The 170,000-nt window shown below is 65.0% G+C and carries 159 protein-coding genes and 2 tRNA genes (1 of these 161 running past the window's edge); 87 read left to right on the forward strand and 74 right to left on the reverse strand.

The window, feature by feature from the left end; genetic code table 11:
- The 13 genes from dnaA to AC4PTB_RS00065 all read left to right on the forward strand — a co-directional run bounded on the left by dnaA (window position 1) and on the right by AC4PTB_RS00065 (window position 15,989).
- The gene (dnaA, locus tag AC4PTB_RS00005) at window positions 1-1,374 is read left to right on the forward strand and encodes a chromosomal replication initiator protein DnaA (protein ID WP_492191096.1); all 1,374 of its coding nucleotides are present in this window, start codon (window positions 1-3) and stop codon (window positions 1,372-1,374) included.
- 103 nt (window positions 1,375-1,477) lie between these two features.
- Complete coding sequence (gene dnaN, locus AC4PTB_RS00010; protein ID WP_492191097.1) at window positions 1,478-2,596, forward strand: DNA polymerase III subunit beta; 1,119 nt, start codon at window positions 1,478-1,480, stop codon at window positions 2,594-2,596.
- A 46-nt stretch (window positions 2,597-2,642) separates the two neighbouring features.
- A complete protein-coding gene (gene recF / locus AC4PTB_RS00015; protein WP_492191098.1) occupies window positions 2,643-3,701 on the forward strand; it encodes a DNA replication/repair protein RecF in 1,059 nt (352 codons plus the stop codon).
- An 81-nt stretch (window positions 3,702-3,782) separates the two neighbouring features.
- On the forward strand, window positions 3,783-6,233 hold the full coding sequence (gene gyrB / locus AC4PTB_RS00020) for a DNA topoisomerase (ATP-hydrolyzing) subunit B (RefSeq protein ID WP_492191099.1): 2,451 nt from the start codon (window positions 3,783-3,785) through the stop codon (window positions 6,231-6,233).
- A 33-nt stretch (window positions 6,234-6,266) separates the two neighbouring features.
- Window positions 6,267-6,809 carry a flavin reductase family protein gene (locus AC4PTB_RS00025; RefSeq protein ID WP_492191100.1) on the forward strand — a complete coding sequence of 181 codons (543 nt, stop codon included), beginning with the start codon at window positions 6,267-6,269 and terminating at the stop codon, window positions 6,807-6,809.
- A gap of 97 nt (window positions 6,810-6,906) precedes the next feature.
- A complete protein-coding gene (locus AC4PTB_RS00030; RefSeq protein ID WP_492191101.1) occupies window positions 6,907-7,758 on the forward strand; it encodes a flagellar motor protein MotB in 852 nt (283 codons plus the stop codon).
- A gap of 107 nt (window positions 7,759-7,865) precedes the next feature.
- Window positions 7,866-9,224 carry a flagellar hook protein FlgE gene (locus AC4PTB_RS00035; RefSeq protein ID WP_492191102.1) on the forward strand — a complete coding sequence of 453 codons (1,359 nt, stop codon included), beginning with the start codon at window positions 7,866-7,868 and terminating at the stop codon, window positions 9,222-9,224.
- Window positions 9,225-9,255: 31 nt separating this feature from the next.
- Complete coding sequence (gene flgK, locus AC4PTB_RS00040; protein WP_492191103.1) at window positions 9,256-10,710, forward strand: flagellar hook-associated protein FlgK; 1,455 nt, start codon at window positions 9,256-9,258, stop codon at window positions 10,708-10,710.
- A gap of 1 nt (window position 10,711) precedes the next feature.
- Window positions 10,712-11,725, forward strand: coding sequence for a flagellin (locus AC4PTB_RS00045; RefSeq protein ID WP_492191104.1), 1,014 nt, complete (start codon window positions 10,712-10,714; stop codon window positions 11,723-11,725).
- The gene (locus AC4PTB_RS00050; protein ID WP_492191105.1) at window positions 11,725-12,822 is read left to right on the forward strand and encodes a flagellar basal body P-ring protein FlgI; all 1,098 of its coding nucleotides are present in this window, start codon (window positions 11,725-11,727) and stop codon (window positions 12,820-12,822) included. The genes AC4PTB_RS00045 and AC4PTB_RS00050 overlap by 1 nt, the downstream gene beginning before the upstream one ends.
- A gap of 172 nt (window positions 12,823-12,994) precedes the next feature.
- Complete coding sequence (locus AC4PTB_RS00055) at window positions 12,995-13,942, forward strand: HlyD family secretion protein (RefSeq protein ID WP_492191106.1); 948 nt, start codon at window positions 12,995-12,997, stop codon at window positions 13,940-13,942.
- A complete protein-coding gene (locus AC4PTB_RS00060; RefSeq protein WP_492191107.1) occupies window positions 13,939-14,856 on the forward strand; it encodes an ABC transporter ATP-binding protein in 918 nt (305 codons plus the stop codon). The genes AC4PTB_RS00055 and AC4PTB_RS00060 overlap by 4 nt, the downstream gene beginning before the upstream one ends.
- Entirely contained in the window at window positions 14,853-15,989 is a 1,137-nt protein-coding gene (locus AC4PTB_RS00065) for an ABC transporter permease (RefSeq protein WP_492191108.1), read from the forward strand. Before AC4PTB_RS00060 ends, AC4PTB_RS00065 begins: the two co-directional genes overlap by 4 nt.
- A gap of 30 nt (window positions 15,990-16,019) precedes the next feature.
- On the opposite strand, the gene xylA is transcribed toward AC4PTB_RS00065, so the two are convergent.
- The 5 genes from xylA to xylF form a co-directional block, all read right to left on the reverse strand.
- Window positions 16,020-17,321 (reverse strand): xylose isomerase, encoded by a 1,302-nt coding sequence (gene xylA, locus AC4PTB_RS00070; protein WP_492191109.1) that lies wholly within the window; start codon window positions 17,319-17,321, stop codon window positions 16,020-16,022.
- Window positions 17,318-18,754 (reverse strand): xylulokinase, encoded by a 1,437-nt coding sequence (gene xylB / locus AC4PTB_RS00075; protein ID WP_492191110.1) that lies wholly within the window; start codon window positions 18,752-18,754, stop codon window positions 17,318-17,320. The genes xylA and xylB overlap by 4 nt, the downstream gene beginning before the upstream one ends.
- Complete coding sequence (locus AC4PTB_RS00080) at window positions 18,754-19,515, reverse strand: ATP-binding cassette domain-containing protein (protein WP_492191111.1); 762 nt, start codon at window positions 19,513-19,515, stop codon at window positions 18,754-18,756. The genes xylB and AC4PTB_RS00080 overlap by 1 nt, the downstream gene beginning before the upstream one ends.
- Window positions 19,512-20,801, reverse strand: coding sequence for a sugar ABC transporter permease (locus AC4PTB_RS00085; protein WP_492191112.1), 1,290 nt, complete (start codon window positions 20,799-20,801; stop codon window positions 19,512-19,514). Before AC4PTB_RS00085 ends, AC4PTB_RS00080 begins: the two co-directional genes overlap by 4 nt.
- A gap of 79 nt (window positions 20,802-20,880) precedes the next feature.
- Window positions 20,881-21,900 (reverse strand): D-xylose ABC transporter substrate-binding protein, encoded by a 1,020-nt coding sequence (gene xylF / locus AC4PTB_RS00090; protein WP_492191113.1) that lies wholly within the window; start codon window positions 21,898-21,900, stop codon window positions 20,881-20,883.
- A gap of 218 nt (window positions 21,901-22,118) precedes the next feature.
- Here xylF and AC4PTB_RS00095 point away from each other — a divergent pair, with 218 nt between their 5' ends.
- Both AC4PTB_RS00095 and AC4PTB_RS00100 read left to right on the forward strand, forming a co-directional pair.
- Entirely contained in the window at window positions 22,119-23,387 is a 1,269-nt protein-coding gene (locus tag AC4PTB_RS00095) for an ROK family protein (protein ID WP_492191114.1), read from the forward strand.
- A gap of 148 nt (window positions 23,388-23,535) precedes the next feature.
- Complete coding sequence (locus AC4PTB_RS00100) at window positions 23,536-24,345, forward strand: YihY/virulence factor BrkB family protein (protein ID WP_492191115.1); 810 nt, start codon at window positions 23,536-23,538, stop codon at window positions 24,343-24,345.
- Here the strand turns inward: AC4PTB_RS00100 and AC4PTB_RS00105 are convergent.
- Complete coding sequence (locus AC4PTB_RS00105) at window positions 24,339-25,559, reverse strand: acyl-CoA dehydrogenase (protein WP_492191116.1); 1,221 nt, start codon at window positions 25,557-25,559, stop codon at window positions 24,339-24,341. The two genes, AC4PTB_RS00100 and AC4PTB_RS00105, sit on opposite strands and share 7 nt — an antisense overlap.
- Window positions 25,560-25,637: 78 nt before the next feature.
- Here AC4PTB_RS00105 and AC4PTB_RS00110 point away from each other — a divergent pair, with 78 nt between their 5' ends.
- Window positions 25,638-26,528, forward strand: a complete 891-nt coding sequence (locus AC4PTB_RS00110; RefSeq protein ID WP_492191117.1) for a LysR family transcriptional regulator — start codon at window positions 25,638-25,640, stop codon at window positions 26,526-26,528.
- On the opposite strand, the gene AC4PTB_RS00115 is transcribed toward AC4PTB_RS00110, so the two are convergent.
- From AC4PTB_RS00115 to AC4PTB_RS00135, 5 genes are all read right to left on the reverse strand, one after another.
- On the reverse strand, window positions 26,522-30,022 hold the full coding sequence (locus AC4PTB_RS00115) for a translocation/assembly module TamB domain-containing protein (RefSeq protein WP_492191118.1): 3,501 nt from the start codon (window positions 30,020-30,022) through the stop codon (window positions 26,522-26,524). The genes AC4PTB_RS00110 and AC4PTB_RS00115 overlap by 7 nt on opposite strands.
- Complete coding sequence (locus AC4PTB_RS00120; RefSeq protein ID WP_492191119.1) at window positions 30,022-31,818, reverse strand: autotransporter assembly complex protein TamA; 1,797 nt, start codon at window positions 31,816-31,818, stop codon at window positions 30,022-30,024. Before AC4PTB_RS00120 ends, AC4PTB_RS00115 begins: the two co-directional genes overlap by 1 nt.
- Before the next feature lie 107 nt (window positions 31,819-31,925).
- Window positions 31,926-32,456 carry an isopentenyl-diphosphate Delta-isomerase gene (locus AC4PTB_RS00125; protein WP_492191120.1) on the reverse strand — a complete coding sequence of 177 codons (531 nt, stop codon included), beginning with the start codon at window positions 32,454-32,456 and terminating at the stop codon, window positions 31,926-31,928.
- Window positions 32,457-32,571: 115 nt separating this feature from the next.
- Window positions 32,572-33,066: a protein-export chaperone SecB gene (gene secB / locus AC4PTB_RS00130; protein ID WP_492191121.1), complete on the reverse strand. Its 495-nt coding sequence runs from the start codon at window positions 33,064-33,066 to the stop codon at window positions 32,572-32,574.
- A gap of 49 nt (window positions 33,067-33,115) precedes the next feature.
- On the reverse strand, window positions 33,116-33,595 hold the full coding sequence (locus AC4PTB_RS00135) for an FxsA family protein (protein WP_492191122.1): 480 nt from the start codon (window positions 33,593-33,595) through the stop codon (window positions 33,116-33,118).
- A gap of 110 nt (window positions 33,596-33,705) precedes the next feature.
- Between AC4PTB_RS00135 and AC4PTB_RS00140 the strand changes: the two genes are divergently transcribed.
- Together AC4PTB_RS00140 and AC4PTB_RS00145 are read left to right on the forward strand one after the other, a co-directional pair.
- Window positions 33,706-34,365, forward strand: coding sequence for a Tim44/TimA family putative adaptor protein (locus tag AC4PTB_RS00140; RefSeq protein ID WP_492191123.1), 660 nt, complete (start codon window positions 33,706-33,708; stop codon window positions 34,363-34,365).
- A gap of 5 nt (window positions 34,366-34,370) precedes the next feature.
- Window positions 34,371-34,970, forward strand: coding sequence for a Smr/MutS family protein (locus AC4PTB_RS00145; RefSeq protein WP_492191124.1), 600 nt, complete (start codon window positions 34,371-34,373; stop codon window positions 34,968-34,970).
- Here AC4PTB_RS00145 and AC4PTB_RS00150 read toward each other — a convergent pair.
- From AC4PTB_RS00150 to regB, 11 genes are all read right to left on the reverse strand, one after another.
- Window positions 34,967-36,070, reverse strand: a complete 1,104-nt coding sequence (locus tag AC4PTB_RS00150; protein ID WP_492191125.1) for an alpha/beta hydrolase — start codon at window positions 36,068-36,070, stop codon at window positions 34,967-34,969. The two genes, AC4PTB_RS00145 and AC4PTB_RS00150, sit on opposite strands and share 4 nt — an antisense overlap.
- Window positions 36,071-36,109: 39 nt before the next feature.
- Entirely contained in the window at window positions 36,110-37,411 is a 1,302-nt protein-coding gene (hslU, locus tag AC4PTB_RS00155; protein WP_492191126.1) for an ATP-dependent protease ATPase subunit HslU, read from the reverse strand.
- Complete coding sequence (hslV, locus tag AC4PTB_RS00160) at window positions 37,408-37,965, reverse strand: ATP-dependent protease subunit HslV (RefSeq protein ID WP_492191127.1); 558 nt, start codon at window positions 37,963-37,965, stop codon at window positions 37,408-37,410. The genes hslU and hslV overlap by 4 nt, the downstream gene beginning before the upstream one ends.
- A gap of 111 nt (window positions 37,966-38,076) precedes the next feature.
- Window positions 38,077-38,397, reverse strand: a complete 321-nt coding sequence (gene trxA / locus AC4PTB_RS00165; protein WP_023914330.1) for a thioredoxin — start codon at window positions 38,395-38,397, stop codon at window positions 38,077-38,079.
- Between the two features lie 52 nt (window positions 38,398-38,449).
- Window positions 38,450-41,815: a double-strand break repair helicase AddA gene (gene addA, locus AC4PTB_RS00170; protein ID WP_492191128.1), complete on the reverse strand. Its 3,366-nt coding sequence runs from the start codon at window positions 41,813-41,815 to the stop codon at window positions 38,450-38,452.
- Window positions 41,812-44,745 (reverse strand): double-strand break repair protein AddB, encoded by a 2,934-nt coding sequence (gene addB / locus AC4PTB_RS00175; protein WP_492191129.1) that lies wholly within the window; start codon window positions 44,743-44,745, stop codon window positions 41,812-41,814. Before addB ends, addA begins: the two co-directional genes overlap by 4 nt.
- Entirely contained in the window at window positions 44,732-45,424 is a 693-nt protein-coding gene (locus AC4PTB_RS00180) for a nucleotidyltransferase family protein (RefSeq protein ID WP_492191130.1), read from the reverse strand. The genes addB and AC4PTB_RS00180 overlap by 14 nt, the downstream gene beginning before the upstream one ends.
- Window positions 45,400-46,401: an aminoglycoside phosphotransferase family protein gene (locus AC4PTB_RS00185; protein WP_492191131.1), complete on the reverse strand. Its 1,002-nt coding sequence runs from the start codon at window positions 46,399-46,401 to the stop codon at window positions 45,400-45,402. The genes AC4PTB_RS00180 and AC4PTB_RS00185 overlap by 25 nt, the downstream gene beginning before the upstream one ends.
- Window position 46,402: 1 nt before the next feature.
- Entirely contained in the window at window positions 46,403-46,879 is a 477-nt protein-coding gene (tsaE, locus tag AC4PTB_RS00190; protein ID WP_492191132.1) for a tRNA (adenosine(37)-N6)-threonylcarbamoyltransferase complex ATPase subunit type 1 TsaE, read from the reverse strand.
- 39 nt (window positions 46,880-46,918) lie between these two features.
- On the reverse strand, window positions 46,919-48,526 hold the full coding sequence (locus tag AC4PTB_RS00195) for a PAS-domain containing protein (RefSeq protein WP_492191133.1): 1,608 nt from the start codon (window positions 48,524-48,526) through the stop codon (window positions 46,919-46,921).
- Window positions 48,527-48,610: 84 nt separating this feature from the next.
- Entirely contained in the window at window positions 48,611-49,996 is a 1,386-nt protein-coding gene (regB, locus tag AC4PTB_RS00200) for a sensor histidine kinase RegB (RefSeq protein WP_492192655.1), read from the reverse strand.
- A gap of 97 nt (window positions 49,997-50,093) precedes the next feature.
- Here regB and senC point away from each other — a divergent pair, with 97 nt between their 5' ends.
- The 3 genes from senC (at window position 50,094) to hvrA (ending at window position 51,741) form a co-directional block, all read left to right on the forward strand.
- Window positions 50,094-50,759, forward strand: a complete 666-nt coding sequence (gene senC / locus AC4PTB_RS00205; protein WP_492191134.1) for a cbb3 -type cytochrome c oxidase assembly copper chaperone SenC — start codon at window positions 50,094-50,096, stop codon at window positions 50,757-50,759.
- A gap of 52 nt (window positions 50,760-50,811) precedes the next feature.
- On the forward strand, window positions 50,812-51,366 hold the full coding sequence (locus AC4PTB_RS00210) for an ActR/PrrA/RegA family redox response regulator transcription factor (RefSeq protein ID WP_013065792.1): 555 nt from the start codon (window positions 50,812-50,814) through the stop codon (window positions 51,364-51,366).
- 66 nt (window positions 51,367-51,432) lie between these two features.
- Window positions 51,433-51,741: a trans-acting regulatory protein HvrA gene (gene hvrA, locus AC4PTB_RS00215; protein WP_492191135.1), complete on the forward strand. Its 309-nt coding sequence runs from the start codon at window positions 51,433-51,435 to the stop codon at window positions 51,739-51,741.
- Here the strand turns inward: hvrA and AC4PTB_RS00220 are convergent, their stop codons facing one another.
- Window positions 51,742-52,620, reverse strand: coding sequence for a LysR substrate-binding domain-containing protein (locus AC4PTB_RS00220; protein ID WP_492191136.1), 879 nt, complete (start codon window positions 52,618-52,620; stop codon window positions 51,742-51,744).
- 178 nt (window positions 52,621-52,798) lie between these two features.
- On the reverse strand, window positions 52,799-53,389 hold the full coding sequence (locus tag AC4PTB_RS00225) for an HD domain-containing protein (RefSeq protein ID WP_492191137.1): 591 nt from the start codon (window positions 53,387-53,389) through the stop codon (window positions 52,799-52,801).
- Between the two features lie 125 nt (window positions 53,390-53,514).
- On the opposite strand from AC4PTB_RS00225, the gene ahcY reads away from it, so the two are divergent.
- Both ahcY and AC4PTB_RS00235 read left to right on the forward strand, forming a co-directional pair.
- The gene (ahcY, locus tag AC4PTB_RS00230) at window positions 53,515-54,906 is read left to right on the forward strand and encodes an adenosylhomocysteinase (protein ID WP_492191138.1); all 1,392 of its coding nucleotides are present in this window, start codon (window positions 53,515-53,517) and stop codon (window positions 54,904-54,906) included.
- Window positions 54,907-55,078: 172 nt separating this feature from the next.
- Window positions 55,079-55,420, forward strand: coding sequence for a DUF2853 family protein (locus tag AC4PTB_RS00235; RefSeq protein ID WP_492191139.1), 342 nt, complete (start codon window positions 55,079-55,081; stop codon window positions 55,418-55,420).
- Between the two features lies 1 nt (window position 55,421).
- Here the strand turns inward: AC4PTB_RS00235 and AC4PTB_RS00240 are convergent, their stop codons facing one another.
- Entirely contained in the window at window positions 55,422-56,033 is a 612-nt protein-coding gene (locus tag AC4PTB_RS00240) for an enoyl-CoA hydratase/isomerase family protein (protein WP_492191140.1), read from the reverse strand.
- Between the two features lie 154 nt (window positions 56,034-56,187).
- Here AC4PTB_RS00240 and AC4PTB_RS00245 point away from each other — a divergent pair, with 154 nt between their 5' ends.
- From AC4PTB_RS00245 to AC4PTB_RS00280, 8 genes are all read left to right on the forward strand, one after another.
- The gene (locus AC4PTB_RS00245) at window positions 56,188-57,648 is read left to right on the forward strand and encodes a DUF2125 domain-containing protein (RefSeq protein ID WP_492191141.1); all 1,461 of its coding nucleotides are present in this window, start codon (window positions 56,188-56,190) and stop codon (window positions 57,646-57,648) included.
- A gap of 63 nt (window positions 57,649-57,711) precedes the next feature.
- The gene (locus AC4PTB_RS00250; RefSeq protein WP_492191142.1) at window positions 57,712-59,058 is read left to right on the forward strand and encodes a TldD/PmbA family protein; all 1,347 of its coding nucleotides are present in this window, start codon (window positions 57,712-57,714) and stop codon (window positions 59,056-59,058) included.
- Window positions 59,045-59,854: an inositol monophosphatase family protein gene (locus AC4PTB_RS00255; protein ID WP_492191143.1), complete on the forward strand. Its 810-nt coding sequence runs from the start codon at window positions 59,045-59,047 to the stop codon at window positions 59,852-59,854. Before AC4PTB_RS00250 ends, AC4PTB_RS00255 begins: the two co-directional genes overlap by 14 nt.
- 110 nt (window positions 59,855-59,964) lie before the next feature.
- Window positions 59,965-60,711, forward strand: coding sequence for a transglycosylase SLT domain-containing protein (locus AC4PTB_RS00260; protein ID WP_492191144.1), 747 nt, complete (start codon window positions 59,965-59,967; stop codon window positions 60,709-60,711).
- On the forward strand, window positions 60,711-62,798 hold the full coding sequence (gene flhA / locus AC4PTB_RS00265) for a flagellar biosynthesis protein FlhA (protein WP_492191145.1): 2,088 nt from the start codon (window positions 60,711-60,713) through the stop codon (window positions 62,796-62,798). The genes AC4PTB_RS00260 and flhA overlap by 1 nt, the downstream gene beginning before the upstream one ends.
- The gene (locus AC4PTB_RS00270; protein ID WP_492191146.1) at window positions 62,795-63,571 is read left to right on the forward strand and encodes a flagellar biosynthetic protein FliR; all 777 of its coding nucleotides are present in this window, start codon (window positions 62,795-62,797) and stop codon (window positions 63,569-63,571) included. The genes flhA and AC4PTB_RS00270 overlap by 4 nt, the downstream gene beginning before the upstream one ends.
- On the forward strand, window positions 63,568-64,656 hold the full coding sequence (gene flhB / locus AC4PTB_RS00275; protein ID WP_492191147.1) for a flagellar type III secretion system protein FlhB: 1,089 nt from the start codon (window positions 63,568-63,570) through the stop codon (window positions 64,654-64,656). Before AC4PTB_RS00270 ends, flhB begins: the two co-directional genes overlap by 4 nt.
- Complete coding sequence (locus tag AC4PTB_RS00280; protein WP_492191148.1) at window positions 64,653-65,024, forward strand: hypothetical protein; 372 nt, start codon at window positions 64,653-64,655, stop codon at window positions 65,022-65,024. Before flhB ends, AC4PTB_RS00280 begins: the two co-directional genes overlap by 4 nt.
- 42 nt (window positions 65,025-65,066) lie before the next feature.
- Here AC4PTB_RS00280 and AC4PTB_RS00285 read toward each other — a convergent pair whose 3' ends face one another.
- The 7 genes from AC4PTB_RS00285 to AC4PTB_RS00315 all read right to left on the reverse strand — a co-directional run bounded on the left by AC4PTB_RS00285 (window position 65,067) and on the right by AC4PTB_RS00315 (window position 72,463).
- Window positions 65,067-65,969 carry a ParB/RepB/Spo0J family partition protein gene (locus AC4PTB_RS00285; protein ID WP_492191149.1) on the reverse strand — a complete coding sequence of 301 codons (903 nt, stop codon included), beginning with the start codon at window positions 65,967-65,969 and terminating at the stop codon, window positions 65,067-65,069.
- Complete coding sequence (locus tag AC4PTB_RS00290; RefSeq protein ID WP_492191150.1) at window positions 65,966-66,787, reverse strand: ParA family protein; 822 nt, start codon at window positions 66,785-66,787, stop codon at window positions 65,966-65,968. Before AC4PTB_RS00290 ends, AC4PTB_RS00285 begins: the two co-directional genes overlap by 4 nt.
- Window positions 66,780-67,403 carry a 16S rRNA (guanine(527)-N(7))-methyltransferase RsmG gene (gene rsmG / locus AC4PTB_RS00295; RefSeq protein WP_492191151.1) on the reverse strand — a complete coding sequence of 208 codons (624 nt, stop codon included), beginning with the start codon at window positions 67,401-67,403 and terminating at the stop codon, window positions 66,780-66,782. Before rsmG ends, AC4PTB_RS00290 begins: the two co-directional genes overlap by 8 nt.
- Entirely contained in the window at window positions 67,400-69,262 is a 1,863-nt protein-coding gene (gene mnmG, locus AC4PTB_RS00300; RefSeq protein WP_492191152.1) for a tRNA uridine-5-carboxymethylaminomethyl(34) synthesis enzyme MnmG, read from the reverse strand. Before mnmG ends, rsmG begins: the two co-directional genes overlap by 4 nt.
- Window positions 69,263-69,274: 12 nt before the next feature.
- Window positions 69,275-70,558: a tRNA uridine-5-carboxymethylaminomethyl(34) synthesis GTPase MnmE gene (gene mnmE, locus AC4PTB_RS00305; RefSeq protein ID WP_492191153.1), complete on the reverse strand. Its 1,284-nt coding sequence runs from the start codon at window positions 70,556-70,558 to the stop codon at window positions 69,275-69,277.
- A gap of 27 nt (window positions 70,559-70,585) precedes the next feature.
- Window positions 70,586-71,854, reverse strand: a complete 1,269-nt coding sequence (gene rho, locus AC4PTB_RS00310) for a transcription termination factor Rho (protein ID WP_013065812.1) — start codon at window positions 71,852-71,854, stop codon at window positions 70,586-70,588.
- A 132-nt stretch (window positions 71,855-71,986) separates the two neighbouring features.
- Complete coding sequence (locus AC4PTB_RS00315; RefSeq protein ID WP_492191154.1) at window positions 71,987-72,463, reverse strand: CopD family protein; 477 nt, start codon at window positions 72,461-72,463, stop codon at window positions 71,987-71,989.
- 395 nt (window positions 72,464-72,858) lie between these two features.
- Here AC4PTB_RS00315 and AC4PTB_RS00320 point away from each other — a divergent pair, with 395 nt between their 5' ends.
- The 7 genes from AC4PTB_RS00320 to nadC all read left to right on the forward strand — a co-directional run bounded on the left by AC4PTB_RS00320 (window position 72,859) and on the right by nadC (window position 79,135).
- Window positions 72,859-73,458 carry a Maf family protein gene (locus AC4PTB_RS00320; protein WP_492191155.1) on the forward strand — a complete coding sequence of 200 codons (600 nt, stop codon included), beginning with the start codon at window positions 72,859-72,861 and terminating at the stop codon, window positions 73,456-73,458.
- Window positions 73,455-74,285, forward strand: coding sequence for a shikimate dehydrogenase (locus tag AC4PTB_RS00325; RefSeq protein WP_492191156.1), 831 nt, complete (start codon window positions 73,455-73,457; stop codon window positions 74,283-74,285). The genes AC4PTB_RS00320 and AC4PTB_RS00325 overlap by 4 nt, the downstream gene beginning before the upstream one ends.
- Complete coding sequence (gene coaE / locus AC4PTB_RS00330; protein WP_492191157.1) at window positions 74,282-74,878, forward strand: dephospho-CoA kinase; 597 nt, start codon at window positions 74,282-74,284, stop codon at window positions 74,876-74,878. The genes AC4PTB_RS00325 and coaE overlap by 4 nt, the downstream gene beginning before the upstream one ends.
- A complete protein-coding gene (dnaQ, locus tag AC4PTB_RS00335; RefSeq protein ID WP_492191158.1) occupies window positions 74,871-75,566 on the forward strand; it encodes a DNA polymerase III subunit epsilon in 696 nt (231 codons plus the stop codon). Before coaE ends, dnaQ begins: the two co-directional genes overlap by 8 nt.
- A 118-nt stretch (window positions 75,567-75,684) precedes the next feature.
- Complete coding sequence (nadA, locus tag AC4PTB_RS00340; RefSeq protein ID WP_492191159.1) at window positions 75,685-76,737, forward strand: quinolinate synthase NadA; 1,053 nt, start codon at window positions 75,685-75,687, stop codon at window positions 76,735-76,737.
- An 8-nt stretch (window positions 76,738-76,745) separates the two neighbouring features.
- Window positions 76,746-78,296, forward strand: a complete 1,551-nt coding sequence (locus AC4PTB_RS00345; protein WP_492192656.1) for an L-aspartate oxidase — start codon at window positions 76,746-76,748, stop codon at window positions 78,294-78,296.
- The gene (nadC, locus tag AC4PTB_RS00350) at window positions 78,293-79,135 is read left to right on the forward strand and encodes a carboxylating nicotinate-nucleotide diphosphorylase (protein ID WP_492191160.1); all 843 of its coding nucleotides are present in this window, start codon (window positions 78,293-78,295) and stop codon (window positions 79,133-79,135) included. The genes AC4PTB_RS00345 and nadC overlap by 4 nt, the downstream gene beginning before the upstream one ends.
- Before the next feature lie 11 nt (window positions 79,136-79,146).
- Here nadC and AC4PTB_RS00355 read toward each other — a convergent pair whose 3' ends face one another.
- The 6 genes from AC4PTB_RS00355 to rsfS all read right to left on the reverse strand — a co-directional run bounded on the left by AC4PTB_RS00355 (window position 79,147) and on the right by rsfS (window position 84,605).
- On the reverse strand, window positions 79,147-79,635 hold the full coding sequence (locus tag AC4PTB_RS00355; protein ID WP_492191161.1) for an RNA pyrophosphohydrolase: 489 nt from the start codon (window positions 79,633-79,635) through the stop codon (window positions 79,147-79,149).
- Between the two features lie 45 nt (window positions 79,636-79,680).
- Window positions 79,681-81,045 carry a S41 family peptidase gene (locus tag AC4PTB_RS00360; RefSeq protein WP_492191162.1) on the reverse strand — a complete coding sequence of 455 codons (1,365 nt, stop codon included), beginning with the start codon at window positions 81,043-81,045 and terminating at the stop codon, window positions 79,681-79,683.
- 2 nt (window positions 81,046-81,047) lie between these two features.
- Entirely contained in the window at window positions 81,048-82,193 is a 1,146-nt protein-coding gene (locus AC4PTB_RS00365) for a murein hydrolase activator EnvC family protein (protein ID WP_492191163.1), read from the reverse strand.
- Window positions 82,190-83,710: a 2,3-bisphosphoglycerate-independent phosphoglycerate mutase gene (gene gpmI, locus AC4PTB_RS00370; protein ID WP_492191164.1), complete on the reverse strand. Its 1,521-nt coding sequence runs from the start codon at window positions 83,708-83,710 to the stop codon at window positions 82,190-82,192. The genes AC4PTB_RS00365 and gpmI overlap by 4 nt, the downstream gene beginning before the upstream one ends.
- A gap of 66 nt (window positions 83,711-83,776) precedes the next feature.
- Window positions 83,777-84,244, reverse strand: coding sequence for a 23S rRNA (pseudouridine(1915)-N(3))-methyltransferase RlmH (rlmH, locus tag AC4PTB_RS00375; RefSeq protein ID WP_492191165.1), 468 nt, complete (start codon window positions 84,242-84,244; stop codon window positions 83,777-83,779).
- Between the two features lie 7 nt (window positions 84,245-84,251).
- Complete coding sequence (gene rsfS, locus AC4PTB_RS00380; RefSeq protein WP_492192657.1) at window positions 84,252-84,605, reverse strand: ribosome silencing factor; 354 nt, start codon at window positions 84,603-84,605, stop codon at window positions 84,252-84,254.
- A 401-nt stretch (window positions 84,606-85,006) separates the two neighbouring features.
- Between rsfS and leuC the strand changes: the two genes are divergently transcribed.
- From leuC to AC4PTB_RS00420, 8 genes are all read left to right on the forward strand, one after another.
- Entirely contained in the window at window positions 85,007-86,413 is a 1,407-nt protein-coding gene (gene leuC, locus AC4PTB_RS00385; protein WP_492191166.1) for a 3-isopropylmalate dehydratase large subunit, read from the forward strand.
- Between the two features lie 12 nt (window positions 86,414-86,425).
- A complete protein-coding gene (gene leuD, locus AC4PTB_RS00390; protein WP_492191167.1) occupies window positions 86,426-87,031 on the forward strand; it encodes a 3-isopropylmalate dehydratase small subunit in 606 nt (201 codons plus the stop codon).
- A 267-nt stretch (window positions 87,032-87,298) separates the two neighbouring features.
- Window positions 87,299-88,126 (forward strand): hypothetical protein, encoded by an 828-nt coding sequence (locus AC4PTB_RS00395; RefSeq protein ID WP_492191168.1) that lies wholly within the window; start codon window positions 87,299-87,301, stop codon window positions 88,124-88,126.
- Entirely contained in the window at window positions 88,012-89,115 is a 1,104-nt protein-coding gene (locus AC4PTB_RS00400) for an endonuclease/exonuclease/phosphatase family protein (protein ID WP_492191169.1), read from the forward strand. The genes AC4PTB_RS00395 and AC4PTB_RS00400 overlap by 115 nt, the downstream gene beginning before the upstream one ends.
- Window positions 89,116-89,184: 69 nt before the next feature.
- Window positions 89,185-90,294, forward strand: coding sequence for a 3-isopropylmalate dehydrogenase (leuB, locus tag AC4PTB_RS00405; protein WP_492191170.1), 1,110 nt, complete (start codon window positions 89,185-89,187; stop codon window positions 90,292-90,294).
- A gap of 113 nt (window positions 90,295-90,407) precedes the next feature.
- Window positions 90,408-91,376: a DMT family transporter gene (locus AC4PTB_RS00410; RefSeq protein WP_492191171.1), complete on the forward strand. Its 969-nt coding sequence runs from the start codon at window positions 90,408-90,410 to the stop codon at window positions 91,374-91,376.
- A gap of 58 nt (window positions 91,377-91,434) precedes the next feature.
- A tRNA-Pro gene (locus tag AC4PTB_RS00415) sits at window positions 91,435-91,511 on the forward strand.
- A gap of 501 nt (window positions 91,512-92,012) precedes the next feature.
- The gene (locus tag AC4PTB_RS00420; protein WP_492191172.1) at window positions 92,013-93,044 is read left to right on the forward strand and encodes a LacI family DNA-binding transcriptional regulator; all 1,032 of its coding nucleotides are present in this window, start codon (window positions 92,013-92,015) and stop codon (window positions 93,042-93,044) included.
- Window positions 93,045-93,048: 4 nt separating this feature from the next.
- On the opposite strand, the gene AC4PTB_RS00425 is transcribed toward AC4PTB_RS00420, so the two are convergent.
- The gene (locus AC4PTB_RS00425; protein ID WP_492191173.1) at window positions 93,049-93,870 is read right to left on the reverse strand and encodes an ABC transporter permease; all 822 of its coding nucleotides are present in this window, start codon (window positions 93,868-93,870) and stop codon (window positions 93,049-93,051) included.
- Between the two features lie 123 nt (window positions 93,871-93,993).
- Between AC4PTB_RS00425 and cysQ the strand changes: the two genes are divergently transcribed.
- The 8 genes from cysQ (at window position 93,994) to AC4PTB_RS00465 (ending at window position 102,943) form a co-directional block, all read left to right on the forward strand.
- Window positions 93,994-94,788 carry a 3'(2'),5'-bisphosphate nucleotidase CysQ gene (cysQ, locus tag AC4PTB_RS00430; protein ID WP_492191174.1) on the forward strand — a complete coding sequence of 265 codons (795 nt, stop codon included), beginning with the start codon at window positions 93,994-93,996 and terminating at the stop codon, window positions 94,786-94,788.
- The gene (locus AC4PTB_RS00435) at window positions 94,788-95,588 is read left to right on the forward strand and encodes a 3-deoxy-manno-octulosonate cytidylyltransferase (RefSeq protein WP_492192658.1); all 801 of its coding nucleotides are present in this window, start codon (window positions 94,788-94,790) and stop codon (window positions 95,586-95,588) included. The genes cysQ and AC4PTB_RS00435 overlap by 1 nt, the downstream gene beginning before the upstream one ends.
- Window positions 95,589-95,755: 167 nt before the next feature.
- Complete coding sequence (galU, locus tag AC4PTB_RS00440; protein ID WP_492191175.1) at window positions 95,756-96,649, forward strand: UTP--glucose-1-phosphate uridylyltransferase GalU; 894 nt, start codon at window positions 95,756-95,758, stop codon at window positions 96,647-96,649.
- A 3-nt stretch (window positions 96,650-96,652) separates the two neighbouring features.
- Window positions 96,653-97,639 (forward strand): UDP-glucose 4-epimerase GalE, encoded by a 987-nt coding sequence (gene galE, locus AC4PTB_RS00445; RefSeq protein ID WP_492191176.1) that lies wholly within the window; start codon window positions 96,653-96,655, stop codon window positions 97,637-97,639.
- Window positions 97,640-97,657: 18 nt separating this feature from the next.
- Window positions 97,658-98,680 (forward strand): glycosyltransferase family 2 protein, encoded by a 1,023-nt coding sequence (locus AC4PTB_RS00450; RefSeq protein ID WP_492191177.1) that lies wholly within the window; start codon window positions 97,658-97,660, stop codon window positions 98,678-98,680.
- Between the two features lie 148 nt (window positions 98,681-98,828).
- Complete coding sequence (locus AC4PTB_RS00455) at window positions 98,829-99,839, forward strand: glycosyltransferase family 2 protein (protein WP_492191178.1); 1,011 nt, start codon at window positions 98,829-98,831, stop codon at window positions 99,837-99,839.
- Between the two features lie 10 nt (window positions 99,840-99,849).
- The gene (locus AC4PTB_RS00460) at window positions 99,850-101,538 is read left to right on the forward strand and encodes a DUF5927 domain-containing protein (protein ID WP_492191179.1); all 1,689 of its coding nucleotides are present in this window, start codon (window positions 99,850-99,852) and stop codon (window positions 101,536-101,538) included.
- Between the two features lies 1 nt (window position 101,539).
- Window positions 101,540-102,943 (forward strand): nodulation protein NodH, encoded by a 1,404-nt coding sequence (locus AC4PTB_RS00465; protein ID WP_492191180.1) that lies wholly within the window; start codon window positions 101,540-101,542, stop codon window positions 102,941-102,943.
- Here AC4PTB_RS00465 and AC4PTB_RS00470 read toward each other — a convergent pair whose 3' ends face one another.
- From AC4PTB_RS00470 to AC4PTB_RS00505, 8 genes are all read right to left on the reverse strand, one after another.
- Entirely contained in the window at window positions 102,944-103,411 is a 468-nt protein-coding gene (locus tag AC4PTB_RS00470) for a PTS sugar transporter subunit IIA (protein ID WP_492191181.1), read from the reverse strand.
- 31 nt (window positions 103,412-103,442) lie between these two features.
- Complete coding sequence (gene hpf / locus AC4PTB_RS00475; RefSeq protein ID WP_492191182.1) at window positions 103,443-104,018, reverse strand: ribosome hibernation-promoting factor, HPF/YfiA family; 576 nt, start codon at window positions 104,016-104,018, stop codon at window positions 103,443-103,445.
- 226 nt (window positions 104,019-104,244) lie between these two features.
- A complete protein-coding gene (gene lptB / locus AC4PTB_RS00480) occupies window positions 104,245-105,003 on the reverse strand; it encodes an LPS export ABC transporter ATP-binding protein (RefSeq protein ID WP_492191183.1) in 759 nt (252 codons plus the stop codon).
- Window positions 105,000-105,485 carry a lipopolysaccharide transport periplasmic protein LptA gene (lptA, locus tag AC4PTB_RS00485; protein WP_492191184.1) on the reverse strand — a complete coding sequence of 162 codons (486 nt, stop codon included), beginning with the start codon at window positions 105,483-105,485 and terminating at the stop codon, window positions 105,000-105,002. The genes lptB and lptA overlap by 4 nt, the downstream gene beginning before the upstream one ends.
- 7 nt (window positions 105,486-105,492) lie before the next feature.
- The gene (locus AC4PTB_RS00490; RefSeq protein ID WP_492191185.1) at window positions 105,493-106,092 is read right to left on the reverse strand and encodes a hypothetical protein; all 600 of its coding nucleotides are present in this window, start codon (window positions 106,090-106,092) and stop codon (window positions 105,493-105,495) included.
- Window positions 106,092-107,048: a KpsF/GutQ family sugar-phosphate isomerase gene (locus AC4PTB_RS00495; RefSeq protein WP_492191186.1), complete on the reverse strand. Its 957-nt coding sequence runs from the start codon at window positions 107,046-107,048 to the stop codon at window positions 106,092-106,094. The genes AC4PTB_RS00490 and AC4PTB_RS00495 overlap by 1 nt, the downstream gene beginning before the upstream one ends.
- On the reverse strand, window positions 107,029-107,643 hold the full coding sequence (locus AC4PTB_RS00500) for a ribonuclease D (RefSeq protein ID WP_492191187.1): 615 nt from the start codon (window positions 107,641-107,643) through the stop codon (window positions 107,029-107,031). Before AC4PTB_RS00500 ends, AC4PTB_RS00495 begins: the two co-directional genes overlap by 20 nt.
- A gap of 105 nt (window positions 107,644-107,748) precedes the next feature.
- Entirely contained in the window at window positions 107,749-108,675 is a 927-nt protein-coding gene (locus AC4PTB_RS00505; RefSeq protein ID WP_492191188.1) for a helix-turn-helix transcriptional regulator, read from the reverse strand.
- A 126-nt stretch (window positions 108,676-108,801) separates the two neighbouring features.
- On the opposite strand from AC4PTB_RS00505, the gene AC4PTB_RS00510 reads away from it, so the two are divergent.
- Window positions 108,802-110,910 (forward strand): TonB-dependent siderophore receptor, encoded by a 2,109-nt coding sequence (locus AC4PTB_RS00510; protein ID WP_492191189.1) that lies wholly within the window; start codon window positions 108,802-108,804, stop codon window positions 110,908-110,910.
- A complete protein-coding gene (locus tag AC4PTB_RS00515; RefSeq protein ID WP_492191190.1) occupies window positions 110,910-111,731 on the forward strand; it encodes an alpha/beta hydrolase in 822 nt (273 codons plus the stop codon). The genes AC4PTB_RS00510 and AC4PTB_RS00515 overlap by 1 nt, the downstream gene beginning before the upstream one ends.
- 2 nt (window positions 111,732-111,733) lie before the next feature.
- Here AC4PTB_RS00515 and AC4PTB_RS00520 read toward each other — a convergent pair whose 3' ends face one another.
- Window positions 111,734-112,027 carry a DUF2218 domain-containing protein gene (locus tag AC4PTB_RS00520; RefSeq protein WP_492191191.1) on the reverse strand — a complete coding sequence of 98 codons (294 nt, stop codon included), beginning with the start codon at window positions 112,025-112,027 and terminating at the stop codon, window positions 111,734-111,736.
- 111 nt (window positions 112,028-112,138) lie between these two features.
- On the opposite strand from AC4PTB_RS00520, the gene AC4PTB_RS00525 reads away from it, so the two are divergent.
- The 15 genes from AC4PTB_RS00525 (at window position 112,139) to AC4PTB_RS00595 (ending at window position 127,029) form a co-directional block, all read left to right on the forward strand.
- Window positions 112,139-113,023 (forward strand): siderophore ABC transporter substrate-binding protein, encoded by an 885-nt coding sequence (locus AC4PTB_RS00525; RefSeq protein WP_492191192.1) that lies wholly within the window; start codon window positions 112,139-112,141, stop codon window positions 113,021-113,023.
- A 7-nt stretch (window positions 113,024-113,030) separates the two neighbouring features.
- A complete protein-coding gene (locus tag AC4PTB_RS00530) occupies window positions 113,031-113,969 on the forward strand; it encodes an ABC transporter permease (RefSeq protein ID WP_492191193.1) in 939 nt (312 codons plus the stop codon).
- Window positions 113,959-114,906 (forward strand): iron chelate uptake ABC transporter family permease subunit, encoded by a 948-nt coding sequence (locus AC4PTB_RS00535; protein ID WP_492191194.1) that lies wholly within the window; start codon window positions 113,959-113,961, stop codon window positions 114,904-114,906. Before AC4PTB_RS00530 ends, AC4PTB_RS00535 begins: the two co-directional genes overlap by 11 nt.
- Complete coding sequence (locus tag AC4PTB_RS00540) at window positions 114,903-115,697, forward strand: iron ABC transporter ATP-binding protein (protein ID WP_492191195.1); 795 nt, start codon at window positions 114,903-114,905, stop codon at window positions 115,695-115,697. Before AC4PTB_RS00535 ends, AC4PTB_RS00540 begins: the two co-directional genes overlap by 4 nt.
- A gap of 218 nt (window positions 115,698-115,915) precedes the next feature.
- Entirely contained in the window at window positions 115,916-116,302 is a 387-nt protein-coding gene (locus AC4PTB_RS00545) for a YbaN family protein (RefSeq protein ID WP_492191196.1), read from the forward strand.
- 80 nt (window positions 116,303-116,382) lie between these two features.
- The gene (locus AC4PTB_RS00550) at window positions 116,383-117,963 is read left to right on the forward strand and encodes an ABC transporter substrate-binding protein (protein WP_492191197.1); all 1,581 of its coding nucleotides are present in this window, start codon (window positions 116,383-116,385) and stop codon (window positions 117,961-117,963) included.
- The gene (locus tag AC4PTB_RS00555; protein WP_492191198.1) at window positions 117,963-118,949 is read left to right on the forward strand and encodes an ABC transporter permease; all 987 of its coding nucleotides are present in this window, start codon (window positions 117,963-117,965) and stop codon (window positions 118,947-118,949) included. Before AC4PTB_RS00550 ends, AC4PTB_RS00555 begins: the two co-directional genes overlap by 1 nt.
- Complete coding sequence (locus tag AC4PTB_RS00560; protein ID WP_492191199.1) at window positions 118,946-119,800, forward strand: ABC transporter permease; 855 nt, start codon at window positions 118,946-118,948, stop codon at window positions 119,798-119,800. Before AC4PTB_RS00555 ends, AC4PTB_RS00560 begins: the two co-directional genes overlap by 4 nt.
- Entirely contained in the window at window positions 119,800-120,537 is a 738-nt protein-coding gene (locus tag AC4PTB_RS00565; protein ID WP_492191200.1) for an ATP-binding cassette domain-containing protein, read from the forward strand. Before AC4PTB_RS00560 ends, AC4PTB_RS00565 begins: the two co-directional genes overlap by 1 nt.
- Window positions 120,531-121,157: an ATP-binding cassette domain-containing protein gene (locus AC4PTB_RS00570; RefSeq protein WP_492191201.1), complete on the forward strand. Its 627-nt coding sequence runs from the start codon at window positions 120,531-120,533 to the stop codon at window positions 121,155-121,157. Before AC4PTB_RS00565 ends, AC4PTB_RS00570 begins: the two co-directional genes overlap by 7 nt.
- Before the next feature lie 90 nt (window positions 121,158-121,247).
- A complete protein-coding gene (locus tag AC4PTB_RS00575) occupies window positions 121,248-123,251 on the forward strand; it encodes a TonB-dependent receptor domain-containing protein (protein ID WP_492191202.1) in 2,004 nt (667 codons plus the stop codon).
- A gap of 34 nt (window positions 123,252-123,285) precedes the next feature.
- On the forward strand, window positions 123,286-124,335 hold the full coding sequence (locus AC4PTB_RS00580; RefSeq protein WP_492191203.1) for a hemin-degrading factor: 1,050 nt from the start codon (window positions 123,286-123,288) through the stop codon (window positions 124,333-124,335).
- A complete protein-coding gene (locus AC4PTB_RS00585; protein ID WP_492191204.1) occupies window positions 124,332-125,177 on the forward strand; it encodes a heme/hemin ABC transporter substrate-binding protein in 846 nt (281 codons plus the stop codon). The genes AC4PTB_RS00580 and AC4PTB_RS00585 overlap by 4 nt, the downstream gene beginning before the upstream one ends.
- A gap of 1 nt (window position 125,178) precedes the next feature.
- Window positions 125,179-126,246, forward strand: a complete 1,068-nt coding sequence (locus tag AC4PTB_RS00590; RefSeq protein WP_492191205.1) for a FecCD family ABC transporter permease — start codon at window positions 125,179-125,181, stop codon at window positions 126,244-126,246.
- Window positions 126,247-126,249: 3 nt separating this feature from the next.
- A complete protein-coding gene (locus AC4PTB_RS00595; protein ID WP_492191206.1) occupies window positions 126,250-127,029 on the forward strand; it encodes a heme ABC transporter ATP-binding protein in 780 nt (259 codons plus the stop codon).
- On the opposite strand, the gene AC4PTB_RS00600 is transcribed toward AC4PTB_RS00595, so the two are convergent.
- The 6 genes from AC4PTB_RS00600 to AC4PTB_RS00625 form a co-directional block, all read right to left on the reverse strand.
- On the reverse strand, window positions 127,008-127,244 hold the full coding sequence (locus AC4PTB_RS00600; RefSeq protein ID WP_055210429.1) for a FeoC-like transcriptional regulator: 237 nt from the start codon (window positions 127,242-127,244) through the stop codon (window positions 127,008-127,010). The two genes, AC4PTB_RS00595 and AC4PTB_RS00600, sit on opposite strands and share 22 nt — an antisense overlap.
- Window positions 127,245-127,253: 9 nt before the next feature.
- Window positions 127,254-129,593: a Fe(2+) transporter permease subunit FeoB gene (feoB, locus tag AC4PTB_RS00605; protein WP_492191207.1), complete on the reverse strand. Its 2,340-nt coding sequence runs from the start codon at window positions 129,591-129,593 to the stop codon at window positions 127,254-127,256.
- Window positions 129,590-129,838, reverse strand: a complete 249-nt coding sequence (locus AC4PTB_RS00610) for a FeoA family protein (protein ID WP_201778585.1) — start codon at window positions 129,836-129,838, stop codon at window positions 129,590-129,592. Before AC4PTB_RS00610 ends, feoB begins: the two co-directional genes overlap by 4 nt.
- Window positions 129,835-130,104, reverse strand: a complete 270-nt coding sequence (locus tag AC4PTB_RS00615; RefSeq protein ID WP_492191208.1) for a FeoA family protein — start codon at window positions 130,102-130,104, stop codon at window positions 129,835-129,837. Before AC4PTB_RS00615 ends, AC4PTB_RS00610 begins: the two co-directional genes overlap by 4 nt.
- 140 nt (window positions 130,105-130,244) lie before the next feature.
- A complete protein-coding gene (dmeF, locus tag AC4PTB_RS00620) occupies window positions 130,245-131,207 on the reverse strand; it encodes a CDF family Co(II)/Ni(II) efflux transporter DmeF (protein WP_492191209.1) in 963 nt (320 codons plus the stop codon).
- 8 nt (window positions 131,208-131,215) lie between these two features.
- Complete coding sequence (locus tag AC4PTB_RS00625) at window positions 131,216-131,494, reverse strand: metal/formaldehyde-sensitive transcriptional repressor (RefSeq protein ID WP_492191210.1); 279 nt, start codon at window positions 131,492-131,494, stop codon at window positions 131,216-131,218.
- Window positions 131,495-131,660: 166 nt separating this feature from the next.
- Between AC4PTB_RS00625 and AC4PTB_RS00630 the strand changes: the two genes are divergently transcribed.
- Window positions 131,661-132,122 (forward strand): hypothetical protein, encoded by a 462-nt coding sequence (locus tag AC4PTB_RS00630; RefSeq protein ID WP_492191211.1) that lies wholly within the window; start codon window positions 131,661-131,663, stop codon window positions 132,120-132,122.
- A 200-nt stretch (window positions 132,123-132,322) separates the two neighbouring features.
- Here AC4PTB_RS00630 and AC4PTB_RS00635 read toward each other — a convergent pair whose 3' ends face one another.
- On the reverse strand, window positions 132,323-133,429 hold the full coding sequence (locus AC4PTB_RS00635; RefSeq protein ID WP_492191212.1) for a tyrosine-type recombinase/integrase: 1,107 nt from the start codon (window positions 133,427-133,429) through the stop codon (window positions 132,323-132,325).
- Between the two features lie 216 nt (window positions 133,430-133,645).
- Window positions 133,646-133,864 carry a hypothetical protein gene (locus AC4PTB_RS00640; RefSeq protein ID WP_492191213.1) on the reverse strand — a complete coding sequence of 73 codons (219 nt, stop codon included), beginning with the start codon at window positions 133,862-133,864 and terminating at the stop codon, window positions 133,646-133,648.
- A 222-nt stretch (window positions 133,865-134,086) separates the two neighbouring features.
- Between AC4PTB_RS00640 and AC4PTB_RS00645 the strand changes: the two genes are divergently transcribed.
- From AC4PTB_RS00645 to AC4PTB_RS00680, 8 genes are all read left to right on the forward strand, one after another.
- Entirely contained in the window at window positions 134,087-134,476 is a 390-nt protein-coding gene (locus AC4PTB_RS00645) for a helix-turn-helix domain-containing protein (RefSeq protein WP_492191214.1), read from the forward strand.
- A complete protein-coding gene (locus AC4PTB_RS00650) occupies window positions 134,476-135,141 on the forward strand; it encodes a hypothetical protein (protein ID WP_492191215.1) in 666 nt (221 codons plus the stop codon). Before AC4PTB_RS00645 ends, AC4PTB_RS00650 begins: the two co-directional genes overlap by 1 nt.
- 254 nt (window positions 135,142-135,395) lie before the next feature.
- Window positions 135,396-136,790: a class I SAM-dependent DNA methyltransferase gene (locus tag AC4PTB_RS00655; protein ID WP_492191216.1), complete on the forward strand. Its 1,395-nt coding sequence runs from the start codon at window positions 135,396-135,398 to the stop codon at window positions 136,788-136,790.
- Between the two features lie 77 nt (window positions 136,791-136,867).
- Window positions 136,868-138,049, forward strand: coding sequence for an IS5 family transposase (locus AC4PTB_RS00660; protein ID WP_492190214.1), 1,182 nt, complete (start codon window positions 136,868-136,870; stop codon window positions 138,047-138,049).
- Window positions 138,050-138,149: 100 nt separating this feature from the next.
- On the forward strand, window positions 138,150-139,631 hold the full coding sequence (locus AC4PTB_RS00665; RefSeq protein ID WP_492191217.1) for a restriction endonuclease subunit S: 1,482 nt from the start codon (window positions 138,150-138,152) through the stop codon (window positions 139,629-139,631).
- A complete protein-coding gene (locus tag AC4PTB_RS00670; RefSeq protein WP_492191218.1) occupies window positions 139,628-141,220 on the forward strand; it encodes a restriction system-associated AAA family ATPase in 1,593 nt (530 codons plus the stop codon). The genes AC4PTB_RS00665 and AC4PTB_RS00670 overlap by 4 nt, the downstream gene beginning before the upstream one ends.
- A 189-nt stretch (window positions 141,221-141,409) precedes the next feature.
- Window positions 141,410-142,303, forward strand: coding sequence for a hypothetical protein (locus AC4PTB_RS00675; protein WP_492191219.1), 894 nt, complete (start codon window positions 141,410-141,412; stop codon window positions 142,301-142,303).
- 350 nt (window positions 142,304-142,653) lie between these two features.
- Complete coding sequence (locus tag AC4PTB_RS00680; RefSeq protein WP_492191220.1) at window positions 142,654-143,796, forward strand: Fic family protein; 1,143 nt, start codon at window positions 142,654-142,656, stop codon at window positions 143,794-143,796.
- A gap of 182 nt (window positions 143,797-143,978) precedes the next feature.
- On the opposite strand, the gene AC4PTB_RS00685 is transcribed toward AC4PTB_RS00680, so the two are convergent.
- On the reverse strand, window positions 143,979-144,281 hold the full coding sequence (locus AC4PTB_RS00685) for a hypothetical protein (protein WP_492191221.1): 303 nt from the start codon (window positions 144,279-144,281) through the stop codon (window positions 143,979-143,981).
- Between the two features lie 265 nt (window positions 144,282-144,546).
- On the opposite strand from AC4PTB_RS00685, the gene AC4PTB_RS00690 reads away from it, so the two are divergent.
- Entirely contained in the window at window positions 144,547-144,762 is a 216-nt protein-coding gene (locus AC4PTB_RS00690) for a hypothetical protein (protein ID WP_492191222.1), read from the forward strand.
- Here the strand turns inward: AC4PTB_RS00690 and AC4PTB_RS00695 are convergent.
- The 6 genes from AC4PTB_RS00695 to AC4PTB_RS00720 form a co-directional block, all read right to left on the reverse strand.
- Entirely contained in the window at window positions 144,741-146,087 is a 1,347-nt protein-coding gene (locus tag AC4PTB_RS00695; protein ID WP_492190662.1) for an IS5 family transposase, read from the reverse strand. The genes AC4PTB_RS00690 and AC4PTB_RS00695 overlap by 22 nt on opposite strands.
- An 89-nt stretch (window positions 146,088-146,176) precedes the next feature.
- On the reverse strand, window positions 146,177-146,902 hold the full coding sequence (locus AC4PTB_RS00700) for a relaxase family protein (RefSeq protein WP_492191223.1): 726 nt from the start codon (window positions 146,900-146,902) through the stop codon (window positions 146,177-146,179).
- Window positions 146,896-147,213: a plasmid mobilization protein gene (locus AC4PTB_RS00705; RefSeq protein WP_492191224.1), complete on the reverse strand. Its 318-nt coding sequence runs from the start codon at window positions 147,211-147,213 to the stop codon at window positions 146,896-146,898. The genes AC4PTB_RS00700 and AC4PTB_RS00705 overlap by 7 nt, the downstream gene beginning before the upstream one ends.
- Before the next feature lie 133 nt (window positions 147,214-147,346).
- A complete protein-coding gene (locus AC4PTB_RS00710) occupies window positions 147,347-147,493 on the reverse strand; it encodes a hypothetical protein (RefSeq protein WP_492191225.1) in 147 nt (48 codons plus the stop codon).
- On the reverse strand, window positions 147,490-148,278 hold the full coding sequence (locus AC4PTB_RS00715) for a hypothetical protein (RefSeq protein WP_492191226.1): 789 nt from the start codon (window positions 148,276-148,278) through the stop codon (window positions 147,490-147,492). The genes AC4PTB_RS00710 and AC4PTB_RS00715 overlap by 4 nt, the downstream gene beginning before the upstream one ends.
- A 224-nt stretch (window positions 148,279-148,502) precedes the next feature.
- Window positions 148,503-148,579: transfer RNA gene (locus AC4PTB_RS00720), tRNA-Arg, on the reverse strand.
- Between the two features lie 210 nt (window positions 148,580-148,789).
- Here AC4PTB_RS00720 and AC4PTB_RS00725 point away from each other — a divergent pair.
- Window positions 148,790-150,775 (forward strand): YgiQ family radical SAM protein, encoded by a 1,986-nt coding sequence (locus tag AC4PTB_RS00725; protein WP_492191227.1) that lies wholly within the window; start codon window positions 148,790-148,792, stop codon window positions 150,773-150,775.
- Window positions 150,776-150,782: 7 nt separating this feature from the next.
- On the opposite strand, the gene AC4PTB_RS00730 is transcribed toward AC4PTB_RS00725, so the two are convergent.
- Window positions 150,783-152,111: an RsmB/NOP family class I SAM-dependent RNA methyltransferase gene (locus tag AC4PTB_RS00730; protein WP_492191228.1), complete on the reverse strand. Its 1,329-nt coding sequence runs from the start codon at window positions 152,109-152,111 to the stop codon at window positions 150,783-150,785.
- Window positions 152,112-152,326: 215 nt separating this feature from the next.
- Here AC4PTB_RS00730 and AC4PTB_RS00735 point away from each other — a divergent pair, with 215 nt between their 5' ends.
- A complete protein-coding gene (locus tag AC4PTB_RS00735) occupies window positions 152,327-153,256 on the forward strand; it encodes a DUF6635 family protein (RefSeq protein WP_492191229.1) in 930 nt (309 codons plus the stop codon).
- 67 nt (window positions 153,257-153,323) lie between these two features.
- Here AC4PTB_RS00735 and AC4PTB_RS00740 read toward each other — a convergent pair whose 3' ends face one another.
- The 3 genes from AC4PTB_RS00740 to AC4PTB_RS00750 form a co-directional block, all read right to left on the reverse strand.
- On the reverse strand, window positions 153,324-153,818 hold the full coding sequence (locus AC4PTB_RS00740; protein ID WP_492191230.1) for a DUF2076 domain-containing protein: 495 nt from the start codon (window positions 153,816-153,818) through the stop codon (window positions 153,324-153,326).
- A 144-nt stretch (window positions 153,819-153,962) separates the two neighbouring features.
- Window positions 153,963-155,273, reverse strand: coding sequence for an ABC transporter permease (locus tag AC4PTB_RS00745; protein WP_492191231.1), 1,311 nt, complete (start codon window positions 155,271-155,273; stop codon window positions 153,963-153,965).
- Window positions 155,266-155,955 (reverse strand): ABC transporter ATP-binding protein, encoded by a 690-nt coding sequence (locus AC4PTB_RS00750; protein WP_492191232.1) that lies wholly within the window; start codon window positions 155,953-155,955, stop codon window positions 155,266-155,268. The genes AC4PTB_RS00745 and AC4PTB_RS00750 overlap by 8 nt, the downstream gene beginning before the upstream one ends.
- A gap of 274 nt (window positions 155,956-156,229) precedes the next feature.
- Between AC4PTB_RS00750 and AC4PTB_RS00755 the strand changes: the two genes are divergently transcribed.
- Window positions 156,230-157,723 carry an alkaline phosphatase gene (locus tag AC4PTB_RS00755; RefSeq protein ID WP_492191233.1) on the forward strand — a complete coding sequence of 498 codons (1,494 nt, stop codon included), beginning with the start codon at window positions 156,230-156,232 and terminating at the stop codon, window positions 157,721-157,723.
- Between the two features lie 69 nt (window positions 157,724-157,792).
- Window positions 157,793-158,218, forward strand: coding sequence for a hypothetical protein (locus tag AC4PTB_RS00760; RefSeq protein WP_492191234.1), 426 nt, complete (start codon window positions 157,793-157,795; stop codon window positions 158,216-158,218).
- A gap of 18 nt (window positions 158,219-158,236) precedes the next feature.
- Here AC4PTB_RS00760 and AC4PTB_RS00765 read toward each other — a convergent pair whose 3' ends face one another.
- From AC4PTB_RS00765 to AC4PTB_RS00780, 4 genes are read right to left on the reverse strand one after another with little or no spacing between them, the layout of a single operon-like run.
- Window positions 158,237-161,587, reverse strand: coding sequence for an error-prone DNA polymerase (locus AC4PTB_RS00765; RefSeq protein WP_492191235.1), 3,351 nt, complete (start codon window positions 161,585-161,587; stop codon window positions 158,237-158,239).
- A complete protein-coding gene (locus tag AC4PTB_RS00770) occupies window positions 161,584-163,056 on the reverse strand; it encodes a Y-family DNA polymerase (RefSeq protein WP_492191236.1) in 1,473 nt (490 codons plus the stop codon). The genes AC4PTB_RS00765 and AC4PTB_RS00770 overlap by 4 nt, the downstream gene beginning before the upstream one ends.
- Window positions 162,998-163,558 carry an ImuA family protein gene (locus AC4PTB_RS00775; protein ID WP_492191237.1) on the reverse strand — a complete coding sequence of 187 codons (561 nt, stop codon included), beginning with the start codon at window positions 163,556-163,558 and terminating at the stop codon, window positions 162,998-163,000. The genes AC4PTB_RS00770 and AC4PTB_RS00775 overlap by 59 nt, the downstream gene beginning before the upstream one ends.
- A 45-nt stretch (window positions 163,559-163,603) precedes the next feature.
- On the reverse strand, window positions 163,604-164,479 hold the full coding sequence (locus AC4PTB_RS00780; protein ID WP_492191238.1) for a 3-hydroxybutyryl-CoA dehydrogenase: 876 nt from the start codon (window positions 164,477-164,479) through the stop codon (window positions 163,604-163,606).
- Window positions 164,480-164,653: 174 nt separating this feature from the next.
- Here AC4PTB_RS00780 and AC4PTB_RS00785 point away from each other — a divergent pair, with 174 nt between their 5' ends.
- A complete protein-coding gene (locus tag AC4PTB_RS00785; RefSeq protein ID WP_492191239.1) occupies window positions 164,654-165,475 on the forward strand; it encodes a DUF6473 family protein in 822 nt (273 codons plus the stop codon).
- 65 nt (window positions 165,476-165,540) lie between these two features.
- On the opposite strand, the gene AC4PTB_RS00790 is transcribed toward AC4PTB_RS00785, so the two are convergent.
- The 3 genes from AC4PTB_RS00790 to AC4PTB_RS00800 all read right to left on the reverse strand — a co-directional run bounded on the left by AC4PTB_RS00790 (window position 165,541) and on the right by AC4PTB_RS00800 (window position 168,220).
- Complete coding sequence (locus tag AC4PTB_RS00790; protein ID WP_492191240.1) at window positions 165,541-166,467, reverse strand: electron transfer flavoprotein subunit alpha/FixB family protein; 927 nt, start codon at window positions 166,465-166,467, stop codon at window positions 165,541-165,543.
- Window positions 166,467-167,225 (reverse strand): electron transfer flavoprotein subunit beta/FixA family protein, encoded by a 759-nt coding sequence (locus AC4PTB_RS00795; RefSeq protein ID WP_492191241.1) that lies wholly within the window; start codon window positions 167,223-167,225, stop codon window positions 166,467-166,469. Before AC4PTB_RS00795 ends, AC4PTB_RS00790 begins: the two co-directional genes overlap by 1 nt.
- 155 nt (window positions 167,226-167,380) lie before the next feature.
- A complete protein-coding gene (locus tag AC4PTB_RS00800) occupies window positions 167,381-168,220 on the reverse strand; it encodes an SDR family NAD(P)-dependent oxidoreductase (protein ID WP_492191242.1) in 840 nt (279 codons plus the stop codon).
- Window positions 168,221-168,328: 108 nt separating this feature from the next.
- Between AC4PTB_RS00800 and parC the strand changes: the two genes are divergently transcribed.
- Window positions 168,329-170,000, forward strand: partial view of a DNA topoisomerase IV subunit A gene (parC, locus tag AC4PTB_RS00805; protein WP_492191243.1) — the 5' portion only. It continues 587 nt past the right edge of the window; 1,672 of the gene's 2,259 nt are visible here — the first part of the coding sequence; it begins with the start codon at window positions 168,329-168,331; the stop codon falls past the right edge of the window.

The raw sequence follows: 170,000 nt of genomic DNA on the forward strand, positions 1-170,000 counted from the left end.
ATGACGAACAAACTCTGGGGGCAGGCGTGCAATGAACTTCAACGGACCGTCGGCCGGACCAATTTCAACACCTGGATCGCGCCCCTGCAGCTGATCGAGCTGTCGGACGGCATCGTTTCCTTCGAGGCGCCGACGAAATTCATGTGCGACTGGGTCTCGCGCAATTATGGTGAACCGATCCTGCGCGAGCTGCGCAATTCCGGCCTTGCGGTCGAGCGCGTGGCGATCCGCGTGCCCGAGGGGCGTCCGATGCCCGCGCCTGAAGCCCGTCCGATGCCGGAAAAGGCCCCTGCCCCGGCGCGCAAAACCGCGCGGATCAGCGAGGATCAGGACCTTCCCGGGGCGCCGCTGGATGCGCGCTTCACCTTTGACAGCTTCGTCGTCGGCAAGCCGAACGAGCTGGCCCATGCCGCCGCCCGCCGCGTCGCCGAGGGCGGTCCGGTGACCTTCAACCCGCTGTTCCTCTATGGCGGCGTCGGGCTGGGCAAGACCCACCTGATGCATGCGATCGCGCATGAGCTGCAGTCCCAGCATGGCGAGCTGCGGGTGCTTTATCTCTCGGCCGAACAGTTCATGTACCGCTTCGTGCAGGCGCTGCGCGACCGGCAGATCATGGATTTCAAGGAACTGTTCCGCTCGGTCGACGTGCTGATGGTCGATGACGTGCAGTTCATTGCAGGCAAGGACAGCACGCAGGAAGAATTCTTCCATACTTTCAATGCTCTGGTCGATCAGGGCAAGCAGATCGTGATTTCCGCCGACCGCGCGCCGGGGGAAATCAAGGATCTGGAGGAACGGATCAAGAGCCGGTTGCAATGCGGTCTGGTCGTCGATCTGCATCCGACCGATTACGAGCTGCGTCTGGGCATCCTGCAGACCAAGACCGAGATCCATGCCGCCCGCAATCCGGGGCTTGTCGTGGCCTCGGGTGTGCTGGAATTCCTGGCGCATCGGATCACCACGAACGTGCGCGTGCTGGAAGGCGCGCTGACGCGGCTGTTCGCCTTTGCCTCGCTGGTCGGGCGCGAGATCACGCTCGATCTGGCACAGGAATGTCTGGCTGATATCCTGCGCGCCTCGGACCGTCGCGTGACGATCGAGGAGATCCAGCGCAAGGTGGCCGAGCATTACAATGTGCGGCTCTCCGACATGATCGGGCCGAAGCGGCTGCGCACCATCGCCCGGCCGCGGCAGGTGGCGATGTATCTGTCGAAGCATCTGACCACCCGCTCGCTGCCCGAAATCGGGCGTCGTTTCGGCGGCCGCGATCACACCACGATCATGCATGGCATCCGCAAGATCGACGAGCTGATGGCGACCGATCGGCAACTGGCCGAAGATATCGGGCTCTTGAAGCGGTTGATGGAATCCTGAAACCCTTGACGCCCCGCGCAAAGCGGCGGAATGTCCGGAAAAATCTTGTTCCGGCGCGGCGGCATGTTACCTTGCCGCCCCCGGGAACCGGCGAGGAATGGATATGAAGATCAGCATCGAACGCGCCGCCCTGCTCAAGGCGGTGTCTCAGGCCCAGTCCGTTGTCGAGCGGCGCAACACCATTCCGATCCTCGCAAACGTGCTGATCGAGGCGGATGGCTCGACCGTGTCCTTCCGCGCCACCGACCTTGACATCGAGGTGGTGGACAAGGCCCCGGCCCAGGTCGAACGCGCGGGCGCGACGACGGTTTCGGCGGTGATGCTGCATGAGATCGTGCGCAAACTGCCCGACGGATCGCTGGTGCAGCTGTCGGATGATGCGGCGGCGGGGCGGCTTTCGGTGATGGCCGGGCGCTCGAGCTTCAACCTCGCGACCTTGCCGCGCGAGGATTTCCCGGTGATGGCCTCGTCGGAATATACCGCGAATTTCGTCGCCAAGGCGGGGGTGCTGAAGCGGCTCTTCGACAAGTCGAAATTCGCGATCTCGACCGAGGAGACGCGCTATTACCTGAACGGCGTCTACATGCATGTGGCGACGGGCGACGATGGCCCGGCGCTGCGCTGCGTCGCGACCGACGGGCACCGGCTGGCGCGGATCGATGCGGCGCTGCCCGAAGGCGCCGCAGGCATGCCGGGCGTGATCGTGCCGCGGAAAACGGTGAACGAGCTGCGCAAGCTTCTGGATGATGACGAGGCGCAGATCGCGGTTTCGGTCAGCGAAACCAAGGTGCGCTTTGCCACGCCGGAAATCACCCTCACCTCGAAGGTGATCGACGGCACCTTCCCCGATTATACCCGCGTCATTCCGATGGGGAATTCGCGGCGTCTGGAAGTCGATGCGGCCGAGTTTGCGAAAGCCGTGGACCGGGTGGCCACCGTGTCCTCGGAGCGCTCGCGCGCGGTCAAGCTGAGCCTCGACGAAGACCGGCTGGTGCTTTCGGTCAATGCCCCCGATGCGGGCGCGGCCGAGGAAGAACTGGCTGTGGCTTACGGCGACGAGCGGCTGGAGATCGGCTTCAACGCGAAATATCTGCTGGAGATCGCCAGCCAGGTGGATCGGGAAAATGCGGTCTTCCTGTTCAACTCCTCGGGCGATCCGACGCTGATGCGCGAGGGCAACGATACTTCGGCGGTCTATGTCGTGATGCCGATGCGCGTGTGACGCGGGCGGCAAGGGCGTATTTGGACCAGGAAAAAGCAGGGCCGCGATGCTGCGGGATCTGACGCTTTTGCAGTTCCGCTCGCATCGGCGCGGCGTCCTGTCGGTGGATTCCCGGCCGGTGGCGCTTTACGGGCCGAACGGGGCGGGCAAGACCTCGGTGCTGGAGGCGGTGTCGCTTTTGTCCCCCGGGCGGGGGCTGCGCCGCGCCTCGGCCGAGGAGCTGATCCGGCGACAGGAGCAGGTCGGCTGGAAGATCCGCGCGACACTTTCCGAATATGAGATCGAGACATCAGCCCTGCCCGGCCAAAGCCGCGAGGTGCTGATCGACGGCAAGGCGGCGGCGCAGGTGGCGCTGGGACGGCTCTTGCGGGTTCTGTGGCTGGTGCCCGCGATGGACCGGCTTTGGATCGAGGCGGCCGAGGGGCGGCGGCGGTTTCTGGACCGGATGACTTTGTCGTTCTTTCCCACCCATGCCGAAGCCGTGCTGGCCTATGAAAAGGCGATGCGCGAACGCAACCGGCTTTTGAAGGACGAGATCCGCGATGCGGCCTGGTATGGCGCGCTGGAGGCGCGGATGGCCGAGGCAGGCGCCCTGATGACCGCGCATCGGCGCGCGGCTTTGGCGCAACTGGCCGCCGCGCAGGCGGGGGCGGCGACGGCCTTTCCCGCGGCGGATCTGGGGCTGAGCGCCGAGGGGCCCGAGGATCTGGCCGCAGCGCTGGCCGAGGGGCGGCGGCGCGACATGGCGGCCGGGCGAACGCTTGAAGGCCCGCATCGGGTCGATCTGACGGCGGTTTATGCCGAAAAGGCGATCCCGGCCGATCAATGCTCGACCGGCGAGCAAAAGGCGCTGCTGATTTCGCTGCTGCTCGCCAATGCCCGGGCGCTTGCCGGGGAAAACACCGTGCTGCTTCTGGACGAGGTGGCGGCACATCTGGATGCCGGGCGGCGGGCGGCGCTTTATGACGAAATCTGCGCCCTGCCCGCCCAGGTGCTGATGACCGGCACCGGGGCCGAGCTTTTCGACGCCCTGGGCGACCGGGGGCGCTATTGGCAGGTGACGGAGGTTGCGGGAACCTCGGACCTGGTGGAAAGCCGCCCCTGAACCGCTGAATATTGTGGCCAAGGCGTGACATTGCCCGCCCGAAACTCTATAAGTCCGCAACGAAAAGCAGGATAGGCGCGGATGACCGAAACCCCGAAGAACAAAGCCGAATATGGCGCGGAGTCGATCAAGGTCCTGAAAGGCCTCGAAGCGGTGCGCAAACGCCCCGGCATGTATATCGGCGACACCGACGATGGCTCGGGCCTGCATCACATGGTCTATGAGGTCGTCGACAACGGCATCGACGAGGCCCTGGCGGGCCATGCGAATTACGTTGCGGTGAAGATCCACGCCGACAGCTCGGTTTCGGTGCGCGACAACGGCCGCGGCATCCCGGTCGACATCCACCCCGAAGAGGGGGTCTCGGCAGCCGAGGTCATCATGACCCAGCTGCATGCGGGCGGCAAATTCAACAACACCGACGAGGGCGGCAACGCCTACAAGGTGTCGGGCGGCTTGCACGGCGTCGGCGTTTCGGTGGTGAACGCGCTCTCCGACTGGCTGGAGCTGAAGGTCTGGCGCAACGACAAGGTCTATTTCGCCCGCTTCGAAAAGGGCGATTGCGTCGAACATGTGCGCGAAATCGGCGAGGCCCCCGGCGAAAAGGGCACCGAGGTCCGGTTCATGGCGTCATCCAAGACCACCGACCCGGAGGGGACCTTCTCGAACCTCGATTTCAGCTTCAAGACGCTGGAAACCCGGCTGCGGGAACTGGCCTTCCTGAATTCCGGCGTGCGGATCATTCTGGAAGACGAACGCCCCGCCGAACCCCTGCGCAGCGAGCTGCATTACGAAGGCGGCGTGCGCGAATTCGTCAAATATCTGGACCGCTCGAAAACCGCGGTGATGCCCGATCCGATCTACATGGTCGGCGAGGTCCGCGGCATCGGTGTCGAAGTGGCGATGTGGTGGAATGACAGCTATCACGAGACCGTGCTGCCCTTCACCAACAACATCCCGCAGCGCGATGGCGGCACCCATCTGGCGGGCTTTCGCGGCGCGCTGACCCGGACGATCACCAAATACGCGCAAGACAGCGGCATCGCGAAACGCGAAAAGGTCGATTTCACCGGCGATGATGCCCGCGAAGGCCTGACCTGCGTTTTGTCGGTCAAGGTCCCCGATCCGAAATTCTCCAGCCAGACCAAAGACAAGCTGGTCTCCTCCGAGGTCCGCCCGGCGGTCGAGAATCTGGTGAACGAAAAGCTTGCGGAATGGTTCGAGGAGCATCCGACCGAAGCCAAGGGCATCGTCGGCAAGATCATCGAAGCCGCGCTGGCGCGGGAAGCCGCCCGCAAGGCCCGCGAACTGACCCGGCGCAAGACCGCGATGGATGTGGCAAGCCTGCCCGGCAAGCTGGCCGATTGTCAGGAAAAGGACCCGGCGCTGAGCGAAGTCTTCCTGGTCGAAGGGGATTCGGCCGGTGGCTCGGCCAAGCAGGGACGCGAGCGGAAGAACCAGGCTGTGCTGCCCTTGCGCGGCAAGATCCTGAACGTGGAACGGGCGCGGTTCGACCGGATGCTGTCCTCGGATCAGATCGGCACGCTGATCACCGCGCTGGGTACCGGCATCGGTCGCGACGAGTTCAACATCGCCAAGCTGCGCTACCACAAGATCGTCATCATGACCGATGCCGACGTGGACGGCGCCCATATCCGCACGCTGCTGCTCACCTTCTTCTTCCGGCAGATGCCGGAGCTGATCGAGCACGGCTATCTTTATATCGCGCAGCCGCCGCTTTACAAAGTCGCCCGCGGCAAATCCGAGGTTTACCTAAAGGATCAGGCCGCCTTGGAAGATTACCTTGTGCATCAAGGGGTTGAAGGGGCGATTCTGCGGCTGGGCGACGGCACCGACATCATCGGCGCCGATCTGACGCGGCTGGTCGAGGAGGCGCGGCAGGTGCGCCGCATCCTGCAGGCCTTCCCGACGCATTACCCGCAGCGCATCCTGGAACAGGCGGCGATTGCCGGGGCGCTGCTGCCCGGCCGGATCGATGCCGATGCGCAGGGCGTGGCCGACGAGCTTTCGGCGCGGCTCGACCTGATCGCGCTGGAATATGAACGCGGCTGGATGGGGCGGCCGACGCAGGACCACGGGCTGCGGATGTCGCGCATCCTGCGCGGCGTCGAAGAGGTCCGCACGCTGGATGGCCCGGTGCTGCGCTCGGGCGAAGCGCGGCGGCTGTCGCAATACACCGCGAGCCTGCAGGAAAGCTATCGCGCGCCCGCCCGGCTGATCCGCAAGGACCGCGAGCAGTTCATCCATGGTCCGCTCGATCTTTTGACGGCGATCCTGCAGGAGGGCGAAAAGGGCCTGACGCTGCAGCGCTACAAGGGGCTGGGCGAGATGAACCCGGAACAGCTGTGGGAAACCACGCTTGACCCCGCGGCGCGGACGCTGTTGCAGGTGCGCGTCGATGACGTGGCCGAGGCCGAGGACATCTTCTCGAAACTGATGGGCGATGTGGTGGAGCCGCGGCGCGAATTCATCCAGCAAAACGCGCTGAGCGTGGAAAACCTCGATTTCTGAGGCCCCTCCGGGCCGCGACGCAAGGGGACGATGATGACCGAGACCGACCGGATCGACGCGACCCCCGCCGGGGTCGAAGGCCACCTGCCCGACCCCGCGGAGCCGCGGCTGTTGCGCGATGCGCTGGGCCGTTTTGCCACCGGGGTGGCACTGGTCACCGCCTGCAGCGCGGATGACGGCAACCCGATCGCGATTGTGGTGAATTCCTTCGCCTCGGTCTCGCTCGATCCGCCGCTGGTGCTCTGGTCGGTGGCCTGCAGCTCGATGCGACACCGGCATTTCACCGCGGCGCCCGCCTTTGCCATTCATGTTCTGGCCGAGGATCAGCACGCGCTGACCACGCGATTCTCGCGCTCGGGGCCGGGCTTCGAAGGGCTGACGCTGACCCGCAACGACGCGGGCGTGCCGGTTCTGCCCGACGCGCTGGCCCGATTCGACTGCGTGACCGAGGCGCTGCACGAAGGCGGCGATCACACCATCATCCTTGGGCGCGTCTGCCGCTTCGATTTGCGGCGCGACGGCCGGCCGCTGTGCTTCTTTGGCGGCGCCTTTGGCGGATTCACCGCGCGGGCGTGACCGAAACCCCAAGGAATTGCTTGCGATTTTATCCGTTAAGGCGGCCTTAAGCGGCGCCTGCTAGCTCTGGTTCCGGGTGAAATAGAGGTGGTGGGATATGGGCGCACAGGATGGTGTCGCACCAGTCATCATCAAGCGCAAGAAGGTCGTCGGGGGCGGCGGGCACCACGGTGGGGCGTGGAAAGTTGCCTATGCCGACTTCGTCACTGCCATGATGGCCTTCTTTCTGCTGATGTGGCTGCTGAACGCGACAACAGAAAAGCAACGCAAGGGGATCGCGGATTACTTCAACCCGACGATTCCGATCAACCGGATCTCGGGCGGCGGCGAAGGCGCCTTTGGCGGCGATTCCGTGTTTTCCGAAGATCAGGTGGCACAGAATGGCACCGGGGCTTCGGGGCAATCTCCGACCGAGGAACGCCAGGCCCGCGGCGACAGCGGCGCCGCCAAGCAGGAGCAGAAAGAGGATCAGGCCGAGTTCGACCGCCTCGCCAAGGAGATCGAAAAGGCGCTGTCGGCAACTTCGGGCGAATCGATGGTCAGCGAACAGCTGGCCCGTCACATCGTCACCAAGGTGACGGACGAGGGATTGATCGTCGAATTCTTCGATCTGGAGAACGAGCCGCTCTTCGTTCCCGATACCGCCGAGCCGGAACCGATTCTGGGCGAAATCGCGGGCATGCTGACGCGGGTCTTCAGTCTGACGAAGAACAATGTCGCGATCAACGGCCATACGCGCTCCTATCCTTCGGTGCTGCGCACCAATCCGGTCTGGGATCTGTCCTCGGAACGCGCGCAAAGGATGCGAATCCTGATGGAAACCGCGGGGTTCGATGCCGCGCGACTGCAACGGGTCTCGGGCTTTGCCGATCGCAAACCGGCCGTCGAGACGCCGATGTCGGTGCGCAACAACCGGCTTGAGCTGATCTTGCTGCGCAACGGACGCTGAACCGGGCGAAGAAGAAATCAGGGGCATTTTAAGCGTTAGGCCGATCTTAACGGCGATTGCGGCAAGGTGGCTTCGATCAGGGGACGCAGCAGCAGAAAGGCGCTTACATGTCCATTTCTTCTTCGCTCAACGCGGGTGTGGCAGGCCTTGCAGCCAACTCGACGCGTTTGGCAACGATTTCCGACAACATCGCCAACTCGGGCACCTACGGCTACAAGCGGGCGACGGCGGATTTCGAGAGCATGGTGCTGACCCAGGCGCGCAGCTCCGGCACCTATTCGGCCGGGGGCGTGCGCGCCTCCTCGGGCCGTCTGATCGACCAGCGCGGCTCGCTGATCGGCACATCGAATGCGATGGATATCGCGATTTCCGGTCGCGGCTTCCTGCCCGTTGCCAACACCTCGGCGCTGGCGAACGGGCTGGGCGACCAGCCGCTGACGATGACCTCGACCGGGTCGTTCCACACCGACAAGGACGGCGTGCTGCGGACCGATTCCGGGCTTGTGCTGCTTGGCTGGGCGGCGCTGGCCGATGGCACGATCCCGGTCAATGCGCGCGATACCGTCACCGGCCTGCAACCGGTGGTGATCAACGCCAACCAGACCGCGGGCGACCCGACGACGGCGATGAACTGGGGCATCAACCTGCCCGCCAGCGAAACCGCGGATACCGCAGGCGGGAAAACGCTGACCTCCTCGATCGAATATTTCGGCAACCTCGGCAATTCGAACACGTTGCAAGTCTCCTTCACGCCGACGATTCCGGCGGCGGGCAGCCCGAACTCCAACCAGTGGACGATGACGATCAAGGATTCGGCGACCACGACCGATCCCTATGGCATCGATGTCGGCGTCGTCGGGCAATATACGCTCGACTTCGACAACACCGGCACGAATGGCGGCACGCTGAGCAACGTGACCACGATCCATGGCCCGGTCTGGGATTCGACCGAGGGCACGCTGAACTTCACAAATGCCACGAACTTCGCGCTGGCTGACGGGCTGCAGGACATCACCATCACCATCGGCAAACAGGGTGACACCAACGGTCTGACCCAGCTTGCCAGCGATTTCGCACCGACCTCGATCAGCAAGGACGGCTCGCCGGTGGGGAACCTGACCTCGGTCGAGATCGACGAGAACGGCTTCATCAAGGCGACTTACGACACCGGCTTCATCCGCACCGTCTATCAGGTGCCGCTGGTCGACGTGGCGAACATCAACGGCCTCACGGCACTCGACAACCAGACCTTCCAGGTCTCGTCCACCTCGGGGTCGTTCTATCTCTGGGACGCCGGTGACGGTCCGACCGGCGCGGTCGAGGGCTATGCCCGCGAAGGCTCGGCGGTCGATGTGGCGCAGGAACTGACCAACCTGATCCAGACTCAGCGGGCCTATTCGTCGAACGCGAAGGTGATCCAGACCGTCGACGAGATGCTGCAGGAGACGACGAACATCAAGCGCTGAGCCTGATGATCGCACAAGGAGGAGATGACCCATGAGCATCGCAAGTGCCTTCAACTTCGCCCTGTCGGGGCTGACGGCATCGTCCCGGAAAGCCGAGGTCGTCTCTTCCAACATCGCCAATGCGATGACGGAAGGCTACGCCCGTCGGGAACTCTCCATCGCATCGGAAACGCTTGGCGGGACCGGCGGCGGGGTCCGCATTCTCGGCGTCAACCGGATCGTGAACCAGGTGGTGCAGCAGGATCTTCTGCTGGCGGATTCGGCGGCGGCAAACATCACCGCCAAGGCGGATTTCTACAACCGTCTCGAATCCCAGCTTGGGGATCCGGAGAAGGCCGGGTCCCTGTCGGCCACGATGTCGGATTTCGAAAGCGCCCTGCTGACGGCCGCCAGCATGCCCGACAGCACGGCGCGGCTGACGGCGGCGGTCAATGCCGCTTCGACGGTGGCGGACAAGCTGAACAGCGTCTCCAAGGACCTGCAGGCCGCGCGGCTGACCGCCGACAAGTCGATCGCCAAACAGGTCCGCACGCTGAACGAGACGCTGGTGCAGCTGCAGGAGATGAACCGCACGATCACCACGCAGATCTCGATCGGCAATGATGCCGCCGGGCTGATGGACGAACGGCAGTCTCTGGTAAACCAGATCGCCGAGATCGTGCCGATCCGGGTCGTGCAGCGCGACAACAACCAGATCGCGCTTTTCACCACCGGCGGGACGATCCTGCTTGATGGCACCCCCGCCACCATCGGCTTCAATGGCGCGGGGGTGATGGCCCCCCATCTGACGCTGGATTCGGGGGCGCTGTCCGGGCTGACGATCAATGGCTATCCGGCCTCAACCCTCGATGACGGTCCGCTGGGCGGCGGCACGCTCGGCGCCGCTTTTGCGGTGCGCGACGAACTTGCCCCCGAGGCGCAGAGCAAGCTGGACGCCTTTGCCCGCGATCTGATGACCCGGTTCGAGGATCCGAGCGTCGATACCACCCTGTCTGCGGGCGATCCCGGTCTGTTCACCGATGCGGGCGCCGCTTTCGACCCCGCCACCGAAGTCGGGCTGGCCGAACGGATCCAGCTGAACGCGATCGTCGACCCCAAGCAGGGCGGCGCCTCCTGGCATCTGCGGGACGGGCTGATGGCCGCGGCACCCGGGGCGATCAGCAACGGGAAGATCCTGAATGCGCTTTCCGCGGCGCTGACCCGCGAATCTGCTCCGGCTTCGGGGAATTACGGCTCTGCCCTGCGCAGTGCCTCGGGTCTGGCGGCGGATTTGCTGTCTTTCGCCGCTTTGGGGCGGCAATCGGCCGAGATGACCCAGGGCTATGCCACCGCCCGTCAGGAAGCCCTGACCGAGCTGTCGCTCGCCGACGGCGTGGACAAAGATTACGAGTTGCAAAACCTTCTCGTCATCGAAAAGGCCTATTCCGCCAATGCGAAGGTCATTCAGACCATTGATGCCATGCTGCAGGAACTTCTGGATATCTGACATGAAATACATCTCCATCGGTGACATGTCGCAGACCTATCTGATGCGCCGTCATAATGTGCAGCTGAAGGCAACGATGTCGCAGCTCTCGGAAGAGGTCGTCACTGGCATCAGCAAGGATCTGGGCACCAAGGTCGGCGGCGATTTCACCGCCCTCGCCGCGATCAACCGGTCGATGACCCGGAGCGAAGCCTACAAGCAGGTGGCGGCGGAAACCGATCTTCTTGCCGGGACGCAGCAGGATGCGCTCGAGACCATCCATGGTCATGCCACGGCGATCGGCGCGACCCTCCTGTCCTCGTCTTTCGCTTCTGCCCCGAACGTTATCGAGGCCGGGGCGCGCAATGCAGAGGAACGGTTCAAAGCCGTGGTCGATGCACTGAATGTCAATGTCGCCGGGCGTTACGTCTTTTCCGGCGCGACCACCGACACGAAACCGGTGGCTTCGGCGGATACGATCATCACCAGCATCGAAACGCTCGTGACCGGCATGACGGTCGCTTCGGACATTGTCGCCGCCGTCGATACCTGGTTTGACGCCGCCGCCGGTGGGGGCGGGTTCCTTGACCAGGCCTATCTTGGCAGCGCAACCACCCTGTCGCAGGTGCGGCTGTCGGAAACCGACACCGCGCAATTGACCACCACGGCGGCGGATTCCGAGATCCGCGACATGTTGAAGGGCTTTGCCCTGGCCACGCTGATCGCCCGCGATCTGGTGCCCGAAAACCATGAAACCCGGTCGCTGCTGATCCGCGCGGCGGGGGAACGCATCACCTCGGCCGAGGGCGGGATGACCGCGCTGCGGGCCGATCTGGGCACGGTCGAAGCGATCATCTCCGATGCGCAGACCCGCAATTCGACGCAAGTGACCGCGCTGGAAATCGCGCGCAAAGAGCTGGTCGGTGTCGACGATTTCGAGACGGCGACGGCGCTGGAAGCCACGAAATCGCAGCTGGAAACGCTTTACACGCTGACCTCGCGGCTGACGCAACTCTCCCTGACGGATTACCTGTGATGAAACTTCTGGCGTTCCTGCTGCTGCTCCTGCTGCCGTCCCTGAGCGTTGCCGCCCCGATCCGGATCAAGGATCTGGTCGAATTCGATGGCGTGCGGGGCAACGACCTTGTTGGCTACGGGCTTGTGGTCGGTCTGAACGGCACCGGCGACGGGATCCGCAATGCGCCCTTCACCGAAGAGATCATGGCAAATATTCTGGAGCGGCTCGGCGTTAACGTTACCGGCGAGCAGTTCCGGCCGAAAAACGTCGCTGCGGTCATGGTGACGGCGGCCTTGCCGCCCTTTGCCCGGGCCGGGGCGAAGATCGATGTCACGGTCTCGGCGATCGGCGATGCCAAGAGCCTGCTCGGCGGGACGCTGATCATGACGCCGCTGAACGCGGCCGACGGCGAGATCTACGCCGTCGCACAGGGCGCGGTGATCGCCGGGGGCGTCTCGGCCCAGGGGCAGGCCGCCTCGGTCGTGCAGGGGGTTCCGACCTCGGGCACGATCCCCTCGGGCGCCCATGTCGAGCGCGAGATCGGCTTCGATCTTGACAGCCTCTCGGACGTGCGGCTGGCGCTGCGCACGCCCGATTTCACCACCGCGGCGCGGATCGAAAAGGCGATCAATCGCGAATTCGGGTCGCGCATCGCCGCGATGGAAGATTCGGGCACCGTCTCGGTCAGCATCGCCAATGCCAACATGCGCTCGGCTGCGCATGTGCTGGAACGGCTCGAAAACCTGACGGTCGAGCCTGAACAACGCGCCCGCGTCGTGGTGGATCAGCGCTCCGGCACCATCGTCATGGGCGAGGATGTGCGGATTTCGCGCGTCGCAGTCAGCCAGGGCAACCTGACGCTGCGGGTGCAGGAAGCGCCGATCGCCGTGCAACCGAACCCCTTCGCCCGCGGCGAGACCGTCGTGGTGCCGCGGACCGAAGCCTCGATCGAGGAGGGCGCGGGTCTCAAGATGGCCGAGGTCGGCGAAACCAGCTCGCTCTCCGATGTGGTCGCCGGGCTGAATGCGCTGGGGGTCAGCCCGCGCGACATGATCGACATTCTGAAAAGCATCAATGCCGCTGGGGCGCTGCACGCGGAATTCGTGGTCAACTGACCGCTGCAGCCGCTTCCTGCCCGAACGCGTCGCTTGCGGCGCGTTCTTGGCTTTTTGCCACCGGGGTCGGACAGGGCTTTCGTTTCCAGGTTGATCTTGCAAGCATTTGATTGAATTCTGTCTGCAAGGCCAATCTGCCGGGCCTGAGCGCCGCCAGACGGAGGTTCCCGCGATGACGCTGTGCGCGCTGCCCCTGATCGCCACGCTGTTGAGCGGTTGCGCCGCGCCGCCACCCATGGCGACCGGTTATGTCGAGGGGGACCATGTGATGATCGCCCCGGTCTCGGTGGCGGAACTGGCCAGCCTCTCGGTCACGCGCGGCCAAAGGGTGCAGGCCGGGGCGCCGCTGGCGCAACAGGAAAGCCGCGACGCGCGGATTGCCGTCGATCAGGCGACCGCGACGCTGGCGCAGGCGGAAAGCCAGCTTGAAAACCTGCGCGAAGGCCGCCGCCCCGAGGAAATCCGGGTGATCGAGGCCGCGCTGGCCTCGGCCAGGGCGCAGGCGATTGAATCGGAACGCACCGCGCTGCGGCTTGCAGCGCTGGAGAGCCGCGGCGCGGCGACCTCGGCCCAGCGCGAGGATGCGCAGACCGCCCTGACCATGGCGCAGGCGAAAGTGGCCGAGATCGAGGCCAATCTGGCCGTGGCCCGCCTGCCCGCCCGCAAGGCCGAGATCGCCGCCGCCGAGGCCGCCGTCCGCGCCGGTCAGGCCGGGCTGGAACAGGCACGCTGGGTGCTGGAACAGCGCAGCCTGACCGCCCCCGCCGACGGGGTGATCTCGGATCTGTTGCGGCGGCCCGGGGAAATCTCGGGGCCGGCGGCGCCGATCCTGACGATGTTGCCCGATAAGGCGGTGAAGCTGCGGCTTTACCTGCCCGAAGCGCAGCTGGCGCAGGTGCGCACCGGCACCCGGCTCGAGGTGCATTGCGACGGCTGCGGCCCGGGTCTGACGGCGACGGTCTCCTATGTCGCTGACGGGCCGGAATTCACTCCGCCGGTGATCTATTCGCTGCAGAACCGGCAGAAGCTGGTCTATCTGCTGGAAGCCCGCCCCGATGACGCGACGGCGCTGAAACCGGGCCAGATCGTCGATGTGAGCTTGGCCGAGGCGCGCAAATGAGCCTGCCCGCGATCGCCGTGACCGATCTGACGAAGCGGTTCGGCAAACGGGCGGTGGTGGATCGGGTCTCGATCCGCGTGCAACCGGGCGAGATCGTCGGCTTTCTGGGCCCGAACGGCTCTGGCAAGACGACGACGATCCGCATGATGTGCGGGCTTCTCACCCCGGATGCGGGGGAAGGCCGCGTTCTGGGCCACGACATCTTGCGCGATCAGAGCGCGATCAAGCGCGCGGTCGGCTACATGACCCAGCGTTTCAGCTTTTACGAAGACCTGACCATCGCCGAAAATCTGGGCTTCGTCGCGGGCGTCTATGGCCTGCCCGCCAGCGCCGTTTCCGAAACGCTCGCCGATCTGGGCCTGACCAGCCGCCGCGCGCAGCTGGCCGGATCGCTCTCGGGCGGCTGGAAGCAGCGGCTGGCGCTCGCCGCCTGCCTGATGCACCGCCCGAAACTGCTGATGCTGGACGAGCCCACCGCCGGCGTCGATCCGAAGGCGCGGCGGGACTTCTGGGATGAAATCCACGCCCGCGCCGCCAGCGGCCTGACCGTCCTTGTCTCCACCCATTACATGGACGAGGCGGAACGCTGCCATCGCATCAACTATATCTCTTACGGCAAGCTGATCTCGCAGGGCACGGTGGCAGAGGTGATCGCCGCCGCCGGTCTGGTCACGGTGATCCTGCGCGGGGGGCGAACCGCCGCGGCGCAGGCGCTGTTGACCCACCGCCCGGAGGTCGAGCAGGTGGCGCATTGGGGCACCGATCTGCATGTGATCGGCCGCGATGGCACCGCCCTGCACCAGGCCGCCGCCGAGGTTGCGACAGCCACCGGCGCCCAGCTGATCGCGGCCGAGACCAGCCTGGAAGACGTGTTCATCCAGTTGATGGGCGCGTCAAAGGACAACATGGCATGAGCCGCTTCCTGTCCTTCCGCCGCCTCTTCACCCTCATCCGCAAGGAAGCGCTGCAGATGCGCCGCGACCGCATCACCTTCGCGATGATGCTGGGCGTGCCCTTGATGCAGCTGATGCTTTTCGGCTTCGCGATCAACAACGACCCGAAGGGCCTGCCCGCCGCCTTGGTCGCACCGACGCAGGACCGCTATTCCCGGGCGCTGGTCTCGGCGCTGGAACTGACCGGCTATTACCGCTTCACCCATCCGCAGGTCACCGCCGCCGAGGCCGAGCGGCTCATTGCCACCGGGCAGGTCAGTTTCGTCGTCACCGTGCCCTCGGATTTCGGCCGCAAAGTCACTCGCGGTGAACATTCGCAGATACTGATCGAGGCCGACGCGACCGATCCCGCCGTGGCCTCGGGCGCCATCGGCACCCTTGGCACGGTCGCCGCACAGGCGCTTTTGCGCGAAAGCGGCACCGAAGCCGAGGCGGCCGCCAGCGCGGCGCGGCGGCTCGAGGTCGTCGTGCATCGCCGCTACAACCCCGAGGGCCTCACGCAATACAACATCGTCCCCGGGCTTCTGGGGGTGATCTTGCAGATGACGATGGTGATGATGACCGCGATGGCGCTGACCCGAGAGGTCGAACGGGGGACGATGGAAAACCTGCTCTCGATGCCGGTCACGCCGATCGAGGTAATGCTGGGCAAGGTGCTGCCGTTCTTCATCGTCGGCGCGGTGCAGGTCAGCGTGGTGCTGATCGCGGCGAAAACGATTTTCGGCGTGCCCTTTGTCGGCAGCCTTTGGCTGTTGATGCTCGGCGTGCTGGTCTTCGTGATGGCGCTGGTGGTGCTGGGCTATGTGTTTTCGACGCTTGCCCGCACGCAGATGCAGGCGATGCAGCTGACCTTCTTTTACTTCCTGCCGTCGATCCTGCTTTCGGGCTTCATGTTCCCGTTTCGCGGCATGCCCGCTTGGGCGCAATGGATCGGCGAAACGCTTCCCCTCACCCATTTCCTGCGCCTGATCCGGGGGGTGATGCTGAAAGGCGCGACGCTGGCCGATATCGCGCAGCCGCTGCTGGCACTGACCGGCTTTGCGGTCTTCTTCTCGCTTCTGGCGCTGAGCCGATTTCGCCAAACGCTTGATTGAAAAGGGCCGCTTGAGCGGCCCTTTCATGGGTCAGACGAACCGGTTCCAGAGATTTTCCAGCCGCTCTTGCCGCCCGGATTTCGGCTGCGGATTGATGCCCTTGGCCCGCACCAGCGCCTCGATCGAGGCCAGATCCGAGCCGAGCATCGCCTTTGCCTCGGCCGTATCCCAGCCCGCATAACGCGCCTTGCGCTGCGCTTCGAGACTGCCATCCTCCAAAAGCGCAGCGGCGGCTTTCAGCGCCCGGGCACAGACATCCATCGCGCCGACATGGCCAAGGATCAGGTCTTCCGGGTCGATCGACTGACGGCGGATCTTCGCGTCGAAATTGGTGCCGCCGGTGGTGAAGCCGCCCGCTTTCAGCACTTCGTAATAGGCCCGCGCCATCTCGGGAACCGAATCCGGGAACTGGTCGGTGTCCCAGCCCGATTGATAATCGTTCCGGTTCATGTCGATCGAGCCAAGGATGCCAAGCGAAGCCGCCAGCGCCAGCTCATGCTCGAAACTATGCCCGGCGAGGATCGCGTGACCCTGTTCGATGTTCACCTTGACCTCGTTCTCAAGGCCGAAGCGTTTCAGGAAGCCGTAAACCGTCGCCACATCGTAATCATATTGATGCTTCGACGGCTCCTGCGGTTTCGGCTCGATCAGGATCGTGCCCTTGAAGCCGATCTTGTGCTTGTACTCGACCACCATCTGCAGGAAGCGCCCGGCCTGTTCCGCCTCGCGGGTCAGGTCGGTGTTCAGAAGCGTCTCATAGCCCTCGCGACCGCCCCAGAGCACATAGTTCGCCCCGCCGAGCCGGTGCGTGGCATCCATGCAGGTCTTCACCGTCGCCGCCGACCAGGCGAACACCTCCGGGTCGGGGTTCGTCGCCGCGCCCGACATGAAACGGCGGTGGCTGAACAGGTTCGCCGTGCCCCACAGAAGTTTGGTGTTCGAGCCCGCCATCTTCTCGCCGATGTAATCGACGATCACTTCCAGGTTGCGGGTGTTTTCCGCGAAATCCCTGCCCTCGGGGCGGATATCGGCATCGTGGAAGCAGAAGAACGGCGCGCCGAGAATGTCGAACATCTCAAACGCCACATCGGCTTTCAGTTTCGCCAGCTCGAGCGTGTCGCCAAACCACGGCCGCTCGAAGGTCTGACCACCGAAGGGGTCGCCGCCCGGCCAGGCGAAGCTGTGCCACCAGGCGATGGCAAAGCGCAGATGCTCGGCCATCGTCTTGCCCATCACCACTTCCGTGGGGTTGTAGTGCCGGAAGGCGAATTCGTTGGTCGAAGTCGGGCCTTCGTAGCGGATTTGCGGAATACCCTTGAAGAAGTCGGTCATGTCAGTCCCCGGATTGCGGCCTGCGCCGCGCGGTAGCGGGCATGGCCTTCGTCGAATGCCGATGACAGCGCCGAAACCGGCTCTATCACGGCGGAAATCACCGGTTGCGCGGCCAGTTCGGCGCCCGCCCCGGTTGCGGCCATCACGGCCAGTCGCGCGGCGCCAAAGGCCCCGCCGAAATCCCCAGCCACCGGCAAGGACACCGGCGTGCCCAGCGCTGTGGCAATCGCCTGACACCAATAGGTCGATTTCGAGCCGCCACCGACGGCCAGCAGGCTGTCGATCTTCGTGCCGGTCGCGGCAAGCGCGTCACGGCAATCGCGGATGGCAAAGGTCACGCCTTCCAGCACCGCCCGCGTCGCCGCCGCGCGGTCGGTCGCGTGCTCCAGCCCGATGAAGGCGCCGCGGATCGCAGCATCGTTCAGGGGCGTGCGCTCGCCGCCCAGATAAGGCAGGAATCGGGTCTTTCCGGGCGCCTGAAGCGCACCAAGACCCGCGGTCAGATCCTTGGGCGCGGCCCCGGCAAGGCGCGAAAACCAATTGAGCGCATCGGTGGCGGCCAGGATCACCCCCATCTGATGCCAGGTGCCGGGCAGCGCATGGCAAAAGGTGTGCACGGCCGTCGCGGCATCGGGCTGATAGCCGTCATTGGCGGCAAACAGCACCCCCGAAGTGCCCAACGACACAAAAGCCTGCCCGGCCCTCACCACGCCGACCCCGATCCCCGAGGCGGCATTGTCGCCCCCGCCCCCGGCCACGACGACCCCCGCAGGCATCCCGAAGCGTTCGGCCAATTCGGCTCTAACCTTGCCCGAAACCTCGGAGCCTTCAACCAGACGCGGCATCTGCTCGCGCCGCATGCCCGAGGCTTGCAGCAGTTCCTCGGACCAGTCGCGGCGGCCGACATCAAGCCAGGCCGTCCCCGCCGCATCGGACATTTCCGCCACATGCTCGCCGGTCAGCCAGAGCCGCAGATAGTCTTTCGGCAACAGCACCTTTGCCACCCGGGCGAAGATCTCGGGTTCATGCCGGGCCACCCAAGCCAGTTTCGGCGCGGTGAAGCCCGGAAAGACGATATTGCCCGAAAGCCGCCGAAAGATCGGGTTGGCATCCAGTTCGGCAGCCTCGACATGGGACCGGGTGTCGTTCCACAGGATGCAGGGCCGCAGCACGTCATCCGACGCATCCAGCAGCGTCGCCCCATGCATCTGCCCCGACAGCCCGATGCCGCGCAGCTCACCAAGGCCGAAGCCCGCCAGTTGCGCCAGCACCTTTTCCGCCGCGCCGATCCAGTCGGCGGGCGCCTGTTCCGACCAACCCTCCTGCGGGCGGGAAACGGTCAAAGGCGCCGTCGCCTCGGCCAGGACTTTCTGATCCGCGTCGATCAGGATGCCCTTGAGCCCGGAGGTGCCCAGATCCAGTCCCAGATACATCAGACTGTGCCCCCCTCGGGCTTCTTGCCAAGGATGATCATGCCGAGGATGTCTTCGTCGGTAACTTCTTTCACGTTCACCGTGCCGACCAGCTGGCCGTTCTTCATCACCGAAGCGCGGTCGCACAGCCGCATGACGTTGTGAATGTCATGCTCGATGAGAAAAATGCCCAGCCCCTGCGCCTTCAGCTCCTCGATCAGCTCCGCCACCATCTGGGTTTCATGCGGGCCCAGCGCGGCGGTGGGCTCGTCCATGATCAGGATTTTCGCGTTGAAATAGACCGCCCGGGCGATGGCGACCGACTGCCGCTGCCCGCCCGAGAGCGCCTTCACCGGCTCCTTGAACTTGCGGAAATTCGGATTGAGCCGCCCCATGATCTTGCGGGTCTCGGCCTCCATCTGCGCATCATCGACAAAGCCGAAGGGCGTCACCAGCTCGCGCCCCAGAAACAGGTTCGAGGCCGCATCAAGGTTGTCCGCCAGCGCCAGCGTCTGATAGATCGTCTCGATGTTATAGGCGCGGGCGTCGCGCGGATTGCGGATCTCGGCCTTTTCGCCGTTGATGTAGATGGCGCCAGAGTCCATCTGATAGGCGCCCGAGAGGCATTTGATCAGGGTCGATTTCCCCGCGCCATTGTGGCCCAGAAGACCGACGACCTCGCCCGGATACAGGTCGATGGTCACATGATCCACCGCCTTGATGCCGCCAAAGGCGATCGAGATGTCGCGCATCTCGACGAGAGGGGTTCCGCGGGTGCTCATACCTTTTCCCCCGTGCGCTTGCGGTATTGAATGTCGATCCAGACGGCCAGAACCAACACGCCGCCGACGACGATGTTCTGGAACGGCGCATCGACGCCGACCATCGCCATGCCCGATTGCAGCGATTGCATGATCACCGCGCCCAGAACCGCGCCATAGATCGTGCCGATGCCCCCGGCCAAGGCGGTGCCGCCGATGACGGCTGCCGCGATCACGCGCAGCTCATCGAGCGAGCCGATGTCGTTGGTATGGTTCGCCAGACGCGCCTGCGCCACCATCGCGGAAATCGCGCAGAGGACGCCCATCAGGGTGAAGATCTTTACCGTCAGCATCCGGGTGTTGATGCCGGACAGTTCCGCCGCATCGGGGTTACCGCCCGCGGCGAAGATGTAGCGGCCAAAGCGCGTCTTGCGGGCGATCAGCGTCATCACCACGACGATCACGACCAGAATCAGCACCGAGATCGGCAGGCCGAAGTAATCGACATAGCCTTCGGGCATCACCTCGCCGCGCGAGTCGAATTCGCGTTTCAGACGGCCGACCGGGATCGCATAGCTGTTCAGGATCGCAACGAAACCAAGGATCGCCGCGACGGCAGTGGCCATCAGCGCGCCTTCGGCCCAGAGCGGTTTCACCGGGAATTCATGCCGGATCTTCGCCTGACGCGCCCGCCAAAGACCCAAAACAGCCAGAACAGAGAAGAAAACCGCCAAAGCCCAGGACAGGGCAGAGCCCACCGTGCCCTCGACGCCGCCAAACAGCATGAAGGTCTGATCCAGCGGCCCGACCGTCTGCCCGTCGGTCAGATACCAGCCGACGTTGCGCCAAATGAGCAGCCCGCCCAGCGTCACGATGAAGGCCGGGATGCGCTGATATCCCACCAGCCAGCCGTTCAGCGCGCCGATCGCGGCGCCGGTCAGAAGACCCGCAATCACCGTCAGCGGCATCACCAGCGGATGGCCGATGCCGAAGAATTGCGGCAGCAGCTGCACCTGCATCACCCCCATCACCGAGGAGCAGATCGCCAGCACCGCACCGACCGAAAGGTCGATATGCCGGGTGACGATCACAAAGACCATCCCGGTGGCCATGATCGCCACGGAAACGGTCTGGATCGACAGGTTGAAGATGTTGCGGGGCGTCAGGAAGCGCCCGTCGGTGATCACGTTGAAGACCAGGCAGATCACGACGAAAGCGCCGATCATGCCCAGAAGCCGTGTATCCAACTCGAGCGACTGCAAAAGCGAGCGCTTTTGACCGCCGTCCTGCGGGGCCGGTTTGTTCATGGGGTATCCGATCGAAAAAGGGCGCCGCGGCGCTCTTTGGAAGGGGGGCGGCCTGCGAGCCGCCCCGGTTCAGGTCAGGTCAATTGCACGGCGCCGGACCGGCGGTCACGCCCTGGCACAGCGTCTCTTTCGGGATCCAGCCCGCATCGACGACGGTCGCCAGATTGTCCTTGGTGATCGGCAGCGGCGTCAGGAACTTGGCGGTCATCTTGGTCCCCGCGGGTGAGGTCCATTCGGTGGCCCCCGCGACCGACTTCATGTCGGCGCCGCCAGCCAGAGCCACGGCGATTTCCGCGGCATTCTTGCCCAGTTCGCGCGCATCTTTCCACACGGAAACGGTCTGCGTGCCCAGCGCGACCCGGTTCAGCGCGGCATGATCGCCATCCTGACCCGAGACCGGCACAACCAGCCCCTGCGCGGACAGCGCGGCCACGGCGCCCCCGGCGGTGCCGTCGTTCGAGGCCACCACCGCATCGACCTTGTTGTCATTCGCGGTCAGGATCTGTTCCATGTTGCGCTGCGCATTCGCGGGCAGCCAGCCGTCGGTATAGGCTTCACCGACGATCTTGATATCGCCCTTGTCGATCGCAGCCTGCAGCACCTCTTGTTGCCCGCCACGCAGGAAATCGGCGTTCGGATCGGTGGGCGAGCCCTTGATCATCACGTAATTGCCCTTGGGCGCCGCGGCCAGAACCGCCCGCGCCTGCATCCGGCCCACTTCGGCATTGTCGAAGGTCAGGTAAAAGGCCCGCGGATCCTCGATCAGACGGTCATAGGCGATGACCGGAATGCCCTCATCGGCGGCGGCCTGCACGGCGGGGCCGATCGCCTCGGTGTCCTGCGCCAGCACGATCAGCGCATTCACCCCCTGCGCCATCAGCGATTCGATGTCCGAGAGCTGCTTGGCCGAGGACGATTGCGCATCGGCCGAGACATATTTCGCACCGGCTGCTTCCAGCGCCGCCTTGATCGCGGCCTCGTCGGTCTTCCAGCGCTCCTCCTGGAAGTTCGACCAGGACACGCCCACGGTCATGTCGGCAAAGGCCGTGGTGGCAAGGCCGGCCGTCAGCGCGACGGCGGCGAAAAGGGTTTTATACATGTTCTCCTCCCGAGATGTGGCCCGACGGACCGCCCGACAGATTCGCCGGGATGCCCAAAGGATGAGTTGAATAATTTTAGTTGTCAAAATAAAAATGGGGCGCAAAAATGAGGTTGACCAATGGAGCGGCGGGAAATAGCTGCATTGCGGCAAGAATGATCGCTGCAGCGCGTTGATGTGCCGTCTTTTTGTTAATCCATTGAATGAAAGATGCCGCGATGAAGAAGATCTCCCAGATCGGCAAGGCCTCTCTCGGCTGCGGTCCGCTGATTCAGCCGCTCTCGGAAACCGCCCGGCCGCTGCGCCAGCAGATCTTCGAACGGGTCCGGGCGGCCGGGCAGATGGCGCGGGTGCAGCTGGCCAAGGAACTCTGCATCAGCCCGGCCTCGGTCACCACGATCACCTCGGAGCTGATCGAGACCGGGTTGCTGGAAGAGGTGCAGACCCTGCGCGAGGGCGAAGGCGGCCGCGGTCGCCCGGCTGTCGCGCTGCGGGTCCGCCCGAACACCCGGCATGTGGTCGGCATCAAGCTTTCCGACCGCGAACATACCGCGGTTCTGGTCGATTTCGCCGGCAACATGATCGCGGGCGAGGCGATCCCGCGCAGCCCCGGGGCGATGGGGCTTGACGGCATCCTTGAGGCGGCCGAGCGGCTGCTGCACCGCGTCTGTGCCAAGGGCGGGGTCGACCGCGAGGCGATCCTGGCGCTGGGTCTGGGCGTTCCGGGCTTCGTCGATTCCGAAGCGGGGGTGGTGCATTGGTCGCCCGTGCTCTCCGACCGTCACGTCGGGCTGCAGGCGGCGCTGCGCGAACGGCTGGGCCTGACCGTTTTCATCGACAACGACGCCAATCTGGTGACGCTGGCGGAACTCTGGTTCGGCGCCGGTCGCAAGCTTTCGGATTTCGCCGTGGTGACGATCGAACACGGTCTGGGCATGGGCTTTGTCATCAACCACCGGATCTATCGCGGTTCGCGCGGCATGGGGATGGAGCTGGGCCATACCAAGGTGCAACTGGACGGAGCGCTGTGTCGCTGCGGCCAGCGCGGCTGTCTGGAGGCCTATGTGGCCGATTATGCGCTGGTGCGCGAGGCCCGCACGGCGCTGAACCTGCCGCTTGGCGATACCCAGCCGGTCGGGGTGATGCTGGAAAGCCTGTTCGATCATGCGAAAGCGGGCAATGCCGCCGCGCGCTCGATCTTTCGGCGGGCGGGACGGTATCTGGCGGTGGGGCTGTCGAACATCGTCAATCTGTTCGATCCGGCGCTGATCATCCTTTCGGGCGAGCGGATGCGCTATGACTACCTTTACGCCAGCGAGACCCTGGCCGAGATGCGGGAGCTGATGCTGGACACCGGCCGCGACGGGCCGCGAATCGAGACCCATGCCTGGGGGGATCTGCTTTGGGCGCATGGGGCGGCGGCCCTGGCGCTGCATGAGCTGACCGAGCAACTTTTGGGCTCCAGCCGGGAAATGGCGGCGCAATGAAACGGGTTCCGCTCTGACGGATCGCCTTTCCTGCCGGTGCAGAGCCGCTTTGTGCCGGACCAAAGATTTCCGGGCCCCACCCAAGGCCCGCCACAGGAACGTTGTGCCCCGGCGGGCAATCGGCGATGCTGGCATCAGCGAGGGCGGCATGCGTTTTGTTTTTCGACTGCGGGATCGGTTGTCCCAGACCAACATCTTCCTGATCTCGGCCGGGGTGGCATTCTATGCCATGCTGGCGGTGTTTCCGGGCCTGACCGCGACGATCTCGATCTGGAGCACGTTCGCCGATCCGGTCGTCATTCGCACCTATCTGGAGGTGGCACAGAATTTCATCCCGTCCGAGGCCTATGCGATCCTTGATGCGCAGCTCAGCACGCTGCTGGCGGGTCCGCGCGGGGTGGTCGGCTGGGGGACGCTGATCTCGGTCGCCTTGGCGCTGTTTTCGGCGCGGGCCGGGGTGGATGCACTGGTGCAGGGTCTGAACGTGATCCACGGATCAGAGCCGCGCAACACCATTTTCGGCTTCCTCTTCGGCTATCTGATGACGGTGGCGCTGGTCGGCGTGATGCTGATGGCGATGGCGATGATCGTCGCCCTGCCGATCCTGGCGAATTTTCTGCCCTTTCATGCGGTGACGAATGTGCTGCTCTCGGGCCTGCCCTGGATCGCCATGGTGGCGCTGATGCTGACGGTGCTGGGCGTGCTTTACCGCTTTGCCCCCTATCGACCGCGCCGCCGCGATCCGATCTTCTCGCTGGGCGCGGTGGTGGCAACGCTGGTCTGGGGTGGGGCCTCGCTCGGCCTCACCACCTATCTGGCGAATTTCGGCACCTACAACAAGGTCTATGGCTCGCTAGGCGCGGTCATCGCGCTGCTGATGTGGCTCTATCTTGGCGCCTTTTCGGTTTTGTTCGGTGCTGCGCTGAACGCCGAACTGGCCAACCGGCAGGCTCAGTAGAACGCCTGCAACCCGGTCACCGCCCGGCCAAGGATCAGCGCATGCACATCATGCGTGCCCTCATAGGTGTTCACCGTTTCAAGGTTCACCATGTGCCGGATCACCTGGAACGATTCCGAAATCCCGTTGCCGCCATGCATGTCGCGGGCATTCCGCGCCACCTCCAGCGCCTTGCCACAGTTGTTGCGCTTGATCAGCGAGATCATCTCGGGCGCGGCATTGGCATCATCCATCAACCGCCCGACCTGCAGGGCCGCCTGCAGACCCAGCGTGATATCGGTCAGCATATTGGCCAGTTTCAGCTGATAAAGCTGCGTCTGCGCCAGCGGCTTGTCGAACTGCTTGCGATCCAGCCCGTATTGCCGCGCCGCATGGAAACAGAACTCGGCCGCGCCCATCACGCCCCAAGCAATGCCGTAGCGCGCCCGGTTCAGACAGCCAAACGGCCCTTTCAGCCCCTCGACACCCGGCAAAAGCGCGTCTTCGCCGACCTCGACCCCCTCCATCACGATCTCGCCGGTGATCGAGGCCCGCAGCGAAAGCTTGCCCGCGATCTTCGGCGCCGAGAGCCCTTTCAGACCCTTTTCCAGCACAAAACCCTTGATCTTGCCGCCATGCGCCTCGGATTTCGCCCAGACCACGAAGACATCCGCGATCGGCGCGTTCGAGATCCACATCTTCGATCCGGTCAGCACATAGCCGTTCGCCGTCTTCTTCGCGACGGTCTTCAGGCTGGCGGGGTCAGACCCCGCATCGGATTCGGTCAGGCCAAAACAGCCGATCCATTCGCCACTGGCGAGCTTCGGCAGATATTTCCGCCGCTGCGCCTCGGTGCCGTAGGCATAGATCGGATACATGACAAGGCTCGACTGCACCGACATCATCGAGCGATAGCCGCTGTCGACCCGTTCGATTTCCCGCGCCACCAGACCATAGGCCACATAAGAGGCCCCGAGCCCGCCATATTCCTCGGGGATGGTCACGCCCAAAAGCCCCATCCGCCCCATTTCGCGGAAAATCGCCGGATCGGTTTCTTCCTCGGCAAAGGCGCGGATCACGCGGGGGGCAAGCATTTCCTGCGCATAGGCCCGGGCGGATTCGCGCAGCATCCGTTCCTCTTCGCTCAGCTGGCCGTTCAGGCGCAGCGGGTCATCCCAGTCGAACCGGGCAAGATCGGGGGCATCCTTGGGTTTCAGGGCCATCTGGTCCTCCATGCGTTCGATGCTTTATGCGCGAGGGAAATACGCTAATCTACCGCTATTCCGGTTTATGTCGATGCATGGAGCACATACATGACCCTGCCCAGACGCTATATTCCCTCGGTCTCGCTGCTCGCCGCCTTCGAGGCGGTCTGTCGGCTGGGCTCGACCGCCGCCGCGGCGCGGGAATTGTCGCTGACGCAGGGCGCGGTCAGCCGGCTGGTGCAGAACCTTGAAGGACAATTGGGCGTGCAGCTGTTCCGGCGCGAGGGGCGGCGGCTGATGCCGACCGAGGCGGCGCAGGCCTATGCCCGCGATGTGCGCAAGGCGCTTGAACTCATCGCGCGGGCCTCGCTTGGCCTGCGCGCCAATCCGGGCGGCGGCGTCCTGAACCTGGCGATCCTGCCCACGTTCGGCACGCGCTGGCTGGCGCCGCGGCTGGCCGGTTTTCTGGCGGAAAACCCGGGGGTGACGCTGAACCTGGGCACGCGGCTGCGCCCCTTCGATTTCGCCACCGAGACCTTTGACGCCGCGATTCATTTCGGCGTCCGGCATTGGCCCGATGCGGACCACATGCTGCTTTTCGAAGAACGGATCATTGCCGCCTGCTCGGCGGATTTCGCGCGCGCCCATCCGATGCAAAGCCCTGCGGATCTGCTCGATCAGTCTCTGTTGCAGCTGGAATCGCGGCCGAATGCCTGGACGGCCTGGTTCGCGCATCACGGGCTGCAGGCTCCCGCAACGCGCGGGATCATGTTCGACCAGTTCGCCCCGATGATGCAGGCCGCCGCGCATGGGGTCGGCATCGCGCTTCTGCCCGAGTTTCTGGCGCTGCCGGAAATCGCCGAGGGACGGCTGATCCGCACCCCGGGCGAGGGCGTCTCGGGCGTTGGCGCCTATTATCTGGTCTGGCCGGAGGGCGTCACCCCCTCGCCCGCGCTGGTGGCGTTCCGCGACTGGATCGGCCGCACTGCGGCTCAGTAATCCTTCTCGAAAAACACACCAAGCGAGCTGTCCCCCGCCGAGCCGACCGAGGCCTTGGCGGTGATCTGCTTCGTGATGTCAAGGTTCAGCGTCACCTTGGCCTGACCGGTACTGCCCACCGACACGTCGGAATAGACGTTCTTTGCCAGATACTTGCCCGCTTTCAATTTGGCATTGCCGCTGTCATCGGTGCCGACATCGAGATCATCGAGGCCAAAGCCCTGCCGCAGCTTCGAGACGATGCCATCGCCGCCCTTGCCCGCCAGCGTCGCCACCGCCGAGGCCAGCTGTGCCGCCTGCAGCGGCGAAAGCGTCGTCAGCCCCTTGTTGAACAGAAGCCGGGCCAGAACCTCTTCCTCGGGCAGATAGGGTGCGGAAGAGATGGTCAGCTTGGGCTCTGTCGCCGCGCCCTCCAGCGCCAGGGTGATGTCGAGATCTTCCTGCGACGTGGTCGCCTTGAACATCACCCAGGGCACCAGCGCCCCTTGCAGCGCCACCTGCCCCTCGGTCAGATCGAAGCGCTTGCCAAGCACGTCCAGCCGGCCCCGGATCAGGCTGAACTGACCGACGGGAACGATCTGCGCCGTCGTGCCGGTGACGCGCAGCTGACCGCCCAGTTCCGCATCCAGCCCGCGCCCCCGCACGAAAATCTGCTGCGGCGCCGAGACCGTCACATCCAGCGCAATCGCCCTGCCGCCACCCTTCGCCGCCTTGGCGGTTTCAATCAGCCCCGCGCGCAGCCGCGTCTGATGCACGGCGCCGGGTTCGTTCCGATGCGTGATCGCGGGGATCGCCCCCGCCCCGCCCAGCCCGCCCGCGGGAATCCGCAGCTCGGTCTCGTCCAGGGTCAGGGCACCGCCGATCCGCAGCGCGCCGGTCAGACCGCCATTGATCGCCAGCTTGCCGCTGACGCGGGTGTCGTAAAGCTCGGGGTCGCGCAGCCGGGCGCGGTCCAGTTCCAAAGACAGCTTCGCCGGGAAAGGACTGGTCAGACCGACAGGCCCGGACAGCGAAAGCCCGCCGCCCCCCGCGAAACTACCCTGACCCGAGAGCTGCGCCGTGCCTTTGGCCAGCTTCACTTGCAGATCGACATCGTTCAGCGCCTGCCCAAGGGTCGGGGCGGCCACGCGCAGGTTGGAGCCCATGATCTGCCCCGACAGCGCCGAAAGCCCCGGCGCCCCCTTCAGGGCCAGATCGAAAGTCAGCGGCCCCTGCACCGATTGCGGTTCGATGAAACTGTTCGCCAGCGCCGTCTCGGCCCGGCCCGAAATCGCCAGATCGACGCTGGAGGCATCGGCGGCCATCGTCCCCTTGACCGTCGCCTGCGTGCCGCCCGGCCCGGTGCCGCGCAGATCCAGCCCGTAGCGGGCACCCTGATCGGTCAGACTGCCCGAAATCGCCAGCGGCCCGGGAAAGCCGGGCGCCAGCAGCGCGAGGTTCGAAAGTCTGGTGGACAGATCGAAGACCTTCGGCTGATCCTTGCGCGGCTTCGCCGAAGCCGAGAGCTGCGGCGTCGAGAGGTTCAGACCGGCCAGATGAAACGTGCCGTTGTTTTGCCGGAGGCTCAGCGTGAACTGGCTCTGTCCCGCCAGAAGCCGGTTCAGATCGGCCTGCGGCAGGGCCATGTTCTTGCCCGTGCCATTGACCGAGAGCACCCGCGCATTGAGCGGCCCGGTCAGCGTAGCGTCGACGGCCACCGCGCCGCCGTAACCGGCGCCAAGACGCCCGAGATTTTGCGCCTGCAGCCGGGCCGAGAGCGTGCTTTCGCTGCTGCTGATCCTCCCCGAGCCCCGCAGCGACGCCCCCCCGGCATCGGCGGCAAGCTGGCGCAGGGTCAGGCCCTTGTCGTCCCGCGCCGCCGAGAGGAGGATCTGCGCCCGTCCCGCCAAAAACGCATCCGCCTGCGCCTGATCCAGATGCAGATCGGTCGCGTCAAGCTCGGCTTCGGCATCGAAAGCGCCGCTGGAAAGCACATAGCGCCCCTCAAGATCTGCCGAAACAGTGCCGGAAAGCGCTCGGCCCGCCAGCGCGGAGAGGCTTGCCAGCTTGCGGTGATCGGCCTCGAAGTGACCCGAAATCGCCAGATCCTCGCCCAGCGCAAAGCGACCGCGGGTGGTGAAATCGCGGGTGCCCAGCGTCAGGCCGGGCACCGTCAGCGGGTGGCCCTTTTGCCAGTAGAATTGCAGCTTGCCCGAGGCAAAGGGGCCCAGAGCCTCGGCCAGCGCCTTGTCTGAGGGGGCCAGCCCGGTCGCGATCAGGTTCAACGCCCCGCCCACCGTCTGCGGCCCGATCCGGCCCGACCCGGACAGGCTGAGCCGGTCCAGAACATCGGCGCCGCGCGCAAGCCCGGTCAGATCGGAGACAAGGCTCCAGCCCTCGCCCGTCGCGCGGTCGTAACGCAGCTTCACCTGACCGCCGCGCAGGCTGACGGGCGCCCCCGAAAGCGGCAACAACACGGGTTCCCCGCTGTCCAGCCCCAGCTTTGCCGTCAGATCGAAGCGGTCCGGCAGGCCGTCGGGGCGCAGATCAAGCCCGCCCGACAGGCTGACCGCCTGCCCGCGCAGATCCAGCTGGCGCAGCCGCAGCATCCCGGTGGCGCTGCGCTCGCCCAGCAGATCAAGCCGCGTCTGCGGCCCGAAGAAGCTGCGATAGGCCTCGGGCAGCAGCGCGGCGACATCGCCGCCAAGGCTGGCCGCGACCGTCCGGGCGTCGTTCTTGCCGCTCAGCGCCACCGTGCCGGTGATCCGCGACACGCCCGCGGTGCCCAGAAGCAGATCGGCCTTGAAATCGTCCAGACTGCCAAGCCCGCTCATCGACAGCGTCAGCGACGGCCGCCCCGGCAGGCCGATCAGCCCCGAGGCGATACCGTCCTGCGCCTCGGTCAGCAGCATGTCGAGAAGCAGCGCCCGGCTGTCTTCGACATAGCTGGCCTTGAGCGCGAAGCGCCCCTTCGGCCCGTCGGTGCGGGTCGCGATCAGGTCGGTCTCGCCGTCGCCACCCGAAAGTCGCAGCGATCCCTCCAGCTGAAACGCCGCCTCCTGCCCCAGAACGGGGGCGCCCAGAACAACCTTTTCGGCCTTTACAGAGCCGATTTCGACCGCGACCGGCAGCTTCGGCAGGGAAAACGGTTTCGCCTCGGGCGGGGTTTCCTGCGGCGGCGCAACCGGCAGGCGCGGCAGGTCGATCTCGGCGGCCGAGAGCTCCCGGACCGAGAGCCTGCCCAGAAGCAGCGCCGCCCGATCCCATGTCACGGCACCATCGCGCAGCGTCAGCCAGACGCCCTGATCATCGGCGATTGTCAACGTGTCGAAACTGGCGCGCGAGGACAGCGCCCCCCGGAACCCCTCCAGGCGGATTTCGCGGCCGGTGCCGGAGAGATTGTCCTCGATCAACCCGGTCAGATAGGAGCGGTCCCGCGCGGTCTGGGCCGGGTCGGCGTCCTGCGCCAGGGCGGGAAGCGGCAGCAGAAGAAGAAAGATGACCAGCCACCGCATCAGAATGCCTGCCCTATGCCAAGATAGAGTTGCGGGCCATCGCCCGTTGCGCCATCGACCGGCGCGGCCACGTCAAGCCGGATCGGGCCGATTGGCGTTTTGTAGCGCAGCCCAAGGCCCGCGCCGGAGTGCCAGTCGCCATCGTGGCCGAAGAAATCCGACGCGCTGACATAGCCCGCATCATAAAAGGCGACGACGCCGATCTTTTCGGTGACGCCCGCGCGCAATTCGGTCGAGAGCCCGACGAAGCGGGTGCCGCCGGTGTGCAGCGTGCCGCCCTGCAGTTCCCTGACCCCCAGAGCCTGATAGGGTTGACCGCGCACGGTGCCGCCGCCGCCGGAATAGAACAGGTAATCCCGTGGCGTTTCGGCCAGATCAGAGCCGAAAACGCCGCCGATCTGCGCCCGTCCGGCCAGCACGAAGCGGTCATTGGCGCCAAAGCCGCGATAGGCGCGGAAATCGCCCTGCAGCCGTGCCCCGGAGCCGGTGGTGCCAAGGCCATAGAAGGGCATCAGATCCAGCTTCGCATAGCTGCCGCGCGTCGCATCGGCGGGCATGTTGCGGTTTTCCCAGATCGCCGACATCGGAAAGGTGATCTGCCGATAGATCAGCTCGCCGGCGTCATCCTCGATCTTCGCCCATTCATAGCCGATCCCGGCCTCGGCCGAGAGTTTCGCGCTGAAGATATGGCTGAGCCCGAAGCTGACCCCGTAACCGCTCAGCGTGTAATCATCCTCATGGGCGCGAGCGATTTCGGTTTTCAGCCAGGCGGCAGTGTCGGGCGAAAAGGTTGCGGGCCGGTCCAGCCGGGCGCCGAACTTGTAATCCGTGCCGCCGCTGCCGACGCCGATGCCGGAAACCTCGGCATCCAGCCGCAGCTTTTCGCCGCCGCCCATCAGGTTGCGGTGCAGCCAGTAGCCCGAGAGCTTGCCGCCATCCGAGGTCGAGATCTCGGCACCAAAGCCAAGGCGGCGCGGTTTCGCCTCGACCACGGTCAGCTCGCCGTCCAGAAGTCGCCCCGCGCGCAGGCTGTCCGCCTCGGTCAGCGTCACCGCGCTGAAAATGCCGGTGCGGCGCAGCCGGTTGCGGACCTCCTCGAGCGCTTTGGGCGAGAACACCTCGCCGGAGGGAAACCCGGCGATCTTTGCAAGGCGGTCACTGCGCAGCCGCTCGTTGCCGGTCATCTGCAGCGTGCCGAACCAGGTCTGCGGGCCGGGATCGAGCGCGATCTCGGCGGCCAATTCCTGCTTGCGGTGATCGGCGGTGATCGTCTGCCGCGCCACCGCGGCCTTGGCATGGCCCGCGTCGCGCCAGGCCGAGACCCCATTTCCGGCCGCCTCGACGATGGTCGAGGACCGCGCCACCTCGCGCACGCGAAAACCTGGCGGCACCCGCGTCGCCGGAGCCAGCGGACCGATCGCGGCGCCGGAAAACCGGAACACCGGGCCGGGATCGACCCGGATCTCGACCTTGCCGATGCGGTCGGGCGCGTCCATCGGCGCGACCGCCGCCGCCTCGCGCCCGTCGATCAGGATCGAGACCGTACCGCCATAGCGGCCCTCGTCGTAAAGCGCCCCGATCAACCGCGCGTAATCGGCCCGCGCCGCGCCGAACAGATCCTGGGCGTCAGCTTCCTTGTTGCCTGCCGCCTCGCGCGACAGCGACACCTGGGTCAGCGCCTTCGAGAGCCCCGCATCCGGCGTCGAGAGCTGCAGCCGGAATTCCGTTTCGGCCGACGCCATGCCGGCGCAGGCGGCAACAACAACGATCACGCTTGCGGAAAGACGCGCAGACACCACCACCCCCCGGTCAGTACGCGGTAAATCATGCAGCTTTGCACGCAGATTGCCAGAGCCAGCTTTGCCGGGTGGTGGGTTTTTGCCGTTTTCCGCCGTTTCGCCCGTCAGCCGCGCAAAATTGACCCGAAAATCCGGTCAAGATGGCTCGACAGATAGATGTTCAGCCATTTCGAGAACCGCTCGGGGTGGCGACCGGCCTCGGCTGCCAGATCGTAAAGGCCGATCCAGCGCACCTCGGCCACTTCGCGCGGATCGGGGGCGATCCGCATATGCGGCTTGGCATAGGCCAGATAAATGTCGACAACCTCATGTTCGATCATGCCGCCGCCGACATCGGCGCGATATTCCAGACGGTCGGCATGGGCGGGATAGAGCCCGGTGATCCCCAGCTCTTCACGCAGCCGCCGCACCGCGCATTCCTCGGGACGTTCGGTCCAGCCCGGATGGGTGCAGCAGGTGTTCGCCCAAAGCCCCGGAGAATGATATTTCTCCTCGGAGCGGCGCTGGATCAGCACGTTTTCCCCATCCATGACGAAAACAGACACCGCCTTGTGGCGGAGCCCTTTCAAATGCACCTCCAACTTGTCCACCGGAGTCAGTCTGTCACCAACCCAGGCGGGTATAAGCTCACTCATGTGACCGACCCGAAAACAAAAGCCATCGCATTTTGAATGCGATGGCCTGCGGTGTCAGCGGGTCACCTTGTCCCTGAGGCAGGTTGCCGCGTTGGCATTTTCAACCTTGCGTTGATCAGTTCACCAGCGCTTCGCTTGCCTTTTGCGCCTCGGCACGGCGGGCAAGCTCGGCCCGGTAGAGCGCGACGAAATCGACCGGATCAAGGTTGAACGGCGGGAAGCCGCCATCGCGCGTCACATCCGAGACAATGCGCCGCACATAGGGGAAAAGCTGGCGCGGGCATTCGATCAGCAGGAAGGGATGCATCTGATCGTCGGGCACGCCCTCGATGTGGAAGATGCCGCCGTAATCGAGTTCGAGCAGGTAAAGCACCGAATTCGTCGCCTTGTTGGTCGAGGTGATCTTGAACTTGGTGATCACCTCGTACTGATGCTCGGCCGGGCGCTTGCGGGCGTCGAGGCTGACCTGCACCTGCATCTCCGGCTGCACCTCCGGGCTTTGCAGCCCTTTCAGCGCCACCGCATTCTCAAACGACATGTCCCGCACGAATTGCGCGAGGATGCTCATTCTCATCTGCGGCTGGGCCGCCTCGTTCGGGACTTCGGTCATGGGTCACTCCAGGATATCTGCGATCTTCTAGCATCGCAGGACCGCTGTCTCAATGCCGTGTCCAGCCCGAATTCCCCTTGATCGACGGGTTTTTCGGATCGATTTCCTGAAAGTCGCCCTCGATCACCTGCCCCGGATCGGCGCTTGGCCGGGGCGGTTGCGCCATCGTGGCAAAGCCCTGCACCACCACCCGTTTCGACAGCCGCGCGATCAGCAGCCTGCGCAGCGGCGGTACCAGCAGCAGCAGACCAAGCGTATCGGTCAGAAACCCGGGCAGAATCAGCAAACCCCCGGCCACGAGGATCAGCGCCTCCTCGGCCAGCGGCACGGCCGGATTGCCGATGCCCGCCATCGCCTGCCGCAGCCCGGCCTGCGCCCGGTCGCCTTGCGCGCGCAGCACCGCAATGCCCAGCGCCGCCGTGCCCAGAACCAGCCCCAGGGTCGGCCAAAGCCCCAGCCGCCCGCCGATCTCGACGAAAAGACCGATCTCGATCAGCGGCCAGGCGATCAGCAGGATCAAAAACCACATTGTTATCTCCAAAGGTGGGACAAGGGCATCGGTGGACTTGAACGAAGCGCTCCCTTACATAAGTGGGAGAAGCACACGTTCCAATCGTCAACATCGCCGCGGAAAAGCCCATGAGCCCAGCACTGTTCCAGTTGATCGTTCTTGCCGCTATCGCGATCTTCCTGATCTTGAAGCTCAAGAGCGTTCTGGGTACCCGCGACGGCTACGAAGACGAGCCGATGCCCGTCGAACGCCCGGGCCCGCGCGGTCCCGACCGTTTCGAGGTGATCGAGGGGGGGCCCGATCACGATATCATCGACCATGTGCCCGAAGGCTCGGATGCCGCCGTGGCGCTGGCGCAGATGAAGCGGGTTGAGCCGGCCTTCAATGTCGGCGCCTTCCTGCAGGGCTCCAAGATGGCCTATGAGATGATCCTGATGGCCTTTGAACGCGGCGACCTCTCCGAGGTGCGGCGGTTTCTGGCGCCCGAGGTGCTCGATGCCTTCGAAACGGCGGTGGCGGACCGGCAGCGGCAGGGCCTGACGGTCGAGGCCAGTTTCCTCGGCCTGCGCGAGCTGGTGCTGACCGAGGTCAGTTTCGATGAACGCTCGCGCGAGGCGGAGGTGACGGTCCGGTTCGGCGGTGAGCTGATCTCGGTGGCGCGGGATGCGACCGGGCAGATTGTCGAGGGCGATCCGAAAACCCCGCGCAAGCAGCGCGACAGCTGGACCTTTGCGCGCGTCATGGGCAGTTCCGATCCGAACTGGCAGCTTGTCGCCACGGGCGGCTGAGCCCGATGCGACGGCGGCGGCTGCTTTCGGCGGAAGATCGCGATCTTTGGGAAAAAGTGGCCGCCACGACGCAGGCGATGCATCGTCACGCGCCGATTTCGGCTGGGACAGAGCCTGATCGGCCGCAACCGCCGCATCAGCCGCCGAAGAAGCCCCGCTTCGAGATGAAGGATTTCCGCGTCGGTCAGCAGGCGCCGGGCGTGTCCTGGCGGCTGGATCTGGCGCCCTCGATCGCAGAGCAGCTGCACCGCCAGCCGATCGTGATGGACCGCAAGACCCACCGCGAGATGAGCCGCGGCAAGCTCGAGCCCGAGGCGCGGATCGACCTGCATGGCATGACCCTGTCGCAGGCACATCCCGAACTGAGCCACTTTCTGCTGTCGGCGCAGGACCGCGGCTGCCGTCTGGTGCTGGTGATCACCGGCAAGGGCAAGCGGGGCCTGGATGACGGGCCGATCCCGCAGCGGCAGGGCGTGCTGCGCCATCAGGTGCCGCAATGGCTGCGCCTGCCGCCGCTCGGCGCGGTGGTGATGCAGGTGACCGAAGCGCATCTGAAACACGGCGGTTCCGGCGCCTATTACGTCTATCTGCGGCGGATGCGTTAATTATCCCCGTCCAGCGCGGCGATCGGCGACAGCACGATCTGGGTCGCATTCTGCACCGACAGCACCACCCCCGAGGCAAGATCGCGTTTGCCGGTCTGATCGCTCTCGAGGATCTTCACCACCTGTCCGGTCTGCCCCAGAAGCCGGATCAGCGCCGGGTTGTTCGCCACGTTGAAATGGCCATCTGCCGTCGAGAACGCCGCGGTGTCGATCATCGTCACCTTGAGATCGGACACCCGGCTCAGATCCTGCAGCGTGCCAAGCCGGTCCTGTTCCCCGGCGATCGTCGAGGACAGCCGCAGAGCCTTGTCCTTTTTCGAGGTGAAGATGACGAAGGGCTGCGGCAGCTGCCGGATCGTGCGGGCCTGTTCGCGGAACATGTCGACATCGATATCGGGGGAAATCAGGATCACCCCCTCAAGATCGGCCAGAGTCGCCCTTTCGCCCGCCAGCGCCATGTCGCGCAGGGTTTCCATGGTGACCGAGGACCCCATCGAATGCCCGACCAGCAGGATACGCTTGGCCCCGGCGCGGTCCAGTTCGCGCAGGGTCTCGCGCAGACCATCGCGGGCGAAAACGGCGGAATCGCGGTCATAGGCATAGCCAAGCAACTGCCCGCGCGAGGGCCAGGCGTAATAGACCAGCGTCTTCGGCAGGTCGAAATCCTCGCCCATCTGCGACAGCCGATACAGCCCCTCGGCGAAGTTGTTGTTGAACCCGTGCACGAAAACGACCGCTTCGCCGCCGCTGGACTTCAGGCTGCGGCGCAAATCGGCCTGAAAATCCTCGGCGCCGGAAAACTTCTGCGAATGCGCCAGAACGAAGTCTTTCTGCGGATCGACCTTGCGCCCCCGCAGCGGATAGCTGAGCTGCCCCGCACTGCGATGGGGCGGGACAGAAACATCAAACCGCGCCCGCTGCAATGTCTCGCTGCGGGTGTAGCCGAATTCCTCCCCGGTTTCAGGGTCAAGCCCCCGGGTGGAGCCGACAAAGACCGGCCGGATATGGGCACTCGGCTCGCGCGTATAGGCGATCTCTCCGCGCGGCGAGCAGCTGACCAGAGCTACGAAGGCGACAAGGATGAAAAGGCGCATCTGCATGCCGCGGAGGATAGCATAAGCCTTAAGGATCGCCAGAGGTCAAAGCACGTATCGGCTCAGATCTGCCGATTGCGCCAGACTGCCCAGATGGCGTTCGACAAAGCCCGCATCCACCGTGACCTGATCGCCGGAACGGTCGGGGGCGGTGAAGGAAAGTTCCTCGAACACCCGCTCCATCACCGTATAAAGCCGCCGCGCGCCGATATTCTCGACCGAGCGGTTCACCTCGGCGGCGATCCGGGCAAGCGCCGCGATGCCCTCGGGGGTGAAGCTCACGGTGACCTCCTCGGTCGCCATCAGCGCAGTGTATTGGCGCGTCAGCGCATTGTCGGTCTCGGTCAGGATGCGGACGAAATCCTCTTCGGTCAGCGGCCGCAATTCGACCCGGATCGGCAGACGCCCCTGCAGTTCCGGTAACAGATCCGAGGGTTTGGCGATATGAAACGCCCCCGAGGCGATGAAGAGGATGTGATCGGTCTTCACCGGGCCGTATTTCGTCGAAACGGTGGTGCCTTCGATCAAGGGCAGCAGATCGCGCTGCACGCCCTCGCGGCTGACATCGGCACCGCGGGTTTCGGCGCGGGCGGCGACCTTGTCGATCTCGTCCAGAAACACGATGCCCGACTGGCTGACCGCCTCAAGCGCCGCGGTCTTCACCGCCTCGTCATCCAGAAGCTTGTCGGCTTCCTCGGAAATCAGCACCTCGTAGCTCTCCGCCACGCTCATCTTGCGCCGGGTCTTGCGGGCGCCGCCAAAGGCCTTGAACAGATCCTGCAGCCCCTGCATCTGCAGCTCCATGCCGGGATTGCCCATCATCATCTGCGGCGCCGAGGCGGTCTCGGCCACCTCGATCTCGATCTGCTTGTCGTCCAGCTCGCCATCGCGCAGCTTGCGGCGGAACATCTCGCGGGTCTGTTCGCGGGCATCGGTCCCGGCCAGAACCTCGATCACCCGATCCTCGGCGGCCTTGTGGGCGCGGGCCTTGACCTCCTCGCGCATGCGTTCGCGGGTTTCGACCATCGCAACGTCCACAAGATCGCGGATGATCTGTTCCACGTCACGGCCGACATAGCCGACTTCGGTGAATTTCGTCGCCTCAACCTTCAGGAACGGCGCCTTTGCCAGCTTCGCCAGACGGCGGCTGATCTCGGTCTTGCCGACGCCGGTCGGCCCGATCATCAGGATGTTCTTCGGGTAAACCTCTTCGCGCATCTCGGGCGACAGCCGTTGCCGCCGCCAGCGATTGCGCAGGGCCACGGCGACGGCGCGTTTCGCCTCGGCCTGGCCGATGATGAAGCGGTCGAGTTCCGACACGATCTCGCGGGGGGTCAGGCTCGTCATTTCGAAATGCTCTCCACGGTCAGATTGCCGTTGGTGTAAACGCAGATATCGGCGGCAATCGCCATCGCCTTGCGGGCGATCGTTTCGGCGTCATGCTCGCTGTCCATCAGCGCCCGCGCGGCGGCCAACGCATAATTCCCGCCCGAGCCGATCGCCGTCACGTCATGTTCGGGTTCCAGCACGTCGCCCGCGCCGGTGATGACATAAAGATCGGCGCCATCGGTGACGATCAGCATCGCTTCCAGATTGCGCAGATATTTGTCGGTCCGCCAATCCTTGGCAAGTTCGACACAGGCCCGGGCCAATTGCCCGGGCGCGGCTTCCAGCTTTTTCTCCAGCCGTTCCAGCAGGGTAAAGGCATCCGCCGTCGATCCGGCAAAGCCCGCCACCACCTCGCGCCCGCCCGGGGACAGCCGTCGCACCTTGCGGGCGGTGCCCTTGATCACGGTCTGACCCAGGCTCACTTGCCCGTCGCCCGCCACCACCACGCGGCCGCCCTTGCGCACGCCGATGATCGTCGTGCCATGCCAGCCGGGAAATTTCTCGTCGGTCATCTTGCCCTCCGTTTGCGCAGATATGTGCGGGGGGCGCGCGGCTTGCAAGATGACGGATTGCGCGCATGCAAAAGGGCGCCCGAAGGCGCCCTTGCGGTGGCTTGGCGTCGCTCAGAGCGAGGCTTCGATCCAGGCCTGCAGCGCGGCTTTCGGCGCGGCACCAACCTTGTTCGACACCACCTGACCGTTCTTGAACAGGAACAGCGCCGGAATGCCGCGCACACCCAGCGCCGCCGGGCTGTCGGGGTTTTCGTCGACATTGACCTTGACGATCTTCACCTTGCCGGCCAGCTCGGTCGACAAGTCTTCCAGCGACGGCCCGATCATCTTGCAGGGGCCACACCATTCCGCCCAGAAATCGACGACGACGGGCAGATCGGACTGGCGCACTTCGGCGTCAAAGGTGGCATCGGTGACGGCGACGGTAGCCATGGGATTCTCCAGATTGAGGGTTGGCGAAAGCTAGGTCTGGCGTCGCCGCGCGTCAAGATGCTGTGGCCGAAAGCAGGGCTTCCTCCAACAGTGTGTCACCCAACGGCATGATTTCGCCCGTCGCCGTCCAAAGCAGAGAGCACTCGACCGCACGACCCGGATAGATTTGCCGAAGCGCGGCGCGATAGGCCGCCATCTGCCGGATCAGCCCCAGCGGCACCTCGGCCGCGGTTTTCGGCACGACGGCATTCGACTTGTAATCGAGCACCCGGATGCGGTCGGGCCCGATCTGCAGCCGGTCGATGATCCCGTGCAGACGCTGCCCGCCCAGCTCCGGCAGCTCGGCGGTCAGCTCCACCTCGGCCAGCGTATCGGGGCCAAGGAAACCAGCCTTTTCGACAGCCGTCAGCACCTGACGCGCCCGGGCCAGAAGCGCGTCGATTTCATCGGGAAAGGCTCTGTCACTGCCAAAACCAAGCAGCGACTGCGCCAGATCGGGCCAGGTTTCCGACGGCGCTTGCGGCAGATGTTCCAACAGCAGATGCAACTGCCGCCCGCGCAGCATCGCCGCTTCGGTGGAAAGCTCCGCCGTCTCTCCGGGCAAAGCCTTCGGCCCGCCCAGATCCGAGGCCGAGAGCACCTTGGCCGCTTTCGGCACGGCGGCAACCCGGTCCCGCGCCCAGTCGGGCAGATCGATCTGCACCACCTCCTCGGCCCTCGCGGGGGTGCCATTTGCCGGCCAGTCGCCATGCGAAAACCGCAAGACCGGGCCCAGCGCCTGCAAGGGGTCCGAGAGCGTCGAAACCGTCTCTGTTCCGGCCGCTTTCATGCCATCGGACACCAGCGCATGCCAGCTTTCGGCGCCCTCCTCCTCGTCGCCCGCGGTCGCGACGATCAACCATTTCTCCGCCCGGGTCATCGCCACATAAAGCAGCCGCAACCGTTCATGCCTTTGCCGCTCCAGCACCTCGGCCTGGGCCTGCGCCAGCACGGGCGGCAGCGTCGCCGCGGCGGATTTCCAGAACGGGATGCCCTCGGCCAGCAGCAGCTCGCCGCGCTGCGAATTGCGCAGCTTGGCCGTGTCGGGAAGGATCACGATCGGCGCCTCAAGCCCCTTCGAGCCATGCACCGTCATCACCCGCAGCGCGGTGCCCGCACTGTCGGACTGCCGCTTGATCTCGATCTCATCAGCGCCCAGCCAGACCAGAAAGCCGGTCAGGCTGGGCACTTCGGTCTGTTCATAGGCCAAAGCCTGGGCGATCAGCGCGTCGATCCCCTCTTCGGCTTCGGCGCCAAGGCGGGCCACCAGACGCTTGCGGCCCTCGTGCCGGGTCAGAAGCCGCTCGATCAGATCATAGGGGCGCAGGAAATCGGCCCGATCCAGAAGATCGCGCAGAACGGTCAGCGTCGCCTCGTCGCCCGCCTCGCGCAGCGCCGCCCAGAGATAGCCCTTGCGCGGCTGCGCCAAGCGGAAAAGCCGGTCCTCGCTCCAGCCAAACAGTGGCGAGCGCAGCGCCTCGGCCAGCGACAGATCATCCTCGGGCGTGGCCAGAAAGGCCAGAACAGAGACGATATCCTTGACCGCCAACTCTCCGCCAAGCTTGAGCCGATCCGCCCCCGCAACCTCCAGCCCCTGCGCCTTGCAGGCCAGAATGATCTCGTAAAACAGCCCGGACCGGCGCTGCACCAGGATCAGGAAATCCCCGGCAGTGACCGGCCGCGGCCCCTCGCGCCCCGGCAACTGCACCCCGGCATCAATCATCGCGCGGATCTCGGCAGCGATCGCCCGGGCCAGCACGACGGGCGCGGTATCGGCGCCGGGCCGGTCGACGGGATCGTCCCACTCATCCGGTTCGGTCTTGTCGGGTTTCGGCACCGCGGGCCAAAGATCGACCCGACCGGGAAGACTATCGTGAAAGGCAAGATGCTCGGGGGCACCACCCAGCGCCAGCGCGGGATCGCCGCGGAAGGTCAGATCGACCAGACGCAGGATCGCCAGCGACGAACGGAAGGAATGCAGCAGCGCGGCATCCTGAAGCGGGCGCGAAATCGCCGCGAACTTGGCGGAAAACAGGCTCTTCATCGCCTCGAAATGGGTCAGATCGGCGCCCTGAAAGGAATAGATCGACTGCTTGCGGTCGCCCACCACAAAGATCGTGCGGCGGCTGTCGCGCGCCCCGTCGCCCGAGGTGAATTCATCGGCCAGTCGCTCGATCACCCGCCATTGCCCGGGCGAGGTATCCTGCGCCTCATCGACCAGGATGTGATCGATGCCGCCATCGAGCCGGAACAGCACCCATTGCGCCACGGAAGGATCGGACAAAAGCGCCCCGGCGCGGTCGATCAGATCGTCGAAATCGAGCCAGCCGCCCTGCGCCTTTTTCAGCGCCAGGGCGGGCAGCAGCACCCGGGCGAAGGCCTGCAACGCCAGCGTCCGGGAAAGTGTCGCAAGGGCGTTTTCCTGTTCGCGCGCCCAGCGCACGCGTTCGGCCAGCGCCAGGAAATCCTCGGCCAGATCGGGACCAAAGGCTTCAATCGCACCTTTGGTCAGAAGCCTGGACGACACGCGGCTGCCATCCTTGACGAGACAAAGATCGGCAAGACGCGCCAGTTCCACCGGCCCCGGTGCCACCAGATCGAGCTGCGACAGTTGCGCCGCCAGTGTTTTCATCGTCGCCGATTGCGTCTTCAGCAGCGGAATCGCCTCGGCGATGACCCGATCGGTGCCGGGCAGAAAGACCGCATCGGGCAGGGTGTCAGGACGCAGATCCGGGGCCAGCCCCAGCGCTTTGCGCAGCTCTGCCTCGGTCACGCGCGGCGAAAAAGCGTCTCTGTCATGGCTGATTTCCGCGATCATCCCGGTCAGATCGGCGCCGGTGAACGCCTGCAGGAAGCGGTCGAAAACCGGCCTGTCGGGGCCAGAGGCGATCTCTTCAAGAACCTCCTCGCGCATCCGCGCGGCGGTGCGGTCATCAATTTCGGCAAAGCCGTGCGAGACCCCGGCCTCAAGCGGAAACCGCCGCAACAAGGCGCCGCAAAAGGCGTGAATGGTCTGGATTTTCAAGCCGCCCGGCGTTTCGATCGCCTGTGCGAAAAGCCGCCGCGCCCGGGCAAGGCTTTCCCCATCCAGCGGTCCACACTCGCCCAAAGCCGCAAGCTGCGCCCGCAAATCGGCATCGGGCAGCATCGCCCAATCGCCAAGACGCTTCAAAAGCCGGTTCTGCATCTCGGCCGCAGCGGCCTTGGTATAGGTCAGGCACAGAACCTTTTGCGGCTCTGTTCCGGCCAAAAGCAGCCTTGCGACCCGGTCCGTCAGCACCTTGGTCTTGCCCGATCCGGCATTGGCGGCCAGCCAGGTCGAGACCGCAGGATCGGCGGCCTGAACCTGCCGTTCGCTGGCGGGATTGCGCTGGGTCATCCGACATCCTCCGGAACCGGCAAATCGGTGATATCCCACTCGCCAAAGCGGGACAGATGGTCATAGTCCCCGATATCGCGGCTTAGCTGCATCGCCCGCCGGGCGGTGAAACCTTGCGAGCTCTCAAGATAGCGCGCGATGAGCCCCTGCAATCGGGTCCAGGTCTGCTCGACATCCTCGCGCCCAAGGGCCAGCATGCGACATTCGCCACTGCCGCCCAGATGCACATAGCTCATCCCCGCCACCTGCCGCGGCCCGATCTGGGTAAAGGCGCCCCGTTCGATCATCGCGGCTTCCAGCAACAGCTGCTTGTCGAAATGCCGGACCTCGGCCTCTTTCGGGGGGGTACCGGATTTGTAATCGTAAACAAGCGCCATGCCGTTGTCGTGCAGATCGATGCGATCCGGCCGCGCCGTCAAGGTGAATCCCGGCGGTCCAAGCTCGATCGAGGCCGAGGTCTCGATCACCGCCGGCGTCGCTTCCGCGCGCCGCTGCGCTTCCTGCGCGACAAGCTGCGGGGCGATCCTCAGCAGCCGGTGCAGCCAAAGCCGTTGCGTCGAGGGCCAGGGGATCATCTGTTGCAACACCGTCTCGGCAAGGTCGGAGAGGTGTTTTTGGCTGGAATCGAGACTGTTTTTCGGATCGAAGCCGGTGACGAACAGCTCAACGACACGGTGCAGGGCTTCGCCGCGCAGACGCGGGTTCGGGCCGGGTTTCAGCGGATCGAGCGGCCGCAGCCGCAGGATCCGCGCCGCATAGATCGCATAGGGATCGCGGATCAGCGTCTTGATTGCGGTCACGGGAAGCTGGCGCGGACGCGCCTCGGCCGGAGGACAGGGCGCAGGCCGGGGCGCGGGCGCAACGCGTTCCGACGGCAGATCAAGCCGGGAGGCCAGGTCGAGAAACCGCTGTCCCCGCACCCGCATCTGCGCCAGCGCCTCGGGGCCCTGCGCCGCGGTCAGGCCCCCCGCAAGATTGAGCAACCGATTCAACCAGCGCGACGGCACCGTTTCTGCCTCGCTGTCACGACGCGCGCGCGACAGCACGACCTCGGGCGCCGCAATCGCCTGCTGGAAGTCATGCGCGGAAAGACCGATCTGCCGTTCCGGCAACAACAGACCCGCATCAAGCCGCATCTTCCGGCTGAGCCAGGGATCGGGCGAGGGCGCCTCTGGCCAGCTTTTTTCGTTCAGACCGGCGAGAATGACCACCTCGGCCCCATGCGCCCGCGCCTCGAGCGTGCCAAGGAACGTCACAAGCGGATGCGCCGCAAGGGTCGAGCGCACCTGACCCTCTTGCAAAAGCGTATCGATCAGATCGGCGAAATTCGCGGAACTCACCTCCAGCCCGGTTTCGTCCTGTGCGGCAAGATCCTCGAGGGTTCGAAACGCCGCCTGACCGGCCTCACCCAACCAGAGTTCACTTGCCGCGACGGTGCCGCCCGGGCCCGCGGCAAAGCCATCGAGAAGACCGAAAATCGTCTCTAACCAGGCTGAAATCGGTTGATTTCCACCGCCAGAAACCGTGTCGATCAACGCCGCCAACCAGTCGGACCAGTGCTGACGCTCGGGATCCTCGGTTCCGCCCCAGCGCCGCACAGCCTCGGCATCCGGAAAGGCGGGACCCTTGCGGCGCAAAGACAGTTCGAATTCGCGCGTCAGCCGCAGATGAGCCCCGCGCAGCGCCGACCCTGTCGCCACCAAAGGATGCTTGAGGATGACAAGCAGGCTTTCCATCGAGATCTTGCGCCCCAGAAGGCGCGCAAGATGCCGGATCAAACGGCCGGGCGCGGTCAACGGCAGCGGTTGACCGGCGGAATCGTCGGGAACAATCGACCAGCGGTCCAATGCGGCCGCGACGCGACGGGTCAGCATGCGGTCCGGGCTGATCAGGGCCGCCTTTTTCCCCCGGAACACCGCTTCGCGTAGAACCAGCGCGATCGCCAGCGCCTCCTGCCGCGGATCGGCGGCCTCGATCAGCGTCATCTGTGCGCAGGCGGCGGGCAGATCCGAGAAAGCCTGCCCCTCCCGCATCCATTGATCGGTGACCGGCGCGGGCCGCAGCGCCAGCGAGACCAGCGCATTGCGCTTTGGCGACTCCGGCAGTGTTTCGGTCCAGCGGGCCACCTGTGCGGGCGCAAGCGCCAGCCCGTCCAGCAAAGCGCGAAAGCGATATTGCGGGTGATCCTCGATCGGAATTGGGCCGGAACAGAGACTGTTCCATGCCGGGTCCGGCATGTCGAAATCAAAGCCGGGCAGGACCAGAACGCCTTGCGGCAGAGCGGCAACCGCCTGCATCAGAAGCCGCGTCGCCCCCCGCGAGCCGGTGGAACCGGCCAGGATGATCCGGTCCTCGGTCGGATTTTCGGCCCAGATCCGCGCCATCGTTTCGACGACACGCCGTTGCCGCCCCTCGGCGTCAAGTTCGGTCTCGAAATAGCGCGCCACGATGCGGATGAAGGCGAGGCTTTGCCGCCAATGTTCCGCATGCGAGGCCTGAATGTCGAGCCGTTCGAAAACCTCGGGATGCACGCCTTCGCTTTGCATCTCGGCGAGCAACGCCAGCAGGCTGTCGGTCAGGCTGAAGACGCCCGATCCGGTCTCGAAACCGGGCAGCCCCCGGGCGAGCCGGTCCACCAGACAGGCCAGTTCCAGCTTGCGGCGCAGCGCGGACACCGGCGCGGGCAGCCCGGGCATCGGCAGCCGGGCCAGATCCGAAATCAGCTCGATCCGCGGCAGAAAGCGGGTGCCAAGGCTGTCGAATTCCTCACGGACGCGCCGGCTCATCCGCCCGGCGTTGAGGATCAGCCGCACCCGGGCCATCGCCTCGGGCGGCTCATCCTGCATCCGGTGGACCAGACCCCGCACAAGCTCCCGGGCGAAATCGACGCCGGGCGGCAGGGCGAAAACATGCGGATCAGCGGGCGGCATCGGACAAAAGCCCTTCGGCGAGCGCGATACATTCGGGTCGGCCAACATCACACCAGCCGCCGGGATGCACCACGCCATAGGCACGCCCCTCGGCGAGGATCCGGTTCCAAAGCAGATTGAGCGAGAAGGCGGGCTCCGAAATCGTCTCTATTCCGGCCGGATCGAGGATTTGCGCCCCGGTGTAAACATAGCCCGTGCCACGGCTGATCCGACCGTCGGGCGCCAGCGCAAAATCCCCGGGGCCGGTATAGCCCAGCGCGGCCTCGCGCGGGACCAGCGCCAGAAGGGCGGACATCCGACCGCCGTCCCAGGCCTGAGACAACGACGTGAGCACATTCGGCCCGGTCCAGACCGCATCGGTGTTGAGGGTGAAAACCGGCCCGGGACCAAGAAGCGGCAGGGCCTTGCGCAGCCCGCCGCCCGTTTCCAGCAGAAGATCGGTTTCGTCCGAAACCCGGACCCCGGTTCCGGCCAGATGCGCAAGGATCTGATCGGCGCGGTAATGTGCATTGGCAACGATGCGCCCGATCCCCGCCACCCGCGCCAGATCAAGCGCATGGTCCAGCAGCGGCTTGCCTGCCACCTCCAGAAGCGGTTTCGGCCGATGCAGGGTCAAGTCCTTCATCCGCGTGCCAAGACCGGCCGCGAAAAGCATCAGCGCATCGGGTGTTGACCGCATTGCCGTCTCATCCTTTCCAGCAGCGCCACATCGGGCGGCAACAGCGCTTGTGTCACCACCGCGCGCAGGGGCGCAAGGGCGTCGTGGGCCAGATTGCGCTGCAACTGGTCCCAGACCCGCGGGATCAGATCGACATAGCCGGGCTTTCCGCCCGCCAGACAGAGACGCGCGAAAATGCCGAGGATGCGCAGCGCCCGTTGCGCACCGATCAGGGCAAAGGCCCACTCAAGTTCCGCCAGATCCAGCCCGCGTGCGGTGGCATAGCGGCGAAGTTCGGCGGCAAGGACGGTAGGCGACACATCGCGGCGGGCGTCTTGCAGGGCAGAAACCAGATCGTAGACCGGATGGGTGGCCACCGCGTCCTGAAAATCGAGCAGCCCCAGGCGGGCGACACCGCTGCGTTCGGGCAGCCAGATCACGTTTTCGGCGTGGAAATCGCGCAGGGAGAGAACTGGCGGCAGCGCGACAAGACCCTCGCAAAGCCGGGTGACAAGGGGCGCGATCGCCTCGGCGGCGGCGGGATCGCGCAGCGGATACCAGTCGCGGGCCAGCGACACGAGCGCGCCAAGCCCCGTCGCATCAAGGCGGGGAACGAAGTCGGGCGGCGGCAGGCTGTGCAGATCGAGCAGGAAACCGTTGATCGCGGCGTAATATCCGGCCTCGGCCCCGGGATCTTGCCGCAAAAGTCGGGCGAGCTGACCGTCGCCGAAATCTTCAAGAAGCATCAGCCCGGTTTCGGTGTCGATGCCGAAAATCCGCGGCGCGGAATAGCCCTGCGCCAGCAGCCAGGCGTCGATGCGCTGAAAACGCCGCATCTCTGCGCCCGGGGGCGCGATCATCAGAACCGCTGTGGTGGCATTGCGATGCAGCCGCTCATACCGGCGGGCCGAAGCATCCCCGGCCAGGGGGCGGCGCTCGGCCCCGGCCCAGCCGAAACGGCTCAGGAAGGCCGCGATTTCGGGCTCGGTCGCGGCCATTTCAGCCCTGCCCCAAAGCCGCCAGACGCGGCGCCCAATTGGCCGCGCCGCGCAGTTGAACCCGCCGCGATGCACCGGCGTCAAGCAGCGAAAACTGCACGAACAGAGCCTTTTCGGGCAGAAGATCGCCCAGACGCTCGGGCCATTCGATCAGACAGATCGCGGTGTCGAAGGCCTCCTCCAGACCGAGTTCGATGGCTTCATCGGGATGGGTCAGGCGATAAAGATCGGCATGCCAGATTTCGGGATCGGCGCCATAGACCTGCACCAGCGTAAAGGTCGGCGAGGGCACGTCTTCGGTCCCCCCCAGCCGGGCGCGGATCAGGGCGCGGGCGAAATGGGTCTTGCCCGCGCCGATCGGACCCTCGAGCAACAGCACATCGCCAGCCCGCAACAGCCGGGCCATCGCGATGCCGAAGCCTTCGGTGGCATCGGCATCGGGCAGATCGAGAGACAGGAGCGGGACAGTATTTTGCATGGCCGCACTCTAGCGGCCCTGCCCCCCGCGGCAAGCCCCTTAACTGGCCAGAACCTTGACCGGACGGTCCTCGTCAAACATTGCCCGGCTGGACGGATCCAGCGTCACGACACCTTTCGGCAAGAAACTGGCCATCATCGCGCCGCCGGTCATCGGGGCAAAGCGGCAACCGATCATCATGCCGTCTTCGCGACGCCGCACCGTCCCTTCGATCAGCGACCGCTGGCCGATGCGGTTGTTGAACCCCCGCGCCGAGGTCCAGATGTCGGAGGCATCGCATTTGCCCTGCCACAGCCGCACCGCATCCAGAATGGTGGTGCGCCGCAGCGAGGTATCGGTTTCCACGCCCCAAAGCCGGTCATAAGCCGCGTTCGAGGCCGTCAGCTCGCCCGAGGGCTGGAACACCGCCACCGCCTCGCTCATCATGTCGAGGATTTCCTGGCCCTGCTCCAGTTCCGCCCGGAAGCGGCGGGTCAGCGACACTTCGGAGGAGATATCCTCGAACAGGAAGGCCACGGCGCCATCGGGATGCGGACGGCCGGTGACGCGATAGGTCTGACCCGAGGGCAGCATCCAGGTTTCGGAATGGAAGCCCGCGGCGGCGGCCTGTTCGAGTTCGGTCATCTTCAGCCGCCAGCTGCGGTAATCCTTCGGCTCGGGCATCATCCGCGCCTCGCGCAGACGGTCGAGAAAGGCATAAAGCGTCGGCCGGTTCGACAGGAAATCGGTACCAAGCTGGGTCAGATCGATCAGCGCCGGGTTGAACAGCTGCAACTGCCGGGCACGGTCGAAGATCGCCAGACCGATCGGCAGATCGGCAAAGGTCTTGGTCAGGGTCTGCACGAAATCGCGCAGCGCCTTTTCCGCCCGCACGGTCGAATCGGCCGGCAGGGCGAAATGCAGCGCGCCCTTGTCCATCGGGAAGGAATGGCAATCGAACCAGGCCGCCCGCTGATCGCCGTCATCCAGACGCAGCCGCCGCGGTCCGGTGTGACGGGCGTTCTCGTCGATCTGGAACAGCCGCGGCAAGGGCCAGAGCATCGCCTCCTCGGTTTCGGAAAAGGCGCCCGAGCGCAGCACATAGGCGCGGTTCGCCCAGGTGATCGTGCCGGTCTCGTCCTCGCGCCAGATCAGCGTCGGCGCCCGGTCCAGCGTCAGCCGCATCAGGTCCAGCTCGTCTTCCAGCGCGCGCTGCGACAGCCCGTCGACAAGAACACCACGGCCCTCGGCCTCGGGATCGATGAGGGTGAGGCGCGCAAGGCCGTTCACCTCTTCGGCGATCAGCTTGATCTGCGTGCGGCGGCCTTCTTCGGGTTTCGACAGCAGCTCGATCCGGCCAAGTTCGGCAAGCTTCAGCATCGTGGCTTCGAAGCCGTCGAACCGCGGCGCGACAAAGGCAAGGAAACGCGCCCAGTCCGACAGCGCCATCGGCGAGGCCTCCAGCAGCGCCCGCGCCGGGCCGGTCGCATCGACCAGATCCTGATCGTCAAACAGGAACACCGTCTGTTCCAGCACCGGATGCGTCGCCACCCTGGCATCCGGCCCGGTCTTGCGCGTGGAAATCACGCTCAGCAACAGCAAAGCCAGAAGCGCCGATCCGACCGAGGTCGCGACAATCAGGATCGCCTGGAAAATCTCAATCTGCATGACTGCAGCCCTCTCGCCTGTCCCGCAGTCATGATTGATGAATAAAGGTTAATGTGCCGTTAAGTTAACGAGCAATTATGATCATCACACGGTGATCGGAACATTCTCGCCCAGCGGCCCGGTTTCGGGGGCGATCAGGCGGCCGATGTGCCAGCGCAGCTCCACCACCGCGCCCGAGCGCCGCGGCACCGGGGCGTTCTTCTGATAGGGCTCGGACCCGTTAACGAATCGCAGCTTCGCGCCGGTGCGTTCCAAAAGCGTCTTGGCGATGAAGAGACCCAGCCCCATGCCCTCGTATTCCTTGCGCTCGGCTGAGCGGGTGGAGATGAAGGGATCCCCGATGCGGTTGAGAACATTGGGCGAATAGCCGCGGCCATCGTCGGTGACGCGCACGATGATGCTGCGGTCGGTCCATTCCGCATCGACCCAGACCGTGGTCTGCGCGAAATCGACGGCGTTCTGAATCAGGTTGCGCAGCGCATGCACCAGCTCGGGATAGCGATAGATCGTCGGTTGCCGCTCCGACCCGCCCTCGCCCGGAACGACATCGAAATAGATCATCTTGCCGCGGTCCAGATGCGGCTCGGCCGCTTCGCGCAGCACGGCGAGCAGCGGCGCCGTGCGCAGATGCACGTCATCCTTGCCCGCCCGCCCCATCGAGCGCAGGATATCGCGGCAGCGTTCGGCCTGTTCACGGATCAGCACCGCATCGTCATGCAATTCGGGATCGTCGATCAGCTCCTCGGCCAGTTCGGTCGAAACCAGCTTGATCGTCGCAAGCGGCGTGCCCAGCTCATGCGCGGCCGCCGCCACCACCCCGCCCAGATCGGTCAGTTTCTGCTCGCGCGAGAGCGCCATCTGCGTGGCAAACAGCGCATCCGACATCGAATGGATCTCTTGTGCGATCCGGTGCGCATAGGCGCCCAGAAAGATCACCCCGATCACGATCGCCACCCAGGAGCCGAATTCGATCATCGGCGGCACGCCGATAAACGTGCCGTCGCGGGTCTGCAGCGGCTCGTTGAACACCGCGACAAAGGTGATCATCGCGATCGTCGCGCCCCCCAGCAGCAGCGTCGGGCGCAGCTTCAGCGCCGTGGCGGCAATCGTCACCGGCACCAGGATCAAAAGCGCGAAGGGGTTGTTCAGCCCGCCGGTCAGCGACAGCAAAAGCGCCAGCTGCGCGGTGTCAAAAAGCAGCGTCGCCGTCACCTCGGCCTGCGACAGCCGCCGGGATTCCGGGTAAAGATAGATCGCCGCGATATTGGCCGCGACCGCAAAACCGATCGTGCCCAGGCACATCGGCAGGTTCAGCGCGATGTCGTAATAGCCATAGGCCGCAATCAGCGCCGCCAGCTGACCGACCACCGCGGCCCAGCGCAACAGGATCAGCGTCCGCAGACGGACCCATTCCTGATGGCTCAAACTTGCCGACATGTCGAATTCCGGCCGGTCGACAGCCCTCATCATATCTGCCATCGTCGTCCCCACCGCCTCACCCTTACCGCAACCCCTTGATATTCCCGTTGCGCTGCGCAATCAATCTCCAGCACGTGAAGGAGAGGCGATGAACGTTTCGAGCAAGACCGCCGCGCTGGCTGCCACGGCAGCCGTCGTCGTCGTGGTTGGCATCTCTGCCGCCGTGTCCGTCCTTCCCTCTCAGACCGACCGTTTCGCGCAATGCCGCAAGGGCACCGGCAGCGCCTCGGCCAAAATCGGCGGCCCGTTCACGCTGATCTCGGAAACCGGCGCAACCGTGACCGACAGGGACGTGATCACCAAGCCAAGCCTTGTCTACTTCGGCTATACCTATTGCCCGGATGTCTGCCCGATCGACAGCACCCGCAATGCCGCCGCCGTGGATCTTCTGGCCGAACGCGGCCATGAGGTGACGCCGGTGTTCATTTCCGTTGATACCGCGCGGGATACGCCGGCCCAGCTGACCGAATTCACCGATCTGATGAGCCCGAAGATGATCGGCCTGACCGGAACGGTCGAGCAGATCGACGCGGCGGTGCGGGCCTACCGGGCCTATTACCTGATCCGCAATCCCGGCGATCCGGCGACGCTGGTCGATCATTCGACCCAGACCTATCTGATCGATCCGAAGCTTGGCTTTCTCGATTTTTATGATCGCGATGCCACGCCCGAAATGGTGGCCGAAAGTGTCGGCTGCTTTCTTGACGCGCTGCAGACCGCCGGGGAAACCCCCGCGGCGGGCAACGGAAATTGACCAGCGCAGAATATAGCTTTAGAACCGCAAAAGAGGGTGAAAGGGGGGAGCCATGGCCGAAGAAGAATTCGCCGAACTCGGAAGCGACAGGTCGCTGCTTCTGGTCGATGACGATAATGCGTTCCTGACCCGCCTTGCGCGCGCGATGGAAAAGCGCGGGTTTCAGACGGAAATCGCCGAAACGGTCTCGGCCGGCAAGGCGATCGTGCAGAACCGGGCACCGGCCTATGCGGTGATCGACCTGCGTCTGGAAGATGGCAATGGTCTGGAAGTGGTGGAAGCCCTGCGCGAACGCCGCCCCGAGGCGCGGATCGTCGTGCTGACCGGTTATGGCGCCATCGCCACCGCCGTTGCGGCGGTGAAAATGGGCGCGACGGATTATCTGTCGAAACCGGCCGATGCGAATGACATCACCAATGCGCTTCTGGCCAAGGGCGAAGCCCTGCCGCCGCCGCCGGAAAACCCGATGAGCGCCGACCGCGTGCGCTGGGAACATATCCAGCGCGTTTACGAGCTGTGCGATCGCAACGTTTCGGAAACGGCACGTCGTCTGAATATGCACCGTCGCACGCTGCAGCGGATTTTGGCCAAACGCAGCCCGCGATAAACAAATATATCTTGATTGCGCGGCCGTAATATTCGATATCCATAAAGCCACTCACCGGAGGTTTTTATGGATATCGACGCGCTTTCTCTCAACGAACTCAAGGCGCTGCGGTCCAAGGTCGACCGTGCCATCGTGACTTACGAAGAGCGGAAGAAAAAAGAAGCCTATGCCGAACTCGACGAGATCGCGCGCAAGATGGGCTATCCGCTGGCGGAAATTCTGAGCATGGTCGAGGCGAAACCGCGCAAGACCGTCGCCGCGAAATATGCCAACCCCGCAAATCCGGCCGAAACCTGGACCGGCCGCGGGCGCAAGCCGAAATGGGTCGAAGCCGCGCTGGCCTCGGGCAAGTCTTTGGAAGATCTGACGATCTGATCAGGCTTCCGCCTTCAGCCAGTCGATGAAAATCTTGGCCGCCGGGTTCAGACGACCCGGCGGTCTTACAATGTAATAGCCCAGGCTTTCCTCGGTCAGCTCGTGGATTTTCACCAGCCAGCCAAGTTTCAGATCCTCGACGATCAACGCCTCGGTTTCCAGATGCAGGCCGATCCCTTCACGCGCCGCGGCCAGCGCCAATTCTTCGTTCGGGAAATCGACGAATTTCAGCGCCGCCGGAACCAGCCCCATCGATTCCAGCAATTGCATCTGCTCGGGCCAATCGCCTTCGCGCACCCAGGGCAGCATCGCCATTTCCCGCAAGGACAGTTTCTTGCGCCCGCCCAGCAATTCCGGCGCCGCCACCACAACCTGAGGAGCAGCGGTCAGAAACTCGGAAATCACCCCGGGCCATTTGCCGATGCCAAACCGAATGCCGATATTCGCGCCGATTTCCTTCAGATCGACCAGCCGCGCATCGGGCAAAAGCGACAGCGGAATATCCGGGTGTTTTTTCCAGAACCGCGCCAGCCGCGGCATCAGCCATTCCGAGGCGAAAACCGGCGGCACCGTCACCGTCAGCGCCTTTTCGCTGGTGTCGGCGCGCAGCATTTCCGCCGCCGATTGTATCATCGAAAACCCGTCCGCCAGCGCCTTGGCGAAGCGTTCGCCCTCGGGGGTCAGGTGCAGATGCTTGCCGTCGCGCCACACGAGCGGCACGTCCAGATCGGCCTCCAGCGCGCGGACTTGCTGCGCTATGGCAGCGTGGGTGACATTCAGCTTGCGCGCTGCGGCGCTGAATCCCCCCTCGCTTGCCGTTGCGGCAAAGGCGCGCAGGGCTGTCAGCGGCGGCATCTTGCGCCAGTCGATTTCGCTCATCTGTTAGCCTGCCTATCATCTGTGGAAAAATTCCTGACTCGCCTTGTGGCCCGCGTCAAGGCATTCAGAGAGCATAGAGAGAAAAGGAGAGCCGCGATGTTCCGGATTCTTGGAGAAGTGATGGCCCTTGCCATGGGTGGCTACGCCCCCCGCGCCCGCAACGCTGGCGAATACAAGTTCAACCGCTGAGAGCACTCAGAAGCATATGGTGACGCGCGGTAAAGGCTGCGCGCACCTCGGGCGGGGGACGCAGGCGGATCGCCAGACCCCGCACAAGGACAGGATCGGGCTTTCCGAAGATCCTGTCCGCCTCGGCCCCTGAAAACCCCGCGATCTGTTCGGCCTCCAGCCGTGCCGAAACCTTGTCGGCCGCCTTGATCGCGCGCTTGATCGGGGCGGGCAGCACGGCGGGCAGGCCGAAGCGCAGATGCACCGCGGCCGTCAGCCGGTCATCCAGTTCGCCATAGCCCTTGCCGATCGCCGCCTTGACCGGGGTGATCATGTCGCCCAGCACATATTCGGGCGCATCATGCAGCAGCGCCGCCAGCCGCCAGCGTTCACCGATGCCGGGATTGGCGCGGGCAAAAAGCTCCTCGACCAGCAGCGAATGTTCCGCCACCGAATAGGCGTAATCGCCCGTCGTCTGGCCGTTCCAGCGCGCGACAAAGGCGAGGCCATGGGCGATATCCTCGATCTCGATGTCCACCGGCGTCGGGTCGAGCAGATCCAGCCTGCGCCCCGAAAGCATCCTCTGCCACGCCCGTTTCATCGAAGTCCCCCGTTTCCCCCCTGCTAGCCAAAGCGAAAGGGACTGTAAACGTCGCAGGTTCGTTTCGTTGCGCCGCGGGGCGCAAGATGGTATGCAACCGCCGACTGAAATTCGAGGAGCGCCCGATGGCCGACTACATTGTCAAAGATATCAAGCTGGCCGAGTTTGGCCGCAAGGAACTGGATATTGCCGAAACCGAAATGCCGGGCCTGATGGCCTGCCGCGAGGAATTCGGGCCGAGCCAGCCGCTGAAAGGCGCCCGCATCGCCGGCTCGCTGCACATGACGATCCAGACCGCGGTGCTGATCGAAACGCTCAAGGCGCTTGGGGCAGATGTGCGTTGGGCCTCGTGCAACATCTTCTCGACCCAGGATCACGCCGCCGCCGCCATCGCCGCCAGCGGCACGCCGGTCTTTGCCGTCAAGGGCGAGACGCTGGAGGAATACTGGGCCTATACCGACAAGATCTTCCAGTTCCCGGAAGGCACCTGCAACATGATCCTGGATGATGGCGGCGATGCGACGCTCTACATCCTCCTGGGCGCCCGTGTCGAAGCCGGCGAAACCGATCTGATCGCCACGCCGACCTCGGAAGAGGAAGTCTGCCTGTTCAATCAGATCAAGAAGCGCATGGTGGAAAGCCCCGGCTGGTTCACCCAGCAGCGCGCGGCGATCAAGGGCGTGTCCGAGGAAACCACGACGGGCGTGCATCGTCTTTACGACCTGCACAAGAAGGGCCTCTTGCCATTCCCGGCGATCAACGTGAACGACTCTGTCACCAAGTCGAAATTCGACAACAAATACGGCTGCAAGGAATCGCTGGTGGACGGCATCCGCCGCGCCACCGACGTGATGATGGCGGGCAAGGTCGCCGTCGTCTGCGGCTATGGCGACGTGGGCAAGGGCTCGGCCGCCTCGCTCCGCGGTGCGGGCGCCCGGGTGAAGGTGACCGAGGTCGATCCGATCTGCGCGCTGCAAGCCGCGATGGACGGCTTTGAAGTCGTGGTGCTGGAAGATGTCGTCGCGGACGCGGATATCTTCATCACCACCACCGGCAACAAGGACGTGATCCGCATCGAGCACATGCGCGAGATGAAGGACATGGCGATCGTCGGCAACATCGGCCATTTCGACAACGAAATTCAGGTCGCGGCGCTGAAGAACCACAAATGGACCAATATCAAGGACCAGGTGGACATGATCGAGATGCCCTCGGGCGCGCGGATCATCCTTCTGTCCGAAGGCCGTCTCTTGAACCTCGGCAACGCCACCGGTCACCCCAGCTTCGTGATGTCGGCCAGCTTCACCAACCAGGTTCTGGCGCAGATCGAGCTTTGGACCAAGGGCACCGACTATCAGCCGGGCGTCTACATCCTGCCGAAATCGCTGGATGAAAAAGTGGCGCGTCTGCATCTGAAGAAGATCGGCGTGAAACTGACCACGCTGCGTCCCGATCAGGCCGAGTATATCGGCGTCACCGTCGAAGGCCCGTTCAAGTCGGACCATTACCGCTACTGATCCTGCCTTTCCGGCAGATTGCGGGGCCTTCGGGCCCCGCTTTGCTTTGCGCCTGCCGCATCGGCAAAGACATGCCGCCGCCCGGCCGGGCGCGGGGATTCCCTTTGTTTCAGGGCGCGCGCAGGCCTAGGCTGGGTCCGGGATGAAGCGCGCCGACACGGGAGAAGCAAAGATGGGAAAACGCGACGCCTTGATCGCGAAATATGCCGAGGATCTGCAGGGAAAATGCGGGATCACCCCCGACATGGCGCTGTTGGAGAAAGTCACCATCGGTTGCGGACCGGCGATCTATGACCCGGACGCCGAAATCGTCGCCGCGACGCAGAAATCCGAGATCGATCAGATCCGGCGCAATTTCCTGATCAAGAAGCTGGGCCTGCCTGACGGCCCCGATCTGGAGGATGCGATTGATGCCGCGATCGAGACCTATGGCCGCTCGGAACCGCGCAAATATCGTGCGGTGATCTATTACATGCTGGTCCGGCACTTCCGCCGGGAAAGCCTGTATCTGTAAGTCAGATCAAGGCCTTGATCGCAGCAATATGGGCGGCCGCCGCGGCGGCCGCATCGGCCAGAAGATCGGTCAGCGTCGCCTCCATCGCCTCGGGGGCGACGATCCGGTCGATCAGACCCCAGGCAAGTGCCTCTTCGGCCTCGATCTTCTGCCCGGCCATCAGGATCATCTTCGCCCGCGCCGGACCGATCAGCGCCACAAGCCGCTTCGGGTCCGAGGGTTGCGGCAGGAAGCCCAGCTTCATCACCGGATAGAAGAACTTCGCCTGCGGCACGGAAATCCGCAGATCGCAGGCCAGCGCCATTCCCATCGCCCCCCCGGCCAGGGTGCCGTTCAGCGCCGCGATGGTCAGACAGGGCAGCGCCGCCACCGCCCCCGACAGTCGTTCCCAGACCGGATCGGTGGCCAGCCCCGCCCGCGCCTCGTCCAGATCGGCCCCCGCCGAAAACACCTTGCCGGTGCCGCGCAGCACGAAAGCATGCGCCCCGGCCTGCCCGGCGGCCTCGGCCGCATCGGCGATGTCGGACAGCATCCCCCGGGTCAGCGAATTCGCCTTTTCCGGCCGATTGATCGTCACCGTCCAGATGCCGTCTGCCGATTTCACCGTGATCATCCTGCCCTCCGCCGCCGCTTTGACCCTTGTTAGCAACCCCATTGCCCCTTGACCATCAGCGATGTGCGGCCGAAGGTAGAGCCATTCCTTATCCAAGAGGCCCCTGATGGCACGGCTCAGATCCGCTGGCACAACCACTTTCCTCGCCCTTCTCATGAGTTCGACCGCCGTCATGGCCGATGTGACGCCGGAGCAGGTCTGGGACAGCTGGCAAAAGCAATATTCCGCCTATGGCTTCACCATCACCCCGGGTTCGGTCGCGCGCGATGGCGACGTTCTGACGATCTCCGATCTGGTCCTGACGAACGAGAGCACCACCACCATCGGCACCGACAAGCAGGTGTCGAAAACCGTGCTGACCGTGCCCGCGATCCTGCTTGAGGATCTGGGCGACGGCACCGTCGAGGGCACGGTCGAGGGTGAAATCACCGGCCAGAACGACACCACCGACGCCACCGGCAAGACCGAGACGGCGAAGATCCGGATCGACAAGACCGATGCCAGCGTGGTGATTTCCGGCACGCCCGAGGAAATGTCCTATCTGGTCGATGCGCCCGAGATTTCCGCCAGCATCGAGGCCCAGCCCTCGACCCCGGGCGGCACGCCTGCCGTGCTCGGGATGACGCTGACCGGACTTGCCGGAACGCAGGTGATGACCACGACCGGCGGCCAGGGCACCAAGGCCGATCTGACCGCCAAGGCGATGGCTCTGACGATGACCGGCAGCGATCCCGAGGATGCCTCGACGATCGACGCGACGATCGAAATGCAGGATCTGGCGATCAAGGGCGACAGCCTGATGCCCGAAGGCGCCGATGCCGCCGAGCTGGGCGATGCCATCGCCAAGGGGATGCGCACCAACAGCCAGATGAGCTATGGCACGCTGAGCTACAAGATGAGCTCGACGACCAAGACCGGCCCGGTCAGCATGTCCGGGTCCGCCGAAAGCGGTCAGGCGGTCATCGCCTTCTCGCGCGAAGCGGTGCGGTATTCGGCCACCGGCAGCAAGACCAGGCTTGATATAACGACCAGCGATTTCCCGCAGCCGATGTCGGCGACCATCGATCAGGGCGAGATCGACTTTGCCATGCCGCTCAGCGCCAAGGCCGAGCCGCAGCCCTTCACCGGCAAGGTCTCGCTGGTCGGGCTGGCGGTCTCGGATCAGGTCTGGAAGATGATCGACCCGACGGAGAAGCTTGCCCACGGCCCGGCGACGCTGATCATCGATCTGACCGGAACCGGCAAGCCGCTGGTTGATCTGTTCTCGCCCGCCGCGGCCGCCTCGCCGGTGCCGCCGGTGCAGATCGACAGCCTGAACGTCAAGAAGCTGCAACTGACCGCCGCGGGGGCCGAGCTGACCGGCGCGGGCGCGCTGACCTTCGACAATGCGACGGCCACGCCGATGCCGCTGGGCGCCATCGATCTGAAACTGTCGGGCGCGAACAAGCTGATGGACGGGCTGGTGGCCATGGGGGTCATGCCGCAGGATCAGGTGATGTTCGCGAAGATGATGATGGGCATGTATGCCGTGCCCGCGGGCGAGGATATGTTCACCTCGAAGATCGAGTTCAAGGAAGGCGGCCAGATTCTGGCCAATGGCCAGCCGATCAAGTAAGACAAACCTGCCGAACCAGCGAAACCGCCCGGCCTTCCGGGCGGTTTTCCACAAGGAGAGCCGATGCCCCCCGTTCTTGCCGATCTGACCGATGCCCTGCTTTCCGCCGCCCGCAAGGCCGGGGCCGAGGCGGCCGATGCGCTGGCCGTCGATGGCCGCGCCGTGTCGATCGATGTGCGCGGCGGGGCGCTGGAACAGGCGGAACGCTCCGAAGGGCTGGAAATCGGCCTGCGCGTGCTGATCGGCGGGCGTCAGGCTTGTGTTTCAGCCTCGGACATTTCCGCCCGCACCATTGCCGACATGGCCGAACGCGCCGTGGCAATGGCCCGCGAGGCGCCCGAAGACCCGCATGCCGGTCTTGCCGATCCGGCGCAACTGGCGCAGGGCTGGGACGTTGCGGCTCTGGAACTGGCCGATCCGGGGGCGGAACCCTCGGCCACAGCTCTGGAAACCGACGCGCGCGAGGCGGAAGCGGCGGCGATGGCGGTGCAAGGGGTCTCGCAGGTGCAATCGGCCTCTGCCTCGTGGTCGAAGCGACTGTTGCACATGGCGGGCACGAACGGATTTTCCGGCGGTTACGCCCGGACCTCGCGCTCGACCTCGGCGGTTGCGATTGCGGGCGAAGGCGCGGCGATGGAACGCGACTGGGCCTCGGAGGCGCGGATTTTCGGCGCCGATCTGCCCTCGGCCGCTTCGATCGGTCAGCAGGCGGGCGAACGCGCCGTGGCCCGGCTGGGCGCGGTGCAGCCGAAAACCGGGGCCTTTCCGGTGCTGCTCGATGAGCGCGTCGCCGCCAGCCTGATCGGTCATCTTCTCTCGGCGATCAATGGCACCGCCATTGCCCGCGGCGCATCGTGGCTGCGCGACGGTCTGAATACGGACGTGCTGCCCAAGGGCCTGAGCCTGATCGAAGACCCGTTCCGCCGCCGCATCTCCGGCTCGCGTCCCTTCGACGCCGAAGGCCTGCCCCCGGCCCGCCGCGCCATCGTCGACGATGGCGTGCTGACCGGCTGGGTTCTGGATCTGGCGACGGCGCGGAAACTGGGGCTGCAAAGCACCGGCAATGCGTCGCGTGGAACATCGACGCCGCCCTCGCCCGCCGCGGGGAATGTGGCGCTGACGCAGGGGACGAAATCGCGCGAGGAGCTGATCCGCGACATGGGCACCGGGCTTTTGGTGACCTCGTTCATCGGCGCGACGATCAACCCGACCACGGGCGATTACTCGCGCGGGGCCGCAGGCTATTGGGTTGAAAACGGTCAGATTTCGCATGTGGTGAACGAATGCACCGTGGCAGGCAACCTGCGCGAGATGCTGCGCCGGATCATCCCCGCCAATGATGCGCGCGGCCATCTGAGCCATGTCGTGCCGTCGCTTCTGCTTGAGGGGCTGACGATTGCCGGGTCCTGATGCTGCCACCGATCTTGACCTGCTGATCCACGCCGCCAAGGCCGCGGGCGACTTGGCGCTGCAATATTGGAAACATGCGCCGAAGCAATGGGACAAGGCAGATGACGCCGGTCCGGTGTCCGAAGCCGATCTGGCGGTGAACGACCTGCTGGCGCATCTTTTGCGCAAGGCGCGGCCCGATTACGGCTGGCTCTCCGAGGAAAGCCAGGACGATGACGCGCGTCTGTCCTGCCGCCGCCTTTTCGTCGTCGATCCGATCGACGGCACCCGCGCCTTCCTGGCGAACGAACCGGGCTTTGCCCATGCCATCGCCGTCGTGGAAAACGGCGAGGTTCTGGCGGGCGTCGTGCACCTGCCGGTGTTCGAGGAAACCTATGTCGCCGTGCGCGGCGGTCCCGCGCTGCTTAACGGGCAGCCGATCCGCAACACCGACCCGGGGACGATCGAGGGCTCGAGCCTGCTTGCCTCGAAGGTCTGCGATGTCGCCACGAACTGGCGCGGCGAAAGACCTGCCTATCGGCGGTTTTTCCGCCCCTCGCTGGCCTGGCGGCTGTGTCTTGTGGCCGAAAGCCGCTTCGATGCCAGCCTGACGGTGTGGCCGACCTGGGAATGGGATGTCGCCGCCGCCAGCCTGATCGCCAGCTGCGCGGGCGCGCTTGTGACCGACCGTGCCGGGGCGCCGATCCGCTTCAATACCCCCAGCGCGCAGATCGACGGGCTTCTGGTCGGCGCCCCGGGATTGCACGCGCAATACCTCGCGCAGTTGCAGCCGCGGGCCGACGAATCCGGGCGCTGATTACCGGATATAAACCTTCTCTCCCTAAGTTCAGCCTTGGCAAGAATTGCTGAACAAGGGGGAACCCCATGCCAAGCCATTGGCGAATCGTCCTGTTTCTCATGCTGGGCATGTCCGTTCCGCTGCGGTCTGCGCAGGCTTCCGAGACGGCGCAAGGCATCTCGGCGACCTGTGAGCGGGTTGCAGAATATGCGTCGCTGCAAAGCGGTGTTCCCGTTTCGGTGCTGAAAGCGATTTCGCTGACCGAAACCGGCAAGAAGATCGACGGCAAGCTGCGTCCCTGGCCCTGGACCGTGAACATGGAAGGCGCAGGGCATTGGTTCGACACGCTCGATGAAGCCCGCGCCTATGTGTTTCAGGAATTCAAGCGCGGCGCCCGCAGCTTCGACATCGGCTGCTTCCAGATCAATTACAAATGGCACAACGAGCATTTCTCCTCGATCGACGAGATGTTCGATCCGAAGGCGAATGCACTTTACGCCGCCAGATTCCTTGCCGATCTTTATGCCGAAACCGGCTCGTGGAACGCCGCAGCCGGGGCCTATCATTCCCGCACCAAGGAACATGCCGACCGCTATTCCGCCCGCTTTGCCGAGCTGCGCGAGCGTTTCATGGGGGCCGATGGCGAAGCTGACGTGCTGGCGATGAATGCCGCGCCCGACCAGATGCCCTATGGCGAGATCCCCGAGATCCCCGATATCGTTGCCGCGATGAACGCGCAGATGGCGCCGCCGAAACCGCCGCGGGTCAATTCCTATCCGCTGCTGCGGCGCACCGGAACCGTCTCGCCGCCGCTCGGGGGCGCCCCCGGGGCCAGCCTCTTCGCCATTTCTCTCGACAAGACCCAGGTGAACTGATGCCGAAACTGAGCCTTGCGGCGATCTTCCAGCCGACGATTCTGCTGGCCATTGCCCTGATGACCGTGATCGTGATGATGATCCTGCCGGTTCCGGCCTGGGTTCTCGACACCGGCCTCGCGGTGTCCTTCGCGCTGGCCATCCTGATCTTCACCGTCACGCTGTTCATCGAACGGCCGCTGGATTTCTCGGCCTTCCCGACGATCCTGCTCGCCTCGCTGATGCTGCGACTGTCGCTGAACGTCTCCTCGACCAAGCTGATCATCGGCAATGGCCATACCGGCACCGCCGCCGCCGGTCACGTGATCGAGGGATTCGCCAATTTCATCATGGGCGGCTCGGTGATGATCGGGCTGGTCGTCTTTGGCGTGATCATGATCGTGAACTTCATCGTGATCACCAAAGGCGCGGGCCGGATGGCCGAAGTCGGCGCCCGTTTTGCCCTCGACGCGATGCCCGGCAAGCAGCTGGCCATCGACAGCGACATGAACGCCGGCGCCATCGACCATGCCGAGGCCCGGGCGCGGCGCGAAAAGGAACAGGCGGAAACGACCTTCTTCGGCTCGCTTGACGGTGCGTCGAAATTCGTCAAGGGCGATGCCATCGCCGGTCTGCTGATCACGCTTTTGAACCTTGTCGTCGGCCTTGCCATCGGCACGATCGTGCATGACATGCCGCTGGGCCGCGCGCTGGAAACCTATGCGATCCTCACCGTCGGCGACGGTCTGACCAGCCAGATCCCAGCCGTGATCATCTCGATCGGCTCGGCCATCCTGCTGTCGCGCGGTGGCACCAAGGGCTCGGCCGATTCCGCCGTGTTCGAGCAGCTGTCGCGCTACCCTTCGGCTCTGGCCACGGTGGCGGCGCTGATGGCGGGCTTCGCCATCTTCCCCGGCCTGCCTTTCGTGCCCTTCATGACCGGCGCGCTCATTCTGGGCGGCACCGCCTTCTTCGTGAGCCGGAAGGCGCAGAAAAAGGCCGAGCTGGAGGCAATGAAAATCCCCGAAAGCACCGAGCCGAAGAAGCGTAAGTCGATTGGCGATGTGCTCGATGTCGATGATATCCATGTCGAATTTTCGCCCGATCTGGTGGCGATGGCGCTTGACCCGGCGACCGGGCTCGATGCGCGGATCACCAATATGCGCAACCATGTGGCGGCCAGTTACGGTCTGATCCTGCCGGAAATCCGCCTGACCGACGATGCGACGCTCGATCCGGGCTGCTACCGCATCCGCATTCAGGGTGTGGAACAGGCGAAAGACCGGCTCTTCCCCGATCGGGTTCTTGCCCTGATCACCGACAACCGCGATTTCCTGCCCGATGGCGAAGACGTGCGCGAGCCGGTCTATGGCGCCCCCGCGCGCTGGCTTCCGCCCGGAAAACAGGAAGATGCCGCGCTGGCCGGATCGACTGTGGTCGGCCCGACCGAAGTTCTGGCAACGCATCTGCTGGAGGTGATCCGCCGCAACTTCGGCCGCCTGATGACGCTGCGGGCACTGCGCCGGTTGCTTGAAGAGATGTGCAACCTCTCCGATCCCGCCCGCGCCGAGTCGAACCGCCGTCTGCTGGACGAGCTGATCCCCGACAAGGTTCCGGTCGATCTGCTGCTGGCCGTGCTGCGTCTGCTGCTTGAGGAGCGGGTCTCGATACGCAACCTGCTGGTGATCGTCGAATCGATCGCGGAAGTGCGCGGCATGCAGTCGCCCGAGGCGATCTGCGAACATGTCCGGCAGCGCCTCGGCTTCCAGCTGGTCGCGGAATACCGCCGCGAGGATGGCACGCTGCCGCTGCTGCAACTGGCGCCGGAATGGGAAGACACGTTCTCGACCTTCCAGGTGCCGGGGGATCGCGGTCAGACCGATGTCGCGCTGCCGCCCGACAAGTTCAACCGTCTGGCAAACAATGTCGCCGAACGGATCGCGAAAGCGGGCGAAGCAGGGATTTTCCCGGCCATCGTCACCTCGACGCGGCGGCGGCGGTTCCTCAAGACGGTGCTGGGCGCCAAGGGCATCCTCGCCCCCGTGCTCAGCTTCGAGGAAATCGGCCTGGATGCGCGGCCCTCGATGGTCGGCGTGGTGCAGGCATGATCGAGGATCTTGCAACCCTGATGCAATCGGCCCGGGATCTGCTCTGGGTCGGTTTCATCGTCTTCCTGCGCGTCGGCGGCACGATGGCGGTGATGCCCGCTTTCGGCGAAATGATGGTGCCGACCCGGGTCAAGCTGGGGCTGACTTTCGCCTTCACCCTGATCGTGATGCCGGGCGCCCTGCCCTTCGTCAACGCCCCCGATACCAGCCTGCCGGTGGCGGTCTGGATGTTCGCGGAAATCGTGATCGGGCTGTTCATCGGCCTGATGCTGCGGCTTTTCATTCTGTGCCTGCAGATCGCGGGCACGATTGCGGCACAATCCACCTCGCTGTCGCAGCTGTTTGGCGGCACCACGGGCGAGCCCCAGCCCGCGGTCGGCGAATTGCTTGTCCTGGCCGGTCTGGCGATTTCGGTGCATCTGGGCCTGCATGTGAAAGTGACCGAGATCTTCCTCGGCTCTTATCAGGCGCTGCCGCCCGGGGCCTTTCCCGATGCCGATCTGTTCCGGCAATGGGGCCTTGGCGGCATTTCGCGGGCCTTTGCGCTTGGCTTCTCGATTGCCGCGCCCTTCGTGATCGCCGGTCTGATCTACAACGTCGCGCTTGGCGCAATCAACCGCGCGATGCCGCAGCTGATGGTGTCGATGATCGGCGCCCCGGCGCAGACGCTTGGCGGCCTGGCGCTGCTGATGATCGCGCTGCCGACCGGTCTCCTGGTCTGGCATGACGCCTTCGACGCCTTTCTGGCCAACCCGTTCGAGGTGCTGCGATGAGCGAGGAAGACGACAGCTCAAAGGAATTCGACCCTACTCCGCAGAAAATCGAGCAGGCGCGCAAACAGGGCGATCTGGTCAAATCCTCGGAAGTGACCGGCGCCGCGGTCTATGCCGCCATCGTGATCACCGCCCTCGCCTTCGGCAAAAGCTCGCTTGAAAGCTTCGGAACCTGGGCCAGCGTGCTGATCGATCAGGCCGATTCGATTTCGGTACAACTTCTGGGCGGCGGCACGGTGGTCGCGGGCAGCATTCTGGGTCGCATGGCCTTGACGGTTGCGCCTTGGTTGCTGTTGCCCGGCGTTCTGGTTCTGGCGGCCCTTGCGGCGCAACGCGCCATCGTCTTTGCCCCGGAAAAGCTGATGCCGAAGTTTAACCGCATCGATCCGATCGCGAATTTCAAACAGAAATTCGGCAGCACCGGCCTTTTTGAATTCGCGAAAAGCTTCGTGAAGCTGGTGGTGATCTCGATCATCCTTGGAAATTTCATGCTGCGGGAACTGCCGGCAATTCTGCTCAGCCAGAAATTCGAAGCGACGGTGGTTGCGGTCAGCTTTCCGAAGATGATCGTTGAATTTCTGTTGCTGATGCTGCTTCTGGCGGGTGTGATCGCCGCGATCGACTATCTGTGGCAAAGGTTCGACTTCCTGCGGCGCAACAAGATGACGCGCAAGGAACTCACCGACGAGATGAAGCAGTCGGAAGGCGACCCCCATATCAAGGCGCAACGGCGGCAAAAGGCGATCGAGATCGCGACCAAGCAGATGATCGCGGATGTCGCCAAGGCCGATGTGGTGATCGTGAACCCGACGCACTATGCGGTGGCGCTGAAATGGGAACGCGGTGCGAAACGCGCCCCGGTCTGTGTCGCCAAGGGTGTGGATGAAATCGCGGCGCGCATTCGGGAAGTCGCGGCCGAGGCCGGGGTTCCGATCCATTCCGATCCGCCGACGGCCCGGGCCCTTCATGCCTCGGTCGATATCGGGCAGGAAATTCATCCGGACCATTATCGCCCGGTCGCCGCAGCGATTCGCTTCGCCGAGAAGATGCGCCGTCGCTCGCGCGAACGGGGAGGCCGGAAATGAAGCGGAAGGATCTGGACTCGCTGAACGACATCGCCTCGATGATCCGGGATCGCGCCATGGCAGATCTGGCGCGGTTGAACCGGCAAAAGCGCGATCTGGAGACGGAAAGCGCACAAATCGCGCAAGACATGCAGGCCGCCTGGCGCGAGGGAGCCGCAAATCTGATGCTGGCGAAAGCCGCTGAAAACTACGAGAATTGGGCGCAGATGCGCTTGCAGCAGATTGCGGAAAGCCTGGCGCAGCTGCAGCCGCTGATCGAAGCGCAACGCCAGCGCACGGCAGCAGCCACAGGACGACATCGCAACCTTGGCGAAATCGCGAAAAAAGTATTGGCAGAACAACAGGTTGCCAAAGAAAAGCGGCTATGACCCGGCCCGCTTGGGCCAGGTCATGGGGTCGCGGGAACGCCTTCAGCCGATCTGGCTGAGCGCCTGACAGAGCTGATCAAGATCGTCCAGCGTGCGATAGCGGATCGACAACCGTCCCCCCTCGATCCCGTCGTGATCGATGCTGACACTCATCCCGATCGTCGCCGAAAGATCCGCCTCCAGCGCACGGGTATCGGCGTCTTTCTCGCGCGCTGCCCTGGACGAGAGCTTCGCGGGGGCGCCTGACACTGCCGATGTCTCGTCTTTCGCCAGCCGTTCGACATCTCGGACCGACAGGCCTCTGGCGATGGTTTCCTTCGCCAGGCGAACCGGATCGGTCGCCGTCACCAGAGCGCGCGCATGACCGGCAGTGAGTTTGCCCTCGCGCAGGAAATCCTGCACTTCGTCGGGAAGATTGAGCAAACGCAACAAGTTGGCGATATGGCTGCGGCTTTTGGACAGCGCCTCGGCAAGTTTTTCCTGGGTATGGCCGAAGCGGTCCATCAGCTGGCGATAGCCCATCGCCTCTTCCAGCGGGTTCAGATCTGCGCGCTGGATATTCTCGATGATCGCGACTTCCAGAACCTCGGTATCGGTGAAATCGCGCACGATCACCGGAAGTTCATGCAGTTTTGCCAGCTGCGCCGCGCGCCAGCGCCGTTCGCCGGCGACGATTTCGTAGCTGTCCTCTCCCTTCGGATGCTTGCGCACGATCAGCGGCTGAATGATGCCCTTTTCGGCAATCGAGGCGCGCAATTCCTCCAGCGCTTCGGGCGCAAAACTGCGCCGGGGCTGGTCCGGGTTCGGCACGATCTTTTCGATCGGAACGAGCATATCCTTGCGCCGCGGGGCGACATCGGCTTCGGCGGCCGGGATCTGAACATCCGCCATCAGGGCCGACAAACCGCGGCCCAACCCCCGACGCTCGGGTTTTCTCTCGCTCATGCCCTGGCCTTTCGTTCTTGTGTCGCATGGAGGTCAAGCAGTTCCGCCGCGAGCGACCGATAGGCTTCCGCGCCTTTCGACCCGGCGTCATAGCTCAAAACGGGCAAGGCATAGGACGGCGCCTCGGAAATCCGCACGTTGCGCGGTATCATCGTTCGGAACACCAACTCGCCCAAGGTCGCCCGCGCATCGGCTTCCACCTGCTGCGACAGGTTGTTGCGCACATCATACATCGTCAGAACAACGCCCTCGATCCGCAGATCGCGATTCGCGGTCTGGCGGACTTCACGGATCGTCAGCATCAGCTGCGACAACCCCTCAAGCGCAAAGAACTCTGCCTGCAGCGGCACAAGAACCGATTGCGCCGCAACCATCGCGTTGACGGTCAGCAGATTGAGCGAGGGCGGGCAATCGATCAGCACGTAATCAAGCTGAAAGAGGTCGATATCGGTTTGGCGCAGCGCATCATGCAGCAGAAAGGTGCGCTTTTCCGAGGCGACAAGTTCCATATCCGCAGAAGACAGGTCGGTCGTCGCCGGAGAGATCAACAGCCCGTCAAAGGCGGTTTTCTGAACGACCTCCGAGAGCGGAGCTTCGCCGAACAGCAGATCATAGGTGCTGAACTTGCGATCTGCGGCTTCGACGCCAAGACCCGTCGAGGCGTTCCCCTGCGGATCGAGGTCAACCAAGAGCACGCGGCAGCCGCGCTCGGCCATCGCCGCCGCCAGGTTGATCGCCGTCGTCGTCTTCCCAACGCCCCCCTTCTGGTTCGCGATGGCAATGATTCTTGGTTGAGTCGGGCGAGTGGGATCAGGCACGGTGCAACCCCTTGATTTTCAGAACGACGGACTCCGGATCCGTGGCACTGGGTTTCGGTTCGACCTCAAAGGACCATGTCTGCTGCGCCTGCGCAACCTCTTCCCGCCAGCGATTTCCTTTCGGAAAAAGAGCGATGCCCGCAGGCGACAGGTGACGCTCTGCGTAGCTCAACAAGGTTTCGAGCGGCGCCAAGGCACGCGCCGACAGGACATCCGCCTTGAGTGGATCAAGCGATTCGATACGCCGATCAGCCACCACCGCGGAGAGCCCCAAATCGCGGACGGCATTGAGCAGAAAGGCCGCCTTGCGCTTGTCGCTCTCGACCAGTGTAAGCTGCATATCCGGAAATTGCTCTTTTGCCAGAACGCCGACCACAAGCCCGGGGAACCCCCCGCCACTTCCCAGATCCGCCCAATGCTGCGGCGCCTGCGCAACAGATTGCAAAATCTGCGCTGAATCGAGGAAATGACGCGTCCAGATTTCCGCAAGAGTTCGCGGGGAAACCAGATTTATGGCTGGATTCCACTTTTTTAGCAACGCCTCCAGGCGTTCCAGAAGCCGAATTGTTTCACGTGAAACATCAACCTGATTTACGAAAGCTTCCGGCCCGGTCATTTTCGCTCAGCCCTTTTATCTTGCCGAAGTCGCGCGAGAATCAGCGACAATGCCGCCGGAGTCGCGCCATCAACCTGGCTGGCCTGATGCAATGTTCGGGGCGCCGCAGCGCTGAACTTCATCTTCAGCTCATTCGACAGGCCGGACAAGGCGCGGTAATCGAAGTCCGCGGGAATCTCCCAATTCTCGTCGCGACGCATTGCATCGACATCCCGTTGCTGCCGCAAGATGTAGTTGGCGTAGAGAGCCTCATTCGAAAGCTGCCTTGCGATATCGGGCGGTATTCCGTTCAGATCGGGGAAAGAGTCCCGAAGCTGATCAAAAGTGACATCCGGAAAGGCCAGCAACTGAAACGCCGAGCGCTTCACCCCATCCTGGTTCAACGCCAGACCAAGCGTGATCGCCTGCCCCGGGGTCAACACGATACTGTCCAGAACGCTCTTCCCGGCCGCCATTTGCCCCATCTTTTCGTCGAAGGCACGCCGACGGGTCTCTCCCACACAGCCGATATCAATACCACGCGGGGTAAGCCGCTGATCCGCATTGTCAGCGCGCAGAAAAAGCCGGAACTCCGCGCGCGAGGTGAACATGCGATAAGGTTCACTGACCCCCCTGCTCACCAGATCGTCAATCATCACACCGATATAGGACTCAGTTCGGCTGAAGGTTACGGGATCCCGGCGCAAAGCTTTCGCGGCCGCGTTCAATCCCGCAACCAGCCCCTGAGCCGCAGCCTCCTCGTAACCTGTCGTGCCATTGATCTGGCCGGCAAGGAACAGGCCTTCCTGATCGCGCAATTCAAGCGTCAACTTCAGCGCCCTGGGGTCGACATAATCGTATTCGATCGCATATCCCGGCTGCATGATCCGGGCGCCTTCCAGACCACGGATCGACCGGACATATCTCTCCTGAACATCCGCGGGCAAAGAGGTCGAGATGCCATTCGGATAAACCGTATCATCCTCCAGCCCTTCCGGCTCAAGGAAAACCTGATGCGAGGTCTTGTCGGCAAACCGCACCACCTTGTCCTCGATCGACGGGCAATAGCGCGGTCCGACGCCCTCGATATGGCCACCATACATGGCGGATCGTTGCAGGTTCTCCCGAATCACCTCATGCGTCGATTCATTCGTATGGGTGATGCCGCAAGCGATCTGCCGCACGAAAGGACCAGAGCTGAGAAAACTCAGCATCACCGGATCTTCGTCGCCCGGCTGCTTTTCCAGACTGTCCCAATCGATGCTTCGGCCATCAAGCCGCGGTGGCGTTCCGGTTTTCAACCGCCCTACGGAAGGCGCAATCTCGCGCAATCTTTGCGAGAGGCGCACAGAGGGACGATCCCCCACCCGTCCCCCCGGAGATTGCTGATCTCCGATGTGGATCACGCCGTTCAGGAATGTGCCTGCTGTCAGCACGACCGCTGGTGCATGGATCTCGGCCCCGTCCATCAACCGCACGCCGCTTATGGTCGTGCCGGTCAACAGCAGATCGGTCACTTCCCCTTCAACCACGTCCAAAAGCGGTTGGGCTGCACAAAGATCGGCAACCGCCAGACGATACAGCTTGCGATCCGCCTGTGTCCGCGGCCCCTGTACCGCCGGACCCTTGCGGCGGTTCAAAAGCCGAAACTGAATCCCGGCGCGATCGGCAGCCTTGCCCATCACGCCATCCATCGCATCGACTTCCCGGACCAGATGACCCTTTCCCAACCCGCCAATCGCCGGGTTACAAGACATCACGCCAATCGCCTCGCGCCGCATCGTCACAAGAGCCGTTCGCGCCCCAAGCCGGGCCGCGGCATGCGCGGCTTCGGTTCCGGCGTGGCCGCCTCCGACAACGATGACGTCAAAATGTTTCACGTGAAACACTCCTCACTTGCCGATGCAGAAACTGGAAAAGATCTCGTCAAGCAGGTTCTCGACATCGACCCGCCCCAGCAGCGATTCCAGCGCTCGGATGCCGGTCCTGCAATGCTCCGCTGCAAGATCCAGCCGTTCAAGCCCATGACCCAACTCCTCCAGAGCAGAGCACAATGCACCGGATGCGCGCCGAAGACAATCGCGATGACGTTCGCGCGTCATCACCCCTGCCCCGGCTGCCCGTGCCGACAGCCGTTTGGTGATCGCGACAATCAGCGCGTCAATCCCCTCGCCGGTCTTGCCCGAGACGCGCAGATCAGCCGACCCGCCAAGATCGGCCTTTCCCTGCACGATCAGGTCATCTGCCATCGGCTCCAACAGCGGAATGTCGCCATCATCCAGCAGGAAAACCCGCAAATCCGCCCGCTTCGCCCGCTCAACCGCCCGGGCAATGCCGATCGCTTCGACCTGGTCCTCGGTATCGCGCAGACCCGCCGTATCCAGCAAGGTCACCGCAAGACCCGAAAGATCCATCCGAACCTCGATCACATCCCGCGTCGTCCCCGCCACTTCCGAGGTGATCGCCGCCTCTCGTCCGGCAAGTGCGTTCAGAAGCGTCGATTTTCCGGCATTGGGTCGCCCGACAATCGCGACTTCAAAGCCTTCCCGCACCCGCTCGGTCACCGAAATCCGGTCAATTTCCGCCGCCAATTGCGCCGAAACCTCGGACAGCAGCGCAAAGGCTTCTGGCGTCACATCCACAGGCAGGTCTTCATCCGCGAAATCGATACAGGCTTCCATCAGCGCCGCCGCCCGGATCAGCTTGCTGCGCCAGGTCTCGACCATCCGCCCGACCGAGCCAGACAGCACCGCCAAAGCTTGTTTTCTCTGCGCCTCGGTCTCGGCCTCGATCAGATCGGCAAGCCCCTCGACCTGCGAAAGATCCAGCCGACCGCTTTCCATCGCCCGGCGGGTGAATTCCCCCGGCTCGGCCAGACGCAAAAATCCCAGCGACCCAAGCGCTTTCAGCACTGCCGCAACCGTGGCAATGGCGCCATGCAGATGCAATTCCGCCGATTCTTCGCCGGTAAAGCTGCGCCCCGCCTCGAAACACAGCACCAAAGCCTCGTCGAGCGCGTCCTCGCCGATCCGCAACAGCCGAACGGCGGCCTGCCGCGGCGCGGGCAAACGACCGCACAGGACCGCCACCGCCTCCCAGGCGCGCGGCCCGGACAGGCGAATGACAGCAACGCCGGCCTTGCCGCGGCCGGATGCCTGCGCATAGATCGTGTCCATCGAATTCCCTCTCGGGGCAACGATACCTCAGCCGTTCATCGAATCGAAGAACTCGCCGTTGGTTTTCGTCTGCTTCAGCTTCGAAATCAGGAATTCGATCGCATCCGTCGTCCCCATCGGGTTCAGGATGCGGCGCAGCAGATAGGTCTTCTGCAGGTCTTTCTGATCGACCAGCAGATCTTCCTTCCGCGTCCCCGATTTGAGAATGTCCATCGCCGGGAAGACGCGCTTGTCGGCGACCTTCCGATCCAGCACGATCTCGCTGTTGCCGGTGCCCTTGAATTCCTCAAAGATCACCTCGTCCATCCGCGAGCCGGTGTCGATCAGCGCCGTTGCGATGATGGTCAGCGAGCCGCCCTCTTCGATGTTCCGCGCCGCGCCAAAGAAGCGTTTCGGCCGCTGCAGCGCGTTCGCATCCACACCGCCGGTCAGCACCTTGCCCGAGCTCGGCACGACAGTGTTGAAAGCCCTACCAAGTCTTGTGATCGAATCAAGCAAGATCACAACATCTCGTTTATGCTCGACCAGACGCTTGGCCTTTTCGATCACCATCTCGGCCACGGCCACGTGCCGCGTCGCCGGTTCGTCGAAGGTCGAGGAGATCACCTCGCCCTTGACCGAGCGCTGCATGTCGGTGACTTCCTCGGGACGTTCGTCGATCAGCAGCACGATCAGGTAGCATTCGGGGTGGTTCACCTCGATCGAATGCGCGATGTTCTGCAACAGGACGGTTTTCCCGGTCCGCGGCGGCGCCACGATCAGCGAACGTTGCCCCTTCCCGATCGGCGCCACCAGGTCGATGATCCGGGCCGAACGATCCTTGATCGTCGGGTCCTCGATCTCCATCTTCAACCGCTCGTCGGGATAAAGCGGCGTCAGGTTGTCAAAGCTGACCTTGTGCCGCGCCTTCTCGGGATCTTCGAAGTTGATCTTCTCGACCGCGGTCAGGGCGAAATAGCGTTCATTCTCGCCCGGCGCGCGGATGATCCCCCAAACGGTATCGCCGGTGCGCAGGCTGTATTGCCGGATCATCTCGGGCGACACATAAATATCATCCGGGCCGGGCAGATAGTTCGCCTCGGGTGAGCGCAGGAAGCCGAAGCCGTCCTGCAGCACTTCCAGCACGCCATCGCCCCCGATCTCGACCCCTTCCTCGGCATGCTCTTTCAGGATCGAGAACATCATCTCGCCTTTGCGCATCGTCGAGGCGTTCTCGATCTCCCAGTCCTCGGCCATCGCCAGCAGGTCCTTGGGGCTTTTCGCCTTGAGATCGGAAAGGTTCAAACGTTCGGTCATCTCGCATCCATCCGCGAAAGGCGCCGGACCCCTCGGGGCGGCGCAGCATGGGTCAGGGTTCGGCAGAACCTGCGGCCGGACGGCCGGGGCTGTCGCGCTTCTACGCCCAAAGCCCGCGGCGAGTCAACGAAATCAGAACTTCACGATCACCGCGATCACGATCAGGAACATCAGCAGCGTCGGCACTTCGTTCATCATCCGCCATTGCCGGCCGGCCAGATCATTCGTGCCATCAACGAATTTCAGCCGCGCCCGCGCCAGAAACATGTGAAACACCGTCATCGCGATCACGCAGGCGCCCTTGATCCAGGGCCATTGCATGCTCCAGTCGATGATGCCGGGTGTGAACACCAGGCAAAGGCCGAAAAACCAGGTCGAGATCGCCGCCGGATTCATGATCGCCTTGAGCAGCAGCCGTTCCTGATGCTGGAACAGCTGATCCATCTCGCTGCCGCGCACCACGCCCCGCTTTTTCAGCCCCTCGACGTGGTAGACGTAAAGCCGCGGCAGGTAGAACAGCCCCGCCATCCAGGCCAGGACTGACATCACATGAAGCGATTTCGTCCAGAAATACCAATCCGCAAGGAAATCCGTGACGAGCTCGATCATCTGTGCCTCCTGTGTCGGCTTCTTCTTAAGAATAATTCTTGAAAAGAAAAGATGTTGATTTTGTAGGGGCTGTGGACAGTGTGGATAGGCCGGTTTTCCAGACCTTTTCCCAAGCCTTGAAAGCTTCGTGGGCAAGATTGCAAAACCCTGTTGATAAGCTTGCGATGTCATTTCATATCAATAACTTGCGTGGTTGATACCGAAGGGTAAGGATTGGGGGCGTTCCGTTTTGTTCCTGTGGGTTGCGGCACTTCCTCACATCTGCCCTCTCGGCCTTCCCACATGCGGAGAGTCTCCTTTCGTTCCTTGACAAACGCGCCCCTTCCCGGGGAGGAAATCTTGTGCCCCGCTTTCTCCCCAGGCGTCGTCCTCCGGTTTTCCCAACGGTTGTCCACATGCTTGCCCCCCTTGTTCTGGCCTCTTCCTCCGAAATCCGCGCGCAGCTTCTGCGCTCTGCCGGGCTTTCGGTGACAATCTCCCCCGCCCGCATCGATGAAGAGGCGATCCGTCACGCGCTCGAGCTCGAGGGCGCAACGCCCCGCGATGTCGCCGATCAGCTGGCCGCGGCGAAGGCGCTGAAGCAATCCGCCCGTCATCCCGGCGCACTGGTTTTCGGCGCCGATCAGGTGCTTGAATTGAAAGGCAAAATCTTTGCAAAACCCGAAAGCCCGGATCAGGCGATGGCGCAGCTGCGCGCGCTCTCGGGGCGGACGCATCGGCTTTTGTCCGCGCTGATCGTGGTGCAGGATGGCCGCCCGCTCTGGCGTCATCTGGCCGAGGTGCGCTTGACCATGCATCCGCTCTCCGAGGCTTTCATCGCCGATTACACCGCCCGCAACTGGGACTCGATCCGCCACGCCGTCGGCTGCTACAAGCTCGAAGAGGAAGGGGTGCGGTTGTTTTCCGCCGTCGAGGGCGATTACTTTGCCGTCCTGGGCCTGCCCCTGATCGAGGTTCTGAACTGGCTGCGCGCACGAGGAGATCTGACGACATGACCCCTGTTCCTCTGGCTGGCGTGATCGGGCATCCGATCCATCATTCCCGCTCGCCCGCGCTGCATGGCCATTGGCTGAAAACCTATGGAATCCGCGGCCATTACATCCCGATGGATGTGGCCGAGGGCAATCTGCAAGCCGTGCTGCGGACGCTTCCCAAAGCCGGGTTCGTCGGCTGCAACATCACCATTCCGCACAAGGAAACCGCGCTGGCCCTGGCCGATGTGGTTTCCGACCGAGCTGCCCGGATCGGCGCGGCGAACACGCTTGTTTTCGATGAAACTGGCCGTATTCATGCCGACAACACTGACGGCATCGGTTTTCTGGCCAATCTGATCGAGGGCGCCCCGGGCTGGCAGGCCGAGGCGGGTCCCGCTGCCGTCATCGGCGCAGGCGGTGCCGCCCGCGCCATCGTCGTCGCCCTGCTCGAGGCCGGTTGCCCCGAAATCCGCATTTCCAACCGCACCCGCGCCCGGGCCGAGGCGCTTTGCGCCGAATTCGGCCCCCGCCTCGTCGTTGCGGACTGGGAAAGTGTCGGCACCATCTTTGACGGCGCCGCGACAGTGGTGAACACCTCTTCCCTCGGCATGGTGGGCAAGGCCGCCTTCGACGTGCCTCTGGATTCACTCTCCGAAACGGCCGTCGTCACCGATTGCGTCTACACCCCCCTGCGCACTGATTTTCTCAACGCCGCCGCCGTCCGCGGCTGTGTCACCGTCGATGGCCTTGGCATGCTCTTGCATCAGGCCGTTCCCGGCTTTGAACGCTGGTTCGGCCGCCGCCCGGAGGTCACCGCGGAATTGCGTGCCGTGGTGCTTGCGGCATGAGCGCGCCGTTCCGGCTTGGTCTCACCGGGTCGATCGGCATGGGGAAATCGACGACGGCCCGGCTTTTTGCCGAAGCGGGCATCCCGGTCTGGGATGCCGATGCCACGGTGCATGAAGTATATGGCAAAGGTGGCGCCGCGGTTGCGCCCCTCTCCGCGATCTTCCCGGAGGTGATCCGCGATGGCGCGGTGGATCGCGACCGGCTGAGGACCCTGCTGCAATCCGATAAACAGGCTCTGTCCCGGCTGGAATCGGTGATTCATCCGCTGGTGCAAGCGGCGCGGCAGGACTTTCTGCTTGCCCATGCAACCGAGGATCTGATCCTTTTTGACATTCCGCTGCTTTATGAAACCGGCGCCGAGACGGATTGTGACGCCGTTCTTGTCGTCACCGCCGCGCCCGATGTGCAACGCGCCCGGGTTCTGGCGCGCGGCAAGATGACCGAAGCGCAGCTTGACATGATCCTGGCCCGCCAGCTGCCTGACGCCGAAAAACGCCGCCGCGCCGATTTCGTGATCGAGACCTTCACCCTTGAACAGACCCGCGCCGAAGTGCGAAAGCTGATCGCAACCCTGCGGAGCCGCCATGCGTGAGATCGTCCTTGATACCGAAACCACCGGATTTGAGCCTTCCGAAGGGCATCGCATCGTCGAAATCGGCGCCGTCGAGCTGATGAACCACGTCCCCACCGGGCGGACCTATCACCAATACATCAACCCGGACCGCGCGATGCCGCAGGAAGCCTTTGCCGTGCACGGGCTTGGCGATGATTTCCTGCGCGACAAGCCGAGATTTGGCGCCATTGCGCAGGATTTCCTCGATTTTATCGGCAATGACTCGAAGCTGGTGATCCACAACGCCGCCTTTGACATGAAATTTCTCAATGCGGAACTTGGCTGGGCGCAAAAGCCGCTGATCCCCGCGGATCGGGCGCTCGATACGCTCGCCATGGCGCGGCGAAAATTTCCCGGCTCGCCCGCGACGCTTGATGCGCTGTGCCGTCGTTTCGGCATCGACAACTCGGCCCGGACCCTGCACGGCGCGCTCCTTGACTCGGAGATTCTGGCCGAGGTTTACCTTGAACTGATCGGCGGCAGACAGCCCGGTTTCGGGCTCAATATCGACCCTGTTCAGGCCAAATCCGCTGTTTCCAGCACCGAATGGCGGCCCCGTCCGCGTCCCGTTCCGCTGCCCCCGCGCCTCACCGAGGCCGAGGCCGAAGCCCATGCCGCCTTCGTTGCGAAACTGGGCGAGGGTGCGATCTGGAAGCGGCGCGGCTGACACATAAATTTCACAAAACGCAGCCTTGCGGCAATTTTCCCATTCCATCCCGCCCTTGCAGCCATTAGATGCATCGCGTTCGCAGTTTAGGGCGTTCGCAGTTTTGGGGAGGGAGCCCATGCTGGACTTCGCTACGATGCGCGCTGCTCTGGCCGAGGCCTATGATCTGGCGCCCTCGCTGACGCTGGCGCAAGAGATGGCCGATATTCACGCCCGCATGGACCGCGTGATTCCCCTGCCCGATTTCGCCCGCCACGCGCCCTATATCCGCGCGATCAACCGGCTCAAGCGCGAAAAGAACGCGGTGATCCTGGCGCATAACTACATGACGCCCGAGATTTATCACGGCGTCGCCGATGTCGTGGGCGACAGCCTGCAGCTGGCGATCGAGGCGACCAAGGTCGAGGCCGAGACGATCGTGCAATGCGGCGTGCATTTCATGGCCGAGACTTCGAAGATCCTGAACCCGGCCAAGCGCGTGCTGATCCCCGATGGTCAGGCGGGCTGTTCGCTGGCCGAAAGCATCACGCCCGAGGGCATCGCGCAGATGCGGGTGAAATATCCCGGCGCGCCGGTGGTCAGCTATGTCAACACCACGGCAGCGGTCAAAGCCGCCTCGGACATCTGCTGCACCTCGGCCAATGCGGCGCAGATCGTGGCGGCCCTGCCCGAACACACGATCATCATGACGCCCGACCAGTATCTGGCGCAGAACGTGGCGAAAGCCGTGCCGCAGAAAAACGTCGTCTGGTGGGCGGGCTCCTGCATCGTGCATGAACAATACACGCCGCAAGACCTGCGCGATTTCCGCGCTTGGCACCCCGGCACGAAGATCATCGCCCACCCGGAATGCCCGCCCGATGTGGTGGCCGAGGCGGATTTCTCCGGCTCGACCGCCGGGATGATCGATTTCGTGACCCGCGAAAAACCGGCGCAGGTGATGCTGGTCACCGAATGCTCGATGGCCTCGAACATCGCTGACGCCCTGCCCTCAGTCGAATTTCTGGGGCCCTGCAACATGTGCCCCTACATGAAGATGATCACGCTGGAAAAGATCCTGTGGTCGCTGCACACCGGCACCGAAGAGGTCACCGTCGACCCCGCTGTGGCCGACAAGGCCCGCCTTGCGGTCGAACGCATGATCGACCTGTCGCGGAAGCTGGCCCGGTGAGCGATCCGGTGATCGAAACCCCGCGCGTCGTCATCGTCGGCGCGGGGCTTGGTGCGCTTTACGCGGCGCTGAAACTGGCGCCGCATCCGGTTCTGGTGATCTCGCCCGAAAGCCTGGGCGAAGGCGCCTCCTCGGCCTGGGCGCAGGGCGGTGTCGCCGCCGCCATGGCCCCCCCCGACAGCGCCGAGGATCACGCGAAAGACACCGAAACCGCGGGGGCCGGCACGGTCGATGCCGCCATCGCCCGGCTGGTGACGCATGAGGCCCGGGACCGCATTCTGGATCTGACCGCCTTGGGCGCTCCTTTCGACCGTGACGCGCGGGGCGATTACGTGATGTCGCGGGAGGCGGCGCATTCCCGCCCCCGTGTCGTGCGGGTCAAGGGCGATCAGGCAGGTCACGAAATCATGCAGACGCTGATTGCCGCGGTGCGGGCTTGCCCGTCGGTGCAGGTGATCGAGGGCGTGATCGCGACGCGGCTTGAGGTCGAAAATGGCAGCGTCACCGGTCTTTGGGTCGAATCCGCCGCCGCCTCGACCGGCCGCGTGCTGATTCGCACCCCTGCGGTGCTGCTGGCGGGGGGCGGCTCGGGCGGGCTTTTCGCCGTCACCACCAATCCGCCGCGCATCCGCGGTCAGGTCATCGGCATGGCGGCCCGGGCGGGGGCGCGGATCGCCGATGCGGAATTCGTGCAGTTCCACCCGACGGCAATCGCCACGGGCGAAGATCCCGCCCCCTTGGCGACCGAGGCGCTGCGCGGCGAAGGCGCCGTTCTGCTCAATGACCGGGGCGAGCGGTTCATGGTTCCGATCCATCCCGATGCGGAACTGGCGCCGCGCGATATCGTTGCCCGCGCCGTCTATCTGGAACGGCAGGCGGGACGGAACCCGGTTCTGGACACCCGGCAAGTGCTGGGGGCCGAGCTGCCGAAACGCTTTCCCGCCGTGGCCGAAGCCTGCTTTTCAGCCGGAATAGACCCTGTTTTGCAGCCGATCCCGGTGGCCGCCGCTGCGCATTATCACATGGGCGGGATTGCGGTCGATGACCGCGGCCGATCCTCGCTGAATCGGCTCTGGGTTTGCGGCGAGGCCTCCTCGACCGGGCTGCATGGCGCCAACCGGCTGGCCTCGAACGGGCTTCTGGAAGCCCTCGTCTTCGCGCGCATCTGTGCCGAAGGCATTGCCGAAACGGTGCCGCTGACAAAAGCTGACGCCGTTGCCCTGTCCTTTCCCGCGGGCGGTCCCCCGGTGGACGAGGCTGCCGTGGCCCGGTTGCGGCAGGCGATGACCGATGGCGTCGGTGTCGTGCGCGATGCCGCGGGACTGAAATCCGCGCTGCGCACCCTTGCGGAAATCGAAGCGAAAGCCGAGCGCGAGGCGCTGCGCAACATGACCGCCACCGCGACGCTGATTGCCGCCGCGGCGCTGATCCGCACCGAAAGCCGGGGCGGTCACTATCGGTCGGATTTCCCGAAAACAGACCCTGTTCAAGCCAAACGCAGCTTTCTGACCCTGACCGAAGCGCTGGAAATCCGGTCCCGCGCGCTGGAGGAAGAATGACCAACCTGCCCGATTTCCTGCTCGAACCCGTGATCCGCGCCGCGCTGATGGAGGATCTGTCGCCGATGGGCGATGTCACCACCCGCGCCGTCGTTCCGGCCGACACCCGCTACGAGGCCCGGGTGAATGCCCGCGAAGACGGTGTGGTCTCGGGCATGCAGGTCGCCGCCCTTGCCTTCCGCCTGGTCGATCCGGCGCTGGTCGTCACGACCCATGTCGCCGACGGCCATCCCTGCGGCAAGGGCCAATGCCTGATGACGATTTCGGGCTCGGCCGCCTCGATCCTGATGGGCGAGCGCGTCGCGCTGAACTTCGCGGGCCGGATGACCGGCATCGCCAGCCTGACCGCCAGTTTCGTCGCCCAGACCCGCGGCACGAAGACCCGGATCACCTGCACGCGGAAAACCACCCCCGGCCTGCGCCTGATTGAGAAAACCGCGGTGGCGCATGGCGGTGGCTCGAACCACCGCTTTGGCCTTTCGGATGCGATCCTGATCAAGGACAACCACATCGCCGCCGCAGGGGGCATCCGCGCCGTGCTGGAGGCCGCCAAGGCCGCCCGCAGCCACATGATGCGCGTCGAACTGGAGGTCGACAGCCTTGATCAACTGGAACAGGCGCTGTCGATCGGTGGCGCCGACGTGATCTTGCTCGACAACATGGACACGCCCACCCTGCGCGCGGCGGTGGCGCTGACCAGATCCCGCGTGGTGCTCGAAGCCTCGGGCAACATGCGGCTGGAGCGCATCGCCGAAGTCGCCGCGACCGGGGTCGATTACATCTCCTCGGGCGCGCTGACCCATTCGGCGCGCACCTTCGATCTTGGCCTCGATTTCTGACGGAACAGAGCCTATTTCTTCAGGTGTTCGGCAAAACTGTCGAACACCTGCTCATAGACGGCGCGCTTGAAGGGCACGATCTTTTCCACCAGTTCCGACGGTTCCATCCAACGCCAGACGGAAAATTCGGGATGCTCGGTGGCGATGTTCACATCGCTGTCCTGGCCCAGAAAGCGGAACAGGAACCATTTCTGCTTCTGGCCGCGATATTTCCCGCCCCAGATCGTACCGATCAGCTCTTCGGGCAGATCATAGACCAGCCAATCCTCGGTCTTGGCGATCTTTTCCACCAGATCCGGGCGGACCCCGGTTTCCTCCTGCAACTCGCGCAGCGCGGCTTCCTTCGGGCGTTCGCCCGCGTCAATGCCGCCTTGCGGCATCTGCCAGGCATGGCCCGGGTTGTCGATGCGCTGACCGGCAAAGATCAGGCCTTCGGCGTTGATCAGCACAAGGCCGACATTCTTGCGATAGGGCAGCGCGGCAAGCTCTTCGGGGGTCATCTTGTCCTCATGTGGCAAGGGGGCCTTTCGGCCCCCAGTCCAGGATTACGGCTTCGCAGCGGCTTTCGGTTCATCGACCGGCACCAGCGTCTGACCGGCGACCGCCAGCCCCTTGATGATGTCGATCCCGTAAGCCAGCTGGAAATCCTCCAGCCGCAGCTTCGCAGCATCTTCAGCCTTGGCCCGTTCGTCCTCGGCCTGTTTCTTTTCGTCCTCGGTCATCGAGTCGTTCGACAGCACGCCGCGCAGATCGGCTTCGGACCGGGTGTCCGCCATATCCTCGGCCTTGTCGGTCTCGGGCGTGACGGGCGGTTGCGGCACGACAATGTCGGGCGCAATCCCCAAAGCCTGGATCGACCGCCCCGAGGGCGTGTAATAGCGCGAGGTGGTCAGCCGCATCGCGCTGTCGTTCTGCACCTGAATGACCGTCTGCACAGACCCCTTGCCGAAGCTCTTCGTCCCCACCACGATGGCGCGGTGATGATCCTGCAGCGCTCCGGTGACGATTTCCGACGCCGAGGCCGAGCCACCGTTGATCAGAACGACAATCGGCTTGCCCTGCGCCAGATCGCCCGGCGTGGCGTTGAACCGCTCGCTCTCCTCGGGCTTGCGGCCGCGCGTGGACACGATCTCGCCCTTGTCGAGGAAAGCATCCGAGACCGCGATCGCCTGGGTCAGCAGCCCGCCCGGGTTGTTGCGCAGATCGAGCACGACGCCGTTCAGCTTGTCGATGCCGCCCGCTTCCTTGGCGAGCTTCTTCAGGCTTTCCTCCAGGTTCGGGTAGGTCTGTTCGTTGAAGGTGGTGATGCGCAGGATCGCCGTATTCGCCTCCAGCCGACCCTTGACCGCCGTCAGTTTGATCGTGTCGCGGGTCAGCGTCACGTCAAAGGGCTCGGTCTTGCCTTCGCGCACGATCTTCAGCGTCACTTCGCTGCCGACCGGGCCGCGCATCTTGTCCACCGCATCATCCAGCGGCAGCCCCATCAGGCTTTCGCCATTCACATGGGTGATGAAATCGCCCGACTGGATCCCCGCCGCCGAGGCCGGGGTGCCATCCATCGGCGAGACCACCTTGACCGCGCCATTCTCCATCGTCACTTCGATGCCCAGACCGCCGAAAGAGCCGCGCGTCTGCACCTTCATGTCGTCATATTCTTCCGCGGGCATGTAGCTCGAATGCGGATCAAGCGAGGACAGCATGCCGTTGATCGCCGCCTCGATCAGCTTCTTGTCGTCGACCTGTTCGACGTAATCGGCGCGGATGCGGCGGAACACGTCGCCAAACAGGTCCAGCTCCTGATAGACCGAAGCCGGTTTCGCCGCCTCCTCCGCCAGCAGCGGTGCCACCTGCACCGAGAGCAACGTCCCGGCGATCGTTCCGCCCAGTGCGGCAATGACGAATTTCTTCATTTTCAGCCCTTGTTCTGGTCTTTCGTCGGGGTGAACCATGGCGCGGGGTCCACGGGCTTCTTGCCCTTCCTCAACTCGATATAAAGCGTCTCCGAGCGCGCGGCGCCACTCCCCATCTGCGCGTTCTTCAGGAAATCCTCGCCGAATTCCTGTGCTCCGGGTTCGCGCCCGCCCATCAGCCCGACCGGAGCCCCCGCGGCCAGCACATCGCCGGTCTCACCATAGACACTGCCAAGCCCCGCCAGAACAAGAAGATAGCCTTCCGCCGGTTCGAGGATCATCACATTTCCGTAGTCCAGAAGCGGGCCGCGATAGCGGATCGTCGCGGGCCAGGGCGTCGTCACCAGCGCCGCGGGCGCCGTCGCCACCACCAGCCCCGGGCGGCGGATGCCCGCCGCATCGGCCTCGTCGAACTTGCGTAGCACGGTGCCCAGAACCGGCATCGGCAGGCTGCCCTTGGCGCCGGCGAAATCCTCCATCGGCGCGCCGATATCGCCTTCAAGATCGGCCAGACCCGAGGCGAAGCCCTCCAGCGTATCGACGCTTTGCACCAGTTCGCGCAGCTCTTCGGGCTCTTCCAGGTAGCGCCGTGGCAGTTTCGAGCGATCCGCCACCGCCTTCGACAGCTCCGTCCGCGCCGCCTGCACCGAGGCCAGCCCGGTTTCCAGCACCTTCTGCGCATTGCCCTGCACCGCGCGCAGATCCTCGATCTCGATCAGATCGGCGCGCATCTTTTCCGCCTCGGCCTGCAGCGCGGGCGTCACCGCGCCCAGCATCATTCCCGAGCGCGCCGTTCCCAAGGGCCCCGAGGGATGCAGCAGAAGCAACGGCCCCTCGGTGCCGCTCATCGTGCTCATCACGCCCAGCAACCGGCCGATATCTTCGCGTTTCGCCTCGAATTTCGCGCGGATTTCCGCTTCGCGCACGGCGGCGCGGCGCAGCCCGTCGCGCAGCGCGCCAAGGCCCTTTTCGTAAGCCGAGATCGTTCGCGTCAGTGCCGCCACCCGGTCGGCCTTGGTCCGGGCCGCGTCCAAGGCCTCGATCGCGCCGCGCAGATCCTCGGCGGCCTTTTGCGCCACGTCACCGGCGGGGCTGGCCAAGGCCGCCCCGGCAGAAAGCAGAAGGGCAAGGACCGCCTGACGGATCATCTGTCGATCAGCGTCTTGCCGGTCATTTCCGGCGGCACGGGCAGCTGCATCAGGTCCAGCAGCGTCGGCGCAAGGTCCGAAAGCCGCCCCGGATGCAGGCGAACCCCCGCGGGGCCGCCGACCAGCACCACCGGCACCAGGTTCGTCGTATGCGCCGTATGCGGCCCGCCCGTCACCGGGTCGATCATCGTTTCGCAGTTGCCGTGATCGGCGGTGATGATCATTGCGCCCCCGGCCTTGTCCAGTGCCGCCAGAACGCGGCCCAGATCGCGGTCGATCTCCTCGCAGGCCTTGATCGCGGCGGGCAGGCTGCCCGTGTGCCCGACCATGTCCGGGTTGGCATAGTTCACCACGATCAGGTCATAGCCCTTCTCGATCGCCTCGACGAATTTGTCGGTGACTTCGGGCGCCGACATCTCGGGCTGCAGGTCATAGGTCGCCACTTTCGGCGATTTCGGCATGTAGCGATCCTCGCCCGCCCAGGGCGCTTCCTTGCCGCCGTTGAGGAAGAAGGTCACATGCGGATATTTCTCGGTCTCGGCCAGATGGAACTGGGTAAGCCCTTGTTTCGAAACCCATTCGCCCAAGGTGTTGACGATATCGCGCTTGGGGTAAGCGGCGGTCATATAGGCGTTGTGGGTGATCGAATATTCGACCATCCCCAGCATCGCCGACCATTGCGGCCGGGCGGAAACGTCGAATTCCGCAAAGTCCGGCTCGCCCAAAGTGCGCAGGATCTCCCGCGCCCGGTCGGCCCGGAAGTTGAGGCAGAAGAAGCCGTCATGATCCGCCGTGCCGGTATAGCCCGCGATGACGGTCGGCTTAATGAATTCGTCCATCTCGCCCTTGGCGTAGCTTTGCGCGACGGCCTCGGCGGGCGTTGCGGCGCTGAACCCCTGCCCTTTCACCATGGCGTCAAAGGCCAGGCCCACCCGGTCCCAGCGGTTGTCGCGGTCCATCGCCCAGTAGCGGCCGATGACGGTGGCAACGCTGCAACCCGCGGGCAGGCGTGCGCAAAGATCGTCGACAAAGCGCGCCGCGGAATCCGGGGCGACGTCGCGACCATCGGTGATCGCATGCAGCACGACCGGAACCCCTGCCCCGGCAATCATCCGGCAAGCCGCCAGAACGTGTTCGATATGGCCATGCACGCCGCCATCGGAGACCACGCCCATCAGATGCGCCCGGCCCCCGGCGGTCTTCACTTTTTCAATGAATTCAAGGATCGGCGCATTCGTGAAGAAGCTGCCATCCTCGATTGCCAGATCGATCTGCCCCAGATCCATCGCGACGACACGCCCGGCGCCAATGTTGGTATGCCCGACTTCCGAATTGCCCATCTGCCCGGTCGGCAGGCCGACATCATTGCCATGGGTGATCAGTGTCGCTTTCGGACAGCTGGCGAAAACCCGGTCAAGGTTCGGCGTATGGGCCAGTTTCGGCGCGTTGCCCTCGGTCTCGGCGCGCTCGCCCCAGCCATCGAGAATGCACAGAACAACGGGTTTCGGACGGGTCATGAGCGCCTCCTGAACGAATTTGCCCCTTCCTACGCTGCCCCGGCCGAAACGGCAAGTTCGGCGGGATCAGACCCGGTGATAGGGCGTGCCCGCCAGAATCTGCCCGGCGCGGTACAGCTGTTCGGCCAGCATCACCCGCACCAGCATATGCGGCCAGACCATCTTGCCGAAGGACAAGGACCAGTCCGCCTTCGCCCGCAGCGCAGGGGCGATCCCGTCGGCGCCGCCGATGACGAACGTCACATCGCGCGCGGCATCGCGCCAGCCGCCCAGCCGCGCCGCAAATTCGGGCGAGGAGACCAGATCCCCCCGCTCGTCCAGCGTCACCAGCACCGATCCGGCCGGGATCGCACGTTCCAGCAGAACCGCCTCGGCCTCCATGCCCAGATTGCGCTTGTCCTCGATCTCAAGGATCGTGGCCGGGCCAAGACCAAAGGACCGCCCGGCCTTGCCGAAGCGGTCCAGATAATCGGTGATCAGATCCAGCTCGGGGCCCTTGCGCAGCTTGCCCACCGCGCAGATGCTGACCTTCATGCGCCGATCAGACCTTGGCGCCGGTCGGCATCCACATCTTTTCCAGCTGATAGAATTCGCGCACTTCCGGGCGGAAGACATGCACGATCACATCGGTGGCGTCGATCAGAACCCAGTCGCCCTGATCCTTGCCCTCGATCTTGCAGCTGCGGCCAAAGGCTTCCTTCAGCCGTTCGGTCAACTTTTCGGCGATGGCGCCGACCTGACGCGACGACCGGCCCGAGCAGATCACCATGTGATCGGCAATCGAGGACCGACCGCGCAGGTCGATCGAAACGATATCCTCCGCCTTGTCGTCGTCCAGCGAATACAGCACGAGCGCCAGTACCTGATCGCTCGTTTCGGCATCCGTGACATTCATGGTCATGGCTGCCACCGGTGCACCCGAAGCGACGGGCGCGGCATTGAGATGAGACAGGACATTGTCCTCCGAAACTCCACACGCCACTCACCCCGGGCGCCAGGTCGAAGCCAAACCTAACATCGCGGGGGCGAAATCTCAACCGATGGGCGACAGAATTGCTGAAGCCTTGGCAAAGGGTGTGACATCGCGGCCAATTTCCTTGCGTCAAGACCCGCCTTGGCCTATATCGCGGCCATGATCCGCATTTTCGACATGGACGATCGCGCCCGGCTTCGGGAACGCTTTTACGGCGAAAGCCGTTCCATCCTCGCCCGACTTTGACGTTGGCCGCGGGGGCTTCGCCCTGTCCGCCCGGCCGTTCCGGCCAAGATCTTCCTCAGCTATCCAAAGAGAGAGCCATGTCCGCTCCGAAGACCCTTTATGACAAGATCTGGGATGCCCATGTCGTCAGTGAAGACGCCGATGGCACCTGCCTGCTTTATATCGACCGCCATCTGGTCCATGAAGTGACCAGCCCCCAGGCCTTCGAAGGCCTGCGCCTGGCCGGTCGCAAGGTCCGTTGCCCGGAAAAGACCATCGCCGTGCCGGATCACAACGTCCCCACCACCGAGGGCCGTGACAAGCATATCGAAAACGAGGAAAGCCGGATTCAGGTCGAGGCGCTGGACAAGAACGCCCGCGATTTCGGCATTCACTACTATCCGGTGACCGACATCCGTCAGGGCATCGTGCATATCGTCGGCCCGGAACAGGGCTGGACGCTGCCGGGCATGACCGTCGTTTGCGGTGACAGCCACACCGCGACGCATGGCGCCTTTGGCGCGCTGGCGCATGGGATCGGCACTTCGGAAGTCGAACATGTTCTGGCGACGCAGACGCTGATCCAGAAGAAATCGAAGAACATGAAGGTGGAAATCACCGGCAAGCTGCGTCCGGGCGTGACTGCCAAGGATATCACGCTGGCGGTGATCGGCCTGACCGGCACCGCGGGCGGCACCGGCCATGTGATCGAATATTGCGGCGAGGCGATCCGCTCGCTGTCGATGGAAGGCCGGATGACGGTCTGCAACATGGCAATCGAGGGCGGCGCCCGTGCCGGTCTGATCGCGCCGGATGAGACGACCTTCGAGTATGTGAAAGGTCGTGCCCATGCCCCGAAAGGCGCGCAGTTTGAAGCCGCGCTGGCCTGGTGGAAGACCCTCTTCACCGATGAAGGCGCGCATTTCGACAAGGTCGTGACGATCCGCGGCGAGGATATCGAGCCCGTCGTCACCTGGGGCACCAGCCCCGAGGACGTGCTGCCGATCTCGGCCGTGGTCCCCGCACCCGAGGATTTCACCGGCGGCAAGGTCGAGGCTGTGCGGCGTTCGCTCGACTACATGGGCCTGACCCCGGGTCAGAAACTGACCGACATCGCCATCGACACGGTCTTCATCGGCTCTTGCACCAACGGCCGCATCGAAGACCTGCGCGCCGCGGCGAAGATCGTTGAAGGCAAGAAGATCAAGCCGGGCATGCGGGCGATGGTGGTTCCGGGCTCGGGTCTGGTCCGCCATCAGGCCGAGGAAGAGGGCATCGCGCAGATCTTCATCGATGCGGGCTTTGAATGGCGTCTGGCCGGCTGCTCGATGTGCCTTGCGATGAACCCCGACCAGCTGGGCGAATATGAGCGCTGCGCCTCGACCTCGAACCGCAATTTCGAGGGCCGTCAGGGCTACAAGGGCCGCACCCATCTGGTCAGCCCGGAAATGGCCGCCGCCGCGGCGCTGACCGGCCACCTGACCGATGTCCGTGAACTGATCTGAGGGGACAAAGCCATGAAGAAGTTCGAAAAGTTCACCGGCATTGCCGCCCCCATGCCGCTTGTCAATATCGACACGGACATGATCATCCCGAAGGGGTTTCTCAAAACGATCAAGCGCACCGGCCTTGGCGTGCATGCCTTCGACGAGATGCGCTATGACCGTGCGGGCAACGAGATCCCGGATTTCGTGCTCAACAAGCCGCAATACCGCAAGACGGAAATCCTGATCGCGGGCGACAATTTCGGCTGCGGCTCCTCGCGCGAACACGCCCCCTGGGCGCTCGCGGATTTCGGCATCAAGGTGATCGTCTCGACCTCGTTCGCGGATATCTTCTTCAACAACGCGTTCAAGAACGGGATGCTGCCGATCGTGCTGCCGCAAGAGCAGGTCGATGTGCTGATGAAGGATGCCGACCGCGGCGAGAATGCCCGGATGACGGTCGATCTTGAGGCGCAGGAAATCACCACCTCGGACGGTCAGGTGATCAAATTCGAGGTCGATGCCTTCAAGAAGCACTGCCTGCTTAACGGGCTGGATGACATCGGCCTGACGCTGGAAAAGGCCGCCGCGATCGACAGCTTCGAATCGCAATCGGCGCAGGCCCGTCCCTGGGTCTGAAGCCGTTAGTGGGGCCCGGCCCCTGAAACACAAGATGCAGGGCCGCCCACTGGGCGGCCTTATTTTTGCGCCAAAATTGATGCATTCGCGCACTGGTTCTTCCCAGAAAACGTCCGATTATTGACCCAGACGTTAAAGCACTGGTTGCCACCTCGGGTGAAACAGGGCAATTTCATGGCAAGAATGAGGCAATACGCCACAATCGGCGGAAACGACTGGCACGTTCCCGGCAAAGCATCGGAACTGGTAAGGGTAAAGGGCAGGATCGTGGTGGCACGTTATCTTGGCGCATTGGTACGAGCAATTCTGGTCTTTGTGGCGATTGCCACGCCGTCGCTGTTGCTGCCCTCGGTCAGCGACGACACCGGCCAGATCGTCGCCCTTGTGGGGATCTTTGCCGCTGCCCTGACCTTTTTCGAATATGCCTCGGTCTATCCCGGGCTGATCGAATTCCGCGACGCGCCGCCCCTCAACCGCATCCGCTATGCGTCGCTTGTGGTGACGGTGGGTCTGCTGTCGATGGTGGTGCTGGCCCGGACCGACCCCTCGACGCTGACGCTGTTCGTCGATGTGCTGGGCTCGGCGGTGGCGCGCGCGCTCGACCTGCCCTATTCGCCGGTGCGGCTTCTGGTGCTGATGCTGCCCGACGACGCCTCGGCCGAGCAGATCGGGATCGTCCGCACCGCGGGTGGCATCGCCTATATGACCTCGCTGATCACGCTGGGCGTGTTCGTGGTGATGATCCGTGTGCTGGGCTGGCCGAGTTCGGGGCAGGGGTTCAACGTCTGGGTCAACCTGCCGACCTTCGATCCGACCGCGGGCGGCGACGTGGTCGACCGTCTGCGCCGCGACGCCTGGTTCAACATTGCGCTGGGCTTCCTTTTGCCCTTCCTTATCCCGGCGGCGATCAAGGCGGTCTCGGCGGGCTTTGCCCCGGTGACGCTGGACGCGCCGCATACGATGATCTGGACGGTGACGGCATGGGCCTTCCTTCCCGCCAGCCTGCTCATGCGCGGCATCGCCATGGGTCGGGTGGCCCGCATGATCGAGGAAAAACGGCGCATCTCTGGCGCTGCGGAGTTGCATCCGGCCTGATCGCCCTTTGCCTCGGTCTTCCCGCCGCGGCCGAGACGCTGCGGCTGGCCACCTTTTCCCCCGGCCTGTCGCGGCCCGGTCCGGGGCTGCTGCTGGCGGCGCTGCAAAAGGGAAATGATCCGCAGATCACGGCCGTCGTCGATCTGATTGCGGCGGCCAATCCCGATGTGCTGCTGCTCACCGATCTTGACTGGGACTATCGTTCCGAGGCGCTGCGGGCGCTGCAGCAAACCTTGGCGGGGCAGGGGATCGACTACCCCTTTGCCCATGCGCCGCAGCCCAATACCGGGATCGACACCGGTTTCGACATCGACGGCAACGGCCAGCTGTCCGAGCCGCGCGATGCGCAGGGCTACGGCGCCTTCACCGGCCAGCACGGTCTGGCGCTGCTCTCGAAACGGCCGATTCTGGCGGATCAGGCGCGGGATTTCTCGGCCTTCCTGTGGCGGGATCTGCCCGGATCGCACCTGCCGCGGGCGCAGCTTCCGCCCGGTGCCGGGACGGTGCAGCGCCTTGCCACGACGGCGTTCTGGGATGTGCCGATCCGCGCCGGGGCAGGGGCCTTGCATCTTTGGGCCTATGCGGCGACGCCGCCGGTCTTTGACGGGCCCGAGGATCGCAATGGCCGCCGCAACGCGGACGAGACCGGCTTCTGGCTGCAGTATCTGCATGGCGCTCTGCCGCAAAAGCCGGTGGCGCCTTTCGTGATCCTTGGCCTGGCCAACCTTGATCCCGACCGCGGCGCGGGCCAGCGCGCGGTGATCCGCCAGCTTCTTGCCGATCCGCGGCTGCAAGATCCGCGCCCGACCGGCCCCGATGCGCCCGCGGATCATCCGCTGGCCACCGCCGATTTCGGCGGCACCATCGGCCCGTTGCGCGTCGATTACATCCTGCCCGCCGCCGGGCTGAAGGTTCTGGCCGCGGGCACGCTGGACGATCCGCGGGCGGGCAAACACCGTCTTGTGTGGGTCGATCTGGCGTTGCCCTGAGACCCGCGCTTGACCCGGCACCGGCCCTCGGCTAGGCCGCTTGCAACCCTTGTTCCGTTGGAGAAAATGATGGCAAACCCTTCCATTCTCATCCTTGCCGGTGACGGCATCGGCCCCGAAGTCATGGCCGAAGTGAAGAAGATCATTTCGTGGTTTGGCGACAAGCGCGGGCTGATCTTCGATGTCAGCGAGGACCTGGTGGGCGGGGCCGCCTATGATGTCCATGGCGTGCCGCTGGCCGATGCGACGATGGCGAAAGCGCAGGAAGTCGATGCCGTGCTGCTCGGCGCTGTCGGCGGGCCGAAATATGACGTGCTCGATTTCTCGGTGAAGCCGGAACGCGGCCTTCTGCGTCTGCGCAAGGAAATGGACCTTTACGCCAACCTGCGCCCGGCGCAGTGCTTCGATGCGCTGGCCGATTTCTCCTCGCTGAAAAAGGATGTCGTCGCCGGTCTCGATATCATGATCGTGCGCGAACTCACCTCGGGCGTCTATTTCGGCACGCCGCGCGGCATCACCACCCAGCCCGACGGCTCGCGCGTCGGCGTCAACACCCAGGTCTATACCACCGAGGAAATCCGCCGCGTCGCCCGCTCGGCCTTTGAACTGGCGCGTCGCCGCAACAACAAGGTCTGCTCGATGGAGAAGGCCAACGTCATGGAATCGGGCATCCTGTGGCGCGAGGAAGTGCAATGGGTGCATGACAACGAATACCCGGATGTGGAACTGAGCCACATGTATGCCGACAACGGCGCCATGCAGCTGGTGCGGCGGCCGAAGCAGTTCGACGTGATCGTCACCGACAACCTGTTTGGCGACGTGCTGTCCGACTGCGCCGCGATGCTGACCGGCTCGCTGGGCATGCTGCCCTCGGCCAGCCTTGGCGCGCCGATGGCGAATGGCCGTCCGAAGGCGATGTATGAGCCCGTGCATGGCTCGGCGCCCGATATCGCGGGGCAGGGCAAGGCGAACCCGATCGCCTGCATCCTCTCCTTCGCGATGGCGCTGCGCTACAGCTTCGATCAGGGCGAGGAAGCGACCCGGCTTGAGCGCGCGATCGAGAAAGTGCTGGCCGATGGCGTCCGCACCGCCGATCTGATGGGTCCCGAGGGCGGCCAGCCGGTCTCGACCAGCGAGATGGGCGACAAGATCCTTGCGGCCCTGACCGCCAGCCTCTGAGGTTCCGACCAGACGACAGGACGGCGCGAGGGCAATCCCCTCGCGCCGTTTTCATTGGCCGCGCTTGCATCCGCGACATTTCGGCGCGATTGTCGGCGGTACGGAGGAGATCCATGCATTCGGGCAAGCAGAACGCGAAAGGGGCCGGTCTGGGGCTTCTGTCGATGGCGATCTATGCGACGCATGACGCGGTGGTGAAGCAGCTGGGCTACAGCTATTCCGCGGTGCAGATCATCTTCTTTGCCGCGCTGCTGTCGTTTCCGCTTCTCACCGTCATCCTGCTGCGCGATCCGCGCGCGGGCAGCCTGCGCCCGGTGCGGCCGTTCTGGGTGATCTTGCGCGCGGTGGCCACGGTCGCCACCTCGGTCAGCGCCTTTTACGCCTTTGCGCATCTGCCGCTGGCGCAGGTCTATCCGCTTTTGTTCGCCATGCCGCTGCTTTTGACGATCATGGCGATTCCGATCCTGGGCGAGCGCGTCGGCTGGCATCGCTGGGCTGCGGTCATCGTCGGGCTGTGCGGGGTGATCATCGTCGTCCGGCCCGGTCAGGCCGAACTTGGCCTTGGGCATTTGGCCGCAGTCTTCGCCGCCTTCTGCGGCGCGCTCGCCTCGGTGATCGTGCGCAAGATCGGCCAGGAGGAACGCTCGGTCGTGCTGCTGCTCTCGCCGCTTCTGGGCAACTTCCTCGCCATGGGGGCGGCGCTGCCCTTCGTCTGGGTGCCCTTGCAACTGCATGACCTTGGCCTGATGGCGATTGTCGCGCTGTTTGGCCTTGTCGCGGCCTTTCTTTCCATCCTCGCCTATCGGCTGGGCGAGGCGGTGATCGTTGCGCCCATGCAATATTCGCAGATCCTCTGGGCGGTGTTCTTCGGCTGGGTGCTGTTTCACGAGCCGGTCGATACCCGGACGCTGGTCGGCGCGGGGGTGGTGATTCTGTCCGGGCTTTACATCGTCTGGCGCGAAAGCACCGCCGACGTGTCGCAAAACACCCCGGTTCTGCGGACCCGCGGCCGCACCGAAACCGTCACCACGCCGCGGCCCTCGATCCTGCAACGGGCCCTGAATGCGGGAACGCGCAGATAGCCGCACGAATACCTCTTGCAAATACCTTCGGGGTTCGGTAACTCCCGCCCCACACGGTCGGAGCGTAGCGCAGCCTGGTAGCGCACCTGCTTCGGGAGCAGGGGGTCGGAGGTTCGAATCCTCTCGCTCCGACCATTTTCCCGAACAATCCAAAGAGCTTGTGAACTCCCTTCGGGGTCTGGCCCGCGCAGGAGCGGTCCCGCAAGTCCGTGACAAGCCGCGCAGATCGAATCCACCTTCCGTTGCCGTTTGTTGTGGGAAATGCGCGGTGATGACCTGCCGCAGCTGTGAAGTGGCGGTCGGGGCAGGGTAGCGCCATCGCGCTCCGCTTCGGCCTTCAGCGTTTGAAGCCGCCGTCCATCGCCCTGCGCAGGGCCATCTTCTCGTCTGTCACAAGAGCGGGATTTCGCAGGGCCGATCAGTCGCGCCGAGAAAGCGGAAAGGGGGAGCGTATTGGCCCACCGCTCCCCCTTTCGTGCCTCCGGCGGTTGAGGAAGGAGGACCACCGCCGAGGTTCAACAGGCGCGTCGGACCGGGCCGGAGCGCGCAGTTAGCGTTAACATACGGATCTGCTTCGACTTGCACAAGCGAAATGTTTGACGCTATCTGGTAGCGTTCCCACGGAAAGGACCCGCCTTGGCCCGTTCGCCCAACGACTCCCGCCGTCCCCTGACCCTGCGTGATGTCTCCGAGGCTTCCGGGGTTTCCGAAATGACGGTCAGCCGCGTGTTGCGCAACCGCGGCGACGTGTCCGAGGCGACGCGGGAAAAGGTGCTCGAAGCGGCCAGGACGCTGGGCTATGTGCCCAACAAGATCGCGGGCGCCTTGGCCTCGCAACGGGTCAATCTGGTCGGCGTGATCATCCCGTCGCTGTCGAACCTCGTCTTTCCCGAGGTGCTCTCGGGCATCTCGACCGAGCTGGAGGATACCGGGCTTCAGCCCGTTGTCGGCGTCACCGATTATTCCCCGGAAAAGGAAGAAACCGTCCTTTACGAGATGCTGTCCTGGCGGCCCTCGGGGGTGATCATCGCCGGGCTCGAACATACCGCGACGGCGCGGGCGATGCTGCAGAATGCCGGGGTGCCGGTGGTCGAGATCATGGATGTCGATGGCGAGGGTGTCGATTCCGTCGTCGGCATCTCGCATCGCCGCGCCGGGCTGCAGATGGCGCAGGCGATCGCCGCCGCGGGCTATCGCAAGATCGGTTTTCTGGGCACCAAGATGCCCGAGGATCATCGCGCCCGCAAACGGCTGGAGGGCTTTTCCGAAGGGCTGGCGCAGGCGGGGATCGCGCTGCATGACACTGAATTCTATTCCGGCGGCTCGGCGCTTCTGAAGGGGCGCGAGATGACCGCGGCGCTTCTGGCGCGCAGCCCGGAAACCGATTTCCTTTATTATTCCAATGACATGATCGGCGCAGGCGGGCTGCTTTACTGCCTGGAAAAGGGCTTTGATGTGCCTGGCAGGCTGGGTCTGGCCGGGTTCAACGGGGTCGAGCTGCTTGAGGGGCTGCCGCGGCGGCTGGCGACGATGGATGCCTGTCGGCGCGAGATCGGGCGCAAGGCGGCCGAGATCGTCGCGGCGCAATCGGGCAAGACCTCTGTCGGGGGCGAGACGGTCGAGCTGCAGCCAGTCATCCAGTTCGGGGACACGATCCGCAAGGCCTGACGGATCAGTGCTTGGCCGACCAGCTCGCCGAGGCATATTGCCTTGTGTAGAACTCGCCCATCAGCCCGATCGCCAAAAGCACCAGCGCGACGTTCAGAGCATATTCCCAGTTCGAGAAATGCGGGTTGTAGTTGATGAAAGTATAGCCGCGCGCCTGATCTATGATGTGAAACAGCGGGTTCCAGCTGAACAACATCAGCATCTTGTGCGGCAGCGTGTTGGCGAGGAACATCTTGCCGGAAGCGATCATGTTGATCCGGCCATAAATCTGCTGGATCATCCCCACCAGCTGCGGGTTCCAGGGCTTTGCCGCCAGAAACACCATCCCCAGCGCCACCCCCGAGAACCAGCCGAGCATCACCATCCCCATCGCGCCCGCCCAGTCGTGGATCTCGATCGGTTTGATCGCGGCGTGATAAAGATAAAGCACCACCAGCATTGACAGCATCTGCGTGTAAAGCGCGCCCAGCGCCGCCGCCGAGATCGCGATCGCGGTGGTCATCGGCCCGTGCTTCATCATCGCCGAGGACGACCCTTCGGAGCCGAAGACCGCCGACATCGCCTTGGTATAGGTCATGTACAGGAAGATGCCCGACATGATGTAGAGCATGAAATCCCCGCGCACGGCGCTGCCGCGCATGCCAAGGATCGTGTACATCAGGTAGAATGTCGCCACGAGCATCACGGTCTGGAACATGTTCTGCAACAGGCCCAGGATCGCATTGCCATGCGATTTGCGGATCGAGCGCACCGTGGCATGATAGACCAGCTCCAGCAGGTTGAAGGTCGATCCGAGGGTGCTGGTCGTGCGTTCTGCTTTGAACATGGCTCTGCCGTGGGGACTGCGCGAATTCTGCCCCGGAAAACTTGCCGTTCCGTTGAGGGCCGATCATAAAGATAACGAAATTGCATGGAAATCTGGCCGAAATGCGGCCGACAGGAGAGAGTGATGGACTTTGACCGTCTTGTGAGCGTGATGCGCCGTCTGGCGCTGGAGGCGGGCGACCGGATCATGCAGATCTATGATTCTCCCGATTTCGCGGTGAAGACCAAATCCGATGCCTCGCCGGTGACCGAGGCGGACGAGGCCGCCGATGCGCTGATCTCCGAAGGGCTGGCCGAAGCCTTTCCGCAGATCGCGCTGGTGACCGAGGAACAGGCGGCAAGCCATGGCCAAAGCGTCAAGACCTTCCTGATCGTTGATCCGCTGGATGGCACCAAGGAATTCGTGCAGCGCCGCGGCGATTTCACCGTCAACATCGCCTATGTCGAAGACGGCGTGCCCTTGCGTGGCGTCGTCTATGCGCCCGCGAAGGGGCGGCTGTTCTACACGCTGGCCGATGGCCGTTCGGTCGAGGAGCTGGGGGCGTTCGACAAGGAAACCGTGGGCGAGCAGAAACCGATCATGGTGTCGGTGCCCGACAACCGGGCGCTGCTGGTGGTGGCGTCGAAATCGCACCGCGATGCGGCGACCGATGAGTACATCGCCCGCTATGCGGTGGCCGACATGACCTCGGCGGGCTCGTCGCTGAAATTCTGTCTGGTGGCGACGGGGGAAGCCGATCTTTACCCGCGTCTGGGCCGGACGATGGAATGGGATACCGCGGCGGGCGATGCCGTGCTGCGCGGGGCCGGCGGCGAGATGGTGCGGTTCGACGATCACGGCCCCTTCACCTATGGCAAGGACGGTTTCGCCAACCCGTTCTTCATCGCCTATGCCCCCGGCGTGATCCTGGTGAAATGATGTCGGTTCTGGTCGTCATCCCCGCCCGTTACGCCTCGAGCCGCTATCCGGGCAAACCGCTTGTCGCGCTGAAAGGCGCCTCCGGCACCGCAAAGACGCTGATCCGGCGCAGCTGGGAGGCCGCGCAGGCCGTGCAGGGCGTCGCGCGCGTGGTGGTGGCGACCGACGATGACCGCATCCGCCTTGAGGCCGAAAGCTTCGGCGCCGAGGTGGTGATGACCTCGTCGGCCTGCGCCAATGGCACCGAACGGGTGGCCGAGGCCTGTGCCATTCTTGGCGGCGGCCATGACATCGTGGTGAACCTGCAGGGCGATGCGCCGCTGACCCCTTCCTGGTTCGTCGAGGATCTGGTGGCGGGGCTGATCGCCAACCCCTGGGCAGAGCTGGCCACGCCGGTTCTGCGCTGCGAAGGCGCGATGCTGGCCGGGCTGATCGAAGACCGCCGCAACGGCCGCGTCGGCGGCACCACTGCGGTCTTCGGTGCGGGCAACCGCGGCATCTATTTCTCCAAGGAAGTGATCCCCTTCACCGGCAAGAGTTATGGCGCGGAGGAACCGACCCCGGTCTTTCATCACGTCGGCGTCTATGCCTATCGCCCCGAAACGCTGGCGGCCTATCCCTCCTGGCCGGTCGGTCCGCTCGAAACGCTCGAAGGGCTCGAACAGCTGCGGTTTTTGGAAAACGGCCGGAGCGTGCTTTGCGTCGAGGTCGAATCGCGCGGGCGGCAGTTCTGGGAGCTGAACAACCCCTCGGACGTGCCGAAGATCGAGGCGATGATGGCCGCGATGGGGCAGGACTGATACATTCATCGCGGCGCCGTGAGAGTTGTTTCCGCAGCGGCGAAAAACCGCCTGCTTTTTCCGGCGCCCGGTTAACTTCCGTACAGGCGAAGCTTGAGCCGGTCTTCAAAAGGGTGGATTATGCCCCCAACTGACACGCGAGCAGCCCACACACACAAAGGTGCATTATGAAACGCAAGGTCACGAAAGCGATTTTTCCGGTCGCTGGCCTCGGCACACGCTTTCTTCCGGCCACCAAGTCGATCCCGAAAGAGATCCTGACGCTGGTCGACCGCCCGCTCATTCAATATGCGATCGACGAGGCCCGCGCGGCGGGGATCAAGGAATTCATCTTCGTCACCTCGCGCGGCAAGTCGGCGCTGGAGGATTACTTCGACGACGCGCCGGAGCTGGAAACCTCGCTGCGCAAGAAGGGCAAGACCGATCTGCTTGAAGCGCTCAAGGCCACCAACATGGATTCGGGCGCCATCGCCTATGTGCGGCAGAACCGGCCGATGGGGCTTGGCCATGCCGTCTGGTGTGCCCGCCGTCTGGTCGGCAACGAGCCCTTTGCCGTCATTCTGACCGACGACGTGATCGCCGCGGAAAAGCCCTGTCTGCAGCAGATGATGGAAGCCTATAACGAGACCGGCGGCAACGTCGTTGCGGCGATGGAAGTGCCGCATGAGAAAACCTCGTCCTATGGTGTTCTGGATATCGCCGAGGACATGGGCTCGCTCGTGAAGGTCAAGGGCATGATCGAGAAGCCGGCCCCCGAGGTGGCGCCCTCGAACCTGGCGGTGATCGGCCGCTACATCCTGACGCCGCGGGTGATGCAGAACCTGAACAAGAAGAAAGAGGGCGCGGGCGGGGAAATCCAGCTCACCGACGCCATCGCCGAGGAGATCGAGGCCGGGGAACCGGTTTACGGCTTCCGCTTCCGCGGTCAGCGCTATGACTGCGGCTCCAAGGCCGGGTTCCTGCAGGCGACGGTGGCCTTCGGTCTGGCGCGCGAGGATCTGCGCGACGAATTCGCCGATTTCCTCGGCGATGTCATGGCGATGCGGACGGCGGCGCAGTAACCGATGGCGCAGCATGTTCTGGTGACGGGGGGGGCCGGCTATATCGGCTCTCACGCCTGCAAGGCGCTGGCAAGGGCGGGCTATGTGCCGGTGACCTACGACAGCTTCGTCACCGGCTGGCGCGATGCGGTCAAGTTCGGCCCGCTCGAGGAGGGCGATCTCTCCGACCGGGCGCGGCTGGATGCGGTTTTTGCGCGCTGGCAGCCGGTGGCGGTGATGCATTTCGCCGCCCTCAGCCTTGTCGGCGAGTCGATGAAGAACCCCGGTCTGTACTGGCGCCACAACGTGCTGTCCTCGCTGACCCTGATCGAGGCGGCCTGCGCCGCGGGCTGCCTTGATTTCGTCTTTTCCTCGACCTGCGCCACCTATGGCGATCAGGACGGGGTGGTGCTGGACGAGACCACCTCCCAGGCGCCGATCAACGCCTATGGCGGCTCGAAACAGGCGATCGAGATGATCCTGCGCGATTTCGGGGCCAGCCACGGCCTGCGCTCGGTGATCTTCCGCTATTTCAACGTCGCGGGCGCCGATCCGGAGGGGGAAGTGGGCGAATTCCACCGCCCCGAAACGCATCTGGTGCCCCTGATGCTGGATGCGATCGACGGCAAGCGCCCGGCGCTGACCGTTTACGGCGCGGATTACCCGACCAGGGACGGCACCTGCATTCGCGATTACGTCCATGTCTCCGATCTGGTCGATGCCCATGTGCTGGGGCTGCAATGGCTGCAGGCGGGCAAGGGCTCGGAAGTGTTCTGTCTGGGCTCTGGCACCGGCTTTTCGGTGCGCGAGGTGATCGCGCAATCAAAGGCGGTGACCAACCGCGAAGTGCCGATTGTCGAGGGCGCGCGCCGTCCGGGCGATGCCGCGGTGCTGGTCTCGGGCTCGACCAAGGCGATCCGCGATCTGGGCTGGGTGCCCAAACGCAGCGACCTGACGACGATGATCGCCGATGCATGGCGCTGGCATCAAAGCGGACATTATGAAAGATAACCCCCGAATGGGGGCAAGATGGCGCTTTGGTCAAAGCTGTGGCAGGCCTATCGCTGGCGGCTGAGACGCCGCTATCTGCTGGCGCGCGCCTTGCGCCGCCGCCGCCGTCTGACCGCGCTGCAGGATCGCACCCGGGCCATCCGCCGCGGTGATATCCTGCTCTTTGCCGCGGTCCGCAACGAGGGGCAGCGGCTGCCGCATTTCCTTGATCACTACCGGCGGCTGGGCGTCGATCATTTCCTGATCGTGGACAACATGAGCACCGACGGCAGCCCCGATCTGCTTGCCGCGCAGCCCGATGTCTCGCTGTGGCAGACCGGCTCCAGCTATCGGCTGCACCGCTTCGGGCTGGATTGGCTGACCTGGCTGATGTTCCGCCACGGCCATGACCACTGGTGTCTGACCGTCGATGCCGACGAGCTGCTGATCTATCCGCATCACGACACCCGCCCGCTTGCGGCGCTGACCGACTGGCTGGACCGCTCCGGTCAGCGGGTGTTTCCGGCGATGATGCTGGAACTTTACCCCAAGGGCCCGGTGCAGGCGCAAAGCTACCTTCCGGGCGACGATCCCTTGCGGATCCTGCACTGGTTCGATGCGGGCAATTACACGATCACCCGGCAAGCGCGCACGAAAGCGCTTTGGCTGCAGGGCGGTCCGCGGGCGCGGATGTTCTTTGCCGACCGGCCCCGGCATGCGCCGACCCTGTCCAAGATCCCGCTGGTGCGCTGGAACCGGCACTGGGTCTATCTCAATTCCACCCATTCGATCCTGCCGCCGCGGCTGAACGAGGTCTATGACCAGATGGGCGGCGAGGCGATTTCGGGCCTGCTTCTGCACACGAAATTCCTGCCCGAAGTGGTGCGCAAGGCCGCCGAGGAAAAGCAACGTCGCGAGCATTTCGGCCGCCCCGAGATTTTCGACAGCTATTACGACCGGCTGATGACCTCGCCCGATTTCTGGACCCCGCGGTCGACGCGGCTTGAAAGCTGGCGGCAGCTGGAGGCGCTGGGCCTGATGTCGCGCGGCGGCTGGCTTTAGACCCGATCGTATCCTCAGAAGAACCAAAGGTTTACCTGTTCTGCGGTTCCGCCTATGCTTGGCGCCGCGGAAACGGGCAGGAATTAATCCTGTCGCAAGCGGGATGCGCTAGGAAAGGGCCGCAAGGCACGACCGGGACGGGGGCAGTTTGAGACTGAGACAGGCGATCAGGCTTCGACGGGAGCGGCGTCAGCGCCAATGGCGCGCATTCCGCAAGCGCCGCCAGCTGAAGCCCGTGGCCGACCGCACCGCGAAGATCGGCGCCCGGGATGTGATCGTCTTTTGCACCCTGCGCAACGAACGCGTCCGGTTGCCGTATTTCCTGCGCTATTACCGCGACATGCGGGTGGGCCATTTCATCTTCGTCGACAATGACAGCACCGACGGCTCGCGCGAGTATCTGGCGGCGCAGCCCGATTGTTCGGTCTGGACGACGACGGCCTCTTACAAGGCCGCGTCTTTCGGAATGGACTGGCTCAACCATCTGCTGCGCAGATACGGCACCGGCCATTGGACGCTGACCGTCGATCCGGATGAATTCTTCGTCTATCCGTTCTGCGATACCCGCCCGATCGACGCGCTGACCGACTGGCTGGACACCTATCACCTGCGCAGCTTCCCGGCGATGCTGCTCGACATGTATCCCAAGGGGCCGATCGACGCCGTCCCCTACCGCGAGGGGCAGAACCCGTTCGAGATCGCCAGCTGGTTCGATGCCGGCAACTACATGATTTCCCGCAATCGCAAGATGCAGAACCTGTGGATTCAGGGCGGGCCGCGGGCGCGGGTGTTCTTTGCCGAAGATCCGCTCTCGGCGCCCTCGCTGAACAAGATCCCGCTGGTGAAATGGGAACGTGGCTTTGTCTTCGCCTCCTCCACCCATATGATCCTGCCGCGCGGGCTGAACATGGTCTATGATGAATGGGGGGGCGAAAAGGCCTCGGGCTGCCTTTTGCATGCCAAGTTCCTGTCACCGCTGAGTGCCAAGGTGGCCGAGGAAATGCAGCGCCGCGAACATTACGCGGAGTCCCGCGAATACGAGGCCTATAGCGCCCGGCTGGGGACCGAACCCGATCTGTGGACCAAGTGGTCGGAAAAATATATCAACTGGCGGCAGCTGGAAATTCTGGGGCTGATGTCGAAGGGCAACTGGGCATGAGGGCGGGGCGGTGACGGTCGGCTTCATCATGATGTGTCATACCGCACTGGACCGGGCGGCCCAGGTTGCCCGCTATTGGGCCAGCCATGGTGCGCCGGTGGTGGTGCATGTCGATGCCCGCGTGCCCGCGGCCGATTACGACGCCCTTGGCCGGGCGCTCGCCGATCTGGACAGGGTCTCGTTCTGCACCCGCTTCAAATGCGACTGGGGCACCTGGTCTTTGGTGCAGGCGGCGCAGACCGGGGCCACGCAACTGCTGTCCCGCCACCCCGAGGTCGGGCATGTGTTTCTGGCCTCGGGCGCCTGTCTGCCGCTGCGGCCGCTGCACGAGCTGGCCGATTATCTGGCCGCCCGGCCGGACACCGATTTCATCGAAAGCGTCACCACCGCCGAGGTCGGCTGGACGGTGGGCGGCATCGACATGGAACGCTTCACCCTGCGCTTCCCGTTTTCCTGGAAAAAGCGACGGCGGCTGTTCGATGCCTATGTCGATTTCCAGCGCCGCATCGGCTTCAAGCGCAAGATCCCCGCTGGCATCGTCCCGCATCTGGGCAGCCAATGGTGGTGTCTGTCGCGTCCGACCCTGACGGCGATCCTGCAGTCCCCGGACCGGCCGCAGCATGACCGCTATTTCCGCCGCGTCTGGATCCCCGATGAAAGCTATTTCCAGTCGCTCGTCCGGATCTACGCGACGAATATCGAAAGCCGCTCGCTGACGCTGTCGAAATTCGACTATCTGGGCAAGCCGCATATCTTCTACGACGACCACCTGCAGCTTCTGCGGCGCTCGGATTGCTTTGTCGCCCGCAAGATCTGGCCCAAGGCCGACAAGCTTTACGCCACTTTCCTGTCGGACCGGCCCGCCGAAAGCCTGGCCGAACCGAACCCCTCGAAGATCGACCGGCTGTTTTCGAAGGCGGTCGAACGGCGCACCCGCGGGCGGCCCGGGCTTTACATGCAAAGCCGGTTTCCGCGGCAGGACCATGAGAACGGCAAGACCTCGGCACCATATTCGATCTTTCAGGGGTTTTCCGATCTTTTCGAAAACTTCGAGGGCTGGCTGGCGAAATACGTGGGCGCCCGGGTGCATGGCCATCTGTTCGGGCCCGACCGCGCTGCCTTTGCCGGTGGCGAGACGATGTTCAACGGCTGTCTGAGCGACAGCGCGGCGTTGCGGGACTATAATCCGAAGATGTTCCTGACCAATCTGATCTGGAACGGCCGCGGCGAGCGGCAATGTTTCATGTTCTCCCCGCGCGACACCCAGGACATCAACTGGTTCACCGCCACCGATCCGAATGCGCAGATCTCGGTCATCTCGGGCGCCTGGGCGGTGCCGTTGTTCCATTCGCAGATGGATTTCGCCGAAATCCGCCGCGAAGCCGCCCGGCTGCAACAGATCGAGATCGACCAGCTGAACATCCTGCGCTCGATGTATGTGAAGGCGCGGGTGCGGATCTGGACGATGGCGGAATTCATCGAAAACCCGATGGAGCCGTTGCAGATGATCATCGACGAGATCAGCCCGCGCGCGACGCGACGGCTGACCGAGGCGCCGCAGATGATCGAGCTGACCGGCTTTGGCCAATTCCTGCAGAACCTGCGCAATCAGGGCATGCAGCCGCGGCTGATGGGCGATTTTCCGGTGGCGGGGGAAACCGTGCCACCGCCGCGCCGCCGCCCCTATATGGTGAAATGAGATGAGCCGCTTCGATTGCTTCGTCGTCTTTGCGGAAATGCGCACGGGCTCGAACCTGCTTGAAGCCGCGCTGAACGAACTGCCCGGCGTCGCCTGCCACGGCGAGGCCTTCAACCCCGCGCTGATCGGCTATCCGAAACGGACCGAACTTCTGGGCCTGACGCGCGAGGCCCGCGACGCCGATCCGCTGGCGCTTTGGGCCCGGATCAAGGCGGCCGAGGGGCTGAACGGCTGCCGGTTCTTTCACGACCACGATCCGCGCGTGCTTGCGGCGATGCTCGAAGACCGGCGCTGCGCCAAGATCGTGCTGACCCGCAATCCGGTCGAAAGCTATGTCAGCCTGAAGCTGGCGCGGGCGACCGGGCAATGGCGGCTGGGCGATGCCCGGCACCGCAAGGCGACGCCGCAGGCCGACTTCGATGCCGCCGAATTCGAGGCGCATCTGCAAACCCTGCAGGGGTTCCAGATCACCTTGATGCGGGCGTTGCAAAGCTCGGGACAGACAGCCTTTTACATCGATTACGAAGACGCGCAGGATCTGGCGGTGCTGAACGGTCTGGCCGACTGGCTCGGGGTCGAGGGACGGCTGACCGCCCTGCCCGGCAGCCTTGTGGTGCAAAACCCCGAGGCGCTGGAAGAGAAGGTGGCGAATTTCCCGGCGATGGAAGCGGCGCTGGCGCGGATCGACCGGTTCAACCTGTCGCGCACGCCGAATTTCGAGCCGCGCCGGGGCCCGGGCGTGCCCGGTTTCATCGGCTGCGAGGCCGGGCTTCTGTATCTGCCGATCCGGCCGGGGCTTGACGCGCCGATCCGCGACTGGCTGGCGAAACTGGGTCCGCTGGAAAGCGATTTCTCACAAAAGACGCTGCGGCAGTGGAAGCGACGGCATGTCGGCCACCGCAGTTTCACCGTGGTCCGGCATCCGCTCTTGCGCGCCCATCTGGCCTTTGCCGCGCTTTTGTCGCAAGACGGGATGGCCGAGACCCGGGAGGTGCTGCGCCGCAGCTACAAGCTGCCGCTGCCGCCCGAGGGCAAGCCGATGGCCGCACAGGATTGGGCGGCGGGGCTGCTGGCTTTCCTCGGCTGGGTGAAGACGAACCTGAACGCGCAGACAAGCCTTGCCGTGCATCCGCTCTGGGCCAGCCAATCGGCCAGCCTGCAGGGCATCGCGCAATTCGCCCCACCCGATCTGATCGCCCGCGAAGACCGCCTGCCCGGGGATCTGGCGGTGCTGGCGCAGATGACCGGCGTCGCGGCCCCGGCCTTCGCTGCGCCGCAGGGCGACACCGCGCCGGTCAAGCTCTCCGAGATCTGGATGCCGGAACTGGAACAGGCCGCGGCAGACAGCTATGCGCGGGATTACATGACCTTCGGCTTTGGGCCGTGGAAACGGAAAAAGGCCTGATCAGGCCGGCTGCACGCCGCCGTTGACCGCCGTCAGCACCGCATGCAGCGCCGCCGGATCGGAATTGGCGCGCAGTTTCGCGCAGGTCTCGACATTGCGCAGCGTCCGCGACACAAGCGCCAGCGCCTTCAGATGCTCGACGCCCGAATCCTTCGGCGCGAAAAGCGCAAAGACCAGATCGACCGGCAACCGGTCCACCGCGTCGAAATCCAGCGGTCGTTCCAGGCGCAGGAACACGCCCACCACCGATTTCAGCCCGTGCAGACGCGCATGCGGCAGCGCGACGCCATGACCGACGCCGGTCGGCCCCAGCATCTCGCGCTCCTGCAGCGCATCCATGGTCTGGATCGCATCCAGCCCGTAGGCTGAATGCGCGATTTCGGAAAGGTCCTGAAACAGGCGCTTCTTGCTCGTGACATTGGTCAATACCTTGACCGCCGCCGGTTTGAGCAGGGTGGAAAGATCCATCTGTCCTTTTTCCGCGCCCATCGTCGAACGCTCACTTGATGTTGCGGGGATCGATCCAGCCAACGTTGCCGTCTTCACGCCGGTAGACCACGTTGACCCCGCCATGTTTCTCGTTACGGAAGACCAGAAGCGGCTTCGTCGAAAGCTCCATCTGCATCACCGCCTCGCCGACCGAGATCGTGGGGACTTTCGTCTCCATCTCGGCGACGATCACCGGTGCCAGGCTGTCGCCAGCGGGTTCCGTCTCGTCATCTTCCGCGGCGAGCACATACAGGCCCGCGGCATCGAATTCAACCGGCGTCACGCGTTCGCGGTGATGGTCTTTCAGGCGGCGCTTGTGACGGCGCAGCTGCTTGTCCATCTTTTCGCGGCAGGCTTCGAACGCGGCATAGACTTCGCCCGCACGGCCCGCGGCCGAGGCGGTCAGGCCGGTGGACAGGTGCACGGTGATTTCGCAGGAATATTCATGCGAGGTGCGCGAAAACACCACGGTCGCATCGGTCGGTCGCTGCATGTATTTGTCGACCGTTTCCCCCAATTCGGTCTTCACATGGGTTTGCAGGGCTTCGCCAACGTCGAGCTGTTTTCCGCTGATCTGATAACGCATGGCTTCTCCTTCACGTCATTGTCCCGCAACCGGAATGCTCTGTCCGGAATGCGAGGTGGTTGAACTCTTCTTTGAAACCGGGGAGGTCGAACCCCAAATCCGATCAGGGCCGGGAATCGGGCCGAACAGGAAACGGGGCGAGGGTGCGTTGGTGCACATAACCCGTATTTGGGAACGGAACCGCGGGGCTGTCAACTGCCCGAACGCATCCTTTGTGAAAGCTCTGTTACTGAATCCGGAAATTCTCGCCGAGGTAGACGCGACGGACGTTCTCGTCCTGCACCACCTCTTCGGTGCGGCCCGACATCAGCACCCTGCCATCGTGAAGAATATAAGCCCGATCAACGATTTCCAGCGTTTCCCGGACGTTGTGATCGGTGATCAGAACGCCGATGCCGCGTTCCTTCAGATGCGACACCAAGGCGCGGATCTCCGAGACCGCAATCGGGTCCACCCCTGCAAAGGGTTCATCCAGAAGCAGATATTTCGGGTCAGCTGCCAGACAGCGGGCAATCTCCACCCGCCGCCGCTCGCCCCCCGACAGCGCCAGCGCCGGGGCCTGCCGCAGATGGGTGATGGCGAAATCGCCGAGCAGTTCTTCCAGCCGCTCGCGGCGGTGGTGCGGATCGTCGAGCGCGATTTCCAGCACCGCCAGGATGTTCTGTTCGACCGTCAGGCCGCGGAAGATCGAGGCCTCCTGCGGCAGATAGCCGATGCCCAGCCGGGCGCGGCGATACATCGGCAGCCCGGTCGCATCGATGCCATCGATGCTCACCCGCCCGGCATCGGGCGCCACCAGCCCGGCGATGGCGTAAAAGCAGGTCGTCTTGCCCGACCCGTTCGGACCGAGCAGCGCCACCACCTCGCCGCGCTCCAGCCGCAAGGACACATCGCGCAACACCAGCCGCTTGCGATAGCTCTTGCGCAGGCTGGTCACATCCAGCCCGGTCAGGCTTTCAGCCTCGATCCGCTGCGCCTCGGTCATTGGCGGTCCCCCGGCTGCAGGATGGTGCGCACGCGGCCATCCATCCGCCCGGTGCCGGTCTTCAGATCGATCGTCATGTGCTGCCCCGAAAGCACGTTCCGCCCCTGCGTCAAAAGCACGTCTCCGGTCAGCTCGACGGCGCCCGCGGCGACTTCATAAACGGCTTCGCGGGCCTCGGCGGCATCCTTGTCCGAGACCAGCGTCACCCCGCCCGAGGCATGCAGTTTCGCGATCTTGCTGCGGTCGGCGCCATATTCGACCTCGACCTTTTCGGCCTTCAGCCGCATCGGCCCCTGCACGATCAGCACATTGCCGGTGAAGACCGCAGAGCCATCGGCCTGATGCACCGAGAGGCTGTCGGCCGTCACCTCCACCTGCGCGCTGGTGTCGGTGCGCAGGCCCGGAAAGGCGACCTCCTGGGCCGTGGCCGCGCCGCAGGCAAGGGCAAGGGTCAGACCGGCAAGGGCAGGCAGAAAGCGCATCGGAACCTCATTTCTGCGGGTGATATATCAGCTTCACGCCGCCTTGGAACACAAGATCCGAGCCGGTTTGCGCATCCTTGCGGTCAATCTGCATCCGACCGGCCTGCAAGCGCCCGAAGGGCGCCTCGGCCGAGACCGCGCCCGGCGCGGTGATCGCTGTGCGGTCGGTCGCCATCTCCAGCTGCTCGGTCGCGATCCGATAGCCCGAGGTGGTCTGCACCGCCACGCCGTCATGCAGCCGGATCTGCCCCGCCGCGGGATCGATCCGGCCGGATTTCGCGCGCAGGTCGGTGACGACGCCCGACCCTTCCTCCAGCCTGGCGATGATCTGACTGGCAGAGGCGCCATTGCCCGCGGCATCGGGGGCGGCGGTCGCGGCCCGCACCGTCAGCGCCGCACCGTCCTCGGTCATGCCGGAAAACTCGGGCGCGGTCAGGCGCTGCTCGCGGGCAAGGGTGGCCACATCGACCTTGGAATAGATCGCCGCCGTGGTCGGGTCGACCTTGCCGGAAAACAGGAACAGCGTCGAAAGCAGCACCAGCGCGCACAGCGGCAGGGCGATCTTGGCCCAATGCACCAGCGCGGTATGGCGGCTTTCAGAGGTCATCACACCACCCCGGCGCGCAGGCAGTCGTGGATATGCAGGATGCCGACCGGCTTGCCGTCCTCGACTGCGAACAGACAGGTGATCTTGCAGTCGTTCATCACCGCCACCGCGGCCTCGGCCAGCGCGGTGGGGGCGATGGTGCGCGGCGAGCGGGTCATCACCTCGGCGACCGAACGCGACAAAAGCCCGTCCATGTGGCGGCGCAAATCGCCATCGGTGACAATGCCGATCAGCCGCCCTTCGGCATCGGTGACGCCGACGACGCCGAAACCCTTTTGGCTGATGATCAACAGCGCCTCGGGCATCGGCGTCGTGCCGGTCACCAGCGGCATGTCCCGGTGCATCAGATCCGCAACCTTGGACAGTTTCGCGCCGAGCTTGCCGCCCGGATGGAAGGTGCGGAAATGTTCGGGGGTGAACTGGCGATGCTCCATCAGCGCGACGGCGAGCGCATCGCCAAGCGCCAGCGTCATCGTCGTCGAGGTGGTGGGCACGACGCCGGTGCCGCAGGCTTCCTCGGCCTGCGGCAGCACCAGCGCCACATCGGCCTGCCGCAAAAGCGTCGAGTCGGGCCGTGCCGCAACGCCGATCAGCGGAATGGAAAACCGCCGCGTATGGGCGATCAGATCGGCCAGCTCCGGCGTCTCGCCCGAGTTGGACAGCACCAGCGCCACATCCTCGCGCGTGACCATGCCCAGATCGCCATGGCTCGCCTCGGCCGGATGCACGAATTGCGCGGGCGTGCCGGTGCTGGCCAGCGTCGCCGCGATCTTGCGCGCGATATGGCCCGATTTGCCCATGCCCGAAACGATCACCCGGCCACGCGCGGACAGGATCATCTGCACCGCCGCGCCGAAGGCACCGTTCAGGTTTTCCGCCAGCGCCTGCAGCCCGGCGATCTCGATTTCGATCACGCGCCGGGCGGTATCGGCAAAATCAGTGGTGGAAGATGTCATTCGGTTCCTCCCAGCCCATCAGATCCAGCCGGGCCCGGGCGGGCAGGAAGTCGAAACAGGCCTGCGCCAGCTCGGTCCGGCCCTCGCGGGCGAGGCGTTCGACCAGGGCCGCTTTCAGCTGATGCAGGTAAAGCACGTCCGAGGCGGCATAGTCGAGCTGCGCCTGGGTCAGCTCGGACGCGCCCCAGTCCGAGGTCTGCTGCTGCTTCGAGACATCGACGCCCACCAGATCGGCCAGCAGATATTTCAGCCCGTGCCGGTCGGTGAAGGTGCGCACCATCTTCGAGGCGATCTTGGTGCAGAAGACCGGCGCGGTCACCACGCCGAAGGCATTGTAAAGCGCGGCAATGTCGAACCGGGCGAAGTGGAAAAGCTTCTCCACCTTCGGATCGGCCAGCATGGCGCAAAGCCGCGGCGCCTCGGTCTGGCCTTTCGCGATCTGCACCAGATGCGCATGGCCATCGCCCGAAGACATCTGCACGAGGCACAGCCGGTCGCGGCGCGGATCAAGCCCCATGGTTTCGGTATCGATGGCGACGACGGGGCCAAGATCAAGCCCCTCGGGCAGGTCGTTCATGTGCAGATGGATGGTCACGGGCAGTCCTTTCGCGACGTTTCGCGCAGATATACAGAGTTTGCCCGGGCTTTGCCACGCCCGACGGGTCACGGCGCGGTGACGTGGCCGAAAACCGCGCCCGGCTCAGCGCCCCAGCGCCGAGGGCGGCAGGCCGAATTCCCGCCGAAAGGCGGTGGCGAAGCTCTCGACCGAGACGAAGCCCGCCAGATGCGCCGCCGCGCGCACGCTCGCCCCGCCGCGCAGCGCCGCCTCGGCCCGGCGCAGCCGCAAGGCCCTGATCCGCGCCTTCGCCGACACGCCATAGGCGCGCTGAAACAGCCGCTGCAGCGAGGACAGGCTCATCCCCGCCTCCTCGGCGATCTGCGCCAGATCGGGCATCGGGCCGGGGCGCAGCGCCCGATCCTCGAGCCGGCGCAGCCGCTCGGTCTCGGCCGGACGCAATGCCCCGGGGGCGGCGGTCAGCCGCGCCATCAGCCCCGCGACCAGGCCGAAGACCAGCGCCTCGCGGCTGAGCGGGTTGCCGGGATTGGCGCCGGTCCGGTCCAGCGCCACCAGCTCTTCGGCCATCGCGGTTTCGGTCGCCGTCGCGGGCCAGGTCTCGTGCCGAAAGGCGGCGCCGTCCAGAACCCGCGCGGGCGGGATGCCGCGCGCGGCAAGCCAGTCCCAGCCGATGTCGATGCTGACCTTGCGCAGATGATCGCCCGCCCGCGCCCGGCGCAGGAAGGGCGCCGCGGCCTCCAGCGCGTAAAAGGCCATCCGGACCGGCTCTTTGGCCCGGCGTTCCAGCCGCAGCCGATGCGGCCCGATGAAGGCCTCGGCACTGCCCGCAAGGATCAGATGCAGCACCACCCCGGGGTCGCGCAGGATCCGGGTCTCGAAATCGGTCGCGGCCGTTGCATCCAATGTATGCAGCCGCAGCCCCGAGGGCAGCTGCCCCGCAATCCTCACTCCCTCCAGCGCCACGCGATCCGGGCGAATCGTGGCGCCGAACTCCGCCCCCGACAGATGCGCCTCGGCGGCAATGTCCTGCAACAGGATCGAACGGGTCATCGCGGCCTCAATCTGACGGTTTCGACAAGCAGTTTGACGGTTTTCGCAAGCCCGGGCCGTGGCGGCGCCGGGCGTCTCCTGAAAATATATTACAAAAATTATCGGATATAAAGACGAGGAACCGGAATGCAGAGACTGACGATGCGCAGCGCGCTTTTCCTGGGCACGGCGCTGGTCGCGCCGTTGCTTGCGGGCGGGGCCTGGGCCGAGGACAGCACCGATCTGGGGGCGATCACCGTCAAGGGCGCCAGCTACGAGACCGAGGGCACGGACAGCTACAAAAGCGGGCTGATCTCGGTCGGTGAAAAGGCGGCGATGACCCCGCGCGAAGTGCCGCAATCGACTTCGGTCGTGACCCGCAAGCAGATCGAGGACGGCGGTTATACCGCGCTGGAAACCGCGATCGAGAACACCCCGGGCCTGCTGGTGCTGTCGAATGACATCGGCCGGTCCTCGCTGTTCTCGCGCGGGTTCGAGCTGGATTATCTTTATTACGACGGCCTGCCCGCGCCGGTCAGCTCGATCTATGGCACGCAGCCGGATCTGTCGATCATTGACCATGTGGAGGTTCTCAAGGGGCCCTCGGGGCTGTTCATCGGCGCGGGCTCGCCTGCGGGGGCGGTGAACATGCGGCTGAAACAGGCGAACCGGACCGAGCCGGGCGGGTCGGTCACCGCCACTGTCACCTCGGTCGGGCAAAAGCGGCTGGAGCTGGATTACGGCGGCGCATTGAATGCCGCGGGAACTCTGCGCGGCCGGGTGGTGGCCGCCCATGCGGCGGGCGACGGCTTTGTCGACAAGCAGGAAAACGGCGTCGATCAGCTTTATGGCGCGCTGGCCTGGGATATCGGCCCGAATACCACCGCGACCTTCTCGATCTCGAACATGCGCCGCGATATCGCGCCCTATAACGGCCTGCCGACCCGGGCCGATGGCACGCTGCTGTGGCTTGATCCGGCGGTCACCACCGCTGCCGACTGGAACCGCTTCGACAATGACGTGACCGATGGCGTCGCCGCGCTCGAGCACCGCTTCGAGAATGGCGTCCGGGTCAAGACCAGCCTGCGCCGCTCGCATCAGACCGGCGATTTCCTTTACGCCTATACCGGCACGGCGGCGGCAGCCGACAATACCGTGTCGCGGCTGTCCTGGATCGCCCGCGATTTCACCCATGACACCACCGCCTTCGACGCCCATGCCGAACTGCCCTTTGCGCTGGGCGGCTGGGAGGGTCTGGCGATCCTGGGCGTCGATGCGCAAAACAGCGACACAAGCCTGCGCGTCGCCTCGGGCAGCTTTTCCGGCAGCTGGGATCTCGACAACTGGAACACCTCCGGGCTGGCGGCGCCGAACGTGACTTATGGGCCGGTGGCGACGACCGACACCACCTCGCGCGGGGTCTATGCGCAGGGGCGGCTGAAACCGACCGACCGGCTGACGCTGCTGGGGGGCACCCGGCTGAGCTGGCATGATGTCGATTCGGTCTCGGCGGGCGGGCTGCGGACGCAGGTGGGCGTGGATGCCCATCCGACGCCCTTTGCCGGGGTGACCTTCGATCTGACCCCGGAAACGACGCTTTACGCCAGCTATACCGAAATCTTCCAGACCCAGACCGCGCTGGATGCGGCGGGCCGGGTGCTCGATCCGCTCGAAGGCCAGCAGATCGAGATCGGCGCCAAGGCGACGCTGGGCGCGGGGCTCGATGTCTCTGCCGCGCTGTTCCAGCTCGATCAGGTGAACCGGGCGCAGACGGTGCCGGGCACCACATATGCCGTGGCCGAGGGCGAGGTGCGGATGCGCGGCTTCGAGATCGAAGCGGCGGGCGAGATCGGCCCTTCGCTGCATCTGGCGGGCGGCTACACCTGGTCGAGCTCGGAATATCGCAACGGCCCCACCGCGGGTGCGCAGTTCTCGACCTACACGCCGCGGCACATGCTGAAGCTTTCGGCCGAATATGACGTGACCGAGGGGGCGCTGGCTGACTGGTCCTTTGGCGGGCAATGGCGGGCGGTCTCGGGCTTTTCCTCGGTTTCGGGCACGACCACGATCCGCGCCCCGGGCCATGGCGTGCTCGACCTGACCGCGAAGCGGCAGCTGAACGAGATGACCGATCTGCGGCTGACGGTCTCGAACGTCTTGGACAAGGATTACTATTCCCGCGTCGGCGGCCCGACTGTCTTCAACTTCCGCGGCGAACCCCGCAGCGTCTCGCTGGCGCTGACGCGGCGGTTCTGATGCGGCGGGTGCTGGCCCTGATGCTGGTGCTGGGCGGCACGGGGGCGGCCGCCCAGACTGTCGGGACGGTGCAGGATCTGGGACCGGCGCTGGTGCTTGAGCGCACCGCCCGGTTCGAGATCGCCGCGCCGCAGGGGCCCTTGGCCGTGGTGGTGGGCTGGCCCGATGCGCCGCCCCCGCCCGGGGGCTATGGCATCATCTATGCCATTGATGCGGGCTGGAGTTTCGCAACCCTGCGCGAGGCGCTGGTGCTGCAGGGCTCGGCGCAGGCGGCGGGGCCGGTGCGGCCGACGGTGGTGGTGGGGATCGGCTGGCCCGGGCCGGGGCTGATCGATCTGGCCCGGCGCGGCCCCGATCTGATCGAGGCCCCGGGGGCGGCGGCGACGCTTGCATTGCTGACCGACACGATCCTGCCGCGGGTCGAGGCGGTGCTGCCCGTCGATCCGCGGCACCGGATGGTGCTCGGCCATTCCTATGGCGGCGCCTTTGCGCTGCGGGCGGGCTTTGCCCGGCCCGATCTGTTCAGCCATGTCGCGGCGGGCAGCCCCTCGCTCTGGACCGATCCGGGGGCCTATGCGCCGCCGCCCGGGCCGCGCCCGGCGGTGCTCTTGACGATCGGCGCGCTGGAGCGGCCCGCTGCGGCCAAGGCGGCCGGGATCGCCCCCGACCGGGTGGCGCGGCTGGCCGAACGCGACATGGCGGGCCGGGCCGGGCGGCTGGCGCAGGATCTGGGCACCGCGCTTGCGGAAATCCCAGGTCAGGGCCATGGCGGTTCTGTCCCGGGGTTTCTGGCTGCCGCGGTCAGTTTCCTGTGGCGCTGATCTCAGCCGGCCTCGATCTGCCAGCACAGCCCGGTGAATCCCTCGCGATGGGCAAAGGTCACCAGATGGCTGTCGACCACAAACCGCGACTGGATCATCGCCTTGGCATCCTCGGCGGTGATCCGCACATGCAGCGCATCGGCCTCGGCGCGCAGGCTGACCAGGCCCGAGGGCAGCGCCGCCTGCCCCTGCGTCTCGTCCCAGTCGGCGGGAACCTTGTGGGCGAAATGCTTGCACAGCTGCGCGATGTATTTCGCGGCATGCGGGGTGGCAAACCGGGCTGTGGTGACGATCATCCGTATATCCTTAGTTTTTTTGTAGGCTACCTGCTGGTCAAGACCCGGGCAAGGGGGTATCTGAGTCCCCGCGAAGCCAGTTTCAGCCACGCCCAACCCCGGAGAGACCCGATGAAACGCTTTGCACTTGCGGCGGCGCTGACGCTGGCCGCCCTTCCCGTCCTTGCCGATCCGGTGACCATCGCCACCGCCCGCGGCCCGGTCAGCCTGCCTGCCGCCCCCGCCTCGGTCGCGGTCTTCGACGTGGCCGCCGCCGATACGCTGGCGGCGCTTGGCGTGACGCCGACCGGCCTGCCGGACCGGCTTTATGTCGATTATCTCGATCCGAAAGGCGCGGCGCCGATCGGCACGCTGTTCGAGCCGGACCTTGAAGCTCTCTCGGCCCTCGCCCCCGATCTGATCGTGGTGGGGGCGCGGTCGGCGGCGCAATTCGACGCCGTGGCGCAGGTGGCGCCCGTGATCGACATGTCGATTTCCGCCGATGTGGTGGGCGACGCGCGGGCGCGACTGGCCGCCTATGGCAGGCTTTTCGGCAAGGAGACGAAGGCGGCCGAGCTGGCCACCGCGCTTGATGCCCGCATCGCCGCGGTGCAGGCGGCCGCCAAGGGCAAGGGCGATGCGCTGATCGTGTTGACCAACGGTCCAAAGATGTCCGCCTATGGCCGCGGCTCGCGCTTTGGCTGGATCCATGACACGGTCGGCCTGCCCGAGGCGTATCCGGCGCTGAAACCCGAGGTGCATGGCGATGCGATTTCCTTCGAATTCATCGCCGAGGTCGATCCCGACTGGCTGATCGTGGTGGATCGCGGCGCCGCCACCGGGGCCGGGGGGCCCTCGGCCGCCGAGACGCTGAACAACCCGCTGGTGGCGGGCACCAAGGCCGCCAAGGCCGGGCAGGTGGTGACGCTGAACGCCGCCAATCTTTACATCGCGGGCGGCGGCTATCAGGCGCTGATGGCAAATCTGGCCGAACTTCTGGCCGCGCTCGAAGGCTGAGACGGCGATGACCCGCCCGCTTGTGCCGAGCCTTGCCGTCCTGACCGCGCTGGCGCTGGCAAGCCTGTGCGTCGGCGCGGCCAGCCTTGACGGGCAGGCCGGGCTGCTTTTGTGGGTCTCGCGCATTCCGCGCACCGCGGCGGCTATCCTGACCGGGGCGGCGCTGGCGGTGGCGGGCGTGGTGATGCAGCAGATCCTGCGCAACCGTTTCGTCGAGCCCGCCACGGCGGGCACGCCCGAGGCGGCGGCGGCGGGGCTTCTGGCGATCACCCTTGTCGCCCCCGCCGCGCCGATCTGGCTCAAGATGGGGGTGGCCGCGGTCTCGGCGCTGCTGGGCACCGTGCTTTTCGCCGCGCTGATCCGCCGCCTGTCCCCGCGCGAGATCTATCTGGTGCCGCTTTCCGGGCTGATCCTGTCCGGCGTTCTGGGCGCGGGCGTGACCTTTGTCGGCTGGGAAACCGATCTGCTGCCCTATGTTTCGGTCTGGCTGATGTCGGGCGAGTTTTCCGGCGTCATTGCCGGGCGCTATGAGCTCTTGTGGATCGCGGGCGGAGCGGTGGCGCTGGCCTGGGCCGCCGCCGACCGGTTCGCGATCCTTGGCCTTGGCCCCGAGGCCGCCACCGCGCTGGGTCTGAACCCCCGCGCGGTGCTGCGCCTTGGCCTTGCGGTGGTGGCGCTGGTCACCGCGATGGTGGTGGTGACGGTGGGCATGTTTCCCTTTGTCGGGCTGATCGTGCCCAATCTGGTGACGCGGGTGATGGGCGACAATCTGCGCGCCGCCCTGCCCGTCGTGGCGCTGGCGGGGGCGGGGCTGGTGCTGGCCTGCGATCTGGCGGGGCGGATCCTGATCCACCCCTACGAGATCCCGGCCGGGACGATCCTTGGGGTGATCGGGGCGCTTGCCTTCCTGTGGCTGTTGTGGCGGGGCGATCGCGATGGGCATTAGGCTTTCGGTCACGCTGGCGGCGGGGGTGGCGCTGGTCACCGGGCTTTGGCTGTTTCAGGGCCTTTCGGGCAATATCGGCTTCGTGCTGGGTTTGCGGGCGGAGAAACTGGCGGCTCTGGCGCTGGTGGCGGCCTCGGTGGCGATGGCGACGGTGCTGTTTCAGACCGTGGCGCAAAACCGAATCCTGACGCCCGCGATCATGGGGTTTGACGCGCTTTATCTGCTGGTGCAGAGCGCTTCGCTGGCCACCCTTGGTATCTCCGGTTTTGCCGCCCTGCCTGCCGGGCCGAAATTCCTGCTGGAGACCGCGCTGATGACCGGCCTTGCCGCGGCGCTGTTCGGCACGCTTCTGGGCCGGGCGCGGGGCGCCGACATCGGCCGCACGATCCTGAGCGGGGTGATCCTGGGCATCCTGTTTCGCGCCGGATCGGTGCTGGTGATGCGGGTGCTCGACCCGAATGCCAATGCCGTCGCGCAATCGGTCAGCTTCGCCAATTTCTCCCGCCCCTCGGTCGAGACGCTGCTTTACGCCGCCGCCCTTGCGCTGCCTGCGCTGGCGCTGGCGCTTTGGCTGGGGCCGCGGCTTGACGTGCTGGCTTTGGGCCGCGACCGGGCGCTGTCGCTTGGCCTGCCGCATCGGGCGATGGTGCTGGGCACGCTGGCGCTGGTCGCCGTGCTGACCGCGACGGCGACGGCGCTGGTCGGGCCGATCGCCTTTTTCGGGCTGATCGTCGCCGGTCTGGCGCAAAGCCTCGCGCCCGGGGCGCCGCATCGGAAGCTTTTGGGGCTGTCGGTGGGGCTGGCGTTGATCGGGCTCATTGGCGGGCAATGGGTCTTCGAGCGGCTGCTGGGCCTGAAAGCCACGCTCAGCGTCGTGCTGGATTGCGGCGGCGGGCTTTTGTTCCTGGTGTTGCTGATGCGGGGGAAAATCCGATGATCGAGGTGACGGAGCTGTCTTTCACGCTGGGCGGGGTGCGGATTCTGGCGCCGACGACGCTGACCCTGCCCGCGGGGCAGATCACCGCGCTGATCGGGCCGAACGGGGCGGGGAAATCGACGCTGTCGCGGCTGATCGCGCGGGTCGAGACGCCGCCGCCCGGCACGGTGCGGGTGAACGGGCGCGATGTGGCGACGACCCCGGGCGGGGTTCTGGCGCGGGAGCTGGCGTTCCTCGGGCAGCATACCGGGCTTGCCTCGCGGCTGCGGGTGCGGGATCTGGTGGCCTTCGGCCGCTGGCCGCATTGCCATGGCCGTCCGGGGCCTGCCGATCACGCCGCCATCGCCCGGGCGCTGGCGGAGTTCGAGCTGGAGCCGCTGGCGCAGCGTTTCCTTGACACGCTCTCGGGCGGGCAGGCGCAGCGGGCGCATCTGGCGATGGCGGCGGCGCAGGAAACGCCCTGGCTGATCCTCGACGAGCCGTTGAACAACCTCGATCTGGCGCATGCACGGGGGCTGATGGCGCATCTGGCGCGGCTGCGCGATGCGGGCGGCTCGGTGCTGATCGTGCTGCATGATCTGAACTTTGCCGCCGCCTGGGCCGATCATGTGGTGGCAATGAAAGCGGGTGCGGTGGTGGCAACGGGCAGGCCCGAGGCGGTGCTGACCGGCCCGCAGCTTTCCGCGCTTTACGACACCGAAATCGCGGTCGCCATCCACGGCGGCCGACCGCTGGTGCTGCATCATCTGGCGCCCGCCTGGTCCCCGGCCCGCCCGGCGGCGTTGACATAGCAGATTGTTTTTGTCAGCTTTAATGCAACCGGCGCCGCAAGATCCCCCCCAGACCCCGGCAGACCGGCAATTTCCGTTGCGTCCTTGCCCCGGCTGTGGCCTGCTTCACGTCAGAGCACCGCGACATCATGTCCGGGGTACGGCGGTTCGGGGGGTGATTCGGTTTCACGCGACGCCGCCCGGTCCGGCGCGGTCGTCGGCCACGAGGGAGGCGAGAGATGAGCCAGCACACGCCCGGAGAACGTCTGTTGCGGGCGATCTATCTGAGCATCGGCCTGATCTTCACGGCGGTCGCCTTTGTCGGCATCTTTCTGCCGGTGCTGCCGACGGTGCCGTTCCTGATCCTGGCCGCGGCCTTCTTTGCCCGCTCCTCCGAACGGCTGGAGGACTGGCTGCTGACCCACCCGAGCTTCGGCCCGATGCTGCGCGACTGGCGCGAACGCGGTGCGATCCCGCGGCGCGGCAAGGTGATGGCTTTGTGCGGCTCGGCGCTGGGTCTGGCGCTGTTCATCCTGCTGCGCCACCCCGCCGCCTGGCAGACCGCCGCCGTCGCCGCGCTGATGGTCACCGGCGTCGGCTATGTTTTCAGCCGCCCCACCGCCTGAGCCCCCACCGCCGCATTCGCTGTGGACAAAAGCCGTGATCGTATGATTTAGATTTTCCTAAATCATACCGCGGGGGCGAGATGTCGAAAAAAACCTTGAACGGGCTGGTGCCTGCTGCGCTGCTGGCTTTCGCGCTGGCGACATCCTTGCAGGCCGGTCCGGTGCCGCCGCTGGTTCTGGCGGTGGGCGGCGAGCCCGAGGGCGGCTTTGATCCGGTGATGGGCTGGGGCCGCTACGGCAACCCGCTGTTTCAGGCGACGCTGCTGCGCTTCGACGCCGATCTGACGATGGTCGGCGATCTGGCGACCAGCTGGAGCCTGTCGGAGGACCGCCTGACCTGGACGATCAAACTGCGGCAGGATGCGAAATTCTCCGACGGCACGGCGCTGACGGCCGAGGATGTGGCCTTCACCTTCAACGCCGCGCGCGATGCGGGCGGGCTCGTTGACATGAAGATCCTGCGCGAAGCCCGCGCCATCGCCCCCGATACGGTGGAACTGGAGCTGATGCGGCCGCAGATCACCTTCACCAGCCATCTGGTCGGGCTCGGCATCGTGCCGAAGGCGGGCTATGGCGCGGATTACGCCCGTCATCCGCTGGGCGCCGGGCCGTTCCGGATGGTCGAATGGCGTCCGGGCGAGCAGCTGGTGGTCGAACCGAACCCCTATTGGCACGGCGGCACGATTCCCTTTCCGCGGGTGAGCTTCGTCTTCGGCGCGGAAGCGGCGGCGATCGCGCTGGCGCAGACCGGGGCGGTGCAGGTGGCGGCCGTGCCCCCGGCAGGCTCCGATGCGCCGCCTCCGGGCATGCGGACGCTGCATGTGCAGAGCGTCGACAACCGCGGCGTGATGTTTCCGATGGTTGCCGCCGGGGGCAAGACCGCCGCGGGCAAGCCCGTCGGCAATGACGTGACCGCCGATCCCGCCATTCGCCGCGCGCTCAACCAGCTGCTGGACCGCAAGGCGCTGGTCGATCTGGCGCTGGATGGCCATGGCCGCCCGGCGCATGGTCCGGCCGACGGCCTGCCCTGGGATCAGCCCGCCGCCGCCCTGCCCGATGCCGACCCGATCGCCGCCGCGGTGACGCTGGAAACCGCGGGCTGGATCGACCGCGACGGCGACGGGCTGCGCGAAAAGGACGGGCGGGAGGCGCGCTTCACCCTTGTCTATCCCGCCTCGGATTCGCTGCGTCAGGCGCTGGCGCTGGGCGTTGCCGAACAGGCGAAGGCGGTGGGCATCGCCATCGAGCCTGCGGGCAAAAGCTGGGACGACATCGACAACGTGATGCATGCGGATGCGGTGCTGTTCGGCTGGGGCGCGCATGATCCCTCTGAAATCTATGCGCTTCATCATGGCGATTTCGCGGGCGTCGAGTATTACAACCCCGGCTATTACAAGAACCCGGTGGTCGATGCGCATCTGGATGCGGCGCAGGCTGCCCCGGATTTCGCCGCCGCGCTGCCGGAATGGCAGGCGGCGCAATGGGATGGACGCACCGGCTTTGGCGCGCGCGGCGATGCCGCCTGGGCCTGGCTGGTGAACATCGACCACAGCTATTGGGTCAGCGAATGCCTTGACCTTGGCCCGCTGCAGATCGAGCCGCATGGTCATGGTTATCCGATCACCCAGGGCCTGCAAGACTGGAAATGGACCTGCAACTGATGGCCCGGAGCTGGCTGGCCCGGCTGCTTCTGGAGCGGCTGATCCGGCTTTTCTGGCTGGTACCGTTGGCGATGGCGGGGCTCTTCACGCTGGTCTCGCTGGCCCCGGTCGATCCGGTGCAGGCCTATGTCGGCGCGCGGGTGGCGCAGGTCGGCCCCGAGCAACGCGCCGCCATCGCCGCGGCCTGGGGGCTGGATGCCCCCGCGCCCGAGCGGTTCTGGCTGTGGCTGTCCCATCTCGCCACGGGCGATTTCGGCACCTCGATCACCTACAACGCGCCGGTGCTCGATCTGATCGCCCAGCGCGCCGGGGCCTCGCTGGCGCTGATCGGCACGGCGTTTTTCCTGGCGCTGGGGCTCGGCTTTTCGCTGGGCCTGCTGGCCGCGGCGATGCGGGGGCGCTGGCCCGACCGGCTGATCCGGGGGGTTGCGGTGCTGCTTTCGGCCAGCCCGGGGTTCTGGATCGCGATCCTGCTTGTCACGGTCTTTGCCGTGGGGCTGGGCTGGTTGCCCGCCTGTTGCGCGACCCCCCCCGGCCTGACCGCGGCCGAGGCGGGCCTTGGCGCGCGGCTGACCCATCTGATCCTGCCCGCCGTCACCGTCTCGGTCGTCGGCATTTCGGCGCTGATCCTGCACAGCCGCGCCCGCGCCGTGACCTTTCTGGAAAGCCCGGCGGCGCGGCATCTGGCGGCACATGGCGCCTCGCCCCTGCGGCTGGCCTTTCGCTACGGTGCCCGGCATGCGCTTGGCCCGGCGCTGACGGTGCATCTGGCGGGGGCGGGCGAGCTGGTCGGCGGCTCGGTTCTGGCCGAGACGATCTTTGCCTGGCCGGGGCTTGGTCAGGCCACGGTGCGTGCCGCCACCGGGGCCGATGCGCCGCTGCTGCTGGGCATCGCGCTGGCGACGCTGCTTTTTGTCTTTTGTGGCAACCTTCTGGCCGATATCGCCGCGCGGCTGGCCGATCCGCGGCTGAGGGACATGCGATGACCGATATCAGCCCAAGCCTGCGCCCGATCGGCTTTCGGTCGCCGCTGCGCCGCGCGCTGCTTTGGCGCGGTGGGCTGGTGACGGCGGTCTTCGCCGCGCCGATCCTGGTCGCGCTGGCCCTGCCCGAGACCGGCCCCGCGGTCAGTGCCGTAACCCGCAACCTGCCGCCCTCGCTGGCCCATCCGTTCGGCACCGATGCGCTGGGTCGCGACATGGCGGCACGCAGCCTTGCCGCGCTGGCCGTCTCGGTCAAGGTCGGGCTTTTCGCCGCGATCCTGTCGACGGCGCTGGCGGTCGTGCTTGGCCTTGCCGCCGCGCTGGACCGTCGCCTGGACCGGATCGTCGGCGTGCTGACCGAGATGGCGCTGGGCCTGCCGCATTTCGTGCTGATCATGCTGGTCGCCTATGCGGCCGGCGGCGGGATCTGGGGCGTCGTCCTTGGCGTCGGGCTGACGCATTGGCCGCGGCTGGCCCGCGTCTTGCGGCACGAGGCGCAGACCGTCGCCGCGGCTGATTTCGTCGCCGTCTCGCGCGCTCTGGGCCGTCCGCGGCGCTGGATCGCGCGGCATCATCTGGCGCCGCATCTGCTGCCGCAGGTGGTGGCGGGCTTCGTCTTGATCTTTCCGCATGCGATCCTGCACGAGGCCGGGCTTTCCTTCATCGGCCTTGGCATCCCGCCGCATCTGCCCTCGATCGGGGTGATCCTGTCGGAAAGCCTGCGCGGGATTCTGGCCGGACATTGGTGGGTGGCGCTGTTTCCGGGGCTGGGGCTGATGATCGTCGCGCTCAGCTTCGAGCTGTTCGGAGAGACCCTGCGCCGCGCCGCCGACCCGCGCGAGGGGGTGGCGTGATGCTGCGGGTCAGGTCGCTTTCGGTGCGGTTTCGCCGCCATGACGGCAGCCATGCCACGGCGCTCTCCGGGCTTGAGCTGACCCTGGCGCGGGGTGAGGTGATCGGACTGGTGGGCGGCTCCGGCGCGGGCAAAAGTCTGGTGGCCGAGGCGCTGATGGGCCTTTTGCCCCGCAATGCCGAGGTTTCCGGGCAGATCACGCTTGATGGGCAAGGACTTGCCCCGGGGCAACTGGCGCTTGCGCCGCAAGCGATCGACGCGCTCGATCCGCTGACCCGGCTTGGCGATCAGATTTGCCGCTTTGCCCGGCTGGCGGGGCAGCCGCCACCCGATCTGCCCGCCGCGCTCGCCCGGCTTGGCCTGCCCGCAACCGCCGCCCGGGCCTTTCCGCACGAGCTGTCGGGGGGCATGGCGAAACGCGCGCTGATCGCCACCGCGCTGGCGACCGGCGCCGGTTTCCTGATCGCCGACGAGCCGACGCTGGGCCTTGACCCCGAAACCGCAGACCGGATCCTGGCGCTGCTGGCCGGGCTGGCCGCGCAGGGGCAGGGGGTCTGCGTGATCAGCCATGATCTGCCGCGGCTCATCGCCATTGCCGGGCGGGTCACGATCTTGCAGGAGGGCCGGATGGTCGAAACCGCGCTGGCACAGGATTTCACCGGCGGGCAGCTGCGGCATCCGTTTTCCCGCGCGCTCTGGGCGGCGCAAAGCTGGGCCGAGGCCGATCCACCATGCTGAGGGCCGAGGATATTTCGCTGGCCTTCGCCGGCCGTCCGGTGCTGCAGGATCTCTCTTTGACTCTGGCGCCGGGCGAGGTGCTGGGGCTTTGCGGCGCCTCGGGCGCGGGGAAATCGACGCTGGCGCGGGTGCTGTCGGGCGCGCTTGTCCCAGATGCGGGGCGGGTGCTGTGGCAGGGCGCGGCCCTTCCCCGCCGCCAGCCCGGCCCGGTGCAGCATGTGCCGCAGGCGCCGGAACTGGCCGTCGATCCGCGCTGGACGGTCGGGCGCATTCTGGCCAATGCCGCGCCGCCCGACCCCGAGGTTCTGGCCGCGCTGGCGATCCGTCCCGGCTGGGCCGACCGCCACCCCGCCGAGCTGTCGGGCGGCGAGCTGGCCCGGGTGTCGCTGGCGCGGTTCTTCCTGCCGCAGACGCGGGTGCTGATCTGCGACGAGATCACCGCGCAGCTCGATGCGCTGGCGGCGCAGGCGCTGTGGCGGGCGCTGCTGCCCTTGGCGCAACGCCGCAACATGGCGCTGATCGTGATCAGCCACGATGCCGCGCTGCGCCGGGCACTGTGCTCGCGGCAGATCACGCTGGCCGCCGCAGACAAGACCGCGAAGATGAAAACCATTTCTTGACAAAATAACTCAGATAACAATGATGCGCTGAGATGGAGGACTGCCAGCCCGCGCCAGCAAAGCCGACACGCTTTCGACCGGGAGATCTTCATGCGCCTCGCATCGCGGCAGCTGGCCGCCTTTCTGTTTTGCTCCACCGCCCTGTCCCTGCCGCTTGCGGCGGAACAGGCCGATGACACGCTCTGGCTGGGTCAGATCGTGATCGGCCATGCCGAGGACGGCACGCCGATCCTTGCGGGCGAAAACGCCACCCATCTGACCGGCGACGATCTGCGCGGCGCCACCAGCACCAGCGATCTCGACGGGCTGTTGCGGGTGCAGACCTCGGTTTTCACGCAAAAGGATCCGGGCAATCCGGGCGTTTCGGTGAATATCCGCGGTTTCGAGGGCTCGGGCCGGGTGGCGATGTCGCTTGACGGCGTGCCGCAGACCTTCCGCCTCACCGGACATGCGGCGCAGGGCTATGTTTTCGTGGATGAAAACCTGCTTTCCGGCATCGATATCACGCGCGGTCCGGTGACCGGGCTGGGCGGGTCGGGCATCGCCGGCTCGGCGAATTTCCGCACGCTTGAGCCGGGCGACGTGCTGAAAGAGGGGCAAACGCAGGGCGGGCTGGTGCGGCTCGACCATGCCTCGAACGGCGACACCAGCTCGGGGATGGCGGCGGCGGCGCTGAAGGCGGGGCGGTTCGACGCGCTGGCCGCGATCAGCCGCCACAGTGGCGACAGCTACAAGGACGGCGACGGAATCGAGGTCGCCAATACCGACACCGACATCTCCTCGGCGCTGCTGAAGCTGGGCTATGATCTGACCGAGACGCAGCGGCTGACCTTTTCGCTGATGCGCTACGAGACCGACTTTTTCGCCACGAGCTATTTCCAGCATCTGACGAATGATGTCGCGAAGATCGGCTATCATTACGACCCCGGATCGAACCTGATCGACCTGCGGGTGAATGCCTATGCGGCGAAGACCGAGACCGACTGGCTGCGCGGGAGCTCTCCCTCTGCCTCGGCGGTCGGGCGCAACATGTCGACGACGACGCGCGGGCTGGACGTGACGAACACGTCCGAGCTGAGCTTCGGCGGCTGGCGGCTGACCAGCGTGAACGGGATCGAGGCGTCGCAGGACAGTCTGGGCGGAACCAAAGGCGGGGTGAACCCGACCACGGGCAAGGCGCGCAGGCTCTCGGCCTTTTCGGAAAACGCCTTCGTTCAGGGCAAGTGGGAGATCACCGCGGGGCTGCGGGCGAATTCCTATCGGCTGGACGGAGAGGCCTCGAAGGGCACGATCGACATCAAGAATAGCTCGCTCGATCCGAAGCTGACGCTGGCGTATCAGGCGACCGACTGGGTCCAGCCCTATGTGACGCTGTCGCGGGCGATGCGTTCGCCGACGCTGCAGGAAACCATGTTGGGCGGCAGCCATCCGGGCGGGGGTGTCGGCATGATCGCCAACCCGCGGCTGGAGGCTGAGACGGAAGAGGGGGTCGAGCTGGGCTTCACCCTTGATCGCGAGGGGCTTTTCGCTGCGGGCGACCGGCTCTCCGGGCGGGTGAATTACTACAACATGGAGGTGGAGAATTACATCGTCAGCTCGATGGCCTTCACCAATGCCTTCGGCCAGACCGGCGCGGCCTTCGTCAACGTGCCCGGCACGACCGAAACCGAGGGGGTGGAGATCGAGCTGGACTATGCCCACCGCGCCTTTGATCTGGGCCTCAGCTACACCCATAATTCCAGCCATCTGCCCAGCCAGACCCCGGGCCTTGGCGCCGGGCAATATCTGCCCGATGACACCGTTTCCGTCCGGCTCTCGCGCGATTTCATGGCGGATCGGCTGACGGTCGGGGCGCAATATACCCATGTCTCGGGTGGGCTTTTCACCGACGCCTATACCTCGACGCCCTATCAGAAGGACGACAGCTACGAGCTGGTCGATCTGTTCGCCAGCTATGACGTGACCGACGACGCGGTGATCTATGCCAAGGTCACGAACCTCTTCGACGAGGTCTATGCGCCCTGGCTTTCGGCCAGCGCCAGCGAGAACGGGCAGGGCCGGACCCTGCATGTCGGCACCTCGATCCGTTTCTGAGATCCGTTTCTGATCCATGTTGAAAGGAGAGCCCATGACGCGCCTCAGCCCCGAAGACATCCGCAAGGCCCGTGCGCTGGACCGCCGCCTGCATGCCCGCGATCTGGCCGCCCAGCTGGGTCTGGCCGAGGCGGAAATCTGCGCCGCCCAGATTGGCTTTGGCGCCACAAGGATCGCCGCCAGCCCCGACCGGCTGATACCGCGGCTGAGCGCCTTTGGACCGCTGATGGCGCTGACCCGCAACGATGCCTGCGTGATCGAAAAGGTTGGCGTCTATGACGATTACCGGCCGGGGCCGCATGCGGCGCTGGTGGTGAACGAGGAAATCGATCTGCGGATCTTTCCGGCGCAGTGGGTGCATGGCTTCGCGCTGGAGGAGGAGACGGAGCAGGGGGTGAAACGCTCGTTGCAGGTCTTCGATGCGGCGGGGGATGCGGTGCACAAGGTGCATCTGCGCCCGGGAAGCGATGTCGGGCAGTGGCAGCCGCTGCTCGACGATCTGCGGCTGGACGATCAGGGCGCGGTTCTGGCGCTGGCGCCGCGGCAGCCGCCCGAGGTGGCGAAGATAAATCCCGCCCGGCTGGAGGATCTGCGCGCGGGCTGGGCGGCGCTGGAAGACACGCATCAGTTCCTGCGACTGTGCGCGAAGCTGAAGATGAACCGGCTGGGCGCCTATCGGCTGGCCGGGGCGCCTTTCGTGCGCCGTCTTGCCCCGGGCTCGGTCGAGCGGCTGCTCTATCGTGCTGCCGAAATCGAGGTGCCGATCATGATCTTCGTCGGCAACCGCGGCTGCATCGAGATCCACACCGGCCCGGTCGGCCGGGTGGGCGATGCCGGGCCCTGGATCACTTTGTTCGATCACGGCTTCGATCTGCATTTGCGCATGGACGAGATCGCGGAAATCTATGCCGTGGTGAAGAATACCGCCCGCGGCCCGGCGCATTCGGTCGAATTCTTCGATGCGCGGGGGCTGCTGATCGCGCAGATCTTCGGGGTGCTGCGGGCGGGGGCGGAGGCGGTCGCGCAATGGAACACGCTGGTGGCCGAGATGCCCGATGCCCCGCTGCGGGAGGCGGCGGAATGAGGGCGCTTGTCTGTGCCACGGTGCTTGCGCTGCTGCCGGGCTGGCTGGCCGCGCAAGACCGCGTGCTCTCGATCGGCGGCGGCGTGACCGAGGTGGTGGCGGCTTTGGGCGAGACGGGGCGACTGGTCGGGCGCGACACCACCTCGACCTATCCTGCGACGGTCACCGACCTGCCCGATGTCGGCTATATGCGGGCACTTTCGCCCGAGGGCGTGCTGTCGGTCGCGCCCGATCTGATCTTGCTGACCGAGGGCGCAGGCCCGCCCGAGACGCTGGAAACCCTGCGCGAAACCGGGGTGAAGCTTGTCCGCGTGCCCGAGGGCCATACGCCCGAAGCGGTTCTGGAAAAAATCCGCACCGTGGCCGGGGCGCTGGGCGTGGCAGACAAGGGCGAAGCGCTGGCCGCCCGTCTGGACGCCGAGATGACGGCGGCTCTGGCGCAGGTCGCGCAGGACAGCGGGCCGAAGCCGCGGGTGCTCTTTATCCTCTCCAACGCGGGCGGGCGGCTGACCGGGGCGGGGGCGGGCACCTCGGCCGCGGCGATGATCGCGCTGGCGGGCGGGCAGAATGCGCTGACCGGCTTTGACGGTTACAAGGCGCTGGGCGACGAGGCGATTGCAGCGGCGGCGCCCGAGGTGATCCTGATGATGGCGCGCAGGGGCGAGGATGCGGGCGGGCATGGCGCGGCCGATCTGGACAGCCATCCCGCGCTGGCCGCGACGCCCGCCGCAAAGGCGGGCCGGGTGGTGCGGATGGACGGGATGCTGCTTCTGGGCTTCGGTCCCCGCACGCCCGAGGCGATCACCGCGCTGCATGCCGCGCTTTCTCCGAAGGCGCCGTAAGATGGCCGAGACGACGCTTGCGGCCCCGGCGCGGCCGCGCCGGCTCGGGTTGCCGCAACGGCTGCCGGTGCCTTTGGTGACGGTGGTGCTGCTTTGTGCGCTTGCGCTGGCGGCGGCGGCAAGTCTGAGCCTTGGCGCCTCGGGGCTACTGCCCTGGGAGCCGCTGATCCGCGATCTGTCGCCGGTCGAGACGGCGATCCTGCTGGATATCCGCCTGCCGCGGCTGTTCATGGGGGCGCTGGTAGGCGCGGGCCTCGCCGTGTCGGGCGCGCTGATGCAGGGGCTGTTCCGCAATCCGCTGGCCGATCCGGGGCTGGTGGGCGTCGGCGCGGGCGCGGGGCTGGGTGCGGTGGCGGCCATCGTTCTGGGCGGGGTCCTGCCCGCGGCTTTCCGGGCCGCGACCGGGCCTTATGTGGTGCCACTGGCCGCCTTTGCGGGCGGCTGGGCGGCGGTGCTGATCCTTGCGCGGATCGCCAGCCTGCGCGGGCAGACCTCGATCGCGACGCTGCTTCTGGCGGGGATCGTGCTGGGCGCGCTTGCGGGCGCGGTGACCGGCATCCTGATCTTTCTCGCCGATGACAACCAGCTGCGCGACTTGACCTTCTGGGGGCTTGGATCATTGGCCGGGGCGAACTGGCTGAAACTGGGCGCCGCCGCGCCGATCCTGCTGGCCGGGCTGGCGTTGGCGCCGTTTCTGGCGCGCGGTCTGGATGCGATGGCCTTGGGCGAGGCGGTGGCGCATCACATGGGCGTGCCGGTCGAGCGGGTGAAACGCGGCGCGATCCTGTCGGTGGCGGCGATGACCGGGGCGGCGGTGGCGGTCTCGGGCGGCATCGGCTTTCTGGGCATTGTCGTGCCGCATATCCTGCGCCTTGCCATCGGGCCCTCGCACCGGCTGCTGTTGCCGCTCTCGGCGCTCTTTGGCGCGGCGCTGCTGATCGCCGCCGATACCGTCGCGCGGCTGGTCGTGGCCCCGTCCGAGCTGCCCATCGGCATCATCATGGCGCTGATCGGCGCCCCGGTGTTCCTGTGGATTCTTCTGGCCCGTCGTACCGTCGTGGAGATTTGACCGATGCTGAGTGCCACCGAAATCACCGCGAAACTGGGTGGGCGCGAGGTGCTGCACCGGCTTGATGTCGCGGCCCGGCCGGGGCAGATCACCGCCATCGTCGGGCCGAACGGATCGGGCAAGACGACGCTTCTGCGCCGCCTGACCGGGGATCTGCCGGGCGGCGGCGTGGTTCTGCTGGAGGGCGAGCCGGTGGCGCAGCTGTCGCCCCGCGATCTGGCCCTGCGCCGGGGGGTGCTGCCGCAGGCGAGCACGCTTGGCTTTCCCTTCACCCTGCGCGAGGTGGTGGCAATGGGCCATCAGGCGGGCGCCAGTGCCGCCCGCCCGGGCGTGGTCGAGGCCGCGCTGGCCGAGGTCGGGCTGGCGGCGAAGATCGACGGCTTCTTTCAGGACATGTCGGGGGGCGAACAGGCGCGGGGCCATCTGGCGCGGGTGCGGGCGCAGGTCTGGGAGCCGGTCACAGAGGGCCGCCCGGCCTGGCTTTTCGTCGATGAACCGGTGGCGGCCTTGGACATCGGGCACCAGCTGCAGGTGATGGCGGTGCTGCGCCGCTTTGCCGATGCGGGCGGCGGCGTGGTCGCGGTGATGCACGACCTGAACCTGACCGCGATGCATGCCGATGCGATGATCCTGATGGAGGCGGGTCGGATCGCGGCCTCGGGCCCGCCCGAGGATGTGATGACGGCGCCGCTTTTGTCACGGGCCTATCGCTGTCAGCTGTGCCTCAATACCGCGCCGCGCAAGGGGGTTTGGCTTCTGCCTCAGGCGGCGTCGCTCGTCTGAGGCAGGCAGTAATATTCCGCCGCGGCGCAGCCCTGCTTCGACTTGCAGCCGCAGCAGGCGGCTTCCTCGACCGCAAGGACAAGCCGCCCCTTGCGGACGAGGCGCCCGGCCATGTCGCGCATCGCCTCGGGCGAGGAGCCGAAATGCAGGCTCAGATCGCGCAGGCTCGCCCGGCCGACCCGGGCGACGTAGTCCTGAATGTCTTGCAGCGCCATCTGTGCCTCCTATTGCGCCGCCACGGCGCGGGCGCGTTCGGCCCGGTTCGCCCAGAATCGCAGCCCGCCGAACATCGCCGCCGAGACCAGCGCCAGACCGATCAGCCAGCTTGCCGAGGCCGCGGGATGCAGGCTGAACCGTGCCGCCTGATAGACGCCCGTGCCAAGGATCCAGCCCACCGCCGTCGCCCAGCCCGCCACGAAGACGGTCCAGCCCATGCCGGCTTCCCGCACCATCGCCGCAAGCGCCGCGGTGCAGGGGAAATAAAGCAGGATGAACAGCAGATAGGCATAGGCCCCGGCGGCGCCGTCGAAACGGGCGAGCATCGCCTGACCGGTCGGCGTGGCATTCGCGCCCGCCTGCGCCTCGATCTCGCCAAGGCCGAGCGGGTCGGTCCAGTTCGCGATTGCATCGCCCAGATTCGCGGGCACGGTTGCCACGGCTTCGGAGAGCGCGGCGGGAAGGCTGAACGGCGCCTCTGCCTCGGGCGCGGCCTCTTCTCCCGCGGTTTCCGAAGCAGCGGCGGCGGCATCGGCCTTGCCCGCTTCGGCATAAAGCGCATCCAGCGTGCCGACGACGGCCTCTTTCGCAAGAATGCCGGTGAAGACACCCACGGCGGCGGGCCAGTTTTCCTCGGTCATACCCATCGGGGCGAAGATTGGCGTGATCGAGCGGCCGATTTCGCTGAGCACCGAATTGCGGCTGTCGGCATTGCCGAAGCTGCCATCGGTGCCCATCGAGTTCAGCACGTTCAGCACCATCACCATCGGCACGATGATTTTCGTCGCCTGGGTGACGAAATTGCGGGTCTTTTCCCAGGTGCGGATCAGAACGCCCTTCAGCGTCGGCACGTGATAGGGCGGCAGTTCCATCACGAAAGGCGTGACCGGGCCGGAGAGCAGCGTCGATTTCATCACCAGGCCCGAGAGGATCGCCACCCCGATCCCGGCCATGTACAGGCTGAACACGATCAGCCCGCCATGCCCGGGGAAGAACACGGCGGCAAACAGCGCATAGACCGGCAGACGGGCGCCGCAGGACATGAAGGGCGCCATCAGGATCGTCATCAGCCGGTCGCGGTGACGCTCGATCGTGCGGGTGGCCATGACGGCGGGCACGTTGCAGCCAAAGCCGACGATCAGTGGCACGAAGGCCTTGCCGGGCAGGCCGATCGCCCGCATCGCGCGGTCCATCACAAAGGCCGCCCGCGCCATGTAGCCCGAATCCTCCAGCGCCGAGAGGAAGAGGAACAGGAAGACCACGATCGGAATGAAGGTCGCCACCGTCTGCACGCCGCCGCCAAGGCCGGTGGCGACGATCTCGCGCAGCCAGTCAGGGCTGCCGATGGCGCTCATCGCATTGCCCAGCCAGTCAACAAAGATCGCCCCCGCGGCGATGTCGAAGAAATCGATGAAGGCGCCGCCGATGTCGATGGTGAAAAGGAACATCAGATACATCAGCAAAAGGAAGATCGGCACCCCGAAGATGCGGTTCAGCACCACCCGGTCGATCCGGTCCGAGGTGGTTTCCGACACCCGGCGCTGATCGCGGATCGTCGCCGCCATCACCTGCCCGATGAAGCCGTAACGGGCATCGGCCAGCACGATGTCGATATCCTCGCCCAGGTTTTCGGTCAGCTCCTTGCGGGCCTGCGTCAGCGCCGCGACCAGCGCCGGATCGGGGCTGTCGCCCAGAAGGCTGTCGCTTTCCAGAAGCGAGAGCGCGGCCCAGTCGGCCTCGACCCCGCGCGCGATGGCCAGCGGCTCGATCTGCGGGCGCAGGGCGGCGACCGCCGCCTGCACTGGCGCGGCATGGAAACTGGCCCGGCGCGGCAGGACGATTTCATGGCCCATCGCCGCCAGACCCGCCTTGAGCGCGGCAACGCCCCGGCCCTCGGCCGCGACGACGCCGTAGACCGGACAGCCGAGGCTGGCGGAGAGCGCCGCCAGATCCAGTTTCAGCCCGCGCGCCTCGGCGATGTCGAGCATGTTGACCGCCAGCACCACCGGAACCTTCATCTCCAGCAGCTGCGCGGTCAGGTAAAGGTTGCGTTCCAGATTCGAGGCATCGACGATATTGAGCACCACATCGGCTTCCCGCGCGGCGACGAAATCGCGGGCGATCTGTTCGTCCAGCGACAGATCCCCTTCGGCGGCATCCAGCGAATAGGTGCCCGGCAGGTCGATCAGCTCGACCTCGGTCGCGGCTTCGCGGAACCTGCCCGATTTGCGTTCCACGGTGACGCCGGGCCAATTGCCGACCTGTTGCCGGGCGCCGGTCAGCGCGTTGAACAAGGTGGTCTTGCCGCAGTTCGGGTTGCCGACGGTGCCGACGGTCAGTTTCTTCATTGTGCGTCCTCCGACAGCATTTCGACCTGCAGGGCATCGGCCTCGGCCTTGCGCAGGGTCAGACGGAAGCCGCGGAGCGCGATTTCGACGGGATCGCCCATCGGCGCCACCCGCTGCACGGTGAATTCCGCCCCCGGCGTCAGCCCCATCGACAGCAGTTTCGCCCGGTAGCCCCCCGCGCCGCCCGCCAGACGCAGCACCCGGCCCCGGGTGCCGACCTTCATGTCCTTGAGATGCAGGGTCATTTCAGATCCTCCGGGCGGGTCTCGGTGACCAGGATCTTTTGCGCCACGCCGCGGCCGATGCCGAAACGGCTGTCGCCGACGGCCAGCACCACATGACAGCCCTCGCGCTGCATCAGCCGGATCACCCGGCCCGGGCCGATGCCCATAGCGAGCATCCGCGCCGAAAAATCGGCGCAGCCGGACAGGCTCTGCACGGTCAGCGCCACCCCAAGGGGCGCCATCGCCAAAGGCAAAGCCTTCAGATCGGGGTGAAAAGCCATGGTCATCCGGCTGCCTCGCTTAATCTGACTGGATAGGTCAAGAACTGCGTCATTCCTGACTGAAATAGTATGGGTCAAAAGCGCGCAGCCGTCAAAGCCCCCCTGCCGGGGGGCTGCGAGAAGCGTGCCAAGCGGCGGAACGCCGATCAGCGGGCCGGGTTCACTTCGATGGTGACATGGGCAAGCTCGTGCAGATGTGCGAGCCTTGCGCGATAGGCTGCGGGGGGCTGCGGGGGATCGGCGCTCAGCGCGATGATGGCGCCGTGCTGGCCCGGCCCAAGCTGCCACAGATGCAGGTCGGTGATCCGGGCCACGGGCTGCAGCGCCGCGCGGATCTCGGCGGGCAGGGTTTCCTCCGCGGGGATGTGATCGACCAGCACGCCGCCCGCCTGTTTCATCAGCCCGAAGGCCCAGCGCCCGATCACCAGCGCGCCCAGCAGGCCGATGACCGGATCCAGCCAGACCCAGCCCCAGATCCGCCCGCCGATCAGCGCGGCAATCGCCAGAACCGAGGTCAGCGCATCCGCCAGAACATGCAGATAGGCGGCGCGCAGGTTGCTGTCATGGCCGTGGGTGTGATGGTGGTGGTGGTGATCGTGGCCGTGGTGGTGATCATGATGATGATCCTCGTGCAGCAGCAGCGCCGAGCCGAGATTGACCACAAGCCCGATCCCCGCGACCAGGATCGCCTGGGTGAAATCGATGCCGACCGGCGTCACCAGCCGCCACAGGCTTTCCGCGCCGATCAGCACCGCCACCACCCCCAGCACCACCGCGCTGGCAAAGCCCGCCAGATCGCCGATCTTGCCGGTGCCGAAACTGAAGGCCGGGTTGCGGGCCTGCCTGCGCGCATAGGCATAGGCGGCCGCGGTGATCGTCAGCGCCGCCGCATGGGTCGCCATGTGCCAGCCATCGGCCAGCAGCGCCATCGATCCGAACAGCGTGCCCGCGGCGATCTCGGCGACCATCATCACCGCGGTCAGCCCGATCACCAACCGCGTGCGACGGGCATTGCGGTCATGATGCGCGCCCAGAAAGACATGCTCATGCGGTGCCGCCATCCCGGCAAAACGGGACAGGGCAGCAGAAGGGTCGGCGTGATCGTGCATGGGAGCCTCTATTTCAGATAGATCCGCAGCGCCCTGGACAATTCCTCTGCGCCGCGTTTGCGGGCCTCGGGGTCGTCGACCGCGGCGATGTGATGCGCCAGATGCGACTCGATCAGCTCTGCGGTCAGGCCGCTGACCGCGCCCCGCACCGAGGCGACCAGATGCAGAATGCCGCCGCAGTCGCGATCGGCCTCGACGGCGCGTTCGATCGCCTCGATCTGGCCCTTGAGGCGACGGATGCGCGACAAAAGGGCGGTCTTGTCTTCGGGATGGGTCAGGTGGGACATGCTGGCTTTCAATATAGCTATAGGGGTATGGGTATCATATCCCGGGCCTTGCGGCAAGCCGCGGACTTGACGAAACCAAGTAAAACGGTCAACTATTGCCTACCCAGCCTTGCGCACGGCAGCCCTGCTTCCCCTTCGACCAGCTTCCCCTTCGAAAGGTCTGCCGATGTCGCATCCCGATTGCTCGCCCCGCACCGCCTTTGGCCCCGCGCCCGCGCCGGGATCATACCCTTGGGCGCTGCTGCAGATCCTGCGGCTGCAGATTCAAAGCCAGATCGCCCCCGAGCGGCACAGCTGGCAGCGCGGTCTGGCGCTGGCGGGCGCGATCTGGGGACAGGTCGAGGGGCCGCAGGTCTTTGCCGCGCTGGCCGGGATGCTGGACCGGATGGGGCGGTCGCGGCGCTCGATGTTCCGGTTTTCGAACCCGGATTGCAGCGGCTGCGCGGCGATGATGACGGCGCATGAATCGCTGTTTTTGCAGATCATCACGCTGACCCTTCGGGCGCAGGACGACAAGGCGGAGCGGGTGGCCTTCCTGCTGTGCGAGGGGAATGACATCTCCGGTCTTGTGCAGGCGGCGGTGCGGCTGGCGCAGCTGCTGCCGAGCGAAGCCGCGGCACGGATCTGACTGCCCCGGTGCAGCGGCAAGTCACATGCGCTTTCACGCCGCTTCGGAAGAGTCCGGCCGGGCGATCCTGCCGCGATGGCCCGCTGACCGGCGCGATATCGCTTTAGCAGCGCGGGCTATTCCCGCATCCGGCTCTGACAGCTGAAAAGCATGGCGACCCCGAGTGGATTCGAACCACCAACCTGCCCCTTAGGAGGGAGTCATTCATCCCGCTTTTCCTTCTTTGATTTCCGTGCCTTGGGCCGCTTGTCCCCGGCATCTTGTACAAGGTTTGTACGAAAGCGCGCCCTGACCTCGGCCTCGTCAGTCTCCGCGTGGGCGTAAATGCGCATCGGCAGATTGGGATCTGACCAGCGCCCAGCCTTGGCCGCCGTGACCGGATCGACGCCCTGCCGAACCACCAGTTCGGTGAAAAACCCATGCCGCCCGGCAGGGTGCGCGGACAGGTAGGGAATGCCCGCTCGCTTGCATATCGTTTTCCAGCGGTTGTTGTATCCCGTCGAACTGCCATAGCCGAAGACACGCGGCGAAAGCAGTTCACCGGTCTTGAGGTTCTTCGGCTGCTTCGGCCTCAGCGCCACCAGTTCGGCCATCATCTGCGGCGAAACGGTGATCCAGCCCTCGGGATGCCCTTTCTGCGCTTTTATCCGCACCTCGCAGCTTCGCGGGCGCAAGTCTTCGGGTTCGATGGAAATCGCCTGATCGATGCGCGCCGCCGTTTCGAACATGAAGCGCAGCATGGCGGCGTTGTGGGGGTCGGCGGCGGCACAAAAAGCCTCGACCCAATCGCGCGTCGCTGGGATGCGTTCAACCCGGCTGGTCTTTCGGCGCCGCTGGTCCTGGGCGATGCGCTCGAACTTGTCATACCGCTTCACCCGGAGGAGCGGGGTGCCCTTGTGCTCGTGGGCATTGTTGATCACTGCACGCGCCGGGGTGACGATCTCGCGCCACCAGGTGTCGGTGCAGGCATTTGGCTTCAGCTTGCGCCCGAGACTTTTCAAAAGTGCGCCGGTGATCGTTCCCAGCGGCATCTCTCCGATCTCGTCAAGGATCGGCAGAAGCTGTTTCGCCGTCTTGGCAGATGGGTGATAGAAATCGACCGCATCGGCAAAGCGCAGACTGTGCTCTTCCCCGATCAGATATTTGCGAACCTGAAGCTCTGTTTCGTCGTTTATCCAGTCCCGTGCGCCAGCTTCAGTAGTCGCTCGCGTGCTTTGGCGGTATGGACCGGCGATCGGTCGGCCGTTGTAATCGACCCAGCCCTTGACCCAGTAGACGGAACCACGTTTGTAGATTTCGAGCGGCATGCCTGTCCTTCCTCGAAAATGGTGTCGATCTGAGCGGGCGTGATCAGCATGGTGCGTCCGACCCGGAAGAACGCGCCTGTGTCGTTCGCCCTCCCTCTCAGCGTCCGCTCGGAAATCACGATCCCCATCCCCGCCATTACCTCTACCCATTGCGCGGGCGTCCTGCCCTTGCCAAGGATCTCGGATTGCTCCACCTGATCTGCACTCATCACACCCTCACCCTTTTGAACCGTCACCGATGGTCTTTTCTCGGGCGGTGACCGTGAACCGGGAGACATATTTCTCCCAAGCCCCAGTGGGGATCTTCGGGTTGCGTTTGCCCGGAGCCGTGAAGATGTGATCGAGCATGTCTTCGCGGATCAGGTAGCGCACGTTCGACACGGGGATGCCGACCCGTTCGGCCAACTCCTTCGGTGTCTCCAGCAACTTTCCCATGCTTCGCCTCCTCAAGTCGTACGCTTACGAACAGCGGCGCAGGAAATCGTTTTGCATTCAGAATGAAACAAAACTACGCTGAAGCTGCATGAATCAAGCGTATCGCCATCTTTCGTGTCACTTCTTAATAAGAATGACCACGAATGAGGTCAATACAAATACAAACGAAAGTTGCGCATGACCGTAACAGGCCTTGGACATCGCCTCGCGGCCGTAAGAAACATGGCGCATCTCTCGCAAGAAGAGATGTCGCAGAAGCTTGGCATCAGCCGCAGCGCCTATCAGAACTACGAACGTGGGCAGCGAGACCTGACGGCGCAATTGTTGCTCGCGATCTACGCGTCCTTCGATGTCGATCCGCTCTGGATGCTCGAGGGCGACACCGATGCCGGCAAGAGCCGTAGGCACGAAGCGATCGCGGTCGCCTATCGCAAGATCGGAATAGCCGTCGAGCGCCGGATCATCGAGCGCGGTTTGACCTTGACGCCCGAAAAGAAGTGGGACGCCATCGAATTCTTGTTCGATGAATTCCTGAACACCGATGCATCTGCTGTCGAAGGCAGAGAGCCGGACAGCACGAGAATTGACAGTGTATTGAGGTTGGTGAGTTGATGCTTGATCAAGAAATTCCCGAGGAAGTTAGAAAGCTGCGCCCGCGCAAATTGCGGCTTGGTCAGGACGCCGAGAGCCTGTTGGCGCACGCCTGCGGCGCCGAGGACGACCCGAGCCCCTCGCGCCAGCGTCGGGGCCTCCGCCCGAAGGCCGATAGCATCAATGCCATTCGCTGCGCGGACTGTGGCCAGGTCGAATACCTCACGCGAGAGTACTGCCGATGCGGGCATTATCTCGTCGGGCAGCTTCAGGATGAATACCTCGCTTGGGAGCAGGATCTGCTTGGAACCCAGCAGCGTCTTTCGGCCGCTGCGGATCGGCGCTTGAGGCCATTCCGGCTCGCGACGCTGGCAGCCCTGCCCTTCGTGGCTTTGCCGCCTCTGTATGTGGGGTTCTCGGGCGCGCCCTCATCCGTCTATGTTTGGCTATGGATGCTCCCAGGGTTGGCACTTTTCGGTCTAGGCGGCATCGTCGAAGCGAAAGTCGTCGCGAGATGCGATGTTGTCACCAAAACCATCGCAAACGCCACGTTCGAGCAGTTCTTGAGTGGGCGTTGGGTGAGAGCTTTGGAACGGCATATGGAGTTGGAGAGCGTCGGAGCAACGGGCGGGGAGCCGCACGATGGCGGTGTGGCGGCGCAGGCGCAGCGAAATTGCAGAAGCTGACATTCATGCGCGACATGTCAACCCGCGGGCTGCAGCGCCTGCCTAGTATGGAGGTATAACCTTAAATAGGATAGTTCGTGATCGCGACACGGCCTCGGAACAGTTACTCATCTCGACCGGGCATAGTCGCGCTGCCATATCTCTTACAACGCGGTCGCTGCGGTCCCGCAACCGACCTAGTCAGCCTCTTTTGTGAGGCGGAAAATGCTGCTATTGCAGCAGAGAAAATAAGGGGACGTGCGTCAGTGACCACAATGGATCAGGAAGACCTTGCGGGACACCTATGGAGCCTTTGCCATGTCCTGCGAGACGATGGCATCGTTTATCACAAGTATCTGTCCGAGCTTACTTATCTGCTGTTCCTCAAGAACGCGAAACAACTCGGTGCAGAGCATGACATTCCGGAAGGTTGTCGGTGGGATGACCTCCTCGAGGCTCATGGTCCGGGCATGCTGGGCTTTTATCGGAAGCTTCTAACGCGGCTCGGTGAGGATGTCGCAGATGAGAACATCCGTAGTATATTCTCCTTTCCTACAACGGTGTTTTCCCACGACGAGAATCTCGAAAAAGTCGTTGCTGGGATTCAGGCTATAAACTGGCACGATTGCGACCGGGACAGCCTCGGCCTAATCTACGAAAGCCTCCTTGAGCGTAACGCAACCGAAGCTCGTTCCGGCTCTGGCCAGTACTTCACCCCAAGACCACTGGTGAACGCCATGGTGCGAGTGACGAAGCCGCGTGCAAGCGAGACCATTTTGGACCCAGCAGTCGGCACGGGGGGATTTCTTATCGCCGCACATCGCGCCTCCACGTCGCGAACAGCACAGAGCCGTGTCTATCAAGGTATAGAGATCGAGCGGGATACCTTCCGGCTTTGCCTGATGAACATGTATCTCCACGGGATGAAGGGTCGGGTGATCCATGGCGATGCGCTGACGGCGGACTCAGAAGATTTGCCGCCAGCAAGCCTCATCCTTGCCAATCCGCCGTTCGGTGTCAGTAGCGGCGGTGCGCGGAAGCGACGGGCTGACCTACCCCATCCGACGGCAAACAAGCAGCTCGCCTTCCTCCAGTACATCGGCCTCGCGATTACCCCCGGGGGGCGTGCTGCTGTCGTGGTTCCTGACAATGTGCTTTTTGAGCCGGGGGCGGGTCTTCAGGTTAGACGGGATCTCATTGAGAACTTCGATCTGCACACTGTCCTACGTCTGCCCACAGGGATTTTTTATGCGCCCGGCGTTCGGACGAACGTCCTCTTCTTTAATCGTCGCGATACCGGTCAATCGGGGATTGATGACGTTTGGTTCTACGATCTTCGCACCGACATGCCGACCTTCACGAAGCGTAAGATGCTTCAGGACGGTGATTTCGAGGATTTCGAAACCGCATTCGGGGATGATCCCTATGGTCGGTCGCCGCGTCTCCCGAGTGCGCGGTTCAGGCCCGTGTCCAAAGAGGAAATTCGGGCGCGGAACTACGACCTTGACATTCGATGGGAGAAGGACGCGCCGGATGAGAGGTTGCCCGACTTAGCCGACCTAGTGGCCCAGATGGACGACGCGCTTCACGAGGCCCGCGCCGCCCTGTCGGAGATTAGCGCCATCGTGAGTGGCGTTGAGGATCTCGATGCACCTAACTTAGGCGCTTAGCAGGCCGCTGAAATAGTCGGCCTCGACCGCGGATGCAGAACATGATTCACCCCTTCCCATAGCGAAGGGGGATCACGATGCGGGGCACGGACGAGACGAGCGGGTCGCTTTTCAGCTATGTCGACCTCGAGGATCGCATCCCGGCCAGGCATCCGCTGCGCAAGATCCGGCAGGTGGTCAATGATGCGCTGGCCAGCCTCGATGCTGATTTCGAAGGGCTTTACATCCGCTTCGGCCGCCCCTCGATCGCGCCGGAACGGCTGATCCGGGCGAGCCTTCTGCAGATCCTGTTTTCGATCCGCTCCGAGCGCCAGCTGATGGAGCAGATGGATTACAACCTGTTGTTTCGCTGGTTCGTCGGGCTGGGGATCGACGATCAGGTTTGGGTGCCGACGGTTTTCACGAAGAACCGCGACCGGCTGATGAATACCGAGATGTCGCGCAAGATAATGGCCGCGATCCTGGCGCATCGCGAGGTGGCGCCGCTCCTGTCGGACGAGCATTTCTCGGTCGATGGCACGCTGGTGAAGGCTTGGGCGTCGATGAAAAGCTTTCAGCCGAAGGCGCCGCCGCCCGAGGCCGAGGATCCCGATGATGATCCGGGTGACGAGGATCCCGGCGCGCCGCCGCCGCCAAGCCCCGCCCCCGACGCGACCGAAGCAAAGCCCGATCCGATGCCCCGCAGCCGCCGCCAGAACCGCAATGCCGAGGTCGACTTCCGGGGCGAGAAACGCTCGAATGCGACGCATGCCTCGACCACCGATCCCGAGGCGCGGCTTTACAAGAAATCCCCCGGCACCGGTGCGATGCTGTGCTTCATCGGCCATGCGCTGATGGAGAACCGCTCCGGCCTGATCGTGCAGGGCGAGCTGACCCGCGCCGATGGCCACGCCGAACGGCAAGCCGCGCTCGACATGATCCACCGACATTCGCCGGGGTCAACCCGGCGCCTGACGCTGGGCGCCGACAAAGGTTATGACGCCGCCGAATTCATCCGAGATCTGCGCAGGGCCTGCGTCACGCCCCATGTCGCGCAAAAGGCCCGACATTCCGCCATCGACCGCCGCACCACCCGCCACGACGGCTACGCCCTTTCCCTCAAGCATCGAAAGCGGATCGAAGAGGCTTTCGGCTGGGCCAAGACGGTCGGAGGGATGGCGCAGACGATGTATCGCGGCATCGAACGGGTGCAGTCGCGGTTCATCCTGACGATGGCCGCCAACAATCTGGCAAGACTGCCCAGGCTGCTCGCCGCCTGAGGACGAAGAGCAGTGGACCGGCGGGCGCTCAAGCCCAGAACTCGTACGAAAACGGGAAGTCCTTCTCGTCTGCCGACTATTTCAGCGGCCTGTTAGTATTATGACACGGATCGCGCCAGAAGTAGGCGAGAATATCGAGCTCGGCGCGGTAGTTTCCCTCGTTCGGGTCTCGAGTATGCCCGGAGATCTGCCGGCGAACACTCCGTTCATCGGCCTAGAGGGCATCGCGCCTCAAGAGGGCCGGATCATCAACCTGTCCAACGTCTCAGATGTTCGGAGTCGGGTTTTTCTGTTCCAGAACGGGGACATCCTCTACGGGCGCCTCCGGCCTTATTTGGTTAAGGCCGCTGTCGCGGACTTCGATGGCTCCGCATCTGGAGAGATTATCGTTCTTCGCTGCTCCGAGAGGATCCTTCCGCGCTATCTCCTCACCCTTCTGCTTAGTGAGGATTTCACGCAGTTTATTAATTCGCGCACGAAGGGCGATCGTCCTAGAACGTCTTTCGCGACAATCGCCAGCTATCAGCTTAACCTTCCGGCCCTCGAAGCCCAAGTTGAAGTCTGCGATCGCGACAGCCGACTTGTCGTCGCTGTGTCGACGCTTTCAGAGGCTCTTGTTGAATTGGAGCGCGCCGGCACATCGCTCGTGGAAACGACTCGGACGAGGTTGATTTGGGGTGCGGGCGCAGAGAGTAGTTTAGTCGCTCTAGCTGACCTCGTAGATTCTATCGACTATGGTACGCCTAAGAAAAGTTCTTACGGCGGTGTCGGCACGCCAGTTCTGCGTATTCCGAACATAATGTCGTCCGGTGGGATCGACGCGAGCGATATTAAGTATACCTCCCTGAATGAGCGCGAGGTTGATCAGTATCGCCTGAGGGCGGGAGACCTCCTTCTCATTCGCTCCAACGGAAGCCTGTCGCTGGTAGGTCAGGCTGCCAAGGTCGGCGCGGACCATCAGGGTCATGCTTTTGCGGGGTATTTGTTGCGGATTCGCCCCCGGAAAGGAGTCCTGGCCGACTACCTTCTGGAACTGATGCGCAGTAGCCCTTTCAGGCGACTGGTCGAGTCTGCGGCAAGATCAAGTACCGGCATCAACAATCTCAGCGCCGGTCGTTTGGCCGCCTTTCCTGTACCGCTGCTGCCGATTGAGCACCAGCAGCGGATCGTCGATACGCTGGCGCGTTTACAGGGGGCCGCGGCAGCATCTTCCGAGAACCTAAGGCAGGCGTGGTCCTATGCCACGGCGCTTCAGAAGACCGCGAGACGAGGCTGGTTAGGGCATACCGCATCAAGGGTATCAAAGCGACCAACCAGCACAGCATGGGACAAGCGCGTTAAGCCCGATCATGTCGACGCAGGAGATTTGCAGATGGACGAGGCAGTCGAGACCATGATCTTGCGTCGCTTGGACGCGATGCCTTTCGGTACAGGCAGCTTCGAGGTGCTTTCAGAGGGGCTGCGTGCGGATTATGATATGCTTCGAGATGCCGTATTCAAATTACTCGCCGCGAAACCGCCGGGTCTGGAACAGATATTCGACGAAAAAGATCGCTCAATTGTTCTGAGGCGCCCAGAATGAGGCTGATCCATCTAAAGATCCACGAGTCAGAAGCCTGTGGAAATCTCCTTAACGGTCTGAGCCTATTCCTCGATCGAGAAAAACCAAATGATAACGATCCATTCTCTAAACTATGCGTGGTTGGGCCTAACGGCTCAGGAAAATCGCAATTTCTGCAGACTATTGCCGAGATTTTTCAGGATGCCTGGCATACCCATGCACCAACGCAAGAGAGAGCTGAGCCCAATAAAGGGCTAACATTTGAGCTGATTTATGAAATCGCTCGTGGGGCGCACAACCGACAGAGAGTGAAGCTGTCGCGATTGCCTTCGCAAAGACGCCGGGCAGCAGTGCGTATGGAAAGAGAAGAAAGCAACGACTGGACGGAAGTGGTGTCCGGCGACCCGCTCTACGGCGAGCTTCTACCGCCAATCGTAGTCGGGTATACCTCTGGAGACAATGAGACACTCAGCCTACCCTTCTTCAAGAGCCGGGCAGCTTACGCGAAAGACGTCAGTTCGGCGGCGTTGGACCCTCAAAGGCGGGCAAGGGAGGTTCCAGATAATAGGCTACTTCTAATTGACTACGGTACTAATCTGGAAGTGCTGATTGCAAACCTAATGCTGGGATCCGAAGAGCTTTGCGGTAAAATGCTTGAGCACGCCGACCTTGCTGGGCTCGCCTCTTGGCGATGCATAATCCAGCTCCAGCCATCCACTGTGACCCGAACGAAGCCAATCAACGGCCGTCGGGGAGTAAAGCTGACTGAAGAGCTGGAGACCATCCTCGCCAAACTGCGGGCGTGCTCGACCTGCCAGCATTACAATCCTTCCTCAGATACCTATACGCTAGACTTTTTCGTTAACGACCAGACCCGTACGGCTTTCAGAAAGCACTGGACGAATGCTTCAGAGCTCTACCGGTCGTTCCATAAGTTCGCAATGCTCAACGATCTGGCGATTCCGAAGAGAGTTCGAAATCGTCTGGCGAGACAGATCATGAGAGGTCATTTCGCAACTCGGTTGCCAGAGCCTCAGGACGAGCACAAGGTGTTCAGGTTCGAGGAGGTGCGGTTTCACTCCCAGAAGGCTGGAGATGCTCCGGTCGATTATGTGGCGCTATCTGACGGAGAGCATCAACAAGCTCAGATCTTCGGCGTCTTCTCGATGATCACCGACGCTAATGCGCTCTTCTTACTCGATGAACCAGAGTCGCATTTTAATCCGCAATGGCGAGTCAAATTCATAGCCCGGCTAATGTCGATTCCCATCTCAGAAGTAACGGCCCGAGAGGTAATCTTAACATCCCATGCGCCATTCGTCCCATCTGACATGCGGCGAGAGCAGGTCATCATCTTCAAGAGAACAGAAAACGGTGTTGTGGCACGCAACCCAATCAACGAGACCTTTGGAGCGAGCTTTGATCGCATTCTGAAAGATTGCTTTGATGTCGCCCCCCCGATTTCTCAGATGGCCCGAGACGAAATAACGCGCCTTACGGAGAAAGGCAATGCTCAAGAAATAGAAGCGGCGCTCCCGGGTATAGGCGCATCCGTTGAAAAGGCTTTCCTGATTGATCGACTTAACCAGATGAAGGCCGGAGACGAATAGTTGCTATTTAACTTTCCGCCAAATCCAGTCCAGTCGAACTGGTTTCAGGATTTTCTGATTGAACTAGTAATAGAGTCGCTCCGTGCAAGGTCAGCTGGGAAGGTACCCCGGAATTGGAATGCTCTCTTGCCTCCAGCGCACGCAGAAGTTCTCAGTCGGCGGCGCGGCCTGAAAACGCGTTATCTGGCTTTGAACAAAGCAGCGGGAAGTCTCACGCCCGCCCAAGCGCGGGAGGCCCTAGTCCATATAGGCTCACCTAACTACTATGCAAACGTGCTATCGGGTGTGGTCTCGTTCCTACCACCGCTTGGGATCACGGATAGTTTCAAAGAGGCGCTGAAATCGCTATTTGACTTCGCCTTCGATCTCCTTAGTGAAATAAAAATTAACTCGAACGATAATCTGTGCATTCGGGATCAGCTGTATAGTCGCGCGTATCACGCGATGCCCGAGCATTTATGTCCGTTCTGCGGTATCGACCGCTTCGATGCGCCACACCCGAACATGCCACGCCACGCTCTGGATCACTATTTGGCGATTTCCATCTATCCGATTTTCGGAGCCCATCTGCCAAACCTCGTGCCAATGTGCGGGCGCTGTAATAGTAGCTTTAAGCTCGCAGCCGATATGCTCATGGACGACGATGGCGCCGCCCGGGCTTGCGTAGATCCCTACGGCGAACAGACGGCGCAGGTGTCCCTAATGAACAGTTCGCCCTTTGGCGGTGCGACAGGTGGCCAGTTCCCTCAGTGGGTGATTGATTTCGTGCCCGCAAGCGAGGCATTTGAGACATGGGACAACGTCTTCGGAATCCGACTGCGCTACAAAGAAAGCCTGCTTGATGCAGAGTACACAGCTTGGCTTGATGATTTTGCCAAATGGGCAAAGGATCGCGGATTGGCTGTGGCCACAAATCAGGAAGCCAGCGACGCTCTCAGAAAGTGGGCTGCGCTCTGCCCAGAGTTGAGAGATCAAGGTTTCATCAAACGGCCGATGTTCGAGATGCTCGCCGCGTCTGCACTGCGGGGGGACGCGGCGGGAAATCGCATCACCAGCTTGGTCGTCACTCTTTGCACCATGTGACGCTCCACTCGAACTGACCGGAAGCGTTTTTTCTTCGCAAGGCTACCATCGTGGCCGAATCTTTGCTGCAGGCCCTATAGACCGTCAACCTCCGGATATGCCGCCTCGCAGCATAGGTTGATGTCTACCGGCAGCTTGGGGCCGAACTCGCCTATCCGTAGGGCGAGTCGGCTGAGCCAGCCGAGCCTGAGGGCGCGATCCCGGACCATGGCGCCGCACGCAGGCTGAAACCTGACATAAGGCAGAGTCACTTGTCAAGAACGGACGGCAACTTGACATTACGTCTTGCGATTCGTGCGGAACCTGACATAACGATTTGGGTAATTCAAAAAATGGGCAGTTGTTGACATATGAACCTGCAAGACTTTCAGGCTGGCGCCTACGAAGACCGGTATGAATACCGCGCATTCCGCCCCGAGCCGATCTGCCACGAATGGGTGATCGCTGACCCCGAGTTGAGCGACCTCCTCGGCCGCGCCGATCGCGCCTTGGGCGAACTCAACGCCTTTGGCCAGCTGGTGCCCGACATCGACTTTTTCATTCGCATGTATGTGGCCAAGGAAGCGACGCAATCAAGCCGGATCGAGGGCACGCAGACCAATATCGAAGACGCTTTCAAGGACGCCGCCGACCTGACCCCCGAAGAGCGCGACGACTGGAGCGAGGTGCAGAACTACATCCGCGCGATCAACACTGCAATCGAGAGCCTGAAAACCTTGCCCCTGTCATCGCGGCTGCTGCGCCAGACCCACGCGACCTTGCTGGATGGGGTGCGCGGCGAGCACAAGCAACCGGGCGAGTTTCGGACCAGTCAGAACTGGATCGGGCCAAGCCTGAGGAACGCGGTTTTCGTACCGCCGCACCATGAGCATGTGCCTGGGCTGATGAGTGATTTGGAGCAGTTCCTGCATGCGCAGGATATTTTCGTGCATCCACTCATTCGCATTGCCATCGCGCATTACCAGTTCGAAACGATCCACCCCTTCCTCGATGGCAACGGGCGGTTGGGGCGGCTGATGATTTCGCTCTACCTCGCCTCGGAAGGGCTGATGCGGCAGCCGGCGCTCTACTTGTCGGACTATTTCGAACGCAACAAAACGGCCTATGTCGACGCCATGATGGCGGTGCGCCAAGGCGATCACATGCGTGAATGGCTTGTATTCTTTCTGCATGGGGTAGAAGAGACCGCGTGCGCCTCGGCTGCGGTTTTCCGATCGGTGCTGGAACTCAAGCAGCGCATCGAAAGCACGGTTCTGCCGCGGCTGAGTTCGCGCAAGCAGGACAACGCCCAGGCGCTGATGCGCCACCTTTACGCCCGCCCGGTGGTGGATGTGAAGTGGGTTGCCCAAACCATCGGCACCGCCACAAATACCGCCGCAACCTTGATTGCAGATTTGGTTTCGTTTGGCGTGCTGACCGAAATCACCGGCCAGCGCCGAAATCGGCTGTTCGTGTTTCAGGATTACATTGAGCTATTCAGGCAAAGCAGATGACCAAGCATATGCCTTCGGTATCCGTCACTTATGCCGCCAACGGCTCCTCGACCAAGCCAAACGAGCTGGGTATGCGACCAATGAAAGAGCGCGCGTGGCGAGCAATATCTACTTATCAGGATCTGATTGCCCCGCACGGCGTCGAGCCTTAGCCTACAGTTCCCGGCCCCAATCCTTCCCATTCAGCGCCGCTTCAGCCGTTCTTCGGCGGCTTTCGCTTTTGCCAAGCTCTCGCTCAAGGCCGTCTCCAGCCTGTCGCAACGCCCGGCCTCGCTCAGCAAGCTTTGCAACGCCGTCATGGACGCGCGCTGCGAGTCGATTAGCAGCGCCACGCAATCGGCCAAGCCATCCAGCCTCAGCCCGATCCGATTGCTCGAACGCCCCTCCAAGTCGCGCAAGGTCTTCGCCGAAGCCTCGGAGGCCCTCACCAACCGCTCGACGTATCCAAGCAATTCGCGCTCCAGCGCGCTCAACGGGCTCTGCATGCATTTCCCCTTTCTCTGAAATCATCTCGCTGAAATCTGATCCCTGATCGCGCCAATCCGGTGTCCCGTCACGCATCGCCGAAGTCTGATCGCATATCGCTGCCCCGACGTCAGACCCCCTCTCGACCCGGTCGCGCTCCTCGGTCCAAGCGGCGCGATCCGGCCGCGCCTCGGGTTGCGGCGCCGTAGTGGCCTCGGCGGAAAGATCGTGATCAGCCGCCGGACAGGGGTAACGCCCGCGATTGTAAACCGCCCGCTTCGCGCAATGCGCGTCGAACCGCTCCTGCAAGGCGTCGAGCAACACCGCATCCAGGCGGCGCGGCGGCGGATTCTCGTCGCGGCTTTGCTGCGCCCCTTTCTCGGCCACCCAGTCGCTGCGGAAGACCTCGCCCTTCAGCCGCCACCGCTCGCCGCTGTCGGGATCCTGAACCGTCAGATAGTTCGCCCTGAACAACCCGATCACGCGACCAAGGTGATCTGATCGCGGCCCTCGTCGCCCCTCATCGCCGCGATGACCAGCGCGATCAGGTGCGCCAAAACCGTCCGCAGCCAAGCCAGGATCTTGCGGATATTGTGCCCACAACCGCACAGCACCGCGAAGAGCGCATCACCGATCGTGCCTTTCAGCGGGCTTCGGGCAAGTCGACCATCGGTCTTCATGTGGCCGATTTCGGGCTCGATCGCCGCGCGTCGCCTCAGATCAGCGGCCAGAGCCGGGGTCAATCCGCGTCGGGTGCCGCTGATCAGAACCTGGGTCTTGTCGACGCCGTGGCCGCGATAGCCGCGGTCGACGACCACCAGTTCGGGCAGGCGCTCGGTCAGGATTTCCACCTGTTCGAGCGCAGCCCCCAGCGTGTGGCCGTCGTAGGGATTGCCCGCGAAACTGCGCATGCCGACGACAATACCCTCGTCGAGCGTCGTGGCGATGCTGACCTTGCAGCCAAATTCATACCGCACCCGCGCCTTGCCCTTGGAGATGCAATCGACCTCGGGCTCATGCAGGGCATAGATCTTGTCGCGCCCCTTCGGCTCCTGGCTCAGCAGTTTCGAGACCAGAACAAGCCGGTCCAGGATGCGTTCGCGCAACTCCCCTTCGGGGATGTCATCAAGCTGCCGGCGCAGGTCCCGAAGCACCCGGCCAGTATAACCCTTCAACGTTCTCAATGCCTTGCGCATGCGCTTGAACTGCTTGGCATGGGCATAACGCCCCACCCGCACCGCCAGCCGCGGGGCAAGGCGGGCATAGCTCTGGCGCAGCGACACCCCGGCCTCGGCGGCCAGAGCCACCAGCTGCGCCCGCGCCCGCTCGTAAAGCCGGGCGTCGGTCGGGTGGGCGATGGTCTTCTCCATCACGGTGGTATCGACAGCCACTCGCTTCAAGCTGCCCGGCTCGAGCGCCCCGGCCTTCTGCCCGGCCAGGATCGTCTGCGTCAGCATCCATTCGACACCTTCTTCGCCAATCCGCTGCCGCCAACGGGTCAGCGACGAGGGATCGATCGGCGGGCGATGCTGAAAGAAGGTCTCGCCGGTGAAGTGTTGGTAGTAAGGGTTCTCGACCCAACGCGCGACCACGGCCTCGTCCGACAGCCGAAACGCGTGCTGCAGATAGAGCAGCCCGGCGACCATCCGGGGTGGCGTGGCGGGGCGGCCGGTGCCCGAGGGGAAGAACCCGGACCATTGCTCCTCGAACACCTCCCAGTCGATCAGCGCGGCGAGTTTCACCAGCTCGTGGCGCGGGTCGATCATGTCGATCAGACGCGGGCGCAGCAGGTCGTCTTGTTCCGGCGGGCGGGAGCGATGCTTCATGCGGCGAACCGAAATTGCAGGGTTTCGAGCGGAATCATACGAAACCCTGCAGGGGATGGCGAGGAAAACCGCCTGTTCTGAGCGCGAAATCAAGGGATTCGCGATTGTTCAGGGTGAACCAGATAGTCCTTGCCCGCGCGCGGAACGGCGAACCCCGTGCCGGTCAGCGCCGCCAGCATGCTTGCCCGGTCTGTGACCTGACCGATCTCGATCGCGGCCAGAAGCCATTTCCGCAGGTCGTCGCGATTACGGGCGCGTGCGGCGGTTTCGACCACGGGCTGAACCTGCGTCGCCCGCGCCGGGTCCATCGGATCGGCCCAATCATGCGCCTTGTTCATCAGGTCGCGCAAGCTGTCGAAGGCGGTCTGATAGCCGGGCGGCGCGATGTTGAGGCTGTTGCCCGAGGTCAACTCGAAGCGCGGGGTGCAGAAATGCAGCTCGACGCGCCCCTCGTGGCTGTGACGCACCCAGAGAATGTCGCTCTGCCCGGGCTCCAGCCCGGCGAAGGCGAGGGCCTCGAACCGATCCATCACCTCGGCTTGCTGTGCCCCGCTCGGCGCGTCCTCGGCGGCGAAACTGATCACGCCGGCGCGGTAGGTCCAGGCGTGACGGCTGGCGTCGATCAGCGCCTCGGTGCGCTCCGGATCGCCGCGCAACACCTCGGGCAGCGGGTCGCGGGTGAGGCGGCAAGGCCTCCCCTCGGCATCGCGGATCAGGTCGCGGTTGGCGTTGTAGGCCAGCACCTCGGGCGCCACCAGATAGCGCACCGGCGCTGCCCCACCGCCCTTGCCGTTCGGGAAGACCTTGATCAGCATGCGCGGCCCAGATCGAGGATTTGCGCCAATTGCCGCTCGATCGAGAGCAGGCGGCGGGCGACTTCGAGCGCGTCGATCTGCGCGACATGGCCCGATGCGGCGGCGCGATTCAGCCAGCGGGCGATCTGGTTGAGGTTGGAGCCGGTCCGGCCAAGCGCCAGCACCAGCGCCGGATCGACGCGCGGAACGGGCTTGCGGCGGCGCGCCTCGACATGGCCGAGCGCCTCGCGCAGGAGCACGGTGGCCGTGACGCCCGCGGCTTCGGCCTTGGCGCGCAGTTCGGCCTTCTCGGCCGCCGTGCAACGGAACACGAAGGTTTCCGTCAGCGCAGACCTTTCGCGGGCCACGTCCGCGTCGGTGGGGTTCGAAGGGGAGGCCCGCCTCCCCTCGCAAGGCTCCGGGTCAGAAGCGCCAGCGTATGACACGGGTCGCCTTGCTCCCAGCTCATCCCGCATGACGGTGGTTCTTCTTGGTCGGCTCGAAATCCGCGAAGGAAATCGATGCGCTCTGCACATGGCTCAACGCCCAACGCGTTTCGCTTTTCTCTGATGACTTGCCGGGTGCACTCAGCGTGGTTTCAAGGTCGGTCATCTTGCCAGCCCCGCCGCTTGGAGTTGCGCCGTCGATACGAGGTTTGCCGCAACGAGAGCCGCGACCTGATTGGGCGTGATGTGCTTGCACATTGGGCTAAGCTCGCGGATCCAGACGGCCAGGCGAGCATGGAGATCGGCCTTCGATGCCTCTGCCGCTTCCCGCTCAGCCTCGAGGGACTCGAGGTAGATCTGCCACCTGTTCGATCTGAACCAATTGTCCGAGAAACAGACCTTGGAGCGCGTGTAACCTGCACTCTCGGTGGCGTAGGCCTGAACAGCTTTCAGCAAGTCGTCTGGGTCCGCACCTTCGCTGACCACCTCGGCGATCCGGGCCAGACACGCATCCTTTCCGCGTCGACGATCTTTCGGATAGGCCGCCCAGATATTTTCAAACCTTTCATCCACCACCGCCTTCGCGCGCTCGCGCGGTGGTGGTTTCTGGATGGTTTGAGAGGGGTTTGGGGTCCACCGTGGCCCCCCTACTCCGTCCACACTGGACCCCGTACCGGGTTCAGGCTGGACGGGGTCCGCAGTGACCCCCGTCCCATCATCGGGCTCCGCCGTCGAGTCGAGCGCCATCACCCGGGCCAGAACGATCCTGTAGATCACCGTGAATCCGTTCTTGCAGGGGCGCCGCCCTGTCTCGACCAGAATACCCTCTTTCAGGAATTCCCCGATCGTGCGTTTGACTGTGCTCTCGCCCAACTCGGTATGTCGCTGGATCGTGCCCTTGGAACACCAGATGCCCGAGCCATCGTCGCTCGCCTTGTCGGCAAGGAACATGATGATCTGCTTTCGGGCCGCAGAACCGAAGCGGCGTTCGGCACATTCATTCGCCACTCGCCAACTCATCGCGGCACCTCGAAGCCGGGCAAACCGGCTTCAACTTGTACAGGTTTTGTACAGAAATCCGGGCTTTGCCGCCCGTTTCCGGTCGCTTCTCGGTGCATGTTTCTGCATTTGGTTTTGCAACCACCTGAGAAAGCGCCATATTTTTCAGGTGTTTTTGGCGACCCCGAGTGGATTCGAACCACCAACCTGCCCCTTAGGAGGGGGCTGCTCTATCCAGTTGAGCCACGGGGTCACAGCGGCTTTTTGCGGGCATCCGGGCAAAAACGCAAGCCGTCTTCGCAGCCCCCCCGGCATCGCCATGCTTGCGGGTCCGCCTGGCCAAGCCGCGTTGAAGTTTCGGCCCCGGCGCCCTATATTCCCGACGATGACCACCTCCCGAAAATCCCAGACTTCGCAGCCGTGCCCGCGGCTTTCCGGCAGATCCGCCGCCCCTTTCCTGCCGATGAGCCGCGCCGAAATGTCGGCGCTTGGCTGGGAGGCCTGCGACATCGTCCTTGTCACCGGCGACGCCTATGTCGACCATCCCAGCTTCGGCATGGCGATCATCGGCCGGTTGCTGGAATCACAGGGCTTCCGCGTCGGCATCCTGTCGCAGCCCGACTGGCACTCGGCCGAGCCGTTCAAGGCGCTGGGCAAGCCGCGGCTTTTCTTTGGCGTCACCGGCGGCAACATGGATTCGATGGTGAACCGCTACACCTCGGACCGGCGCCTGCGCAGCGATGACGCCTATACCGCGGGCGGCGAGGGCGGCAAGCGCCCCGACCGCTCCACCATCGTCTACACCCAGCGCTGCCGCGAGGCGTTCAAGGATGTGCCGGTGATCCTGGGCGGGATCGAGGCCTCGCTGCGCCGGATCGCGCATTACGATTACTGGTCCGACAAGGTCCGCCGCTCGATCCTGGCCGATGCCAAGGCGGATCTGCTGCTTTACGGCAATGCCGAACGCGCCGTGATCGAGGTGGCGCAACGGCTGGCGGCGGGCGAAAGCCCCCGCGATCTGGCCGATATCCGCGGTGTCGCGCTGTTCCGCCCGGTGCCCGAGGGCTTCACCGAACTGCCCGCCGATGATCTGGAGAGCGCCGACGAGGGCGCCAGCCGCACCGCGGGCAATACGGTGATCCGGCTGCCCTCCTTTGAACAGGTCGAAACCGACCGCGAGGCCTATGCCCGCGCCTCGCGCGTGCTGCACCGCGAGGCCAATCCGGGCAATGCCCGGCCGCTGGTGCAGCGCCACGGCGACCGCGATCTGTGGCTGAACCCGCCGCCGGTCCCGCTGTCTTCGGCGGAAATGGATGCGGTCTATGACCTGCCCTATGCCCGGGCGCCGCATCCTTCCTATGGCGCGGCGAAGATCCCGGCCTGGGACATGATCAAGACCTCGGTCACGGTGATGCGCGGCTGCTTTGGCGGCTGCACCTTCTGTTCGATCACCGAACATGAAGGCCGGGTGATCCAGAGCCGCTCGGAAGCCTCGATCCTGCGCGAAATCGAGGCGATCCGCGACAAGACCCCGGGTTTTGCGGGCGTGATTTCCGACATCGGCGGGCCGACCGCGAACATGTACCGGATGGCCTGCAAGGACCCGAAGGTTCAGGCCGCCTGCCGTCTGCCGTCCTGCGTCTTTCCCGACATCTGCCCGAACCTTGACACCTCGCACGACGATCTGATCCGGCTTTATCGCAAGGTGCGCGAGGTGAAGGGGGTCAAGAAGGTCATGGTGGCCTCGGGTGTGCGCTATGATCTGGCGGTGAAAAGCCCCGACTATATCAAGGAGCTGGTGACCCATCACGTCGGCGGTTACCTCAAGATCGCGCCCGAACATACCGAACGCGGGCCGCTCGAACTGATGATGAAGCCCGGCATCGGCACCTATGACCGGTTCAAGGAGATGTTCGACGCCGCGGCGAAACAGGCGGGCAAGAAATATTTCCTGATCCCATATTTCATCGCCGCCCATCCCGGCACCACCGATGAAGACATGCTGAACCTGGCGCTGTGGCTGAAAAAGAACCGCTATCGCGCCGATCAGGTGCAGACCTTCCTGCCCTCGCCGATGGCGATCTCGACGACGATGTATCACACCGGGGTCAACCCGCTGAAAGGCGTGCGGCGCGGCGCGTCGGAGCCAGTGGGGACGGTGCGCGGGGCACGGCAGCGGCGGCTGCATAAGGCCTTCCTGCGCTATCATGACCCCGACAACTGGCCGCTGCTGCGCGAGGCGCTGAAAGAGATGGGCCGGGCCGATCTGATCGGTACCGGGGCGAACCATCTTGTGCCGGGGCATCAGCCGCCCGGAACCGGCAAAACCGTTGCGGGCAAGACGGTTGCCGGAAAGGCCGCGCCGAAGCGCAGCTCCTCGCGGCCGGGGCCGGGGGCGAAGACCTTCACCACCAAGGGCGTGCCGTTTCCGAAATTCCCGAAGAAATGACCCGGGTTCAGGCCTCGTCTTCGGACGGGGCCTCTGCCACGGCGGCGCGTTGCAGCACGGCGGCAAAGAAGCCGTCGGTGTCGTGCCGCGCGGGCGTCAGCGACAGATAGTCGGGATGGGCCGAGCCGGTCAGCTGCGGCGCCACCTCGGCCAGCGGCACCACCGAAAATTCGGGATGCGCGGCCAGAAAGGCCGCCACCCGATCCTCGTTTTCCTCGGAGAGCAGCGAGCAGGTGGCATAGACCAGCCGCCCGCCCGGCTTCACCAGCCGCGCCGCGCTGGCCAGAATCCGCCCCTGCAGCGCCGCAAGATTGTCCAGCCCCTGCTCCTGCGGCGAGCGCCAGCGCGCATCGGGATTGCGCCGCCAGGTGCCGGTGCCAGAGCAGGGCGCATCGACCAGAACCCGGTCGAAACCGGCCTTGTGCCGTTTCACCCAGCGGTCGGTCTCGCTGCTCAGCAGCCGCGTTTCGGCATTCTGCAGCCCGGCCCGCCGCGCGCGTTCGGCGCAGCGTTTCAGCCGCCCCTCGTTCACGTCGCAGGCGATGATCCGGCCCTTGTTTTGCATCTGCGCCGCGATCGCCAGCGTCTTGCCGCCCGCGCCTGCGCAGAAATCCACCACCCGATCCCCGGGCCTGGCATCGACGAGCAGCGCCACCAGCTGCGAGCCCTCGTCCTGAATCTCGATCTCGCCGGTCTTCAGACCGGGCAGATGCGCCAGCGACAGCCGCGCGCCGACCCGGATGCCAAAGGGCGCCACCGCCGAGACCTCGGCCGGAAGCCCGATGTCACGCAGCGCCCGCAGGGAATGCGCGCGCGTGGTTTTCAGCGTGTTCACCCGCAGATCAAGCGGCGGCGGCGTCAGCATCGCCGCCATCTCGGTTTCGAAATCGGCGCCAAAGCGGCGCCGCAGGGCCGCGGCGGCCCAGTCGGGGCATTCCAGCCGCACATCGTCTGGCATCGCGGGGTGATCGACCGGGCTGCCCTGCAGCTTCACCACCAGCGTCGCTTCCGCCTCGGTCAGGATCGCGGGCGCATATTTCGCGCCGCTGAACAGCCGTTTCAGCTGATCCGGCTTGCGCCGCTCGACCAGCGCCAGAAAGGCCAGCAGCCGGTTGCGATGCGTGTCCTTGCGCCCGTGCCGATCGAGCCACCAGCCCAGCCGCGCCTGATGGCGCAGCAGCTCCTGCAGCTGGGCGATGATCTCGCCGCGGTCGGCATCGCCGATCTGGCGACGGGCGCGGAACCAGGCCGAGACGATCGCATCGGCGGGACGCGGAACGGTGTCGATCTCGGACATCAGATCAAGGATGGCTTGCAGCCGGGCAGCAGGGGTCACGGGTAAGACGATCCGGTTGAAAGGGCAGGGGGCTGATCGCGGCACGCTGTGGCGGCCGGATCCCGGCGGCCTTGCGGCCTCGGAGGTTCTTTACGGCGAAGACCGGGTTTTGAAAACCATCATTCGTGAAAGGCCCCGGGCCTTTGCGCCCGGGCGCCTTTCACATCGGGGCCGGGATGCTTACCTGTGTCGGATCGCTTTCCCGGATCTGTCAGATGACCCTTGCCCCCGCCCTGTCGCCCCTGCACCTGCCGCGCTGCCGCGCCCGGGTCGAGACGTTCGTGACCCGGCATCTGACCGGCGCGGGCACGCTGCGGCTGCACAGGGCGGCGCTCGGCCTTGATCTGCTGCGCGCGCCCGCGAATGTCGCCCTGGCGCCGGTGCTGCTGGCCTGTCGCGGCGGCGCCCGGCTGGCGGCGGCACTGAGGCTGCCCGGGGTCTCGGCCTGGCTCTCTGCCCGGCCGGTGCTTTTTCGCACCCGGGTTTCGGCGCAGATCGAGGCGGCGCTTTTGCGCGATCTTTTCGAGGCGCCGCTGCCCGAGACCGACCGCAGCCCAAGCCGGGCCGCGCTGACCGCCGCGCTTTTCGCCGCGCCAGAGCTGCGCGGGCCGCTGGCGCAGCATCCCGACGGCGGCAAGGCGGCGGCGCAGCGGGTGATGGCGGTTTTGACCGACTACACCGGCACAAGGGCCGCGGTGGCGGAACTGACCACCGCGCTGGTGACGATTGCGCTGGGTGCGGTGCTGTTTCAGGCGCTGACGCCGGGGATGTTCTCGATGGCGCCCGGTCTGGCCGGGGCGGTGTCGCGCGAAGCAGCCGTGGCCGGGTTTCCGCTGGGCGAGACCCTGGGCGGGCTTTGGTACGGGCTGTTTCCGACCGCGCCCGGGCCGTGGTTGACCGGCTTGACGCTGGCCGGGCTGATTTCGGTCAGCGGTGTCGTCACCGCCTTTGCGGGCTGTCTGGCCGATCCGGTGCAGGCGCGGCTGGGCCTGCATCGCCGCCGCCTGCTGCGCCTGATCGACACCGTCGAGGCCGAGCTCTCCGGCGCGCAGGACCGCCCCTTTGCGACGCGCGAACATTACCTTGTGCGGGTCTTCGATCTTTGGGATGCGGCGCTGTCGCTGTTGCGCGCGTTCAGGACCTGAGACCGGTCCCTCCCGACAGCAAAACGCCGACGGAGATCCGTCGGCGCTGTTTCCTTGGCGTTTCGGCTTACCATTCGCCGCTGTCGTCGAAGCCCGGATCTTCCATTTCGGGCTCCGCTTCGGGCTCGCCCGCCTGTGCTTCGCCCGCGAACATCCCGGCGACGGCATTGGCCAGCAGCATGCCGCCGGCCACCCCCATCGCCGTCTGCGCCGCCCCTGCCAGGAACCCGCCCGGCGCGCCCTGCGGCATCGGCTGGCCCATCGGCGCCGGCCGCCGCGGCGCCCCGCCGCCAAACAGCCCCGAGAAGAACCCGCCGCCCTGCGGCGCCTTCCGGGCCTCGGCCAGATCGGCTTCCAGCGCGGCGATCCGCGCCTCGGCCGCGTTCAGCGCATGTTCCTGCACCACCACGGTCTGCGCCATGTAATAGGGCGCACCGGGCTGGCGGGAGATCGCCTCGCCGATGAAACGCTCCGCCTCGGGATCGCGGACGGGCATCTGCCGTTCGACCTGCGTGAGCTTTTCGAAAAGGCCCGCGATGGCCTGACGGTCGTTCGTGTCCATTCTCGTCTCCTGTGTCGATCTGGTCGGCCCGCTCCGGGGCATTGCCCGCAGCGGATCGGCCCCGAAATGGGGACGCCCCGTCCTCGTTGCGAGGGCCGGTGCGATCACGAAAATGTTTCCCGGCGCTGGGTGCCGTGGCCGGGATCAGCCGCGCAGATCGGCAAGGACCGGGCGGGTCAGGGTGAACACGGCCGGGATCAGCGCCATCAGCGCCGCGACGCTGAGGAAAGCGGCCGCCAGATGCAGTTCCGGCCAGCCAAGGCTGGAGCGGACGAGAATGTCGGTGCGCGCGGTGATCGCGGCAGAGATCGCCGCCGTCGCCGCGAGGCCCAGCCCCAGCCCCAGCGCCGTGCCCAGCCCGATCAGCGTCATCGCATAAGACCAGATCAGCGCCAGGAGGAACCGCGGCGGCGCCCCCAGACCGCGCAGCAGCGCCAGCCTGCGCGCCAGAAGCCGCGCCAGCAGCATCAGCCCGGCCAGCACCCCCGCCGTCACCAGCGCCTGCGTCAGCAGCGCCAGAACCGATATCCCCTGCCGGATATCGCCCATCAGCGCATGCAACCGGGCAAGGATCGTGCCCGGGAAAAAGGCCATCGTGCGCTCGGTGTTGAATTCGGCCTGCAGCGCATAGGTGGCGGCCAGGCTTTTCGCCCGCACCAGCGCCGCGGGCGTGCCCGGAAAGGCCTGCGGGTCGAACTTCTGGCCAAGCGTGCCATCCCATTCCGGCGCATGGCCCGAGCCCATGCCATGCAGCGACCAGACCGATTCGACCGGGACCAGCAGCGCACGGTCCCAGGGCGTGCCGGTCAGGGCCATCCGCCCGACGACGCGATAGTGGTAGCCCTCATGCGCCTCTGCCTCGGCGTCATGGCCAAGGCCATGTTCCGGGGTGAATTCCGCGCCCAGCGGCAGCGGCACCCGGGCGCCCACCACCGCTTCGGTCGCGGTGTTGAAGATCGCGCCCTCGGCCAGATCCCCAGCCAGATGCGCGACGAATTGTGGCGTCGTGCCGACCGTGGGCAGGCCGTTCCAGCTGTCGCCAAAGCCGATCGGCGCGGCCAGCGCCACCTCGGGGTGATCGGCGATGGCGGCAAAGGTCGGCCCGTCGATCAGCGCCATGTCCGAGGGTTGCAGATAGACCGCCGCCAGCATCGCGGTGAAGTCGCTGCCCGGGGCGGCAATCACCAGATCGAATTTCGCCGCCGCCTGCGCCGTGCCCTGTCGCAGCCCGCGTTCCTGCGCGATCAGCCCGACCCCCAGCGCCACCGACACCGCGATCAGCGCGGCGAAAATCGCGCTGGTCCAGATCTGCCGCAAGATCAGCCCGCGCAACAGCGGCCCCAGCCGATAGCCGTGCAGCACCGCGACGCCGATCAGCGCCGCCGGGACGAGCAGCGCCAGAGCCACCAGACTGTCCTGCACCCCGTTCGGCAGGCTCTGCCACAGATCAGCCATGCTGTTCCCTCGCAATCTCTCCGTCGCGCAGATCGATCACCCGGTCGGCCAGCGCCATCAGCGCCGGATCATGGCTGGCGACGATCAGCGTCCGCCCGGCCTCGCGCGAAAGCGCGATCAGATCGGCCGAGAGCCGGTCGGCATTGGCGCGATCAAGGCTGGCCGTCGGCTCATCGGCCAGCAGCACCGCCGGATCGCCGGCCAGCGCCCGGGCCACGGCGATGCGCTGCCGCTCGCCGCCCGAATAGCTGGCCGAGGCCCGCCGCCCGGCCGTGCCCAGACCCAGCCGCGTCAGGGCCGCTTCCGCCCGGGCCGCAATCTCGCCCCGCGCCGCGGCGGGTGCATAAAGCGCGGTCAGCGCCGCATTGTCGGGCGCCGACAGCTCCTCGAACAACAGCGGCTCCTGAAACACCAGACCGATCCGCGCCCGCCGGAACGCCGCCCGCGGGCCGTCGCGCAGCGCCGCAAGATCGGTGCCGCCCCAGAGGACCCGCCCGGTCCCGGGCCGGATCAGCCCGGCCAAAACATGCAGCAGCGTCGATTTCCCCGCCCCCGAGGGGCCGCGCAGCACCACCGCCGATCCCGCCGCGATCTGCAGCCGCGGGATCTGCAGCAATTGCCGCCCGGCCTCGCCGCACAGCCGCAGCCCCTCGACCTGCAGAGCGAGCCCGCGCTGTGTCACCGCCCCGTCGGGGGGGCAGGCAGGACGGGGCAAAGGGTCTGTTGGCATATCCGCCTCCGCTTCGAATGCGATTTCAGCCTTAAGACGGCGGCAATGTAACAGTTTCATGTGACCCGCGGGCCGGGCCGCCGGATTTCTGTGTCGCAATGATATATCATAACTATTTCAGCGACTTGCCGCGCAGAAAATCCCGGCGCGGCGGCGGCTGTCGCAAATGTGTTGCGCGGCGGACCTAGGGTCCGGGCCGAAACAGCCACCAAAGCAGGGACATCCGATGACTCGTCTTCTTCTTTCCACCGCGCTTTGCCTTGCCAGCTCGGTCGCCGCTCTGGCCGGGGATCTGCCGCAGGCGCAAAGCGACTGGTTCAAGGCCGGGCAGGCCACGATCGCCGAACGCATGGCCGTGGCGCCGATCACCAAGCCCGCGAAGAACGTGATCCTGTTCACCGCCGACGGCAATGGCGTGGGCACGAACTATGCGATCCGGCTGTTCTCGGGCCAGCAGGCCGGGGGGCTGGGCGACGATTACGTGCAGCCGCAGGAGACCTTTCCGCATGTGGCGCTGGTGAAGACCTATTCTTCGAACGGCCAGACCCCGGATTCGGCGCCGACGGCGGCGGCGATGAATTCGGGCATCAAGACGAAGAACGGCATGATCAACGTGCTCGATACGGTCAATGTCGGCGATTGCGCCGCGGGGGCGACGGCGGGCACGAAGACCTTTGCCGAGATCGTGTCGGAGATGGGCAAATCGGTCGGCGTTCTGTCCACCGCGCGGATCACCCATGCCACGCCCGCGGCGGTCTATGCCCGCACCGTGAACCGCGACTGGGAAGATCCCTCGAAGATGCCCGAGGGCTGCACGCAAAAGGACATCGCCGCCCAGCTGATCGACCAGATCAAGGCCGGGGTGATCGACGTGGCGATGGGCGGCGGCCGGGCGCATTTCCTGCCCAAGGACGTGAAGGATGTCGAGGGCAAGGACGGCAAGCGCCCCGATGGCCGCGATCTGGTCGCCGAGGCCAAGGCGCTGGGCGCCGAGGTGGTGTTCGGCGAGGACGACTTCACCGCGCTGGACCTGAGCGGCAAGGCCCCGGTGCTCGGTCTCTTTGAATCGAGCCACATGAAATACGAGACCGACCGCACCGGCGAGCCCTCGCTGGCGGAAATGACCGAAGCCGCGATCAAGGCTCTGTCGACGAACGAGAACGGCTTTTATCTGAACATCGAGGGCGGCCGGGTCGATCATGCCAACCATGACGGCAACCTTTACCGCACGGTCACCGACGGCAAGGCTTTCGCCGATGCGATCGCCGTGGCGATGAAGATGACGAACCCGGAAGAGACGCTGATCATCGTCACTGCCGACCATGAACATGCGATCAGCTTCAATGGCTATTGCGGCCGCGGCTCGAACATCCTGGGCCTGTGCATGGAGGAAAACGAGCAGGGCGTGACCCATACCGGCAAGCCCAATCTGGCCGATGACGGCAAGCCCTATACGGTGGCGGGCTATCTGAATGGTGTCGGCTCGGTGCTGGTGAAACAGGCTGACGGCAGCTTCTCGGGCGCGCGGCCCGAGGTGACCGAGGCGCAGGCGACCGACAAGGATTACATCCAGCAGGCTTTGGTGCCGATGGCGTCCGAAACCCATTCCGGCGAGGATGTGGCGGTCTATGCCCGTGGCCCCTGGGCGCATCTGTTCGGCGGCGTGATCGAGCAGAACGTGATCTTCCACGTGATGAACCACGCCGTGAAGCCCGAGTGATCCGTTGATCAGGCTTGCAGGCCCCGGGGGTCCGGGGCCTGTTTCCGTTTCCGTCTCCGGGGATTGCCGATGCACCGCCGCCAGTTTCTTGCCCTTGCCCCCGCGCTGATCCTTGCCCCGGCCTTGCCGCTGCGGGCCGAAGACCCGATCCGGCTGCGCGATCTTTACAACAAGGATCTGAGCTTTTCCGATCTGGCGCTGGCGCGGCAGGGCCAGCTTTTGGCGGTGCAGGGCTTCATGGCGCCGCCGCTGAAGGCGAATTCGGTCTTCTTCGTGCTGACGAACCGGCCGATGGCGGTCTGTCCGTTCTGCGAACCCGGCATGCCCTGGCCCGATGACATCCTGGCCGTCTATGCCAGACGGATCGTCGAGGTCGAACCTTTCAACGTGCCGATCCTGGTCGAGGGGCGGCTGGAGCTGGGCGATGCCACCGACCCGGAGCTGGGCTTTTATTCCAAGGTCCGCCTGCGCGAGGCGACGTTCCGGCGGGCCTGACCGGCCGGTCACGGCGGGTCAGTGGAAATCCCGGCTGGGAAAGAGCCGCTTGGCCTGTTCGCGCGGATGCTGCGCCCGGGGCGGCTGGCGGGCGGGCCGGGCCTGCGCGCGGGGGGCATCGTCGGCCTCGGGACGGGTCTGGCCGATGGCGCCGTCCAGCGGGTGGCCCAGCTCGGAGAGCCGCGGCGACAGATCCTCGATCCGCTCGGCGATCAGATGCACCACGATCCCCTCGCGTTCGAGCCGCCCGGTGACGCGCAAAAGCCGCCCGCCCATCACGGCCCGGCGAAAACGCTCGTAGACCTTGGGCCAGACGACGATATTCGCGACGCCGGTTTCGTCTTCCAGGGTCAGGAAAATGACCCCCGACGCGGTGCCGGGGCGCTGGCGGGTGATCACCAGACCGCAAACGGCGGTGCGCTGCAGTGGCGCCGTCACCAGCCGGTCATGGCAGGTCAGGCCGGGCAGGCCGGGGCGCAAAAGCTCCATCGGATGGGCGCGCAGGGTCAGGCGCAGGGCGATGTAATCCTCGACCACCTCCTCGCCCAGATGCATTGGCGGCAGGGTCACGGCGGGCTCGATCCCGCCCTCGCCATCCAGCGGATTGGCGAACAAAGGCAAGGGCTTCGGCGCCCGGATCGCGCGCACCGCCCAAAGCGCATCCCGCCGCGTCAGGCCCAGACCCGCGAAAGCATCCGCCTCGGCCAGCCGTTCCAGCGGGCTGGGCAAAAGCCCCGCGCGCAGCCACAGGCTTTCGACATCCGGGTAGCCATTGCCGCGCGCGGCGACGATCCAGCCCGCATCCTCGGCGCGAAAGCCCTTGATCTGCCGAAAGCCCAGCCGCAGCGCCAGCCGCCCGTCGGCCCGCCGCTCCAGCGCATTGTCCCAGCCCGAGCGGTTCACGCAAATGGGCCGCACCTCCACCCCATGGTCGCGCAGGTCACGCACGATCTGCGCCGGGGCGTAAAACCCCATCGGCTGGGAATTCAGCAGCGCGCAGGCGAAGACCTCGGGGTGGTGGCATTTCAGCCAGGACGAGACATAGGTCAGCATCGCGAAAGCCGCGGCATGGCTTTCGGGGAAACCGTAATCGGCAAAGCCCTCGATCTGGGCGAAACAGGCCTCGGCCACGGCGAGCGGATAGCCGCGCTCGGTCATGCCGGAAACGAAACGGTCGCGATGCGCGCCGATCGTGCCCATGCGCCGGAACGAGGCGAGCGAGCGGCGCAGCTGATCGGCCTCTTCGGCGCTATATCCCGCGCCGACGACGGCAATCTGCATCGCCTGTTCCTGAAAAAGCGGCACGCCCAGGGTTTTCGCCGTCACCGCGGCCAAGGCAGGGCCGAAGGGTTCGGGCGCCTCCAGCCCCTGACGGCGGCGGATATAGGGTTTGACCATGCCGCCCTGAATTGGCCCCGGTCGGACGATCGCCACCTCGATCACCAGATCGTAGAAGGTGGCGGGCTTCATGCGGGGCAGGAAATTCATCTGCGCCCGGCTTTCGACCTGAAACACCCCCACCGCATCGGCGCGCGTCAGCATCGCATAGGTGGCCGGGTCTTCCTGTGGCACCTTGGCCAGATCCAGCCGCAACCCCTTGTGCGCGGCCAGCAGATCGAAGCTTTTGCGCAGGCAGGTCAGCATGCCAAGGCTGAGCACATCGACCTTGAGGATGCCAAGCGCGTCGATGTCATCCTTGTCCCATTCGATGCAGGTCCGCCCCTCCATCGCGGCGTTTTCGATCGGGCAAAGCGCATCGAGCCGCCCGCGGGTGATGACGAAACCGCCGACATGTTGCGAAAGATGGCGCGGAAAGCCGATGATTTCGGAAATCAGCCGGATCGTCAGCGAGAGCCGTCGGTCCTCGGGATTGAGGCCGATCTCGCGCAGCCGGGCGGGGTCGGCGCCGCGGTTCGACATCCCCCAGATCTGCCCCGAAAGCGCCGCCGTCACATCGGCGGACAGGCCCATCACCTTGCCCACCTCGCGGATCGCGGCGCGGGTGCGGAAATGGATCACCGTGGCGCAAAGCCCGGCGCGGTCGCGGCCGTATTTCTCATAGATCCACTGGATCACCTCTTCGCGCCGTTCATGTTCGAAATCGACGTCGATATCGGGCGGCTCGCCGCGATGGCGCGAGATGAACCGCTCGAACACCATCCCGATCATGTCGGGGGAAACATCCGTGATCCCAAGCAGATAGCACAGGATCGAATTGGCGGCCGAGCCGCGGCCCTGACACAGGATGCCGCGCGATCGGGCGAATTGCACGATGTCCTGCACGGTCAGGAAATAGGGCGCATAGCCCAGATCCCCGACCAGCGCGAGTTCCTTGGCCAAGAGCTGATGCACCCGCTCGGACGCGCCCTGCGGATAGCGCCGGGCCAACCCCTCCTGCGCCAGCCGTTCCAGCCGGGCCTGCGGCGGTTCCGTGTCATCCTCGCCGGGGTAATCGTAGCTGAGTTCCGCAAGGTCAAAGGCGCAGCGCGCGGCAATCTCCAGCGTGCGGCGGATCGCGGCGGGGTGGTGGCGGAACAGCCGTGCCATCTCGGCCGGGCCTTTCAGGCGGCGCTCGGCATTGGGGAGCGCCCGGCTGCCGATGGTGTCGATCGTCACCCCCTCGCGCAGGCAGGTCAGCACATCGGCCAAGGGGCGGCGGGCGGCGCGGTGCATCAGCACATCGCCCACCGCCACCATCGGCGTCGAGGCCCGCAGGGCCAGATCGGCGCAGCCGCGAAACCAGGCCTGATCGGTGCCGTCATAGCGCGGCGCGGCGCCGAGAAACACATGGCCGGGGAACTGCCGCTGCAGCCGTTGCAAGGGCGCCAGCGCGAGGGCCAGATCGGGCGGCGGCAGCGCGATCAGGATCATCCCGGCCCCGCCTGCGGCCAGATCGTCAAGCGTCAGGGCGCAGTCGCCCTTGTCCGCCCGGCGCTTGCCAAGGGTCAGAAGCTGCGAGAGCCGCTCATAGGCCGGACGGTCGGTGGGCAGGGCCAGGAATTCCGTCGCGCAATCGCGCAGGCAAAGCCGCGTGCCGATGATCAGCCGCGGCAGATCCGGCGTCGCGGGCCGGGGCAGGGGCGCGGCGGGGTCGAGGCTTTGGCGCGAGGAGGGATCGGTTCGGCTGGCCGAACGGATGCGCAAAGCCTCGCTCTCCTGCCGCAGGGTCTTAAGCGCCGAGAAGGCCCGCACCACCCCGGCCAGCGAATTGCGGTCGGTGATCGCCAGTGCCGCCAGCCCCAGTTCGGCGGCCCGCGCCACCAGCTCCTCGGGGTGGGAGGCGCCGGTCAGAAAGGTGAAATTCGAGGTCACGCAAAGCTCTGCATAAGCGGCGGGATCTTGCGTCTTTGGACCCGGAAAAACGCTCATGCGAATTCGCCCTGCACGAACCAGCCGGGGTTTTGTGGCGTGAAGAAAAGCCAGAGCCGGCGGCCCTCGGCGGTCTCCACCCGCCAGTAGTCGCGCAGCCCATGCCGCCAGCTCTCGTCGTCGAGCCACCATTCCGGGGTGATCCGTTCCGGCCCGGTGGCGCGGGCGGTGCTGAGCGGCATGGCCCGCCAGCGGAACCTTGCGGGCGGGGTGGGGCCGGTCGCCGTGATCGGCTCGGGTGGAAAGAGCCGCAGCGGGCGCGGGCGGGGGCTGTGAAACCCCGCTTGCGCGGCGCTGAAGGCGGCGGGGGCAATGAGGAAGCCGCGTTCGGGGATGTGGCTTTCGGCGGGCAGGAAGCGGTGGATGTTCTCAAGCCCGATCCGGGTGCCCAGCCTTGTGAGCAGATCGGCCAGCCGGTCGGGGCTGGCGGCCGGGGTCGTGCCCAGCTGCGCGGGGGCGAGCGGCTCGACCCGGGTAGCCTCAAGCCGCAGCTGATCGATGCCGAACCCCGCATCGACCCCGGCCAGACCGCGGGCGAAAAGCGGCAGGATCCGGGCGGGGTCGCGCATCGGCGCGGCCAGACGCAGCTCGACCTGCTGGCTGGCCTGATCGACGCGGCGCAGGGTCAGGACAAGCTGCCGGGCCCCGGCCTGATGCGCGGCAAGCTTGGCGCAAAGCGGCTTCAGCAGCCGGGTCAGCCCCGCCATCACGTCGCTTTCCAGCCCGATCGGCTCGGGCAGGGTCATCCGGGTGGCGAAGCGCGGCGGCTCGGTCGCGGGGGTGACGGGCTCGGGGCTGTGGCCAAGGGCCTGATCGAGCCGGGTGAGCAGATCGGGGCCGAAGCGGCGGGAAAGCGGCGCGCGGGGGCTGGCGGCCAGATCGCCGATGCGGCGCAGCCCCAGCCGTTGCAGCCCGGTCACCGTCTCGGGATCGAGCCGCAGCGCCGCGACGGGCAGGGCGAGCAGATCCTGTTCGGGCGCCCCGGGCGTCGGGTCGCCGAAATGCGCCCGCGCCCAGGCGGCACCGCGGCTGTCGCCGCGGCCAAGCTGCGCCGTGATCCCCGCTCGTTCGAGCCGCGCCCGGATGTCGGCGCACATCGGCCCCTCGCCGCCCCACAGATGCGCCGCGCCGGTGACATCGAGCACCAGACCGTCGGCGCCCTCCAGCCCGACCCAAGGACAATAGCGTTCCGCCCACCGCCGCAGCCCGGCCAGAAACCGGGCGTCGAGATCGGGGCGGGCCGGGCGGCTGACCAGCCCGGGGCAGAAGCTGCGGGCATCCGCCATCCGCATGCCGCGGGAGAGACCGGCGGCCTCGGCCGCGGCGTTCAGGCAAAAAATCGTCTCGGCGCTGCCCAGCCGTTGCACCAGCGCGAAGGGTCCCTCGACCGGGCAGGCGCGCAGGGCCCGGTCAGTCGCCAGCCGGGGAAACCAGATCGAGACGATGCGCCTGCGCGTTCCAGCAAACATTCCATGCGCCCAATGTTCCCATTTTGTTCTTTATAATTTCCCATCGCATCGAAGTCGAGTCCGTGCCCGCGGCATCGAAGATCGGCATCGCCCGCCAGCGCGTTTCGGCGGCATTCGAGCCCATGCCTTCCGGGATCAGGCACAGCCCCGTCGTGCCGCCAGCCCCCGCCGCCAGCTGCAGCCGCCGCCCCTCGCGCAGATCAAGCGGGCGGGTGATTTCCAGCACGACAAGGGCGATGGCGCCGTCTTTCAGCGCCTCCTCGGCGAGCGCAAGGCTGTCGATCTGGCTTGGCGGACGGCCAAGCAGCACCCGGGCGGGATCAAGAAAGGGCAAAAGCCCCAAAGGGTTGAGGGTTTCGGTCTGCCAGGCCTCGCGCAGCCAGAGCACCGGGCCTTGCAGACCGGCGCCGACACAGGCGGCAAAGACGGCGGAGGAGGGGCCGCAGACCTCGTGGACGCGGCCCGGACGCAGCGGGAAACAGGGAAGATCGGCGCAGGACATGCGGGCAGGATACCGCGAAACCCCGCCCTTTCCAACCGGGCGGGCCTAGCGCGTCGGCACCGGGGTTTCGCCGCGATAGTCGTAAAAGCCGCGGCCGGTCTTGCGCCCGAGCCATCCGGCCTCGACATATTTCGTCAGCAGCGGGCAGGGCCGGTATTTCGTGTCGGCCAGCCCGTCATAAAGCACGTTCATGATCGCGAGGCAGGTATCCAGCCCGATGAAATCGGCCAGTTCCAGCGGCCCCATCGGATGATTGGCGCCCAGCTTCATCGCCATGTCGATCGACTGCACATTGCCCACGCCTTCGTAAAGCGTGTAGACCGCCTCGTTGATCATCGGGATCAGGATGCGGTTGACGATGAAGGCCGGGAAATCCTCGGCCGAGGCGGGGGTCTTGCCCAGCCGCTCGATCACGCCCAGAAGCGTGCGGTAGGTTTCCTCGCCCGTGGCGATGCCGCGGATCAGCTCCACCAGCTGCATCACCGGCACCGGGTTCATGAAATGCACGCCGATGAATTTTTCCGGCCGGTCCGTGCGCGAAGCGAGCCGGGTGATCGAGATCGACGAGGTGTTGGTGGCCAGAATCGTTTCCGGTTTCAAATGCGGCAGCAGGCTGTCGAAGATCGCCTGCTTGACGCTTTCGCGTTCCGTCGCCGCCTCGATGATCAGGTCGGTCTGGCCCAGATCGGCAATCGTCAGCGTCGTGCGGATACGCCCCAGCGCCGCCGCGCGTTCCTCGGCCGAGATCTTGCCCCGATGCACCTGACGGTCCAGGTTCTTGCCGATCACCCCGAGCGCCCGGTCGAGGCTTTCGGGGGCCACGTCGTTGAGCAGCACGTCATAGCCCGAAAGCGCAAAGACATGGGCGATGCCGTTGCCCATCTGTCCGGCGCCCACGACACCCACGGTCAAGATCGTCATTTCTCGTCCTTCTTTCGACTTCGTGCAAGTCTAAGCCCGGTGCTGCATCGCGGCAAGCGCGAATGCCCCGGAAGCCGACATAACCCGATTGTGTCAATTTTCTCTTTAGCTCTTTGGCAAGGCTTTCCGGTTCATCCTTCCTGTGGGTGAGTCGAAATACACAAGGTGGGATGAATGGCTTTCGAATACACGGGCAGCGGTGCCCTTGATTATTATCCATGCCGATATGGCAAGTCGAAGCTTCTGTTCCGGGGCCCCCGGCGCGATCTGACCAGGCCCTTCGTCGCGGCGATGGGGGGAAGCGAGACTTATGGCAAGTTCGTCGCCGAGCCCTGGCCGGTGCTGCTGGAAGACCGGCTGGAATTCCCGGTGGTGAATTTCGGCTATCTGAACGCCGGGATCGATGTCTTTTACAGCGAGCCGCAGCTGCCCGAGGCGACGAAATCGACCAGGCTCTCGATCATTCAGCTGCTGGGCGCGCCGAACATGTCGAACCGCTTCTATGCGGTGCATCCGCGCCGCAACGACCGGTTCCTGCGCGCCTCGAACCTGATGCGGGCGGTGTTCAACGATGTCGATTTCACCGAATTCAACTTCACCCGCCACATGCTGAGCACGCTGCAGGCCCATGCGCCGGACCGGTTCGACACGCTGGTGACCGAGTTGCGGGTGGCCTGGGTGGCGCGGATGCGCGGGCTTCTGGAACGGGTGCAGGGGCCGAAGCTTTTGTTGTGGCTGGGCGATTACCGCGATCCGCTGAGTTCCGACCGGCTGGGCGCCGAGCCGCTTCTGGTAACCCAGGCGATGGTCGACGAGATCGCGCCGCTGGCGCAGGGGCTGGTCAAGGTGCAGCCTTCGACGACCTCGCGCTCCACCGGCACGGTGGGGATGCATTTCGGCCCGATGGAAGAGCCCGCGGCGCAGACGATGCCGGGGCCGCTCGTGCATCAGGAAATCGCCGAGGCGCTGGCGCCGGCGGTGCGGAAGTTCCTGTAACCCTGCCGTGACGGCAAGGAAAAAGCCCCGCCGGTGGCGGGGCTTTCTGTTGCGTGTCGCCCGGATCAGAGCTTCTCGGCCAGTTCCGGCACGGCGGCGAAAAGATCGGCGACCAGACCGAAATCGGCGACCTGGAAGATCGGCGCCTCTTCGTCCTTGTTGATCGCGACGATGATTTTCGAATCCTTCATCCCGGCCAGGTGCTGGATCGCGCCCGAGATGCCGACGGCGACGTAAAGCTCGGGGGCGACGACCTTGCCGGTCTGACCCACCTGCCAGTCGTTCGGCGCAAAGCCGCTGTCAACGGCCGCGCGCGAGGCGCCGACGGCGGCGCCGAGCTTGTCGGCCAGCTTCTCGATCAGCGCGAAGTCAGCCTCGCTGCCGACGCCGCGGCCGCCCGAGACGACGATCTTCGCCGAGGTCAACTCGGGGCGGTCCGAGGCCGCAACCTTGTCTTCGATCCAGGACGACAGGCCCGTGGCGGTCTCGCCCGAGATCGTCTCGACCGCGGCCGCGCCGGTGGCGGCAACCGCGCCGAAGGTCGCGGTGCGGACGGTGAAGACCTTGATCTTGTCCGACGATTTCACCGTCTGGATCGCGTTGCCCGCATAGATCGGACGCTCGAAGGTGTCGGCGTCGATCACCGCGGTGATGTCGGTGATCATCATCACGTCAAGCAGGGCGGCGACGCGCGGCAGCACGTTCTTCGCCGCGGCGGTCGAGGCGGCGGCGACATGGGCATAGCCCGGGGCCAGACCGACGATCAGCGCGGCGGTGGCTTCGGCCATGCCGTGGCTGTAGTCCGTCGCACCGGCCAGCAGCACCTTCGACACGCCGTCCAGCTTCGCGGCCTCGGCGGCGGCAGCTTCCGCGCCAGCCCCGGCCACCAGCACATGCACCTCGCCCAGAGATTTCACCGCCGAAAGCGTTTTCGCAACGGAATCGGTGGCCAGTTGACCGCCATTGACATCAGCAAGCAGAAGAACAGCCATCAGATCACCCCCGCGTCCTTGAGTTTGCCGATCAGCTCGTCGACCGAGCCGACCTTGATCCCGGCGGCCCGGCCTGCCGGTTCCGCGGTCTTCACCACGGTCAGGCGCGCCGAGACATCGACGCCGTAATCGGCGGCGGTCTTCTCGGCCAGCTCTTTCTTCTTCGCTTTCATGATGTTGGGCAGCGAGGCATAGCGCGGCTCGTTCAGGCGCAGATCGGCGGTGATCACCGCCGGAAGCTTGACCGAAATCGTCTGCAGACCGCCATCGACTTCGCGCGTCACCTTGGCGGCATCGCCCGCGATTTCGACCGCCGAGGCAAAGGACGCCTGCGCCCAGCCCAGAAGTGCCGCGACCATTTGGCCGGTCGCGTTCATGTCATTGTCGATCGCCTGCTTGCCGGTGATGATCAGGCCCGGCTGTTCCTCGGCGGCGACTTTCGCGATGATCTTCGCCACGGCGAGCGGCTCGATGTCGGTATGCACGTCCTCGGCGGCAACGACGAGGATGGCGCGGTCCGCCCCCATCGCCAGTGCCGTGCGCAGGGTTTCCTGCGCCTGTTTCACGCCCACGGACACGACGACGATCTCGGTCGCAGCACCTTTTTCCTTCAGCCGGATCGCCTCTTCGACGGCGATCTCGTCGAAGGGGTTCATCGACATTTTCACGTTCGCAAGATCGACCCCGCTGCCGTCCGCCTTCACACGGACTTTCACGTTGTAGTCGATCACGCGCTTCACAGGCACGAGGACCTTCATCGGCGGTGTCTCCCTAGGTTTCGAAGTCGCCCCCGGGGGGGCGGATTCTTGCATCGGAAATTTTGTTACAATGCGACCGCAGCAAAAGACAGATGAAAAACGACGCCGGATGGTGTCGCTACGTCACGTCGCGAAGACAGAGGGGCGAAATCGGCTCAGGCCCTGGAAAACATCCAGTCCTGCGCCCGCAGCGGCAAAATCCGCCGCGCGATCGCGGCAAGCCAGGTCGCCTTGGTCACATAGTAATGCGATTTCGGTTTCGGGTCGGTCAGGGCGCGCAGGATCTGCTCCGTCACCGCCGAACAGGGCAGCTCGAACCTGTCGGGCTTGCCCGAGGGGGTGTAGAGGCGCTTGAGCAGCGAGGTCTCATACTGCTCGCGCCGGGCCGAGGCCTTCCAGTCGATCCATTTCTCGAAATGCGGGATCGAGTTCACCCGGATCTTCGTCGGGATCGGCCCGGGGTTGAGCGTGATGATATGGATGCCGGTGTCGCGCATCTCGCGGCGCAGCACCTCGGTAAGGCCTTCGAGCGCGAATTTGGTGGCGACATAGGCGCCGCGCCAGCGGATGCCGACAAGGCCAAGCACCGAGGAACATTGGATGATCCGGCCCTCGCCATTCTCGCCGTAAGCCCGCATCACCTTGATCGCGCGAATGGTCAGGTCATGCAGCCCGAACAGGTTGGTTTCGAAGATTTCGCGCAACGCGCCCGGGGGCAGATCCTCGGCCGCGCCGGGGCAGCCATAGGCTGCGTTGTTATAAAGCGCGTCAAGCCGCCCGTTCGCCCGCGCCAGAGCCTCGTTGAAGCTCGCCTCGATCGAGGCGGGGTCGGAGAGATCGAGCGGAAAGGAGATCAGCCCCTCGGCGCGCAGCCGGGCGCAATCTTCCTCGCGCCGGCAGGTGGCCAGCACCTTCCAGCCCGCCTTCTGCAGCCCATGCGCCGCATCGTAACCGATGCCCGAAGAGCAGCCGGTGATCAGGATCGTCTTCGCCATCGTCTTCCCCCGTGTTTCGTTCCAGATAGGCGAAGCCCCGGTGCGGGACAACGGTTTTGGCCGGTGTTTCTGCTGGACCGGGGGCCGGTCCCGAATTACACCGCGACCATGAGCAGCGACGACGAAACCCCGACTTCCGCAACCCATGCCGAACCGCTTTCGCGGGCGATCGGCGAGCGTTACCTGACCTATGCGCTCTCGACCATCATGCACCGGGCGCTGCCCGATGCGCGCGACGGGCTGAAGCCGGTGCACCGGCGCATCCTTTATGCGATGCGGGAACTCAAGCTGACCTCGACCGGCGGGTTCCGCAAGTCGGCAAAGATTTCGGGCGACGTGATGGGGAACTATCACCCGCATGGCGACGCGGCGATCTATGATGCGATGGCGCGGCTCGCGCAGGATTTCGCCATGCGCTATCCGCTGGTGGACGGGCAGGGCAACTACGGCAACATCGACGGCGACGGCCCGGCGGCAAGCCGCTATACCGAGGCGCGTCTGGCTTCCCCGGCCGAGGCTTTGCTGGAGGGTCTGGCCGAGGATTCGGTCGATTTCCGCCCGAACTATGACGGCACGCTGACCGAACCCGTCGTGCTGCCCGCGGCCTTTCCGAATCTGCTGGCGAATGGCGCCAGCGGCATTGCCGTCGGCATGGCGACGAACGTGCCGCCGCATAACCTCGATGAGCTGGTCGATGGCTGTCTCGCCATGATCGCCGATCCGGCAATCGACGATGCCCGGCTGATCGATCTGATTCCCGGGCCGGATTTCCCGACTGGCGGGGTGATCGTCGAACCGAAGGCGAATATCCTTGAGGCCTACCGGACCGGGCGCGGCGCGTTCCGACTGCGGGCGCGCTGGGCGCTGGAGGATCTGGGGCGGGGGCAATGGCAGATCGTCGTCACCGAGATCCCCTATCAGGTGCAGAAGGCCAAGCTGATCGAGCGGCTGGCCGAGCTGATCGAGACGAAGAAGGTGCCCGCGCTCGCCGATGTGCGCGATGAAAGCGCCGAGGATGTGCGGATCGTGCTGGAGCCGCGGGCGCGGACGGTGGAACCGGCGCAGCTGATGGGGATGCTGTTTCGCAACTCGGAACTTGAGGTGCGCTTCAGCCTGAACATGAACGTGCTGATCGACGGGCGGGTGCCCAAGGTCTGCTCGCTGAAAGAGGTGCTGCGGGCGTTTCTGGATCACCGTCGCGAGGTGCTGTGTCGCCGCTCCCGCCACCGGCTGGAGAAGATCGCGAACCGGCTCGAGGTGCTGGAAGGCTATATCATCGCCTTTTTGAACCTCGATCGGGTGATCGAGATCATCCGCACCGAGGACGACCCGAAAGCCGCCCTGATGGCCGAGAACTGGGCGGCCGAGGCGGGGGCGGTGGTGCATCTGACCGAGGTGCAGGCCGAGGCGATCCTGAACATGCGGCTGCGTTCTTTGCGGCGGCTTGAGGAAATGGAACTGCGCGCCGAGCGCGAGGATCTGCTCAAGGAACGCGCGGGGCTGGAGGCGCTTCTGGCGTCGGAGGTCGCGCAATGGGCGCAGATTTCCTCGGAGCTGGAAGACCTGCGCAAGACCTGGGGCAAGGCGACGAAGATCGGCGCGCGGCGGACCGATTTCGCCGAGGCCGGAGAGGTCGAGGAAGTGCCGATCGAGGCGATGATCGAGCGCGAGCCGATCACCGTGATCCTGTCGAAGATGGGCTGGGTCCGTGCGATGAAGGGCCATCAGCCGCTCGATGCCGAGGTGAAGTTCAAGGACGGCGACGGCATGGCCTTTGCGC

The organism is Rhodobacter sp. 4.3.4 (assembly GCF_058724655.1).

Bases quoted from the DNA above. Each gene is read 5' to 3' on its own strand.
- AC4PTB_RS00525 (WP_492191192.1), top strand. From the start codon at position 112,139: ATGAAACGCTTTGCACTTGCGGCGGCGCTGACGCTGGCCGCCCTTCCC.
- AC4PTB_RS00030 (WP_492191101.1), top strand. From the start codon at position 6,907: ATGGGCGCACAGGATGGTGTCGCACCAGTCATCATCAAGCGCAAGAAG.
- AC4PTB_RS00660 (WP_492190214.1), top strand. From the start codon at position 136,868: ATGCGGGGCACGGACGAGACGAGCGGGTCGCTTTTCAGCTATGTCGAC.
- AC4PTB_RS00470 (WP_492191181.1), bottom strand. From the start codon at position 103,411: ATGGATCTTTCCACCCTGCTCAAACCGGCGGCGGTCAAGGTATTGACC.
- AC4PTB_RS00240 (WP_492191140.1), bottom strand. From the start codon at position 56,033: ATGATCACGGTGAAATCGGCAGACGGCATCTGGACGGTGACGATCAAT.
- AC4PTB_RS00555 (WP_492191198.1), top strand. From the start codon at position 117,963: ATGGCCCGGAGCTGGCTGGCCCGGCTGCTTCTGGAGCGGCTGATCCGG.
- AC4PTB_RS00615 (WP_492191208.1), bottom strand. From the start codon at position 130,104: ATGACCATGGCTTTTCACCCCGATCTGAAGGCTTTGCCTTTGGCGATG.
- AC4PTB_RS00665 (WP_492191217.1), top strand. From the start codon at position 138,150: ATGACACGGATCGCGCCAGAAGTAGGCGAGAATATCGAGCTCGGCGCG.
- AC4PTB_RS00645 (WP_492191214.1), top strand. From the start codon at position 134,087: ATGGCGCATCTCTCGCAAGAAGAGATGTCGCAGAAGCTTGGCATCAGC.
- lptA (WP_492191184.1), bottom strand. From the start codon at position 105,485: ATGCGCTTTCTGCCTGCCCTTGCCGGTCTGACCCTTGCCCTTGCCTGC.
- cysQ (WP_492191174.1), top strand. From the start codon at position 93,994: ATGGACTTTGACCGTCTTGTGAGCGTGATGCGCCGTCTGGCGCTGGAG.
- senC (WP_492191134.1), top strand. From the start codon at position 50,094: ATGAACGTTTCGAGCAAGACCGCCGCGCTGGCTGCCACGGCAGCCGTC.
- AC4PTB_RS00670 (WP_492191218.1), top strand. From the start codon at position 139,628: ATGAGGCTGATCCATCTAAAGATCCACGAGTCAGAAGCCTGTGGAAAT.
- AC4PTB_RS00115 (WP_492191118.1), bottom strand. From the start codon at position 30,022: ATGCGGTGGCTGGTCATCTTTCTTCTTCTGCTGCCGCTTCCCGCCCTG.
- AC4PTB_RS00145 (WP_492191124.1), top strand. From the start codon at position 34,371: ATGCGACGGCGGCGGCTGCTTTCGGCGGAAGATCGCGATCTTTGGGAA.
- AC4PTB_RS00550 (WP_492191197.1), top strand. From the start codon at position 116,383: ATGTCGAAAAAAACCTTGAACGGGCTGGTGCCTGCTGCGCTGCTGGCT.
- AC4PTB_RS00365 (WP_492191163.1), bottom strand. From the start codon at position 82,193: ATGATCCGTCAGGCGGTCCTTGCCCTTCTGCTTTCTGCCGGGGCGGCC.
- tsaE (WP_492191132.1), bottom strand. From the start codon at position 46,879: ATGCAAAATACTGTCCCGCTCCTGTCTCTCGATCTGCCCGATGCCGAT.
- AC4PTB_RS00025 (WP_492191100.1), top strand. From the start codon at position 6,267: ATGACCGAGACCGACCGGATCGACGCGACCCCCGCCGGGGTCGAAGGC.
- rlmH (WP_492191165.1), bottom strand. From the start codon at position 84,244: ATGAAGGTCAGCATCTGCGCGGTGGGCAAGCTGCGCAAGGGCCCCGAG.
- AC4PTB_RS00125 (WP_492191120.1), bottom strand. From the start codon at position 32,456: ATGAGTGAGCTTATACCCGCCTGGGTTGGTGACAGACTGACTCCGGTG.
- AC4PTB_RS00325 (WP_492191156.1), top strand. From the start codon at position 73,455: ATGACCCCTGTTCCTCTGGCTGGCGTGATCGGGCATCCGATCCATCAT.
- xylF (WP_492191113.1), bottom strand. From the start codon at position 21,900: ATGTATAAAACCCTTTTCGCCGCCGTCGCGCTGACGGCCGGCCTTGCC.
- AC4PTB_RS00180 (WP_492191130.1), bottom strand. From the start codon at position 45,424: ATGCGGTCAACACCCGATGCGCTGATGCTTTTCGCGGCCGGTCTTGGC.
- gpmI (WP_492191164.1), bottom strand. From the start codon at position 83,710: ATGACCCGTCCGAAACCCGTTGTTCTGTGCATTCTCGATGGCTGGGGC.
- AC4PTB_RS00585 (WP_492191204.1), top strand. From the start codon at position 124,332: ATGAGGGCGCTTGTCTGTGCCACGGTGCTTGCGCTGCTGCCGGGCTGG.
- AC4PTB_RS00140 (WP_492191123.1), top strand. From the start codon at position 33,706: ATGAGCCCAGCACTGTTCCAGTTGATCGTTCTTGCCGCTATCGCGATC.
- AC4PTB_RS00785 (WP_492191239.1), top strand. From the start codon at position 164,654: ATGGCTTTCGAATACACGGGCAGCGGTGCCCTTGATTATTATCCATGC.
- AC4PTB_RS00655 (WP_492191216.1), top strand. From the start codon at position 135,396: ATGGATCAGGAAGACCTTGCGGGACACCTATGGAGCCTTTGCCATGTC.
- AC4PTB_RS00710 (WP_492191225.1), bottom strand. From the start codon at position 147,493: ATGACCGACCTTGAAACCACGCTGAGTGCACCCGGCAAGTCATCAGAG.
- ahcY (WP_492191138.1), top strand. From the start codon at position 53,515: ATGGCCGACTACATTGTCAAAGATATCAAGCTGGCCGAGTTTGGCCGC.
- AC4PTB_RS00600 (WP_055210429.1), bottom strand. From the start codon at position 127,244: ATGGCGCTGCAAGACATTCAGGACTACGTCGCCCGGGTCGGCCGGGCG.
- AC4PTB_RS00210 (WP_013065792.1), top strand. From the start codon at position 50,812: ATGGCCGAAGAAGAATTCGCCGAACTCGGAAGCGACAGGTCGCTGCTT.
- AC4PTB_RS00050 (WP_492191105.1), top strand. From the start codon at position 11,725: ATGAAACTTCTGGCGTTCCTGCTGCTGCTCCTGCTGCCGTCCCTGAGC.
- xylB (WP_492191110.1), bottom strand. From the start codon at position 18,754: ATGTATCTGGGACTGGATCTGGGCACCTCCGGGCTCAAGGGCATCCTG.
- flhA (WP_492191145.1), top strand. From the start codon at position 60,711: ATGCCGAAACTGAGCCTTGCGGCGATCTTCCAGCCGACGATTCTGCTG.
- leuD (WP_492191167.1), top strand. From the start codon at position 86,426: ATGAAGAAGTTCGAAAAGTTCACCGGCATTGCCGCCCCCATGCCGCTT.
- AC4PTB_RS00495 (WP_492191186.1), bottom strand. From the start codon at position 107,048: ATGACATCTTCCACCACTGATTTTGCCGATACCGCCCGGCGCGTGATC.
- AC4PTB_RS00745 (WP_492191231.1), bottom strand. From the start codon at position 155,273: ATGGCTGATCTGTGGCAGAGCCTGCCGAACGGGGTGCAGGACAGTCTG.
- AC4PTB_RS00695 (WP_492190662.1), bottom strand. From the start codon at position 146,087: ATGAAGCATCGCTCCCGCCCGCCGGAACAAGACGACCTGCTGCGCCCG.
- AC4PTB_RS00780 (WP_492191238.1), bottom strand. From the start codon at position 164,479: ATGACGATCTTGACCGTGGGTGTCGTGGGCGCCGGACAGATGGGCAAC.
- AC4PTB_RS00530 (WP_492191193.1), top strand. From the start codon at position 113,031: ATGACCCGCCCGCTTGTGCCGAGCCTTGCCGTCCTGACCGCGCTGGCG.
- AC4PTB_RS00570 (WP_492191201.1), top strand. From the start codon at position 120,531: ATGCTGAGGGCCGAGGATATTTCGCTGGCCTTCGCCGGCCGTCCGGTG.
- AC4PTB_RS00150 (WP_492191125.1), bottom strand. From the start codon at position 36,070: ATGCAGATGCGCCTTTTCATCCTTGTCGCCTTCGTAGCTCTGGTCAGC.
- AC4PTB_RS00105 (WP_492191116.1), bottom strand. From the start codon at position 25,559: ATGGAGGACCAGATGGCCCTGAAACCCAAGGATGCCCCCGATCTTGCC.
- regB (WP_492192655.1), bottom strand. From the start codon at position 49,996: ATGATGAGGGCTGTCGACCGGCCGGAATTCGACATGTCGGCAAGTTTG.
- rsfS (WP_492192657.1), bottom strand. From the start codon at position 84,605: ATGAATGTCACGGATGCCGAAACGAGCGATCAGGTACTGGCGCTCGTG.
- AC4PTB_RS00680 (WP_492191220.1), top strand. From the start codon at position 142,654: ATGAACCTGCAAGACTTTCAGGCTGGCGCCTACGAAGACCGGTATGAA.
- AC4PTB_RS00220 (WP_492191136.1), bottom strand. From the start codon at position 52,620: ATGAGCGAAATCGACTGGCGCAAGATGCCGCCGCTGACAGCCCTGCGC.
- AC4PTB_RS00770 (WP_492191236.1), bottom strand. From the start codon at position 163,056: ATGTTTGCTGGAACGCGCAGGCGCATCGTCTCGATCTGGTTTCCCCGG.
- AC4PTB_RS00590 (WP_492191205.1), top strand. From the start codon at position 125,179: ATGGCCGAGACGACGCTTGCGGCCCCGGCGCGGCCGCGCCGGCTCGGG.
- AC4PTB_RS00355 (WP_492191161.1), bottom strand. From the start codon at position 79,635: ATGACCCCCGAAGAGCTTGCCGCGCTGCCCTATCGCAAGAATGTCGGC.
- AC4PTB_RS00800 (WP_492191242.1), bottom strand. From the start codon at position 168,220: ATGGCGAAGACGATCCTGATCACCGGCTGCTCTTCGGGCATCGGTTAC.
- AC4PTB_RS00505 (WP_492191188.1), bottom strand. From the start codon at position 108,675: ATGACCCGTTCGATCCTGTTGCAGGACATTGCCGCCGAGGCGCATCTG.
- rho (WP_013065812.1), bottom strand. From the start codon at position 71,854: ATGACCGAACGTTTGAACCTTTCCGATCTCAAGGCGAAAAGCCCCAAG.
- AC4PTB_RS00635 (WP_492191212.1), bottom strand. From the start codon at position 133,429: ATGCCGCTCGAAATCTACAAACGTGGTTCCGTCTACTGGGTCAAGGGC.
- AC4PTB_RS00790 (WP_492191240.1), bottom strand. From the start codon at position 166,467: ATGGCTGTTCTTCTGCTTGCTGATGTCAATGGCGGTCAACTGGCCACC.
- AC4PTB_RS00625 (WP_492191210.1), bottom strand. From the start codon at position 131,494: ATGTCCCACCTGACCCATCCCGAAGACAAGACCGCCCTTTTGTCGCGC.
- addB (WP_492191129.1), bottom strand. From the start codon at position 44,745: ATGCCGCCCGCTGATCCGCATGTTTTCGCCCTGCCGCCCGGCGTCGAT.
- flgK (WP_492191103.1), top strand. From the start codon at position 9,256: ATGAGCATCGCAAGTGCCTTCAACTTCGCCCTGTCGGGGCTGACGGCA.
- nadA (WP_492191159.1), top strand. From the start codon at position 75,685: ATGCTGGACTTCGCTACGATGCGCGCTGCTCTGGCCGAGGCCTATGAT.
- AC4PTB_RS00065 (WP_492191108.1), top strand. From the start codon at position 14,853: ATGAGCCGCTTCCTGTCCTTCCGCCGCCTCTTCACCCTCATCCGCAAG.
- mnmE (WP_492191153.1), bottom strand. From the start codon at position 70,558: ATGGACACGATCTATGCGCAGGCATCCGGCCGCGGCAAGGCCGGCGTT.
- AC4PTB_RS00565 (WP_492191200.1), top strand. From the start codon at position 119,800: ATGCTGCGGGTCAGGTCGCTTTCGGTGCGGTTTCGCCGCCATGACGGC.
- AC4PTB_RS00595 (WP_492191206.1), top strand. From the start codon at position 126,250: ATGCTGAGTGCCACCGAAATCACCGCGAAACTGGGTGGGCGCGAGGTG.
- AC4PTB_RS00095 (WP_492191114.1), top strand. From the start codon at position 22,119: ATGAAGAAGATCTCCCAGATCGGCAAGGCCTCTCTCGGCTGCGGTCCG.
- dmeF (WP_492191209.1), bottom strand. From the start codon at position 131,207: ATGCACGATCACGCCGACCCTTCTGCTGCCCTGTCCCGTTTTGCCGGG.
- AC4PTB_RS00045 (WP_492191104.1), top strand. From the start codon at position 10,712: ATGAAATACATCTCCATCGGTGACATGTCGCAGACCTATCTGATGCGC.
- AC4PTB_RS00520 (WP_492191191.1), bottom strand. From the start codon at position 112,027: ATGATCGTCACCACAGCCCGGTTTGCCACCCCGCATGCCGCGAAATAC.
- AC4PTB_RS00235 (WP_492191139.1), top strand. From the start codon at position 55,079: ATGGGAAAACGCGACGCCTTGATCGCGAAATATGCCGAGGATCTGCAG.
- galE (WP_492191176.1), top strand. From the start codon at position 96,653: ATGGCGCAGCATGTTCTGGTGACGGGGGGGGCCGGCTATATCGGCTCT.
- flhB (WP_492191147.1), top strand. From the start codon at position 63,568: ATGAGCGAGGAAGACGACAGCTCAAAGGAATTCGACCCTACTCCGCAG.
- recF (WP_492191098.1), top strand. From the start codon at position 2,643: ATGCTGCGGGATCTGACGCTTTTGCAGTTCCGCTCGCATCGGCGCGGC.
- AC4PTB_RS00360 (WP_492191162.1), bottom strand. From the start codon at position 81,045: ATGAAGAAATTCGTCATTGCCGCACTGGGCGGAACGATCGCCGGGACG.
- AC4PTB_RS00465 (WP_492191180.1), top strand. From the start codon at position 101,540: ATGAGCCGCTTCGATTGCTTCGTCGTCTTTGCGGAAATGCGCACGGGC.
- AC4PTB_RS00185 (WP_492191131.1), bottom strand. From the start codon at position 46,401: ATGGCCGCGACCGAGCCCGAAATCGCGGCCTTCCTGAGCCGTTTCGGC.
- lptB (WP_492191183.1), bottom strand. From the start codon at position 105,003: ATGACCGAGGCGCAGCGGATCGAGGCTGAAAGCCTGACCGGGCTGGAT.
- AC4PTB_RS00700 (WP_492191223.1), bottom strand. From the start codon at position 146,902: ATGCTGATCAAGGTCTTCCCGAACGGCAAGGGCGGTGGGGCAGCGCCG.
- feoB (WP_492191207.1), bottom strand. From the start codon at position 129,593: ATGAAGAAACTGACCGTCGGCACCGTCGGCAACCCGAACTGCGGCAAG.
- AC4PTB_RS00690 (WP_492191222.1), top strand. From the start codon at position 144,547: ATGCGCGTCGAACCGCTCCTGCAAGGCGTCGAGCAACACCGCATCCAG.
- AC4PTB_RS00755 (WP_492191233.1), top strand. From the start codon at position 156,230: ATGACTCGTCTTCTTCTTTCCACCGCGCTTTGCCTTGCCAGCTCGGTC.
- leuB (WP_492191170.1), top strand. From the start codon at position 89,185: ATGGCAAACCCTTCCATTCTCATCCTTGCCGGTGACGGCATCGGCCCC.
- AC4PTB_RS00640 (WP_492191213.1), bottom strand. From the start codon at position 133,864: ATGGGAAAGTTGCTGGAGACACCGAAGGAGTTGGCCGAACGGGTCGGC.
- AC4PTB_RS00735 (WP_492191229.1), top strand. From the start codon at position 152,327: ATGACCCTTGCCCCCGCCCTGTCGCCCCTGCACCTGCCGCGCTGCCGC.
- AC4PTB_RS00280 (WP_492191148.1), top strand. From the start codon at position 64,653: ATGAAGCGGAAGGATCTGGACTCGCTGAACGACATCGCCTCGATGATC.
- AC4PTB_RS00250 (WP_492191142.1), top strand. From the start codon at position 57,712: ATGCCCCCCGTTCTTGCCGATCTGACCGATGCCCTGCTTTCCGCCGCC.
- AC4PTB_RS00110 (WP_492191117.1), top strand. From the start codon at position 25,638: ATGACCCTGCCCAGACGCTATATTCCCTCGGTCTCGCTGCTCGCCGCC.
- gyrB (WP_492191099.1), top strand. From the start codon at position 3,783: ATGACCGAAACCCCGAAGAACAAAGCCGAATATGGCGCGGAGTCGATC.
- hslV (WP_492191127.1), bottom strand. From the start codon at position 37,965: ATGACCGACGAGAAATTTCCCGGCTGGCATGGCACGACGATCATCGGC.
- galU (WP_492191175.1), top strand. From the start codon at position 95,756: ATGAAACGCAAGGTCACGAAAGCGATTTTTCCGGTCGCTGGCCTCGGC.
- AC4PTB_RS00650 (WP_492191215.1), top strand. From the start codon at position 134,476: ATGCTTGATCAAGAAATTCCCGAGGAAGTTAGAAAGCTGCGCCCGCGC.
- AC4PTB_RS00055 (WP_492191106.1), top strand. From the start codon at position 12,995: ATGACGCTGTGCGCGCTGCCCCTGATCGCCACGCTGTTGAGCGGTTGC.
- AC4PTB_RS00400 (WP_492191169.1), top strand. From the start codon at position 88,012: ATGGGCCTTCCTTCCCGCCAGCCTGCTCATGCGCGGCATCGCCATGGG.
- trxA (WP_023914330.1), bottom strand. From the start codon at position 38,397: ATGGCTACCGTCGCCGTCACCGATGCCACCTTTGACGCCGAAGTGCGC.
- AC4PTB_RS00085 (WP_492191112.1), bottom strand. From the start codon at position 20,801: ATGAACAAACCGGCCCCGCAGGACGGCGGTCAAAAGCGCTCGCTTTTG.
- AC4PTB_RS00795 (WP_492191241.1), bottom strand. From the start codon at position 167,225: ATGAAGGTCCTCGTGCCTGTGAAGCGCGTGATCGACTACAACGTGAAA.
- AC4PTB_RS00490 (WP_492191185.1), bottom strand. From the start codon at position 106,092: ATGACCTCTGAAAGCCGCCATACCGCGCTGGTGCATTGGGCCAAGATC.
- AC4PTB_RS00225 (WP_492191137.1), bottom strand. From the start codon at position 53,389: ATGAAACGGGCGTGGCAGAGGATGCTTTCGGGGCGCAGGCTGGATCTG.
- AC4PTB_RS00425 (WP_492191173.1), bottom strand. From the start codon at position 93,870: ATGTTCAAAGCAGAACGCACGACCAGCACCCTCGGATCGACCTTCAAC.
- AC4PTB_RS00315 (WP_492191154.1), bottom strand. From the start codon at position 72,463: ATGATCGAGCTCGTCACGGATTTCCTTGCGGATTGGTATTTCTGGACG.
- AC4PTB_RS00510 (WP_492191189.1), top strand. From the start codon at position 108,802: ATGCAGAGACTGACGATGCGCAGCGCGCTTTTCCTGGGCACGGCGCTG.
- AC4PTB_RS00740 (WP_492191230.1), bottom strand. From the start codon at position 153,818: ATGGACACGAACGACCGTCAGGCCATCGCGGGCCTTTTCGAAAAGCTC.
- secB (WP_492191121.1), bottom strand. From the start codon at position 33,066: ATGACCGAAGTCCCGAACGAGGCGGCCCAGCCGCAGATGAGAATGAGC.
- AC4PTB_RS00515 (WP_492191190.1), top strand. From the start codon at position 110,910: ATGCGGCGGGTGCTGGCCCTGATGCTGGTGCTGGGCGGCACGGGGGCG.
- AC4PTB_RS00630 (WP_492191211.1), top strand. From the start codon at position 131,661: ATGTCGCATCCCGATTGCTCGCCCCGCACCGCCTTTGGCCCCGCGCCC.
- dnaN (WP_492191097.1), top strand. From the start codon at position 1,478: ATGAAGATCAGCATCGAACGCGCCGCCCTGCTCAAGGCGGTGTCTCAG.
- addA (WP_492191128.1), bottom strand. From the start codon at position 41,815: ATGACCCAGCGCAATCCCGCCAGCGAACGGCAGGTTCAGGCCGCCGAT.
- AC4PTB_RS00260 (WP_492191144.1), top strand. From the start codon at position 59,965: ATGTCCGTTCCGCTGCGGTCTGCGCAGGCTTCCGAGACGGCGCAAGGC.
- rsmG (WP_492191151.1), bottom strand. From the start codon at position 67,403: ATGACCGGGCCGGAAGCTTTCGTAAATCAGGTTGATGTTTCACGTGAA.
- hvrA (WP_492191135.1), top strand. From the start codon at position 51,433: ATGGATATCGACGCGCTTTCTCTCAACGAACTCAAGGCGCTGCGGTCC.
- xylA (WP_492191109.1), bottom strand. From the start codon at position 17,321: ATGACCGACTTCTTCAAGGGTATTCCGCAAATCCGCTACGAAGGCCCG.
- AC4PTB_RS00540 (WP_492191195.1), top strand. From the start codon at position 114,903: ATGATCGAGGTGACGGAGCTGTCTTTCACGCTGGGCGGGGTGCGGATT.
- AC4PTB_RS00775 (WP_492191237.1), bottom strand. From the start codon at position 163,558: ATGTCCTGCGCCGATCTTCCCTGTTTCCCGCTGCGTCCGGGCCGCGTC.
- AC4PTB_RS00610 (WP_201778585.1), bottom strand. From the start codon at position 129,838: ATGACCCTGCATCTCAAGGACATGAAGGTCGGCACCCGGGGCCGGGTG.
- AC4PTB_RS00725 (WP_492191227.1), top strand. From the start codon at position 148,790: ATGAGCCGCGCCGAAATGTCGGCGCTTGGCTGGGAGGCCTGCGACATC.
- AC4PTB_RS00535 (WP_492191194.1), top strand. From the start codon at position 113,959: ATGGGCATTAGGCTTTCGGTCACGCTGGCGGCGGGGGTGGCGCTGGTC.
- AC4PTB_RS00575 (WP_492191202.1), top strand. From the start codon at position 121,248: ATGCGCCTCGCATCGCGGCAGCTGGCCGCCTTTCTGTTTTGCTCCACC.
- AC4PTB_RS00135 (WP_492191122.1), bottom strand. From the start codon at position 33,595: ATGTGGTTTTTGATCCTGCTGATCGCCTGGCCGCTGATCGAGATCGGT.
- AC4PTB_RS00450 (WP_492191177.1), top strand. From the start codon at position 97,658: ATGGCGCTTTGGTCAAAGCTGTGGCAGGCCTATCGCTGGCGGCTGAGA.
- AC4PTB_RS00435 (WP_492192658.1), top strand. From the start codon at position 94,788: ATGTCGGTTCTGGTCGTCATCCCCGCCCGTTACGCCTCGAGCCGCTAT.
- dnaA (WP_492191096.1), top strand. From the start codon at position 1: ATGACGAACAAACTCTGGGGGCAGGCGTGCAATGAACTTCAACGGACC.
- hslU (WP_492191126.1), bottom strand. From the start codon at position 37,411: ATGACGAGCCTGACCCCCCGCGAGATCGTGTCGGAACTCGACCGCTTC.
- AC4PTB_RS00270 (WP_492191146.1), top strand. From the start codon at position 62,795: ATGATCGAGGATCTTGCAACCCTGATGCAATCGGCCCGGGATCTGCTC.
- AC4PTB_RS00035 (WP_492191102.1), top strand. From the start codon at position 7,866: ATGTCCATTTCTTCTTCGCTCAACGCGGGTGTGGCAGGCCTTGCAGCC.
- AC4PTB_RS00195 (WP_492191133.1), bottom strand. From the start codon at position 48,526: ATGCAGATTGAGATTTTCCAGGCGATCCTGATTGTCGCGACCTCGGTC.
- nadC (WP_492191160.1), top strand. From the start codon at position 78,293: ATGACCAACCTGCCCGATTTCCTGCTCGAACCCGTGATCCGCGCCGCG.
- leuC (WP_492191166.1), top strand. From the start codon at position 85,007: ATGTCCGCTCCGAAGACCCTTTATGACAAGATCTGGGATGCCCATGTC.
- AC4PTB_RS00080 (WP_492191111.1), bottom strand. From the start codon at position 19,515: ATGAGCACCCGCGGAACCCCTCTCGTCGAGATGCGCGACATCTCGATC.
- AC4PTB_RS00410 (WP_492191171.1), top strand. From the start codon at position 90,408: ATGCATTCGGGCAAGCAGAACGCGAAAGGGGCCGGTCTGGGGCTTCTG.
- coaE (WP_492191157.1), top strand. From the start codon at position 74,282: ATGAGCGCGCCGTTCCGGCTTGGTCTCACCGGGTCGATCGGCATGGGG.
- AC4PTB_RS00760 (WP_492191234.1), top strand. From the start codon at position 157,793: ATGCACCGCCGCCAGTTTCTTGCCCTTGCCCCCGCGCTGATCCTTGCC.
- AC4PTB_RS00100 (WP_492191115.1), top strand. From the start codon at position 23,536: ATGCGTTTTGTTTTTCGACTGCGGGATCGGTTGTCCCAGACCAACATC.
- AC4PTB_RS00560 (WP_492191199.1), top strand. From the start codon at position 118,946: ATGACCGATATCAGCCCAAGCCTGCGCCCGATCGGCTTTCGGTCGCCG.
- AC4PTB_RS00545 (WP_492191196.1), top strand. From the start codon at position 115,916: ATGAGCCAGCACACGCCCGGAGAACGTCTGTTGCGGGCGATCTATCTG.
- dnaQ (WP_492191158.1), top strand. From the start codon at position 74,871: ATGCGTGAGATCGTCCTTGATACCGAAACCACCGGATTTGAGCCTTCC.
- AC4PTB_RS00060 (WP_492191107.1), top strand. From the start codon at position 13,939: ATGAGCCTGCCCGCGATCGCCGTGACCGATCTGACGAAGCGGTTCGGC.
- AC4PTB_RS00580 (WP_492191203.1), top strand. From the start codon at position 123,286: ATGACGCGCCTCAGCCCCGAAGACATCCGCAAGGCCCGTGCGCTGGAC.
- AC4PTB_RS00285 (WP_492191149.1), bottom strand. From the start codon at position 65,969: ATGAGCGAGAGAAAACCCGAGCGTCGGGGGTTGGGCCGCGGTTTGTCG.
- AC4PTB_RS00320 (WP_492191155.1), top strand. From the start codon at position 72,859: ATGCTTGCCCCCCTTGTTCTGGCCTCTTCCTCCGAAATCCGCGCGCAG.
- AC4PTB_RS00245 (WP_492191141.1), top strand. From the start codon at position 56,188: ATGAGTTCGACCGCCGTCATGGCCGATGTGACGCCGGAGCAGGTCTGG.
- AC4PTB_RS00715 (WP_492191226.1), bottom strand. From the start codon at position 148,278: ATGTTCCTTGCCGACAAGGCGAGCGACGATGGCTCGGGCATCTGGTGT.
- AC4PTB_RS00765 (WP_492191235.1), bottom strand. From the start codon at position 161,587: ATGAGCGTTTTTCCGGGTCCAAAGACGCAAGATCCCGCCGCTTATGCA.
- hpf (WP_492191182.1), bottom strand. From the start codon at position 104,018: ATGCGTTATCAGATCAGCGGAAAACAGCTCGACGTTGGCGAAGCCCTG.
- AC4PTB_RS00685 (WP_492191221.1), bottom strand. From the start codon at position 144,281: ATGCAGAGCCCGTTGAGCGCGCTGGAGCGCGAATTGCTTGGATACGTC.